The sequence below is a fragment of the Cupriavidus basilensis genome (assembly GCF_000832305.1).
Lineage (GTDB): Bacteria > Pseudomonadota > Gammaproteobacteria > Burkholderiales > Burkholderiaceae > Cupriavidus > Cupriavidus basilensis_F.
In genome coordinates this window covers 3,301,005-3,527,423 of record NZ_CP010536.1, presented here as the reverse complement: position 1 = coordinate 3,527,423, position 226,419 = coordinate 3,301,005, and the positions used below count along the sequence as shown (strand labels likewise).

Annotated in this window: 210 protein-coding genes, 2 tRNA genes, 1 other RNA gene and 2 riboswitches (1 of these 215 cut by a window edge); of the genes, 119 read left to right on the top strand and 94 right to left on the bottom strand. The window is 65.5% G+C overall.

Going from position 1 to position 226,419, the window contains the following annotated elements:
• Positions 1-900, top strand: a complete 900-nt coding sequence (locus RR42_RS16290; protein WP_144409833.1) for a hypothetical protein — start codon at positions 1-3, stop codon at positions 898-900.
• Between the two features lie 325 nt (positions 901-1,225).
• Here the strand turns inward: RR42_RS16290 and RR42_RS16285 are convergent, their stop codons facing one another.
• Together RR42_RS16285 and RR42_RS16280 are read right to left on the bottom strand one after the other, a co-directional pair.
• Entirely contained in the window at positions 1,226-2,377 is a 1,152-nt protein-coding gene (locus RR42_RS16285; protein WP_043348939.1) for a 50S ribosomal protein L11 methyltransferase, read from the bottom strand.
• 193 nt (positions 2,378-2,570) lie between these two features.
• Positions 2,571-3,512 carry a CysB family HTH-type transcriptional regulator gene (locus tag RR42_RS16280; protein ID WP_043348936.1) on the bottom strand — a complete coding sequence of 314 codons (942 nt, stop codon included), beginning with the start codon at positions 3,510-3,512 and terminating at the stop codon, positions 2,571-2,573.
• A 156-nt stretch (positions 3,513-3,668) separates the two neighbouring features.
• Here RR42_RS16280 and RR42_RS16275 point away from each other — a divergent pair, with 156 nt between their 5' ends.
• The 7 genes from RR42_RS16275 (at position 3,669) to cobA (ending at position 10,774) form a co-directional block, all read left to right on the top strand.
• A complete protein-coding gene (locus tag RR42_RS16275) occupies positions 3,669-4,442 on the top strand; it encodes a sulfite exporter TauE/SafE family protein (RefSeq protein WP_043348932.1) in 774 nt (257 codons plus the stop codon).
• A gap of 29 nt (positions 4,443-4,471) precedes the next feature.
• Positions 4,472-6,151, top strand: coding sequence for a nitrite/sulfite reductase (locus tag RR42_RS16270; RefSeq protein ID WP_043348929.1), 1,680 nt, complete (start codon positions 4,472-4,474; stop codon positions 6,149-6,151).
• A gap of 17 nt (positions 6,152-6,168) precedes the next feature.
• Positions 6,169-6,750, top strand: coding sequence for a DUF934 domain-containing protein (locus RR42_RS16265; RefSeq protein WP_043348925.1), 582 nt, complete (start codon positions 6,169-6,171; stop codon positions 6,748-6,750).
• Positions 6,747-7,535: a phosphoadenylyl-sulfate reductase gene (locus tag RR42_RS16260; RefSeq protein ID WP_043348922.1), complete on the top strand. Its 789-nt coding sequence runs from the start codon at positions 6,747-6,749 to the stop codon at positions 7,533-7,535. The genes RR42_RS16265 and RR42_RS16260 overlap by 4 nt, the downstream gene beginning before the upstream one ends.
• Positions 7,536-7,546: 11 nt before the next feature.
• Entirely contained in the window at positions 7,547-8,509 is a 963-nt protein-coding gene (cysD, locus tag RR42_RS16255) for a sulfate adenylyltransferase subunit CysD (protein ID WP_043348919.1), read from the top strand.
• A gap of 142 nt (positions 8,510-8,651) precedes the next feature.
• On the top strand, positions 8,652-9,956 hold the full coding sequence (locus RR42_RS16250) for a sulfate adenylyltransferase subunit 1 (RefSeq protein WP_043348915.1): 1,305 nt from the start codon (positions 8,652-8,654) through the stop codon (positions 9,954-9,956).
• 47 nt (positions 9,957-10,003) lie between these two features.
• A complete protein-coding gene (gene cobA, locus RR42_RS16245; protein ID WP_043348910.1) occupies positions 10,004-10,774 on the top strand; it encodes a uroporphyrinogen-III C-methyltransferase in 771 nt (256 codons plus the stop codon).
• Positions 10,775-10,964: 190 nt separating this feature from the next.
• Here cobA and RR42_RS16240 read toward each other — a convergent pair whose 3' ends face one another.
• Genes RR42_RS16240 through lptF form a run of 3 tightly spaced genes read right to left on the bottom strand, consistent with a single transcriptional unit; the run spans position 10,965 to position 13,689 of the window.
• Positions 10,965-11,369 (bottom strand): sirohydrochlorin chelatase, encoded by a 405-nt coding sequence (locus tag RR42_RS16240; RefSeq protein ID WP_043348907.1) that lies wholly within the window; start codon positions 11,367-11,369, stop codon positions 10,965-10,967.
• A gap of 44 nt (positions 11,370-11,413) precedes the next feature.
• Entirely contained in the window at positions 11,414-12,568 is a 1,155-nt protein-coding gene (lptG, locus tag RR42_RS16235) for an LPS export ABC transporter permease LptG (RefSeq protein ID WP_043348904.1), read from the bottom strand.
• Positions 12,565-13,689: an LPS export ABC transporter permease LptF gene (gene lptF / locus RR42_RS16230; protein ID WP_043348900.1), complete on the bottom strand. Its 1,125-nt coding sequence runs from the start codon at positions 13,687-13,689 to the stop codon at positions 12,565-12,567. Before lptF ends, lptG begins: the two co-directional genes overlap by 4 nt.
• 138 nt (positions 13,690-13,827) lie before the next feature.
• On the opposite strand from lptF, the gene RR42_RS16225 reads away from it, so the two are divergent.
• The 3 genes from RR42_RS16225 (at position 13,828) to RR42_RS16215 (ending at position 16,562) form a co-directional block, all read left to right on the top strand.
• On the top strand, positions 13,828-15,396 hold the full coding sequence (locus RR42_RS16225) for a leucyl aminopeptidase (protein ID WP_043352232.1): 1,569 nt from the start codon (positions 13,828-13,830) through the stop codon (positions 15,394-15,396).
• 105 nt (positions 15,397-15,501) lie between these two features.
• Entirely contained in the window at positions 15,502-15,972 is a 471-nt protein-coding gene (locus RR42_RS16220) for a DNA polymerase III subunit chi (protein ID WP_043348897.1), read from the top strand.
• The gene (locus RR42_RS16215; protein WP_043348894.1) at positions 15,969-16,562 is read left to right on the top strand and encodes a hypothetical protein; all 594 of its coding nucleotides are present in this window, start codon (positions 15,969-15,971) and stop codon (positions 16,560-16,562) included. Before RR42_RS16220 ends, RR42_RS16215 begins: the two co-directional genes overlap by 4 nt.
• Positions 16,563-16,659: 97 nt before the next feature.
• On the opposite strand, the gene ilvD is transcribed toward RR42_RS16215, so the two are convergent.
• Positions 16,660-18,333 (bottom strand): dihydroxy-acid dehydratase, encoded by a 1,674-nt coding sequence (gene ilvD / locus RR42_RS16210; protein ID WP_043348892.1) that lies wholly within the window; start codon positions 18,331-18,333, stop codon positions 16,660-16,662.
• A gap of 164 nt (positions 18,334-18,497) precedes the next feature.
• Between ilvD and RR42_RS16205 the strand changes: the two genes are divergently transcribed.
• From RR42_RS16205 to RR42_RS16170, 8 genes are all read left to right on the top strand, one after another.
• Entirely contained in the window at positions 18,498-19,520 is a 1,023-nt protein-coding gene (locus tag RR42_RS16205) for a LysR family transcriptional regulator (protein ID WP_043348890.1), read from the top strand.
• 71 nt (positions 19,521-19,591) lie between these two features.
• A complete protein-coding gene (gene lgt, locus RR42_RS16200; protein ID WP_043348886.1) occupies positions 19,592-20,404 on the top strand; it encodes a prolipoprotein diacylglyceryl transferase in 813 nt (270 codons plus the stop codon).
• 29 nt (positions 20,405-20,433) lie between these two features.
• Positions 20,434-21,117 carry an HAD family hydrolase gene (locus tag RR42_RS16195; RefSeq protein WP_043352230.1) on the top strand — a complete coding sequence of 228 codons (684 nt, stop codon included), beginning with the start codon at positions 20,434-20,436 and terminating at the stop codon, positions 21,115-21,117.
• 198 nt (positions 21,118-21,315) lie between these two features.
• A complete protein-coding gene (locus RR42_RS16190; RefSeq protein WP_043348884.1) occupies positions 21,316-22,065 on the top strand; it encodes a GntR family transcriptional regulator in 750 nt (249 codons plus the stop codon).
• Between the two features lie 95 nt (positions 22,066-22,160).
• Positions 22,161-23,609, top strand: a complete 1,449-nt coding sequence (locus RR42_RS16185) for a malonyl-CoA decarboxylase domain-containing protein (RefSeq protein WP_043348882.1) — start codon at positions 22,161-22,163, stop codon at positions 23,607-23,609.
• A gap of 114 nt (positions 23,610-23,723) precedes the next feature.
• On the top strand, positions 23,724-24,710 hold the full coding sequence (locus RR42_RS16180; RefSeq protein WP_043348879.1) for a Bug family tripartite tricarboxylate transporter substrate binding protein: 987 nt from the start codon (positions 23,724-23,726) through the stop codon (positions 24,708-24,710).
• Between the two features lie 61 nt (positions 24,711-24,771).
• On the top strand, positions 24,772-25,554 hold the full coding sequence (locus RR42_RS16175) for an enoyl-CoA hydratase/isomerase family protein (RefSeq protein WP_043348874.1): 783 nt from the start codon (positions 24,772-24,774) through the stop codon (positions 25,552-25,554).
• Between the two features lie 98 nt (positions 25,555-25,652).
• On the top strand, positions 25,653-27,206 hold the full coding sequence (locus RR42_RS16170) for a malonate--CoA ligase (RefSeq protein WP_043352228.1): 1,554 nt from the start codon (positions 25,653-25,655) through the stop codon (positions 27,204-27,206).
• A gap of 129 nt (positions 27,207-27,335) precedes the next feature.
• Here RR42_RS16170 and RR42_RS16165 read toward each other — a convergent pair whose 3' ends face one another.
• The 6 genes from RR42_RS16165 to RR42_RS16145 form a co-directional block, all read right to left on the bottom strand.
• Positions 27,336-28,037 carry an SIMPL domain-containing protein gene (locus RR42_RS16165; protein ID WP_043348871.1) on the bottom strand — a complete coding sequence of 234 codons (702 nt, stop codon included), beginning with the start codon at positions 28,035-28,037 and terminating at the stop codon, positions 27,336-27,338.
• Between the two features lie 120 nt (positions 28,038-28,157).
• Complete coding sequence (locus RR42_RS16160; protein WP_043348867.1) at positions 28,158-28,970, bottom strand: sulfite exporter TauE/SafE family protein; 813 nt, start codon at positions 28,968-28,970, stop codon at positions 28,158-28,160.
• An 84-nt stretch (positions 28,971-29,054) separates the two neighbouring features.
• On the bottom strand, positions 29,055-29,549 hold the full coding sequence (locus RR42_RS16155) for an EVE domain-containing protein (protein ID WP_043348862.1): 495 nt from the start codon (positions 29,547-29,549) through the stop codon (positions 29,055-29,057).
• Between the two features lie 183 nt (positions 29,550-29,732).
• Positions 29,733-29,943, bottom strand: a non-coding RNA gene (gene ssrS, locus RR42_RS38125) — 6S RNA.
• 313 nt (positions 29,944-30,256) lie between these two features.
• Positions 30,257-30,598: a cell division protein ZapA gene (locus RR42_RS16150; RefSeq protein ID WP_043348859.1), complete on the bottom strand. Its 342-nt coding sequence runs from the start codon at positions 30,596-30,598 to the stop codon at positions 30,257-30,259.
• On the bottom strand, positions 30,595-30,912 hold the full coding sequence (locus RR42_RS16145) for a hypothetical protein (protein WP_043348857.1): 318 nt from the start codon (positions 30,910-30,912) through the stop codon (positions 30,595-30,597). The genes RR42_RS16150 and RR42_RS16145 overlap by 4 nt, the downstream gene beginning before the upstream one ends.
• A 209-nt stretch (positions 30,913-31,121) precedes the next feature.
• Positions 31,122-31,366, top strand: a riboswitch (cobalamin riboswitch).
• Positions 31,367-31,464: 98 nt separating this feature from the next.
• Between RR42_RS16145 and RR42_RS16140 the strand changes: the two genes are divergently transcribed.
• The 7 genes from RR42_RS16140 to cobC are packed head-to-tail and all read left to right on the top strand — an operon-like array spanning position 31,465 to position 38,365.
• Positions 31,465-33,405: a TonB-dependent receptor plug domain-containing protein gene (locus tag RR42_RS16140; RefSeq protein WP_043348855.1), complete on the top strand. Its 1,941-nt coding sequence runs from the start codon at positions 31,465-31,467 to the stop codon at positions 33,403-33,405.
• Between the two features lie 21 nt (positions 33,406-33,426).
• A complete protein-coding gene (locus RR42_RS16135; RefSeq protein WP_173430688.1) occupies positions 33,427-34,425 on the top strand; it encodes a FecCD family ABC transporter permease in 999 nt (332 codons plus the stop codon).
• A gap of 5 nt (positions 34,426-34,430) precedes the next feature.
• Complete coding sequence (locus RR42_RS16130; protein WP_043348847.1) at positions 34,431-35,267, top strand: ABC transporter ATP-binding protein; 837 nt, start codon at positions 34,431-34,433, stop codon at positions 35,265-35,267.
• Positions 35,260-35,901 carry a cob(I)yrinic acid a,c-diamide adenosyltransferase gene (gene cobO, locus RR42_RS16125; RefSeq protein ID WP_043348842.1) on the top strand — a complete coding sequence of 214 codons (642 nt, stop codon included), beginning with the start codon at positions 35,260-35,262 and terminating at the stop codon, positions 35,899-35,901. Before RR42_RS16130 ends, cobO begins: the two co-directional genes overlap by 8 nt.
• 57 nt (positions 35,902-35,958) lie before the next feature.
• Entirely contained in the window at positions 35,959-36,999 is a 1,041-nt protein-coding gene (gene cobT, locus RR42_RS16120) for a nicotinate-nucleotide--dimethylbenzimidazole phosphoribosyltransferase (RefSeq protein ID WP_043348838.1), read from the top strand.
• Between the two features lie 41 nt (positions 37,000-37,040).
• The gene (locus RR42_RS16115; RefSeq protein ID WP_043348835.1) at positions 37,041-37,805 is read left to right on the top strand and encodes an adenosylcobinamide-GDP ribazoletransferase; all 765 of its coding nucleotides are present in this window, start codon (positions 37,041-37,043) and stop codon (positions 37,803-37,805) included.
• Positions 37,790-38,365: an alpha-ribazole phosphatase family protein gene (gene cobC, locus RR42_RS16110; protein WP_043348832.1), complete on the top strand. Its 576-nt coding sequence runs from the start codon at positions 37,790-37,792 to the stop codon at positions 38,363-38,365. Before RR42_RS16115 ends, cobC begins: the two co-directional genes overlap by 16 nt.
• A 164-nt stretch (positions 38,366-38,529) precedes the next feature.
• Here cobC and RR42_RS16105 read toward each other — a convergent pair.
• From RR42_RS16105 to cobU, 5 genes are all read right to left on the bottom strand, one after another.
• Positions 38,530-39,773 (bottom strand): IS3 family transposase gene (locus RR42_RS16105; RefSeq protein WP_144409723.1). Its coding sequence is split into 2 segments (ribosomal slippage): positions 38,530-39,417 and positions 39,420-39,773, totalling 1,242 coding nucleotides; the frame shifts between segments, so codons are not numbered across the junction.
• A gap of 408 nt (positions 39,774-40,181) precedes the next feature.
• A complete protein-coding gene (locus tag RR42_RS16095) occupies positions 40,182-41,105 on the bottom strand; it encodes a cobalamin-binding protein (protein ID WP_052494660.1) in 924 nt (307 codons plus the stop codon).
• Positions 41,106-41,111: 6 nt separating this feature from the next.
• Positions 41,112-42,164 (bottom strand): threonine-phosphate decarboxylase CobD, encoded by a 1,053-nt coding sequence (cobD, locus tag RR42_RS16090; protein ID WP_043348828.1) that lies wholly within the window; start codon positions 42,162-42,164, stop codon positions 41,112-41,114.
• Positions 42,161-43,171, bottom strand: coding sequence for an adenosylcobinamide-phosphate synthase CbiB (gene cbiB, locus RR42_RS16085; RefSeq protein ID WP_052494659.1), 1,011 nt, complete (start codon positions 43,169-43,171; stop codon positions 42,161-42,163). The genes cobD and cbiB overlap by 4 nt, the downstream gene beginning before the upstream one ends.
• Entirely contained in the window at positions 43,171-43,881 is a 711-nt protein-coding gene (cobU, locus tag RR42_RS16080) for a bifunctional adenosylcobinamide kinase/adenosylcobinamide-phosphate guanylyltransferase (protein WP_144409832.1), read from the bottom strand. The genes cbiB and cobU overlap by 1 nt, the downstream gene beginning before the upstream one ends.
• A 156-nt stretch (positions 43,882-44,037) precedes the next feature.
• Here cobU and RR42_RS16075 point away from each other — a divergent pair, with 156 nt between their 5' ends.
• Positions 44,038-45,498 (top strand): cobyric acid synthase, encoded by a 1,461-nt coding sequence (locus tag RR42_RS16075; protein WP_043352221.1) that lies wholly within the window; start codon positions 44,038-44,040, stop codon positions 45,496-45,498.
• A gap of 199 nt (positions 45,499-45,697) precedes the next feature.
• Positions 45,698-46,348, top strand: a complete 651-nt coding sequence (locus RR42_RS16070; protein ID WP_043348822.1) for a ParA family protein — start codon at positions 45,698-45,700, stop codon at positions 46,346-46,348.
• On the opposite strand, the gene RR42_RS16065 is transcribed toward RR42_RS16070, so the two are convergent.
• Entirely contained in the window at positions 46,299-46,880 is a 582-nt protein-coding gene (locus RR42_RS16065) for a GNAT family N-acetyltransferase (protein ID WP_043352219.1), read from the bottom strand. The two genes, RR42_RS16070 and RR42_RS16065, sit on opposite strands and share 50 nt — an antisense overlap.
• A gap of 224 nt (positions 46,881-47,104) precedes the next feature.
• Between RR42_RS16065 and RR42_RS16060 the strand changes: the two genes are divergently transcribed.
• Complete coding sequence (locus tag RR42_RS16060) at positions 47,105-48,337, top strand: PepSY-associated TM helix domain-containing protein (RefSeq protein WP_052494657.1); 1,233 nt, start codon at positions 47,105-47,107, stop codon at positions 48,335-48,337.
• 445 nt (positions 48,338-48,782) lie between these two features.
• Here RR42_RS16060 and panC read toward each other — a convergent pair whose 3' ends face one another.
• The 3 genes from panC to RR42_RS16045 all read right to left on the bottom strand — a co-directional run bounded on the left by panC (position 48,783) and on the right by RR42_RS16045 (position 50,886).
• Positions 48,783-49,631 (bottom strand): pantoate--beta-alanine ligase, encoded by an 849-nt coding sequence (panC, locus tag RR42_RS16055; RefSeq protein ID WP_043348819.1) that lies wholly within the window; start codon positions 49,629-49,631, stop codon positions 48,783-48,785.
• A 138-nt stretch (positions 49,632-49,769) separates the two neighbouring features.
• Positions 49,770-50,651, bottom strand: a complete 882-nt coding sequence (locus RR42_RS16050; protein WP_043348815.1) for a segregation and condensation protein A — start codon at positions 50,649-50,651, stop codon at positions 49,770-49,772.
• Positions 50,652-50,697: 46 nt separating this feature from the next.
• Complete coding sequence (locus RR42_RS16045) at positions 50,698-50,886, bottom strand: DUF3460 family protein (RefSeq protein ID WP_043348812.1); 189 nt, start codon at positions 50,884-50,886, stop codon at positions 50,698-50,700.
• A 267-nt stretch (positions 50,887-51,153) separates the two neighbouring features.
• Between RR42_RS16045 and RR42_RS16040 the strand changes: the two genes are divergently transcribed.
• From RR42_RS16040 to bamE, 3 genes are all read left to right on the top strand, one after another.
• Entirely contained in the window at positions 51,154-53,010 is a 1,857-nt protein-coding gene (locus tag RR42_RS16040; protein ID WP_043348809.1) for an autotransporter assembly complex protein TamA, read from the top strand.
• A 79-nt stretch (positions 53,011-53,089) separates the two neighbouring features.
• Positions 53,090-57,178, top strand: a complete 4,089-nt coding sequence (locus RR42_RS16035; RefSeq protein ID WP_043348806.1) for a translocation/assembly module TamB domain-containing protein — start codon at positions 53,090-53,092, stop codon at positions 57,176-57,178.
• Between the two features lie 67 nt (positions 57,179-57,245).
• Entirely contained in the window at positions 57,246-57,788 is a 543-nt protein-coding gene (gene bamE, locus RR42_RS16030; RefSeq protein WP_043352217.1) for an outer membrane protein assembly factor BamE domain-containing protein, read from the top strand.
• On the opposite strand, the gene RR42_RS16025 is transcribed toward bamE, so the two are convergent.
• The 3 genes from RR42_RS16025 to RR42_RS16015 form a co-directional block, all read right to left on the bottom strand.
• A complete protein-coding gene (locus RR42_RS16025; RefSeq protein ID WP_082054916.1) occupies positions 57,785-59,647 on the bottom strand; it encodes a SulP family inorganic anion transporter in 1,863 nt (620 codons plus the stop codon). The two genes, bamE and RR42_RS16025, sit on opposite strands and share 4 nt — an antisense overlap.
• A 131-nt stretch (positions 59,648-59,778) precedes the next feature.
• Positions 59,779-61,848: a methionine--tRNA ligase gene (gene metG, locus RR42_RS16020; RefSeq protein ID WP_043348804.1), complete on the bottom strand. Its 2,070-nt coding sequence runs from the start codon at positions 61,846-61,848 to the stop codon at positions 59,779-59,781.
• A 323-nt stretch (positions 61,849-62,171) separates the two neighbouring features.
• Positions 62,172-62,804: an OmpA family protein gene (locus tag RR42_RS16015; RefSeq protein ID WP_043348800.1), complete on the bottom strand. Its 633-nt coding sequence runs from the start codon at positions 62,802-62,804 to the stop codon at positions 62,172-62,174.
• A gap of 324 nt (positions 62,805-63,128) precedes the next feature.
• Between RR42_RS16015 and apbC the strand changes: the two genes are divergently transcribed.
• The 15 genes from apbC (at position 63,129) to RR42_RS15940 (ending at position 79,131) form a co-directional block, all read left to right on the top strand.
• Positions 63,129-64,217, top strand: a complete 1,089-nt coding sequence (apbC, locus tag RR42_RS16010; RefSeq protein ID WP_043348796.1) for an iron-sulfur cluster carrier protein ApbC — start codon at positions 63,129-63,131, stop codon at positions 64,215-64,217.
• A gap of 5 nt (positions 64,218-64,222) precedes the next feature.
• Entirely contained in the window at positions 64,223-64,795 is a 573-nt protein-coding gene (locus RR42_RS16005; RefSeq protein ID WP_043348792.1) for a DUF3305 domain-containing protein, read from the top strand.
• A gap of 16 nt (positions 64,796-64,811) precedes the next feature.
• A complete protein-coding gene (locus RR42_RS16000) occupies positions 64,812-65,435 on the top strand; it encodes a DUF3306 domain-containing protein (protein WP_082054915.1) in 624 nt (207 codons plus the stop codon).
• Between the two features lie 100 nt (positions 65,436-65,535).
• The gene (locus RR42_RS15995) at positions 65,536-67,707 is read left to right on the top strand and encodes a 4Fe-4S binding protein (RefSeq protein ID WP_043348790.1); all 2,172 of its coding nucleotides are present in this window, start codon (positions 65,536-65,538) and stop codon (positions 67,705-67,707) included.
• Positions 67,708-67,739: 32 nt separating this feature from the next.
• Positions 67,740-68,378, top strand: a complete 639-nt coding sequence (locus tag RR42_RS15990) for a TorD/DmsD family molecular chaperone (protein ID WP_043348785.1) — start codon at positions 67,740-67,742, stop codon at positions 68,376-68,378.
• A gap of 135 nt (positions 68,379-68,513) precedes the next feature.
• Entirely contained in the window at positions 68,514-68,732 is a 219-nt protein-coding gene (locus tag RR42_RS15985) for a formate dehydrogenase (protein WP_043348783.1), read from the top strand.
• Between the two features lie 55 nt (positions 68,733-68,787).
• Positions 68,788-71,811, top strand: coding sequence for a molybdopterin-dependent oxidoreductase (locus tag RR42_RS15980; protein WP_043348780.1), 3,024 nt, complete (start codon positions 68,788-68,790; stop codon positions 71,809-71,811).
• 103 nt (positions 71,812-71,914) lie between these two features.
• Positions 71,915-72,580 carry a formate dehydrogenase FDH3 subunit beta gene (gene fdh3B, locus RR42_RS15975; protein WP_043348778.1) on the top strand — a complete coding sequence of 222 codons (666 nt, stop codon included), beginning with the start codon at positions 71,915-71,917 and terminating at the stop codon, positions 72,578-72,580.
• Positions 72,577-72,810 carry a hypothetical protein gene (locus RR42_RS15970; RefSeq protein WP_043348774.1) on the top strand — a complete coding sequence of 78 codons (234 nt, stop codon included), beginning with the start codon at positions 72,577-72,579 and terminating at the stop codon, positions 72,808-72,810. The genes fdh3B and RR42_RS15970 overlap by 4 nt, the downstream gene beginning before the upstream one ends.
• A gap of 52 nt (positions 72,811-72,862) precedes the next feature.
• A complete protein-coding gene (locus RR42_RS15965; protein ID WP_043348771.1) occupies positions 72,863-74,074 on the top strand; it encodes a formate dehydrogenase subunit gamma in 1,212 nt (403 codons plus the stop codon).
• 36 nt (positions 74,075-74,110) lie between these two features.
• On the top strand, positions 74,111-74,512 hold the full coding sequence (locus tag RR42_RS15960; protein ID WP_043348767.1) for a hypothetical protein: 402 nt from the start codon (positions 74,111-74,113) through the stop codon (positions 74,510-74,512).
• 13 nt (positions 74,513-74,525) lie between these two features.
• Positions 74,526-75,065, top strand: a complete 540-nt coding sequence (locus RR42_RS15955) for a superoxide dismutase family protein (RefSeq protein ID WP_043348765.1) — start codon at positions 74,526-74,528, stop codon at positions 75,063-75,065.
• A gap of 69 nt (positions 75,066-75,134) precedes the next feature.
• Positions 75,135-75,965, top strand: a complete 831-nt coding sequence (locus RR42_RS15950) for a formate dehydrogenase accessory sulfurtransferase FdhD (RefSeq protein ID WP_043348761.1) — start codon at positions 75,135-75,137, stop codon at positions 75,963-75,965.
• A 192-nt stretch (positions 75,966-76,157) separates the two neighbouring features.
• Entirely contained in the window at positions 76,158-76,724 is a 567-nt protein-coding gene (gene dcd, locus RR42_RS15945) for a dCTP deaminase (protein WP_017230746.1), read from the top strand.
• Between the two features lie 142 nt (positions 76,725-76,866).
• The gene (locus tag RR42_RS15940) at positions 76,867-79,131 is read left to right on the top strand and encodes an arginine/lysine/ornithine decarboxylase (protein WP_043348756.1); all 2,265 of its coding nucleotides are present in this window, start codon (positions 76,867-76,869) and stop codon (positions 79,129-79,131) included.
• Between the two features lie 93 nt (positions 79,132-79,224).
• On the opposite strand, the gene RR42_RS15935 is transcribed toward RR42_RS15940, so the two are convergent.
• The 5 genes from RR42_RS15935 to RR42_RS15915 form a co-directional block, all read right to left on the bottom strand.
• The gene (locus tag RR42_RS15935) at positions 79,225-80,973 is read right to left on the bottom strand and encodes a TRAP transporter large permease (protein WP_043348752.1); all 1,749 of its coding nucleotides are present in this window, start codon (positions 80,971-80,973) and stop codon (positions 79,225-79,227) included.
• Positions 80,970-81,512 (bottom strand): TRAP transporter small permease subunit, encoded by a 543-nt coding sequence (locus RR42_RS15930; protein ID WP_043348748.1) that lies wholly within the window; start codon positions 81,510-81,512, stop codon positions 80,970-80,972. The genes RR42_RS15935 and RR42_RS15930 overlap by 4 nt, the downstream gene beginning before the upstream one ends.
• 214 nt (positions 81,513-81,726) lie before the next feature.
• Entirely contained in the window at positions 81,727-83,136 is a 1,410-nt protein-coding gene (gene argH, locus RR42_RS15925) for an argininosuccinate lyase (RefSeq protein ID WP_006160535.1), read from the bottom strand.
• 136 nt (positions 83,137-83,272) lie between these two features.
• Positions 83,273-84,019: an anti-sigma factor gene (locus RR42_RS15920; RefSeq protein ID WP_043348743.1), complete on the bottom strand. Its 747-nt coding sequence runs from the start codon at positions 84,017-84,019 to the stop codon at positions 83,273-83,275.
• Positions 84,016-84,621 (bottom strand): sigma-70 family RNA polymerase sigma factor, encoded by a 606-nt coding sequence (locus tag RR42_RS15915; protein WP_043348740.1) that lies wholly within the window; start codon positions 84,619-84,621, stop codon positions 84,016-84,018. The genes RR42_RS15920 and RR42_RS15915 overlap by 4 nt, the downstream gene beginning before the upstream one ends.
• A gap of 195 nt (positions 84,622-84,816) precedes the next feature.
• Between RR42_RS15915 and RR42_RS15910 the strand changes: the two genes are divergently transcribed.
• Positions 84,817-85,452 carry a ferritin-like domain-containing protein gene (locus RR42_RS15910; RefSeq protein WP_043348737.1) on the top strand — a complete coding sequence of 212 codons (636 nt, stop codon included), beginning with the start codon at positions 84,817-84,819 and terminating at the stop codon, positions 85,450-85,452.
• 125 nt (positions 85,453-85,577) lie between these two features.
• On the opposite strand, the gene ppc is transcribed toward RR42_RS15910, so the two are convergent.
• Positions 85,578-88,601, bottom strand: a complete 3,024-nt coding sequence (gene ppc / locus RR42_RS15905; RefSeq protein WP_043348734.1) for a phosphoenolpyruvate carboxylase — start codon at positions 88,599-88,601, stop codon at positions 85,578-85,580.
• Between the two features lie 79 nt (positions 88,602-88,680).
• Between ppc and hemC the strand changes: the two genes are divergently transcribed.
• The 3 genes from hemC to RR42_RS15890 are packed head-to-tail and all read left to right on the top strand — an operon-like array spanning position 88,681 to position 93,048.
• Positions 88,681-89,682 (top strand): hydroxymethylbilane synthase, encoded by a 1,002-nt coding sequence (gene hemC, locus RR42_RS15900; protein ID WP_043348733.1) that lies wholly within the window; start codon positions 88,681-88,683, stop codon positions 89,680-89,682.
• Positions 89,683-89,691: 9 nt separating this feature from the next.
• The gene (gene hemDX, locus RR42_RS15895; RefSeq protein ID WP_043348730.1) at positions 89,692-91,854 is read left to right on the top strand and encodes a fused uroporphyrinogen-III synthase HemD/membrane protein HemX; all 2,163 of its coding nucleotides are present in this window, start codon (positions 89,692-89,694) and stop codon (positions 91,852-91,854) included.
• Between the two features lie 3 nt (positions 91,855-91,857).
• The gene (locus tag RR42_RS15890) at positions 91,858-93,048 is read left to right on the top strand and encodes a heme biosynthesis protein HemY (RefSeq protein WP_043348727.1); all 1,191 of its coding nucleotides are present in this window, start codon (positions 91,858-91,860) and stop codon (positions 93,046-93,048) included.
• A 365-nt stretch (positions 93,049-93,413) separates the two neighbouring features.
• Here RR42_RS15890 and RR42_RS15885 read toward each other — a convergent pair whose 3' ends face one another.
• Positions 93,414-94,964: a cryptochrome/photolyase family protein gene (locus tag RR42_RS15885; RefSeq protein WP_043348723.1), complete on the bottom strand. Its 1,551-nt coding sequence runs from the start codon at positions 94,962-94,964 to the stop codon at positions 93,414-93,416.
• A 190-nt stretch (positions 94,965-95,154) separates the two neighbouring features.
• Here RR42_RS15885 and RR42_RS15880 point away from each other — a divergent pair, with 190 nt between their 5' ends.
• The 7 genes from RR42_RS15880 to RR42_RS15850 all read left to right on the top strand — a co-directional run bounded on the left by RR42_RS15880 (position 95,155) and on the right by RR42_RS15850 (position 100,860).
• On the top strand, positions 95,155-95,862 hold the full coding sequence (locus RR42_RS15880) for a pseudouridine synthase (RefSeq protein ID WP_173430715.1): 708 nt from the start codon (positions 95,155-95,157) through the stop codon (positions 95,860-95,862).
• 137 nt (positions 95,863-95,999) lie between these two features.
• Positions 96,000-96,572, top strand: a complete 573-nt coding sequence (locus RR42_RS15875) for a YqgE/AlgH family protein (RefSeq protein ID WP_043348720.1) — start codon at positions 96,000-96,002, stop codon at positions 96,570-96,572.
• Positions 96,565-97,002, top strand: coding sequence for a Holliday junction resolvase RuvX (ruvX, locus tag RR42_RS15870; RefSeq protein ID WP_043348717.1), 438 nt, complete (start codon positions 96,565-96,567; stop codon positions 97,000-97,002). Before RR42_RS15875 ends, ruvX begins: the two co-directional genes overlap by 8 nt.
• Positions 96,999-97,526, top strand: coding sequence for a bifunctional pyr operon transcriptional regulator/uracil phosphoribosyltransferase PyrR (gene pyrR / locus RR42_RS15865; protein ID WP_043348715.1), 528 nt, complete (start codon positions 96,999-97,001; stop codon positions 97,524-97,526). Before ruvX ends, pyrR begins: the two co-directional genes overlap by 4 nt.
• 105 nt (positions 97,527-97,631) lie before the next feature.
• Complete coding sequence (locus RR42_RS15860; RefSeq protein WP_043348713.1) at positions 97,632-98,603, top strand: aspartate carbamoyltransferase catalytic subunit; 972 nt, start codon at positions 97,632-97,634, stop codon at positions 98,601-98,603.
• Between the two features lie 75 nt (positions 98,604-98,678).
• Positions 98,679-99,953: a dihydroorotase gene (locus RR42_RS15855; RefSeq protein ID WP_043348711.1), complete on the top strand. Its 1,275-nt coding sequence runs from the start codon at positions 98,679-98,681 to the stop codon at positions 99,951-99,953.
• 64 nt (positions 99,954-100,017) lie between these two features.
• Positions 100,018-100,860 carry a lysophospholipid acyltransferase family protein gene (locus RR42_RS15850; RefSeq protein WP_043348707.1) on the top strand — a complete coding sequence of 281 codons (843 nt, stop codon included), beginning with the start codon at positions 100,018-100,020 and terminating at the stop codon, positions 100,858-100,860.
• A gap of 5 nt (positions 100,861-100,865) precedes the next feature.
• Here the strand turns inward: RR42_RS15850 and RR42_RS15845 are convergent, their stop codons facing one another.
• Positions 100,866-101,702, bottom strand: coding sequence for a symmetrical bis(5'-nucleosyl)-tetraphosphatase (locus RR42_RS15845; RefSeq protein ID WP_043348705.1), 837 nt, complete (start codon positions 101,700-101,702; stop codon positions 100,866-100,868).
• A 257-nt stretch (positions 101,703-101,959) separates the two neighbouring features.
• On the opposite strand from RR42_RS15845, the gene rfbB reads away from it, so the two are divergent.
• The 27 genes from rfbB (at position 101,960) to RR42_RS38630 (ending at position 128,929) form a co-directional block, all read left to right on the top strand.
• The gene (gene rfbB, locus RR42_RS15840) at positions 101,960-103,024 is read left to right on the top strand and encodes a dTDP-glucose 4,6-dehydratase (RefSeq protein WP_043348703.1); all 1,065 of its coding nucleotides are present in this window, start codon (positions 101,960-101,962) and stop codon (positions 103,022-103,024) included.
• Entirely contained in the window at positions 103,014-103,931 is a 918-nt protein-coding gene (gene rfbD, locus RR42_RS15835) for a dTDP-4-dehydrorhamnose reductase (protein WP_043348702.1), read from the top strand. Before rfbB ends, rfbD begins: the two co-directional genes overlap by 11 nt.
• Positions 103,924-104,055, top strand: a complete 132-nt coding sequence (locus RR42_RS41495; RefSeq protein WP_269083348.1) for a hypothetical protein — start codon at positions 103,924-103,926, stop codon at positions 104,053-104,055. The genes rfbD and RR42_RS41495 overlap by 8 nt, the downstream gene beginning before the upstream one ends.
• Positions 104,052-104,603, top strand: coding sequence for a dTDP-4-dehydrorhamnose 3,5-epimerase (rfbC, locus tag RR42_RS15830; RefSeq protein WP_043348700.1), 552 nt, complete (start codon positions 104,052-104,054; stop codon positions 104,601-104,603). The genes RR42_RS41495 and rfbC overlap by 4 nt, the downstream gene beginning before the upstream one ends.
• 86 nt (positions 104,604-104,689) lie before the next feature.
• Positions 104,690-106,612, top strand: a complete 1,923-nt coding sequence (locus tag RR42_RS15825) for a polysaccharide biosynthesis protein (RefSeq protein WP_236701922.1) — start codon at positions 104,690-104,692, stop codon at positions 106,610-106,612.
• Positions 106,613-107,274: 662 nt separating this feature from the next.
• Positions 107,275-108,636 carry a UDP-glucose dehydrogenase family protein gene (locus RR42_RS15820; protein ID WP_043348699.1) on the top strand — a complete coding sequence of 454 codons (1,362 nt, stop codon included), beginning with the start codon at positions 107,275-107,277 and terminating at the stop codon, positions 108,634-108,636.
• Between the two features lie 10 nt (positions 108,637-108,646).
• Positions 108,647-109,597 carry a UDP-glucuronic acid decarboxylase family protein gene (locus RR42_RS15815; RefSeq protein ID WP_043348697.1) on the top strand — a complete coding sequence of 317 codons (951 nt, stop codon included), beginning with the start codon at positions 108,647-108,649 and terminating at the stop codon, positions 109,595-109,597.
• A gap of 33 nt (positions 109,598-109,630) precedes the next feature.
• Positions 109,631-110,632, top strand: coding sequence for a UDP-N-acetylglucosamine 4,6-dehydratase (inverting) (pseB, locus tag RR42_RS15810; protein ID WP_043348695.1), 1,002 nt, complete (start codon positions 109,631-109,633; stop codon positions 110,630-110,632).
• Positions 110,629-111,777 (top strand): UDP-4-amino-4,6-dideoxy-N-acetyl-beta-L-altrosamine transaminase, encoded by a 1,149-nt coding sequence (pseC, locus tag RR42_RS15805; protein WP_043348693.1) that lies wholly within the window; start codon positions 110,629-110,631, stop codon positions 111,775-111,777. Before pseB ends, pseC begins: the two co-directional genes overlap by 4 nt.
• Complete coding sequence (locus RR42_RS15800; RefSeq protein WP_043348692.1) at positions 111,774-112,670, top strand: aldo/keto reductase; 897 nt, start codon at positions 111,774-111,776, stop codon at positions 112,668-112,670. The genes pseC and RR42_RS15800 overlap by 4 nt, the downstream gene beginning before the upstream one ends.
• Positions 112,667-113,437: a cytidylyltransferase domain-containing protein gene (locus RR42_RS15795; protein ID WP_043348689.1), complete on the top strand. Its 771-nt coding sequence runs from the start codon at positions 112,667-112,669 to the stop codon at positions 113,435-113,437. The genes RR42_RS15800 and RR42_RS15795 overlap by 4 nt, the downstream gene beginning before the upstream one ends.
• Before the next feature lie 5 nt (positions 113,438-113,442).
• On the top strand, positions 113,443-114,732 hold the full coding sequence (locus RR42_RS15790) for an aminotransferase class III-fold pyridoxal phosphate-dependent enzyme (protein ID WP_043352207.1): 1,290 nt from the start codon (positions 113,443-113,445) through the stop codon (positions 114,730-114,732).
• A 5-nt stretch (positions 114,733-114,737) separates the two neighbouring features.
• Positions 114,738-115,823 (top strand): UDP-2,4-diacetamido-2,4,6-trideoxy-beta-L-altropyranose hydrolase, encoded by a 1,086-nt coding sequence (pseG, locus tag RR42_RS15785; protein WP_043348686.1) that lies wholly within the window; start codon positions 114,738-114,740, stop codon positions 115,821-115,823.
• On the top strand, positions 115,823-116,383 hold the full coding sequence (pseH, locus tag RR42_RS15780) for a UDP-4-amino-4,6-dideoxy-N-acetyl-beta-L-altrosamine N-acetyltransferase (RefSeq protein WP_043348683.1): 561 nt from the start codon (positions 115,823-115,825) through the stop codon (positions 116,381-116,383). The genes pseG and pseH overlap by 1 nt, the downstream gene beginning before the upstream one ends.
• Positions 116,384-116,385: 2 nt before the next feature.
• Positions 116,386-117,435 (top strand): pseudaminic acid synthase, encoded by a 1,050-nt coding sequence (pseI, locus tag RR42_RS15775; protein WP_043348680.1) that lies wholly within the window; start codon positions 116,386-116,388, stop codon positions 117,433-117,435.
• A gap of 79 nt (positions 117,436-117,514) precedes the next feature.
• Complete coding sequence (locus RR42_RS15770; protein WP_236701921.1) at positions 117,515-119,035, top strand: hypothetical protein; 1,521 nt, start codon at positions 117,515-117,517, stop codon at positions 119,033-119,035.
• 68 nt (positions 119,036-119,103) lie between these two features.
• Entirely contained in the window at positions 119,104-120,006 is a 903-nt protein-coding gene (locus RR42_RS15765) for a hypothetical protein (protein ID WP_052494656.1), read from the top strand.
• A gap of 85 nt (positions 120,007-120,091) precedes the next feature.
• Positions 120,092-121,330 carry a hypothetical protein gene (locus tag RR42_RS15760; RefSeq protein WP_043348671.1) on the top strand — a complete coding sequence of 413 codons (1,239 nt, stop codon included), beginning with the start codon at positions 120,092-120,094 and terminating at the stop codon, positions 121,328-121,330.
• 1 nt (position 121,331) lies between these two features.
• Positions 121,332-121,958, top strand: a complete 627-nt coding sequence (locus tag RR42_RS15755) for an acyltransferase (protein WP_052494655.1) — start codon at positions 121,332-121,334, stop codon at positions 121,956-121,958.
• Complete coding sequence (locus tag RR42_RS15750; RefSeq protein WP_043348668.1) at positions 121,955-123,163, top strand: hypothetical protein; 1,209 nt, start codon at positions 121,955-121,957, stop codon at positions 123,161-123,163. The genes RR42_RS15755 and RR42_RS15750 overlap by 4 nt, the downstream gene beginning before the upstream one ends.
• Positions 123,160-124,395 carry a glycosyltransferase family 4 protein gene (locus RR42_RS15745; protein WP_043348665.1) on the top strand — a complete coding sequence of 412 codons (1,236 nt, stop codon included), beginning with the start codon at positions 123,160-123,162 and terminating at the stop codon, positions 124,393-124,395. The genes RR42_RS15750 and RR42_RS15745 overlap by 4 nt, the downstream gene beginning before the upstream one ends.
• Before the next feature lie 9 nt (positions 124,396-124,404).
• Positions 124,405-125,049, top strand: a complete 645-nt coding sequence (locus RR42_RS15740) for an acyltransferase (RefSeq protein WP_052494654.1) — start codon at positions 124,405-124,407, stop codon at positions 125,047-125,049.
• Positions 125,050-125,146: 97 nt separating this feature from the next.
• Positions 125,147-126,301 (top strand): DegT/DnrJ/EryC1/StrS family aminotransferase, encoded by a 1,155-nt coding sequence (locus tag RR42_RS15735; RefSeq protein ID WP_043348662.1) that lies wholly within the window; start codon positions 125,147-125,149, stop codon positions 126,299-126,301.
• Positions 126,301-126,897, top strand: a complete 597-nt coding sequence (locus RR42_RS15730; protein WP_043348660.1) for a sugar transferase — start codon at positions 126,301-126,303, stop codon at positions 126,895-126,897. The genes RR42_RS15735 and RR42_RS15730 overlap by 1 nt, the downstream gene beginning before the upstream one ends.
• A gap of 48 nt (positions 126,898-126,945) precedes the next feature.
• Complete coding sequence (locus RR42_RS15725) at positions 126,946-127,677, top strand: acyltransferase family protein (protein ID WP_052494653.1); 732 nt, start codon at positions 126,946-126,948, stop codon at positions 127,675-127,677.
• A gap of 8 nt (positions 127,678-127,685) precedes the next feature.
• Positions 127,686-128,078 carry a hypothetical protein gene (locus tag RR42_RS39700; RefSeq protein WP_144409831.1) on the top strand — a complete coding sequence of 131 codons (393 nt, stop codon included), beginning with the start codon at positions 127,686-127,688 and terminating at the stop codon, positions 128,076-128,078.
• A gap of 290 nt (positions 128,079-128,368) precedes the next feature.
• Positions 128,369-128,929: a class I SAM-dependent methyltransferase gene (locus tag RR42_RS38630; protein WP_082054914.1), complete on the top strand. Its 561-nt coding sequence runs from the start codon at positions 128,369-128,371 to the stop codon at positions 128,927-128,929.
• 119 nt (positions 128,930-129,048) lie between these two features.
• On the opposite strand, the gene RR42_RS15720 is transcribed toward RR42_RS38630, so the two are convergent.
• The 6 genes from RR42_RS15720 to RR42_RS15695 all read right to left on the bottom strand — a co-directional run bounded on the left by RR42_RS15720 (position 129,049) and on the right by RR42_RS15695 (position 136,062).
• Positions 129,049-129,918, bottom strand: coding sequence for a Wzz/FepE/Etk N-terminal domain-containing protein (locus tag RR42_RS15720; RefSeq protein ID WP_144409830.1), 870 nt, complete (start codon positions 129,916-129,918; stop codon positions 129,049-129,051).
• Positions 129,919-130,108: 190 nt separating this feature from the next.
• A complete protein-coding gene (locus RR42_RS15715) occupies positions 130,109-131,185 on the bottom strand; it encodes a glycosyltransferase family 4 protein (protein ID WP_043348653.1) in 1,077 nt (358 codons plus the stop codon).
• Complete coding sequence (locus tag RR42_RS15710) at positions 131,182-132,432, bottom strand: lipopolysaccharide biosynthesis protein (RefSeq protein ID WP_043348650.1); 1,251 nt, start codon at positions 132,430-132,432, stop codon at positions 131,182-131,184. The genes RR42_RS15715 and RR42_RS15710 overlap by 4 nt, the downstream gene beginning before the upstream one ends.
• Positions 132,432-133,556 (bottom strand): glycosyltransferase, encoded by a 1,125-nt coding sequence (locus RR42_RS15705; protein ID WP_043348648.1) that lies wholly within the window; start codon positions 133,554-133,556, stop codon positions 132,432-132,434. The genes RR42_RS15710 and RR42_RS15705 overlap by 1 nt, the downstream gene beginning before the upstream one ends.
• Positions 133,557-133,591: 35 nt before the next feature.
• On the bottom strand, positions 133,592-134,908 hold the full coding sequence (locus RR42_RS15700; RefSeq protein WP_043348644.1) for a sugar transferase: 1,317 nt from the start codon (positions 134,906-134,908) through the stop codon (positions 133,592-133,594).
• On the bottom strand, positions 134,905-136,062 hold the full coding sequence (locus RR42_RS15695) for a glycosyltransferase family 4 protein (RefSeq protein WP_043348640.1): 1,158 nt from the start codon (positions 136,060-136,062) through the stop codon (positions 134,905-134,907). Before RR42_RS15695 ends, RR42_RS15700 begins: the two co-directional genes overlap by 4 nt.
• A gap of 336 nt (positions 136,063-136,398) precedes the next feature.
• On the opposite strand from RR42_RS15695, the gene RR42_RS15690 reads away from it, so the two are divergent.
• The 4 genes from RR42_RS15690 to RR42_RS15675 all read left to right on the top strand — a co-directional run bounded on the left by RR42_RS15690 (position 136,399) and on the right by RR42_RS15675 (position 141,205).
• Entirely contained in the window at positions 136,399-137,784 is a 1,386-nt protein-coding gene (locus RR42_RS15690) for a phosphomannomutase/phosphoglucomutase (protein ID WP_043348636.1), read from the top strand.
• A gap of 4 nt (positions 137,785-137,788) precedes the next feature.
• Positions 137,789-138,856, top strand: coding sequence for a lipopolysaccharide heptosyltransferase I (gene waaC / locus RR42_RS15685; RefSeq protein WP_043348633.1), 1,068 nt, complete (start codon positions 137,789-137,791; stop codon positions 138,854-138,856).
• Positions 138,856-140,169, top strand: coding sequence for a lipid IV(A) 3-deoxy-D-manno-octulosonic acid transferase (gene waaA, locus RR42_RS15680; RefSeq protein ID WP_043348631.1), 1,314 nt, complete (start codon positions 138,856-138,858; stop codon positions 140,167-140,169). Before waaC ends, waaA begins: the two co-directional genes overlap by 1 nt.
• Positions 140,170-140,368: 199 nt before the next feature.
• Positions 140,369-141,205 carry an META and DUF4377 domain-containing protein gene (locus tag RR42_RS15675; protein ID WP_043348629.1) on the top strand — a complete coding sequence of 279 codons (837 nt, stop codon included), beginning with the start codon at positions 140,369-140,371 and terminating at the stop codon, positions 141,203-141,205.
• 97 nt (positions 141,206-141,302) lie between these two features.
• Here RR42_RS15675 and RR42_RS15670 read toward each other — a convergent pair whose 3' ends face one another.
• The 6 genes from RR42_RS15670 to RR42_RS15645 form a co-directional block, all read right to left on the bottom strand.
• Positions 141,303-142,790, bottom strand: a complete 1,488-nt coding sequence (locus RR42_RS15670) for a TolC family outer membrane protein (RefSeq protein WP_043348627.1) — start codon at positions 142,788-142,790, stop codon at positions 141,303-141,305.
• 134 nt (positions 142,791-142,924) lie between these two features.
• Positions 142,925-143,248, bottom strand: a complete 324-nt coding sequence (locus RR42_RS15665; RefSeq protein WP_043348625.1) for a rhodanese-like domain-containing protein — start codon at positions 143,246-143,248, stop codon at positions 142,925-142,927.
• Between the two features lie 14 nt (positions 143,249-143,262).
• The gene (locus RR42_RS15660) at positions 143,263-143,916 is read right to left on the bottom strand and encodes a protein-L-isoaspartate O-methyltransferase family protein (protein ID WP_043348623.1); all 654 of its coding nucleotides are present in this window, start codon (positions 143,914-143,916) and stop codon (positions 143,263-143,265) included.
• Positions 143,917-144,136: 220 nt separating this feature from the next.
• Complete coding sequence (locus RR42_RS15655) at positions 144,137-147,343, bottom strand: efflux RND transporter permease subunit (RefSeq protein WP_043348620.1); 3,207 nt, start codon at positions 147,341-147,343, stop codon at positions 144,137-144,139.
• A gap of 12 nt (positions 147,344-147,355) precedes the next feature.
• Positions 147,356-148,498, bottom strand: coding sequence for an efflux RND transporter periplasmic adaptor subunit (locus RR42_RS15650; RefSeq protein ID WP_043348616.1), 1,143 nt, complete (start codon positions 148,496-148,498; stop codon positions 147,356-147,358).
• A complete protein-coding gene (locus tag RR42_RS15645; protein WP_043348613.1) occupies positions 148,495-149,286 on the bottom strand; it encodes a TetR/AcrR family transcriptional regulator in 792 nt (263 codons plus the stop codon). The genes RR42_RS15650 and RR42_RS15645 overlap by 4 nt, the downstream gene beginning before the upstream one ends.
• Before the next feature lie 168 nt (positions 149,287-149,454).
• On the opposite strand from RR42_RS15645, the gene RR42_RS15640 reads away from it, so the two are divergent.
• The 3 genes from RR42_RS15640 to RR42_RS15630 all read left to right on the top strand — a co-directional run bounded on the left by RR42_RS15640 (position 149,455) and on the right by RR42_RS15630 (position 151,399).
• The gene (locus RR42_RS15640) at positions 149,455-149,739 is read left to right on the top strand and encodes a YkgJ family cysteine cluster protein (RefSeq protein ID WP_043348609.1); all 285 of its coding nucleotides are present in this window, start codon (positions 149,455-149,457) and stop codon (positions 149,737-149,739) included.
• Positions 149,740-149,758: 19 nt separating this feature from the next.
• Complete coding sequence (locus tag RR42_RS15635; protein ID WP_043348607.1) at positions 149,759-150,319, top strand: DUF1439 domain-containing protein; 561 nt, start codon at positions 149,759-149,761, stop codon at positions 150,317-150,319.
• Between the two features lie 198 nt (positions 150,320-150,517).
• Positions 150,518-151,399 carry an undecaprenyl-diphosphate phosphatase gene (locus RR42_RS15630; RefSeq protein ID WP_043348603.1) on the top strand — a complete coding sequence of 294 codons (882 nt, stop codon included), beginning with the start codon at positions 150,518-150,520 and terminating at the stop codon, positions 151,397-151,399.
• A gap of 107 nt (positions 151,400-151,506) precedes the next feature.
• Here RR42_RS15630 and trmB read toward each other — a convergent pair whose 3' ends face one another.
• The 3 genes from trmB to RR42_RS15615 all read right to left on the bottom strand — a co-directional run bounded on the left by trmB (position 151,507) and on the right by RR42_RS15615 (position 153,620).
• A complete protein-coding gene (trmB, locus tag RR42_RS15625) occupies positions 151,507-152,274 on the bottom strand; it encodes a tRNA (guanosine(46)-N7)-methyltransferase TrmB (RefSeq protein WP_043348600.1) in 768 nt (255 codons plus the stop codon).
• Between the two features lie 75 nt (positions 152,275-152,349).
• Positions 152,350-152,424: transfer RNA gene (locus RR42_RS15620), tRNA-Gly, on the bottom strand.
• A gap of 236 nt (positions 152,425-152,660) precedes the next feature.
• Positions 152,661-153,620 carry an aldose epimerase gene (locus tag RR42_RS15615; protein ID WP_419188866.1) on the bottom strand — a complete coding sequence of 320 codons (960 nt, stop codon included), beginning with the start codon at positions 153,618-153,620 and terminating at the stop codon, positions 152,661-152,663.
• A 231-nt stretch (positions 153,621-153,851) separates the two neighbouring features.
• Here RR42_RS15615 and RR42_RS15610 point away from each other — a divergent pair, with 231 nt between their 5' ends.
• Complete coding sequence (locus RR42_RS15610; RefSeq protein WP_052494652.1) at positions 153,852-154,337, top strand: cupin domain-containing protein; 486 nt, start codon at positions 153,852-153,854, stop codon at positions 154,335-154,337.
• A 45-nt stretch (positions 154,338-154,382) separates the two neighbouring features.
• Here the strand turns inward: RR42_RS15610 and RR42_RS15605 are convergent, their stop codons facing one another.
• Positions 154,383-155,597, bottom strand: coding sequence for a polyhydroxyalkanoate depolymerase (locus RR42_RS15605; protein ID WP_043348594.1), 1,215 nt, complete (start codon positions 155,595-155,597; stop codon positions 154,383-154,385).
• A 525-nt stretch (positions 155,598-156,122) separates the two neighbouring features.
• Here RR42_RS15605 and RR42_RS15600 point away from each other — a divergent pair.
• Complete coding sequence (locus RR42_RS15600; protein ID WP_006162908.1) at positions 156,123-156,779, top strand: glutathione S-transferase family protein; 657 nt, start codon at positions 156,123-156,125, stop codon at positions 156,777-156,779.
• Positions 156,780-156,855: 76 nt separating this feature from the next.
• Here RR42_RS15600 and RR42_RS15595 read toward each other — a convergent pair whose 3' ends face one another.
• Together RR42_RS15595 and ubiD are read right to left on the bottom strand one after the other, a co-directional pair.
• Positions 156,856-158,892 (bottom strand): acetoacetate--CoA ligase, encoded by a 2,037-nt coding sequence (locus RR42_RS15595; protein ID WP_043348591.1) that lies wholly within the window; start codon positions 158,890-158,892, stop codon positions 156,856-156,858.
• A gap of 82 nt (positions 158,893-158,974) precedes the next feature.
• Positions 158,975-160,504 (bottom strand): 4-hydroxy-3-polyprenylbenzoate decarboxylase, encoded by a 1,530-nt coding sequence (gene ubiD, locus RR42_RS15590; RefSeq protein ID WP_043348588.1) that lies wholly within the window; start codon positions 160,502-160,504, stop codon positions 158,975-158,977.
• 632 nt (positions 160,505-161,136) lie between these two features.
• Here ubiD and RR42_RS15585 point away from each other — a divergent pair.
• Positions 161,137-162,204, top strand: coding sequence for a lytic transglycosylase domain-containing protein (locus RR42_RS15585; RefSeq protein WP_043348584.1), 1,068 nt, complete (start codon positions 161,137-161,139; stop codon positions 162,202-162,204).
• 86 nt (positions 162,205-162,290) lie between these two features.
• Here the strand turns inward: RR42_RS15585 and RR42_RS15580 are convergent, their stop codons facing one another.
• The 20 genes from RR42_RS15580 to glyA form a co-directional block, all read right to left on the bottom strand.
• The gene (locus RR42_RS15580) at positions 162,291-163,472 is read right to left on the bottom strand and encodes a pyridoxal phosphate-dependent aminotransferase (RefSeq protein ID WP_043348581.1); all 1,182 of its coding nucleotides are present in this window, start codon (positions 163,470-163,472) and stop codon (positions 162,291-162,293) included.
• Between the two features lie 162 nt (positions 163,473-163,634).
• Positions 163,635-164,156, bottom strand: a complete 522-nt coding sequence (gene nusB, locus RR42_RS15575; RefSeq protein WP_043348579.1) for a transcription antitermination factor NusB — start codon at positions 164,154-164,156, stop codon at positions 163,635-163,637.
• The gene (gene ribH / locus RR42_RS15570; protein WP_043348576.1) at positions 164,149-164,652 is read right to left on the bottom strand and encodes a 6,7-dimethyl-8-ribityllumazine synthase; all 504 of its coding nucleotides are present in this window, start codon (positions 164,650-164,652) and stop codon (positions 164,149-164,151) included. Before ribH ends, nusB begins: the two co-directional genes overlap by 8 nt.
• Positions 164,653-164,718: 66 nt before the next feature.
• Positions 164,719-165,831 (bottom strand): bifunctional 3,4-dihydroxy-2-butanone-4-phosphate synthase/GTP cyclohydrolase II, encoded by a 1,113-nt coding sequence (ribBA, locus tag RR42_RS15565; protein WP_043348572.1) that lies wholly within the window; start codon positions 165,829-165,831, stop codon positions 164,719-164,721.
• Positions 165,832-166,089: 258 nt separating this feature from the next.
• Entirely contained in the window at positions 166,090-166,719 is a 630-nt protein-coding gene (locus RR42_RS15560) for a riboflavin synthase (RefSeq protein ID WP_043348570.1), read from the bottom strand.
• An 84-nt stretch (positions 166,720-166,803) separates the two neighbouring features.
• Positions 166,804-167,922: a bifunctional diaminohydroxyphosphoribosylaminopyrimidine deaminase/5-amino-6-(5-phosphoribosylamino)uracil reductase RibD gene (ribD, locus tag RR42_RS15555; RefSeq protein ID WP_043348566.1), complete on the bottom strand. Its 1,119-nt coding sequence runs from the start codon at positions 167,920-167,922 to the stop codon at positions 166,804-166,806.
• Positions 167,923-167,982: 60 nt separating this feature from the next.
• On the bottom strand, positions 167,983-168,480 hold the full coding sequence (locus RR42_RS15550; protein ID WP_236701920.1) for a GspH/FimT family pseudopilin: 498 nt from the start codon (positions 168,478-168,480) through the stop codon (positions 167,983-167,985).
• An 82-nt stretch (positions 168,481-168,562) separates the two neighbouring features.
• Positions 168,563-169,012, bottom strand: coding sequence for a type IV pilin protein (locus RR42_RS15545; protein WP_043348559.1), 450 nt, complete (start codon positions 169,010-169,012; stop codon positions 168,563-168,565).
• 64 nt (positions 169,013-169,076) lie between these two features.
• Complete coding sequence (locus tag RR42_RS15540; protein WP_052494651.1) at positions 169,077-170,609, bottom strand: hypothetical protein; 1,533 nt, start codon at positions 170,607-170,609, stop codon at positions 169,077-169,079.
• Positions 170,606-171,235 (bottom strand): pilus assembly protein, encoded by a 630-nt coding sequence (locus RR42_RS15535; protein ID WP_052494650.1) that lies wholly within the window; start codon positions 171,233-171,235, stop codon positions 170,606-170,608. Before RR42_RS15535 ends, RR42_RS15540 begins: the two co-directional genes overlap by 4 nt.
• Positions 171,229-172,161 carry a PilW family protein gene (locus RR42_RS15530; protein ID WP_043348556.1) on the bottom strand — a complete coding sequence of 311 codons (933 nt, stop codon included), beginning with the start codon at positions 172,159-172,161 and terminating at the stop codon, positions 171,229-171,231. The genes RR42_RS15535 and RR42_RS15530 overlap by 7 nt, the downstream gene beginning before the upstream one ends.
• Entirely contained in the window at positions 172,158-172,598 is a 441-nt protein-coding gene (locus tag RR42_RS15525; protein ID WP_043348553.1) for a type IV pilus modification PilV family protein, read from the bottom strand. Before RR42_RS15525 ends, RR42_RS15530 begins: the two co-directional genes overlap by 4 nt.
• A gap of 186 nt (positions 172,599-172,784) precedes the next feature.
• A complete protein-coding gene (locus RR42_RS41490) occupies positions 172,785-173,216 on the bottom strand; it encodes a type IV pilin protein (RefSeq protein WP_043348550.1) in 432 nt (143 codons plus the stop codon).
• Positions 173,217-173,254: 38 nt separating this feature from the next.
• Entirely contained in the window at positions 173,255-178,072 is a 4,818-nt protein-coding gene (locus RR42_RS15515; RefSeq protein WP_043348547.1) for a pilus assembly protein, read from the bottom strand.
• A 41-nt stretch (positions 178,073-178,113) separates the two neighbouring features.
• Positions 178,114-178,683 (bottom strand): pilus assembly PilX family protein, encoded by a 570-nt coding sequence (locus RR42_RS15510; RefSeq protein ID WP_043348544.1) that lies wholly within the window; start codon positions 178,681-178,683, stop codon positions 178,114-178,116.
• A gap of 7 nt (positions 178,684-178,690) precedes the next feature.
• Complete coding sequence (locus tag RR42_RS15505; protein ID WP_043348542.1) at positions 178,691-179,512, bottom strand: PilW family protein; 822 nt, start codon at positions 179,510-179,512, stop codon at positions 178,691-178,693.
• On the bottom strand, positions 179,509-180,045 hold the full coding sequence (pilV, locus tag RR42_RS15500; RefSeq protein ID WP_052494648.1) for a type IV pilus modification protein PilV: 537 nt from the start codon (positions 180,043-180,045) through the stop codon (positions 179,509-179,511). Before pilV ends, RR42_RS15505 begins: the two co-directional genes overlap by 4 nt.
• Positions 180,046-180,049: 4 nt before the next feature.
• Positions 180,050-180,817 (bottom strand): GspH/FimT family pseudopilin, encoded by a 768-nt coding sequence (locus tag RR42_RS37775; RefSeq protein WP_158408286.1) that lies wholly within the window; start codon positions 180,815-180,817, stop codon positions 180,050-180,052.
• A 43-nt stretch (positions 180,818-180,860) separates the two neighbouring features.
• Positions 180,861-181,328 (bottom strand): transcriptional regulator NrdR, encoded by a 468-nt coding sequence (gene nrdR / locus RR42_RS15490; protein ID WP_043348539.1) that lies wholly within the window; start codon positions 181,326-181,328, stop codon positions 180,861-180,863.
• 146 nt (positions 181,329-181,474) lie between these two features.
• Positions 181,475-182,722 (bottom strand): serine hydroxymethyltransferase, encoded by a 1,248-nt coding sequence (gene glyA, locus RR42_RS15485; protein WP_043348535.1) that lies wholly within the window; start codon positions 182,720-182,722, stop codon positions 181,475-181,477.
• A 121-nt stretch (positions 182,723-182,843) separates the two neighbouring features.
• Positions 182,844-182,946: riboswitch (ZMP/ZTP riboswitch) on the bottom strand.
• Between the two features lie 161 nt (positions 182,947-183,107).
• Between glyA and ybgC the strand changes: the two genes are divergently transcribed.
• From ybgC to RR42_RS15435, 10 genes are all read left to right on the top strand, one after another.
• Positions 183,108-183,512: a tol-pal system-associated acyl-CoA thioesterase gene (gene ybgC / locus RR42_RS15480; RefSeq protein ID WP_043352192.1), complete on the top strand. Its 405-nt coding sequence runs from the start codon at positions 183,108-183,110 to the stop codon at positions 183,510-183,512.
• Positions 183,509-184,192, top strand: coding sequence for a protein TolQ (tolQ, locus tag RR42_RS15475; RefSeq protein WP_043348531.1), 684 nt, complete (start codon positions 183,509-183,511; stop codon positions 184,190-184,192). The genes ybgC and tolQ overlap by 4 nt, the downstream gene beginning before the upstream one ends.
• A gap of 42 nt (positions 184,193-184,234) precedes the next feature.
• Complete coding sequence (gene tolR / locus RR42_RS15470; protein ID WP_043348529.1) at positions 184,235-184,672, top strand: protein TolR; 438 nt, start codon at positions 184,235-184,237, stop codon at positions 184,670-184,672.
• 15 nt (positions 184,673-184,687) lie between these two features.
• On the top strand, positions 184,688-185,842 hold the full coding sequence (gene tolA / locus RR42_RS15465; RefSeq protein ID WP_043348525.1) for a cell envelope integrity protein TolA: 1,155 nt from the start codon (positions 184,688-184,690) through the stop codon (positions 185,840-185,842).
• A 229-nt stretch (positions 185,843-186,071) separates the two neighbouring features.
• Positions 186,072-187,400 (top strand): Tol-Pal system beta propeller repeat protein TolB, encoded by a 1,329-nt coding sequence (gene tolB, locus RR42_RS15460; RefSeq protein WP_043348522.1) that lies wholly within the window; start codon positions 186,072-186,074, stop codon positions 187,398-187,400.
• A gap of 17 nt (positions 187,401-187,417) precedes the next feature.
• Positions 187,418-187,933: a peptidoglycan-associated lipoprotein Pal gene (gene pal, locus RR42_RS15455; protein WP_173430687.1), complete on the top strand. Its 516-nt coding sequence runs from the start codon at positions 187,418-187,420 to the stop codon at positions 187,931-187,933.
• A gap of 18 nt (positions 187,934-187,951) precedes the next feature.
• Entirely contained in the window at positions 187,952-188,710 is a 759-nt protein-coding gene (ybgF, locus tag RR42_RS15450; protein WP_043348519.1) for a tol-pal system protein YbgF, read from the top strand.
• A gap of 153 nt (positions 188,711-188,863) precedes the next feature.
• A complete protein-coding gene (queC, locus tag RR42_RS15445; protein WP_043348516.1) occupies positions 188,864-189,547 on the top strand; it encodes a 7-cyano-7-deazaguanine synthase QueC in 684 nt (227 codons plus the stop codon).
• Between the two features lie 65 nt (positions 189,548-189,612).
• Positions 189,613-190,728 (top strand): YeeE/YedE family protein, encoded by a 1,116-nt coding sequence (locus RR42_RS15440; RefSeq protein ID WP_043348513.1) that lies wholly within the window; start codon positions 189,613-189,615, stop codon positions 190,726-190,728.
• Positions 190,729-190,799: 71 nt separating this feature from the next.
• Positions 190,800-190,875 (top strand) — tRNA-Lys (locus RR42_RS15435).
• A gap of 88 nt (positions 190,876-190,963) precedes the next feature.
• On the opposite strand, the gene RR42_RS15430 is transcribed toward RR42_RS15435, so the two are convergent.
• From RR42_RS15430 to RR42_RS15410, 5 genes are all read right to left on the bottom strand, one after another.
• Entirely contained in the window at positions 190,964-192,790 is a 1,827-nt protein-coding gene (locus RR42_RS15430; RefSeq protein ID WP_082055023.1) for an alpha/beta hydrolase family protein, read from the bottom strand.
• Between the two features lie 114 nt (positions 192,791-192,904).
• On the bottom strand, positions 192,905-194,080 hold the full coding sequence (locus RR42_RS15425) for an AI-2E family transporter (RefSeq protein WP_236701919.1): 1,176 nt from the start codon (positions 194,078-194,080) through the stop codon (positions 192,905-192,907).
• Positions 194,081-194,240: 160 nt separating this feature from the next.
• Positions 194,241-194,747 (bottom strand): DUF3318 domain-containing protein, encoded by a 507-nt coding sequence (locus RR42_RS15420; protein ID WP_043348506.1) that lies wholly within the window; start codon positions 194,745-194,747, stop codon positions 194,241-194,243.
• Positions 194,744-195,124, bottom strand: a complete 381-nt coding sequence (locus RR42_RS15415; RefSeq protein WP_043348504.1) for a phage holin family protein — start codon at positions 195,122-195,124, stop codon at positions 194,744-194,746. The genes RR42_RS15420 and RR42_RS15415 overlap by 4 nt, the downstream gene beginning before the upstream one ends.
• Positions 195,125-195,294: 170 nt before the next feature.
• A complete protein-coding gene (locus RR42_RS15410; protein WP_324291756.1) occupies positions 195,295-195,612 on the bottom strand; it encodes a DUF883 family protein in 318 nt (105 codons plus the stop codon).
• Positions 195,613-195,852: 240 nt separating this feature from the next.
• Between RR42_RS15410 and RR42_RS15405 the strand changes: the two genes are divergently transcribed.
• The gene (locus RR42_RS15405) at positions 195,853-196,491 is read left to right on the top strand and encodes a peroxiredoxin (protein WP_043348499.1); all 639 of its coding nucleotides are present in this window, start codon (positions 195,853-195,855) and stop codon (positions 196,489-196,491) included.
• A 159-nt stretch (positions 196,492-196,650) separates the two neighbouring features.
• Here the strand turns inward: RR42_RS15405 and RR42_RS15400 are convergent, their stop codons facing one another.
• Positions 196,651-197,844 carry an acyl-CoA dehydrogenase gene (locus RR42_RS15400; protein ID WP_006162948.1) on the bottom strand — a complete coding sequence of 398 codons (1,194 nt, stop codon included), beginning with the start codon at positions 197,842-197,844 and terminating at the stop codon, positions 196,651-196,653.
• A 215-nt stretch (positions 197,845-198,059) separates the two neighbouring features.
• Between RR42_RS15400 and RR42_RS15395 the strand changes: the two genes are divergently transcribed.
• Positions 198,060-198,875 carry an IclR family transcriptional regulator gene (locus RR42_RS15395; RefSeq protein WP_043348497.1) on the top strand — a complete coding sequence of 272 codons (816 nt, stop codon included), beginning with the start codon at positions 198,060-198,062 and terminating at the stop codon, positions 198,873-198,875.
• 61 nt (positions 198,876-198,936) lie between these two features.
• Here the strand turns inward: RR42_RS15395 and kynA are convergent, their stop codons facing one another.
• Genes kynA through kynB form a run of 3 tightly spaced genes read right to left on the bottom strand, consistent with a single transcriptional unit; the run spans position 198,937 to position 201,801 of the window.
• Entirely contained in the window at positions 198,937-199,812 is an 876-nt protein-coding gene (gene kynA / locus RR42_RS15390; RefSeq protein WP_043348493.1) for a tryptophan 2,3-dioxygenase, read from the bottom strand.
• A gap of 13 nt (positions 199,813-199,825) precedes the next feature.
• The gene (gene kynU, locus RR42_RS15385) at positions 199,826-201,082 is read right to left on the bottom strand and encodes a kynureninase (RefSeq protein ID WP_043348490.1); all 1,257 of its coding nucleotides are present in this window, start codon (positions 201,080-201,082) and stop codon (positions 199,826-199,828) included.
• Between the two features lie 53 nt (positions 201,083-201,135).
• Positions 201,136-201,801: an arylformamidase gene (kynB, locus tag RR42_RS15380; protein WP_043348488.1), complete on the bottom strand. Its 666-nt coding sequence runs from the start codon at positions 201,799-201,801 to the stop codon at positions 201,136-201,138.
• A 162-nt stretch (positions 201,802-201,963) separates the two neighbouring features.
• Between kynB and RR42_RS15375 the strand changes: the two genes are divergently transcribed.
• Positions 201,964-202,446 carry an Lrp/AsnC family transcriptional regulator gene (locus RR42_RS15375; RefSeq protein WP_043348484.1) on the top strand — a complete coding sequence of 161 codons (483 nt, stop codon included), beginning with the start codon at positions 201,964-201,966 and terminating at the stop codon, positions 202,444-202,446.
• Between the two features lie 13 nt (positions 202,447-202,459).
• Here RR42_RS15375 and RR42_RS15370 read toward each other — a convergent pair whose 3' ends face one another.
• Positions 202,460-202,924 carry a MarR family winged helix-turn-helix transcriptional regulator gene (locus tag RR42_RS15370; RefSeq protein ID WP_043348480.1) on the bottom strand — a complete coding sequence of 155 codons (465 nt, stop codon included), beginning with the start codon at positions 202,922-202,924 and terminating at the stop codon, positions 202,460-202,462.
• Positions 202,925-202,940: 16 nt separating this feature from the next.
• Positions 202,941-203,495 carry a flavin reductase family protein gene (locus tag RR42_RS15365; protein ID WP_043348476.1) on the bottom strand — a complete coding sequence of 185 codons (555 nt, stop codon included), beginning with the start codon at positions 203,493-203,495 and terminating at the stop codon, positions 202,941-202,943.
• A 171-nt stretch (positions 203,496-203,666) separates the two neighbouring features.
• Here RR42_RS15365 and RR42_RS15360 point away from each other — a divergent pair, with 171 nt between their 5' ends.
• From RR42_RS15360 to msrA, 6 genes are all read left to right on the top strand, one after another.
• Complete coding sequence (locus RR42_RS15360) at positions 203,667-204,773, top strand: hypothetical protein (RefSeq protein ID WP_043348473.1); 1,107 nt, start codon at positions 203,667-203,669, stop codon at positions 204,771-204,773.
• Positions 204,770-205,612 (top strand): alpha/beta fold hydrolase, encoded by an 843-nt coding sequence (locus tag RR42_RS15355; protein ID WP_052494646.1) that lies wholly within the window; start codon positions 204,770-204,772, stop codon positions 205,610-205,612. The genes RR42_RS15360 and RR42_RS15355 overlap by 4 nt, the downstream gene beginning before the upstream one ends.
• Before the next feature lie 58 nt (positions 205,613-205,670).
• A complete protein-coding gene (locus RR42_RS15350) occupies positions 205,671-206,915 on the top strand; it encodes an acyl-CoA dehydrogenase family protein (RefSeq protein ID WP_043348471.1) in 1,245 nt (414 codons plus the stop codon).
• Positions 206,912-208,465, top strand: a complete 1,554-nt coding sequence (locus RR42_RS15345) for a class I adenylate-forming enzyme family protein (RefSeq protein WP_043348468.1) — start codon at positions 206,912-206,914, stop codon at positions 208,463-208,465. The genes RR42_RS15350 and RR42_RS15345 overlap by 4 nt, the downstream gene beginning before the upstream one ends.
• Positions 208,466-208,557: 92 nt before the next feature.
• Positions 208,558-208,833: a hypothetical protein gene (locus tag RR42_RS15340; RefSeq protein ID WP_043348464.1), complete on the top strand. Its 276-nt coding sequence runs from the start codon at positions 208,558-208,560 to the stop codon at positions 208,831-208,833.
• A 50-nt stretch (positions 208,834-208,883) separates the two neighbouring features.
• On the top strand, positions 208,884-209,426 hold the full coding sequence (msrA, locus tag RR42_RS15335) for a peptide-methionine (S)-S-oxide reductase MsrA (RefSeq protein ID WP_043348462.1): 543 nt from the start codon (positions 208,884-208,886) through the stop codon (positions 209,424-209,426).
• Positions 209,427-209,442: 16 nt separating this feature from the next.
• Here msrA and RR42_RS15330 read toward each other — a convergent pair whose 3' ends face one another.
• From RR42_RS15330 to RR42_RS15310, 5 genes are all read right to left on the bottom strand, one after another.
• Positions 209,443-210,528: a DUF72 domain-containing protein gene (locus tag RR42_RS15330; RefSeq protein WP_043348459.1), complete on the bottom strand. Its 1,086-nt coding sequence runs from the start codon at positions 210,526-210,528 to the stop codon at positions 209,443-209,445.
• A gap of 8 nt (positions 210,529-210,536) precedes the next feature.
• On the bottom strand, positions 210,537-211,769 hold the full coding sequence (locus tag RR42_RS15325; protein WP_043348456.1) for an SAM-dependent methyltransferase: 1,233 nt from the start codon (positions 211,767-211,769) through the stop codon (positions 210,537-210,539).
• A 170-nt stretch (positions 211,770-211,939) separates the two neighbouring features.
• Entirely contained in the window at positions 211,940-212,578 is a 639-nt protein-coding gene (pdxH, locus tag RR42_RS15320; RefSeq protein WP_043348454.1) for a pyridoxamine 5'-phosphate oxidase, read from the bottom strand.
• Between the two features lie 139 nt (positions 212,579-212,717).
• Entirely contained in the window at positions 212,718-213,911 is a 1,194-nt protein-coding gene (locus RR42_RS15315) for an MFS transporter (protein WP_043348451.1), read from the bottom strand.
• 294 nt (positions 213,912-214,205) lie between these two features.
• Positions 214,206-216,464 carry an AsmA family protein gene (locus tag RR42_RS15310; protein ID WP_043348448.1) on the bottom strand — a complete coding sequence of 753 codons (2,259 nt, stop codon included), beginning with the start codon at positions 216,462-216,464 and terminating at the stop codon, positions 214,206-214,208.
• A gap of 188 nt (positions 216,465-216,652) precedes the next feature.
• Between RR42_RS15310 and tcdA the strand changes: the two genes are divergently transcribed.
• Positions 216,653-217,552, top strand: coding sequence for a tRNA cyclic N6-threonylcarbamoyladenosine(37) synthase TcdA (tcdA, locus tag RR42_RS15305; protein WP_236701918.1), 900 nt, complete (start codon positions 216,653-216,655; stop codon positions 217,550-217,552).
• A 16-nt stretch (positions 217,553-217,568) separates the two neighbouring features.
• Here tcdA and RR42_RS15300 read toward each other — a convergent pair whose 3' ends face one another.
• Entirely contained in the window at positions 217,569-218,147 is a 579-nt protein-coding gene (locus RR42_RS15300) for an AAA family ATPase (RefSeq protein WP_043348445.1), read from the bottom strand.
• 157 nt (positions 218,148-218,304) lie between these two features.
• Between RR42_RS15300 and RR42_RS15295 the strand changes: the two genes are divergently transcribed.
• Positions 218,305-218,754: a bacteriohemerythrin gene (locus RR42_RS15295; protein ID WP_043348441.1), complete on the top strand. Its 450-nt coding sequence runs from the start codon at positions 218,305-218,307 to the stop codon at positions 218,752-218,754.
• Between the two features lie 5 nt (positions 218,755-218,759).
• Here RR42_RS15295 and RR42_RS15290 read toward each other — a convergent pair whose 3' ends face one another.
• Together RR42_RS15290 and trxA are read right to left on the bottom strand one after the other, a co-directional pair.
• Entirely contained in the window at positions 218,760-219,149 is a 390-nt protein-coding gene (locus tag RR42_RS15290; protein WP_043348437.1) for a cupin domain-containing protein, read from the bottom strand.
• A 65-nt stretch (positions 219,150-219,214) separates the two neighbouring features.
• A complete protein-coding gene (gene trxA, locus RR42_RS15285) occupies positions 219,215-220,060 on the bottom strand; it encodes a thioredoxin (RefSeq protein WP_043348433.1) in 846 nt (281 codons plus the stop codon).
• Between the two features lie 260 nt (positions 220,061-220,320).
• On the opposite strand from trxA, the gene RR42_RS15280 reads away from it, so the two are divergent.
• Positions 220,321-222,036, top strand: a complete 1,716-nt coding sequence (locus RR42_RS15280) for a long-chain fatty acid--CoA ligase (protein WP_043348430.1) — start codon at positions 220,321-220,323, stop codon at positions 222,034-222,036.
• 57 nt (positions 222,037-222,093) lie between these two features.
• On the opposite strand, the gene RR42_RS15275 is transcribed toward RR42_RS15280, so the two are convergent.
• Together RR42_RS15275 and RR42_RS15270 are read right to left on the bottom strand one after the other, a co-directional pair.
• Positions 222,094-222,897, bottom strand: a complete 804-nt coding sequence (locus tag RR42_RS15275) for an ankyrin repeat domain-containing protein (RefSeq protein ID WP_082054912.1) — start codon at positions 222,895-222,897, stop codon at positions 222,094-222,096.
• Positions 222,898-222,913: 16 nt separating this feature from the next.
• Positions 222,914-223,618 (bottom strand): gamma-glutamylcyclotransferase, encoded by a 705-nt coding sequence (locus RR42_RS15270; protein ID WP_043352181.1) that lies wholly within the window; start codon positions 223,616-223,618, stop codon positions 222,914-222,916.
• 125 nt (positions 223,619-223,743) lie between these two features.
• Here RR42_RS15270 and RR42_RS15265 point away from each other — a divergent pair, with 125 nt between their 5' ends.
• A complete protein-coding gene (locus tag RR42_RS15265) occupies positions 223,744-224,628 on the top strand; it encodes a DUF1223 domain-containing protein (RefSeq protein ID WP_144409827.1) in 885 nt (294 codons plus the stop codon).
• Between the two features lie 99 nt (positions 224,629-224,727).
• Positions 224,728-225,048: a hypothetical protein gene (locus RR42_RS15260; protein ID WP_043348426.1), complete on the top strand. Its 321-nt coding sequence runs from the start codon at positions 224,728-224,730 to the stop codon at positions 225,046-225,048.
• 120 nt (positions 225,049-225,168) lie between these two features.
• Here the strand turns inward: RR42_RS15260 and RR42_RS15255 are convergent, their stop codons facing one another.
• The 3 genes from RR42_RS15255 to RR42_RS37770 all read right to left on the bottom strand — a co-directional run.
• Positions 225,169-225,516 carry an FKBP-type peptidyl-prolyl cis-trans isomerase gene (locus RR42_RS15255; RefSeq protein WP_006162999.1) on the bottom strand — a complete coding sequence of 116 codons (348 nt, stop codon included), beginning with the start codon at positions 225,514-225,516 and terminating at the stop codon, positions 225,169-225,171.
• A 96-nt stretch (positions 225,517-225,612) separates the two neighbouring features.
• Positions 225,613-226,161, bottom strand: a complete 549-nt coding sequence (locus RR42_RS15250; RefSeq protein ID WP_043348422.1) for a YaeQ family protein — start codon at positions 226,159-226,161, stop codon at positions 225,613-225,615.
• A gap of 96 nt (positions 226,162-226,257) precedes the next feature.
• Positions 226,258-226,419, bottom strand: the 3' end of a protein-coding gene (locus RR42_RS37770) for an alpha/beta hydrolase (RefSeq protein WP_052494645.1). 543 nt of this gene lie beyond the right edge of the window; only the last 162 of its 705 coding nucleotides appear in the window; its start codon lies off the right edge, out of view; its stop codon occupies positions 226,258-226,260.

Here is a 226,419-nt window from a genome sequence, read left to right as displayed (position 1 = left end):
ATGCGCGATTTTTCCTGCCTGTCCTGGTCCCCTGAACTGTCTTATCTGCAGGCGGGAATGATCGCCGCCAAGGTTGCGAAGCGAGTCGTGTTGCGTGCAGACGGCGGTCTTTCCAGCATCGTGAGTGCCGGCGTGGTGGAGGTTACTTATCCTGCCGAGCCGGTGACGCTGCGTTTGGACCGCGTGGCGAGCATGGACATCGGTGACCCGGCACAGGTCATTGAACACGACATGACGGGTGTGGCCGGCATGATTTCGCATGACATTCACTTTCACGATGGCAGCCGTGCCCAATACGCCGTCAATGCGCATGGGAAAATCGTGGCGTTCGAAGCAAAATCGATCGCGCTGGAGATCAGCGCAGACAACCACGTAAAGCTGATATCGACACCTGTGCCATCCTGGGCGGCCAAGCTGCACGCACGTCTCGATGCACGCAAGACCTTGCGCCTTGCTTTGCTGGCCGGGGGCATGCTGGCGCTCGGCCTGCTGCTCGGCTGGTTTCTGCCGGCGTGGCTGGCTGTGTCGAATCCCTTTGCCTTGGGGTGCCTGCTGATCATCGGGTTGGCGTTGGGCGCGGCAGGATTCGCCTGGCGCATTCCTCGCAGCCTGCCTGTCGCACTTGGCGTCTGCAACGCCATTGCATTGCCCCTCGTGTGGGTGCTGTTTCAGCTACGGCCGCTAGCCCCCGGGTTACCGAGCCCAACGATTCACCGCGATGCGGCGGTCTTGTTTTCCTTGGAATTCGTCGTGCTGGCGGGTCTGATACTGACGATTCTGCACTACCGTAGACATGCACCTGCGACCGTTCATGTTGTGCACCGGATCGACGGCAGGTATCTGGTCGAACAAGAGTCATCCTGTCTACTTGGCATCAGGCTGAATGGCGAAACATTTTGAGGCGCGCATGATAGTGCCGGTCGATTTATACCCCTCAGGGACTTTTTTCGGCGAGCGTGCCGGGTATCAGCGAGGTGATAAGGGGGTGATCTACATCTACGCGCGACCTTTGATCCGCCTATCGCGTGTTGAGTGCGCGTGCCGTGTGGAGGGGCCGGGGTAGGGGGCTTGCTTCGGTTGGGCGCGTGGCGCTCTTGCGGGCTTCCGCCCTCTCCCCCGCCCCTCTCCCGCAGGCGGGAGAGGGGAGGCAACAGAGCGGAGGGTGAAACGGCTCTGGTGTCTTTGAACCAAGGCGACGAGCGTCGCCCGGTTTATCGGTTGCAGCTTACTTGATACCCAAGCGCCACAACGAAGTCACCTCAGCCGCGCGCGCGGCATGCAGCGGGTCGGTCATGTCCGCAGCCTTCGGGTGGTTGGGCTTGACCTCCAGCCGCCCCAGCACCTTCAGCCCGGCTGCATCGATCCAGCCCAGCAACTGGTCCCGCGTGCGCAGGCCCAGGTGTTCCGCCAGGTCCGACAGCAGCAGCCAGCCTTCGCCCTTGGGCTCCAGGTGATCCGCCAGCCCGGCGATAAAGCCCTTCAGCATCTGGCAGTCCGGGTCATACACCGCGCGTTCGATCGGCGAGTTGGGGCGTGCCGGTACCCACGGCGGGTTGCAGACCACCAGCGGGGCGCGGCCTTCGGGGAAGAGGTCGGCTTCCACCACTTCGACCTGGGCGGCGGCCTTCAGGCGGTGGATGTTGTCGCTGGCGCAGGCGAGTGCGCGCGGGTCCGTGTCGGTGGCGATCACGCGCTTGACGCCGCGCTGGGCCAGCAAGGCGGCCAGCACGCCGGTGCCGGTGCCGATGTCGAAGGCAAGGTTGAGGGCGCCGGCGGGTAGCTGGGCTTTGGCGACCAGGTCGATGTATTCGCCGCGCACGGGGGAGAACACGCCGTAGTAGGGGTGGATGCGTTCGGCCAGGGCGGGGATTTCCACGCCTTTCTTACGCCACTCGTGGGCGCCGATCAGGCCGAGGAGTTCGCGCATGGATGCCACGTAGGGGGCGTCGACCTCGCCGTAGGCTTCGAGGCAGGCTTCGCGCACGTCGGGGGAGCGGCGCAGGGGCACGAGGTGGTCGGCGTCAAAGGGCAGCAGCAGCATGGAGAGCGTGCGGGCGCGCTGGGACTGGGCCTGGCGGTGCAGGTGGAAGGCTTCGGTGGGGGTGGGCTTGGCCTTGGGCACCTTGGATGCCTTGGCGGCTTTCTTGGGCTTGTCGGCGCGGCGTGCCAGGGCCTGGAGCAGCTGGCGGGCGTTCTGGAAGTCGCCGCGCCAGAGCATGGCGGTGCCTTCGCAGGCGAGGCGGTAGGCGGTGTCGGCGGTGGTGGTGTCGTCAGCGATGACGACGCGCTTGGGCGGGGGCGTGCCGGCTTCGGATTGCCAGTTTGCGCTGCGTTCTTCGCCGTTTTCGGTCCAGTGGATGGTGGCTTGCTCTGTCATAGGGTCTTTCTGGCTGCCTGGGGCGGCCAATGGGTTGTGCTGCGTTGTGCTGATAAGTCTGGCCAACCGGGGTTGGCCATTCAAGGTGATCCGTCCCTGCCGCGCGCCGGTTGCATCCGGGGCGCCGTGGCGGGGCTGGCATGGCGCGGCTGATGGCTATCCATATTTGGTCAGCCGCGCTGGATGGGGTGCGTCAGAGTTCGTAGGCTTCGTGGTCGCCCGACATGGCTTGTTCTACCAGCTTGCGGTTGAGCGTTGGGGAGAACAGCTCAATAAAGGTATACACAAAGCTGCGCAGGTAGGCGCCTTGCTTCACAGCCAGGTGCGTCACATTGGTGCCGAACAGGTGCCCGGCGGGGATGCCGCGCAGGTTGCGGTCGCGCTCGGCGTCAAAGGCGACGCCGGCGACGATGCCAATGCCCAGGCCGATTTCCACATAGGTCTTGATGACGTCGGCGTCGATGGCTTCCAGGATGATGTCGGGCTTGAGGTGGCGCAGCTCGAAGGCTTTGTCGATCTTGGGGCGGCCGGCGAAGTTGGGATCATAAGTGATGAGCGGGTAACCCATCAGGTCTTCCAGCGCCAGGTGCTTCTTTTCCAGCAGGGGGTGGTCGGGGGGCATGACGACCACGTGCTGCCATTGGTAGCCGGGCAGGGAGATGAGGTTTTTGTCGGCCGAGATGCCTTCGGTGGCGATCCCGATGTCGGCGTGGTCGTGCAGCACCATGTCGGCGATCTGGGTGGGATTGCCCTGTTGTATGGAAAGGCGCACTTTAGGGTAGCGCTTGGTAAACTCCGCGATCACCCGGGGCAGGGCGTAACGCGCCTGCGTGTGGGTGGTGGCGATGGTGAAGTTGCCCTGGTCCTGGGCGGCGTAGTCCTTGCCTACGCGTTTCAGGCTTTCCACTTCTTGCAGGATCTTCTCTACCGACTCCAGGATGCGGCGGCCGGGCTCCGTCAGGCTGCGGATGCGCTTGCCGTGGCGGGTAAAGATGTCCACGCCGAGCTCTTCTTCCAGCTCGATGATGGCTTTGGAGACACCCGGTTGTGACGTGTAGAGCGCTTTAGCGGCTTCGGTCAGGTTGTAGTTCTGACGTACGGCTTCGCGCACAAAGCGGAACTGATGCAGGTTCATATAACTGTGTTCGTATAAACAAACAACTTCTTATTAGTTTGAGATATGAGGCCAGTTTATTACGATTCTCGAACTTTGTTAATGAACGGTCGGAACCTCCGTGTGCTTGCCTCACTTTTAGGCAGCAACGGGCGCTTACCGGCCAGGTGAACCCCAATGTCTCTTGCCTATACCGTTTCTGGTCTGCTAGTAGGCGTCCTCGTCGGTCTGACCGGGGTAGGCGGGGGTTCGCTCATGACGCCGCTGCTGACCCTGATATTCGGCTTTTCGCCGGCCACGGCGGTCGGCACGGACCTGGCTTTCGCCGCCATCACCAAGGGTTTCGGCACGCTGGCGCACCGCGCCCACGGCCATGTGCAGTGGCAGGTGGTGCGCCGCCTGTGCATCGGCAGCCTGCCGGCCGCGGTGGTGGCCATCCTGGTGCTCAAGAGCGCCGGCGAGCTTAACGCGCAGTGGCTGCACGCGATCCGCCTGACCATCGGCGTGTCGGTGATCCTGACGGTATTGTCGCTGCTGTTCCGCAAGCAGATGCTGGCCTGGCTGTCGCGCAACCCCCGTTTCCAGCTTGAAGGCCGCGCCCAGACCATTGCCACCATCGTGGTGGGCGCCGTGATCGGCGTGCTGGTGACGGTGTCCTCGATCGGCGCCGGTGCGGTTGGCGCCACCTTGATCCTGCTGCTCTATCCCCGCATGAAGCCTGCCGAAGTGGCGGGCACCGATATCGCCTACGCCGTCCCGTTGACGGCGCTTGCCGGCCTGGGCCATGTGTGGCTGGGCACGGTGAACTGGACCCTTTTGCTGGCCTTGCTGGTGGGCTCGATCCCCGGCATCTGGCTGGGCGCGCAACTGTCGCGGGCGTTGCCCGAGCGGCTGGTGCGTGCCGCGCTGGCTACCACGCTGACGCTGGTCGCCATCAAGCTCGTCTCCTGAATTCAACGAATACTGAACGGACCCACACCATGTATCAGTACGACCAATACGACCAGCGCATCGTCAACGAGCGCGTAGCCCAGTTCCGTGACCAGGTGCGCCGCCGCCTGTCCGACGAGCTGACCGAGGAAGAATTCCTGCCGCTGCGCTTGCAAAACGGCCTGTACATGCAGCGCCATGCCTACATGCTGCGCGTGGCGATTCCGTACGGCCTGCTGTCGAGCAAGCAGATGCGCATGCTGGGCCATATCGCGCGCGAGTATGACCGCGGCTACGGCCACTTCTCCACCCGCCAGAACATCCAGTACAACTGGATGGAGCTGGAGCGCGTGCCCGACGTGCTGGCGGAGCTGGCCAGCGTCGAGATGCACGGCATCCAGACCTCCGGCAACTGCGTGCGCAACATCACCACCGACCACTTCGCCGGCGTTGCGCCCGATGAGTCCGTGGACCCGCGCGTGCTGGCTGAGCTGCTGCGCCAGTGGAGCACGTTCCAGCCGGAATTTGCGTTCCTGCCGCGCAAGTTCAAGATCGCCATCTCCGCTTCGGCCGATGACCGCGCCGTGGTGCAGATGCACGATATCGGCATCTACGCTTACCGCAACGCCCAGGGCGAAACGCGCCTGCGCATCCTGGCCGGCGGCGGCCTGGGCCGCACCCCGATCCTGGGTTCGGTGATCAAGGAAGACCTGCCCTGGCAGCACCTGCTGTCGTACGTGGAATCGGCCATTCGCGTGTACAACCGCTATGGACGCCGCGACAACAAGTACAAGGCGCGCATCAAGATCCTGGTGAAGGCGATCGGCGCGGAGAAGTTCGCGCAGGAAGTCGAGGAAGAATGGCAGCACAGCAAGGATGGCCCCGCCACCATCACGCAGGCCGAGTTCGACCGCGTGGCGCAGTACTTCGCGCCCCCGGCCTACGACAAGCTGCCGGACACCGATGCTTCGTATGAAAAGCACCTGCTGGAAGACAAGGCGTTCGCGCGCTGGGTGAGCCGCAGCGTGCATGCGCACAAGGTGCCGGGCTACGCGGCGATCACGCTGTCGACCAAGCCCGGCCCCGCATCGCCCCCGGGAGATGCCACCGATGCGCAGATCGACCTGGTGGCGGATCTGGCCGACCGCTACGGCTACGGCGAGCTGCGCGTGGCGCACGAGCAGAACCTGGTGCTGCCGGACGTGAAGAAGCGCGACCTGTACGCGCTGTGGCAAGAGGCCAAGAAGGGCGGCCTGGCCACCGCCAACATCGGCCTGCTGACCGACATCATCGCCTGCCCGGGCGGCGATTTCTGCTCGCTGGCCAATGCCAAGTCGATCCCGATCGCGCTGGCCATCCAGGAGCGTTTCGACAACCTGGACTACGTGCACGACCTGGGCGAGATCTCGCTCAATATCTCGGGTTGCATCAACGCTTGCGGCCACCACCACGTTGGCAACATCGGCGTGCTGGGCGTGGATAAGGACGGCGAAGAGTGGTACCAGGTGACGCTGGGCGGCGCGCAAGGCAACAAGAGCGCCATCGGCAAGGTGATTGGCCCGTCGTTCAAGGCTGAGGAAATGCCGGACGTGGTGTCGCACATCATCGACACCTATGTGGCCAACCGCCATGACGACGAACGCTTCATCGACGTGCTGGGCCGTATCGGCATCGCCCCGTTCAAGGAACGCGTCTACGCCGACAAACAACGCGAACGCGCCGAAGCCTGAGCACCGGAGATAACGACATGGCAAAGATTATTCAACTGCAACGCGGCGAAGGCGCCAACCCGGTTCCGGTCATCATCGACGACGCATGGACGGTGCTGCGCGGTGCCGAGGGCGCGGCCCTGACCGACGAGCAGATCGCCGCCGCCGCGCAAGGCAAGGACGCTGTGCTGTTCCCGCTGGCCGCATGGCTGGCGCACAAGGACGGCGTGCTGGCTGGCCGCGCTGCCGACATCACCGGCATCTGGCTGGCGCCGGAAGACGAGCCGGCCGACGCGCAGGCCGCGTTTGCCAGCGTGGCCGTGGTGGCGGTGGATTTCCCCGTGTTCCGCGATGGCCGTGGTTTTTCCACCGCCTACCTGCTGCGCACCCGCTACAACTGGACCGGCCAGCTGCGCGCCATTGGCGACGTGCTGCGCGACCAGCTGAATTTCATGAAGCGCTGCGGCTTTGACGCCTTCGCGGTGCGCGCGGACAAGAACATCGATGACGCCATCAAGGGTTTCACCGAGTTCACCGTGGCTTACCAGGCATCGGTGGATGAGCCGCTGCCGCTGTTTCGCCGCAACCGCGCCGAAGCGCTGGGCAAGGAAACGGCATGAGCGAGATTGCAATCGTCGAGGCTGCCGTCTCGTCACTGCGCCCGCCGGCGCTGTGGACCGCGCCGGAGTACACCGGCAGCGTGGCGGACCTGGAGGCCAAGGAGCGCGCGCTGGGCCTGCGCCTGGCGGAGATCGCCGGCCGCTTTTTCCGCGCCCGCTTTGCGTCCAGCCTGGCGGCCGAAGACATGGTGGTGACCGATGCCATCCTGCGCGGCACCGAGGCCGTGCGCGCCGGCATCCGCGTGTTCACGCTGCAAACCGGACGCCTGCATGCCGAGACGCTGGCGGTGCTCGATGAGGTCAAGGCGCATTACGGCTACGACATCGAGCGCTTCACGCCGGACCCCGAGGCGGTGGAGAACTACCTGAAGAACCATGGCCTGAACGCGTTTTACGACAGCGTGGACCTGCGCAAGAGCTGCTGCGGCATCCGCAAGGTGGAGCCGCTGAACCGCGCGCTGTCCCACGCGGACGCCTGGCTGACCGGCCAGCGCCGCGAGCAGGCGGTGACGCGCTCGGAGCTGCCGTTCGAGGAAATGGACGAGGCACGCGGCATTCCCAAGTTCAACCCGCTCGCCGACTGGAGCGAGGCTGAGGTGTGGGCTTACCTGAAGCGCCATCAAGTGCCGGTCAACGCGCTGCATGCCAAGGGTTACCCCAGCATCGGCTGCGAGCCTTGTACGCGTGCCGTGCGCGCTGGCGAGGATGTACGCGCCGGGCGGTGGTGGTGGGAGAGCAAGGACTCGAAAGAGTGCGGGCTTCACGAACAGAACATCAAGCATTGAGGCCAGACGAAATGGGCATCATGAACGAACTGACCGGCGCGCCGGAAGTGGCGCACCTGCTGCAAGTGCAAAACGATCACCTCGACAAGCTCGAGGCGGAATCCATCTACATCATCCGCGAGGTGGTGGCGGAGTGCCGCAACCCGGCGCTGCTGTTCTCGGGCGGCAAGGACTCGATCGTCATGCTGCACTTGGCGCTCAAGGCCTTCCGCCTGGGCGACCGCAAGACCGAGTTGCCGTTCCCGCTGGTGCATATCGACACCGGCCACAACTACCCGGAAGTGATCACGTTCCGTGACCAGCGCGTGGCCGAGCTTGGCGCGCGCCTGGTGGTGGGCCATGTGGAAGATTCCATCAAGCGCGGCACCGTGCGCCTGCGCAAGGAAACCGACTCGCGCAATGCCGCGCAAGCCGTGACCCTGCTGGAAACCATCGAAGCCAACAAGTACGACGCGCTGATGGGCGGCGCCCGCCGCGACGAAGAAAAGGCGCGTGCCAAGGAACGCATCTTCTCCTTCCGCGACGAGTTCGGCCAATGGGACCCGAAGGCCCAGCGCCCGGAACTGTGGAGCCTGTACAACGCCCGCATGGCGGCCGGCGAGCAGATGCGTGTGTTCCCGATCTCCAACTGGACCGAGCTGGACGTGTGGCAGTACATCGCCCGCGAAGAGCTTGAGCTGCCCCCGATCTACTACGCGCACCAGCGCGAAGTGGTGAAGAAGAACGGCCTGCTGGTGCCGGTCACGCCGATCACGCCGAAGCAGGACGGCGACGTCAGCGAAGTGTTGTCCGTGCGTTTCCGCACCGTGGGCGACATCAGCTGCACCTGCCCGGTGGCCAGCGTTGCGGCCTCGCCGATCGAGATCATCGCCGAGACGGCCGTGACCGAGATCACCGAGCGCGGCGCCACGCGGATGGACGACCAGACGAGCGAAGCGTCCATGGAACGCCGCAAGAAAGAAGGCTACTTCTAACTCCGGACGCATATGCGGGCACATCGCGTCGTTGCGCGGGTGCTCGTGTACCGATGTACACGTCGCCCCCGCGCGCCTAGCGCTGCCTCCCGCATCTGCGCCGGGGTAAGCGCCCCGGGGGAAGGCGAAGAAAGGATCTGACATGAGCACCCAAGCACTACACCAAGGCCTGCTGCGTTTTATCACCGCAGGTTCGGTCGACGATGGCAAGAGCACCCTGATTGGCCGCCTGCTGTATGACAGCAAGGCTGTGCTGTCCGATCAGCTGACCGCGCTGACCAACGCCAAGAACAAGCGTACCGCCGGCGAGCAGATCGATTTCTCGCTGCTGACCGATGGCCTGGAAGCCGAGCGCGAGCAGGGCATCACCATCGACGTGGCTTATCGCTACTTCTCCACCGCGCGCCGCAAGTTCATCATCGCGGACACGCCGGGGCATGAGCAGTACACCCGCAACATGGTGACGGGCGCCTCCACCGCGCACGCCGCCATCGTGCTGGTCGACGCCACCCGCGTGACGGTGACCGATGGCCGCGCCGAGCTGCTGGCGCAGACCAAGCGCCATTCGGCCATCCTGAAGCTGCTGGAGCTGCAACACGTGATCGTGGCCATCAACAAGATGGACCTGGTCGAATTCAGCGAAGAGCGCTTCAACCAGATCCGCGCCGCCTACACCGAGCTGGCCAGCCAGCTGGGTTTGAAGGATGTGCGCTACGTGCCGGTGTCGGCGCTGCGTGGCGACAATATCGTCAACGCCAGCCAGGCCATGCCGTGGTACCAGGGCGAGCCGCTGCTGCCGCTGCTCGAAGCCCTGCCGGTGGAAGAACCCGCACCCGAAGGCGACGCCGCGCTGCGTTTCCCGGTGCAGCTGGTGATCCGCCAGGACGGCGCCCAGGCTGACGACTTCCGCGGCTATGCCGGCCGGGTCGAGGCAGGCACCGTGCGCGTGGGCCAGAAGCTGCGCGTGCTGCCGGCCAACCGCGATGCGCTGGTGGCCGAAGTGCTGACCCCCAACGGCGTGGCCGAATCGGCCAGCGTGGGCGAGACGGTGACTGTGCGTTTGTCGGAAGACGTGGATGTGTCACGCGGTGATATGTTCGTGGCTGCCGCCGCGGACAGCGTTTCGGCCAAGAAGCTGACCGCCGACCTGTGCTGGTTCGACGACGAATCGCTCAATCCGGCCCGCAAGTATGTGCTCAAGCACACCACGGCCAGCGTGTTCGCGCGGGTGTCGTCGGTGGATCGCGTGCTGGATGTGCATACCCTGCTGCACGAGACCGACCGCCACGAAATCGGCCTGAACGATATCGGCTCGGTGCAGATCTCGCTGCAAAAGCCCATCGTCTGCGACAACTATGGCGACAACCCGGCAACCGGCGCTTTCGTGCTGATCGACGAAGCCACCAACCACACCGTGGCCGCTGGCATGATCCGTGCATTCGCTTGAGGCGAGTACATAGACAAAGCGATCAAGTGAGCGCGAAGGAGCATGGCATGGGCAAGGTCTATCTGATCGGCGCGGGTCCCGGCGCCGCGGACCTCATTACGGTGCGCGGTGCACGGCTTTTGGGCGAAGCCCAGGTGGTGCTGCACGATGCGCTGGTCTCGCCCGAGATGCTGGCATGGTGTCCGCAGGCGCAGCTGATCGAGGTGGGTAAGCGCTGCGGCCAGCGCTCCACCGCGCAGTTGTTCATCAACCGCCAGATCGTGGACCAGGCCAGCAAGTTCGAGCGCGTGGTGCGCTTGAAGGGTGGGGATCCGATGCTGTTCGGCCGCGCCGACGAGGAACTGCAGGCGCTGGAAGAAGCCGGCATCGAGTACGAGATCGTGCCGGGCATCACCGCCGCGCTGGCGGCCGCATCCGCTATCCGCAAGCCGCTCACCAAGCGCGGCGTGTCGCGCAGCGTGGCGTTTGCGACGCAATCCAAGGCGGCTGACACGATCGACGTGGAGGCTGATGTCAAGGCCGATACGGTGGTGTATTACATGGGCCGCGACCAGGCGGCATCCATCGCCGCGCAGCTGATCGCGCACGGCAAGCCGGCTTCCACGCCCGCCTGGGTGGTCGAGGCCGCGACCTCCGCGCACCAGCGCAGCCGCCAGTTCACGCTGCGGCAGATGGCGGCGGGCGAGGCGGCGGCCTGGATCAATCCGGTGCATCCCAGCCTGCTGATGATCGGCGAAGCGCTGGCCTCGCGCTCTAGCGAGGTGGTGCCGCAGGATGCGGATGGCGACGTTGCATACGCGCAGACTCGCGCGGCCTGAAGCACTGGGTGCGATGTAAAAAAGCCGGACAACGTAGCGTTGTCCGGCTTTTTCTTTGCGCTTGTGTGCTTGTGTGCTGGTGTGCTTTCGGGCTGCGCCGGTTTGCTCCCTCTCCCGCTTGCGGGAGAGGGAGAGACAGCCGTCGTCATGGCGTGCGGCCTTGGCCTGTTCTTCGGCTTCGTTCGATGTCTCAGGTGCGCTGTTCCGCGCCGGCGAGCGTCACCACGCAATAAGCCGCAATCGCATCCAGCACGCTGTCATCCTCGCCGACAGCCGCCGCGCAGCGGATCGTCACCCCCGCAAGCTGGCTCCGGCAATCATCCAGCAACGCCGGCAGGTCCCGCCGCAGATGCCCGCCCTGGCCAAAGAACACCGGCACCACATTGATGTCGGTAACGCCCCCGGCGGCCAGCTCCGCCAGCGTATCCGGCAGCGAAGGCGTCATCAGTTCCAGGAAGGCCAGGCGCACCGCGCAATCCGGCAGCGCGGCTGTCAGCCTGGCGTGCAGCCGGTCAAACGGCTCGCGCCAGCGCGCATCGCGCGCGCCATGGCCGAACAGCACCATGGCCTGGCGGGGAAGGGGCGTGGTATTCATCTTCGAGCCTCAATGCATTCTCAATGCTTGCGCTGGCTGGCTGCTTAATGCCGGTCCACCCAGCGCAACGCGCCAAGCGCCACCAGCAGGTACAGCGTGCCGGGGATCAGCGCCGAGACGATGGGCGGCCAGGTATGCAGCAGCCCCACGTGCGAGAACAGGGTGTTGGACAAGTGGAAGGACAGCCCCAGCATGATGCCGCCGAACACCTTCACGCCCACCGCGCCGGCCCGCGCGTGCAGGTAGGCAAAGGGCAGGGCCAGCGCCACCATCACGAACAGGGTCAGCGGGTAGATCACTTTCTTCCAGAAGGCGATCTCGTAGCGCTGGGTATCCTGCTTGTTGTCGCGCAGGTGGCGGATATAGCGGAACAGGTCCACCGTGGACATCCGCTCCGGCTCCACCAGCAGCACCGACAGGATCTGCGGCGTCAGCTCGGAGCGCATGGCCATGGTGGGCACGCTTTGCTGCTCGCCGCGGAAGGCGGGTGCCAGGGCGTCCGCCTGGCCGGGCTTGCCCCTGGGCAGTTCCAGGAAGTGGGTCTCGGTCACGCCGGTGAGCTGCCAGGACTGGCCGCCCTCGTAGCGGCCTTCCTTGGCCACGCGGATCACGCTCAGCCGGTATTGGTCGTCGAACTCGTAAATGGTGACGCCGGTGATGCTTTGGTCGGGCCGCAGGCCGGCCACGTTGACGAAGCGCGTGACCTCATGGCCCATGGAGGCATCGCGGTCGCGGTCCTTGACCCACACGCCGGAGCGAAAGCCCGCCGAAACCGTGGCGCCCAGTGCTTCGAGCTTGACCTTCTGCGCGTACTGCTCGGCCTTCGGGCCGATGAACTCGCCGAAGATAAACGTGGCGATGGCCAGCGGAATCGCCAGCTTGAACAGCGAGAACAGCGCCTGGCGCGTATTCAGCCCGGCCACCCGGAAAATGGTGTACTCGGACTGGCTGGCGAGTTGCGAGAACACATAGATGGCGCTGATCAGCACGGCGATCGGCAGCACCTCATAGATGCGGGTGGGCGCCTGCAGGATGACGTGGAAGAACGCCACCAGCGAGGTGTAGCGGCCGGCCACGCTCTCGAGCTCGCTGAGCATGTCGAAGAACACGAACAGCGCCAGCACCGCAAACAGGATGAAGGCGAAGACGCCGTAGATCAGCCGCGCGAAATAACGCTCGTAGACGCGCAATACCTTCATGCCTGGGTCCCCCGGGCGCCGCCCTTGCGGGGCAGGCCGAAGACCGCGCGCCAGCCACCCAGGCTGCGGTTCTGGCGGTAGCGGAACAGCATCACCGCGCCCAGCAGGGCGATCAGGTGGAACGGCCACCAGGCCAACGAGAACGGGATGGAGCCGGAGCGCACCCAGGCCTGCGAGAGATTGATCACGTTACTGTAGGTCAGGTAGATCAGCACCGCGAAGACCAGGGGCGTGTAGCGGCCCAGGCGCGGGTTGACGTAGGCAAGCGGGATGGCGATCAGCACGAAATTGAAGGCCAGCAGCGGCAGCGACAGGCGCCACAGCAATTCGCCCAGGTTCTCGTTGGTGCGGTTGCGCAGCAGGTCGATGGTGTCGCGGCTCTTGGTCGGCAGGTTGGCGTCCGACTCAGGTGGTTTGTTGTCCACCTTGACCGCGTACTGGTCGAACTCGACGATGCGGTAGTCGATCTTGCCGGGCGTGCCGGCATAGCGGCGGCCGTTTTCCATCACCACCATGCGGTCGCCGTTGGGCATGGTCTGGAACTGGCCCTGGTGGGCCAGCGCCACGCCGATCTTGTCGGCCTCGGCGTTGGCCACGAAGACGTTGCGCGCGTGCTTCATGTCGGCGTCGATGCCTTCGATGAACAGCACGTAATTGCCCTTGGCCGGCTCGATGAAGCGGCCGGCGGCAATCATGGACAGCACGCCGCGCTGCTCGAAGCGGTCGCGGAACAGCGCGCTTTGCTGGTTGGCCCACGGCCAGGCGAACATGCCCAGCAGCAGCGACATGATGATGAAGGGCGCGGCAAACTGCAGCACCGGCTTGACCAGGTCGCGCAGCGAGATGCCGGCCGAGAACCACACCACCATCTCCGAGTCCTTGTACCAGCGCGTGAGCACGATCAGGGTGGAGATGAACAGGGTGGCGGACAGCAGGATCGACAGGTAGCCGATGGTGGCCAGGCCGATCAGCATCAGGACGTCATTGGGGCTGGCCTGGCCATTGGCGGCCATGCCGAGAATACGGATTACGAGCGAGGTCAGCATGAAGGTCAGCATGACCAGAAACACCGCGCCGGCGGTGTATGCGAGCTCGCGACGCAAGGCTTGTTGAAAGATCATGCGGAGTCGGTTCCGGGCTGCCGGCCGGCGCGGGCGATGTCGGTGCCGGGGGCTTGCTGGCAAGCATAGCGGACCGGCGGCGGCAAATCGCGGATAATAGGAGCTTTCGTGGTGGACAAGCCCCTGGAAGGAAGCGCGATGGAATTTAGCACAAAAGCCTTGGATTGGATCAAAGCGGGCCAAAATGGTTTCCTGGCAACCAAGACCGATTGCCTGGTGGTGGGCCTGTTTGAAGGACAGAGCCTGGCCGGCGTGGCCAAGGCGCTCGACGTGGCAACCAAGGGTTTGGTCTCCCGGCTCATCAAGCTGGGCGATTTCGAAGGCAAGCGCGGTACCCAGCTGATGCTGCACGAAGTGGCCGGCGTGGGCGCTGCCCGCATCCTGCTGGTGGGCTTTGGCAAGGAAGCCGAGTTCGGCGACAAGGCGTTCGCCGAGGCGGTGCGCACCGCGCTGCGTGCCTTGTCCGGCACGCGCGCCGCCAATGTGCTGTGGTGCCTCGCCCAGCAGCAGGCCCCGCAGCAAGCTGGCAATGCCCGCGACCTGGGCTGGCGCCTGATTACCACCGTCACCCTGATCCGCGAGGCGGGCTACCGCCTGCTGGAGCGCCATCCGGGCCTCAAGCGCGCCAACGCCAATGCCAAGGGCGACGGCAACGGCAACGGCGCCGACAAGCTCACCGGCCTGCGCAAGGTGGTGCTTACCGTGGACGCGGCTGATGCCAAGGCGGCCGCCCAGGCCGTGGTCCGCGGCGCGGCCATCGCCAACGGCATGGAGCTGACCAAGGACCTGGGCAACCTGCCGTCCAATATCTGCACGCCGACCTACCTGGCCAATACCGCGCGCGGCATCGCCAAGCGCCACAAGCTCAAGGTGGAAGTGCTGGGCCGCAAGCAGCTCGAGGCCCTCAAGATGGGCGCCTTCCTGGCGGTCACCAAGGGCGCGGTGGAGCCGCCCCAGTTCATCGTGCTGCGCTACGACGGTGCCTCGGCCAAGCAGGCGCCGGTGGTGCTGGTGGGCAAGGGCATCACCTTCGATACCGGCGGCATCTCGCTCAAGCCCGGCGAGGGCATGGACGAGATGAAGTACGACATGTGCGGCGCCGCCTCGGTGCTGGGCACGCTGCAGGCGGTGGCCGAGATGGGCCTCAAGCTGAACGTGATCGCGGTGGTCCCCACCTGCGAGAACATGCCGTCGGGCAACGCCACCAAGCCCGGCGACGTGGTCACCAGCATGTCCGGCCAGACCATCGAGATCCTCAACACCGACGCCGAGGGCCGCCTGGTCCTGTGCGACGCGCTGACCTATGTGGAGCGCTTCAAGCCGGCCGCGGTGGTGGATGTGGCAACCCTGACCGGCGCCTGCATCATCGCGCTGGGCCACGTCAACAGCGGCCTGTACGCGCGCAACGATGGCCTCGCGGACCAGTTGCTGCAAGCCGGCCGCAAGGCCATGGACACCGCCTGGCGCATGCCGCTGGACGATGACTACCAGGACCAGCTCAAGTCCAACTTCGCGGATATGGCCAATATCGGTGGCCGCCCGGCCGGCAGCGTGACCGCCGCCTGCTTCCTGGCGCGCTATACCGAGAAGTACGACTGGGCCCACCTGGACATCGCCGGCACGGCCTGGAAGAGCGGCGCCGCCAAGGGTGCCACCGGCCGCCCGGTGCCCCTGCTGGCGCAGTTCCTGATGGACCGCGCTGGCTGAAGCCGGATGGTCAGGCTTGATGCTTGACAGCAGGGACGGGCCGGCGCCGGCATCTGCGCGGGTCCGTCCCTGTTTAGCTTCATTCTCACAGGATTGCTTTCAACCATGACGCGTATCGATTTCCACAGCAACGTGCCCGACAAGCTCGGCTACGCTTGCCGGCTGATCCGCAAGGCGTATGGCGCCGGCCAGAAACTGGTGGTGCATGGCGCGCCGGAGCAGCTGGCGCAGCTCGATGCGCGCTTGTGGACGTTCTCCGCGCTGGATTTCCTGCCGCATTGCGGCGTGGACAGCCCGAACGCCGCGGTGACGCCGATCGTGCTGGCGGCCGCGCTGGACCAGGCTCCGCACCATCAGTTGCTGATCAACCTTGGCGCCGAGCCGCCGGCGCAGTTCGCCAGCTTCGAGCGCATGATCGAGGTGGTCGGCAGCGACGCCGACGACCGTGCCGCAGGACGCGAGCGCTTTCGCCTGTACCGCGAGCGCGGCTATCCGCTCGCGCACCACGATATCGCCCAGGCCGGCCAGGCTGGCCAAGGCGCACCGAGCGCGCAAGCCAAGGGGGATGCCGCATGACCGAACGCACCACCTCGCGCGTGATCCCGCGCATCGGGCCCAACGACAGCATTCCACTGCTGACGGAAGTGATCGACCTGCCCGCCGACGGCGCCAGTCAGACGGCGCCGTACGCGGCGCCCACCGCGGCCACGCAAGCCGTAGCGTGGTCGGATTCCGGCGCTGGCGGCCCAGGCCATGCCCAGCCCGTGCATGACATGACCTGGCCCGGCCCGGTCACCCACGTCGTCATGCCCCGTGAGACCGGCGACGGCATTCCCGCGCCCGAGATCCCGGCGCTGCACCAGCCAACCCCGTCGACCCAGGTTGGCGCCTACTCGGTCTCGCATGCCACGCACCACGCCAGCCCGCCGCCCAGCCCGGATGAGCTGCGCGCCGTGCGCAGCGAGCTGCTGACCCGCGTGATGATGCGGTTTCGCACCGAATGGCCGCAGGTGGTGGAGGCCCATACCGAAGCCACGCTGCAATCGCGCCTGGCCCCGCTGACCGCGCAACTGGCGGCGGAACTGACGCAGGCGATGGAGGCCCGGCTGGTGGAGTGGCTGGACGCCACGCTGGAAGAAATCGAGCGGGATCCGGGCGGGATGTGAGGGTGCCAACCGCGCGGGTGTTTGCGTCTGCGCCGCACCATGAAAAAGCCCGCGATCGCTCGCGGGCTTTTGTCCTTCTGGCGATGAAGCCGCCGCCTCAGTCCGTCACAGCGCCCTTGCTGGCGGTCGAAGCCAGCTTGGCGAACTTGGCCAGCACGCCACGGGTGTAGCGCGGTGCCGGCTGCTTCCAGGCGGCGCGGCGCTTGGCCAGCTCTTCTTCGCTCACGTTGAGTTCCAGCAGCAGCTTGTGCGCGTCGATGGTGACCGAGTCGCCTTCCTGCACCAGCGCGATGTTGCCGCCCACGTGCGCTTCCGGCGCGACGTGGCCGACCACCATGCCCCAGGTGCCGCCCGAGAAGCGGCCGTCGGTGATGAAGCCGACCGATTCGCCCAGGCCCTTGCCGATGATGGCCGAGGTGGGGGCCAGCATTTCAGGCATGCCGGGGCCGCCCTTGGGGCCCAGGTAGCGCAGCACCAGGATGTCGCCGGCGTTGATCTTGTCGGCCAGGATGGCGTCCATGGCGCTTTGCTCGTCCTCGAACACGCGGGCCGGGCCGGTGATGACCGGGTTCTTCAGGCCGGTGATCTTGGCAACGGCGCCTTCCTGTGCCAGGTTGCCCTTCAGGATAGCCAGGTGGCCTTCCTTGTAGAGCGCCTTTTCGATCGGCATGATCACGTCCTGGTCGGCGCGCGGGGTGTCCGGCACGTTTTCCAGTTCCTCGGCCAGGGTGCGCCCGGTGATGGTCAGGCAGTCGCCGTGCATCAGGCCTGCCTTGAGCAGGATCTTCATAACCTGGGGAATGCCGCCCGCGCGGTGCAGGTCGGTCGCCACGTACTGGCCCGACGGCTTCAGGTTGCAGATCACCGGCACCTTGCGGCGGATGCGCTCGAAGTCGTCGATGCTCCATTCCACTTCTGCCGAGTGGGCGATCGCCAGGTAGTGCAGCACGGCGTTGGTGGAGCCGCCGGTGGCCATGATCAGCGCAACGGCGTTCTCGATGGACTTGCGCGTGATGATGTCGCGCGGCTTGATGTCCTTCTTGATGGCCTCGACCAGCACGCGTGCCGATTCGGCGGCGCTGTCGACCTTTTCCTGGTCCGGGTTGGCCATGGTCGACGAGTACAGCAGCGACATGCCCAGCGCCTCGAACGAGGAGCTCATGGTGTTGGCGGTGTACATGCCACCGCACGAGCCCGACGACGGGCAGGCGTTCTTCTCGACGCCCTCGAAGTCTTCCTGGCTCAGGCGGCCGGCGGTGAATTCGCCCACGGCCTCGAACGACGACACGATGGTCAGGTCCTTGCCCTTCCAGTTGCCCGGCTTGATGGTGCCGCCGTACACGTAGATGCCCGGCACGTTGGTGCGCGCCAGCGCGATCATGCCGCCCGGCATGTTCTTGTCGCAGCCGCCGATCACGACCACGCCGTCCATCCACTGGCCCTGGGTCGCGGTCTCGATACAGTCGGCGATGACTTCGCGGGAGATCAGCGAGTACTTCATGCCTTCGGTGCCCATCGACATGCCGTCCGAGATGGTCGGGGTGCCGAAGATCTGCGGGTTGGCGTCGGAGGCCTTGATGGCCGCCACGGCGGCGTCGGCCAGGCGTTGCAGGCCGGAGTTGCACGGCGTGATGGTGGAGTGGCCGTTGGCGATGCCCACCATCGGCTTGTCGAAGTCTTCCTTCTTGTAGCCCAGCGCGTAGTACATCGAGCGGTTGGGGGAGCGCGCCACGCCTTGCGTGATGTGCTGCGAGCGTTTGTTGTATGCCATGGGAATCTCCGGGGGAAGTGTGCCGGCCTGCGCGGGGCGCCTCGGGGTTCCGAGGACCGGGCAGGCTCTTGCCATGTTGTGGACGAGAGCATGCCGCTTGCCTTTTATCGTGTCAAATATATTATTCAACCTTTATTGAGTCGAAAAACATATCAGGAGCTCCTTTGGACCTGCGCCAGTTGCGCTATTTCGTCACCGTGGCGGAGGAGTTACATTTCGGCCGCGCCGCGCGGCGCCTGGCCATGACGCAGCCGCCGCTGTCCCAGCAGATCCAGGCGCTGGAGGAGGAGATCGGCGTGCAGCTGTTCGCCCGCACGCGGCGCTCAGTGGCGCTCACCCCTGCCGGCCAGCAATGGCTGCCCGAGGTGCGCCGCGTGCTGGCCGATGCGGCCGCGCTGCCGGGCCTGGCCCAGCGGCTGGCGCGCGGGGAGGCCGGCACGCTGTCGCTGGCCTTTGTCAGCACGGCCGACTATGGCATCCTGCCCGACCTGCTGCGGCGCTTCCGGGCGCGGCACCCCAATGTGCAACTGCAACTGCGCGAGGCCACCAGCGATATCCAGCTGGAGGCCCTGATGGACGGTGGCATCGACGCCGGGCTGGTGATCCGCCCGCAACTGCCGGCCATGCCGCATGGCGTGGCCTACCTGCCGCTGGTGCGCGAGCCGCTGGTGCTGGCCGTGCCGCAGGGCTGGCGCCCGGATGGCTCAGCGGGGGCGGCCGACGGAACGGAGCCCGGCGTTTCCCTGAAAGAGGCGGCGCACGAGCCGTTGATCATCTTTCCCCGGCGAAGCGCGCCGGCGTTTTATGACATCATTACGGGCTGTTACGCGCGCGAAGGCCTTACGCCGGTGATTGCCCAGGAAGCCATCCAGATGCAGACGATCGTCAGCCTGGTATCCGCCGGCATGGGCGTGGCGCTGGTGCCGGCCTCGCTTTGCAACCTTCGCCGTACCGGTGTGTCCTACCTGCCGTTGCGCGGCGCCGGGCCCGATATCGAGACGGGGCTGGTGTGGCGTGAGGCTGGTGCCGACAGCGTGAGCCCCGTGCTGAGATCGTTCATCGAGATCGCCGGCGCGCTGGCCGCTGCCATGACGCTGACGCAAAACGCTGGCATAACACCGGGCACGGAGCCGGGCGCGCAGCTTGGCACTGCCGCTGCGGCAACGCACCTGACGGACGCAGCCTGAACCCTGAGATCGCGCCGGAGGCCAGTTTGCCCGTGCACGATCTCTCTACCTACAACCTAACCACGGCACACATGCTGATTCATCCCCAATTCGACCCGGTTGCGATTCATCTCGGCCCGCTCGCCATCCGCTGGTACGGGCTGATGTACCTTGCCGGGTTCATCATGTTCCTGTGGTTCGGGCGCCTGCGCATCCGCCAGCCGCATATCGCGGCCCAGGGCTGGACAGTCAAGGACCTGGACGACATGCTGTTCTTCGGCGTGCTTGGCGTGATCCTGGGCGGGCGGCTGGGCTACGTGTTTTTCTACAAGGCCGATTACTACCTGAGCCATCCGCTTGAGATCTTCAAGGTGTGGGAGGGCGGCATGGCCTTCCACGGCGGTTTTCTGGGCGTGATCGTGGCGATGTGGCTGTTCGCCAAGCTGCGCGGGCGGCACTGGATGGAGGTTACCGACTTCATCGCGCCGATGATTCCCTGCGGGCTGGCGGCCGGGCGCATCGGCAACTTCATCAACGGCGAGCTGTGGGGCCGCCCCACCGACCTGCCGTGGGGCATGATCTTCCCGCAGGCCGGCGACAACATTCCCCGCCATCCTTCGCAGCTTTATCAATTTGCCGGCGAAGGCGTGGCGCTGTTCATCATCCTGTGGCTGTTCGCCAGGAAGCCGCGCCCCATGGGCGCGGTCTCGGGCGTGTTCCTGATCGGCTACGGCGGGTTCCGTTTCCTCGCCGAGTTCGCGCGCGAGCCGGATAACTTCCTGGGCCTGCTGGCGCTGAACTTCTCCATGGGCCAGTGGCTGAGCCTGCCGATGATCCTGGCTGGCATTGCCTTGGTGGTGTGGGCGAACCGTCACGGACAGGCGGCGCAGGCCCCGCTCCGTTGAAGCCGGCGCGGATGACCCCGCAGGTGACCATGTTCACCGCTGCCATCTTCGATATGGATGGCCTGCTGATCGACTCCGAGCGCGCCATCATGCAAGCCTGGATTGGCGCCGCGCGCGAGATCGGCATCACGCTGGCGGCCAGCGACTACGTGCAGGTGATCGGCAAGGCCAAGCCGGAGTCCGATGCCTTCCTGGTTTCCCTGCTTGGCGACGAGCATGCCTTCCGCCAGGTGCAGGCGATGGCGGGCGCGCAATTGCATGCGCCGGCCACCGGGCCCCGGTTTCCGCTGAAGCCCGGCGCCAGGGAATTGCTCTCGGCGCTGCACGGCGCGGGCATTCCCTGCGCGGTGGCGTCGTCGTCCCGTGTCGAGGAGATCAAGGACCGGCTCGGGCGCGTGGGCGTGTTGGATTTCTTTTCTTCCGTCTCGGGTGGTGACGAGGTGCGCCGCGGCAAGCCGGACCCGGCGCTGTACCAGCTCGCCGCCGAGCGCCTTGGCGTGGCGCCGCAGGCGTGCCTGGCCTTCGAGGACAGCGAGAACGGCGCAACGGCCGCGAACCGCTCGGGGGCGCGGGTGGTGGTGGTGCCCGATATCAAGCCGCCTTCGCCGGTCGTGACCGGATTCAGTTTCCGGGTGCTGGGCACGCTGCATGAGGCCATTGCGCATGTGCCGCACTGGTTTGGCGCCCATGCGGCAAGGAGTTTGGCGGGCTAGTCCGCACGCGGCATTACGTGGCGTTGCAGTCCCATTTCCCCGTCGTGGTGCATGTTGCGCATGCGGCTGCGCAACATCGAATTGTCTTGCCATCCAGTCACCGTTATTCATAATTATGAATTATTGGGCCTGGCAAGACACATTTCACCGTGTCGCAAGCCACCCCGATGCCATTGCATTCTTCCGTCCGGAGGCACCATGCGCATCATCCAGCAGGCCCTGTACCTCGAAGTCGCGGAGCGCCTGCGCGCCATGATCGACGAGCACGCGCTGATGCCCGGCGCCTGGATCGACGAGGCCGCGGTGGCCGAGTCCATGGGGATCTCGCGCACGCCGATGCGCGAGGCGCTCAAGGTGCTGGCCGCCGAAGGCCTGGTGCGGCTGGAGCCGCGCCGCGGCTGCTTCGTCAACGCCTTGTCCGAGCAGGACCTCGACGAGATCTTCCCGCTGATGGCGCTGCTGGAAGGACGCTGCGCCTATGAGGCGGCGCGCAACGCCACCGCCGAGGACCTCGATGCGCTCGAAAGCCTGCATGCCGACCTGACCCGGTATGCGCAGGCCGGCAATATCGACGCCTACTACGAAACCAACTACCAGATCCACGAAGCCATCCAGCGGCTCGCCGGCAATCGCTGGCTGTCTGGCCTGATCAGCGACCTGCGCAAGGTGCTGCGGCTGTCGCGCCACAAGAGCCTGAAGTTGCCGGGCCGCATCCGCGAATCCTGCGCCGAGCATCTGTCGGTGTTCTCCGCGCTCAAGGCGCATGACCCGGAGGGCGCCGAGACCCTGATGAAGACGCACTTGCTGCGCCAGCGCGGCGCGCTCAGGGCACTGGACGCCGCCGAGGTTGACGAGGTTGAAGTGGTTGACGATAGCGGTGGCGATCCCATCCCCGAAGCACAGCCCGGCCGCCTGCGCCTAGCCGGCAAATCATCCGTTGATCGATAGCAGCCTGGACAGCCGTTACGGATAGCCGGTATGGATAGCCGGTATGGATAGCCCTTATGGACCGCACTTACAGACAGCCAAAAGCAGGTACGCCCATGGATTCCCTCAGCAATAGCGAACAGAAAGTCAGCGCGCCCCTGAGCGGCTTTGAGCCGTCGGCGCCAACCCTGTTGTCCCGCTTTGGCCGGTGGTGGGGCCGCAAGGGCGATGGCAACGCCAAGCCGGATGTGGTTGCCGATGCCAAGGCACACGCCAAGGCCGTGGCGCTGCCGGCTCGCGTGCTGCGCCGGCAGCGCGAGCAGCTGCGCCAGTGCTTCGATGCGCGCCTGACCGACAGCGCGGCCAACGCCGCCGCGCAAACCTGGCGGGCCGAGTACGAAGCCGCGGGCGATGACGCACGCCAGGCCATGCTCGGCGTGCTGGCCGAAGTCGCCGCCAGCGGCAGCGCGCAAGCGGAGGACGAGGCCAAGGACGGCAATGCGGACAAATCCGCGTCCGGCCCGCCGCAGGCCACGTCCAACGCGCGCATCCGCTTCTTCAAGCGGCTGGCGGCCTTGCACGGGCAGGAGGGCGCAAGCGTGTGCGGCCTGCATTTCCTGATCGGCCTGCGTGCTGACATGCTGCGCTGGCATAAGCGCGTGCCGGGCCTGCGCCCGCTTGACGACGATCTGGAGGCGCTGTTTTCCAACTGGTTCGACGTGGGCCTGCTGGAACTGCAGCCCATCACGTGGGACTCGCCCGCATCGCTGCTGGAAAAGCTGATCCGCTACGAGGCGGTGCACGAGATCGCGTCCTGGGCGGACCTGCGCAACCGGCTCGATTCCGATCGCCGCTGCTATGCGTTCTTCCACCCGCGCATGCCGCGCGAGCCGCTGATCTTTGTCGAGGTGGCCTTCGTGCCCGAGATGGCCGCCAACGTCCATGCGCTGCTGGACGAAGCCGCGCCGCTGGAGGACCTGCGCCGCGTGAAGTGGGCGATCTTCTATTCCATCTCCAATACCCAGGCGGGCTTGCGCGGCGTGAGCTTTGGCAACTTCCTGCTCAAGCGCGTGATCGAGGAGTTGCAGCGTGAGTTTCCCAAGCTCAAGCAGTTCGCCACGCTCTCGCCCATTCCCGGGTTTGCCGACTGGCTGCGCAAGCGCGATGGCGACGCGGTGGCCAAGGTGCTGGGCGACAAGCGCCTGGCGCGCTGGAGCGAGCGCCACGGCACGCCACCTGCCGACGGCGCCGGCTGGCTGGCCGCGCTGCCTGCCGATTCCGAGGATGCGATGGTGCGCGATATCGCGCTGGCGCTGGCCGCGCATTACCTGGTGCGCGAGCGCCAGCAGGCGCTGCCGGCCGATCCGGTGGCGCGCTTTCACCTGGGCAATGGCGCCTGCGTGGAGCGCCTGAACTGGGCCGCCGACCTGTCGCGCAAGGGCCGTGCGCAGTCGTGCGGGATGATGGTGAATTACCTTTACGTGCCCGAGGCGCTAGATGACAATCTGGTGCGCCTTGGCAACGGATCCCCGCGCATGAGCCGCGCGGTGGGCAAGCTGTTGTAACCCTGGTCAGGTAAAAGACAAGGCCGCGGGCCGCGGGCCGCGTTCGTGGGCCATGCCAGCAGTTCTTCGTTTGACTTTCCACAGCAGAAGAGAAAAGAGAGAGGAGACAGAGTCATGAATCGTCGTCAGTTTCAACTGGCAGGGCTGGCTTGCGCGCTGGGCGCGGGTTTGGGCGCGGTAGCGCCCGTGGCACAGGCCGACACCTGGCCGTCCAAGCCGATCACCGTGATCGTGCCGTTCCCGGCCGGCGGCGGCACCGATGCCTTCGCCCGCCCGCTGACCGCGCAGCTTTCCAAGCAGCTCGGCAAGCAGTTCGTGATCGATAACCGCGGCGGCGCTGGCGGCACCGTGGGCGCGAGCATCGCGGCCAAGGGCGCGCCTGACGGCTACACCGTTTTCATCGGCGGTGCGCACCACGCCATCGCACCGTCGTTCTACAAGAAGCTCGACTACGACATCGAGAAGGATTTCATCCCCATCACGGTGATCGCGCAGCCGCCGCAGGTGATCGTGGTGAACCCGGCCAAGGTCTCCGCCAGCACGCTGGGCGAGCTGATCGCCTATGCCAAGAAGAACCCTGGCAAGCTGAACTACGCATCGGCCGGCAACGGCTCGTCCCACCATCTGGCGGGCGAGTTGTTCAAGCTGCAGACCAAGACCTTCATCACGCATATTCCCTACAAGGGGGCAGGCCCTGCGCTGTCCGACCTGATCGCGGGCCAGGTGGATATGGATTTCGACGGTCTTGGGTCTTCGGCCCAGCACATCCGCGCCGGCCGCATCAAGGCGCTGGCGGTGGCATCGACCAAGCGCTCGGCCGCGTTCCCGAACGTGCCCACCGCCGCCGAGGCCGGGGTGCCTAACTACGAAGTCTCCACCTGGTACGCGATGTGGGTGCCCAAGGGCACGCCCAAGGACATCGTCGACCGGCTTTACACCGAAGTGGAGAAGGCACTGAACACACCCGAGATAAAGCAGATCTGGCTTGCCAATGGCTCCGATACGCCGGCTTTCACGCAAGAGCAGTTCGCGCAGTTCCAGCACGCCGAGATCAAGCGCTGGGCGACGGTGGTGCAGCAGTCCGGCGCCAAGATCGACTGATGGAGGATAGCCGCATGGTTTCCGATGTTTCCGATGTTTCCGGCGCGCGTGGAGCGCAGGCATGAGCGGCACGGTAGCGTTCGCGCGTGAGGGCAACGTGGCCACGGTCACGCTGTCCCACGCTGGCAAGCTCAATGCCATCTCCGTGGCGATGTGGCGCGCGCTGGCGCAGGGCTTTGCGGATCTTTCCGCCGATCCCTCGCTGCGCTGCGTGGTGGTGCGCGGCGCCGATGGCAACTTTGCCGCTGGCGCCGACATTGCCGAGTTCCCCGAGGAGCGGGGCGATGCCGCCGCGCTGCGCCGTTACCACGAGGCGGTGATTGCGCCTGCGCTGGCGGCCATCGCGGGCTGCCTGCATCCGACGCTTGCCATGATCGAAGGGGTTTGCGTGGGTGGCGGGCTGGAGATCGCCTGCCATTGCGACCTGCGCATCGCCGCCGCCGACAGCCGCTTCGGCGTGCCGATCAACCGCCTCGGCTTTCCCATGGCGCCTGGTGAGCTGACCGGGCTGCTGGCCCTGGCGGGCCGCGCGGTGACGCTGGAGATCCTGCTGGAGGGCAGGGTGTTCGACGCCGCCGAGGCGCGTGAGAAAGGGCTGCTGACGCGCGTGGTGCCGGCAGCGGCACTCGACGACGAAGTTGCCGCGGCCGTCAAGCGCATCGTGGCCGGCGCGCCGCTGGCCGCCCGCATCAACAAGCAGAGCATCCGCCGCCTGGCGCCGGCGCCCGCGCCGCTCACCGCGGCGGAGCTCGACGCGCATTTCCGCTATGGCGACAGCGCCGACCATGCCGAAGGCGTGGCGGCATTCCTGGCGCGCCGGCCGCCGCGCTTCAGCGGTCAATAGCACGGGCAATCGCTTTCGGTATCATTGCCGACTATCGATCGGATTGCTCATGTGGATTGCCCATGCTATTGCCGATTCCGTTTTTCATCTTCCGCAATATGAACGCCAACCTGTTCGCCCTATTCGAATCCCGCTTCCCGGCGGACCGCAGTGCCTGCTGCATTGAAACCCACGACGGCCTCTACTACAGTTGGGACGATCTGGACCGCGCCACCGCCAAGATGGCCAACCTGCTGGCCGCGCTCAAGCTGCCCGAGGGCGCGCGCGTGGCAGTGCAGGTGGAAAAATCGCCGGAGGCGCTGTTCCTCTACCTCGCCACGCTGCGCGCGGGCTACATCTACCTGCCGCTCAATACCGCCTACCAGGAAGCCGAGATCGACTACTTTGTCGGCAACGCCGAGCCGGCGGTGGTGGTGTGCAGCAGCGCTAACTTCGGCTGGGTGTCCAAGGTGGCGTTCCGCCACGGCACCAAGCACGTCTTCACGCTGGACGATGACCGCTCTGGCTCGCTGTTGTCCCGCGCCGCTGCGCAACCGGACCGCTTCGCCACGGTGGCGCGCGGCGCCGACGAACTCGCCGCCATTCTCTACACCTCGGGCACCACGGGCCGCAGCAAGGGCGCCATGCTCACGCACGGCAACCTGGCCTCCAACGCCAAGACGCTGCATGCGTACTGGGGCTGGCGCAGCGACGATGTGCTGCTGCACATGCTGCCGATCTTCCACGTGCATGGCCTGTTCGTCGCGTCGCACGGCGCGCTCTTGGCCGGTGCCAAGATGATCTGGGCGCCCAAGCTCGACATGGCGCAGATCCTGAAATTCCTGCCGCGTTGCACGGTGATGATGGGCGTGCCCACGTATTACGTGCGCATGGTGCAGGAGCCGCGCTTTGACGACGACACCTGCCGCCGCATGCGCCTGTTCGTGTCCGGCTCCGCGCCGCTGCTGATGGAAACCTTCGATGCCTTTCGCGAGCGCACGGGCCACACCATCCTGGAGCGCTACGGCATGAGCGAGACCGTGATGCTGGTCTCCAACCCGTACGACGCGCAAGATGGCGAGCGTATCGGCGGCACCGTCGGCAAGGCGCTGCCGGGAGTGTCGGTGCGCGTGGTGGATGGCGACGGCAAGCCTTGCGCGGCGGGCGAGATCGGCAATGTGGAAGTGCGCGGCCCGAACGTGTTCAAGGGCTACTGGCGCATGCCGGAGAAGACGCAGGAGGAGTTCACCGCCGATGGCTGGTTCAAGACCGGCGACGTGGGCCGCTTTGGCGGTGCCATTGTCAGCCAGGCTGGCGAGCGCAAGGTGCCAGACGATTACCTGACCATCGTTGGCCGCAGCAAGGACCTGATCATCTCCGGTGGCTACAACGTCTACCCCAAGGAGATCGAGAGCTTTATCGACGAGATGCCGGGCGTGGCGGAAAGCGCCGTGATCGGCGTGCCGCATGCCGACTTCGGCGAGGCGGTGGTGGCGGTGGTGGTTGGCAAGCCTGGTGCCTCGCTGGATGCGCTGAGCCTGATTGGCGGGCTCAAGGGCCGCATTGCCAATTTCAAGGTGCCTAAGCGCGTGCACGTGGTGGATGAGTTGCCGCGCAACACCATGGGCAAGGTGCAGAAGAACGTGCTGCGCCAGCAGTTCGGGGTGCTGTAAGCACTGCCGCTCCTTGATGGCCATGCATCAAGGACAAGGATCAAAGACAAGGCCCCTGCCGCTTGCGCGGCAGGGGCCTTGTTCCGTGCCTTCTGCCTTGACCCTTGAGCCTGTGGCTTCGGACGGCGCTTACTTCAGCATCTGCACCGAGCCGTTCACCGTCACGGTGACCTGCGCCTTGCCGCCCTCGACCGGCACCGGCGCGGAATCAGCCATCATGGCCTTGGCTGCATACATGCGCGGCATCGGCTGCACCGCGCCAACCTCGCCCACCTGCACTTCACGGATGGTGTAGCTGCCGTAGCCGAACAGCTTGGTGGTGGCCTGGGCCTTGTCGCGGAACGAGGCCACGGCCTGCTCGGTCAGCCTGGTCTCGGCCGCCTGGCGGGCTTCGCGCGAGAGCGAGAAGCTGATGTTCTGCACCTGCATCTGGCTGGCGAGCTGCCCCGCGAGCTTGGACACGGCGGTGAAATCGCGCGATTCCAGAATCACCTCGGCGCGGCCGCGCCAGGTGCTGATGCGCCCGTTCTTGTCGTTGGACGGATAGATGGTGAAGCCGCCCGATTGGGCCTGCACGCCATTGGTACGCTTGGCCTGCGCGATCACGTCCGCGGTCTTGACCGACAGCGCCGAGGAGATCGCGCCCGGTTCCGCGCCTTCCTGCTCGGCGGCGAGCGTCAGGTGCACCACGTCGGTCGGCACTTCGGTGGCGGCCTGGGCGGACAGCGACAGCACGCCGGCAGGGGCCGGCTCGTGGGTCGGGCCGCCGCCCTGGGCGGCGGCAACCATGGCGGTAGTACCGAGCAGCGTGGCGGCAAGCAGATGTTTCATTGGATTCTCCCTTGTCAGACGATGGGGATCAGACGCGCCGCCCAGGTGATCGTTCCGCTACGTCGTGTGCGACCTTGTATCTACTTGTATCCGCGGCATGCATCGCCCGCACCTGCGGCCTCAGAACGCGTGCCAGGCCTTCCACATCATGTAGGCCGACAGGCTGAACAGCAGGCAGGCGAAGACTTTCTTCAACTGTGCGACATCCATGCGGTGCGCGGTGCGCGCGCCCAGCGGCGCGGTCAGCACGCTGGCAACCGCGATCACCGCCAGCGCAGGCAGGTAGATGTAGCCGAGCGAGCCGGCCGGCAGCCCGGTCTGGCCCAGCCCGCTCCACACATAGCCGATCACGCTCGCCACCGCGATGGGAAACCCGAGTGCGGCCGAGGTGGCCACGGCGTTGTGGATTGGCACATTGCACCAGGTCATGAACGGCACCGAGACAAAGCCGCCGCCCGCGCCCACCAGGCTGGACAGGAAGCCGATCACGCCGCCCGCGCCCAGCATGCCCGGCGTGCCCGGCAGTTGCCGGTGCGCAGCGGGCTTGCGGTTGCGCAGCATCTGCCACGCCGAAAAGCCTACGAATACAGCGAACAGCAGCGACAGCCAACTGGTCTTGAGCGCCGCGAAGACCTTGCCGCCGCCGATCATGCCGCCAATCAGGATGCCGGGCGCCAGGGCCAGCACCAGCTTCCATCGCACCATGCCGCGCTTGTGGTGGGCGCGCACCGAGGACAGCGAGGTGAACAGGATAGTCGCCATGGAGGTGGCGATGGCCATATGGACGATGGCCTCATGGGGGAAGGCCAGGGCGGTGAACAGCAGCGTGAGGAAGGGCACCATCATCATGCCGCCGCCTACGCCCAGCAAGCCGGCGCAGAAGCCGGTAAAGGCGCCGAGCAGCAGCAGCCCGGGAATCAGGGAAAAGCTCATGACGCGGATTCGACCTTGTTGGCGTTGTAGTTATGTCGTCGGCAGCCATTGTGTCATGCCGCTGCTGTGACCGTCGATGCCTGCCTAGCGCATCAGCCGCGTGGTGATGAAGCGCCATTCGGCCGGCGTCACCGGCGTGATCGACAACCGGTTGCCGCGGCGTAGCACGACCATGTCGGCCAGTTCGTCATGCGCGCGCAGGTCGGCCAGCGAGATCAGCGGGCCCTTGCCGATAAAGCGCACGTCAACCAGCATCCAGCGCGGCGCATCCGGCTTGGCGGCGGCGTCGTAGTAATCGCTCTTCGGGTCGAACTGGGTGGGATCGGGGTAGGGCTGCGAGCTGACCTCGGCCAGGCCGGCAATGCCGGGCTGCGGGCAGGAGGAGTGATAGAACAGCACGCCGTCGCCGATCTGCATGCCGTCGCGCATGAAGTTGCGGGCCTGGTAGTTGCGCACGCCGGTCCAAGGCAAGGTGCCGCGTTGGGCTAGCGTATCGATGCTGGCCTCGTCGGGTTCCGACTTCATCAGCCAGTACTGGCGGGCGCGCGCGGCGGCATTGGCTTGCGTGGATCGGCTCATGGGCGGGCAGGGCGGGCGTGACGTTGGCGACAGCGATATGGTGCAGCAAGCACGGCCAAAAGAAAACCGTCTGGCGGATGTGGGCCGCGGCGCAAAAACAGAGGGAGGGCACTGCAGAGGCAACGCAGGTCAACCTGCGGCACAAAAGGAAAAGGCGGTGGTTGAATAACCACCGCCTTTAGAGGGGTCCCCGCCTCGGCCGCTGGATCGGCATCCTGAACCCAAGTGAGGTTCAGAGTGGCTGCGGAAGCCGCATTTCGGGTACATCACCGGTTCAGGGAGTCCGGACTGCAACTATGAACCATGCGACGCGCTCGCCCACACGGCATAATCCCGCACCAACAAATGCTTATCGGTTCAAGGAATATGATCCTGACGAACCAGGCAGGGAAACTGTCAAACGTCTGACTTTCTTGCGCTGCCAAACGCGTACTGCTTTGGCATGGCTGTCAGACGTTTGCCGTTTCTAACTTGGATGGGATGAAAACGGCGGTCAGGCGCGATAACCCGACCTAAGGTGCCGCAACTATGTGGCTTGGTGCGGCTTGGCTCCACTATACACCGCGAGGCTTTCCATACCAAGCCCGTCTTTGCGTGTCGTTACATTTTGCTGACGCGCGCGGCATGTGGGGCACATCGGGCCGAAATCGCGAGCGTATCGCCGCCTGCCTGTGCCGTGCGGTACACCGCCGGCGCAGGGCAGGGCATCAGTTGCGCGGCACGGGCGAATTGGTGCCCACATGCGCGTACTGGCGCAGGGCTTCGTCCGCGCGCTCGTTCAGCTCGCGAATGCGCGCACGCACTGCATCAACGGGAATCGCGCCATCTTCTTGCTGCTTGCGCTTGAGCGAGAGCAGGTCCGAGGCGATGCTGATCGCGGCCATCACGGCAACGCGTTCCACGCCCTTGGAGGATACCCCGCCCTTGAGCCGGGTCATCTGGCCGTCTACCAGTGCCACGGCCTCCAGCAGCGCGGCCTCGTTGTCGGCGGCAATGGCGAACCGGTAGGACTGGCCGGCAATGTTGACTTCGACTTGCTTATTGCTCATGCGTTTTCTCCGGGTGCCTTCTGTTCGGCGCGGCTGGCCGCATCGCCTTCGCCCAGCAGGTCGAGCTGGCGGGCGTCGCTGGCGGTGGGCAGCTTGTCCAGGATCGACTGGATGCGCAACTGCGCTTCCTCGATCTTGATATTGAGCAGCTCGCGGTCGGCGGCCATGGCTTCACGGTCGCCGCGCAGCCGGCTGGCGTCGGCCTGCAGGCGTTCGATCTCCTCGCGCAGCCGCTGGTTCTCCGCCGCCAGGGTATCGGCATGGTGCAGCACACGCCCGATCTTGGCGGCGAGTTGTTCGAGTTCGGTGAGCATAGAGCCTGTCATGTCTAGGGTCTCGGGTTTTGGGATTTTAGCCCAAGCGCTATCGTGCGGACGGCGAACGCAGCCGTGTGTGACCGGGCCTGCGCGCCGAAGTTGCATGCATCGTCGTTTAACGGCATCCGTGGCGACGGCTTTATGCCTGTTTCCAGGCGCTTTCCCTGTGTTTTGCCGCGGCATTGACGCTTGCCTCGAAACTGCCTACACTCGCGCACGTTCCAGGTGCTCGTAATCCTATTCACTACAGGGTTGCAGTTCAACGGGAAACAGGGAGCCAGCCACCGCCGCCAGGGCGGGGCCGAGCCAACCTGTGCTGCCCCCGCAACGGTAAGCGACCGTGATCGCAAGATCGCAAGGCCGACCACTCAGCCACTGAACCGCAAGGTTCGGGAAGGCGGTCGGACTGGTGTCGTCAGCCCGGATACCGGCCTGAACGAGAGTGCGCCGCCCTCCCGCAGCTTCTTGCCGCGCCAGCCAGCGGCGCGCTTCGTCGCCAATTGGTCCGCGGGGGAACGGACCAGGCTGCTCTCTCCCACAATTCGCATCATGCGCTCATCGTCTTACAGGTCGAGCCGTCCGGCATTGCCGGCGCGCCACAAGACCGCCCCCGTTTCTGTCTCCCGACAAGTTTGCGCCACGCCCGTCGCCTTGCTGGCCCTGCTCGCCGTGTGCGCGCCCGGCGCCGCCATGGCTCAGGCCAGCGAGGCTGCCGCCGTGCAGCCGGCTGCTGACGCGCAGCTTGCGCCGGTGGTGGTCAGTGCCAACCGCACTGCCCAGCCGATCACCGAGGCGCTGCCGCACACTACCGTGGTGACCCAGCAGGACATCGTCAACTCGCAGGCGATCGATCTGCGCTCGCTGCTGCGCACGCAGGCCGGCGTGGAGTTTGCCGCCAATGGTGGCCTGGGTTCCAATACCACCCTGTTCATGCGCGGCGCCAACGGCAACCAGACGCTGATCCTGATCGATGGCGTGCGCGTCTCGTCGGCCAGCAGCGGCACGGCCCAGTTGTCGAACATCCTGCCCGACCAGATCGACCATATCGAGATCGTGCGGGGCAACGTCTCCGCGCTGTACGGCTCGGACGCGATCGGCGGCGTGGTGCAGATCTTCACCAAGAGCGGCGCGGGCCAGGCCCCGGCGGCCAACGCGCAGATCGAGTACGGCAGCAACAATACGCGCCAGGGCACGGTGGGCTATGGCGGCCAAGTTGGCGACACCTCATTCAATATCACCGGCTCGGCCATCAAGACCGACGGCTTCTCGGCCATCAACACCAAGCAGCAGCCCAAGGCCAATCCCAACGACAACCCCTACGACAACAAGAGCGTTTCGGGCCAGGTCAAGCATCGGTTCACCAGCGACTGGGACGCCGGCGTCACCGCCTACTATTCGAAGAGCAAGCTCTCCTACGACAGCACGACGGGCAAGCCTACCGATGTCTGGTGGATGAACAGCGAGCTTTACACGGTATCCGCCTTTGTCAACGGCAAGATTACCCGTGACTGGAGCACGCACTTCAAGGTGGCCCAGAGCGAGGATCGCAGCGAGAACACCAAGAATGGCCTGTTCGACAGCCGCTTCAATACACGCAACCGCCAGTACACCTGGCAGAACGAATACGCGCTGGCGCCCACGCACACCTTGCTGTTCGGCACCGAATACCTGCAGCAGGAGTTCGATTCCAGCTCCTATGCCGCGCCCAACCGCAACGTGACCTCGGTGTTTGGCGGCTACGACGGGCGCTTGGGCAAGCATCAGTTGCAGCTCAATGTGCGCAACGACCATTACTCGGACTTCGGCAGCCAGGCCAGCTACTTCGCCGGCTATGGCTATAACCTGACCAATGCGTTCAAGCTGATCGCCAACGCCAGCAACGCCTTCCGCGCGCCGACGTTCAACGAGCTTTACTATCCCGGCTACGGCCAGCCGAGCATCAAGCCCGAGCGCGCCAAGTCGTTCGAGCTGGGCGCGCAATACAACACCGATGCCGCCGGCCTGCTGCGCGTGACCGCGTTCGAGACCCGCTACGACAACCTGATCACCTCGGCGCTGCAGCCCAACGGCCTGTACCTGGCGCAGAATGTCAACAAGGCCAAGGTGCAAGGCATCGAAGCCTCCTGGCGCGCCAAGCTGATGGGCACCGACGTGGGCGCGAGCATCACCTTCCAGAATCCGGTGGATGAGCAGAGCAATACGCAGCTGCTGCGCCGCGCACGCCGCCATGCCGCCTTCGACGTGGGCCGCCAGTTTGGCGCCTTCCGCCTGGGCGGCGAGTGGATCATCTCCTCGACGCGCATGGATAGTGGCTCGCGCACGTTGGGCGGATACGGTATCGTCAACCTCAATGCCCGCTATAACATCGACAAGCAATGGTTCGTGGCCGCCCGTGTGGAAAACCTGTTCGACAAGAACTACCAGCTCGCCTATCCCTTCAACACGCAGGGACGCGCCGGCTTTGTCACGCTGGGCTGGCGTCAGAAATGACAATGAGGATGGCTGCCTGACATGCGCCGCGCGCTAGCCATCTGGCTGATGCTTGCCGCCGCCGGCGTGGCGGTGTTCCTGCTGTCGCTGGCGGTGGGCAGCGTGCCGTTGTCGGGTGCGCAGGTCTGGCACGCGCTGTGCGGCGGCGCCGACGATACCGCTGGGGCCATCGTGCGTGAGCTGCGGCTGCCGCGCGCGGCCGCGGCGTTCGCGTGCGGCGGCCTGCTGGCGCTGACCGGCGCGCTGATGCAGGTGCTGCTGCGCAATCCGCTGGCCGAGCCCTATGTGCTCGGCGTATCGGGCGGCGCGGCCACCGGTGCGCTCACCGCCATGCTGATGATGTGGCCACTGTGGACGGTGCAGGCCGGCGCGGCCGGCGGCGCGCTGTTCTCGATGGTGCTGGTGGCCACGCTGGCGCGGCGCGACCTGCTGCATCCGCAGGTGCAGGGCGGGCATCATGAGGCCGGCTCGCGCCTGCTGCTGACCGGCGTGATCCTGGCCGCCGGCTGGGGCGCACTGATTACCCTGATCCTGAGCGTGGCGCCCGAGGCCCGGTTGCGCGGCATGCTGTTCTGGCTGACCGGCGACCTGGGCGGCACCGCCAGCTACGGCCTTGCGCTGGGTGCGCTGGCGCTGGCCGTGCTGCTGGCCATGCCGATGGCGCGTTCGCTCAATGCCATGCTGATGGGCGAGACCGTGGCGCAGGCGCTGGGCGTGCGTGTCGGCGCGGTGCGCCTGTCGGTGTTCGTGCTGGCCTCGCTGGCGATCGCGGTGGCCATTACCTCGGCCGGCTCGATCGGCTTTGTCGGGCTGGTGGTGCCGCACCTGGTGCGCCTTGCCTGGGGCAATGACCAACGCCTGATGTTGCCTGCCTCGGCCTTGCTGGGCGGCACGCTGCTGATGGCGGCCGACCTGGTGGCGCGCACGGTGATTGCGCCGGCGCAGTTGCCGGTGGGCGTGATCACAGCGCTGCTGGGCGTGCCGACCTTTCTCTTTCTCCTGTTGCGCAGGCCGCGCTGACTACCATGCCGACCTGGAACGAACCCGTCTGCGCTTGTCCTTCGCTGGTGCTGCAGTCCTTGCAGTTGCGCGCCGGCGCGCGTGCGTTGCTTGATGGCTTGAGCCTGTCCATGCAGGCGGGCGAGCTGTGGTGCGTCGTGGGTCCGAACGGTGTCGGCAAGTCCACGCTGATGTCGGTGCTGGCCGGGCTGCGCAAGCCGGACGGCGGCGTGGTGCTGCTGGATGGCCGCGCGCCGCTGGAGACGCCGCCCGCGGCCCTGGCATTGCGCCGCGCCTACCTGCCTCAGGCGGTGCACGACACCTTCTCGATGTCGGTGCGCGACGCCGTGGCGGTGGGCCGTCACCCGCATCTCTCCGGCTGGGGCTGGGCCGGCCGCGAGGACGACGCGGTGGTTGCGGCAGTGATGCGCGAGATGGATCTCGATGCGCTGGCCGGGCGCGATGTGCTGACCCTGTCCGGCGGCGAGCGCCAGCGCGTTTCGCTGGCCGCCACGCTGGCGCAACAGGCGCCGCTGCTGATGTTGGACGAACCCGCCGCCCACCTCGACCTGCGCCACCAGATCATGGTGCTGGAAACGCTGGCCCGGCTGACACGCGCCGGCCGCCACGCCATCGTGGTGATCCTGCACGACCTTAACCTGGCGCGGCGCTACGCGACCCATGCTTTGCTGCTGGCCGAAGACGGCCTGTGCCTGCATGGCCCCGCCGCGCAGGTCCTGACCCCCGCGCATTGCTCGCACGCGCTGCGCACGCCCATTGTCAGCGTCAGCGACGGCCGCCATACCGCGCTGATTGCCGACGGGGCGCCTTCTCCCGCACCAGACGAAACCCAACATGACTGAACCCAAAGCTATTGAAACTTCCACGTCGGAAGATGCCGCCCGCGACGAGCGGCACAAGGCGCGCATGCTGCGCAAGAAGGATGTCGTGGACGCCAAGATCGCCGCGGCGCAGGACGAGCGCGGCGTGATCGTCATCACCACCGGCAACGGCAAGGGCAAGTCCAGCTCCGGCTTTGGCATGGTGGTGCGCGCGCTTGGCCATGGCATGCAGGCCGGCGTGGTGCAATTCATCAAAGGCGCGATTCCCAGCGGCGAGGAACTGTTCCTGCGGCGCTTTCCGGAGCAGTGCGCCTTCCATGTGATGGGCGAAGGCTACACCTGGGAGACGCAGGATCGCGCACGCGACGTGGCCAAGGCCCAGGCCGCGTGGGAGGTGGCGCGCTCGCTGCTGCGCGACCCGTCGATCGGGCTGGTGCTGCTGGACGAGCTCAATATCGCGCTCAAGCTGCACTACCTGGATGTCGACACCGTCATCGCCGACCTGCGTGCCCGCCCGCCGATGCAGCACGTGGTCATCACCGGCCGTGGCGCGCCGCCCGCGCTGATCGAGGCGGCGGATACCGTGACGGACATGACGCCGGTCAAGCATGCGTTTCAGCAAGGCATCAAGGCCCAACGTGGCGTCGAGATGTAAAACGTCTATTCTTGTTCCAGCGAATCGATTCTTTTCTCAGCCACGCCAAGAAATACCATGCAGTTACCCGCCATCGCCCCGCTCGACGCCTCCCTGCGCCCGACCTTGCAAGCCGCCATCGATGCCAAGACCAAGCCGCTCGGCGCGCTCGGCCGGCTCGAAGACCTGGCCTTGCAGATCGGCCTGATTACCGGCAGTGGTACGCCGGAGCTCAAGCGTCCCGCGGTGATCGTGTTCGCCGGGGACCACGGCGTGGCCGATGCCGGCGTGAGCGCCTATCCGGCCGAGGTCACGGCGCAGATGGTGCTCAACTTCCTGGCCGGGGGCGCCGCCATCAATGTGTTTTCGCGCCTGCACGGGCTGGCACTGGAAGTGGTGGACGCGGGGGTGCGCGCGCCGCTGCCGTCCGCGCCCGGGCTGGTCAACTGCCGCATTGCCGCGGGCACGCGCAATTTTGCCGTTGAGCGCGCCATGAGCGCGGAGCAGGTGCAGGCGGCGCTCACCGCCGGCATGGCGCGCGTGCTGCGCCACGCGCAGCAGGGCAGCAATGTGATTGGCTTTGGCGAGATGGGCATTGCCAATACCTCGTCGGCCGCTTGCCTGGTGAGCCGGCTTACGGATACACCGATCGAGGATTGCATTGGCCGCGGCACCGGCCTGGACGATGCGGGCCTCGCGCGCAAGCGCGCGGTGCTGGCGCAGGCGCTGGCCCTGCACGCGGACGCGGTGGCGCCGCTCGACGCACTGGCCGCCTTCGGCGGCTTCGAGATCGCCATGATGACCGGCGCCTTCCTGGCCGCGGCCGCCAGCCGCATGGTGATCCTGGTCGATGGCTTTATCGCCTCGGCCGCGCTGCTGGTGGCGCAGCGCCTCGCGCCCGAGGTGCTGGAATACTGCGTGTTCTCGCATTGCTCGCACGAGCACGGCCACCGGCGCCTGCTGGATCATTTCGGCGCCGAGCCTCTGCTGGCGCTGGACCTGCGCCTGGGCGAGGGCACCGGCGCCGCGCTGGCCTATCCGCTGGTCGCATCCGCCGCAGCCTTCCTGCGCGAGATGGCTACCTTCGGCGCGGCCGGCGTCAGCACCGCGTCGTCGTAGACCGCGGCACGCTCCCGCTACCTGGTCCAACGCACCTGTCCATGCTCGACGAACTTCGCTACTTCCTGACCGCCGTCGGCTACTTCACGCGGGTGCCGGTGCCGCGCTGGGTCGGCTTTGCGCCGCACTACCTGAACGCGGCGGCGCGCTATTTTCCGCTGGTGGGGTTGCTGGTCGGCATGCTGGGCGCGCTGGCTAGCTGGGGCGCGCTGCAATGGTGGCCGCCGGGCGTGGCCTTGCTGCTGGGCATGGCTGCGACACTGCTGGCCACCGGCGCTTTTCACGAGGACGGCCTGGCCGACTGCGTGGATGCCTTCGGCGGTGGCTACCGGCGCGAGGACGTGCTGCGCATCATGCACGACTCGCGCATCGGGGCATTCGGCGCCATCGCGCTGGTGGTGGCGTTGCTGCTGAAGTGGCAGTTGCTGGTGGCGATTGCCGCGCGCAGCGGCATGGTGGCGTTGCTGCTGGTGCTGGTGGCCGCGCATGCGGCCAGCCGCGCCATGGCGGTGAGCTATCTTGCCACGCTGGACTACGTGCGTGCCGAAGGCAAGGCCAAGCCGGTGGCGCAGCGGCTGTCCGGCATCGGGCTGGGTTTCACGCTGCTTTGCGGTGCCTTGCCGCTGCTGCTGGTGTCGCCGCTGTTTGCCGCTGTGGTGATCGTTGCCTTGGTGGCGCTGCGCTTTTTGCTGGGACGCTACTTTGTTCGCCGCATTGGCGGCTACACCGGCGATTGCCTCGGCATGGCGCAGCAGCTGGCCGAGTTGTTGATCTATCTGGTGGCGGCGGCATGGACCTGGTCCTGATCCGCCACGCGGCGCCTGAGGTTGCGCAAGGGATCTGCTACGGCGCGCTTGACCTGCCGCTGGCGCAGCCCGTTTTGCCCGAGCCTGCTCGCATGCTGCTGGCGCTCGATGGCCTTGCGCCGCAGCGCATTGTTTGCAGCACGATGGCGCGGGCTCGCGCGACGGCTGATTTGCTTGCGCGGGATTTCGGGGTGGTGCCGCAAGCCGATGCGCAGTTGCGCGAACTCGATTTTGGCCGTTGGGAAGGCCTCGCATGGGACGCCGTGCCGCGCGCCGAGCTCGATGCGTGGGCTGCGGATCTGCTGCATGCGCGGCCTCATGGGGGCGAGACCGTCGCGCAGGCGATGGCGCGTGTGGCGGCTTGGGCCGATGCCTTGCCGGTGGATGCGCCGGACCGGCTGTGGGTTGTTGCGCATGCGGGGCCGATGCGTATGTTGGCGGCGCACTGGCTCGGGGTGCCGCTGGCTACTACGCTGGGGTGGGATCTTGGTTATGGGGCGAGTTGCCGGTTTACGCTGGGTGGCGGTGTGGCGAGGTTGCGGTGGTGGAATCGGGTTTGAGTTGATTGGTGTCGGGTTATGACTGCAGATGCAACGGCTTAACGTCAAGGGCAACTTCAACTGCGGTTTCACCACCCCTGCGGGGCGGCGACCTACTTTTTTGTCTTGCCAAAAAAGTGTCAAGTCCTGACATAGGTTGACAGGTTTTGTGGCGCCGTGGGCGCCTAGCGTTCCAAGGTAATAGACGCCCGATGAACCTCATCGGGCGTTTTGTATTTCAGGGCTTGATGGGGGCGTTCACGGTTATAGATCTGTACGGACTCCTTCACCATGCGAGCCGCTTGCTGCAGGTCAGTTGGTCGGTTCAGCAGGAATTCGCTCTTGAGGATGCCGTTGATGCGCTCGGCCATGGCGTTCTGGTAGCAGTCGTAGCCGTCGGTCATGGAACAGGTCAAACCGTGCCGCTGATGGATGGCCTGGTAGTAGGTCGCGCAGTATTGAATTCCTCGATCCGAATGATGTACCAGCGTCTGCCGGGTCCGGCGCGAGCGTAGTGCCATTTTCAGCGCCTGGCTCACCTGCTCGGTCTGCAGGCTGTCATGGACATGGTAGCCCACGATCTTGCGCGACCAGGCATCCGTAACAAGACTCAGATAGACGGTCTGCTGGGTGGTGGGAAGGTACGTAATGTCAGCGACCCAGACCTGCTCGGCCGCCGTGGGCACTACCTTCTGCGGCCCCTCCTTGAGAAGATTGGGATGGCACCGGAAACGGTGATGGCTGTTAGTGGTCTTGTGATACGCCCGATGCGGTTTCACGAGCAGCCTGGCTGCGCGCAGAACATCAAATAGCCGGTCTCGGCCCACCCGGATATCTGCCTTCGCCAGCGGCGCCTGCAGAACCCGCTGCAGTTTTCGCGTGCCCAAACGGGGTTGGCGCAGCCGCACTTCGGTGACCAATGCGCAGATCCTGGCGTCTCGGGCCGTTTGTCGAAGCTCGCTGTGGCGGCGCTTGTAGTACGCCTGGCGACTGATGCCAAAGTAACGGCAAGCCCTGCTAACGCTTAGCCCTTGGACGAGCTCTTGCGCGAGGACTTGCCCGAAGGCTTTTTTACGACGCGTACCCCGTGCTCCTTCTGAATCACGTCGATCACTGCTTCGAACAGTCGCGCCTTCTCCTGCGCCTCGCGCAACTGGACTTCCAGTTCCTTGATGCGCTGCTCCGGCGTGCGGGGCTTGGCTTTACCTTGCTTTTCCATCGTCGCGTACCGGGCGCCCTGTGGCAACGAGCCGCTCCAGTCCTGTAGTCCGTGCTTGCGTAACCATACCAGCACCGTGGACCTCCCCTGGATTCCGTACTTGTGTTGCGCCTGCTTGTACGTCAGTTCGCCTTTTTCCACTTCCTCAACGACCGCCAGCTTAAAAGCCAGCGTGTAGTCGCGTTGGGTTCGTTTCCGATCTATATCCAAGACACTCTCCTCATTGCTGCGGGAAAAGTGTCAACCTTAGTCAGGACGGGTCAAAGTAGGCAAAAAAGGCGCGCCGGATGGGGCGACTACCTCCTCGGGATTCGACGAAAAGAGCGGCCGGGACCCAAACTCGCATCGCCTTGAGGCGATACTCAGACATGGGTCCCTCTTTTCCGCTCTTTTCGCCGAATCCCGAGGCGCCCCATACGGCCTTGGCACACCTTCACGGCTCGCTTCGCATCGCGCTTGGGTGATTTCCGCCCCTCGGGCGGGAATCACGGCTACACCAGTTGGTTGATTTTGCCGCTGCTTGGCTCCCCTCTCCCACTTGTGGGAGAGGGGCCGGGGGAGAGGGCGGGCGCTCGTCAAGTACGGGATGTCAGGCCTGACCCTTGACCTGTCTTGCTCCTATTGCGCTGGCCGTTTGCGCCGCGCGTCGTCCAGGTCCTTGCACACGACCTGCGCGCCTTGGGCGATGCGTGGGCCGGCTCGGTTGACCAGGTCGCCGTCGATGGCGTAGAGGTTGCCACGCGCCACGGCGGTTACCTGTTTCCAGCGTTCCCACATGGCGAAGTCCGGCAGCGGCCGGTCGGAGCGGGTCGCGCCCATGCTGGCAGTCATCATGACTTCCGGATTGCCGGCTACCACGGATTCCACCGAGACCGTCGGCACCAGCAGCGCTTCGTTGGCGAACAGGTTGCGCCCGCCGCATAGCGCGAGCACGTCGCTGATCAGGTGCTGGCCGCTGAGCGTCATCAGGGGTTGTTGCCATACCTGGTAGAACACCGTCACCGGCGCACGCGCCGCATAGGTCTGGCGCAGCTTGTCGATCTGCTGGCGAAAGCTGGTGGCGGCGCTGTTGGCGGTGGGCTCGGTGCCGAGCAGCACGCCCATTCTTTCGATGTTGCTGGGGATGCCTTCGAGCTTGCGCGGCTCGCTGTAGAACAGCGGCAGGCCGAGCGCGCGCAGGCGGTCGGTTTGTTTCTGCGCATTGCCGTGGCGCCACACCACGATCAGGTCGGGCTTGAGCGCGGCGATGCGTTCCAGATCCAGCGCCTTGTTGTCGCCGACGCGCGGGATGTCGCGGGCCTGTGGCGGGTAGTCGCTGTAGCTTACGGTGCCGACGATGCGCGAGCCGCCGCCGGCGGCGTAGAGCATTTCGGTGACGTGCGGCGCGAGCGAGATCACGCGGCGCGCGGGCTGGTCCAGCGTGACGGTCTGGCCGGCGTCATCGACCACGGATACGGCGGCGCCGGCGTGGCTGCAAAGGAGGCTGCCCAGCAGCGTGGCGAGGGCCAGCAGGGCACGGGTAGTGATCGAGGTAGGGGTCATCGGGCGTTAGCTGGATAGGATGCTGCTGTCGGAGCGCGTTGTTGCAAGGGCTTGGGCCAGTGCCGCGTCGAGCCGTTGCCATGCGGGCTCCTGCGCTGGTGGCAAACCCAGGCGCAGGCTTGGCAACGCGCCAGGGATGCCCGGCGGCGCGTCGAACAGCCGCGTCCACACGCCTTGCCGCGCGAGCGCTTCGTGCAGGCGCGCGGCATCGGCATGCGGTACCCAGCTGAACAAGGGGCGTCCCACGGGCGTCAGGCCGTGCTTGCGCAACAGTGTCGCGAGCCGGATGCCGGCTTGTTGCAAACGGTCGCGCGTGGCGGCCTGCCAGGTGCGATCGGCCAGGGCCAGGCGCGCCACCGCGCGTGCGGGGCCGGCCACGGTCCAGTGGCCGAGCTGGTCGGCCAGCGCTGCCAGCAATATAGGCTCGGCCAGCACAAAGCCGCAGCGCACGCCGGCCAGGCCGTAGAACTTGCCCAGCGAGCGCAGCACCACCATGCCGGGGCGATCCGCCAGCGCGGCCAGCGAGCGCTCGGGTGTGCAATCCATGAAAGCTTCGTCGAGCAGCAGCGTGCCGCCACGTGCGGCGAGATCCGCGTGCCATGCCCGCAGCGTGGCTTGCGCGAGCGTGCGCCCGGTTGGGTTGTTCGGGTTCACCACCACGAGGTGATCGAGTTGCGCGGCCAGGTCCTCACGGGCGAAATCCGTCTCCGCGAGCGGCACAACCTCATGCCCCGCGCGGGCGAAGGCGGGAGCGTATTCGCTGTATCCCTGCACCGCCACGCCAACGCGCCCGGGCCTGAGTAACTGCGGCAACGTGCGGATGGCGGCCTGCGAGCCGGCCACCGGCAGCGCGCGCGGCGCGCCGTAGGCCTGCGCGGCCAGCTCGGCCAGGCCGTCGTCATCCTGCGGCAGCCGCAGCCACGCGTCGGCGGGCAGGGCTGGCACGGGATAGCCGTCCGGGTTGATGCCGGTGGAAAGATCGAGCCAGTCTTCGACCGGACGGCCATGGCGGCGCGCGGCGGCGAGCAGGTCGCCGCCGTGGCGGATCGGAGTACTCATGCTAAGCCGTAGTGGAGAAGGGCGGCGCTGGCGCCGGAAGCGGCCAGCCACAGCCACAGTGTGCGCTGAACAAGGCGCAGGCAGGCATGCACATCGGCCGCGCCCGGCGCGTGGCCCATGCCCAGCGGCGGGCGCTCTTCCCATTCGCCGTGATAGCGGGCGGGGCCGCCCAGCGCCACGCCGACGGCACCGGCGCCGGCCGCCATGACCGGGCCTGCATTGGGGCTGGACCATGCCGGTGCCTGCGCGCGCCAGCAGCGCAGCGCCTGGGCAGTGCGCCCGAGCAGCGCGTACGAGAGCGCGGTCAGGCGGGCGGGCGCCAGGTTGAGCACATCGTCAAGCCGCGCAGCCGCCCAGCCGAAATACAGCAGGCGCGGCGTGCGGTAGCCCCACATCGCATCGAGCGTGTTGGCCAGGCGATAGGCGACCACGGCGGGCGCGCCGCCGACCAGGAACCAGAACAAGGCGCCGAAGATGGCGTCGTTGCCATTCTCCAGCGCCGATTCGCAGGCGGCGCGGGCCAGCGCTTCGGTATCCGCGTCGGTGGTGTCGCGCGAGACGATGCGTGCCGTGAGCTGGCGCGCATCGGCGAGATTGCCCTGCGTGAGCGCCGTGGCGATCGGCGCAATATGCTGGGCCAGGCTGCGCGCGCCCAGTGCCGCGTAGAGCGCCAGCGCTTGCAGCAGCCACGCCAGCGCCGTGCTGAACTGCGCGGCGGCATGCACCAGCAGCGCGGCCAGCGCGGCCGGCACCAGCACCATCAGCGCCCAGGCGGCCAGGCCGGTGAGCCGCTGACGCAGCGGCGCGCCGGCCTGGCCGCGGTTCAGGCGGCGCTCAAGTGCTGCGGCAAGGCGGCCGAAGCCAACCAGCGGATGCCAGCGGCGCGGCTCGCCCAGCCATTGGTCCAGCAAGACGCCGGCCGCGGCCGCGGCCACGCAGGCTTGCCAGCTGAATAGGGGAAACGGCCACCATGAGGACAGCGATGGCAGCGATGGCAGCCACGACATCACGCCGGGTCGGCGCCTTTCACGCTGACAGGGATACCGGCCACCAGCAGGCGCACGCGGTCCGCGGCGGCGGCCAGCTTCTGGTTCAGGCGGCCCAGCTCGTCGACATAGAAGCGGGTGATGGCGCCCATCGGCACCACGCCGAAGCCGATCTCGTTGGAGACCAGGATCACATGCCCGGGCAGGGTGGGCAGCGCAGACAGCAGCGCGTCGATTTCCTCGGTGAAGGCGGCCGGTGGCGTTACCAGGCCATGCTCGGGGTAACTGCGCGCATCGAGGAACAGCAGGTTGTTGAGCCACAGCGTGACGCAGTCGACCAGTATGCAGCCATCGTGGGTGGCATGGGTATATAGCGCATCCGCCAGATGCAGCGGCGCTTCGACCAGGCCCCACTCGGCCGGGCGCCGCGCGCGGTGCAGCGCGATGCGCACCTCCATCTCTTCGTCGGTGCTGTCCTGGCCGTGGCGTGCGGTAGCGATATAGGTAACGGGGCCGCCGGTGGCAGCGGCATGGTCGGCGGCCATCTGCTCGGCAAAGTGGCTCTTGCCGGAGCGCGCGCCGCCCAGCACCAGCGTGAGCTGGCGCGCGCGGCCCGGGACGGCAGCGGCGTGCGGCGCGGGTGCAGCCTGGGGCGAGCGTTCGCTGGCCGGCGCATGGGTGGATGCGCGCACGGGCTCGGTGGCGGTGGCGGAAGCGTTGGCCGGGGTCATCCGGGTATTGTAGCGGGCGCATCCATGGATCGCACGCCCGCATTGGCCAGCGCACAGGGCAGCGCCGCTGGCCGCCGATGCGATAATCCCACGATGCAAAAAAATTCCTCCGAAGCCGCTGGCGCGGCATTGCCGGGTGGCTTGCGCGGTACCTTGATGGTGCAGGGCACCACTTCCGACGCGGGCAAGAGCACGCTAGTGGCGGGCCTGTGCCGGGTGCTGGCGCGCGCCGGCGTGCGCGTGGTCCCGTTCAAGCCGCAGAACATGGCGCTCAACAGCGCGGTCACCGCGGACGGTGGCGAGATCGGGCGCGCCCAGGCCTTGCAGGCCGCCGCCGCCGGGCTGGCGCCGCACACCGATATGAACCCGGTGCTGCTCAAGCCGAGCAGCGATACGGGCGCTCAGATCATCATCCACGGCCAGGCGCGGATGGACCTGGACGCGCGGGCCTATCACGCCTACAAGCCGGTGGCGATGCAGGCGGTGCTGGCCTCGCACCAGCGTCTGTCCAGCGCCTACGAGGTGGTGATGGTGGAAGGCGCTGGCAGCCCGGCGGAGATCAACCTGCGCGAGCGCGACATCGCCAATATGGGTTTTGCCGAAGCGGTGGATTGCCCGGTGGTGCTGGTGGCCGACATCGACCGCGGCGGCGTGTTCGCCCATCTGGTGGGCACGCTGGACTGCCTGTCGGCGTCGGAGCGCGCGCGCATCAAGGGCTTCATCATCAACCGCTTCCGCGGCGATATCGCGCTGCTGCAGCCCGGGCTGGACTGGCTGGAGGCGCGCACCGGCAAGCCCGTGCTGGGCGTGCTGCCCTACCTGCACGGCTTGCACCTGGATGCCGAGGACGCCATCATCGGTGCGCAGGCGGCCAAGCGGGGCGAACTGCTGCGCGTGATCGTGCCGGTGTTGCCGCGCATTTCCAATCACACGGATTTCGATGCGCTGCGCGCGCATCCGCAGGTGGACCTGCGCTTTATTGGCCCCGGCATGCCGATCCCGCCGGCGGACCTGATCGTGTTGCCGGGCAGCAAGAGCGTGCGTGCCGACCTGGCTTTCCTGCGTGCCAATGGCTGGGAGCCAGCCTTGCTGCGGCACCTGCGCTATGGCGGCAAGGTCATCGGTATTTGCGGCGGCATGCAGATGCTGGGCCGGCGCGTGGATGACCCGGCAGGCAATGAAGGCAAGGCCGGCAGCAGCGAAGGCTTTGGCCTGCTCGATTACGACACCGTGCTGGCGCCGCACAAGCAGTTGCGCGTGGTGAGCGGCAGGCTGGCGCTGGATGGCGCCACCGAGGCCACCGAGGCCACCGTGCAGGGCTACGAGATCCATATGGGCGTGACCACAGGCCCCGCGCTGGCGCGCCCGGCGCTATGGCTGGAAAGCGAGCGCCCGGACGGTGCGCAATCGGAGGACGGGCAGGTGCTGGCCTCCTACGTGCACGGGCTGTTCGACCAGCCGCAGGCTTGCGGCGCACTGTTGCGCTGGGCTGGGCTGGCGCGGGCGGAGGGCGTCGACCTGGCCGCGCTGCGCGAGGCCTCGCTGGAGCGCCTGGCGGACACGCTCGTCGCCCACCTTGACATGGGTGCCTTGCTGGCGCCGCTCCAGGCGCCGTAGTGGATGTCAGGGCGGCTGTCAAAGCGGCTGTCAAAGCAGCTGTCAAAGCAGGCTCGGCCGCCCGCCGCGCCAACTGCTAAACTCGCACGCGGGCCCGCTCCGCCAGGGCCCGGCAGCGGCCAATGGCAGGGCCATGGCGGAACCCGGAGCGGCGCGCCCGCCGGCAGCGCTGCCATGGAAAGCCATTGCGGAGACAACCATGCCCGTAGTCGTGATCGCCAATCCCAAAGGCGGCGTAGGCAAGACCACGCTGGCCACCAACCTGGCGGGCTACTTCGCCAGCGCCGGCCACGCCGTGATGCTGGGCGACACGGACCGGCAGCAATCCTCGCGAGCCTGGCTGGGTTTGCGCCCGGCCTCGGCACCGGCCATCCGCACTTGGGACATCAGCGCCAACCAGATCGCGCGCCCGCCCAAAGGCACTACCCATGTGGTGCTGGATACTCCGGCCGGCCTGCATGGCTGGCGCTTCAACGATGTGATGAAACTGGCGCACCGCGTGGTGGTGCCGCTGCAACCGTCCCTGTTCGATATCCTCGCCACCCAGGATTTCCTCACCCGGCTCGCCGATGACAAGCGCGTGCGCCACGGCGAAGTGGAGGTCGGCGTGATCGGCATGCGGGTCGACCTGCGCACCCGCGCGGCCGAGCAGCTGCAGCGCTTTGTCGCGGGGCTGGGGCTGCCAGTGCTGGGCTTTCTGCGCGATACCCAGAACTACGTGCAGCTTGCCGCGCACGGCCTGACGCTGTGGGACGTGGCGCCGTCACGCGTGGCGCGGGACTGGGAGCAGTGGCAGCCGATCATCGGCTGGCTGGAGCAGCCGGCGCTGGCCAGGCGCCCAGCCGCCTGAGCAAGGCATCCACCGACGGCCAGCTTACCCGGCGCACGGCCACGATCAGATCGGCGCCGGGAAACTGGTCGTCGAACGCCTCGCTCTCCACGCCGTCAAGGCGCCGGTAGAACTCGCGCGCCTGGCTGTTGCCGTCCAGCACATAGAGAAAGAGGGGCTGCCCGGGCCAGCCAGCGGCGGCACGCTGCGCGCAATGCGCGAAGAGACGCTTGCCAAGCCCTAGCCCGTGCCATCCCGGCATCACATGCAAGTTGTCCAGATACACGCCATATTGCGGCTCGGTCTCGGGTTGCAGGCAGGCAAAGCCGGCCGGCGTGCCGTCCACGCGCACGAGCGTGACTTCCACCGGGCCGTCTGCGCCTTCCACCAGGCGAGCCTGCCAGGCTTGCGCGCGCTGGGCCGGCGCTTCGCGCTCCAGGTAATCCGCCGGCAACAGGCCACTGTAGGCATGGCGCCAGCTCTGCGCGTGCAGATCGGCAATCAGCGCGGCATCGTGCGGGCCGGCAGGCAGCAATTCGATGGAATGGGTCATCTTCAAGGGAGTCGTCCGGGGCCCGCAACGGGCGCGATCAACATTCTGCCGCAATCCCGGCAAGCCTCGCCATGGTCTTGCGCCTGTCACGCGCTGGCAGGTCCTGCCTGTTAGAATCGCGAATCTTTCGCATTCTCATTATGGCGGCTTGATGCGTTCATCTCACGCCTGCTTGGGGTCCGAAAACACAATCTCCACAACCCCCAAATCTGCTCCCGCCTCCCATGGTCACCGGCCGCCTGCGCGTTGTTTTCGTCAAGATTCACCTGTATCTCGGCTTGTGGCTGGGCCTGCTCTTTGTCATGCTGGGCCTGACCGGCACCGTCATCGCCTGGCGCGATGAGCTGGATGCCCTGCTGAACCCGGCGTTGCTGACGGCATCGGCCGAAGTACCCATGCCGGTCGCGCCGGCCACGGTGCAAGCGGTCGCCGAGCGGCTGCAGGCCGACCCGCACTATGGCCGCCCCACCTTGCTGATGCTGCCGTGCGCGCCGCATGAGGTGTTTATCGCGTGGTACCCGCTCAAGGGCACGCCCAACGCCGGGCGCTCGCGCCAAGTGATGGTCGATCCCGTCACATTGGCGGTGAAGGGCGAGCGGGTCTGGGGCGAGCCCGGCTTGTCGCGCCCGTTGCTGCTGCCCACCTTGTTCCAGTTGCACCACTACCTGCTCGCTGGCGAGACGGGCCGCACGATCCTGGGCATCACCGGGATGCTGTTGCTGATTCTGGTGATCGGCGGGGTTGTGCTGTGGTGGCCCAAGCTCAAGCCGCGCGCGGTGCTCAATGCGTTTCGCATCAGCCATGGCGGCTCGTGGTCGCGTTTTAATTACTCGCTGCATCGCACAGCTGGCATCTTTGCGGCGCCGGTGCTGGCGACGATGGCGTTTTCCGGCTGGTACCTGGATTTGCCCAAGTGGGTGACGCCGATCGTGGCCAGCGTGATGACGGTGTCGCCGCCCGGCAAGCCGGCATCGGCAGCAGCGCCCGCGGGCACGCCGCTACTAGGCATGGCGCAGGCCGTGAGCACGGCTCAGGCGCTTTATCCTGCGGCGCTGGTGACGCGGGTCAGCTTTCCGCGCAAGGCGGGGGATCCGTTTGAGGTGCGGCTGCGGCAGCCGGGTGAGGTCCGCCAGGGCAGTGGGGCTACGCGGCTCTGGCTGGATGCCCATACAGGCAAGCGGCTCGGGGTTCGCGATCCGATGGATGCGCCGGCTGGGGATACTTTTCTTAACTGGATGTATCCGCTGCATACCGGGGAGGCGTTCGGATTGGCGGGGCGGGCGTTTATTTCGGTGTTCGGGGTGGTGCCGCTGATGTTTGCCGCGACCGGGGTGTTGATCTGGTGGAAGCGTCGGCGGGGGCATCGGCGGCATGTGGTGCGGACGATGGAGAGGGCTGGCGGCGCTAAGGGCGCTAAGGGCGTTAAGGTGGTGCGGGAGGAGGCGGTGGAGGTTTGATTGCTGGTTGGCTGCGGCTGCGGCTGCGGAATCAGCTTCAGATTCAAGGGCTTAACTGCAACTTCAACTTCAACTTCAACTTCAACTGCAGTTTCACCACCCCTGCGGGGCGGCGACCTACTTTCTTGTCTTGCCAAGAAAGTAGGCAAAGAAGGCGCGCCGGATGGGGCGACTGCCTCCTCGGGCTTCGACGAAAAGAGCGGCCGGGACCCAAACTCGCATCGCCTTGAGGCGATACTCAGACATGGGTCCCTCTCTTCCGCTCTTTTCGCCGAAGCCCGAGGCGCCCCATACGGCCTTGGCACACCTTGACGGCTCGCTTCGCATCGCGCTGGGGTGTTCCCCGCCTTGGGGGCGGGTCACACGGCTAAGACGAACGGTTGCCATGCGAGTTCACTCACATAGGTGACACTTTGAGGCCCGGGGTGTCCAGGCCTCGACTTCATCAGATTTCCAGGTTGTCGATCAACCGGGTTGCGCCTAGCTTGGCTGCGGTCAGGATGACCAGCGGTTCGCCGGCTACGTATTCTTCGCGGGTGGGGGCTTGCAGGTCCACGCGCTTGCGGATGGAGACGTAGTCGGGTTGCCAGCCGCGGGCTTGCAGGGCGGCTTTGGCGCTGGCTTCGATGGCGGCGAGATCCGCGCTGGCGCTGTTGGCGGCCAGGACGGTATCGCGGACTTCGTGCAGTGTCTTGTAGAGCACCGGGGCTTCGGTGCGCTCGTCGGGCGTCAGGTAGCGGTTGCGTGAGGACAGGGCCAGGCCGTCTTCGGCGCGCACGGTTTCGGCGGGGACGATGTCGATCGGCAGCGCGAACTGATGGACCATGCGGCGCACGATCATCAGTTGCTGGTAGTCCTTCTTGCCGAACACGGCCACGCGCGGCTGCGCGCAGGACAGCAGCTTCATCACCACGGTGCAGACGCCCTTGAAGAAGCCGGGGCGGAACTCGCCTTCCAGGATGTCGCCCAGGTCGTGCGGCGGCTCCACGCGGTATTCCTGCGGCTCCGGGTACATGTCGCGCTCGGTGGGCGCAAACAGCACATAGACGCCTTCCTTTTGCAGCTTCTCGATGTCGTCCTGCAGCGTGCGCGGGTACTTGTCGAAATCCTCATTGGGACCGAACTGCAGCCGGTTGACGAAGATCGACGCGACCACCGGGTCACCATGCTGGCGCGCCAGGCGCATCAGCGACAGGTGGCCTTCGTGCAGGTTGCCCATGGTCGGCACGAACGCCGCCCGGTTCTGCCCGCGCAACTGGTCCCGCAACTCGTGAATGGAGGAGATGACTTTCATGAAGTTGGTGTGCTGGTCGTGGTAGGAATGCCCTGGCGCGGGTGTGCGCCGGGAGGCCGGTCCGGTGCTCTAGGTGGCGCCGATTGTCGGCGGATTGTAGAGCATGTGGCCCGAGGCGGGCGGCGCCATTGGTGCGGCTTAGCTGGGAACGTACGCCAATCGCACATAAATCGGTGCGAAGGGTTCGGCCTGGGTGATCTCGACCAGGGCTTCGCGCGATAGCTCGAGCATGGCGACGAAGTTGACCACCACCACCGGCACGCCCTTGCCGGAACGCACCGCGTCTTCGAAGAGTTCGCTGAACTCCATGAAGCGGGTATGCTGCAGGCGGCGCAGGATGTGGCTCATGTGCTCGCGAACGGATAATTCCTCGCGCGAGATCTTGTGGTGCTGGTTGAGCCTGGCGCGCTTGATCACGTCGGCCCATGCGGCCTGCAGGTCCACCACTTCCACATCGGGGAAGCGCGGCGCGATGCTCTGCTCGATGTAGACCTGTGAGTGCAGGAAATCGCGCCCGAGCTGCGGCACCTGGTCGATGCGCATGGCCGCCAGCTTCATCTGCTCGTACTCGAGCAGGCGGCGGACCAGTTCGGCGCGCGGATCCTCTTCTTCGTCGTCGCTGTCGGACTTTTTCACCGGCAGCAGCATGCGCGACTTGATCTCGATCAGCATGGCGGCCATCAGCAGGTACTCGGCGGCCAGCTCAAGATTGCTCTTGCGGATCTGCTCGATATACGTGAGGTACTGACGCGTCACTTGCGCCATCGGGATATCGAGGACGTTGAAGTTCTGCTTGCGGATCAGGTAAAGCAACAGATCCAGCGGCCCCTCGAACGCTTCCAGGAAGATTTCCAGCGCGTCCGGCGGGATGTACAGGTCCTGCGGCAGCTTGAACAGGGGCTCGCCGTACAGGCGCGCGAACGCCATGCCGTCGACGGCGGCCGGCGTGGAATCCTGCTCCGGCGTCACGCTCGGCAGCTCGATCGCCGGCTTCAGCTTGTCCTGCTCGCTCTGGTTCATCTAGGGGCGGGCGCTCGGGGGCGGGGCGATGTGGCGGGTAAGGACTTTAGTCCAGCGCGTAGACGTACGGCTTTTGCGCCACGCGCGAGGCGTCGGCACGGGCACGTTCTTCGAGGTTGATCGGGCTCTTGTCCCACAGCAGGGCACGGCCCTGGCGTTGTTCCGCTTCCAGGGAAGGGCGCTCGTCCTTGAGCGACTTCAGGAACTGGGTGATATCCGATTCGTAGGCAGCCATGGCGGGAAACAGGGTGAGATTAACAAACAGCGGGGATTTTACCGTATCGGCGGGCCCGGCAACGGGATTGCGCGCGATTCTGCCGTTTTCATCCCTTGCCCTCGCTTTCGGCGATGGTTGTGGTGAGCGCTGTGGTGACTGCTGTGGCGACGGTCGCGGCGGTCTTTTTGGCGGCGCCGGACAGGCCGGCCGCGCGGGTGTGGTCAAATGTCGACTTTGCGTGACGTGCATCGATCGATGAGGATGGACCCAGGGAACCCGTGCACCATGCCCGCCGGCCTTGCCGCCCCTGCCGGTGGACGGCCGGTGGCGCCGGCCGTGCTGCGCCGCCTGATGCCCCCGCTGCTGGCGGCCCTGATGCTATCCGCCGGGCCTGCCGCCGCCGCCTATGAAGTCGAGGTGGACGCGCCCAAGCCGATCAAGGAAATCCTGCAGGACCACCTGGACCTGTCGCGCTATCGCACCCGCGACGATATCTCGCCCGACCAGTTCAACTATATGGTCGAGACCGTGGGCGAGCAGGTCCGCCAGTTCACTTCCACCGAAGGCTATTTCGATCCGCAGACCACCACCAAAGTGGATGGCAGCGGCGACGAGCGTACCGTGCACATCACGGTGGAACTGGGCGCGCGCACGGTGATTCGCGCCGTCGACGTGGGCGTGACGGGCCCGGCCGCCAGCCAGTCGCCGGAGCGGATCGCCGAAATCAGGGCCAAGTGGGGCCTGCCGGTAGCCGCGCCGTTTCGCCAGGCGGACTGGGACAAGGCCAAGGAAGACGCGCTGGTGGCGCTGCAGAGCAACACCTACTATGGCGCCCGCCTGACCGGCTCGCAAGCCCGCATCGAGCCGGACGAGCACGCGGCGGACCTGAGCGCGCGCTTTGCCAGCGGCCCGGCCTACAGCATGGGGCCGCTGATGATCAGCGGGCTGCGGCGCTATCCCGAGCAGATCATCCGCAACGTCAATCCGCTGTATGAGGGCGAGCCGTACCGCGTGGAGCGCTTGCTGGAATTCCAGCGCGCGATCCAGAACCAGCCGTATTTCTCCAATGTGCAGATCGACCTCGGCGAGCAGGAGACGACGGAGGACGGCAAGATTGCCGACACCAATCCGGACCGGGTCGCCGCGCCCAAGGTCGACATGAGCGCCGACAAGGTCACCGTGCCGGTGTACGTCCGGGTGCGGGAGTATCCTGTCAATCGGCTGTCATCCGGCGTGGGCTACACCACCGATACCGGCGCCCAGGTCGAAGGCCGATACTCTTACTACAACCTGTTCAACCGCGCCTGGGTGTTCGACTCGCAAGCGCGCATCGAGCAAAAGCGCCAATATGTGTTCGGCGAGATCGCGATGCCGCCGGACAGCAGGACGTACCGCAACAGTGCCTACGCCAGCTACGAACGCACCATCGACCTCGAAAGCACCGACCTGACCAGCCTGCGCACCGGCCTGAAACGGTCCCGCTCGCGCGAGAATTACGACACCACCATCTCGCTCGACTATTACTACGACAACCTGCAGCCCTTTGGCGAGGCGAACCAGCTCAGCCGGGCGCTGGTGCCTGCCTTTGCCTGGACGCGGCGCGACGTGGACAACCTGGTGTTCCCGCGCCGCGGCAACGTGATCAGCACGCAGGTGGGCGTGGCCGCCAAGCACATAATGAGCGACGAAACCTTCTTCCGCCTGTACGGGCGTATCCGCCAGTACGTGCCCGTGGGCAAGCGCGACCTGGTGTTGGCCAGGCTGGAGCTCGGCGCGGATATCACCAACGGCGACGTCACCAAGATCCCCGCCTCGCTGCGTTTTCGGGCGGGCGGCACGGATTCGATCCGGGGCTACGGCTACCAGTCGATCGGCACCCGCAACGGCGCCAGCGTGCTGCCGGCCAAGTACCTCGCCACCGGGAGCCTGGAGTACCAGTACTGGTTCCTGCATGACTGGGGCGCCGCGATCTTCTGGGACGTGGGCACCGCCACCGACAACCTGACGGGCGTCAAGCTCTACAACGGCGTGGGCATCGGTGCGCGCTGGCGCAGCCCGGTGGGGCCGGTGAAGCTCGACGTGGGCTACGGCATCCAGCAAAAGCAGTTCCGCCCGCATATCGCGCTGGGAGTCGCGTTCTGATGATTGACCTGACGATGACGATGCGGCCAGGTCGCCAGCACGGCGTCCTCCATGAACGCAGTTGCAGGCTATTTGCCACATGAGCATTCCCGACATGCCTCCCGTTCCCGCCTCCGGCGAGGTTCCGCCCGGGCCGGCGCGGCCGCGCCGCACGCGCCTCGGGCGCTGGCTGGCGTGGTGCGTCGTGGTGGTGCTGTTGCTGGTGCTGGCGGCGGTTGCGGCGGTGGTGCTGGCCTTGCGTACGGAGGCCGGTACGCGCCAGTTGTGGTCGCTGGCCACGCACCTGTCCTCAGGCGCGTTGTCTGGCAAGCTCGAAGGCGGCACGGTGGCGCATGGCCTGCGGTTGCGCGATGTGGTGTTTGCCACCGGCGAGACACGGGTGACGATTGACCGTGTCGACGGCAATTGGGCGCTTGGCTGGTCGCCGACCCGCTTGCATGTCAGCGCGCTGCGCGTGGGCGCCGTCACGCTGCGCTTGGCGCCGTCGCAGCCTGACAACGCGCCCGCCTCCTTGCCCAGATCGCTCGACCTGCCGTTGGCGGTGGACGTCGATACGCTCACGCTGGACCGCCTGACCTTGCTGCAAGGGCCGCCGGCTACGCCCAGCGAGATGGTGTTCAGCGACCTGGCGGGCTCGCTGCATTCCGATGGGCAACGCCACCGCCTCAGCGTGGAACGGTTGGTCACGCCATACGGCAAGCTGGCCGCTAATGCGCAGATCGCCGGCCAGGCGCCGTTTGCGCTGAACGGCGCCGCGCTGCTGGAGGGCAGCTGGCAGAAGGAATCCTTTAGCATCAGCGCCAATGTGCGTGGCTCGCTTGCCATGCTGCACGCGCAAGCCGAGGCCAGCGGTGATCGCCTGCGCGGCCGTGCCGAGGCCGACCTGACGCCGTTTGGCAAGGTGCCGTTCACGCATGTGCTGGTCAATGGCGAGCACATCAACCCGCGCTTGTTCAGCGCGTCGGCGCCGCGCGCCAATCTCTCCGTGCAGGCCGAGTTGCGCCCGGTGGATGGCGCGGCCACGCCGGCGCAGGCCACCCCGGCTTCCGCTCCCGCTGCCAAGCCTGGCAGCGCCCACGACAGCGCGCCCCTGCGCGTGGCGGGCGACGTGCGCATCGTCAATCACGAGGCCGGCAAGCTTGACGCCGAGCGCCTGCCGGTGGAATCGGTACAAGCGCATATCGAGGTCAGCGAGGCAGCGCAGATGGTGCGCGACCTGCAGGTGGCGCTGGCCGGCGGCGGCGAGATCCGCGGCGGTGGCGCGCTGCGCGATGGCCGCGGCGGCTTCGACCTCGACGTGCGCAACCTCGACCCGCAGGCTCTCTATGGCAGCCTGAAGCGCGTGCGCCTGTCCGGGCCGGTGAGCTTGCGCATGGAGCCCGGCCGCAAGAGCGTGGCGCTGGACCTGGCCGGCGGCGAGTACAAGCTGTTTGCCGATGCGCATCTGGATGGCGAGGCGGTGACGCTGACCTCGCTGCGCGCCGGCATCGGCGCGGGCACGCTCAACGCCGATGGCAAGCTGTCGCTGAAGGACGCGCAGCCCTTCAGCTTCAAGGGCAAGCTGATCAATTTCGACCCGGCCCGCGTGGCCGAGGTGGCGCCTGGTCGCATCAATGCGGAGTTCACCGCCAGCGGCACGCTAGCACCGGAGCACCGCGTGGCGCTGGACTTCGCGGTGCGCGACAGCGTCTATGCGGGGCTGCCGATGCGTGGCGAGGGCAAGCTGCGCCTGGCCGGCGAGCGCCTGCTGCCGAGCCAGGCCACGCTGGAGATGGCGGGCAACCAGGCCCAGATCAACGGCAGCTTTGGCGCACGCGGCGATCGCCTGAAAGTGCATGTGGATGCGCCGCAGCTCGATCGGCTCAAGTTCGGCGTGGCCGGCGTGTTAAAGCTCGACGCGGACGTCACCGGCACGCTGGCGCGGCCGGAGATCGTGGCCAGCTATGACGCGCAGTCGCTGGTGGTGGGCCCGCACCACGTGGCCAGCGCCAGCGGCAGCGCCGAGTTGCGCGGGGGGCTGAACGGCACGCTCGCGCTAAAACTGCACGCCCGCGACTATCGCGGCCCGGTCGCCACGCTGCGCACGCTCGATGCCTCGCTCAGCGGCACCCAGGCCAGTCATGCCTTCGACCTGAAAGTGGCCGGCGCGTTGCACGACAAGCCGATGCAACTCGCCTTGTCGGGGCAGGGCGCCTGGCAGGGGGCGGCGGGGTGGAAGGGCACCATCGGCACCCTGGAGGAGCGCGGCACGGTCAACGTGCGGCTGATCGCGCCGACGCAGCTGCAGGTGGCGGACCAGCGCGTGCATCTCGGCGCGGCCAGCCTGCAGTTCGAGCGCGCCCGCGTGACTGTGGACAGCTTTGAATTCGACCACGGCCGCATCCGCACCCAGGGCAACCTCGATGGCCTGCAGGTGGCCAACCTGCTGCGCCTGGCCGAGGCCTTGACGGGCGAAGCGCCGCCGGTGCGCTCGGACCTGGTCCTGGACGGCCGCTGGAACATCACGCTGGCCGAGTCTGCCTCCGGCTTTGCCGAGCTGCGCCGGCGCAGCGGCGACGTCTCGGTGAGTGCCGGGCGGGGCTACACCGCGCTGGGCCTGGGCGAAACCGCGCTGCGCGCCGAGTTTGCCGGCAGCCGCGTCAACCTGAAAGGCGGCATCGAGGCCGCACGGGTCGGCAAGGTGGTGGTAGACGCGTCCGCCGGGCTGATCCAGGAGCAGGGCCTGATGACGGTGACGCCGGCTTCCACGCTGGCGGGCAAGGTTTCGCTGGATGTGCCGAAGATCAAGTCGCTGGAGGCGCTGAGCGGCCCGCAATACGCGTTCGATGGCAAGCTGGCGGCAGTTCTGCAACTGGCGGGCAGCGTCGGGCAGCCCCTCCTTACCGGCACGATCGACGGTACCGGCATCGCCATCACCCTCTACGACCTCGGCATCCAGCTGACCGATGGCATCGTGCATGTGGTGCTCGACCAGAACACCATCGAGCTCAAGCAGGTGGAGTTCCGCGGCGGCGACGGCAAGATCGTGGCCACCGGCAACGTGAAGCTGGGCGAGACCGATCCCAACCTGACGGGCAAGATCGTGGCCGACAAGCTCCAGCTCTTTGCCAGCCCCGAGCGCACGCTGATCATTTCCGGCGATGCCAGCATCGCCAACGAGAACCGCCAGATCGTGATCCGCGGCAAGTTCCGCGTGGATCGCGGCTTGTTCGACCTGCCCAAGGCCGGCGCCCCGGAGCTGGGCGACGACGTAGTGGTGGTGCGCCGCCGCGACCAGCGCGAGATCAAGACCGCCGCCACGCCGTTGCCGGAGGCTAGGCCGGCCAGCCGCTTCAGCCCGCTGATCGATCTCACGCTCGACCTTGGCGACAATTTCCGTTTCCGCGGGGCCGGCGCGGACCTGCGCCTGAACGGCCAACTTGGCGTGCGCAGCGCCCCGCTGACGCCGCTGCGCGCCACCGGCACCATCCGCGTGACCGACGGCACCTATGAGGCGTTCGGGCGCAAGCTCAACATCGAGCGCGGCATCGTCAATTTCAACGGGCCGGTGGACAATCCCAACCTCAATATCCGCGCCATGCGCCGCAACCAGGAAGTGGAGGCGGGGGTGGAGGTGACCGGCACGGTACGCCTGCCGCGCGTCAAGCTGGTGTCCGAGCCAAATGTGCCCGAGGAGGATAAGCTGTCATGGCTGATGTTCGGCTACGGCGCGGAAAGCGCGGCGGCCGGACAGCAGCAGCAACTCAGTGCGGGAGCCCTGGGCGGTGCCGCGCTGGGCATGCTGGGCGGGCGCGCGGGCAAGGGGATCGTGCAGCATCTGGGCATCGACGAGTTTTCGATCGGGCCTAGCGCGGCCGGCCTCAACGACCAGCAGGTGGTCAGCGTGGGCAAGGCCGTGACCGAGAAGATCTCGGTAGGCTATGAGCAGAGCCTGACCAGCGCCAGCAACGTGGTCAAGCTGACCTGGGCATTCTCGCGGCGCTGGTCGCTGATTGCCAAGGGCGGCTCGATCAACGGGCTCTCGGTGCTGTTTAACCGCCGCTTCGACAGTTGGGGCAATTTGTTCACGGGCGCGTCGGGCCGCGCCGGAACCGCGAGGAGCCAGACCGATGCCAGCCAGGATGCCGACAGCAATGCAACGGACGCAGCCGCGCCCGCGCAGCCTTGAGACACGCGCCATGATCTGCGTGCCGCCCACCTCCGCCACTGCCGCGTCTTACCGACGCCTCGCCGCCATGGGACTGATTTCCTCCGTGCTTGCCCTGTTCGGGTGCGACCAGCAAAAGGTCGACGAAGCGATGAAGAAGGCGGGCGATACCGCGCACGCCACCTGGAACTCGGTCAAGCCCGATAGCCAGTTGTTCAAGGGCATCGTGGTGGGCGAATCCAGCGAGGACGACGTGCGCAAGCAGGCCGGGCGCCCGGAGATCACCTGGGAAGAAGAGGACGGCGGCCGCCGGCTGGAATACCCGCGCGGCCCGGAAGGCGCCACCACCTGGATGGTGACGATCGGCGCCGATGGCAAGGTGCGCGCCATCGAGCAGGTGCTGACCGCGGAGAACTTCGCGCGCGTGCGCGCCGGCATGAGCCGAGACGATATCCGCCGCCTGGTCGGCAAGCCTACCAAGGTGGAAGCCTTCGCGCTCAAGAAGGAAGAGGTGTGGGGCTACCGCTGGTGGGAAAGCGCGCAGGAGAAGGCGTTCTTCAACGTGCATTTCAACGCCGATGGCAAGGTGACGCACACCTCGCGCAGCGACGAGAGGCTGCAGGGCGGTTAGCCTGCAGCGGGCCGCTCGGCCCGCTCGGCGAGCAACACGCCGGCCCTGGCACAGGCTGCGGCCAGCGTGTCGCAATAGTTTGCCGTGCCCATCTGTTCCAGGAAGCCCGCGCGCCGCATCAGCGACATCACCTGTGCCGGCGCGGCGCAGATCACCAGCGTGCCGCCACGCCGCGCCAGCGTCTTGCGCAAGGCGTCCAGTGTGTCCAGGCCGGTGGTGTCCAGCGCCACCAGCTTGCCCACGTCGAGGATCAGCACCGCCGGCACCGGCTGGGTGCGGTCGCGCGGGTCGATCAGCGCTTCCACCTTGTTGACGGCGCCGAAGAAGAGCGCGCCGGTCATGTGATAGGCCGCCACCTCGCCGGCCGGCAGCGGCCTGCCGTCGGCCGCCGGGGGCAGCGCGGCCGGCGCGATCGCCTCGATCTGCGTGAGCGCGGCCATGCGGTAGATGAAGAACAGGCAGGCGAGCACCAGTCCTACCTGCACCGCCACGGTCAGGTCGAACACCACGGTCAGCACGAAGGTGCCGAGCAGGATGATGCGGTAGTTGTTGCTGTAGCGCTTCAGGTGCGTCAGCCCGAACATATGCCACTCGCCCATGTTCCACGCCACGTAGAGCAGGATGGCGGCCAGCGTGGCGAGCGGGATGGCGCTGGCCAGTGGCGCCGCCACCAGCACGATCAGCAACAGCGTGGCGGCGTGGATCATGCCAGCCACCGGCGTGCGCCCGCCGCTGCGCACGTTGGTGACGGTACGGGCGATGGTGCCCGTGGCCGGCAGGCCGCCGAAGAACGGCGTGACGATATTGGCGATGCCCTGCGCCATCAGCTCCTGGTTGGGATCGTGGCGGTCGTCGATCAGGCTGTCGGCCACGCGTGCGCAGAGCAGCGATTCGATGGCGCCGAGCAGGGCGATGGTCAGGGTGGGCGCCACCAGCTGCTGGACCAGTTGCCAGCTCAGTTGCGGCAGCGCAAACGGCGGCAGGCCCTGCGGAATACCGCCGAAGCGCGTGCCGATGGTCTCCACCGGCAAGTGCAGCAGGCCATTGGCCGCGGTGGCTAGCACCAGCGCTATCACCGTGCCGGGAACCATGGCCAGCGCACGGCCAAGGCGGCCGTGCGCATTGGGCGGGTTTGCCGGGTTTGCCGCAACCGTCGATACGGGGCGCCAGCGCTTGCCTGCCAGCAGGGCCAGGCGCGACCAGCCCGCCACCACCACCAGCGAGCTGACCGCCAGCGCTACCGTGGGCCAGGACACCGTGGGCAGGGCGCGCCCCAGCACACGCATCTGCGAAAGGAAGTTGCCAGGCAGCTTGCCGGTTTGCAGGCCAAGGAAATCGGCGATCTGCGAGACCATGATCAGCACCGCGATGCCGTTGGTGAAGCCGATCACGATGGCCACGGGGATAAAGCGGATCAGGGTGCCTAGCCGGAACAGCCCCATGGCGAACAGCAGGCCGCCCGCCAGGATGGTAGCGATCAGCAGGTTGGCCACGCCGTAGCGCGCCACGATGCCGTAGACGATGACGATGAAGGCGCCGGCGGGACCGCCGATCTGCACCGGCGAGCCGCCCAGCGCGGCGATCAGGAAGCCCGCGATGATGGCGGTAAACAGACCGGCCTGCGGTGGCATCCCGGAGGCGATGGCAAAGGCCATCGCCAGCGGCAGCGCCACCACGCCCACGGTGAGGCCGGCGGCGAGGTCCTTGAAGAAGAGGGCGCGGTTGTAGTCGCGCAGGCTGTCGAGCAGGCGCGGGTGGAAGGCGGCGAGGGGGAAGGGCTGGCGCAGGCGCAGCCTGCCGCCAGCGGGCGGCGGCGCTGGCGTGCCAGAAGGGGCGTGGCCGGGAACGCTGTCGGGCATGCCAGGAAATCCCATCAACACCCTGTCGGGCATGGGTGCAGTATGGGCTTCCCGGCGGCGTGGCGTCAATCGGCGCCGGCGCCATGGCGCGTTGGCGGCTCGGCGCTGGCGCGCCTCACCGCCCCCGCGGGTCAGCCAATGCGCATGCCCGGCACGGCGCCTTCGTGCGGCTCCAGGATCCACAGGCCCGGCGTGGCCTTCTCATCCGCTGCCGATGCGGCCAGCACCATGCCCTCGGACAGCCCGAACTTCATCTTGCGCGGAGCCAGGTTGGCCACCATCACGGTGAGCTTGCCCACCAGCTGCTCGGGCGTGTAGGCCGACTGGATGCCGGAGAAGACGTTGCGCGTCTTGCCTTCGCCCAGGTCCAGCGTGAGCTGCAGCAGCTTGCTCGATCCTTCCACCTTCTGGCAGTCCACGATCCTGGCCACGCGCAGGTCGATCTTGGCGAAGTCGTCGATCGTGATGGTGTCGGCGATGGGCTCGATCGATGCGGCGGCGCCATCCGCTTCACCGGCGGGCGCGGTGGCCTGCAGCGAGTCGCGGTTGGCCGCCAGCAGCGCATCGACCTGCTTGGCATCCACGCGCGTCATCAGGTGCGAATACGGCTGCACCGGGCGCGAAGCCGACAGTTGCTTGTCGATGCCGCGCCAGTCCAGCGGCTCGATATTGAGGAAGCGCTCAACCCCAGCGGCCATTTGCGGCACCACCGGCTTGAGGTAGACGGTGAGCAGGCGGAAGGCTTCCAGCGAGACCGAGCAGGCAGCGTGCAGGGCCGCGCGCTTGCTGTCGTCGCGTGCCAGCTCCCACGGCTTCTCCGTGTCGACGAAGGCGTTCACCGAATCCGTGAGCTCCATCACCAGGCGCAGCGCCTTGCTGTACTCGCGGGCTTCATAGAACTGTGCCACTTGCGGCGCGGCTTCCCGCAATTGCTTGAGCAGCGGGTGGGCCAGCGCGGCCTCGTCCACCACGCCGTCGAAGCGCTTGACCAGGAAGCCGGCGGCGCGGCTGGCAATGTTGACGTACTTGCCGATCAGGTCGCTGTTCACGCGCGCAATGAAGTCATCGAGGTTCAGGTCGAGGTCTTCCATGCTGGCGTTGAGCTTGGCGGCGAAGTAGTAGCGCAGCCATTCCGGGTTCATGCCGGTGTCGATATAGCTCTGCGCGGTGATGAAGGTGCCGCGCGACTTGCTCATCTTGGCGCCGTCCACCGTCAGGAAGCCGTGCGCGAACACGTTGGTGGGCGTGCGGTAGCCAGAGAAGCGCAACATGGCTGGCCAGAACAGCGTATGGAAATACAGGATGTCCTTGCCGATGAAGTGGTACTGCTCGGCGGTGGAGTGCGGGCCTACCCAGGCGTCGAAATCGATGCCCTTCTTTTCGGCCAGGTTCTTGAAGCTGGCGTAGTAGCCGATCGGTGCATCCAGCCACACGTAGAAATACTTGCCGGGAGCGCCGGGAATCTCGAAGCCGAAGTAGGGCGCATCGCGCGAGATGTCCCAGTCGGACAGCGTGGACGCCTCGCCTTCGGCGCCCAGCCATTCCTGCATCTTGTTGGCCGCTTCCGGCTGGGCCAGGTCAGCCACCCACTCGCGCAGGAAGGTTTCGCAGCGCGGGTCGGACAGCTTGAAGAAGTAGTGCGCGGAGGACTTGCGCACCGGCGTGGCGCCCGACACCACCGAGTACGGGTTTTTCAGGTCGGTGGGCACGTAGGTGGTGCCGCAGACTTCGCACGAGTCGCCGTACTGGTCCTTGGCGCCGCACTTCGGGCACTCGCCCTTGATGAAGCGGTCCGGCAGGAACATGTTCTTGACCGGGTCGTAGAACTGCTCGACCTCGCGCTCGGCGATCAGGTCCTCGGCCTTCAGCGCCAGGTAGATCTTCTCGGAGAGCTGCTTGTTCTCGTCCGAGTCGGTGCTGTAGTAATTGTCGAACGACACCATGAAGCTGTCGAAGTCGCGCTTGTGCTCGGTCCACACGCGATCGATCAGCTGCTTGGGCGTAATGCCTTCTTTCTCGGCCCGCAGCATCACCGGGGTGCCGTGCGTATCGTCCGCCCCGACGTAGTAGACCTCGTTCGCCATCATGCGCTGGAAGCGCACCCAGATGTCGGTCTGGATGTACTCCACCAGGTGGCCGATATGGATCTGGCCGTTGGCGTAGGGCAGGGCGGAAGTAACGAGGATGCGACGTGCGGTCATGGAAGAATTGCCGGTCAGGAGGGGGTTGGACGGTAAGGCGGGGGCGTCGCCGCCAAAGTCGGGCGGGCACCGTGAGAGGGCTATTCTAACAAGCGGGGCGGGCAGCGCGTGCACTGCGGCGGCGCACAGGGGGAAGAGAGGGCTTTGAGTAGTATTTAGTGATGCAAAAGCCACTCATTAAGCTGAGGACAAAAAAAGCGCCGGTCAGAGCCGGCGCAGCTTTCCACAACGGAAAAGGAGGAGAAATCAGGTACCGCCCGGGAGGTCAGCCACCCATCGCGAGCCAGCAACGGTGACAAGCGGTACCTGTTTCTATGACCGCATCATCTCTGAATTGGTTTCAAATAAATTTCGACCCGGCGATTTTGTGCGCGCCCGGCCTCGGTGGCGTTGTCCGCGACCGGCTGGGTCTGGCCCCGTCCTTCGGCTGCCAGGCGGGTCCGGGCAACGCCTCGGTCACCCAGGTAGGTTGCGACGCTCTGGGCGCGGCGCTGCGACAGCTGCATGTTGTAGTTCGGGTTGCCGGTGCTGTCGGTATGGCCTACCACGGTGGCGGAGACGTCCTGTTGCTGGGCAAGGGTCTGCGAGACCTGGTCGAGCACCGAGCGGAACGACGGCTTGATGCTGGCGCTGTCCGTATCGAAGGTCACCTGGCTGGGGATGTTCACCTTGAGCGAGCCGTCCGGCTGCTCGGTGATCTGCGTGCCCGTGCCCGCCGTGTCCTTGTTCAGCTTGCCGCGGATTGCGTTCCAGTTGTAACCCGTGGCCCCACCCAGGGCCCCGCCAACCGCGGCGCCGACGAGCGTGCCGGTGGTATTGCCGCCGATCAGGTTGCCCAGGCCGGCGCCGACCGCAGCGCCCACGCCGGTGCCGACCGCGGTCTGGGTGCCTTGTTCCGTGGCGCAGCCGGCGGCAAGGGTGGCGACAATGGCCAGGCTGACGAGCTTGAGTTTCATGTTTTCTCCTTCAGGACGAAGCTTTTTTGGCTGATTTTGAAGTGGTGCGCGCAACATTGCTAGAAATAACGCGGAAGGCACCTGAATACAAGGGCCCGGACCGTATTCACCGGGCTCGCGTTCCTGGCGCACTACAATAAGGAGATGATGCCGGGTGCACAAGCCTGTTGCTGTGACAGTTGTAAGTGCGTGTAATTCCACGTGCGGAATATGGGCTTGCCGCCCACGCATTACCCTCACGTTACCCTTGCGCCGCACTTCGCTCATACTTTGATAAAGTACGCGCCTTCCCCCATATTCCCATATTCAGTAGCGGAGATTGTCTTGAGCCTCACCGTCGACCAGGTTACCGAAGTCCTGCGCACCGTGATCGACCCCAACACGGGCCGGGATCTGGTGTCCACCCGTTCGGCTCGCAATGTGCGGGTCGAAGGCGGCGATGTGTCGCTGGAAGTGGAGCTGGGTTATCCCGGCAAGAGCCAGCTGGAACCGATTCGCAAACAAGTGGTGGATGCGCTGCGCCAGTTGCCCGGCGTGGCCAATGCCAACGTGGCCGTCAGCATGCACATCGTGGCCCACGCGGTGCAGCGCGGCGTCAAGCTGCTGCCGGGCGTCAAGAACGTGATCGCCGTGGCGTCGGGCAAGGGCGGCGTGGGCAAGTCCACCACCGCCGTCAACCTGGCGCTGGCGCTGTCCGCCGAGGGTGCCCGCGTGGGCATGCTCGACGCCGACATCTACGGCCCGAGCCTGCCCATGATGCTGGGCATCGATGGCCGCCCGGAGTCGTCCGATGGCCAGACCATGGAGCCGCTCGAAGGCCACGGCCTGCAGGCCAACTCGATCGGCTTCCTGATCGAGCAGGACAACCCGATGGTGTGGCGCGGCCCGATGGTGACCTCGGCGCTGGAGCAATTGCTGCGCCAGACCAACTGGCACGATCTCGATTACCTGATCGTCGACATGCCGCCAGGCACCGGCGACATCCAGCTTACGCTGTCGCAGAAAGTGCCGGTGACGGGTGCTGTCATCGTCACCACACCCCAGGATATCGCCCTGCTGGACGCCAAGAAGGGCTTGAAGATGTTCGAGAAGGTGGGCATCCCTATCCTTGGCATCGTCGAGAACATGGCTGTCTACTGCTGCCCGAGCTGCGGCCACGTCGAGCATATCTTCGGCGAAGGCGGTGGCGAGAAGATGTGCGCGGACTACGGCGTGGACCTGCTGGGCAGCATGCCGCTTAACCGCTCGATCCGCGAGCAGGCCGATACCGGCCGGCCCACGGTGGTGTCCGATCCTGACAGCCCGATCGCCGAGCTGTACCGCGCCATGGCGCGCAAGGTGGCCGTCAAGGTGGCCGACCGCGCCCGCGACATGACCAGCAAGTTCCCCAGCATCGTGGTGCAGAACACCTGATCCCCATGGACACGCCAGCCGACTCTGCTGCAGGCAACCCGGCCTCCGGCGCCGTGCCCGCCGGCCGGCCTGGCGTGACCATGGCCGTGGTGATGCGCCGCGTGCCGCTGGCTAGCCGCTGGCAGCCTTGGAAATGGGAACTCGACACCGTGCTGCCGGATCTTGGCGAGTTCGGCGCCGTGCCCCACTGCCTGGCGCAGGACGAACACGGCGCGCGCTGGCTGTACCCGGGCTACGCCGTCACGCTGTTCCGTGACGAGGCCGAGGGCTACTACCTCAACCTCACTTCCACCGCGCCCTGCTGGTTCGTGCTGTGGCGAATGGCAGAGGAGGGCGGGCAGGCTGCCGTACCGACGTCGCGCGACGGCGAGCCGCTGCCGGTGCCGGTGACGGTGACGCTATCCTACAACGAGGCCGGACGCTGGCTCGACGCCGGCGAAACCGTCGAGAACGTACCGCTGGCCCCTGAGCAGCTGGATTGGCTGCAAGCCTACGTGGCCCAGTACTACCGCCCCGAGCCCAAGAAACGCCGGCGCCCGGAATCATTCAAGGCGCCGCAGGACAGGGCGCGCTACTGATGCAGGCAGGCCGCGCATGAGCGATGCTTCCTTTCTGTCGCGCTGGTCCCGCCGCAAGGCTGCGGCGCGCGACGGCAAGCCGCTTGAGGCTGCGCCCCGTCTGCCCCCGGAATCGGCCGTGGCTCCCGGCAGGGATGCGCCAGTAGCCCAGGCACTGCCAGACCCCGTTCCAACCCCACCCGCTGAACCGCTCCCCACGCTAGCCGATGCCGCCTTGCTGCGGCCGGGCGACAGCATCGCTCGTTTCGTCGCGCGCGGCGTGGACGAAAACGTGAAGCGCGCCGCGCTCAAGACGCTGTTCGCCGATCCGCATTTCAACGTGATGGACGGCCTCGATACCTATATCGACGACTACAGCCAGCCCGATCCGATTCCGCTGGATGTGCTGCGGCGCATGCGCCAGTCCGAGACGCTGGGGCTGTTCGCGCCCACCGACGAGGAACTGGCGGCGGCTCGCGCACAGCAAGAAGGGCTTGATGCGCAGGACGCTGTCCCGGTGCCGCCCGAACCGCCCGCGGCGTTGCCACAACCAGCCGGCGAGGCCGGGGAAGCTGGCATTGCCACCGCCACCGCCACCGATGACAGCTTGCCTCCTGCCGCGTCCCCGGCCGGCCTTTGCGCCCCAGGCAAACACGCGTAGTCGCTGCCCGCGGCGCGGCCTACAATAGGCTTCCCCCATATTCCGCCGGCGGCAAGACTCCCAACCAAGGGGGCGGCCAGGCCGGCCAGCCGCACTCCCCATGCCGACGCTGATCTGCAATTGCAACGACACGATGCCGCTTGACGGGGCGGCATTGTCGGGCAATGTTCCCGTGCCCGCGGGTGGCGTGAAGACGCCGCTCAAGGTCCATCGTCTGCTGTGCCGCCGCGAGATTGGCGATTTCACCGCTGCGCTCGCCGGCACCGACGATGTCATCGTGGCCTGCACGCAGGAGCGCGCGCTGTTTACCGAGGTAGCCGCCCGGCGCCAGGCCGAGGGCACCATGACCGCGCCCGTGCGCTTCGTCAACATTCGCGAGACCGGTGGCTGGTCGCAGGGGGCGCGGCGCGACCCGAAAACCGCCAACGCCAAGATCGCTGCCCTGCTGGCCGCCGCCGCGCTGCCGGACCCGGATCCGGTGCCCGTGGTGGACTACCGGTCCGGCGGCGCCGTGCTGGTGCTAGGCCCCGCCGACCGTGCGATCCCCTGGGCCGGCAAGCTGGCCGAAGCCGGCCTGGACGTTGCGGTCCTGCTCAGCGCCGCCGCCGGGGCCATGGCCCCGGCCGGCTTGCCCGCCTCGCGGGCGTTCCCCGTGCACAGCGGCAAGCTGGTCAAGCTCGGCGGCTGGCTGGGCGCCTTCGAGGCCAGCTGGGAGACCGGTGCGGGACGCAGCAACCCGATCGACCTGGACCTGTGCACGCGCTGCAATGCCTGCATCGACGCTTGCCCGGAAGACGCCATCGATTTCAGCTACCAGGTGGACCTGGACCGCTGCCGCTCGCACCGCGCTTGCGTGAAGGCCTGCGGCGCCGCCGCCGCGATCGACTTCGACCGCCCGGCCGCCATTGCCACGGAACGCTTCGACCTGGTGTTCGACCTGGCCGACACGCCCGCCTTTCGCATGCACGCGCCGCCGCAGGGCTACCTGTACGCCGGCGCGGATGCGCTGCGCCAGCAGGCGCAGGCATTGACGCTGGTCCAGCTGGTGGGCGAGTTCGAGAAGCCGAAGTTCTTCCAGTACAAGGAGAAACTCTGCGCGCATGGCCGCAACCAGACCACGGGTTGCACGGCCTGTATCGACATCTGCTCCACCGAAGCGATCCACTCGCAATGGCACGACGGGCGCGGCCGCATTGAGGTCACGCCGAACCTGTGCATGGGCTGCGGCGCCTGCACCACGGTGTGCCCGAGCGGCGCCATCAGCTATGCCTATCCCAAGCCGGATCACCTCGGCGAGCGCTTGCGCACCCTGCTCTCGGCCTACCGCGCTGCGGGCGGGCGCGACGCTGCGCTGTTGCTGCATGGCGAGGAACACGGCAATGCGCCCATCCTGGCGCTGGGCCGCGCCGCGCGCGCCGGCCAAGCCCACGGCATGCCGCCCAATGTGATTCCGGTGGGCTTGTTCCACCCGGCCGCGTGCGGGCTTGAGTTGTGGCTGGCGGCCATCTGCTGGGGCGCGGGCCGCGTCGCCGTGATGCTCACCGGTGACGAAGCCCCGCAATACCGTACGGCGCTGGCCGCTCAGGTAGCAGTGGGGCAGGCCATTCTGGCGGGCCTCGGCTATGACGGCGAATGCCTGTCGCTGGTGGATGGCCCGGATGCCGCCACGCTGGACGCGCAACTATCGGCCCTGGCCGCGCCGGGGAGCAACCGGCCAGCCGCGCCACCCGCCGCGTTCCACGCGGCGGCCGCCAAGCGCGAGACGCTGGATTTTGCGCTTGATCATCTCGTGCGCAATGCGCCGCGCCCGGCCGCCAGCGTTGCGCTGCCTGCCGGGGCGCCGCTGGGCGCGGTGGCGGTGGACACCGGGCGCTGCACGCTGTGCATGGCCTGCGTTGGCGCTTGCCCCGCGCAAGCGCTGCGCGATAATCCCGAGCGGCCGGTGCTGGGCTTGCTGGAGCGCAACTGCGTGCAGTGCGGCTTGTGCGAGAAGACCTGCCCGGAAGACGCCATCACCCTGGTGCCGCGCTTGCTAACCGGTGAGCAAGCGCGCCGTACCGTGACGTTGGCCGAGACCCAGCCTTTCCATTGCATCCGCTGCGCCAAGCCGTTCGGCACCGCCCAGATGGTGCACACCATGCTGGCCCGGCTGGGGAGCCACCCGGCGTTTGCCGGCGAGGCCGCTGAGCGCCTGAAGATGTGCGGCGATTGCCGCGTCGTCGACATGATGGAAAAGAACAGCGGCGAGGCCAGCGGCAACGCCTTGCAGTAGCCAAGCAGGCCATCCTTGAGAATCATCACGACATGACAGATTTCCAGCCTATCCAGCTGATCCCTCCGGTCGCCCACGCGGCGCCCGACGCAGAAGACACCGCCCGGGCGGACTTGTACGGCCTGCTGGCTACGCTGCTGTATCGCGCGCCGGATGCCGCGCTGCTGCACCATATCGCCGCCAACCGCGCGCACGGCGAGGACGCCGCCACGCCGCTGGGCGACGCCTGGAACGATTTGTGCGACGCAGCATCGGTCACCACGGCCGAGCAAGCCAGCGACGAATACCAGCAATTGTTCGTCGGCGTGGGCAAGCCGGAAGTCCTGCTGTACGGCTCCTACTACCAGACCGGCTTCCTCAATGAGCGCCCGCTGGTGGCGCTGCGCGACGACCTGGCGCGCTATGGCCTGGTGCGCCAGGACAATGTCAGCGAAACCGAGGATCACATCGCCACATTGTGCGAGGTGATGCGCTTTCTGGTGGCGGGCGAGGACGCCGGCGTGTCCAACCTTGCCGAGCAGCAGCACTTTTTCTCGCGCCATCTGCAGTCATGGGTGGAAACCCTGTGCGACAGCGCGGCGGCACATCCGCAAGCGTGCCTCTACGCCCGCGTGGCCGCGCTGCTGAAGGCCTTCATGGCGGTCGAGGCGATCGCGCTGGAAATGCATTGATCGCACGCAAGCTCTTGATTGCCATCATGGAAATCCCGGGGAGTCATGGTCTTTCGACACATATCATTCTAAAATAGGCAGTAGCGTTCATAACAGGATTGGTAATCGGTCTGGAGCGGCCGAGGAGCCCCCCAAATGAAAGACAAACAGCCGAAGGCCGCGCGCCGTGCCTTCCTTGCCGGCACCGGGGTCGTTGCCGCTGCCGGCGCTGCCGCCGCGCTGACTTCGCGCGGTCCGGCCATGCCCGCCGTGCCCAGCCTGGCGGCGGCCATTCCCGATGTCACGTCGACCGACGGCGACGGTTACCGGGTCACAGAGCATATTCGCAAGTACTACCGGACTACGCTGGTGTGAGTGGCCGCGCCTGGCGCACGCCTCGCTCTACCTCGTTTCCATCCTGGGGTGATACATGATCTTGACCCGCAAACGCGCGGCGCAGGGCAGCGCATCTTCGCAACTGGCTGGCGGCTCGGGCGAGCGCGCTGGCGGCCGGCTCTCCGAGCGTCTGGCTGCCGGGCTGGCGGGTGCCATGCCCACCATGGACCGGCGCAGCTTTCTCAAGCGCTCCGGCATCGGGGTGGGCGCGGGGCTGGCGGCTTCGCAGCTGACGCTGTTGCGCCGGGCCGATGCCGCGGATGCTTCAGGTGCGGCGGCCGGCGGCGAGGACAAGGGCAACATCGTGGTGCGCCGTACCGTGTGCGGCCACTGCTCGGTGGGGTGCGCGGTGGATGCCGTGGTGCACAACGGCGTGTGGGTACGCCAGAACCCGGTCTTCGATTCGCCGATCAACATGGGCGCGCACTGCGCCAAGGGCGCCGCGCTGCGCGAGCACGGCCACGGCGAGTACCGCCTGAAGTACCCGATGAAGCTGGTCAACGGCAAGTACCAGCGCATCGGCTGGGACCAGGCGCTTGACGAGATCACCGCCAGGATGAAGGAGATCCGCCAGCAGACCGGGCCGGATTCGATGTTCTTCGTCGGTTCTTCCAAGCACAGCAACGAAGGGTCCTACCTGCTGCGCAAGTGGGTATCTTTCTTCGGCACCAACAACACCGATCACCAGGCACGCATCTGCCACTCCACCACGGTGGCCGGCGTGGCCAATACCTGGGGCTATGGTGCAATGACCAACTCGTACAACGATATGCAGAACGCCCGCGCGGCGCTGTATATCGGCTCCAACGCGGCCGAGGCGCATCCGGTGTCGATGCTGCACCTGCTGCACGCCAAGGAGAACGGCTGCAAGGTGATCGTGGTCGATCCGCGCTACACCCGCACGGCCGCGAAGTCCGATCACTACGTACGGGTCCGTTCGGGCACCGATATCGCCTTCCTGTTCGGCGTGCTGTACCACATCTTCCAGAACGGCTGGGAAGACCAGAAGTACATCAACGATCGCGTCTACGGCATGGACAAGGTCAAGGCGGAAGTCCTCGCCAAGTGGACGCCGGACAAGGTCGAGGAAGTCTGCGGCGTGCCCGAGGCGCAGGTCCGCCAGGTTGCCGAGATCATGGCCAAGAACCGGCCCAGCACGCTGGTGTGGTGCATGGGCCAGACCCAACACACCATCGGCAACGCCATCGTGCGCGCTTCCTGCCTGGTGCAGCTGGCGCTGGGCAATATCGGCGTGTCGGGCGGCGGCGCCAACATCTTCCGCGGCCACGACAATGTGCAGGGCGCGACCGACGTGGGCCCCAACCCGGATTCCCTGCCGGGCTACTACGGCCTGGCCACCGGGGCGTGGAAGCACTTCGCCGCGGTGTGGGGCGTCGACTACGAATGGATCAAGAAGCAGTACGCCTCGCAGGCGATGATGGAGAAGTCCGGCACCACGGTGTCGCGCTGGATCGATATCGTTACCGAAAAGCCTGAACTGATCGACCAGGACAACAACGTCCGCGGGGTGTTTTTCTGGGGCCATGCGCCCAACTCGCAGACGCGCGGCCTGGAGATGAAGAAGGCGCTCGACAAGCTCGACCTGCTGGTGGTGATCGACCCTTATCCGTCAGCCACTGCCGCGATGGCCAACATGCCGCCGGCAGAGGGCGACAAGGTCAACCCGAACCGCGCGGTCTACCTGCTGCCGGCCTGCACGCAGTTCGAGACCACCGGGTCCTGCACGGCCTCCAACCGCTCGCTGCAGTGGCGCGAGAAAGTGATAGAGCCGCTGTTCGAGTCGATGCCGGACCACACCATCATGCAGGCCTTCGCCGACCGGCTCGGCTTTGGCAAGGAGTTGTCGAAGAACTTCAAGCTCAACGAGGTCAAGCGCGCGGGCCGGACCTGGATGGAGCCCGAAGTCGAATCCATCCTGCGCGAGATCAACGCCAGCAACTGGACTATCGGCTACACCGGGCAATCTCCCGAGCGGCTCAAGTCGCATATGCGCAATATGGAGAAGTTCGACGTGCGCACGCTGCGTTGCCTGGGCGGCAAGGATCCGTTGACCGGCTACGACCTGACCGGCGATTACTTTGGGCTGCCGTGGCCGTGCTATGGCACGCCGGAGCTCAAGCACCCCGGCTCGCCCAACCTGTATGACACCAGCCGCAACGTCATGGACGGCGGCGGCAACTTCCGCGCCAACTTCGGCGTGGAGCGCGATGGCGTCAGCCTGCTGGCCGAGGACGGCTCGTACTCGAAAGGCGCGGACATTACCACCGGCTATCCGGAGTTCGACCACGTGCTGCTGAAGAAGCTGGGATGGTGGGATGAGCTGACGGACGCAGAGAAGCAGAAGGCCGAGGGCAAGAACTGGAAGACGGATCTGTCCGGTGGCATCCAGCGCGTGGTGCTGAAGAACCATGGCTGCCATCCCTTTGGCAACGCCAAGGCGCGGGCCGTCGTGTGGAACTTCCCCGACCCGATCCCGCAGCACCGCGAGCCGCTGTATTCCACCCGGCCCGACATGGTCGCCAAGTACCCCACGCACGACGACAAGATGGCGTTCTGGCGGCTGCCCACGCTGTACAAGTCGCTGCAGCAGCGCAACGTCGAGAACAAGCTCTACGAGAAGTTCCCGATCATTCTCACCTCCGGCCGCCTGGTCGAGTACGAGGGCGGGGGTGAGGAAACCCGGTCCAATCCGTGGCTGGCCGAGTTGCAGCAGGAGAACTTCGTCGAGATCAACCCGCGCGCGGCGTCCGATCGCGGCATCCGCAACGGCGACTACTGCTGGGTCAGCACGCCCACCGGCGCGCACATCAAGGTGCGCGCGCTGGTGACCGAGCGCGTCGGCGTGGATACCGCCTTCATCCCGTTCCACTTCTCTGGCTGGTGGCAGGGCAAGGACCTGAAGGACTACTACCCGGAGGGCGCGATGCCGATCGTGCGCGGCGAGGCCATCAACACCGCCACCACCTACGGCTATGACTCGGTGACGATGATGCAGGAAACCAAGACCACGATCTGCCAGATCGCACGGTTCACCTGAATGCGGTTGTGATCGACATCGACATCGAGATAGCGACAGAGTTAGTGGCAGAGATTGCGGCAGAGATGGCGACAGGGACAGAGACCAAGGGCAAGGAACGACCATGGCACGCATGAAATTCATCTGTGACGCCGAGCGTTGCATCGAGTGCAACAGCTGCGTCACCGCCTGCAAGAACGAGCACGAGGTGCCGTGGGGCGTCAACCGGCGCCGCGTGGTGACGGTCAACGACGGCATCGTCGGTGCCGAGAAATCGATCTCGGTGGCGTGCATGCACTGCTCGGACGCGCCTTGCATGGCGGTGTGCCCGGTCGACTGCTTCTACCGTACCGAAGACGGCGTGGTGCTGCACGACAAGGACATCTGCATCGGTTGCGGCTACTGCTCCTACGCCTGCCCGTTCGGCGCTCCCCAGTTCCCCAGCGCCGGGACCTTCGGCGTGCGCGGCAAAATGGACAAGTGCACGTTCTGCGCCGGCGGGCCGGAGAAAAACGGCAGCGACGAAGAATTCGAGAAATACGGACGCAACCGGCTGGCCGAAGGCAAGCTGCCGCTGTGCGCGGAAATGTGCTCGACCAAGGCGCTGCTGGGCGGCGACGGCGACGTCATTGCCGACATACTGCGCAACCGCGTGATCAAGCGCGGCAAGGGCGGCGATGTGTTCGGCTGGGGCACGGCTTACGGCAACAAGGGCGCCACGCAGGGTGCCGCGGGCGCGGGCGCGGCGCCGCCCGCCGCGCCACCCGCTTCAGGAGCGCAGCCATCATGACCCGCTTGTTGCTGATCCTGCTGGCCGCCGGCTGCACCGCGCTGGCCGCCTGCGGCGAGCGCGCGCAGACCGCCACGGCGGCGCACAAGAAATCCGACGCGCCGGCGTACGAGGGCGCACCGGGCGATCCCTTCGTGGCCAAGGGCTGGACACCGGGCGACAAGACCAGTTGGCAAAACCAGATCCGCGAGCGCAACCAGTACCAGAACGAATACAAGCGCACGCCATGACAGCGGCGATGCGACGCCCGGGGCGCACCCTGGCCGACCCGATGGAGGGCATATGAAGCCGACGCTCAATCCTGGCTGGTTCCGCTATCTGGCGGGGGTGGCCTGCGCGCTGGCCTTGCTGGCGCCGCCCGGGGCCGCGCGGGCGCAAGCCCAAGCCCCGGCCCAGAGCGCCTCCGCGCCGCAGGCGGCCGGCGTGCCCGCCGAGGCCAACAACCCCGCCACGCATCCGGCCCAGCCCTTCGCGGGCATTGCTTCCGAGAACATCTTCAACGTGCCACGCCGCGATATCGCAGCCGAGGCGCAGGCCCAGCAGGCGCGTAGCAAGGAGCAACCGGGCAACAACGCACCGGTCTGGCGGGAAGCGAATTCCGACCAGGCGCACTACAGCAGCCTGCCAGCCAAGGAAGCCGGGGTGCTGATCCAGCGCACCGGGCAGAAGTGGCGCCTGTTGCGCAACGGGGTGATCACCGTCTGGGGCGGCTGGCTGATCGTGGTGGTGCCCGCCGCGATCCTGGCTTTTTTCTTCTGGCGCGGCACGATCCCGCTCAAGACGCTGCGTACCGGCCGCATGATCCAGCGCTTTACGCCGCTGGAGCGCATGGTGCACTGGACCATGGCGATTTCATTCGTCACGCTGGCGGTCTCGGGCATCGTGATGCTGTTCGGCAAGCATTTCCTGCTGCCCCTGATGGGCCACACCTTGTTCGGCTGGCTCACCTACCTGCTGAAGAACGTCCATAACATCGTCGGCCCGGTCTTTACCTTGTCGGTGATCGTCGGCTTCGTGATCTTCGTGCGCGACAACTTCCCCGCCCGGGAGGACTGGCAGTGGCTCATCAAGCTCGGCGGGCTCGTGTCTGGCAAGCATGTGCCAAGCGGGCGCTTCAACGCTGGCGAGAAGGCCTGGTTCTGGGGCGGGCTGGTGGTCTTCGGCCTGATCCTGTCGGCCTCCGGCTGGGTGCTCGACATGATCGTGCCCGGCATGGATTTCTACCGCGCCACCATGCAGGTTGCCAACGTCATCCATGGCATCGCGGCGGTGCTGATGATCGCCATGGCCTGCGGCCATATCTACATGGGTACCATCGGCATGGAAGGGGCCTACCGCGCCATGCGTGACGGCTGGGTCGATGAGGCCTGGGCCAAGGAGCACCACGAGCTCTGGTACGACGATATCAAGGCAGGCAAGATCGCCGCGCAGCGCGCGGCCGAGCCGGAGCCGGGCGAGCGCGCTGGCGGCCGGGCCAGCCCGGGCGAAGTCTGAGCGCGCACGGCCGATCCCCAACGAGGAGCCCGATCCATGAACCGCATTCTGCTGATGCTCGCCCTGGCCCTTGGCGGCACAGGTGCCCTGGCCAAGCTGCCGCCGCCCACGGAGGCGCAAAAGCTCAAGGCCGACGAGGCCAAGGCGCGCGCCGGCTGGGCCGACAAGGTGGCCGCTTATCAGCTCTGCCGAGCGCAAGACAAGGCGGCGGCGCACTACTACAGCGACATGCAGGCCAAAGGCAAGGCGGTGCCGGCGGCTGCCGCGGCCGCGCCGTGCGCCGATCCGGGCCCGTTCGTGGCGCAAGCGCCGGCTGAGCAAGCTGCTGTCAGCACTGCTGGAGGGCCTTCCACTGCACCCGTCGCGGCGCCTTCGGATCACAAACCGGCCGCAGCGCCGGGCACGGGAGCGGTACAATCGCCCCGGACATCACCGTGAGAGGAGGTTCGGCATGAAGCGTGTACGTGTACTTTTCGGTCTGGCTGTAGCGGGCACCCTGGCAGGCACTCTGGCCGGTTGCGGGGGCATGGGGATGGGCGGTTCGGATACCGCGGTCGCCGCGCTGGCGTCCAAGAGCGGCACCGCGACGCAGGGCAGCATCACCTTCACCCAGCGCGGTGACACGGTGCTGGTCAAGGCCGACGTAACCGGCCTGCCGCCCAATACCGAGCACGGCTTCCACGTGCACGAGAAGGGCGACTGCTCGGCCCCCGACGCCATGAGCGCGGGCGGCCACTTCAACCCGACGGCCAAGCCACACGGCTCGATGTCGATGCCCGACCATCATGCCGGCGACATCATCAACCTCAAGGCCGACGCCACCGGCCGCGCCCAGGCCAGCTTCGAGCTGACCGGCGTGACCTTGGCCCCGGGCTCAACCAGCCTGATGAGCCGCGCGGTGGTCGTCCACAAGGACCCGGACGACTACAAGACCCAGCCCACCGGCAACTCCGGCGGCCGCATTGCTTGCGGCGTGATCGCCAAGTCCTGACGGATGGGGCGGGGCAGCGCGGGCCGGCGGATCCCGGCGCGCGCCGCCCATCCCGTATCCCCAACGCCCATGCCCCTGCGCCCTGACATGACCCACGCGTGCGTCCCCTTGATCGAAGAGGTCGAGGTGGTCGACGAGCAGGGGCGCTTGCGGCAGGCCTTCCTGCCCGGCGAGCGCCCGCTGACGGTCTACCTGGACAAGCGCGAACTGGTGACGCTTATGACGCTGGGCGGGGCGCCCGAGGCCCTGGTGTTGGGTTACCTGCGCAACCAGCGCCTGGTCGAATCGGTCGAGGATATCGCTGCGATCCAGGTCGATTGGGAGACCGAATCCGCCGCCGTCACGACCCGCACGGGCGTGGATCGCATCGAGGCGCGCACGGCGCGCCGGGTGGTGACCACCGGCTGTGGCCAGGGCACCGTGTTTGGCTCGTTGCTGGACGACGTGGACAACATCCGGCTGCCGGACGACGCCACCCTGGACCAGGAAACGCTATACGGCATCGTCGACACCATCCGGCTGCAGCAGTCGGTCTACAAACAGGCGGGCTCCGTGCATGGCTGCGCACTGTTCCGCGGGCGCGAGCTGCTGATGTTCATCGAGGATGTGGGCCGGCACAACGCCGTGGATGCCATCGCGGGGCTGATGTGGCTCGAAGGCATGAGCGGCGCCGACAAAGTGTTCTACACCACCGGGCGGCTGACTTCGGAGATGGTGATCAAGGGCGCCCAGATGGGCATTCCCTTCCTGCTGTCGCGCTCGGGCGTCACGCAGATGGGCTACCAGATGGCCCGGCGCGTCAACCTGGCTCTCTTTGCCCGGTGCACGGGGCGCCACTTCCTGCTCTACACCGGCCGCGAACGCTTCCGGCACCAGTTGCCGGAGCAAGCCACGGCCTGACGCCCGGGGGCGGATGGCCCGTTGTGGGGCCGGGGCGGCATTTAGGGCGGTGATGCCGGATTTTGGTTGTACAATGCGGCCCATCGCAAGGCCCCGGCAGGTCCGGCGCGCCTGTGAGCAAATGCGAGCAGTGTTCCCGGTCAGCATGGACCGCGTCCGAGCCTGCCCTCATTTGTTCATCCCGATACCCCTATGAGCATCAAATCCGATAAGTGGATCCGCCGCATGGCGGAACAGCACGGCATGATCGAGCCCTTCGAGCCCGGCCAGGTACGGGAAGAAGACGGCCGCAAGATCGTTTCGTACGGCACCTCGAGCTACGGCTACGACATCCGCTGCGCCGACGAATTCAAGATCTTCACCAATATCAACAGCACCATCGTCGATCCGAAGAACTTCGACGAAAAGTCCTTTGTCGACTTCAAGGGCGATGTCTGCATCATTCCGCCGAACTCCTTCGCGCTGGCCCGCACGATGGAGTATTTCCGCATTCCGCGCAGCGTGCTGACCATCTGCCTGGGCAAGAGCACCTACGCGCGCTGCGGCATCATCGTCAACGTGACCCCGTTCGAGCCGGAATGGGAAGGCTATGTGACGCTGGAGTTCTCGAACACCACGCCGCTGCCTGCCAAGATCTACGCCGGTGAAGGCTGTGCCCAGGTGCTGTTCTTCGAGAGCGATGAGATCTGCGAGACTTCCTACCGCGATCGCGGTGGCAAGTACCAGGGTCAGCAAGGTGTCACACTGCCGAAGACCTGATCGCATACAATGCGCGCGTTGCGGTGTTACGGGAAACCCCGGGGCCGCGCGCCAAGCCTGAACGTCGAGCCACATGCCGACCCAGGGGGACGAATCCCCGGGCCATGTGGCTCAAGTCCTTCTTGCCGTCCAAGGATGCCAAATGAAATTCCGCTTCCCCGTCATCATCATCGATGAAGACTTCCGCTCCGAGAACATTTCCGGCTCGGGCATCCGCGCGCTGGCGCAGGCCATCGAGCAAGAAGGCATGGAGGTGATGGGCCTGACCAGCTATGGCGACCTGACCTCCTTCGCCCAGCAGTCCAGCCGCGCCTCGTCGTTCATCGTGTCGATCGACGACGACGAGTTCGTCAGCGAAGACGACCGGCCCGAAGCCGCGGCCATCGAGAAGCTGCGCGCCTTCGTCAACGAAGTGCGCCGCCGCAATACCGACCTGCCCATCTTCCTGTACGGCGAGACACGCACCTCGCGGCATATCCCCAACGATATCCTGCGCGAGCTGCACGGCTTCATCCACATGTTCGAGGACACGCCGGAATTCGTCGCGCGCCACATCATCCGCGAAGCCCGGGTCTACCTGGATTCGCTGGCGCCGCCGTTCTTCAAGGCGCTGATCGCCTACGCGCAGGACAGCTCCTACTCGTGGCACTGCCCGGGGCACTCCGGCGGCGTGGCGTTCCTGAAGAGCCCGGTTGGCCAGGTGTTCCACCAGTTCTTCGGCGAGAACATGCTGCGCGCCGACGTCTGCAACGCCGTCGATGAGCTCGGCCAGCTGCTCGACCACACCGGCCCGGTGGCGGCCTCGGAGCGTAATGCCGCGCGCATCTTCAACTCCGACCACATGTACTTCGTCACCAACGGCACATCCACCTCGAACAAGATGGTGTGGCATGCCAACGTGGCGCCGGGCGACATCGTGGTGGTGGACCGCAACTGCCACAAGTCGATCCTGCACGCGATCATGATGACGGGCGCGATTCCCGTGTTCCTGATGCCCACGCGCAATCACTACGGCATCATCGGCCCGATCCCGAAGAGCGAGTTCGATCCCGAGACCATCCGCCGCAAGATTGCCGCGCACCCGTTCGCCAGCCAGGCCAAGAACCAGAAGCCGCGCATCCTGACCATCACCCAGGGCACCTACGACGGCGTGCTGTACAACGCCGAACAGATCAAGGAAATGCTGGCCACCGAGATCGATACGCTGCATTTCGACGAAGCCTGGCTGCCGCACGCGGCATTCCACGACTTCTATCACAACATGCACGCGATCGGCCGCGACCGCCCGCGCAGCAAGGACGCGCTGGTGTTCGCCACGCAGTCCACGCACAAGCTGCTGGCCGGCCTGTCGCAGGCCTCGCAGATCCTCGTGCAGGATTCGGACACGCGCAAGCTGGACCGCTACCGGTTCAACGAGGCATACCTGATGCACACGTCCACCAGCCCGCAGTACTCGATCATTGCGTCGTGCGACGTGGCGGCGGCAATGATGGAAGCCCCGGGCGGCACCGCGCTGGTCGAAGAAAGCATCCAGGAAGCGATGGACTTCCGCCGCGCCATGCGCAAGGTCGAAGGCGACTACGATGCCGGCAACAACGGCGACTGGTGGTTCAAGGTGTGGGGCCCCGAGGCATTGGCCGAGGACGACATCGGCGACCGCGAAGAGTGGATGCTCAAGGCCAACGAACGCTGGCACGGCTTCGGCGACCTGGCCGACGGCTTCAACCTGCTCGACCCGATCAAGGCCACCATCATCACCCCGGGCCTGGACGTGGACGGCGAGTTCAGCGACCGCGGCATCCCCGCGGCTATCGTCACCAAATACCTGGCCGAGCACGGCATCATCATCGAGAAGACCGGGCTGTACTCGTTCTTCATCATGTTCACCATCGGCATCACCAAGGGCCGCTGGAACTCGCTGGTGACCGAGTTGCAGCAGTTCAAGGACGACTACGACCAGAACCAGCCGCTGTGGCGCGTGCTGCCGGAATTCGTCGGCAAGCATCCTCAGTACGAAAAGCTCGGCCTGCGCGACCTGTGCGACGCGATCCACAGCGTCTACAAGGCCAATGACGTGGCCCGCGTGACCACCGAGATGTACCTGTCGGACATGGAACCGGCGATGAAGCCGTCGGACGCGTGGGCCATGATGGCGCACCGCGAGATCGAGCGCGTGGCCGTCGACGAACTGGAAGGCCGCGTCACCGCCATCCTGCTCACGCCTTACCCCCCGGGCATTCCGCTGCTGATCCCGGGCGAGCGCTTCAACCGCATCATCGTGCAGTACCTGAAGTTCGCACGCGAGTTCAACAAGCTGTTCCCCGGCTTCGAGACCGACATCCACGGCCTGGTCGAGGAAGAGGTCGAGGGTGGTGGCAAGGCGTATTTCGTCGACTGCGTGAAGTAACGCAGTCACGGAAATCAAAAAAGGCCTCGGGTTTGAACGGAACCCGAGGCCTTTTTCCATGCCGGCGACTGAAGCCGCCGGCGCTTTCTCTAGCTACTTCTTCTTGTCGAACTCGAACTGCGGCGTGGCGGGTTCGCTGTCGGCAGGCGCCGCCGGCAACTCCAGCGTGCCAGGCTCGCTACGGCCGCCCGGCACCGGCGCCGGCACCGAGGCCGCACCGCCCGGGCTCTCGCCCCCCAGCGGAATCGTGACCTCTGCCGCATTGCTATGGTGCAACGATCCCTTGTCCAGGAACATCGTCACCAGGCCGGGCCAGAACATCACCAGCACAACCATGATCATCTGCAGGCCGACCCATGGCAGCGCGCCCCAGTAGATGTCGGAGCTCTTCACTTCCTTGGGCGCAATGCCGCGCAGGTAGAACAGCGCGAAGCCGAAGGGCGGGTGCATGAAGGAGGTCTGCATGTTCACGCACAGCATCACGCCGAACCACACCAGCGCCGCGGTGGCTGCCGCCTCCGGGTTGCCGCCCATCGAATCTGCGACCACCGGCGCCAGCACCTTGACCGCAACGGGCGCCAGCATCGGCACCACGATGAAGGCGATCTCGAAGAAGTCCAGGAAGAAGGCCAGGAAGAAGATGAACAGGTTGACCACCAGCAGGAAGCCGATCCAGCCGCCCGGCAGCGAGGTGAACATATGCTCCACCCAGGCACCGCCATCCACGCCCTGGAACACCACCGAGAAGCAGGTGGAACCGATCAGGATGAACACCACCATGGCGGTGATGCGCGCCGTGGACTGGTAAGCCTCGATGATCAGCCCGCGCAGCGCGGTCAGTTGCCCGGCGCGCAGCAGTAGCCACGTGATCACGAGGTAGACCAATGCCAGCGGAATGCGGAAGGCATGCGAGCCGAACGCGACGGTGCCGGCGATGATGGCCACGCCGGTGGCGGCAAGGCCGATACGATAGATATTGCGGTCGAGCTTGCCGAAGCCGGGGTCGCGCAGCACCGCCAGTACCAGCGCGCCGACCGCGCCCATGGCGCCGGATTCGGTCGGCGTGGCGATGCCCAGCATGATCGTGCCCAGCACCAGGAAGATCAGCACTGCGCAGGGAATGATGCCGCGCAGGCATTTGCGCCACAGCGGCCAGCCGCGCAACGTGCGTTCTTCCACTGGCACCGGCGGCAGCCAGTCAGGCTTGATGCGCGTCAGCACGAAGGTATAAAGCGCGAACAGCGCGATCTGGATCACCGACGGGCCCCAGGCGCCCAGGTACATGCTGCCCACGTCGGCGCTGCCCATCGGCGTCTTGAGCTGGTCGGCCAGCACTACCAGCACCAGCGACGGCGGCACCAGCTGCGTGATGGTGCCCGACGCCGCCAGCACGCCCGTGGCGTACTTCATGTTGTAGCGGTAGCGCATCATGACCGGTAGCGAGATCATCGCCATGGCGATCACCTGGGCCGCCACGGTGCCGGTGATGGCGCCGAGGATGAAGCCCACGATGATGACCGAGTAGCCCAGGCCGCCGCGCACCGGGCCGAACAACTGGCCCATGGAGTCCAGCATGTCCTCGGCCAGCCCGCACTTCTCCAGTATCGCCCCCATGAAGGTGAAGAACGGGATGGCGAGCAGCAACTCGTTGGCCAGCACGCTGCCGAACACGCGACTGGGCACCGCTTGCAGGAAACTGACCGGGAAGTAGCCGAACTGAATGGCCAGGATACCGAAGGCAAGACCCACCGCCGACAGCGAAAATGCGACCGGGAAGCCGATCAGCATGAATACCACCAGGCCGCCGAACATCAGCGGCGGCATATATTCCAATGGAATCATTGCACCGGCCTCTCGTATTTCGATTCGATGCGCACGAGGCCCTTGAGGGCGGCGATGCGCTTGATCAGCTCGGACACGCCCTGCAAGGCAAGCAGGGCGAAGCCGAGGGGCACCACCAGCTTGATCGGGTAACGCGGCAGGCCGCCGGAGTTACCGGATTGCTCGAGGATGCGCCACGAGGGCAGGAACAGCGATTCCCACGACAGCCAGGCAAACAGCACGCACGAAGGCAGCAGGAAGAAGATGATCCCGAAGATGTCGATCCAGTGTTGGGCGCGTTCCGATACGTTGCCGTAGATCAGGTCGACGCGCACGTGTTCGTTGCGCTGGAAGGTGTAGGAGGCGCCGAACATCACCGCGATGGCAAACATGTACCACTGCAGCTCGAGCGGCCAATTGTCGCTGAGGTTGAAGCCGTAACGCAGCAGGGCGTTGCCTGCGCTGATCAGGCACGACAGCAGGATCATGATGTTTGCAAGCCTGCCCGTGTGCTGATTCAACCTGTCGATCTGTCGTGACAGACCAAGCAAGTAATACATGGGTTGTCTCCCCTGTTTTTGCGGCGATTAGTTTATCTGTAACAAAATGCTTCGGCGCTTGGGGCTAATACCTACCGCATCGCGCAAAAATCAGAAGCGCCGGAAGACAATAAAAAAAGCCGCCAGGGGCCTGCCCTGGCGGCTTTCTTTCAGAACAAAACTTACGTGAAACTTACGTTGGCACGCTGCGCTGCATTTAATCCGCAGTTTGCGTTTAAAGCGTGGCGCGCGCCGCGGCAATGGCCGCGCGCACCTGCGCCGGCGCGGTGCCGCCGATATGGTTACGCGCCGCGACCGAGCCTTCCAGCGTCAGCACCGCATGCACGTCATCGCCGATCAGCGCGGCCTTGTCGCCCAGGCCGGTGACTTCGCGCAGCTCGGCCACGGTCAGGTCGGCCAGGTCGCAGCGGCGGTCGTCGCAGGCGCGCACCGCGTGGGCCACGGCTTCGTGGGCATCGCGGAAGGGCAGGCCGTGCTTGACCAGGTAGTCGGCCAGGTCGGTGGCGGTGGCGTAGCCTTGCAGCGCGGCGGCGCGCATGGCGTCCGGCTTGACCGAGATGCCCGGCACCATGTCGGCGAAGATGCGCAGCGTGTCGGCCACGGTGTCGACCGTGTCGAACAGCGGCTCCTTGTCTTCCTGGTTGTCCTTGTTGTACGCCAGGGGCTGGCCCTTCATCAGGGTCAACAGGCCGATCAGGTGGCCGTTGACGCGGCCGGTCTTGCCACGCGCCAGTTCGGGCACGTCCGGGTTCTTCTTCTGCGGCATGATCGAGCTACCGGTGCAGAAGCGGTCGGCGATATCGATAAAGCCCACGCGCGGGCTCATCCAGATCACCAGTTCCTCGGAGAAGCGCGAGATGTGGGTCATCACCAGCGCGGCGGCGGCGCAGAATTCGATGGCGAAGTCGCGATCGGAGACGGCGTCCAGCGAGTTGCGGCACACGCCGTCGAAGCCCAGTTGCTGCGCGACGAACTCACGGTCGATCGGGTAGCTGGTGCCGGCCAGCGCGGCGGCGCCCAGCGGCAGGCGGTTAACGCGGCGGCGGCAGTCGGCCATGCGCTCGGCGTCGCGCGTGAACATTTCCACGTAGGCCAGCAGGTGGTGGCCGAAGGTGACCGGCTGGGCCACCTGCAGGTGGGTGAAGCCCGGCAGGATGGTGTCGGCGTTCTTTTCGGCCAGGTCCAGCAGCGCGCCGCGCAGCGCGCCCAGCAGGCCGATGATGGTGTCGATCTCGCTGCGCAGCCACAGGCGGATATCGGTAGCGACCTGGTCGTTACGCGAGCGGCCGGTGTGCAGGCGCTTGCCGGCGTCGCCGACCAGCGCGGTCAGGCGCGCTTCGATATTCAGGTGGACGTCTTCCAGGTCGAGCTTCCACTCGAAGCCGCCGGCCTCGATCTCGCCACGGATCTGCGTCATGCCGCGCTCGATCTCGGCGCGGTCGGCCTCGGCGATGATTCCCTGCTTGGCCAGCATGGCGGCGTGCGCCAGCGAACCCTGGATGTCGAACAGAGCCAGGCGCTTGTCGAAGAACACCGAAGCGGTGTAGCGCTTCACCAGGTCGGACATCGGTTCGGAGAAGCGGGCGGACCAGGCTTCGCCTTTCTTGGCAAGTTGGGAGGTCATGGGCGGTAAGGCTGGGTTAGCTCGCAAGCCGGCGGCGGGCCGCGGGGCGAACGAGAGAATTCGGGGAAACCACGATTATATCGCTGCCGGGCCCCACGCAGACGGTAGCGGGTCCGGGAGGGCCTCCGGGCCCGCCCTACAAGGTGTTGTCGATGACCTGGCCCTTGAACACCACCGGCCCGGTGGGGCCGTTGGGGTCGGGCGAGCCGCCGCGCGGCTCCACGCTGATGGCCAGCGCCGGCACCTTGCCCAGCGCCTGGGCGAGCGCCAGGCGCAGCTGGCGCTGGTGCCCGATCACGCCGAGCGACTGCGGCTTGCCGCCTGCCGGGAGGGCCCAAAGCTGCAGGGCCTGCGCATCGTTCAGTGGCAGGTGATCCAGGCGGCGCAGGGTAAGCGCTTGCGAACGTGCATCCCAGGTCACAAGCACAGCGGCCTGGGCCCGATCGTCGTTGAGCACGGCCACCGCGTTGACCAGTGGTGCAGTGTCCAGCTGGCGGGCCATCCGCACGTTGAGGCCGATGGCCACGGCGGCCAGCGCGGCGGTCGCCATGGTGGCGCCGCGCCAGAAGCCGGGGGCGGCCCACAGCCGTTGCCACCAGGCTACGGGTGGCGCACCGGCTGGGCCGGCCGCGCCGGGCGCCTTCATGGCTTGCCAGCCCAGCCGTTGTTCGATCCCGCACCACACCTTATCCACCGGTGCCGAGGCAGGCTGGAGTTCGGCAAGGCCTGACAGCCTGGACTGCCAGTGGCCGATGGCGGCGCGGATCGCGGGTTCCTCGCGGGCGAGCGTCTCCAGCCGGCGGCGCGCGCCCCCGCGCAACACACCCAGCGCGTACTGCGCGGCAAGGCGGTCGATCAGGTCGGGATGACGGCTGAGGTTCATGACAGGCTTTCCAGGCACGTGCGCAGGCGCTCCAGGCCGCGCCGTATCCATGACTTGATGGTGCCAAGCGGCACCTGCAATTGTTCGGACAACTCGCTATGGCTCATGTCCTTCAGGTAGGCCAGCGAGATAGCCTGCCGCTGCGGCTGTTCCAGCCGCTGCAGGCACTGGTTCAACGCCCGTGCTTGCTGGCTGGCGAGCGCAAGTTCCGCCGGGCCGGCCGCTTCGTCGGCCAGCCACTCGCCAAGGTTGTCGTCCAGCTCCACGGTCTGGCTGGTGCGGGCAGCTGCCTGGCGGCGCAGGCAATCCAGCGCCCGGTTGCGCACGATGGCTGTCATCCAGGTCATCGGTGCAGCCAGGTGCGGCCGGTAGTCGCCGGCGTGATGCCAGATGCTGACGAAACTCTCTTGCACCACATCCTCCGCCCAATCGTGTCTGTTGGTTATACGCAGCGCGAGGCCAAACAGTTTCGTCGCGGTCTGGTCGTAGAGCTGCCGCAAGGCGTGCCGGTCTCCCATGGCCGCGCCTTGCAGCAATGCGGCAAGCAGGTCGGCGTCGGCTGGCCTGGGGGCAAATGAGGAATCGGCGGGGGAGGGGGGCACTGGGGGCGGATATCAGCAAGTGACGTTCCCGGATTATAGGCACGGCTTGCGTGCGGCATGCGAAGGATCGCTGCATCCGATTGCCAATGGCGCGCGTAGAAGAAACAGGCGCCGCCGTTGCCGCCGCGATGCAAGCCGCATCCGAGCGCATGCGACCCCATGAAGGCGCCGTCCACCCCTAGACAGGAGAACACCATGGAACGCATGCAGTCGAGCACCGCGCAGCACGAACGCCAGGCCGGCGAGGACACGGACAGCCGCATCCTTGTTGCGCCGGATGCGCGCCGGCGCGGCTTGCTGAAAGTCCCCGGCCTATTCGCGCTGGGATCGCTGGCGGTGATGAGCCTGGGCGAGTCGATGCCAGCCTGGGCGCAGGTTCAGTCCGGCAGCACCAAGGACGATATCGCCATTCTCAATGTCGCCCTCGGGCTGGAATACCAGGCCATCGCCGCCTATCAGGTTGGCGCCGAGAGCGGTTTGCTGCAAAAGCCCGTGCTGGAAACCGCAGTCAAGTTCCAGACGCACCACAAGGCACATGCACAGGTGCTGGCGGGCACGGTGTCCAAGATGGGCGGCAGCCCCGTGATGACCAAAAAGCCGGGTGAATACGGTTTCCCGACCGACCAGCTGAAGACCCAGGCCGATGTGCTGCGCTTTGCCGCCGGCCTGGAGAAGGGTGCCACCGCGGCCTACCTGGGCGTATTGCCGAACTTCCACAATCGCGAGCTGACCAAGGCCGCCGGCAGCATCCTGGGTGACGAAGCGATGCATTGGGCCATCCTGCTCTCGGTGCTCGGCGAAGACCCGGTGCCGGGCGCGTTCGTCGGCTGAGGCCTGGCCGCCAATATCGGTTGGCGAGCCACACTCTGCGCCGTCCGGCCTGCTGGCCGGACGGGTTCCCCGCCATGGTGCCAGCCACCATGGCGGTCTTTTTGCGCAGTGCGCGCAGCCTCGCCTCAGCCGCTGTTGCGCAGGCCCGCGGCCACCCCGTTGATGGTCAGGTGAATGCCGCGCCGCACGCGGATGTCGTCACCGTCCTTGCCCGAGCGGTAGCGCTTGAGCAATTCCACCTGCAAGTGGTTGAGCGGATCCAGGTAGGCGAAGCGGTTCTTGATGGAACGCGCCAGCAGCGGATTGTCGGCGAGGCGCTCCTGGCGGCCAGTGATCAGGGCCAGCATCTCGCACGTCAGGTGCCACTCGGCGCTGATGCGCGCGAACACCGTCTTGCGCAGCACGGCGTCTTCGCACAGCTGCGCGTAGCGCGAGGCCACGGCCAGGTCGGTCTTGGCCAGCACCATATCCATATTGGACAGCAGCGTGGTGAAGAACGGCCAGGTCTTGACCATGCGGCGCAGCGTGGCCACGGCGGCCTTGTGCGCACGCTCGTCCGGCGCCTCGTCCAGCAGTGCCTTGACCGCGCTGCCAAAGCCGTACCAGCCCGGCAGCAGCAGGCGGCACTGACCCCAGGAAAAGCCCCAGGGAATCGCGCGCAGGTCTTCGATGCGGCGCTGCTTCTTGTCCATCAGCTTGCGCGAGGCCGGGCGCGAACCCAGGTTGAGGTCGGCGATCTCGGTGATCGGCGTGGTGGCGAAGAAGTAGTCCTTGAAGCCGGGCGTGTCGTACACCAGGTGGCGATACGACGTGAACGCGCGATCCGAGAGTTGCTGCATCACGGCCTCGAACGTCGCCAGGTCCTTCGGCGCGTTCTGCGTCGGCAGCAGCGAGGCTTCCAGCGTGGCGGCGATCACCGTTTCCAGGTTGCGCCGGCCGATCTCGGCGTTGGCGAACTTGCTGTTGATGATCTCGCCCTGCTCGGTCAGGCGGATCTGCCCGTTGACCGTGCCCGGCGGCTGCGACAGGATGGCCTGGTAGGTCGGGCCGCCGCCGCGGCCAACGGTGCCGCCGCGGCCGTGGAACAGACGCAGCTTCACGCGGCGCGCCTCGAACACCTGCACCAGTGCCAGCTCGGCCTTGTACAGCTCCCAGTTGGAGGTGAGGAAGCCGCCGTCCTTGTTGGAGTCGGAGTAGCCCAGCATCACTTCCTGCTCGCCGCCATGGTGGGCGATCACCGAGGCAAAGCCCGGCAGCTCCAGCAGCGATTGCATGATGCCGGCGGCGTTGCGCAAGTCCTCGATGGTCTCGAACAGCGGGATCACCATCAGTTCCGGGCGCGCTGGGTTGGTCTTGCTGCCCAGCGTGCCGTGCAGCATGCCGGTTTCCTTCTGCAGCAGCAGCACTTCGACCAGGTCGGACAGCGTCTCGGTGTGCGAGATGATGTAGTTGCGGGCCACGCGTGCGCCGTAGCGGCCGCGCAGTTCGCGCGCCATGTTCAGGATGGCCAGCTCGCTGCGGGTCTGCTCGGAATAGGCATGCCAGGGCAGCGTCAGCAGGCGCGGCTGGCGCAGCTCGGCCAGCAGCAGTTCCTGCTTGCGGGCTTCCGTCAGGCCGGCATAGTTGGCTTCAACCCCGGCTGCGGCGAACAGTTCCGCGATCACCGCCTCGTGCACGTCGGACACCTGGCGCATGTCGATCGAGGCCAGGTGGAAGCCGAACACGGCGATGGCCTTGGCCAGCGCGTCGATGCGGGTGCGCGCCAGCGCCTCGCCGTGGTGCGCGCGCAGCGAGTCGATCACCACCTGTACGTCGGCGGCAAAGGATTGCGCGTCGGCATAGGGCGCGGAGTCGGCCACCGGATGGCGTGGCGCGGCCTGCCCGGTGACGGCCTGGCAGGTTGCCGCCAGGCGCGCATAGATGCCGATCAGTGCGCGGCGGTACGGCTCGTCGGCGCGATGCTCGGAGTGGTCGGGCGAGGCTTCGGCCAGCGCCAGCAGTTCCGGGCTGGCCTCTACCATCAGGCTCGACATCGACAGTTCGGCGCCCAGCGCGTGGACTTCGTCCAGGTACCACTCCAGGATCAGCGACGATTGCTGGCTCGCGGCGTGTTGCAGCGTGTCGGCGGTGACATTGGGGTTGCCGTCGCGGTCGCCGCCGATCCAGGAGCCCATCTGGAAGAAGGGCGCGAGCTGGGTAGAGGCCGCCGGCGCAGCCTTGCTCTTGCGCGCGGCGGGAAACACCGCGGCGATGTCTTCTTCCAGCTCGCTCATCAGTTGCGGGATGCCGCGCAGGAAGCAGGTGCGGTAGTAGGACAGCGCATTCTCGATTTCGTCCACCACCATCAGCCGCGTATTGCGCAGCATGCGGGTCTGCCACAGCGTGGTGACGCGCGCGCGCAACAGTGCGGTGTTGTGATCGCGCTCACGCGCGGTCATGGGCAGGTCGCGCTCGGCCAGCAGGCGGGCGATCTCGCGCTCGGCGTCGAGAATGCTCTTGCGCTGGACTTCGGTCGGGTGCGCGGTCAGCACCGGCACGATCAGCGCTTCGTCGAAGAATTTGCGTAGTGCCTTGCCGGTCACGCCAGCCGCGTCGATGGCCTGCAGCGCGTGCGCCAGGCTGCCCGGCTGCGGCGGCGATCCGGCCAGCGCATGCACGCGCCGGCGGCGGTTGTGGTGCTGGTCCTCGGCGATATTGGCCAGGTGCGAGAAATAGCTGAAGGCGCGCACCACCGAGTTGGTCTGGTCGCGCGACAGGCGCTTGAGCAGGCGATCCAGCTCCGCGCCGGCGGCGCGGTCGTTCTCGCGGCGAAAGCGCACGGCGGTCTGGCGGATGGTCTCGACCAGCTCGAAGGCCGATTCGCCTTCCTGCTCGCGCACGCAATCGCCCAGCAGCCGGCCCAGGAAGCGGATGTCTTCGCGCAGGGGCACGTCCTTGTCACTGGCGCGGCGGGCCGGGGTCGCGGCGGGCGCGGCGGGCGCGGCCTCAGGCTTCGCGGCGCTGGCGCGCCTGGAGCGGGTGGTCTTGGCGGATGGGGCAGATGGGGCGGTCGCGGGAATCGAGGCGGAAGCCAATGCGGTGTCGGGGGCGTCTGCCCGGCTGGCGGTTGGCTTGCGCCGGCCTGCGGGGCGCGCAGCTTGCTGCGTCATGCAATCTCCTGTCGTTTCTTATCTATTGTGTGTTGTCTGTTGGCCCGGGGCGGCTTGGGGTGCGTGCTAACATTCGCGGATGCAAGCATCCGTCTCCCCGTCTTCCTCCAGCGCTGCGCCGCGCAAGCTAGTCATCGCCTCCCGTGAAAGCCGTCTGGCTATGTGGCAGGCCGAGCATGTGCGTGCTGCATTGCAACAATACTATCCCGCGTGCGATGTGTCCATTCTCGGCATGACGACGCGCGGAGATCAGATTCTAGACCGTACTTTGTCCAAGGTTGGCGGCAAGGGCCTGTTCGTCAAGGAACTCGAGATCGCGATGGCCGAAGGCCGCGCCGACCTCGCCGTGCACTCCCTCAAGGATGTGCCGATGGAGTTACCTGAAGGGTTTGCCCTGACCGCGATCATGGAGCGCGAGGATCCGCGCGATGCGCTGGTCTCAAGCCGCTTCGCCTCGCTGGACGAGATGCCCGCCGGCACCGTGGTCGGCACCTCCAGCCTGCGCCGCGAAGCCGCGTTGCGCACCCGCTACCCCCATCTGGTGATCCAGCCGCTGCGCGGCAACCTGGATACCCGCCTGGCCAAGCTCGACCGTGGTGACTACGGTGCCATCATCCTGGCCGCCGCCGGCCTCAAGCGCCTCGGCCTGGCCGACCGTATCCGTGCCGTGCTGGATCCCGTCAGCTCGCTGCCGGCAGCCGGGCAAGGTGCGCTGGGCATCGAGATCCCGTCCGGCCGCCCCGAGCTGGCCGCGTGGCTGGCGCCGCTGAATCATGCGCCCAGCGCACTGGCCGTGACCGCCGAGCGTGCCGTGTCGCGCATGCTGGGCGGTTCGTGCCAGGTGCCGCTTGCCGCGCATGCGCGCTGGGAGGGCACGAAACTGCACATCGACGCCTTCGTGGCGCTGCCCGACGGCAGCCGTTGCGTGCGGGCCCAGTTCGCCGCCGTGGTGGAGGGCGCCAATGCGTCCAGCCTGGCCGAAGCGCTTGGCGAGGCCGTTGCCCAGGACCTGTTGGGCCAGGGCGCGGCTGACATTCTCGCGGCGCTGGCGGATCCGGCGTCCCCCCAAGCCCCTGCCTGAGACCGGCCCATGCCCCGCCCGACCGTCGTTGTAACACGACCCGCCGGGCAGTCCCGGCAACTCACCGAGGCCTTGTCGGCCGCCGGCCTGGACGTGCTTGGCTTTCCCCTGCTGGCGATCGGCCCCGTGGCCGACGATGCCCCCTTGCGCGCGGCGCTGGCGCAACTGGCGGACTTCACGCTGGTGGTCTTCGTCAGTCCCAATGCCGTGGCCTTCGCACTCGATGCGCTGGCCCAGGTGCAGGACAAGCCCGCGCCGCAGTGGCCAGCATCCGTAGCGGTAGCCGTGGTTGGCCCCGCCAGCGTGGCTGCGCTGGCCGAGCGCGGGATTGCCGCGCCCGACTACCGCGTGATTGCCCCGGCCGGTTGCACGACCGGCCATGAGGCAGACAACGGCGATGCCGCCAACGGTGGTGACGGCGCCGCGGCGCGCTTCGATTCCGAGGCCCTGTGGCAACAGCTTGAAGCCCAGCTCGGCGCCGGGGCGCTTGCCGGACGTAAGGTCCTGATCATCCGTGGCAATGGCGGGCGTGACTGGCTGGCCGAGCGCCTGCGCGCCGCCGGCGCCGAGGTGCAGCCGGTCGAGGCCTATCAGCGCTCGGTCCCCACGCCCGGCAGCATGCAATGGCAAGCCGTGCGCGACGCGCTCAAGCCGGGCGCGGCACCGCAGGCCTGGTTGCTGACCAGTTCCGAAGCCGTGCGCAATCTCGATGAGATGGCGCGCCAGGCCCTGAGCCCGCAAGAGCTCGCCTGCCTGCGCCAGGTGCAGTGCATCGCGCCGCATGCGAGAATCGCCGAACAGGCCTTGGCCCTCGGGTTCTCGCACCTGCTGCGCGCCGCACCCGGAGACGAAGGCTTGCTGGCGGCTTGCCGCCAGTGGGCGCAGGCGCATGCCGGCCCGCCGGCGCCGATGCCGGTCGCGGCGCCGGCGGCTGCCGCCGCGCCCGTCCCGCCCGCCACGGTGCCGCCGCCGCTCCCGGCAGCACCACCAGTCAACCCACCGCCCGCAACGTCAACGAAGGTCGATCGCGTGACGCAAGACAATACCGCTCCTCCCGCCTCCAGCCCGCCTCCCGCGGCTGGCGCCCCGCTGCCCGCGCGCGGCGCACCCCGCGTCAATCCATGGTGGTTGCTGCTGTTCCTGCTGATCCTGGCCATCGGCGGCGGTTTCTGGTGGCTGCAGCAGCGCGTGGACCACCTGACCCAGGAACTGGCGCGGCGCCAGCAGAGCAACGATGCACTGGTGCAGGAAACCCGGGTGCTCTCGCGCAACGCGCAGGACACCGTCAAGGAACTGCAGGCCAAGGTTGGCGCGCTGGACGGGCAGGTGGGCGAGGCCCGCGACAAGCAATCCGCGCTGGAACAGGTCTACCAGGACCTGATGCGCAACCGCGACGACTGGGAGATCGCCGAGATCCAGCAACTGCTCACCAACGCCGGCCAGCAACTCCAGCTGACGGGCAATGTGCAGGTCGCGCTGGCCGCGCTGCAAAGCGCCGACACACGCCTTGCACGGACCGACAAGCCACAGTACAACCTGCTGCGCCGGGCCATCGCCCGCGATGTGGCGCGCATGAAGGCCGTGCCGGATACGGACCTGACCGGTGCCGCCATCAAGCTCGATGAAGCCATCAACCAGATCGATACGCTGCCGTTGCTGTCGAGCGAGCGCATGCTCGAGCGCAGTGAAGCGGATGCGCGCAAGACGGACGTGAAGGCCGAGGCTGTCGACAAGCCCGCCAAGCCCACCGGCGCCAAGGCTGGCAAGCATGCGGCCAAGGACGAGGCCGTGCCGGCCGGCACCGCGATCGGCAACTGGTTTGGCCGCCTGTGGGGCAATGTGCGCGACGAACTGATGCAGGTCATCCGCATCCGCCGCGTGGATGATGCCCAGGCACTGCTGCTGACCGGCGACCAGGGCTGGTTCCTGCGCGAGAACGTCAAGCTGCGGCTGCTCAATGCGCGCCTGGCGCTGCTGTCGCGCAACGAGCCGGTGTTCCGCAATGACCTGGCGGCCGCGCAAGCCATGATCGCACGCTATTGCGACACCAAGTCGCGCCGCGTGCAGGCCGTGCTGACCCTGCTCAAGCAGGCCCAGGCCGGCGCCGTGACGGTGCAGTTGCCCACCATGGCGGAAAGCCTCGGCGCGCTGCAGGCGCTCAAGAAGGAGTAGCGCATGCGGCTTCTTTTCTGGGTAGCTATCCTGTTTGGCGGCGCCGTCGGGCTCGCGCTTTTCACGCAATTCAACCAGAGCAACCTGGTTCTGTTCTACCCGCCTTACCGGGTTGAGCTGTCGCTGAACCTGGCGCTGGCCTTGCTGTTGCTGGCGTTCTTCGTGGTCTGGACCATCCTCGGCACCGCGCGCCATCTGTCCGAGATGCCGGCGCGTGCCGCGGCCTACCGCGAGCGCAGCCGCATGAACCGTGCGCAAGCGGCCTTGCGCGAGTCCATCGAGAACCTGTTCGCCGGCCGCTTTGCCCGTGCCGAGCGTACCGCGCGCGAGGCCCAGGCCTGGCCCGAGCAGGCCCAGACGGCAGCGCTGATCGGCGCCCGCGCGGCGCACCGCATGCAGGAAACGGAGCGGCGCGACGCCTGGATGGCGCAGGTGACCGACCCCGAGCGCGAGCAGGCACGGCTGGTGTCGATGGCCGAGTTGCTGGTCGACGCGCGCGATGCCGAAGGCGCGCTGGAAACCATCGCGCAGCTGCAGGCCCAGGGCGCGCGCCAGATCCATGTGCAGCGCATCGCGCTGCGTGCCCACCAGCACCTGAAGAACTGGACCGAAGTCCTGCGCCTGGCGCGCTCGCTGGAAAAGCGCAACGCCCTGCATCCTGTGCTGGCGCTGCGCCTCAAGCAACTAGCCTGCGAGGCCCTGCTGGAGGAGCGCCGCCACGACGTGCAGGGCCTGCAGGATTTCTGGCGTTCGTTGTCCACCGACGAACGCCGCGCGGCCCGCATCGCCGAGCCCGCAGCGCGCTATTTCGCGGCGCTTGGCCGTCAGGATGAAGCGCGCAAGATCGTGGAGGACGCGCTCAAGGTCAACTGGGACAGCCGGCTGGTCTTGCGCTATGCCGAATGCGCGGAGCCAGGACGTGCGTTGCCGCAGATCCAGCAGGCGGAGAAATGGCTGACGCAGCATCCTGTGGATGCGGATCTCTACTTCACGCTAGGCGTGCTGTGCCTGGGCGAGAAGCTATGGGGCAAGGCGCAGTCCAGCTTTGAGCGGGCGTTGAAATATGCGGATGCTGACTTGCAGCGCAGGTTGCGGGTTCGGGCGCATCTGGCGTTGGCCAAGATGTTTGAGGAGACCGAGCGGCCTGAGGAGGCGCAGCGGCATTATCGGGAGAGTGCGATTTTGGCGGCTTGAGGGGGTGGGTTGGGGGTGATGTCAACTGCAACTTCTTAACGTCAAAGGCAACTGCAGTTTCACCACCCCTGCGGGGCGGCGACCTACTTTTTTGTCTTGCCAAAAAAGTAGGCAAAAAAGGCGCGCCGGATGGGGCGCCCCCCCCTCGGGATTTCACCAAAAGAGCGGCCGGGACCCAAACTCGCATCGCCTTAAGGCGATACTCAGACATGGGTCCCTCTTCTCCGCTCTTTTGGTGAAATCCCGAGGCGCCCCATACGGCCTCTGAACACCTACACGGCTCGCTTCGCATCGCGCATGGGTGATTCCCGCCCCCAGGCGGGAATCACGGCTGCAATGAATCGTCGCTTGCTGTTCCTCGGTTCTCAGTCGCCCTCGGAGTGCGCAGCGTCGGTTCCTCGCTGTTCCTTCACTACCGCATACCGCGCCAGGGTCTCCTTGCGGGCTACGTCGTGTTGCACGATCGGCCGCGGGTAGTTTTCCCCTAGCTTGACCCCGGCTGCTAGCAACACGTCCTCTGAGGCTGTCCAGGGCGCATGTATGTACTTGTCCGGCAGGCGTGCCAGTTGCGGCAGGTACTTCCTGATAAATCGTCCCTGCGGGTCGAATTTCTCAGACTGCGTGGTCGGGTTGAAGATGCGGAAGTAGGGCTGGGCGTCGCAGCCGGTGGAGGCGGCCCACTGCCAGCCGCCGTTGTTGGCGGAGAAGTCGAAGTCGTTGAGCTGGTCGGCGAAGTACTGTTCGCCGCGCCGCCAGTCCACGCCGAGGTCTTTCACCAGGAAGCTCGCTACCACCATGCGCAGCCGGTTATGCATGTAGCCGCTTTGCCGGATCTGCAGCATGGCGGCGTCCACTAGCGGGTAGCCGGTCCTGGCGTCGCACCAGGCCTGGAAGTAGCGCTCGCCGGTGTCGCCATTGATCCAGCAGATGGCATCGTAGGCGGAGTGGAAGGCATGCCCCGCGGCGACCCGGGGGTGGTGGTGCAGGATCATGAAGTAGAAATCGCGCCAGATCAGCTCCGACAGCCAGGTGGCGGCGCCGACGCTCTCGGCGCCGCCGCGCAGCGTGGCGGCGTGGGCGGTGCGGGCGAGCGTGCGGATCGACAGGGTGCCAAAGCGCAGGTGCACCGACAGGTAGCTCGGGCCGCGCAGGGCGGGGAAGTCGCGCCGGCGCGCGTAGTCGCCCATGCGCTCGCAGAACTCGTCGAACAGGGCGTGGGCGCCGGCGCTGCCGGTGGGCATGGCGATCTCGGCCAGGTTGGAGGGGGCGAAGCCCAGTGCCTCCAGCGTGGGCAGCGGCCGCAGGTAAGCCTTGGGCGGAGCGGCCAGTGACTTCAGATAAGGCTCGACCGGGTAGGGCTTGAGGTCGAACGGAAGCAAGGCCTTGAGCCAGGCGTTCTTGTAAGGCGTGAAAACCGAAAAAGGCTTGCCCTGGCCGGTCAGGATCTCATCCCGCTCAAAGATCACCTGGTCCTTGAAGCTGAAGAATGCGCAGGGCTGGCCCGCCAGTGCCTGCCTGACCTCGGTATCGCGGGCCAGCGAGGCGGGCTCGTAGTCGTGGTTGGCGAACACGGCGGTGACGCCGAGCTCGGCGGCCAGCTCGGGAATGGCTGCGCGCGCATGGCCGTGCAGCACGATCAGGCCGCCGCCGGCCGCGCGCAGCGCTTCGTCCAGCGGGGCCAGCGAGGCCAGGATGAACGCCACCCGGCGGTCGGCCGCCAAGCCGCGCGCCAGCAGCGGATCCAGGATCTCGCGATCGAAGACGAAGACGCACCATACCTGGCGGCAGTGCTTGAGGGCATAATGCAGCGCCGCGTGATCGTCGGCGCGCAGGTCGCGCCGGAACCAGACCAGGCCGCACTCGAACAGCCGGTCGATCCGATAGGGTTGGCGGGCGTCGGCGGGGGATGGGGGCAAGATCGGGCGCTCCGGAAGTTGGGCTGGCGAAGCCTGTTACCCTACCATAGCGTCAGGCATGCGCGGCGCGCTCGGGCTGGCCCGGCATGCCGGCCAGCGTTGCCCGCAGCGCCGAACAGGCGGTCCGTATTTCGGCAATCCCGTAATCCAGCAATCCAGTAATCCAGATATCAAGAAGCAAGCCATGGCCATGACACTCGACCGCATCCTCCAATCCCAAGGCTTCGGCACCCGCCGCTATTGCGGCGACCTGATCGGGGCCGGCCTGGTGGAGGTCGACGGCACCCTGTGCGAGGATCCGGGCGCCAGGTTCGAGGTCGATGGCCTGCGCCTGACCGTGGACGGCGAGGAATGGATCGGCCACACCAAGGCCTACATCCTGCTGAACAAGCCGGTGGGCTACGAATGCTCGCAGCGCCCGCGCCACCATCCCAGCGTGTACAACCTGCTGCCGGTGCCGCTGCGCCAGCGCGAGGTGCAGGCGGTCGGGCGGCTGGATCAGGACACCACCGGCCTGCTGCTGCTCTCGGACGATGGCCAGTTCATTCACGCCCAGACCTCGCCCAAGAAGAAGGTGCCCAAGGTCTATGAAGTGACGACCGCCGAGCCGGTCACCCAAGAGCAGGTCGATGCGCTGGTGGCGGGCGTGCAGCTGGAGGACGAACCAGCCCCGATCGCGGCGGCCGCCTGCGAGGCCACCGGCGAGCGCAGCCTGCGCCTTAGCCTGACCGAGGGCAAGTACCACCAGGTCAAGCGCATGGTGGCCGCGGCTGGCAACCATGTGGAAGCCCTGCATCGCAGCGCCATCGGCGGGCTGGTGCTGGAGCCGACCCTGGCGCTGGGAGACTGGCGCTGGCTGACGCCGGAAGACCTGGCCGCCCTGACGCGCAAGGAGTAAGCAGGCGGCAACAAGCGAGCAACGAAGCTGGTACAGAGGCCAGCAAGCAAGCGCACCGGGCAGGCGTCGGAATGTTGCGTTGCGGCATTCCGCGAATCTTTTCCGGACAGATGGCAACGATTTGATAAAATGCAGGAATGGCGACGCTGGAAGCCCCAATCAACCTCACTAATCAGTTCCTGATTGCCATGCCCGGCATGGCAGACCCGACTTTTTCGGGTTCCGTCGTCTACTTGTGCGAGCACAACGACCGCGGCGCGCTGGGCCTGGTGATCAATCGGCCTATCGATATCGATATGGCCACCCTGTTCGACAAGATCGACCTCAAGCTGGAGATCCAGCCGGTGGCGCAGCAGCCTGTCTATTTCGGCGGGCCGGTGCAGACCGAGCGCGGTTTCGTGCTGCATGATCCGGTTGGCATCTATGTCTCGTCGCTGGCCGTGCCCGGCGGGCTCGAGATGACCACCTCCAAGGATGTGCTGGAGGCCGTGGCCAACGGCAGCGGCCCGCAACGCTTCCTGCTCACGCTCGGCTATGCCGGCTGGGGCGCCGGGCAGCTGGAGGAAGAACTCAGCCGCAATGGCTGGCTGACCGTCCAGGCCGATCCCGAAATCATCTTCAGCGTGCCCCCCGAGGAACGCTTCGCCGCCGCCATACGCCTGTTGGGCATCGACTTCACCATGCTCTCGGGCGAGGCTGGGCATGCCTGAGGACGGAGCGACGCCAGCGCCGCGCCAGTTGCCCTCCGACGGCACCGTCCTGGCCTTCGACTACGGCGAAAAGAAGATCGGCGTTGCGCTTGGCAACTTCGTCACGCGCGAGGCTCATGCACTCGTCATCATCCCCAATATCACCGTGGAAGGCCGCTTCGAGGCGGTAACCGCGCTGATCGACGAGTGGGCGCCGGTGCAACTGGTGGTGGGCATGCCCACCAATCCGGATGGCAGCCAGCAGCCTTCGATGCGGCTCGCACGCCGCTTCGGCAACCAGTTGAACGGCCGCTTCGGCTTGCCGGTGGCCTGGGTGGACGAAAGCTACACATCGATCGCCGCGGAGATGGCCGGCGCCCGCAAGGGCGCGCTTGACGCCGAGGCCGCCAGCCTCATCCTGCAACAGTACTTCGACCAGCATCCGTTATGACCCAGACTTCCTCTCTCGACGCCGAGGCGCTCTACCGTACGTTGCGTGACCAGTTGCAGGCCGCGCTGCCTGAGGCCGAACGCGTGCAATGGTCGGTCGCCGGCATCTATTCGGGCGGCGCCTGGATTGCCGAACGGCTGGCCGCCGACCTGCAACTGGCGGCCCACGGGGTCATCAACGTTGCCTTCCACCGCGACGACTATGCCAAGAAGGGCCTGCATAGCCAGGCCCAGCCGACCACGCTGCCCTTTGACGTGCAAGACCGCAAGATCCTGCTGATCGACGACGTGCTGGCCACCGGGCGCACCATCCGCGCCGCCGTCAACGAACTGTTCGACTACGGCCGCCCGGCCCGCGTGGCGCTGGCCGTGCTGGTCGATCGCGGTGGGCGCGAACTGCCGGCGGCTGCGGACTTTGCCGCCGCGCACGTGGCGCTGCCGCCCGGGACCACGCTGGTGCTGTCGCATGAGGGCACCGGCTCCGACATGCGCTTTGCCTTCGCCAACGAGGCCACCGGCAACTAAGCCTGCCCAGCTTAACCGCCGGCGCGCCCGCAACGGCACGCCGGCAAGCCAGACCCAGACCTGCCCAGACCAGTCAACGCCACCGCCCGGCCCTTTCTACCTGCCATGATCAAGACGTTCCGCAACCCGCAACTGACCAAGAACGGCGAGCTCAAGCACCTGCTTTCGATCGAGGGCCTGTCGCGCGAGATGGTCGCGCACATCCTCGACACCGCCAGCCAGTTCGTCTCGCTGTCCGACTCGGACCGCGAAGTGAAGAAGGTGCCGCTGTTACGCGGCAAAAGCGTGTTCAACCTGTTCTTCGAGAACTCCACGCGTACCCGCACCACCTTCGAGATTGCCGCCAAGCGGCTCTCCGCGGACGTGCTCAACCTGAACATCAACGCCTCGTCCACCAGCAAGGGCGAGTCACTGCTCGACACCATCAACAACCTGTCGGCGATGTCGGCCGACATGTTCGTGGTGCGCCACGCCAGTTCCGGCGCGCCCTACCTGATCGCCGAGCATGTCGCACCCCATGTGCATGTCATCAACGCCGGTGACGGCCGCCACGCGCACCCCACGCAGGGGCTGCTCGACATGTACACGATCCGCCACTACAAGAAGGATTTCACCAATCTCACGGTCGCCATCGTGGGTGACATCCTGCACTCCCGCGTGGCGCGCTCCGACATCCACGCGCTGACCACACTGGGCGTGCCTGAAGTGCGCGCCATCGGCCCGCGCACGCTGCTGCCCTCGGGGCTGGAGCAGATGGGCGTGCGTGTCTTCCACAATATGGAAGAAGGGATGAAGGGTGTGGACGTGGTGATCATGCTGCGCCTGCAGAACGAGCGCATGAGCGGCGCGCTGCTGCCCTCGGCGCAGGAGTACTTCAAGGCCTATGGGCTCACGCCCGAGCGCCTGGCGCTGGCCAAGCCCGATGCCATCGTGATGCACCCGGGCCCCATGAACCGTGGCGTGGAGATCGATTCCGCCGTGGCTGACGGGCCGCAGTCCGTGATCCTCAACCAGGTGACTTTCGGCATTGCGGTACGCATGGCCGTGATGGGCATCGTGGCCGGAAACCACGACTGATCTCATGATGGATAGCGCCCGACCGACAGGGTCCAGGCAAGCCAGAACAACCGAATACAAGCCAAGCGACACGATATGAAGATCCACATCAAGGGCGGCCGCCTGATCGACCCGGCCGCGAACGTCGATGCGCAGCAAGACCTCTACATTGCCGCCGGCAAGATCGTCGGCGTGGGCAGCGCGCCGGCGGACTTCCACGCCAACAAGACCATCGATGCCAGCGGGCTGATCGTCTGCCCCGGCCTGGTCGACCTGTCCGCGCGGCTGCGCGAGCCGGGCTATGAATACAAGGCCACGCTCGAATCCGAAGTGGCGGCAGCCACCGCCGGCGGCGTGACCAGCCTGGTTTGCCCGCCCGACACCGACCCCGTGCTCGACGAGCCCGGCCTGGTCGAGATGCTCAAGTACCGCGCCCGCACGCTCAACCAGACCCACGTGTATCCGCTGGGCGCGCTCACGCTGGGCCTCAAGGGCGAGACGCTGACCGAGATGTCGCAGTTGACCGAGGCCGGCTGCATCGGCTTTTCGCAGGCCGAAGCACCGATCCGCAACACCCAGGTGCTGCTGCGCGCCCTGCAGTACGCGCAGACCTTCGGCTTCACCGTCTGGCTGCGCCCGGAAGACCCATACCTCGGTGGCGGCGTGGCCGCCAGCGGCGCCGTGGCGTCGCGCCTGGGCCTGTCCGGTATGTCGGTGATTGCCGAGACCGTGCGCCTGCACACCATCTTCGAGCTGATGCGCGCCAGCGGCGCACGCGTGCACCTGTGCCGCCTGTCGTCGGCCGCGGGCATCGAACTGGTGCGCCAGGCCAAGCGCGAAGGCCTCAAGGTGACCTGTGACGTCAACATCCATCATGTGTCGCTGACCGACATGGACATTGGCTACTTCAACTCGCAGATGCGCTTCTCACCGCCGCTGCGCAGCGCACGCGACCGCGATGCCATCGTGGCCGGGCTGGCCGACGGTACCATCGACGCACTGTGCTCGGACCACACCCCCGTGGACGATGACGAAAAGCTGCTGCCCTTCGCCGAAGCCTCGCCAGGCGCCACCGGGCTGGAACTGCTGCTGCCGCTGACGCTGCGCTGGGCCGAGGAGCACAAGGTGCCGCTGGGCAAGGCGCTAGCCCGCATCACGGCCGAGCCGGCCAGCGTGCTCGGCCTGGCTGCCGGCACGCTGGCCACAGGCAGCGCCGCCGATATCTGCATCTTCCATCCCGAGCAGGAATGGAAGGTCGAGCGGCGCGCGCTCAAGAGCCAGGGCAAGAATTCGCCGTGGCTCGGCTACGAGATGCGCGGGCGCGTGCGCACCACGCTGGTCGGCGGCCACGTCGTCTACGAACTGCACTGAACACCATGCCCGGCCGAGGGAAGTTGGACAACTTGGTTCAGGTACGTTCGCCAGCGAGGCAGGCATGATCTGGCTGCGCAAGACCGCCCTGATCCTCCACCTGCTGCGCGGCCTCGCGACCTGCGCGGTGCTGTTCCCCTGGCTCGGTGTCGAGTCGCGGCAATGGCATATCCGGCGCTGGTCGCGCCGGCTGCTGCGGATCTGCGGGGTCACAGTCGACGTGCAGGGCCTGCAGCCCGGACAGGCGGCACCGCATGGCGCCATGGTGGTGTCCAACCACATTTCCTGGCTGGATATCTACGTCATCAACTGCTGGCACCCCGTGCGTTTCGTGGCCAAATCGGAAATCCGCGACTGGCCCTTGATTGGCTGGCTGTGCGCGCAGACCGGTACCATCTTCATCGAACGCGCGCGCAAGCGCGACGCGCATCGCGTGCTGCATGCCATTACCGATGTGATGCTGCAGGGCGATCTGGTCTGCGTGTTCCCGGAAGGCACAACCACGGATGGCAGTAGCGTGCTGCCGTTCCATGCCAACCTGATGCAGGCGCCGATATCGGGCGGGCTGCCGGTGCAGCCGGTCGGGCTGGCTTACCTGGATGCCGCGACCGGCCAGCCGACGCTGGCACCGGCATATATTGGCGAGCTGAGCCTGCTGGAGACGCTCGATGCGGTGCTGCGGGCGCCGCCGATTACGGCGCGGCTATGCTTTGCGCCAGCCCTCACCGCCACCAGCGCCAGCCGGCGCGACCTGGCCGAGGCGGCCCGCGCGGTAGTGAACCATCTGAGCCAGGGCGCGCAACAGCACGCAGTGGAACTCGTGGTGCGGGTGAACGAAGGGCGCGAAAGCGAGCGATCCTTCAGCGAAGGCGACGTGAGCGCGGATTCTCCCGCGCCGGCTGCCTGACCGGCTCAGGCTAGCGGATCGCAATACTGCGGGCATTCCACCTGGATCAGCGTGCGTTCAGCCGGATCCGCCGCCAAGCGCGCGGCGGTGAGCTTGCCACCCCAGACACACCCAGTATCCAGCGCCATCAGGTTGGGGCGCATCACCAATCCGAGCGTGGACCAATGCCCACACACCACCGTGGTGTCTTCGGTGCGCCGTCCGGGCACATCGAACCAGGGCATGAAGCCAGCCGGCGTGCTGCCGGGGCCCTCCTTGGTCTTGAGATCCATTACGCCGTCAGCGTCGCAAAAGCGCAGGCGGGTCAGGGCGTTGATCACGACGCGGTGACGCTCGATGCCCCGCAAGGCCGGGTCCCACCGGTCCGCCGCATTGCCGAAGATGCCGGCCAGGAACGCCTTCCAGCCCGGGCCGCGCAGTTCACGCTCGACTTCCGCCGCCAGCGCCATGGTCTGCTCTGCGGTCCACTGCGGAAGCACGCCGGCGTGCACGAGCAGGAAGCCGTCTTCGTGGATGGCCAAGGGGCGATGCCTTAGCCAAGTGAGCAACTCATCGCAATCCGGCGCTTCGAGGATGTCGGTCAAAGTGTCGCTTCGGCCGCTTTTGCGCACGCCTGCGGCGACAGCCAGCAGGTGGATGTCGTGGTTGCCGAGTACGGATTCGGCGCGCTTGCCAAGCTGGCGGACGGTTCGCAGTGTGCGTGCGGAGGCAGGGCCGCGGTTTACCAGGTCGCCTACGAAGCGGAGTTGGCTGTCGGCGGGGAGGTGTTGTAAGACGAGTTCTTCAAGGGAACCTGCGCATCCCTGAAGGTCGCCGATGGCGTAATGATGATTATTGATCACAAAATGACGTGTGTAGATGCTGAGCTGGTAAAAGGGACTTCTGTTCTCTGAAATGTGCTTACATTGCAATGGGTAGCATTGGGACGTTACAACAGGCTACAAAAAGATGAGTCCGCAGCTTAAGACGATGGTCGCCGTCGGATAGAATACCGCCACTTCTGCAGGTACTTAACATTGCGCCGTCCAGATTGGACCAGGCGGAGGCTTGGCATTCGCCCGGTTCTCGAAAATAGATTAGATAGGCAGGGAGCACTGGTTTGTCCCACATACTTGTCACAGGTGGCGCCGGTTTCATCGGCGCCAATTTCGTTCTTGACTGGCTGCGCGAAGACGGTGCGGACGCGGTCGTCAACGTCGACAAGCTGACATACGCAGGCAATCTGGAATCCCTCGCCTCACTGAAGTGCTCTAATAGGCATATTTTTTCGCAAACCGATATCTGCGATCGTGCCGCGCTGGATCGCCTTTTTGCCGAATATCGGCCACGCGCGGTAGTCCATTTCGCGGCTGAGAGTCATGTCGATCGCTCGATCGAAGGGCCGGGTGGATTTATCCAGACCAACGTCGTTGGCACCTTCACTTTGCTTGAAGCTGCGCGAGCGTACTGGAGCGGTCTGCACGGTTCCGAGCGCGATGTGTTCCGCTTCCTGCATGTTTCCACGGATGAGGTATTTGGTTCGCTCCAGCCGAGTGACCCAGCTTTCACGGAAACCACGGCATTCGCGCCCAACAGCCCGTATTCTGCGTCCAAGGCGGCGGCCGACCATCTGGTGCGTGCCTATTACCACACATATGGCCTTCCGGTCCTCACTACCAACTGTTCCAACAATTACGGCCCCTATCATTTTCCAGAGAAGCTGATCCCGCTCGTTCTGATGAAGGCCCTGGCCGGCGAGCCACTGCCCGTGTACGGCGATGGCCTGAATGTGCGGGATTGGCTCTATGTCGGCGATCACTGTGCGGCTGTTAGGGCCGTACTCGCCAAGGGCCGAGTGGGGGAAACCTATAACGTCGGCGGCAATAACACCAAGACGAACCTCGACGTCGTGCACACGCTATGCGGTCTGCTCGACGAGCTTCGCCCGAAGGTGACGGGTTCGTACCGGCAGCAGATTACCTTCGTCGCCGATCGTCCCGGCCATGACCGGCGCTATGCGGTCGACTCACGAAAGCTCCAGGTGGAGCTCGGCTGGACCTGCAAAGAGACCTTTGAGACAGGATTGCGCAAGACCGTTCAGTGGCATCTGGAAAACCAGTCATGGGTCTCCAATGTGATGTCAGGTCTGTATCGAAAGGGACGGGATGAATGTCATGCCGGATAAGGCACGTCGCATTCCCACTCTTCTTGTAACGGGAAGCAACGGTCAGGTTGGCTTCGAGTTGCGGCGCGCCCTGAGTCCACTTGGGCATGTGATTGCGCTCGACCGACGCGCATGTGATCTGTCACGCCCCGAGGAAGTTCGCCGCGTCTTGCGGAAGCAGCGCCCCGATGTGATCGTCAATGCCGCAGCTTATACCAGTATGGACCGCGCGGAGGCCGACATTGAGAACGCTTATGCGGTCAATGCCACTGCGGTTGGCATCCTTGCCGAGGAGGCACTGGCGCTCGGCAGCCTGCTGGTGCATTACTCAACAGACTGTGTTTTCGATGGCTGCCAAACGACGCCTTATGCGGAAACCGATGCGGTCAATCCCGTTTCCGTCTACGGTAAGAGCAAGCTGGCGGGCGAACAGGCCATAGCCGAAGTAGCGCCCACTGCCCTGATACTTCGCACGTCCTGGGTGGCGGGTATCCATGGCAATAATTTTGTCAAAACGATGCTGCGGCTTGGTGCCATGCAACCGGCGCTGCGCGTGGTTGGCGATAGGTTTGGTGCGCCCACCGGGGCCGCGCTAGTTGCGGATGTCACTGCACAGATCGTCGCGCGCGCGTGGCTACTTGGCGATAGCGGCGCGTTCGCCGCAGGCATCTATCACCTGGCTGCCGCAGGTGAAACCAGCTGGCATGGCTACGCCAGTGAAGTTCTGCGTTACGCCGCCGCACAAGGCGCAGTGCTCAAGACAGATCCGGATCGGATAGAGGAAATCGCTGCGAGTGACTACCCGTTGCCCGCGCCGCGCCCGGCCAATGCGCGGCTGGACACGGCCAAGATTCGCCGGACCTTCGGCATTCACCTGCCGGATTGGCGCATGGGCGTGCATCACTTGCTGGATCAGTTCCTTGCCTGAGCAGGCCATCGTGCGCAATGTTCTCTCTCTGGCCTTCGATCCAAGCGTGCCGCGTGTTATCGCCGGGATCTTTGGTGAGCTACTGGCACAAGTTGTCGCTGGCGAATGGGTAGACCAGTTATGAATTTGAAAGCGACGCCGACCGCATTGCCGGAAGTCCTGCTCCTCGAGCCGAAAGTCTTTGGCGATGAGCGTGGATTTTTTTTCGAAAGCTTCAATGCACGGAGTTTTGAGCATGCAACCGGCTACTCCTGCGCATTTGTTCAGGATAATCACAGCCGCTCCGTCAAAAATGTGCTGCGTGGCCTTCATTACCAACTGGGTACTCCACAGGGCAAGCTGATTCGGGTTGTGTCAGGCGACGTTTTTGATGTGGCTGTGGATTTGCGTCGCCAATCGCCTCGTTTCGGGCAATGGACGAGTGTCCGGCTTTCAGGCGATAGCCATCGGCAACTCTGGATACCGCCCGGGTTCGCTCATGGGTTTCTTGTGATGTCGGGCCAAGCGGAAGTGCTCTATAAAGTGTCCGAATATTGGAGCCAGGCTGACGAACGCACCATTGCCTGGGACGATCCGCAACTCGGCATCGCATGGCCGCTCCAGGGGGCGGTGATCCAGTCGGACAAGGATCGGCGCGGTGTTTCCCTTGCCGAGGCCGAACTGTTCCCATAGAGCGAGATCGGTCGATGGTGTTTTTGCACTGATCGGACTTCGGTAAACAAGGTGGCGGTCCAATATGACGACTAAACCATAACTCAATGATGATGCTCAAGAAAATTTCCGAGATGTCGCGCCAGAAGAAGATTCTTCTGATGTTGGTGCTCGACTTCTTCCTGCTGCCGCTTTCCCTCTGGTCGGCGGTCGGATTGCGCACGGATCATTGGGCAGTCAGTTCACAGTACCCGATCAGCCTGTATTTCGTCACCTCCTTGGTGGCCATCCCGGTTTTTGTCAAATTGGGCTTGTACCGCTCGGTAGTGCGTTACATGGAGGACCGGGCCATCCTGACCATCGTTGTCGCGGTCACCATTTCGATCGGGATGTTCGGTTCGCTGATCTTCTTCCTGGGCCTGTCCAACGTCCCGCGCGGTGCGCTCCTGATCTACTGGCTGCTGGCCATCGTCTATATCGTGTGCAGCAGGTTCTTTGTGCGGGCAGCATTCAGGATGTTGCCGTCCTTTGGCCGCCACGGCCAGAAGGTCATCATCTATGGCGCGGGCGATGCGGGGCGGCAGCTTGCCGTCGCTCTGGGCGTGGGCTCGGACTACGAGCCAATGGCATTCGTGGATGACGACATCAAGAAGCGCGGGCTCAGCATCGCGGGCATCAAGGTCCACGGCGCCGATGAGCTACCCGAGCTGGTAAGGCGCTTTGCAATCCACCAGGTGCTGATCGCAATTCCGTCCGCTTCGCGCAGCCGTCGCATCGAAATCGTGAATGCGCTAGAGCCGCTCGCGGTCGAGGTGCGGGCCGTGCCCGGCATGGCGGAGATGGTTTCCGGCGAGGTGCGCCTGGACGACGTGCGCGAGGTGGAGATCGACGAGCTGTTGGGGCGCGACGTAGTTGCTCCGAACATGAAGCTGTTGATGGAGAACATTGCTGGCAAAAGCGTCATGGTCACTGGTGCCGGTGGGTCCATCGGCTCCGAGCTGTGCCGGCAAATCATCAAGAACAAGCCCGCGCGCCTTGTCCTGTATGAGCAGTCCGAATTTGCTTTGTACGCCCTTGAGTACGAACTGCAGCAGACTGTCACGGAGAAAGAGCTCCCGATAGAACTGGTGCCGGTACTTGGCTCGGTGCAGAACGGCGAGCGGGTCTTCGGCATCATGTCGCGCTACGGGGTGCAGACCATCTACCATGCGGCTGCCTACAAGCACGTGCCCATTGTCGAGTTCAATATGACCGAGGGCATATTGAACAACACAGTCGGTACCCGAATTACTGCGGAGGCAGCGATTCGTGCCAACGTCGAAGCGTTCGTGTTGATCTCCACCGACAAGGCCGTGCGGCCGACCAATGTCATGGGGGCGAGCAAGCGGATGGCGGAATTGTGCCTGCAGGCGTTCGCGCAGGATCCGAACGTGCGCACCCGTTTCAGCATTGTCCGCTTTGGCAATGTGCTCGGATCGAGCGGCTCGGTGGTGCCACTGTTCAGGACCCAGATTGCCGCGGGGGGGCCCGTGACGGTGACGCACCCGGATATCATCCGGTACTTCATGACCATTCCCGAGGCCGCCCAGCTTGTCATCCAGGCGGGGGCGATGGGCGGCGAAGGCGAGGTTTTCGTGCTCGATATGGGTCAGCCTGTCAAGATTGTCGATCTGGCGCGGCGCATGATCCACCTGAGCGGCTTCCAGGTAAAGGACGAGGTGAATCCTGACGGCGACATCGAGATCCAGTTCACAGGGCTGCGCCCCGGGGAAAAGCTGTACGAGGAGTTGTTGATCGGGGATGCCGTGAGCGGCACTGGCCACCCGCGCATCATGAAAGCAGACGAGTCCTTCCTGAGCCGTGAGCAACTCGATGAAAAGATGAAGTGCCTCATCCAGGCTTCTGACTCCAACGATTGCGAAACCATCCGGACGATTCTTCTCGAATGCGTTTCAGGGTTTCGCCCGGACCGCGATATCAAGGACCACTTGCATGAAGAACCGGCTCCGCGTATCCGTCTCCTGCGCTGAGCACGCCTTTATGTCTGCGTCGAAAACATCTCGGAATGGCCTGCGGTGGAGCCGGCCCGGGGCAAGAGTGCAGTGCACCGTGACGGTGGGCTACGTCCTCGCGCGGGGGCGACGACATGCCGATCACTGTGCAGGCTTTCTCCGCTTGCCTGCCAGTCAGGCTCCGGTGGCGGCTCAAGCCCTGGAAAATATGGCAAAATGTCGTGGTTTTGTATCCTGGGTCAATAAGTTAAAAAGTGATGACAACGTAACTCGGCTTTGCGCTCCGGCGCGGTCACTCTTCCGGAGTGCCGAGCTTGTTGGCGCGGCTCCCAGGCTGCAATGGATTCGTTCTGACCGAGTGATCCCGGTCAGGCGGTATCGGCGAGGGGATTCAAGCTGTTTCAGGGGTGCCCGCCAACACCTGCAGGCTGGGCGGACGCACTGTAGTCTCCTTCCTCCCCATCCTCCCTATCCGGCGTACAGTTCGCGTGCACGTCCGGCTGTATACATTCCGATCGATTCATGAGGTGTCGATACCCGATTGAGCATCGGTAGGTGTCCGTATTTTGCGATGAGTAGTTTTGTGCCGCTACCGACAATTTCTGGGGCGTAGGGTTATGGCGCCGGAGGCCGGTGCGCTCTCCAACAATCGCTTGAGTATGCAAATATTGGTTTGAGAAATGAGAATTACTATTATCGGTACCGGCTATGTCGGACTTGTGACGGGCACCTGCCTTGCTGAGCTAGGCAACAACGTCTTCTGCGTTGATGTCGATGCGAAGAAAATCGATTTGCTGAACAACGGCGGCGTTCCTATCTATGAACCCGGCCTCAAGGCGCTGATTGACCGGAATCGTGCCGCAGGCCGGCTGAAGTTCTCGACGGATATTGCCGCTAGCGTCGCGCACGGCGATATCCAGTTTATCGCCGTTGGCACGCCGCCGGACGAAGACGGCTCCGCCGACCTGAAGTACGTGCTTGAGGCCGCCCGGAACATCGGTCGTCACATGGATTCGTTCAAGGTTATCGTCGACAAATCCACCGTTCCGGTCGGAACGGCGGACAAGGTGAAAGCAGCGGTGGCCGAGGAACTGAAACAGCGTGGCTCCGTCCATCTTGACTGCGCGGTAGTCTCCAATCCGGAGTTCCTCAAGGAAGGCGCAGCGGTTGAAGATTTCATGCGTCCCGACCGGATAGTAGTTGGTGTCGCATCGGACGAAGCCGGGGAAAAGGCCAAGGCGATGATGCGGACTCTGTATGCGCCGTTCAACCGCAACCATGAGCGCATGTACTTCATGGATGTACGCTCGGCGGAGTTCACGAAGTATGCCGCCAACGCCATGCTTGCCACGCGTATCAGCTTCATGAACGAGCTGGCGAACCTGGCCGACCGGGTGGGCGCCGATATCGAACTGGTGCGCCAGGGAATTGGCTCCGATCCCCGAATTGGCTATAGCTTTCTCTATGCGGGGATTGGCTATGGCGGCTCCTGTTTCCCGAAGGACGTGCAGGCGCTGGCGAAGACCGCGGCACAATTCGGCCAGTCAACGTATGTGCTGGATGCAGTCGAGAAGGTCAACCAGGCGCAAAAACGCGTACTGGTCGACAAGGTGCTTGCTCGCTTCGGCAATGACATTGCCGGTAAGCGCTTTGCGGTCTGGGGGCTGGCATTCAAGCCGGAAACCGACGACATGCGTGAAGCGCCGAGCCGCATCATCATTCAGGAGCTCCTGGACCGCGGGGCGATCGTGCAGGCGCATGATCCCGTTGCCATGGAAGAGGCCCGCCGCGTGCTGGCCCAGGATCTCGCCGATCGTGACGGCGCTTTGGAGCATTTGCATTTCGTCGATCAGCCGGAGAGTGCGCTGGTGGGCGTGGATGCTTTGATTATCGTGACGGAGTGGAAGGCTTTCCGGAGCCCGGACTTCGACGCGATGCGTCGCGACATGAAGAATCCGCTCATTTTTGACGGCCGGAATCTCTTTGACCCCTCGTCGATGAAGAAACAAGGCTTCGAGTATTTCGGTATCGGCCGCTCATAAAACTTTGAACATGCGAAATTACAATTCCCGCCAGCGAATCCTGGTGACCGGCGGCGCCGGCTTTCTCGGTTCGCATTTGTGCGATCGCCTCATCGAGCAGGGCAATGAAGTGCTGTGCGTCGACAATCTCTTCACGGGCGCCAAGCAGAATATCGAACATCTGCTCAGCCATCCTCGTTTCGAGTTCATCCGCCACGACGTGACCTTCCCGCTGTTCGTGGAAGTCGACCAGATCTATAACCTGGCTTGCCCGGCTTCGCCTGTCCACTATCAGCACGATCCGGTGCAAACCACGAAGACGTCGGTGCACGGCGCCATCAACATGCTTGGCCTCGCCAAGCGGGTCGGCGCCAAGATCTTCCAGGCCTCGACCAGCGAAGTCTACGGCGACCCGGTCGTGCACCCGCAGCCCGAAGCCTATTGGGGCAACGTGAATCCCATTGGCATCCGCTCGTGCTACGACGAAGGCAAGCGATGCGCGGAAACCCTGTTTTTCGACTACCACCGCCAGCATGGGCTGGAGATCAAGGTTGCCCGGATCTTCAATACCTATGGCCCGCGGATGCACCAGAACGATGGCCGCGTGGTATCGAACTTCATCATGCAGGCGCTGCGCGGTGAGCCGATCACCGTGTTCGGGGAAGGCAAGCAGACGCGCTCGTTCTGCTTTGTCGATGACCTGATCGACGGCATTGTCGCCCTGATGAGCACGCCCAAGGACTTTACCGGCCCGATGAACCTGGGCAACCCGCACGAGATGACGATGCTCGAGCTGGCTAGCCACATCGTCGAGCTGACGGGTTCACGCTCCACGATCGAGTTCAAGCCCTTGCCGGCCGATGATCCCACGCAGCGCCGTCCTGATACCCGTCTGGCTGAGGAGATGATCGGCTGGAACCCGTCGGTGCACTTCCGCGACGGCCTGAGCAAGACGGTCGATTACTTCAAGCGCTTTGTATAAGCAGCCCAGCTCATTTTTCAGAAGAGATTCGCAATGTTCAATAACAAGTCTATTTTGATCACGGGCGGTACGGGCTCGTTTGGCAGGAAGTACGCACGAACGATTCTGGCCCGCTACAAGCCGAAGCGTCTCGTGATCTACTCGCGCGACGAACTCAAGCAATTCGAAATGCAGCAGGACATCGATGCGCCGCCGATGCGCTATTTCATCGGTGACGTTCGCGATGGCGACCGGCTGTCCCAGGCCATGCGTGGCATTGACTATGTCATCCATGCTGCCGCGCTCAAGCAAGTTCCCGCAGCGGAGTACAACCCGCTGGAGTGCATCAAGACCAACATTCATGGCGCCGAGAACGTCATCAATGCGGCGATCGCCAACAATGTCCACAAGGTGATCGCGCTGTCGACCGACAAGGCCGCCAATCCGATCAACCTCTATGGCGCGACCAAGCTGGCGTCCGACAAGTTGTTTGTCGCGGCCAACAACATGGTAGGCGCCAACCAGACGTCGTTCGCCGTGGTTCGCTACGGAAATGTGGTCGGCTCCCGCGGCTCGGTTGTGCCTTTCTTCGAGCAACTGCTGGCGAGGGGCGAGAAGGAACTGCCGATCACGCACGCCGAGATGACTCGCTTCTGGATCAGCCTGCAAGATGGGGTGGATTTCGTGCTGAAGAACTTCGAGCGGATGCACGGTGGCGAAATCTTCGTGCCCAAGATCCCGTCGATCCGCATCACGGACCTGGCCGAGGCAGTAGCGCCTGGCGTAGCGACCCGCGTGATCGGCATTCGCCCGGGCGAGAAGCTCCACGAGATCATGTGTCCTTCCGACGATTCCCATCTCACGTTGGAATTCTCGGATCACTACGTTCTGCGCCCGACGATCAAGTTCCACCACTCGGACATCGACTATACGGTCAATGCGCTGGGTGAGCAGGGCGAGCAGGTTAGCCAGGGCTTCGAATATAACTCCGGCAACAATCCGCATTTCCTGAGCCCTGAGGAAATCCGTGAATTCAACGCCAAGGCAATGGCATGATTCCATACGGCCGGCAAGATATTTCGGCGGAAGATATCCAGGCGGTAGTGGCGGTCCTGGAGTCCGACTTCCTGACGCAGGGGCCGGCCGTGCCGGCATTCGAATCGGCGATAGCGACTTATGTCGGGGCCGAGCACGCAGTTGCCGTCAATAGTGCAACTTCTGCGCTGCACATCGCGTGCATGGCGCTTGGCGTGGGACCTGGCGACACTGTCTGGACCACCCCGAACACCTTTGTCGCATCGGCCAATTGCGCGCGCTATTGCGGTGCCGACGTCGGTTTCGTCGATATCGACAAGCGCACGTACAACATGTGCGCCGTTGCCCTGGCAAGCAAGCTCAAGCTCGCAGCCCAGCGCAATGCGCTGCCCAAGGTCGTCATACCGGTAGCGTTTGCCGGGCAGTCATGCGATATGCAGGCGATTCGCGCACTGGGCGATGAGTACGGCTTTGCCATCATCGAGGATGCGTCGCATGCGATTGGGGGCGGCTACCTGGGCAAGCCAATCGGTTGTGGCGACTTTGCCGATATCACCGTCTTCAGCTTCCATCCGGTCAAGGTAATCACGACCGCCGAGGGTGGCATGTGTGTCACGCGTCGGAGCGATCTGGCGGAGGCAATGCGCAAGGCGCGTTCGCACGGCATCACGCGCGACCAAGCCGAGATGACGGGACCTTCGGACGGCGCCTGGTACTACCAGCAAGTTGCGCTTGGGTACAACTACCGCATGACTGACATGCAGGCGGCCCTCGGGGTCAGCCAGATGACGCGCCTGGATGGGTTTGTTGCGCGGCGCCACCAGTTGGCACGCCGCTATGACGAGTTGCTGGCGGGAGCCGCGCTGACCGTGCCCTTCCAGCATCCCGACGGGCTGTCCGGTCTGCACCTGTATCCGGTGGTGCTGCACGACAGCGCGCGCCGTAAAGCGGTATTCGACGGTATGCGTGCGGCCGGCGTGCACGTCAATGTGCATTACATCCCGGTGCACACCCAGCCGTACTACCAAGACCTCGGTTTCCGGGCGGGCGAATACCCGAATGCAGAAGACTACTATGCGAGGGCGATCAGTCTGCCGATGTATCCTGGCCTGTCCGAGCAGCAACAGGACTTCGTGACATCCACGTTGCGCGGGTTGCTTGCATGAAGCTGGCGCTGGGAACGGTGCAGTTTGGTCTGCCCTATGGCATCACCAATACCGCGGGCCAGGTTGCCGCGGATGAGGTGACACGTATCCTGCGCCGGGCCCGCGAGCTTGGCCTTGAAGTGCTGGACACCGCGGCAGCGTATGGCGAGAGCGAACGCGTGCTGGGCCGTTGCGGCCCGGACGCGCACGCCTTTCGGATCTATACCAAAACCTTGCCAGTCGGCGGCGCGGTCATGGATGCAGACGCCATCCGGCGCGTGGTCCAGGGCGTCCGCGATTCCTTGCGCAACCTGGGCGTCGAGTGTCTGGACGGCCTGCTGGTGCATCATGCCGGCGATCTGCTCGGCGCAGGCGGGCAGGACTTGCATGCCGCGCTGCTGGAGCTGAAAGCCGAAGGCGTGATTGAGCGGCTCGGCGTGTCAGTCTACAGCGTCGACGAGGCGCGCGAAGCGACGAAGCGCTACCACGTCGACGCCATGCAGTTGCCGCTCAACGTTCTAGATCAGTCCTTTGCCAGTAGCGGGGAGCTTGCCAGGCTGAAGCAGGCAGGTGTGGAAATCCACACCCGCTCGGCCTTTCTGCAAGGCGTGCTGCTGGCCGAGCAGTTGCCGCCCTTTCTGCACACGCTTGCGCCGGGCTTTGCCCGCTTCAAGGCGGTTTGTGCGCAGGCAGGCATGAGCCAGCTCGAGGGCAGTCTGGCCTTCCTGCGCCAGCAAGGCGTGATCGACCATGTCGTGGTCGGGGTAGTCGATGCAGAGCAGCTAGAACAGATCGCAACTGCCTGGCACCGCAGCGCCGCGCACCTCGGTTTTGATTTCACCGCCTGCAATATGGAGTCGTTGCCGGCAATCACGCCATCCAAGTGGCCCGCATTGCAGAAGGAGTTTCAATGACCGTGATGGCACTGCTGCAAGCACGTTCAAGTTCGACCCGACTGCCAGGCAAGGTATTGAAGCCCTTGCTCGGCGAGCCGATGATCCTGCGCCAGATAGAGCGCCTGCGGCGATCCCGCAAAATCGATCGGCTGATGGTGGTGACCAGCGACAACTCCTCCGACGATGAACTCGCGGCGTGCTGTGTAGAAGCGGGCGTGGAAGTGTTCCGCGGTAGTCTCGACGATGTGCTGGATCGCTTCTATTCGGCGGTGAAGGATATCCGGCCGCAGCATGTCGTGCGGCTGACGGCCGACTGCCCCCTGGCCGACCCCGAAGTGATCGACGCCGTGATCGATTTCTATCGCGACGGCGACTTCGACTACGCCAGCAACGTGCTGGAACCTACCTATCCGGATGGCCTGGATGCCGAAGTGTTCCGGTTCGGCGTATTGGAGACGATCTGGCAGGAAGCCAGCCTTGCGTCCCAGCGCGAGCATGTGACCTCTTTCATCTACCAGCATCCGGAGCGCTTCCGCTTGGGGTGCCTCAAGCGCGAGAGCGATCTTTCGGCGCTGCGGTGGACCGTCGATGAACCGTCCGACCTCGAGTTTGTCACGGCCGTGTATGGGGCCCTGTATCGCGATAACCCTGCTTTCCTGATGGCTGACGTGCTGCGGCTGCTGGCGCAGCGGCCCGAGTTGATCGAGATCAACGCCGGGCAACTCCGGAATGCAGGCTATGTGAAATCTCTTGTACAAGACGAACTACTACCTCGAAGGGTGTGAACATCATGTCGCAACGATATCAACAGTCTGAAGCCCTGCTTGAACGCGCCTTGCGCACCATTCCGCTAGGTTCGCAAACATTCAGCAAGAGCCGTACGCAGTACCCGTTCGGCGTGTCGCCGTACTTCATCGAGCGCGGCCGCGGTAGTCACGTGTGGGACGTCGATGGTAACGAGTACCTCGACATGATTGGCGCTCTTGCCGCGCTGACGCTTGGGTATTGCGACCCCGACGTGGATGCTGCGGTCAAGGCCCAACTGGAGGACGGCATCATCTTCTCGCTGCCGCACCGGCTCGAAATGGAGGTGGCGGAGCAGTTGGTGTCGATGGTGCCTTGCGCCGAGAAAGTCCGCTTTGGCAAGAACGGTTCCGACGCAACCGCCGGTGCCGTGCGCGTTGCCCGCGCTTTCACCGGCCGCGATCATGTTGCGGTCTGCGGCTATCACGGCTGGCAGGACTGGTACATTGGCACCACCGCGCGTAACCGCGGCGTGCCGCAGGCAACACGCGATCTGTCCCATGCCTGGGCATACAACGATATCGAGAGCCTCGACGCCATTTTCAGGGCACACCCCGATCAGGTGGCCGCGGTGATCCTCGAGCCAATGAACGTGGTCGAGCCGGCACCGGGCTTCCTGCAGGCCGTCAAGGAGCTGGCGCACAAGCATGGCGCGCTGCTGGTGTTTGACGAGACCATCACGGGATTCCGCTACGCGAATGGTGGCGCCCAGCAACTCTTCGGCGTGACGCCGGACCTGGCTACCTTCGGCAAGGGCCTCGCCAACGGCTATCCGGTGTCTGCCGTTGCGGGCCGGGCCGACGTCATGCAACTGATGGAGGAGATTTTCTTCTCCTTCACCTTTGGCGGAGAAACGCTATCGCTCGCAGCGGCGCTCGCCACCATGAAGAAGCTGGAACGGGAGCCCGTCACCGCAACCCTGGCTCGCCAGGGTCAAGTGGTGATTGACGGCCTGCGTGCACGCATTTCGGCGCTGGGCGCGGAAGACTTTCTCTCTGTGTCTGGCCATCCGAGCTGGAGCTTCCTGCTGATCAAGGACACGGCGCGCTACCCCATGTGGCACCTCAAGACGCTGTTCATGCAGGAGATGCTGGCGCAGGGGGTCCTGACGTTCGGTACTCACAACATGGGATACAGCCATTCGGACGCCGATATCAGCCGGCTGTTCGCGGCCTACGACCACACGCTGCCAATGATGGTCGAAGCCGTGCGCGATGGCGGTCTCGAGCAGAAGTTGAAGTGCGCTCCGCTTGAGCCTTTGTTCAAGGTGCGCTGAGCATCATGAAGGTCGCGATTCGCGCCGATGCGTCCGTGCAGATCGGGTCTGGCCACGTCATGCGTTGCCTGACGCTGGCGGATGACTTGCGCGAGCGCGGGGCTGAGGTTCGCTTCATCACCCGCGCGCATCCAGGTGGCGCGCAAGCGCTGATTGCCAAGCGCGGGTACGCGTGCCACCTGCTGCCTGCGCCGCAGCCTGGCGGTTCTGTGATGGGGGACCTTGCCCACAGTGCCTGGCTGGGCGTGCCCTGGGAGGACGACCTGGCGCGAAGCGCAGCGGTGCTGGCGGACTGGTCGCCTCAATGGCTGGTTGTGGATCACTATGGTCTCGACTGGCGATGGGAGCAGCCGTTGCGTGGGCAGGTACCTCGCATCCTGGCTATCGACGACCTGGCTGATCGCCGGCATGACTGTGATCTGCTGCTCGACCAGAACTACTATAGCGATCTCGACCAGCGCTACGCCGCCTTGGTTCCTCCGCACTGCACGTGTTTGCTGGGCCCTGGCTATGCCCTGCTGCGCCCCGAGTTCACGGTCGCCGGGCAGGCCTTGCACCGGGGCACGGGACCGGTTCGGCGCGTCTTGCTGTTTATGGGGGGTATGGACCAGGACAACGCAACCAGCATTGCGCTTCGTGGATTGCAGGACTTCGCGAAAGCTGGCATTGCGATCGACGTCGTGCTCGGCGCTGGCGCACCTCACCGCGACCAGGTAAGGACCTTGTGCGAGAGCACGCCAAATACGCGTCTGCACGTGCAGGTCGACAATATGGCCGAATTGATGGCGAGCGCTGATCTGGCCATCGGCGCTTGTGGGTCCGCGACCTGGGAGCGCTGCTTCCTCGGGTTGCCGACTATTGCCATCGTGCTGGCGGACAACCAGCGCAGATCGGCCCACGACCTGGCCGCCGCGGGATATATCGTCAATCTGGGCGAAGTCGCTCAGGTGACGCCAGAGAAGGTGGCGCAAGCGGTGGCTGCCTTGACGGCGGACGATGCGGGGCGCGTGGCAATGTCACGCCGCGCCCTGGGGCTGGCTCGGCGTGAGCCAAGGACTGTGGCCGACCTGATTTACGAAGGAACGCGGTGATGCATAGATTTGACGACTGCGAGTTGCGTTCGATCCGCCCCGGCGACAAGGACATTCTGCTGGCCTGGCGCAACAGCGACCACGTGCGCAGCAATATGTACACGGACCACTTGATTGCACCTGAGGAGCATGAACGCTGGTTCGCTTCGGCGTTGCAGCATCCAAGTGCGCAGTTTGCGGTGTTCGCACTGCGCGGGGTGCCAGTTGGTTTCAGCTCACTCACCGGCATCAGCCGTGAGCACCAGCGTTGCACCTGGGGCTTCTATCTCGGCGAGCAAGGCCTGCCCAAGGGTACTGGCTCTGCGCTGGGCTATCTGGCGCTGGCCCATGCCTTTGACACGCTCGGAATGTATAAGCTGAGTTCGGAGGCTTTTGCTTTCAATCACGCCTCGCTGGCCTTGCATCGCAAGCTTGGCTTCCGCGAAGAGGGCCGGTTGGTCGAGCATTACCTGAAACAAGGCCAGCGCCAGGACATTGTCTGCCTGGCCAAATTCAGCAATCAATGGGGGAGTGACCGGCAGGCGCTGCGCGACCTGTGTTTCTCGCCCGAAGGAGTATAGAAATGACGATCAATATTGGCGGTCGCCTGGTCGGCCGCGAGCACGAGCCATTCCTGATCGCGGAGATGTCCGGAAATCACAACCAGTCGCTCGATCGCGCACTGGAGATCGTCGATGCCGCGGCAGCGTCGGGCGCGCACGCACTGAAGATCCAGACCTATACCGCGGACACCATGACGCTCGATATCCGCGAGCGGGAGTTCTTCATTTCCGATCCGAAGAGCTTGTGGAAGGGCAAGTCGCTGTACGAGTTGTACGATGAGGCGCATACCCCCTGGGATTGGCATGCAGCCATCTTCGAGCGTGCGCGCGGGCACGGCATGATCCCCTTTAGCACGCCCTTCGACGACAGCGCTGTCGATTTCCTGGAAGGGCTCGACGTAGCTGTCTACAAGATCGCGTCGTTTGAGAACACCGATATTCCGCTGATCCGGAAGGTCGCGCGTACCGGCAAGCCGATGATCATCTCGATCGGCATGGCCAGCATCGCGGAACTCGATCAGAGCGTGCGCGCCGCGCGCGAGGCCGGGTGCAAAGACCTGATCCTTCTGAAGTGCACCAGTACCTACCCAGCCTCTCCCGAAAACACCAATGTCCGCACGATTCCCCACATGCGTGACCTGTTCGGCTGCGAAGTGGGTTTGTCCGACCATACGATGGGCCTTGGCGTATCGGTAGCGAGCGTCGCCATGGGCGCAACCGTGATCGAAAAGCACTTCACGCTGGACCGCGCCGACGGTGGCGTGGATTCGTCCTTCTCACTCGAACCCGCCGAATTCCAGGCGCTTGTCGTGGAAACCCGCCGCGCCTGGCAGGGGTTGGGCGGCGTGAGCTATGGCCCGACTGACGCCGAGAAGAAGTCCCTGGTGTTCCGCCGGTCGCTCTACATCACGCGCGACCTCAAGGCTGGCGAGGTGCTGGACGCCTCCAGCGTACGGGCGATCCGCCCGGGCTTTGGCCTGGCGCCCAAGCACCTCGACCAGGTGCTCGGCCGGGCGGTGAAGCAGGACGTGAGCCGCGGTACGCCACTAGAGTGGGATCTGCTCGCCTGAGTCCCTTTGCCCCGTTTGCCCCCATAACTATTACTATATGCGTCTCGGTTTCGCCAGCATCTACGCCTATCGCCCACACGTGGAACACGTCTACTTCCTCTCGACGATGATGAAGTCCCGTGGGCACGAGGTGTTCTTCCTAAGCTGCGACAGCGCGCTGTCGGAGTGCTACACCCGCGAATTGCGAGATAACTCGAGTTCGGCCAAGGAGTGCATGAAATGCACGATGGGCGGCATGCGGTCGTTCGCCTCCGGCTCGGTTGATTCCATGCGTCGCTATCGCGATCCCGCTGGCGCTGCGCAAGCGGGGGATGCCGCGCAGCAGTGGGGTTTCTCCGGTGCCTGCACCATATTGCGCACGGAGAGCCCGGTCGACAAGCAGACCGAGGAGTTCCGCGGGCTACATCAGAGGCTTGCCACGGGTGCTGCCGAGGCGTTCGCCGCTGCCTGCCGCTGGATCGAGGATCGCCGGCTGGACGGCATTGTCTGCTTCAATGGTCGCATGGAGGGGCCGCGTGCGTTGCTGGAGGCAGCCAAGGCCAAGGGCATTCCTTTTATTTCGGTGGAACGTACCTGGTTTGGCGATGGCTTGTTGCTGATCCCTGATCAGAATTGCCTGGCGCTTGGCGAAGTAGGGCGCGTGGTCGGAGAGTACAAGGACAAGCCGCTCACCGAGGCCCAGGCACGGTCCGTTGCCTCGCTGCTGGCTGCACGGTTCTTGCGCACGAACACGCTCGAGTGGCGGGCCTACAATCGCAATGCGGAGGACCTGGATTGGCCGGCGCAGAGCAATGGCCTGAAGTTGCTGATCACCCCCAGCAGCCTCAACGAGTTCGATGGCCATCCCGACTGGCGGACCAACTGGCCCAACCAGATCGCCGCCCTGGACTTCCTCTTCGATCATCTCGATGTCGACCCGGCGAGCTGCATCCTGCGCTGTCACCCGAACTGGGGTGAGACGATCGGTCTCAGGGATGGCAGTCTCGCCGAGCGCATGTACACGGAGTGGGCGCGCCGTCGCGGCGTGCATATCATCGGGAGCGGGGAGCGTGCCAACACCCTGGGGCTGATCGCGCAGGCAGACGCCGTGGTGGTCAACGGCGGCAGTGCCGCCTTCGAAGCTGGCGCCCTGGGCAAGCAGGTGATTGCACTAGGCACGTCGATCTACCAGACTGCCGGCTTCCAGATCCGGCTGTATGGCCCGGAAGATGCCGACAACCTGTCCATGGTCGGCAAGCAGAACCCGGACGAGATCGCACGGCAGGTCTTGCGCTTTGCCTACACGTTCAATTTCCGCTTCAACCAGTATGTGAGCGACATTCGCGCCAGGACGACCACGCAGTATGTTTACAATCCCACGCCTGATGCCAGCCGGCTCGAGCGGTTGCTCCTTACCCGCCGTGTGGAAGCGGACGATGCCGAGGTGGCATCCGACGCCGCTGGTGAAGATCGGGTACTGACACTGCTGCGCGAGAGGCGCTGGGAAGAGTTGCGGGAGGCGCAGAAGCCGATCCCGGAAAAGTACCGCCCGTTGCAACGGCGCGGCGTGTTCCGCTACCTGGACTCGATCCGGGAGCGCATGCCGATTGGCGACAGATAATGCAAGGCCAGAAGAGTCCGAGAGGTGGAGGCACCATGAGTCGAATTCGAATCTTGACCAAGAGCTTGATGAGCCAGCCTGGCTACACGTTAATGCGTGTGCCGGCCCGGTTCGGTTTCGCTCGCAATACCGTCAGCCGTACCCGCGGGCTGTTGCAAGGCCCGGGCCTGCGGCGCTTTCTTGCCGAGCGTGAGGCGCGCCTGGAGCAGAGCGTCTTCAAGGGCATCGATAAAGAGCAGTTTGTGCGGACCCTGGATGCCGATGGCCTTGCATTCGGATTGAAGATTCCGGCCGAAATGGTGGCACAGATTCGGCAGTTTGCCGACAGTTCTGCCTGTTTCGCCGACCGGGATCCGGCTCACGGCTTTCATGCCGAGCAGCGCGCGGCAGCGGAATCTGTCCTGGGCAAGCCGATCCTGGTTGCGCAGTACTTCAATACGCAGCAACAGTGCGCCGCGATCGATGCGCTGCGCCACGATCCGCTGCTGGAATGGATTGCCGCGCGTTATATCGGTTCGGTGCCGGCATTTGTCGGCTCCAACCTGTGGTGGACGTTCCCCGTGAAGGCGCGCGAGGAGGATCGATTCAAGCATGCCCATCTCTATCACCGGGACGTCGATTGCTTCCGTTTCTTTAAGTTCTTCTTCTACCTGACGGACGTAGAGCCGGGCGACGGCGCGCACGTCGCCGTGGCAGGCTCGCATCGCCGGCCACCGGTGACGCAGCGCTTCGATGAGTTCAAGGTACGCCGCTACACGGATGCGGAAATCGACCAGACGTACGACCGTACCGTGATCAAAGAAATTTGCGGGGAGGCGGGGACTGGCTTTGCCGAGAATACCCTGTGCATCCACAAGGGGCGCACCCCGGTTCACCAAGCGAGATTGCTCCTGCAACTGCAGTTTGCCATGTTCGATTACGGCGTGATGCACGACCAGCGCCGTGAGCAGGACCTGAGCTTGATGGTTTAACCAATCTGCATTTCAGGCGACATCTCCCATCCGATCTGAGCAAGGCCATGGTCACTCGCGGAGGGAAGCACAACCGCGATCATCCATGAGCTACAAGAGAAACCTCGGGACAACCTGCTTGAACGGCTTTGCGGCCATCTTGATGATGGGCCGCATGCTTGCCTACGCCAAGCTGCTGACAGTCCCCGAATTCGGGACGTTAAGCATCGGGCTTCTGATCTCGGCTTCGCTTGCCATGGTCAATGCCTTCGGGCTGTATCTGCTGATGCAGCGCGATCTCCCGTACCTGTTCGCAGCCAGGCGAGTGACGCGCGGCATGATCATGATGTGCGAGGTGACGCTGGTTACCGTGCTTTGCGCGGTGCCGCTGCTCGGGCTCAGCGTGACCGGCATGTCGCTTGCTGGTGGGGCGGGGGCCTTGCTTGCGCTGGCCGCGGTGCACGGGCTGACCAATCAGTTATTTGGCATTGTCTCGACTGAAAGCAAGAGCCGGCTGTTGCAGACCGAGTTCTCGGTGACGCTGTTCTCGCGCAGTTGCGTGGTATCGGTGGCGGGGCTTCTGACCGCGGTCAAGATTGGCAGTGCGGAGGCGATCCTCGCCGCGGAAATCCTGGCTACGGCCGTCATGATCGGTATCGTGACAATGCGCGCCGGCGTGCGTTACGGGAGGGCAGCTTTCCGTTTGCCGATGTTGGCACTGCGTCATTTTCGTCACTCCGAATGGCGGGCGGCGGGAGCGCTGTTTGTCAGCGTCATCCTGGCGTTCCTGATGCAGAACTCCGATCGCTGGCTTGCCGCGGGGGCACTGGATAAGCCCGCGTTTGCTGAATTTGCTTTCGCCTGGACACTGCTATCGATGGCCTCTACCTTTCAGGTCACGGTCAATGCGAACCTGTTCCCGAGCCTGGCGGCGCAAATCTACCATCAGGGCGCGCAGGCAGTGCGGGAGCGTACCGGCAAGACCTCGCTGGGCTTCCTGCTCGTGCTGGGCATCCTTGCCGTGCCGGGGTACTTGATGATCCGTTGGGGCATCGGGGCCTATTTCCCTCAGTATCTGGGTGTGTCTGCCTACATTCCGCTATTCCTGGCAGCGGCGGCATTCCGCGCTTCCGATTTCTGGGCCAACTACTTTGTGATTTCGGGGAAGACAAGAATTCTGTTCGCCTGTCAGATCGCAGTCCTGCTGGGTTCCTTGCTGGTGTGGGCCTTGACGTACTGTTATCCGGCGATGCCGCCGCTGATGCGCTTGTCGATTCTCACCTTGACACTTGCTGTCCTCTCATTCTGCTTCGGTTTTGTCGCGGCGCGGGTAGGGGGGAAATGAAATGATGACCAGATTATTGAGAAGATCCTTCCTGTGGCGCTGGTGGGTGGCAATCCGCTTTCTGCGCGATGGCGTGCGGGTCGATCCGCGCGCCACGTTCCTGTCGTCGCTGTCCCAGGTCAAGCTCGGACGGGGCACAAAGATCTCCAGGGATGTCATCGTCAATCTTGGGGGTGCGGGGCAACTCGATATGGCGCGTGGCACCTGGCTATCGCACGGCGTCGAAATCGAGTCGGAGGGCCGTGTCCTCATTGGCGAGGGCACCACCATTCAGCGGCGCTGCTCGCTGAACGGAACGATAACGATCGGCCGCGGGTGCATTTTCGCCCCGAATGTTTTTATCTCCTCGGGTGCGCATATCTTTGCCGCATGGCCAGAGCTGCCGATTCGCGAGCAGGAAGCGAGGTATGCGGCACTGCCGCCACATGAGCGTCCCGCCGGTTTTGAAGATAAACCGGTTGAAATCGGTGATGACTGCTGGATCGGGGTGAATGTTGCGATCATGCCCGGAGTGAGGATTGGACGTGGATGCGTGGTTGGGGCCAACTCCGTGGTGACCAGGTCGTTACCGGAATATTCAATCGCAGTCGGGGCACCGGCAGTCGTGAAGTCCAAGAGGCTGGCATGAACACGTCACGCGAACCCCGATTCCAACAGTGGGTCCAGGCCGCCGCGATCGTAGGCATCTTCTCGATCTACTACCTGTACTACTTCACCAACTTCAAGGATGGCGACGTAGATGATGTCCCCGCGTTTATTGCCATCGCCAAACTGTGCGCGTTCAGCCTGTTCACGCTGTGCCTATTGCCGTTCCGTGTCTCCGACCGCTATCAGGATGATCTTCTGCTAGTGCCGGTGCTGGCCCTGTGCGGCATCAGCTATGGCTTGGCGGTGGCTGCCGGCTATGACCAGCCAACCGCGCTGTTCCTCAATGCGCTGATTTTCCTGCCGGTGCTGTTCTCGGCAAGGATGAGCGAGCAGGGGATTCTGTCGGCGCTTAAGCTGATCAAGAATATTATCCTGGTGCAATGCCTTGTGGGTTTCGTGCTGCGCTATCTCGGCATCGATCTGTGGACGGGAGGGGCTGTTTCCGGCGGCGTCGGCAATCCGAGCTCATTCGGTTTGCTTTGCTGCATTTCCTATCTTTACGTCGATACTTTTGCACGCCGGTGGCCGGCCGAGATTGCTGAGAAACTGGTGTTGGCACTTGGCGCAGTGGCCACCAATTCCGTCTTCTCGCTGATGACGATGGCCTGCATCGTTCTGCTGGTGGAGATAAAGAACAAGAGACTCGGTTTCCTGCTCATGTGTTTCGTGCCGGCACTGGCCGCTGCAGGCTTCTTCGTGCTGCAAGCGGAAGCCGAGGGAAAGCCCTCGTTCCTGGTTCACAAGATTCTCGCCGTGCTGAACTTCGTTGGGTTGGTGGACTATGAAGTGACGGCCGGGATTACGGGCGGACGGATCGCCGATCACCTGAATCTCCTGGCAGGATACGTCGAGGAGCCCGCCTCCATGTTGTGGGGGCATATGGGCTCGACGGTATACCGGGCTGCGGACAGCCAGTACGTCAGTTACCTGGCTTCCTTCGGCATACCGCTGACCCTGCTTTTTGTGCTCGTCAACTTGAAGATCTATTTTTCCTCGAAGAGCCAGCGTACCGCAGAAGCTGTGTTCTTGCGGGGATGCCTGCTGATATTCTTGTTCAATTTCTTCGTCAATAGAATATTGGATTATTTTCCGATGACCTTTATCTATCTGATAGTGGTGATCGGTCTCTCACGAGGCGCGGCGTCGGTGTCGACGTCGATGTCGACTAAACACGTTCAATCATGAAAGTCTGGATCGTCAATCCCTATGGCAGCCTGCCGGGCGAAGCGTGGCGCGAATACCGCAGCTCGATGCTTGCCGAGGCATTCGCCCGTGCCGGTCACGAGGTGACCTGGTGGCTCTCGAATTTCGAGCACCGCTCCAAGAAGTTCCGCAGCGAGGGATATAGCGAGCAGCGCCTGGACACGGGTGTCAACGTACGGATCGTGCCCACCACGCCGTACAGTAGCCACGTCTCGGTGGCGCGAATCCGCAGCGAACGCACCTTTGCAAGGAATCTCGCGCAACGCGTGCAAGCCAATCCCCAGGACAAGGCCGATATGATCGTCCTGGCCGAGCCCTCGATCTTCTACGGCAAGTACATCGTAGAGACGGCGCGCAGCATCGGGGCCAAGTTGGTCGCCGACATCATCGACATCTGGCCAGAGGTCTTTGCCATGATCCTGCCGAAGCCGCTCAGAGCGTTCGACCGCGTGCTGCTGGCGCCGTTGTACCTCAGGCGTGCGGCCATTCTTCGCGCATGCGACGGAATCGTGGGCGTGTCAGAGGACTACCGCGACATCGGTGTGCGCTCGGCGCCCGCAGTGCCGTCCGCCGTTTCGTACTGGGGCGTGGATGTTGCTGCCATGCGGGCGGCAATGGCGAACGAGAACGGCGGCGTGCTCCGCAAGCTAGGGCTGGGCGACAAGAAGCCTGGCGAAGTCTGGGTGATCTATGCAGGCACGCTCGGCGCCGGCTATGACATGGAGTCGATTCTCAAGGCTGCGCGCTCGGAGCGGCTGCGCGGCAAGCCGGTGAAGTTCCTTTTCGCCGGCGACGGGCCGCAACGCCCCTTGCTCGAATCCGCCTGCGCCGAGCCAGGTGGTAATGTGGTCTACCTGGGGCGACTGGACCCTGACGATCTCAACCTGATGTACAAGTACTGCGATATCGGGCTGAGCACGTACCTCGCGCATTCGACGGTGTCGATGCCTATCAAGTTCTATGACTATCTGGCGGCCGGCGTTGCCACCGTTAATTCGCTGGAGCGTGAGATCCAGCGTCTGATCGCCAGCCATCAGCTCGGGCGGCAGTACGTGCCGGGCGATGCGGATTCGCTCGCCGCAGCGATCGAAGCGCTTGCCGGTGATCGCGCGCTGCTCGATACCTGCAAGGCGAATTCCGCTTCGCTCGCGCCGCGCTTCGACCAGTACTTGCAGCACGACGCATTCGTGCGCTTTGCCGAAACGCTGCGCTGAGGACAGGCTATGTTCCGTAGACTCTACCTTTCTCCCGCCGGTTATGCGATCTCGGCCGTGCTGAATCTGCTGGGCATGCTGTTGCGCCCGTTCATGGTCTATGGCTACTTTTCGCGTCGCGAAGGGCGGTTCCTGCGCTTCACCCGTGTGAGTTCCAGTGCCAAGATTTTGAGCGAGCGCGATCTGGTTATTGGGGACCATTGCTGGATCGGCCCGCATTGCCTGATCGATGCCAGCGGCGGTGTGGAGATTGGCGAGGGGGTACAGATCAGTTCGCTGAACGCCGTGTTGTCGCACAGCAGCCATGTCTCGATACGGCTGCTGGGAAGGCATTTCATCTCCACGCCGACGCCTCAGCGTACGGGCTTCATCCAGGCGCCGGTCGCGATCGGAGACTTTACTTTTGTAGGGAGCGGCGCGATCATTCTGCCGGGCACGCGAATAGGCAAGGGCTGTGTGATCGGCGCCGGCAGCGTTGTCCGCGGGGAGATCCCGGATCATTCCGTCGTCGTGGGCAATCCGGGCCGGATCGTTGGCACGACCGAGAAATACGATCTTGAGTTTGTTCAGAGCAGCGGCCTCGATAACACCTTTTTTGATCCCGACCGGCTCGCGGAACTGCGCCGGGTAGCGCAGTCTGGCGTCGCGGGATAGCTCGCCGGCGCGGGCACCAGCGATGTCACGCGTGCGGCCGTGCTGGCCTGCCCGCCACCCCCTAATCGATGCATCTAAGCCAAAGGATGGCTTTACCATGAACAGTAGTTTTCTTCCGTTTGCACAGCCGGAAATCGGCGAAGAAGAGATCGCCGAAGTCGTGGCGACGCTGCGCTCGGGCTGGGTTACCACCGGCCCGAAGACCAAGCAGTTCGAAGCGGACTTCGCAGCGTTCCTGGGCGGTGGCGTAGAAGCCATCGCCGTGAATTCCGCCACCGCGGGCCTGCACCTCGCGCTGGAGGCGGTGGGGGTCGGCCCTGGTGACGAGGTGATTACCACCACCCACACATTCACGGCCACGGCGGAGGTGATCCGCTACCTGGGCGCGGATCCCGTATTTGTCGACGTCAGCGCGGAAACGCTTTGCATTGATGTGGACGCCATCGAGAAAGCCATCACGCCGCGCACGCGCGCGATCATGCCTGTGCATTTCGGCGGCCGCGCCGCGGATATGGGGCGCATTATCGCCATTGCCAGGAAGCACGGCCTGCGTGTCGTCGAGGATGCCGCGCACGCTCTGCCCGCCACTAGCGACGGCCAGTTGGTAGGAACCCTGGACACCGATGCCACCGTGTTCAGCTTCTACGCCAACAAGACGATCACGACGGGTGAAGGCGGGATGGTGGTGACGCGCGACCCGGAAATTGCAAAACGTGCCAAGATCATGCGTCTGCACGGTATCAGCCGGGATGCTTTCGACCGTTTTGTGTCGACCGCGCCAAGCTGGTACTACGAGATCGTCGCGCCGGGGTTCAAGTACAACATGACGGACGTCGCCTCCGCCATCGGTATCCATCAGTTGAAGAAGGCAAACGCTTTCCATCAGCGCCGCGCCGCCATCGCCGCCCGCTACGACGAGGCGCTGGCCGATCTGCCGCTGGTTCTGCCGCCGCACGCGCAAACTGGTGATATTCACTCCTGGCATTTGTACGTGATTCAATTGGCCGAAGGTGCGCCGTGCAGCCGGGACGCTCTGATTGACCATCTGTTCAAGCAGGGCATTGGCTGTAGCGTCCACTACATTCCGCTTCATCTTCAGCCGTACTGGCGCGACCAGTATCACCTGACGCCGGAGATGTTCCCCGTCAGCCAGCGCGTCTATGAGCACACACTTACTTTGCCGCTGTACACGCGTATGCGTGACGAAGATGTGGAGCGGGTGATCAAGTCGGTTCGGGACGCGTTTAACTGATGCTTATCAAAAGGCTCTTTGACCTCGTCGCCAGCGCGGCGGGGTTGCTTGTGCTGGCACCGGTATTCGCCGTGATCGCCATCGTCATCAAGCGCGAATCGGCTGGCCCGGTTTTCTTCCGGCAGGAGCGAGTGGGCTTGCACGGCCGCACGTTCCGCATTCATAAGTTCCGGACCATGGTGACCTCGGGAGAGGGCAGGGGACCCCTGATCACCGTGGGTGCGGACCGGCGTATCACGAGAAGTGGCGCCTTCCTGCGCAAGTACAAACTGGACGAACTGGCGCAATTGATCGACGTGTTTATCGGCAGCATGAGCTTGGTGGGACCGCGGCCCGAAGTGCCCAAGTATGTGGCGCTCTATCCTGCGGGTATTCGCGAGACCGTCTTGAGCGTGAGACCGGGGATAACGGATTTGGCCTCGATCGAGTACAGGGACGAGAATGCCTTGCTGGGCCAAAGCCAGGATCCTGAGCGCACGTATATCGAGGAGGTGATGCCGGCCAAGTTGCGCTATTGTGTTGAGTATGTGCATGGCCGATCCCTCTGGCTTGATCTGCGCATTATTTATCGGACGGTTGTCGCCGTTCTTTCGTAGTTTGGCAGGAGCTTGCGGACCCGTCCGCGTCAGGCATTCGAACTCAAGATGACTTTTCGGCCACTCACAAACGCTCAATCCGAGCAATTGGACTCGCTTCGCGGCATGTCGGCGTTTGCTGTGGTTATTGGGCACGCAAATCAGATTCTGATTGCGCCGGCCTATGACAAGCTGAACCCGGTGATGGGATTGCTGGCTCAAAGTGCGGTCATGATTTTTTTTGTCATGAGCGGATTCTTGATTGGAAAATCGGTATCCAGCAATATTGCGCGACACAGTGGCAAATTTTCGTTAATGAAGTATCTCGTCGACCGGGTGATCAGAATCTGGCCGCCACTGTTTTTTTCCCTGGTCCTCATCGTTTGCCTTTACAAGCTCGCGCCGCTGTTTTTCCCGAGCGGAACCAGCGCATTTCTTCCAGCTCCAGGCCATACTCTTGCACGGACGGCCTTCACTAGCGAACCAACGCAGTTGTACGGTGCAGTGTTGATGCTGAACGGTTTCGTGACCGATGCGCCGAGCGCGAATGGACCTTTATGGAGTCTTTCCATCGAGGTCTGGTACTATTTTCTCGCAGCAATTCTGGCGGTACCTAGGGCTTGGTGGAAAGTGCTGGCCCTGCCATTTGCTGGAGCCGTTGTCTGGCTTGGTATCAACAATGAGCCGTTTCTCTATTATCTGCCGGTCTGGTGGGCCGGATACCTACTGGCCGTTTTGCACGATCGCCTTTTGTCGTTCTCTTTGACTCTTTTGCGGGGGGCGCGGCGATTTGTTTCCTGATCGCCTTGTTGCTGGGGGTCCGTTTCGTCAGCGCTAGTTATGCTCACGATCCCGTTGCAGATAGTCTGTCTCTTATAGCCAGTTTTAATGTGGCCATAGGCATGGGGTTCTGCTTTATTCTTGCGCTGGTTTTGCAAGGGAGCATATCTATTCCAACCGTTGCCCGCGCTGCGGCAAAATATTCCTATACGCTTTACATCGTTCACGCGCCAATTTTTCTTTTCCTGTTTGGCTCTCTTCAGCCATATATTCAGGATTCTCTCGGCGCGAGTGTGATGGTCTCCCTGCCGGCCATTGTTGGTGTTGCTCTATTCTCTGCCGTGGTCTCGAAGGCGGTCGAAAACCGCCGGCTGGTTATTTCCTTGTTTGCACCACGAAGAAAGCCGCAGCCGCTGCGTTAGCCGATGGTTTCGGATTGCGACTGGAGGCCTTGAGGCACTGCGGATGCTGGTCGGCTGCAAGAGTGGTGCAGCGCACACGTTGTGTGGGCCTTCCATCAGAAGGCGCTACCTGTCGGGCTAATTCTGGTAGCTTGGCTGCAAGTCTGCGTCAAGCTACATGGCCGGCATTGCCGCTCGGCAATTCTGATACTTGTCTTCGCTCGACCAAATCGGAGACTACCAATGTCTGCCAGACAAGAGGTATTCTCCTAACCGACGGTTAAGGTGACCGCTACTTCCAACGCAACCGCGTGTTCTGTGCGGACAAACGGTCAGCCGACGAACATAGTTTTGCTGTCGCGCTGGACAGCAAGTACATCCGGCAGGGCGACACCGCGCTGGAGGTCGGCAGTTCATCCGGTGTCAATCTCGCATCCATTTGTCGCGCTACGAAGTGCCGTGGTCTGGGCATTGACCCGTCAGGCGAGGCGGTCTCGAAGGGCCAGCAGCTATTTCCCGAACTGGAGCTCCGGGTGGGAACGGCTGACAAACTCGAATTTCCGGATCACTCCCTCGATTTCAGCCTGTTCGGGTTCTGCCTCGACCTGGTGGATCGGGAGCACATTTCACGCGTACTGGCCGAGGCCGACCGCTGCCTTCGCGATGGTGGCTGGATTGGAATCACCGATTTCATGCCAGATGTGCCCGCAGCCCGGCCTATGCCCATTGCGCTGCCGAGACGTCATACCAGCTTGACTACAGTCGGTTGTTCGCCGCATTCCTGCACTTTCAGTTGCTCGAGTCGGCATGCTTCAACGGCACTGACGATCGCTTCTCCACTGATCCGCAAGAGCGACTGTGCGCGCAGGTGATACACAAACAGTTGAGCGAGGGTTATCAGCGGATCTAGATACGGCGGCCAGCCGATCCGCCAGACGTTCGCGTATTCGGGGTGAATGCGAACAGGCCGAGGAGCCTCGGCCTGTGTCTGTCAACGACGGCGCAGGTTCAAGAACAGCGCGATCAAAATACCGGCGATCAAGCCGATGAGTGCGCCGCCGGCGGAGTACAGCAGCTTGCCCGGTGTGCTGGGGCGATCGGCGACATAGACGTCGCCAAGGACGCGAGTCGGATAAGTCCGCAATGAGGCCAGTGCTTCTTCCAGCTGTGCCTTACGCTGGTTTAGCGCTCGCGATTCAACACTGATGGTTGCTACCACGTTAGCCAGGAAGACGTCGTGCGGGGCCGCTTGAGCTTTTGCTTGATCGCTGGTCCGCTTGAGCGAGCCGTAGACGGAGTCGTATTCCTTTTCCATTGCGACGAGCTTGTCGGAGGTGTCCTTCAGCTCTGCCTTCATGCGATCAATTGTCGGATTGAACGCTTTATCATGTTCCCTGCGCAACTCGTTGAAGGCCACGCGCAGTGTCTGCGTTGCCATCTCGGGGGAGTACCCAGACGCCTGCACATTGATGAGATCCAGGCTTTTCGACGGCGCTGCACGCAGTGAGTCGAAAATCAGATCGGAGTCCGGATTCTGCCTGTTAGGCAGGGGCAGTCCCATTACCTTAAGTACATCGAACTTAAAGCTTGACAGGCCATACCGCTCAACCGTGGTCATCTGGGATTCGATCAAGTTGGTCGGCGCGGCACCTACCCCTGGCACCGCCGAGCCGACGCCAGCAACCTGGCCGATCTGCACCGTCATCTTCGCCGTCCAGCGCGGATGCTGGATGAACGAAAAACCGACAGCAACCAATGCGCCGACTATGACGCTGACCACCAGAAGCTTGAAATATTTCGCAACAAAACTCGTTAGCGAGAGGTACTGTGTGTCTGACGTTGTGGGGGAAGTGACCGGCATCTGCGCAGCGAGAATGATAGGGGTGACGCACACTATTATGTATACACATTGTACCATGAACGGTTTCTTTCCCCGTCCCGGTAGGCTGTATGCCGCCGCCGAACCATGTCGTTCGCCGAGCGGTGAGCCAACGAACACCGCGGCCGCGCTGGGCAATGCCCGATTTTTCTCAGGTGGATTCCGATTTGGACTACTGGAGCAGGCGTTGCCAGCGCTCGGTGACTGGTGCGATGGCCATGCCGCTGGCCGAGTTTCTGGCTTCGTTAGCTAGTTCCGCACACAGGGGAGGGTCAGCGACCAGGCGGAGCAGTCCAGCGGCCAGGGCTGCCGAATCCTCCTTGGGTACAAGCAACCCATTACTGCCGTTTCGCACGAGCTCTCGAGGACCGGTTTCGCAATCCGAGGATACGATTGGCAGGCCGAAAGCCATTGCCTCGATAAGCGTAAGCGCGAACCCCTCATAGCGCGAGCTTAAGCAAAAGAGCGCGGCTTGCCGGTAGACTTCTTCTATGTTCCGGTGCAAGCCCGGCATGTCTACGCAATTGGAGATGCCCAGATCGCGGATCAGCGCCTCAAGCGCACTGCGCTCTTCCCCTTCTCCCACAATGACGAGGCGCCAGTCCGGCTGGGATGCGGTCACCTTTTCCCAGGCGCGCAGCAGTATGTCAAAGCCCTTTGCATGGGTGAGCCTGCCGACAGCCAGAACCGTCTTGCTCACCCTCTCGGACGCCTTCGGCGGGAATGCGAAGGGCAATGGGTTGGGAATCATGATCACGGGTTGCCGCGGCGCCAGCGCTTCCACCCACCGCTGCCGGTCTCGCTCCGTCAGCACCACCACGGCTTCATTGAACCTCGCCGCCAGCCGCCGGGCGAAGCGTCGTGCCGGCTTGCCCAGGTCCTCGTCAAAATGGCAATGCTCCCACGCGATGCGCCGAACCTTGAGGCCAAGGGTCGCTGGCAGGGTGAACAAGGTGAGCATGGTGTCGACTTCAATCAGCACATCGACATGGCGTCGGTTCACAAAGCGCCTGATTCCATTGACTGTGGCGAGATAGGCTCGCTTGAACGACGGCCGTTGCGCAAACAACGCCTCATGCACGACGTCGGGATGGAGCGTAAAGCAACTGCGCTCGTCCCACAGGCTGAGGATCAGCACCGGATAGCCGCGCTCCGCGAGTGCGTTGGCGATGACAGCCGTCATCCGCTCGGCGCCGGCGAAGGCGTTCAACGTGCCGGTCAGGAAGCACAGCGTAGGTAATGGTTTCATGCTGGTGCCAGGGAGAGTGTGTTCCTGCTGCGCCACCACAGGCAGATGCCGAATGCCACGGCAACGGCATTGCCCAAGGTATAGCCTCCGACAGCCCCCCATGCACCGTACTTGGGCACCACCGCCAGGTCGAACGCGAGCGTGACCGCCAGGACCGCTCCCCACTTGATGGCGATCCAATCGGGGCGGCGTAGATAGACGGGAAGCACGGTCAGGCCGACGTCGGCAAAGATGAGCGTCGAGGACAGGGCTGCGATTTGCAGCAGCGCCGCAGACGATGCAAAGGCGTGGCCATACAGCAACTGCACAATCCAGGGCGCGCCGGCGGCGATCAGCAGCGCCCCGCATAGGCCGATCGCGGTCATGCCGATCGCAATGCGCACGATGTTCGCGCGAGCTGTCGCAAAGACGGGCTTGCCATAGACATAGACCGGCGCAACCCCCGCGGCCAGGATGGTAGCCACAACCGTGTAGTTGTCGAGTATCTGCATGCACGCTGCATAAGCGCCAAATTCGGCAAGCGGAACTGCGGGTTGCAGTACCAACTGGTCGATCCGGCGCGCGCCCATCATCAGCATGAAGCTCACCCAGAACAGCGCGCCGTTTGTCATCAGTTCACGCGTGAACCGGATGTCGTATCGCACTTGGCAGCGTTCTACCCTGGCGAAGTAGTAAGCGGCCAGCAGGCCGGCAAGGATGATCGCCTCGATGGCAAATGCGCTGGCGAAGGAGGGAACGCTGTGCACGCCTGCAGCAAAGAGGACGGCCACCAGGCCGCCCTTGGCGCAGAGCGATATCAGGCTGAAAAGCGTATTGGGGCGATTGTTGGTGTGCGCCTGCAGCCATGCAACCACCACGCCGAAGGGTTCCCTGAGCAGGATCGCGATGCCAAGCAACAACGCTGCTGCCCAGGTGTCCGGCGCGGGCTGGCGCAGCAGCAGGAAGCCGCACATCAGCAAATAGCCGAGGATGGCGCCGCCGATACGCAACGAAAACACATGCGCGAGCAGCCTGTGTTGCTCACGCGGCGACGGCGTCGCCACCAGCCGCGGCACAACCACCTCGCCACCGCAGATCAACGCTACCGACGCGGCGATCAGGACCACGGCCTGGGCGTACTGGAAGTGTGCAAAACCTTCGGGCCCCAGTGCGCGCGCCAGCATGGCGACGATGCCGATCCCAGCCGCTACCTGTATGCCACGCTCGGCCAGCATCCACAGGAGGTTTCCGGCAACGCGACGCCGCATCAGGCGAGCTCCACGTGCGCGGCGGTGGCTCGACTGGCCAGCCGCGCATAGCAGGCTAGCCATTGTCCGGCCACGGCCTCGATGCTGAATCGCGAGGCGATGCGATCCCGGCGCGCGGTCCGCTCCGGGGGGGAGCCGGGCCCGGCGCGCAGCGCCGCGCGCATCGCGGCGGCCAGCGCGGCTGCGTTGTTTCTTGGCACGATCCGTCCCGCGTCGCCCAGCAAGCTGGCGACGCCAGGGGCATCGGTGGAGACGACCGGGCATCCGCAAGCCAGGGCTTCTGCGATAACCAGTGGCATGCCTTCAATCTCTGAAGAGAGGACAAACAAATCGGCGGCATTGAGCAAGGCGGCAACATCGCGCCGCACACCCAGCAGCGTGGCGCGCCCGGCCAGCCCAAGCCGGTTGATCGTGGCGGCGAGCGCGTCGCGCTCGGCGCCTTCGCCGGCAATCAGTAACCGGGCTTCGAGCCCTTCTTCGGACTGCAGGCGGCTGAATGCGTCAAGCAGCAGGTTCTGCGCTTTTTCGGGCACAAGCCTGCCGACATTGAGGATGAGGATCGATGCCTCGGTGGCACCGAGGCTTTGCCTGGTAGCCAGCCGGAGCTCGGGCGAGGGGCGGAAGCGATCGATCTCGATACCGTTTGGCACCACGACGATGCGATCAGGGGGCGCTGCGCCGGCATCGATCATGCCTTGGCGGCCGTCCGCGCTGACATGGGTGGTGAGACTTGCCCAGCGGTCGGTCAGCCGGTACGCGAGCATGCGCAGCCTGCCACCTTCCCGGTAGCTATGGGCGGTGCAAATCACCGGTGGCGTGCGCGCTATCCGGGTCAGTGCGCGGGCGAAGAGGTTGGCGTGGACCATGTGCGCATGGAGGACGTCGGGCCGCCAGGCGTGCAGGAAATCGCGCACTTGCCATAGGGTGCTCGCCATCGACCACGGTGTCTTGCGCATGTCCAGGCGCAGCACGGTTGCCGTTGGGGGTAGCTCGACGTCGCAATCCGGCGTCAGGCTGACGACGGCCACGGCATGCCCAAGCGCGATGAACTGCCGCGCCAATGCAGCCACCTGTTGCTCGGCGCCACCCAGCTTCAGGCCAGTGGTAAGCAGCAGAATACGCATTGGCGTGGTGGACGAGGGGGAGGAGGATGCGTTGCTCACCGCGCCCCATACCCCGTCAGCAACGTCCGCAACGTCTTCACCCCGATCAGCAGGTCCAGCGCGAACGAGCAATGCTTGACGTAGTACAGGTCATAGCTGAGCTTGGTCACGGTTTCTTCATGCGTACCCACGTAGCCCTGCTGCACCTGCGCCCATCCGGACAGGCCGGGCCGCACCAGGTGCCGGTACGGGTAGTACGCAATCGTATGGGCGAATTCGTCGACCATCGGCACTTGCTCGGGACGCGGGCCGATCAGGCTCATGTCGCCTGCCAGCACGTTCCACAACTGGGGGATTTCATCGAGCCGGTATTTGCGGATGACGCGGCCCACGCGGGTGACGCGCGGATCGCGGCGGGCGGCGAATTGCGCCGGTGCGCCGGCGTCGAACGCCATGCTGCGGAACTTGAACATGGTGAAGGGCTTGCCGAACAGTCCCACCCGCCCCTGGCGGAACAAGGCGGGGCCGGTGGATTCGAGGCGGATTGCGACGGCTACAACTAGGCCCAGCGGTAGCGCGAGCGGTGCCATGCAGAGTACGGCGGCGAGGTCTATCAGGCGTTTGGCGAAGCTGTAGAAGTAGTGCGCGGCGTAGTCGTCGAGGAAGTTCTCGTCGATGTGCGCCAGCCCCACGCGGCCGGTCAGCATCTCGCCGATCCGCTCGACCGAATACATGCGTACGTGGCTGAGCTTGAACTGGGCGAGCACGCGGGTGCGTTCGGGGTCGGCGGTGGCGTTGCGGTCCAGCATCAGGCCGTCGCAATGCACGGCTTCATCGAGCGAGCTGATGGGCTGGAAGCGGGTGGGGCTGGCCGGCGCCGCGCCGGGCATGGCGAGGATCTGCTCCAGTTGCGCCAGCGTGGCGGCATCGGTATAGCCGAACACGGGCACGTAGTTGCGCACGAAGCGCCGGTAGCCGAACCAGATCCAGCCTAGCGTGGTGACATAGCTGAGCAGCAGCGCGCCGCGCGAATACTCGAGGTGGAAGGCGGCGAAGATGAAGAGCAGCGCGGCAAAGGGCAGGGTGGTGGCTAACCCGACCAGGCTGTTGCCTTCCATGGCGGGCAGGTGCAGGGAGCGGTGCAGCAGCACGAAGGCGAACAGGTAGGGCAGCACCGACCACAGCAGGGTGCGGGTGAAGACGTAAGTGACCAGGCCAGCGTGATGGGCGAACTCGGCCAGCGCGATATTGAGGCCGAACAGCAGCAGGCCGAGCAGCGCCCAGGCCAGCATGCGGCTGGCGCGGCGGACGGTTTCCGAGCCCTGCGGGCGGGTCAGCTGGGCAGGGCGGCTGACGCTGTGTGTCTTGTTCATTGTCCGCCTGCTCCGGTGCTGGCCGCCGCGCGGGCGGCGCCGGGCTTGCCCGCCAGCGCTTGCTGGTAGATCGTCCAGGTGGCGTCGGCCATCGGCGCCAGGCCAAATTCCCTTGCCCAGCGCGTCCGGGCATTGCGTCCCAGTGTCTCACGCAGTGTGGGGTTGTCTGCCAGCCGTGCCAGCGCGGCTGTCCACGCGTGTTCGTCATCGCCGGCGACCAGCAGGCCGCTGGCGCCGCTGTCCAGTTGCTCCCGGATGCCCGGGAGGTCGCTGGCGACGACGGGCAGGCCGGCGCGCATGGCCTCCAGTACCGAGAGTGGGAAGCCTTCGTGGTCGGATGCCAGTGCGAATGCCTGGGCCGAAGCCAGCAAGGCGGGCACGTCGGTGACCGGGCCAGCAAACCTTACCCGGCCCGGTGCCACGTTATCGGCCAGGGACTGCAGGGTGGCCATCTGGGGGCCAACGCCTGCCAGCACCAGCTCACAATCGGGTAGCGCGGCGCGGGCGAAGGCGCGAATCAGCAGGTCGGCGCGCTTCGGGGCGGCCAGGCGCGCCACCATGACAATGCGCCGCAGCGGCGCGCCGGGCGTGGCCCGCGCGCTGCTGTCGGCGATGCCGTTGCGGATCACGCGGACCCGCGCGGCGGGGATCGGCAGCGACGCGGCCAGCGCGCGTTCGCCCTGCGCCACGCAGATCAGGCGGGCGGCCAGCGGCGCCAGCAACCATTCCATGCAGCGCGAGATGAGGCGCTGGCGAGCCGGGGCGGCGGCCTTGAAGGCAAAGCCGTGCACTGTATAGACCACAGGGATGCCGAGCAGCCAGCCGGCCACCCGCCCTAGCGCGCCGGCCTTTGCGCTATGCGCATGGATCAGGTCAGGCGCGGTCTCGCGGAGGGCCTTGAGCAGTTCCCTGAGCGCGGCCAGCGCGCGTAGCGGCGAGAGGGCATTGTCGAGCAGGGCCAGGCGTATGGTGCGGGCGCCGGCGGCCCGGGCGGCGTCCAGCAGGGGCCCGTCGCCCCCGGCCAGCAGCACGGGCTCGATCCTGTCGCGCAGGGCGTGCAGCAGATCGGCGACGTGCGTCTGCGCCCCACCGATCTCGGAGTTCGTGATCAGGAAGGCGATACGCGGGCGGTGGGAGGGTAGGGGCGAAGGCACTGGGCAAAAAGCGCGAGGGCGGGCAACAGGAACAGGCTACCAGGGCATTTCAGTATGGCCGATGAGCCTGGGGCAGGGCCGGCGACAAGGCTCTCCGGCAGGCCCGTCCCCCGATACCGGGCGGGCAGCTGTGGCACCCCGCTCAGGTGGGGATCGATCCACTTCCAGGCTGGCTTGTAGCGCCATTTTCCAGCAAAGCCGTTCGATTATAACTGGCGCGCCACTCGCAATCCGGCAAAATACGGTCTTTGGCGCATTTGCCCGCCGACCCGGCCCTGGCCGGAATTCGTGGCTGGCAGCGTCGACTGGTTCTACCGCCTACATACAGGATGACCCATGCAAGCTGATCCTTCCATTTTCAAGGCCTACGATATCCGTGGCATCGTCGACAAGACCCTGACGCGCGACGTGGCGCGTGCGATTGGCTTGTCGTTCGGTACGGCCGCCGCGGAGCAAGGCGAGCGCGCCGTGGTGGTCGGGCGCGACGGGCGCCTGTCGGGGCCGGACCTGCTGGGCGGACTGGTCGAAGGCTTGCGCGCCGCGGGCATGGACGTGATCGACCTCGGCATGGTGGCCACGCCCATGGTGTACTTCGGCACCAATGTCGAGCTGGCGGGGCGCCGCGCCACTTCCGGCATCATGGTGACCGGCAGCCACAATCCGCCCGACTACAACGGCTTCAAGATGGTGCTGGCCGGCAAGGCGATCTACGGCGAGCAGATCCAGTCGTTGCGCCAGCGCATCGACGCCGGCAAGTTCGCCAGCGGCGCGGGCGGCTACCAGCAGGTCGATATCCGCCAGCAGTACCTGGACCGCATCGTTGGCGACATCGAGCTGGCGCGCCCGATGAAGATCGCGCTGGATGCCGGCAATGGCGTGGCGGGTGCCTTCGTGGGCGACCTGTTCCGCGCGCTGGGCTGCGAGGTGACGGAGCTGTTTTGCGAGGTGGATGGCAATTTCCCCAACCACCATCCCGATCCGGCTCATGTGGAGAACCTGCAGGACCTGATGCAGTGCCTGCGCGACACGGATTGCGAGCTCGGCCTGGCCTTTGACGGCGACGGCGATCGCCTGGGCGTGGTGACCAAGGACGGCCAGGTGATCTTCCCCGATCGCCAGCTGATGCTGTTCGCCGAGGAGATCCTCTCGCGCAATCCCGGCCAGCAGATCATCTACGACGTGAAGTGCACCGGCAAGCTGGCTCCCTGGATCCGCGAGCACGGCGGCGAGCCGCTGATGTGGAAGACGGGCCATTCGCTGGTCAAGGCCAAGCTCAAGGAGACTGGCGCGCCCCTGGCCGGCGAGATGAGCGGCCACGTGTTCTTCAAGGATCGCTGGTACGGTTTCGACGACGGCCTGTACACCGGCGCGCGCCTGCTGGAGATCCTGTCCAAGCATGCCGACCCGAGCGCGGTGCTCAATGCCTTGCCTAACTCCAACTGCACGCCCGAGCTGCAGCTCAAATGCGCGGAAGGCGAAGCCTTCACGCTGCTCGACAAGATCCGCGCCAATGCGAAGTTCGACGGCGCGCGTGAAGTCATCACCATCGATGGCGTGCGCGTGGAGTACCCCGACGGCTTTGGCCTGGCGCGCCCGTCCAACACCACGCCCGTGGTGGTGATGCGTTTCGAGGCCGACAACGACGCCGCGCTGGTGCGTATCCAGGCCGAATTCAAACGTGTGATCCTGGCGGAAAAGCCGGACGCGCAACTCCCGTTCTGAGCGGATGCCGTTGACCGAGCCCCTGACGGGAACAACGGGCAAATCCTTGACCCCGCATGCGCTGCCCGCGCGGCCGCGCATCCTGGTGGTCAAGGTCTCGTCGTTAGGCGACGTGGTGCATAACATGCCGCTGGTGCACGACCTGCGCGCGCGCTGGCCGGATTGCGAGATCGACTGGGTGGTCGAGGAGGGCTATGTCGATCTCGTGCGCTTGCTGCCCGAAGTGCGGCGGGTGATTCCGTTCGCGCTGCGGCGCTGGCGCAAGCGCTTTTACCAGGCTGCTACCTGGCGGGAGATCGGTGCGTTCAAGCGCGCCCTGCGAGAGGATGCCTACGACGCCGTGATCGAGACGCAGGGCCTGCTCAAGACCGCCGTGGTGGCACGCGTGGCCAAGCGCCGCGAGGGCGCCCCGGTGATCGGGCTGGCCAATGCCACGCAAGGCTCCGGCTATGAGCCGGCCGCGCGGCTGTTCTATACCGAGCCCGTGACCGTGCCCCGCCAGACGCATTCGGTGCGGCGTTCGCGCCTGCTGGGCGCGGCGCTGACTGGTGGCACACCGCCGGAACCGCCTCAATTCTTCGGCCCCGTCGCGCGCACGCTGCATGTCGACGACGCGCTATGGGCCGGCCTGCCAACGCGCTACGCAGTGTGCTTTCACGCTACCGCGGGCGCGAAGAAGAAATGGCCGCTGGCCAGCTGGCACGACCTCGGTCGCCGGCTGGCGGATGAGGGCCTGACCATGTTGCTGCCCTGGGGCAACGACGCGGAACGGCGTGCGGCGCAAGAGATCGCTGCCGGCGTGCCGCAGGCGCAGGTGCTGCCGCGCTTTACGGTCATGCAGGGGTTTGGCCTGATCAATCGCGCCGAGGTGGTGATCGGCGTCGATACGGGGTTGGTCCATATCGCCGCGGCGCTGTGCCGGCCCACGGTCGAGATCTACACCGCGACGTGGCGCTGGAAGACCGAAGGCTACTGGTCGGATCGCATCGCCAATGTGGGCGACGATGGCATCGTGCCGTGCGTCGATGAAGTCTACGCGGCCGCCCGGCGCGTGCGTGGGCAGGGGAACTGATGCTGCGCGTTCTGTATAACCTGCTATGGCTGCTGGCGCTGCCGGTCGCGCTGCTGCGCCTGGTATGGCGTGCCCGTCGGGAACCCGGCTACGTGCAGCACGTGGGCGAGCGCCTTGGCGCCTATGGCGGCCTGCCGTCGGCAGGTCCCTGGCTGTGGGTCCATGCCGTATCGGTGGGCGAGACCCGCGCCGCACAGCCGCTGATCGACGCGCTGCTGGCGCAGTATCCAACCCATCGGCTCCTGCTCACGCATATGACGCCCACCGGGCGGCAGACCGGCGCCCAGTTGTACGGCGCCGAGCCGCGCGTGCTGCAGTGCTATCTGCCATACGACCTGTCGTGGCTGGTGCGACGCTTCCTGCGCTACTTCCGTCCGGATGCCGGCATGCTGATGGAAACCGAGGTATGGCCCAACCTTGTGCGCGGTGCCCGCGTGGCCGGCGTGCCGTTGCTGCTGGTCAATGCCCGGCTGTCGCCGCGCAGCTTCCGCCGCACCGCGCGCTTTGGCCGCGCCGCCACCGCGATGTATCGCGACTTCACCGCGGTGCTCGCGCAGACCCGGGGCGACGCTGAACGCTTCCGCGCGCTCGGGTTGCCGTCGGTGCAGGTGACCGGCAACCTCAAATTCGATATGCAACTGCCCGAGGCAGGCCTGCGGCGCGGCCGCGTGCTGCGCCAGGGGTTTGGCTCGCGCGCCGTGTTCGCCGCCACCAGCACGCGTGACGGCGAGGAAGCGTTGCTGCTGGAAGCGTTCGCGCGTTGGCAGGCGCTTGGCGCCGATGTGCCGCGCCCGGCTTTGTTGCTGGTGCCGCGCCATCCGCAGCGCTTCGATGAAGTGGCGGCGCTGGTCACGCGTGCCGGCTTCACGCTGCAGCGCCGCGGCGCGCTTGGCGACTCCGCTGCGTGGGAGCAAGCGGGGCTGCCAGAGCCGGTCACGGCGGACGTGCTGCTGGGGGACTCCATGGGCGAGATGGCGATGTACTTCGCTGCTTCGGATATCGCCTTCATCGGCGGCAGCCTGCTGCCGCTGGGTGGGCAGAACCTGATCGAGTCCTGCGCCGCTGGAACACCCGTCCTGATCGGGCCGCATACCTTCAACTTTGCGCAAGCCACGGAAGACGCTATCGCTGCCGGCGCCTGCCAGCGCGTGGCGGATGCCGATGCGCTGATGCGCGCGGCGGCAACGATATTGGGCGATGCGCCGGGGCTCGAAGCCATGCGCGGCAATGCGCGCGAGTTCGCGGTGCTTCACCGGGGTGCCACGGCGCGCACGATGACTGCGCTGGGGCAGGTGCTCGGCCACGCGAACTAGGCGGTTCTGGTTGGCAGTGCCGCCGCTTTTCGCTGCCGCATGCGGAACTTGTAGGTCGCCGCCCGATATCCCTGGTCTCCAGACGGTTGCTAAACTATCCCGCACGAGGGCCAGACTCGCGGCCCCACCCGGGCCTGCGAGCTGTCGCCAAGCGGTGCGGGCCGATCAAGCCGCGCGCCCCCCTACCAGGAGCCTCCAGATGCAGAAGATATTCCGTCTTTCACCCGCCGCGTTCACCGCGCGTGCCGCCGCTGTCGTGCTGCTGGCCGCTGCCCTGGGTGCCTGTGCCACGTCGCCCGCACCGGATTCGCCGGGTGCCGGCACCAGCCTGAACCAGGCGCAGACCGGCGGCCCTGGCCGCTGGGAGCTGGTGCGCTGGCAGCAGGCCGATGGCACGCTGAAATCCATCCCGCACGGCGACAACGGCCAGCCGATCATCTTTGAGTTCAATAGCGGGATCGATTCCGCGCAGGGCACGGTGAGCGGGTACAGCGGCTGCAATCGCTTTACCGGTGGCTATGGCAAGACGGCAACGGGCATGCGCTTCGACCGGCTGGCGGGAACCCGCATGGCTTGCATTGCACCGGGCGGGGAGCTGGAGAGCGCACTGCTCAAGGCAATGCAGTCGCCCTTCGTCACCGTGGGCACGCAGCCGTCCGCCGGTTCAACGGGCCGCCAGATTATCTGGAAGACCGTTGACGGGGATCTGCTGCAGTTCGTCGAGCGCGAGGGTGTGGGCCGTCGTGGCGCGAAGATGGATGCGCAGGCGGTCGCCAGTGGCGTGGAGAAGACGGTGTACGTGGATTCGCAGCGGGTGGATTGCTCGGGCGTGGGCCGGCAGACCTGCTACCGCGTGCGCGAGAACCCGGGCGCGCCGTGGACGCTTTGGTATGGGCCGATCGAGGGGCTGGATTTCGAGCCGGGCGTGGCGTACACCTTGCGGGTGCGCGAGACGCGGGTGGAGAACCCGCCGATGGATGCGTCCGCGATTCGCTGGCAGTTGTTGAGCGTGGAGTCTCGCACCCGGGCGAATTGAGCAATACTGCGCCAGCAAGCAAAACGCCGCGGTTCACAGCCGCGGCGTTTTTGTTTTGAGCGGATGCCGATTGCTGCCAGGCTTGCGGCATTCACACTCAGCTGCGTGGCGCGGGCGCTCCGGCAATCGCTTCCTTGCGCATGGCAGGGCGCTTTGCCGGTGGCGTGCCTGCCGGCGATGCCGTGCCAAGCTTGACCTTCTCCGGCAGCTTGTACATCGAGCCCGGGGTCGAGGTCAGCAGCGTGTTGATCTGCACCACATCATCCTCGATCAGAGCGCCGGTAGCGGCCTTCAGGCGCAGCCCGTTCATGATGGTGTCGTAGCGCGCCTTGGCCAGGTCGCGGCGGGTGGAGAACAACTGCGCTTCGGCGTTCAGCACGTCGATGTTGATGCGCACGCCGACTTCGTAGCCGAGCTGGTTGGATTCCACGGCGCTCTGCGCGGAATGCTCGGCGGCTTCCAGGGCCTTGACCTGGGCGAGCCCGTTGGATACGCCCGAGTAGGTTTGGCGCGCGCTCTGGGCTGCGGTGCGGCGGGCAAACTCGAGGTCGCTGGCGGCCTTGTCGGCCAGCGCGGCGGTTTCACGCACGCGCGACTGGATCTGGCCACCGGTGTAGATCGGCACGCTCAGCTGCACGCCGATCTGGGCGCTGTTGTAGCGGCTGGAGACATTGACCTGCTGCGCGGCGTTGCCGGTGGCGTTGACGAAGCCGTACGACGCGACCAGGTCGACCGAGGGCAGGTGGCCGGAGCGTGCCTTGTTGTACTCGCGCTGGGCAGAGTCGAGGTTGTAGCGCGCCAGGCCCACCTGCGGGTTGGTGTTCTCGGCCTGGCTGGCCCAGGTGTTCACATCGGGCGGCTGCGGACCGGGCAGCGTGGCCGCGGTGCGCAATCCGAGCAGTTCGTCAACGGGCTTGCCGGTGATCTGCTGCAGGTTGGCGCGGCGGATTTCGAGGTCGCTCTGCGCCGCGATCTCGGTCGAGGTGGCGAGGTCATAGCGGGCCTGCGCGTCGTTGGCGTCGGTGATGGTGGCGGTGCCCACCTCGAAGTTGCGCTTGGCCTGTGCCAGTTGCTCGCCGATGGCTTTCTTCTGCGCGCCGGCCAGGTAGAGGTTGTCCTGCGCGGCCAGCACGTCGAAGTAGGCCTGCGAAGTGCGGGTAATCAGGTCGAGTTGCGCCTGGCTGAAGGTCACTTCGCCAGCCAGCGCGGCTAGTTCGCCCTGCTTGTAGGTTTCCCAGCGATCCCAGCGAAACAGCGGCTGGATCAGCTGCAGCGACCAGTTATTGTTGTTGATGAAGCGGTCCGACACCAAGGGCACGGTCTGGTCCACATTGGTGCGCGTGGCGTTTAGCGTGCCGCTGACCTGCGGCAGCAAGCCGGAGCGTCCCTGTGGCAGCTTCTCCTGGCTGGCCACCAACTGCGCGCGCGCGCTGGCGAACTGCGCGTCGTTGGCCTGTGCATCGCGGTAGACCTGGAGCAGGTCGGCGCCATGCGCGGCTGGCAGATGCAGTAGCGCAAGCAGGGAACCCGTCAGTGCCAGGCGCGTCTTGGGCACGCCCCGCGCAGGGAAAAGCGCAAACCTCATGACATCTCCAGTCTGCCGGGCACCGGGCGCGCGGCTAACGTTTCTAACGATCAGCGTTCAAGGGAGTTGGCGCCGCGGGAGGCCGGCGCCCAGGGGGTGATGCTTGCCGTGCAGTTGTCGTGCTGTTGCTGTGCTCAGTACTTCGGCATGGCCGGGTCGACCTGCTCGGCCCAGGCGTGCACGCCGCCGGTCAGGTTGTAGACCTTGGCAAAGCCTTGCCGCTCGAGGAAGCTTGCCACCTGCATGCTGCGCGCGCCGTGATGGCAGATGCAGACAATATCTGCGTCTTCGTCAAGCTCGCCGGCGCGTGCCGGGATCTGGCCCATCGGGATATGCGTGATGCCGGGCATGGCGCAGGTCTGCACCTCCCAGCCTTCGCGTACGTCGAGCAGCACCGGCTGCGGCCGGCTGGCATCCGCCAGCCATTGCACCAGTTCGGGTGCGTTGATTACCTGCATGTCTTGTTTCCCGATCAGAAATGGAAGCGCGACGGCTGCTCGGCACCCATCAGCGGCGTGATGGCAGTCTCGAACAGGTTGACAGTCTTGTACTCGTTTTCGCTGACGCGCGTGATGATCTGCGCTTCCATGGCCGGCAGCGCGCCGACGAAGGCCGCGATGCGCCCGCCGACCTTGACTTGCGACAGGATGGACGGGGGCACCGAGGGCAACGCGCCGGAAATGCAGATCACGTCGTAGGGCGCGCTCGCGGCCCAGCCGGTGGCGGCATTGCCTTGGGCCACGTCGACATTGGTCACGCCGGCGTGGGCCAGGTTCTTGCGGGCCAGCTCGGCCAGTTCCGGCAAGATGTCCACGCTCAGCACGTGGCGCGCGCGGTGGGCGAGCAGGGCGGCCATGTAGCCGGAACCGGCGCCGATTTCCAGCACTTGTTCATGCTTGCGCACGGCCAGGTCCTGCAGGATGCGGGCTTCCACGCGCGGGGCCAGCATGTTCTGGCCGCCCGGCAGCGGGATTTCCATGTCGACGAAGGCCAGCGCGGCGTATGCCTGCGGCACGAACTGTTCCCGCTTGACCACTGCCAGCAGGTCCAGGATTTCCTGATCCAGCACATCCCAGGGGCGGATTTGCTGTTCGATCATATTGAATCGGGCTTTCTCGAGGTCCATCTTGCCATTCCTTCCAATGCCAACCGCTAATCAGTTCAGAGTTCCGGCCGCGCGGCGCGAGGGGCCGGGGAAATCCGTCAAACCTGATATTTTAACCCCGCGCCAAGACACTTGCCCAAGCGCGTCGCCCAAGTTGTGGCCTCCATGCCGCAGTCCGGCCATGGCTGAGGCATTCCGGGCTGGCTACAGGCCTGCCCGGGGCTTTTGGGGCGGGCTTGCCTCATTCCGCGCTTGCTGGCTTGTGCGCCGCCGTGCCGTCGGCTGCCGGCGCGGCGGCGGGAGCCGCCTGGGCTTGCTTGCCGCGCCACTTGCGGCCCAGCCATGCGCTGAAGTCGTCGAGGTACGTATAGATCACCGGAACCACCACCAGGGTCAGGATCGACGAGGTGATGATGCCGCCGATCACCGTCTGGCCCATCGGTGCGCGTTGCTCGGCGCCTTCGCCCAGGCTGAAGGCCAGCGGCACCATGCCGAATATCATGGCCAGCGTGGTCATCAGGATTGGCCGCAGCCGCACCCGCGCAGCGGCAACCAGGGCGGCCTCGCGCGACATCGGCGGCTGGCCGTCGGCGCCGCGCCGGGCCTGGTTGGCAAAATCCACCAGCAGGATGGCGTTCTTGGTCACCAGCCCCATCAGCATGATGAAGCCGATGATGGAGAACATGTTGAGCGTGGAGCGGAACAGCAGCAGCGCCGCGAACACGCCCACCAGCGTGAGCGGCAGCGAGGTCATGATGGCGATCGGCTGGAAGAAGCTGGCGAACTGCGAGGCCAGGATCATGTAGATGAAGATCACCGCCAGCGCGAGCGCCGATACCGCGAAGCCGAACGACTCGTTCATCGACTTGGTGGAGCCGCCGAAGCGGTACTTGTAGCCCGCCGGCCAGTTCATCCCATCCAGCGCCGCCTTGACCTCGCGCGCCACCTCGCCTTGCGAGCGCCCGGCGGTATTCGCGGTCAGCTCCACTTCGCGGGAGAGGTCGCGCCGGCTGATCTGGTTGGCGCCGGTGGTGGGCACCAGCTCGGCGATCTGGCGCAGGGGCACCATGCGCGGCGAGCCGTCGGCGTTGGTCTGGTTGCTGGCGATCATCAGCGCGCTGAGATCCGCCATGCCGGTGCGGGCGTCCTTGGGCAGGCGCACGCGCACGTCGTAGTTCTGGTCGTCGGGGGCGCGCCATGAGCTGATGGCGTCGCCGGCCAGCAGCGGGCGCAGCGCGTTGCCGATCTGCACGATGCCCACCCCCAGGTCGGACGCAAGCTCGCGGCGAATGCGCACTTCCACCGTCGGGCGGTCGTCCTTCATGCTGGAGTCGAGGTCGGTCAGGCCGCGCACGGCGGCCATGCGCCGGCTGGCTTCCAGCGACAGGCGCCGCAGCGTTTCCAGGTCGTCGCCCTGGATCGACACTTGCAGCGCCTTCTGCCCGCCAGCGCCATCCGGCATGCCGACCATGGTCAGCGTGATGCCGGCGATGCTGGCCATGCGCTCCCGGATCATCGGGTTAAGCTCTTTGGTGGTGAGTTTGCGCGCGCGGCGCTCGGTCAGGCGCACCGACACCAGCGCGTTGTTGCGCCCGGAGGTATTGCCGGAGTTGATGGTGGCGTAGGTGTAGGCCACCTCGGGGAAGGTCTTGAGCGCGGCTTCCACCTGCCTGACCTTGGCTTCGGTAACAGCCAGCGAGGTGCCCACCGGCGTGGTGAAGCCGACCTGGGTTTCGCCCAGGTCGGCGGCCGGTACGAATTCCGTGCCGATCAGCGGCACCAGCGCGAAGCTCCCCAAGAACGTCACCGCCGCGATGATGGCGGTAGCCAGCCGGTGCTTGAGCGCCCAACCCAGCATCGAGCCATAGCCGTGGCCGAGCGCATCCATGCGCGCCGAGAACCAGTCCAGCATGCGGCCCACGGTGCGGCCGTACAGGCTCTTCTTGTTGCCGGTGCCGTGCAGGTCGGGGTCGTGCCAGACCGAGGACAGCATTGGGTCCAGCGTGAACGAGACGAACATGGAGATCAGCACCGCTGCCACCACGGTCACGCCGAACTGGTGGAAGAAGCGGCCGATGATGCCGCCCATGAAGCCCACCGGCAGGAACACCGCCACGATGGAGAAGGTGGTGGCCAGCACCGCCAGCCCGATCTCGTTGGTGCCGTCGAGCGCTGCCGTGCGATGGTTCTTGCCCATCAGGTTGTGCCGCACGATGTTCTCGCGCACCACGATGGCATCGTCGATCAACAGGCCCACGCACAGCGACAGCGCCATCAGCGTGATCACGTTGAGCGTGAAGCCAAACATGTACATCACGCCGAACGTGCCGATCAGCGCGATTGGCAGGGTCAGCCCGGTGATGACCGTGCTGCGCCACGAGCCGAGGAAGAGGAAGACGATGGCGACCGTCAGGAAGGCGCCTTCGAGCAGCGTGGAGCGGACTTCCTTGACGCTGCTGCGGATGCCGCGCGCGGCGTCGTTGACCACGGTGAGCTGCACACCCGCAGGCACCAGCTTGCGCAACTCATCGGTCATCTTGATCAGGCCATCGACGGTGTCGACCGTGTTCTGGCCCTGTGCTTTCACCACCGCCAGGAACAGCGCGCGCTTGCCGTCCAGCATGGCCAGGCTCTCCTGCTCTTCCTCGCCGTCGCGCACGTCGGCGACCTGCTCCAGCGTAACCGGCTGGCCAGCCCGGCGCGCCACGATGATGTGGCGGAAGGCATCCGGCGTGATGACGCGCCCCTTGATCTGCACCACCGTCTCGGTGGAGGTGGAGCGCAGCTCGCCTGCGGGGAGTTCCTGGTTCTCGTTGCGGATGGCGTCCATCACCTGGTTCACGCCGATGCCGAGCGCCTCCAGCTGGGCGGGGCGGATACGGATCTCCACCTCGCGCTTGGTGCCGCCAACGAGGCTGATGGCGCCCACGCCGCGCACGGTCTCCAGCCGCTTGCGCACGATCTGGTCGGCGACGGTGGTCAGTTCGCGCTGCGTGCGCTCGGCCCCCGGCGCGTTCGACACGGACAGGTAGAACACCGGTGCGTCCGACGGGTCGTAGCGCAGCACGCGCGGGTCCTTGACCTCGTCGCGAAACTGCGGGCGGATCAGCGCGATCTTGTCGCGCACGTCCTGCGCGGCCTGCCCGACATCGACGGACAGGTCGAACTTGATCACCACCACCGAGGTGCCTTGGTAGGAGTGCGAGAAGATCTCGTCGATGCCCGAGATGGTGTTGACGATTTCCTCGATCTTGCGGGTGACGTCGGACTCCACCGATTCCGGCGCGGCGCCGGGGTACTCTGTCTGCACCACGACGATGGGGAAGGTGATGTCCGGGAACTGGTCAACCGGCAGGCGCTGGTAGGAGAACAGGCCGATCACGATGAAGGCCATCATCATCATGGTGGCCAGCACCGGGTTGTGGATGGACAGGCGGGTGAACCACATGGGCGGGGGCTCCTACGCCTTGACCAGCTTGACGCGGCTGCCCGCGCGCAGGGTGCCGAGGTTGTTGCGCACCACCTTGGCGCCGGTGGCCAGGCCGCTGGTGATTTCCACCAGCCCGCTCGCATCGTCGCGGATGCCCAGCTTGACCTGGCGTTCCGCCAGCACGTCATTCTCCACGCTGTAGACGAACGTGCGCTCGCCATCGTTGCGCACCGCTGTGACTGGCACCGCCACCACGCCGGCGTGGTGGCCGAGCACCAGCGCGCCCTGGGCGAACATGCCCGCGCGCAGGCGCGCCTCGGGGTTGTCCACCCGCACATAGACCATGATGCTGCGCGTGCCCTGGCTTACCGCCGGGTTGATGCGCACCAGCTTGCCCTCGAAGCGGCCGCTGCCTTCCACGTCGAGCTGCACGGCCTGGCCGATGGCAACGCGAGCCACATCCGCCATGGGGATCGGTGCCTCGAGTTCCAGCACACGCAGGTCGACCACGTCGATCAGGCGCGTGTCGGGCGAGACCTTCTCGCCCGGCTGCACCGCGCGCGCGGCCACCAGGCCATCCAGCGGCGATTTGACGATGGTGTCGGCGAGCGCCTTCTGCGCGACTTCAAGGCCGCCCTGGGCGGCATCGAGATTGGCGTGCGCCACATCCAGGTTGCTCTGGAAGTTGTCGAAGGCGGTCTTTGAGATGAAGCCCTTGGCCACCAGCTCGCGGTTGCGCTCGAAGGTCTGCTTCGAATTCTCATACTGGCCGCGCGCCGCCAGCATTTGCCCGCGCGCCTGCGTCACCTTGGCCTGGTACTCGGTTGCATCGATGCGCACGATGACCTGGCCGGCGCGCACGGCTTCGCCCTCGCGCACCAGCACTTGCTGTACCTCGCCGGCAACCTTGGCCTTGACCGAGGCCTGGTTCAGCGCCCGCAGCCCGCCTGACAGCGGCAGCGACACGCGCAAGTCTTGCGTGGTGGCCTCGACCAGGTCCGATGGCAGGAACTCCACCAGGTCTTGCACCGCGGCCGCCGGGGCCGCCGGGGCCGCCGGGGCCGCGCCAGGCTTGCCATTGCTTGCCTTGCGCACGGCGGCAGCGGCGCTGAGCACGGCAACCACCGCGATGGTGGCGATCGCGGCGATCAGGATCTTCTTGCGTCGGGTCATGCGGTCTCCGGCGGCGGCGCCGGGATCTCCCGCGCGGCCTGCTGCCCCTGCGCTTGTGCCAGGGCTTCTTGTTGTATCTGTTCCCAGACGTAGGGGCCGACCTTGGGCGGCAGCGGCGTATCGCGCGCGGCGCCGGTGGTCAGGCCGAACAGCAGCATCTGGAGCAGGTTGTCGAGGAAGGCCTCGGGGTCGATTTCGATGCGCGACGACGCGCTGAACGCACGCTGCCACAGCATCAGGAACATCAGCGGCGCGCAGATCAGCGTTGTGGTCGGGTTGGCCGGCATGTCGCGCAACTCGCCACGCGCCACGCCGCGCTTGAGCACACGTGCGAACAACTCATCGCCCGGCAGCACCACTTCCTCGTGGTAGAACTGGGCAATGTCAGGAAAATGGCTGGATTCGGCCATGATCAGCTTGGTCAGGCCGGCCACCGGCGTGGCCCCCACCAGGCCCCACCAGCCGCGCAGCAATTCCCTTAGCAGCTCCGGCGTCGAGCCCTGGTAGTTCTCCACCAGGTCGATGCCCCTGGCCAGCGTCGGCACCAGGTTTTCGCGCACCACCGTCTTGAACAGCTCTTCCTTATTAGCGAAGTACAGATAGACGGTGCCCTTGGACACGCCCGCCGCGGCGGCGACATCTTCCAGCCGGGTGGCCGCATAGCCGCGATCGACGAAGAGATCGAGCGCGGCGGCCACCAGTTCCTGTGGGCGCGCTGCCTTGCGGCGAGCCCAGCGTTTGGTGTTGGCGGATTCCTGATTCTGGCTCTGGCCTGGCGGGTTTTTCACTGGGGCGCTGTGCACCTCTGCGGGGAGCACCCCCGCGTGAGTTGCAAATAAATAACTCTTGGGTCAGTAATGTAGTAGAGGGGAATCCGGCGGTCAAGCGCGGGGAGGTCCATGCGGCTTGGGGCACAATAGAGTCTGCCGGGCGTCGTCCGCGCCTGAACCATTGCCATGTCCCCTCAGTCTGAACTCTCTTGCCGGCCCGATTGTGGCGCTTGTTGCACCGCGCCCTCCATCACCTCGCCGATCCCCGGCATGCCCCATGGCAAGCCGGCCGGCATACCCTGCGTGCAGTTGCTGCCCGATCGGCGCTGCGCGATTTTTGGCGAGCCCACGCGGCCGGCATTTTGCGCCGGGCTCAAGCCCTCTGCCGACATGTGCGGCGAAACCCGCGGACAAGCGCTGGCCTGGCTGACGCAGCTCGAGGCTGCCACCGCGCCTGGCCGCGCCGCCTGAACCCGCAAGGAACAAACAGATGGTCATGATCAATCGCCGGCGCTGGCTGGCAGCAAGCGCTGGCGCCGCGCTGGCCGCGGCACTTGTTGGCTGCGGCATGATGGGCAACGACTACACGTTCTCGCAGAGCCAGCTGCAATCGGCCCTGGAGCGCAAGTTCCCGTTCAACAAGCGCTATATGGAGCTGTTCGACATCCAGCTCGCCAACCCGCAGCTCACGCTCGATCCCAGCCGCAACCGGGTGAACGTGCAGTTCGACGCGACCGTGAACAACCGCCTGTTCTCTGGCGAGCCGATGACCGGCCGCTTTGCGCTGGACAGCGGGCTGCGCTACGATCCGGCCAGCCGCGCGGTGGTGCTGCAGGACCCGCAGGTCCAGCAGTTCGAAGTCAGGGGCCTGCCGCCTCAACTCACGCGCCAGTTCAACGCGCTCGGCGGCATCCTTGCGGAGCAGTTGCTGCAAGGCTATCCGCTCTATACCTTCCGTCCCGACGAGTTGCGCCTCGCCGGCGCCAGTGTCGAACCCGGTACAATCACCGTTTTGCCCAACGGGATCAACGTCAAGATCAATCGGCCTTGATGACGCGCCGCGCCCAGTCATGCACCTTGCACAGCCACTGCGGTGTCACGGTCGTGGCGGATAGTTGTGATTCCTGGTGCCTGGTGCCTGGCGCGTGGCTGATGGCATAGGGCTGACGGTTGCCCGTTTCCTCTTTGCTCGCCCGTCCTTGGCTTTTTCTTCGCTCTTTCATTGAGCATTCCACACATTCCAATCAGCATGGATATTGCCCTCGCCCTGAAAGCCGTGATCCTCGGCATCGTCGAAGGACTGACCGAGTTTCTGCCCATCTCCAGCACAGGCCACCTGATCCTCGCCGGGCAGCTGCTCGACTTCAATGATGAAAAGGGCAAGATCTTCGAGATCGTGATCCAGTTCGGCGCCATCCTGGCGGTTTGCTGGGAGTTCCGCCACCGCATCGTCACCGTGGTGGGCGGTCTGGCCACCGATGAAAAGGCCCGGCGTTTTGCCATCAACGTGATCGTGGCCACCGTGCCGGCGATCGTGCTGGCGCTGGTATTCGGCAAGTGGATCAAGGCTCACCTGTTTAACCCGATCACCGTGGCCACCGCATTCATCGTCGGCGGTGTGGTGATCCTGTGGGCCGAATGGCGGGAAAGCCATCGCGGCCAGGTATCGCACCCGCAGGGCAATGCGCTGCTGGAGGCCGCCAAGGCTGGCGCGCCGCGGATCGAGTCGGTCGACGACCTGAACTGGCGCGATGCGGTCAAGGTCGGGCTGGCGCAGTGTTTCGCGCTGATCCCGGGCACCTCGCGCTCCGGCGCCACCATCATCGGCGGCATGCTGTTCGGGCTGTCGCGCCAGGTAGCCACCGAGTTCTCCTTCTTCCTGGCGATCCCGGTGATCTTTGGCGCTACCGTCTACGAGCTGTACAAGTCGCGCGCGCTGCTGTCCGCCGACGACCTGGGCATCTTCGGCATCGGCTTCGTCTTCGCCTTCCTGTCCGCCTTCTTGTGTGTGCGCTGGCTGCTGCGTTTTGTCGCCACCCATGACTTCAAGCCGTTTGCCTGGTACCGGATCATTTTCGGCATCGTTGTGTTGGCGACTGCGTACTCGGGGCTGATCGCCTGGCATGCCTGAAGGCGATCGCGGCAGATAATACCGGCGACAACTGTCGCACCATGAAAAAAGCGTGGCTCAAGGCCACGCTTTTTTCATGGTGCCGGCGCGCGGCGCAGCCTTCGCCTTCAAGCCCGCTTGCGGAACACCACGTCCCACACGCCATGGCCCAGCCTCACGCCGCGGCGCTCGAACTTGGTCACCGGGCGATAGTCGGGCCGCGGCGCAAAGCCGCCGGCGGCGTCCGAGGTGTTGGTCAGAGTGGGTTCACCCGACAGCACTTCCACCATCTGGTGGGCATACTCTTCCCAGTCGGTCGCGCAGTGCAGGTAGCCGCCCGGCTTCAGGCGGTTGGCCAACAGCTTGACCAGCGGCGGCTGCACCAGGCGCCGCTTGTTGTGGCGCTTCTTGTGCCACGGGTCGGGGAAGAAGATGTGCACGCCGTCCAGGCAGGATTCCGTCAGCATGTGCGCGATGACCTCCACGGCGTCATGCGGCATGATCCGCACATTACCGATCTCGCGCTCTCCCAGCAGCTTGAGCAGGGCGCCCACGCCGGGTTCATGCACCTCACAGCCCAGGAAATTGTCCTGCGGGCGCAGTTGCGCGATATGCGCGGTGGTCTCGCCCATGCCGAACCCGATCTCGAGGATGGCTGGCGCGGCGCGGCCGAACGTGGCCTCCCAGTCGAGCGGCTGCGGTGCGTAGGGCAGGATGAAGCGCGGCCCCAGGTCATCGATGGCACGCTGCTGGCCGGTGGAGGTTCGCCCCGCGCGGCGCACGAAGGAACGGATGCGGCGCGGATGCGCCACGTCGCTGCCGTCGGCAGCCTTGGCGGGCGCGTTGTCAGCGTCGTCGGCTGGCGTCGGGTCGGAGCTGGGGTCTTGGGGGAGCATGGCAACAAAAAAGCCGCCGGGCGATCCTGATCGGGCATGCGACCAGTGGCGAAGGCGGCTCGTCTCAATCTGATGTGGAGCGGGCGATGGGAATCGAACCCACGTCTTTAGCTTGGGAAGCTAAGGTAATGGCCATTATACGACGCCCGCAAGAAGCGCGATTCTACGCGGGATGCCCCGGCGAGCGCAAGGTGCGCGGGCGCCGGATCCCATGAAAAGTGCATTATCTCGCGCTTCTGCCCACCGGTGGCCAGCGCCAGCCGCAAGCGCAGCAGCTGGCCAGCACTGCGTCAGGCCGACGCGCGCTGTGCCGAAGCGCCTCTGGGTGACATGGGCGCTATTTCGATCAACGGCTGATCGGAGGGGCTTGAAGGCGCTATGGCGCCTTATGGAGCCACCCGCAGCCGGCAGACCGCCGCTTCCTCCTGGCCCGGCGCGAGCCAGCGCAACCCCGTGCCGTGGTGGATGGCGTTGGGCAGGCCTAGCCAGGGTTCCACGCAGTAGAAGTCGGAGTCGACGCGCTCCGACCAGGTGGTGACCGCGAACCAAGGCGTGCTGCCCGGCGTGTCCAGATCGATCACCAGTTTGCGGCCATGCGGGGCGGTGGCATCGGGTGGCGTGGCCAGCGTGCAGTGGCGCGGCGCTGCGGGCTGGGCATGCAGGACGTGAAAGGTGTCTTGCAGGCGCGGGTCGTCGAGCTGATAGGTCTCGGCGCCCTGGCCGTTCGATGCCAGCGAGCCGTCGGGGCGCTGGCGCATCAGTTCCGCGGCCGGCATGGTCAGTGTGGAAGCGGCGCGCGCCTGGTGGGCGAGCGGGAAGTAGAAGTGGTGGCCGGCGTAGTAAGGCAGGGCCTGCTCGCCAGCGTTGCGCGTGCGCAATGTGGCTTCGAGGCCGTCGTCGAGCAGCCGGTAGGTGACCTCGAACAGGAACTCGAAGGGGTAGGCCGCGCGCGTTGCGTCCGACGCTTGCAGCGTCATGGTCAGGCTGCGTCCCGCCTCGTGCCGGGTGCCCGCGAAGGGTAGGTCGCGCGCGAAGCCGTGGATCGGCAGCGTCCGCACGGTGCCACTGGCGTCTTTCCATGCGCCGGGCACGCTGTCGACGAAGTGCCTGGCAATGAAGGGGAACAGTATCGGGTTGCCGCCACGCACGCGGGCCAGTTGGGACCAGTCGGCGTTCTGCGGCCAGTAAAGGATGTCCTCGCCGCGATGCACCCAGCGCACCAGGCGGGCGCCGAACTGCGGGGCGAGCAGCATGAAACTGGAATCGTCTCCGACCCGGATCAGTTCCTGGCCTTGGAAATGCTTAGAATTGAGAGGCAGCATGCAAGTTGCGGCGGGAGTGGGCATCGCTGCATGATAGCCGTCAACGCGCCTTGCCGCGGCACCTGCCCGGTGCTCGGCCGCGCCCCCGGCCGGTGCAGAGGCGTCGGGCGTTCGTCAGGCATGTGCCTTTCGCAGCGATCGCTGTGCCACATTCGGGCCAGTTCTCGCCGCTTTCGGCGCTGCGTGGGCACGCGGCCGCTGGCGTGAATGTTGCGTCGCAGTGCAGAGCGTTTCCCCCAGCGAAAGGAGCTTGTCATGGCCGAGTCCCTCAGCAAGTTCAGCGCGTCCGCTGGCGATGCCGCTACGGATGCCTCTCCCACGAAGTTCTCCCACGTGCGCCCGCAAGACACAGCCTTTGTCGACCAGGGTTTGCGCGATTTCTTCCTGTATCGCGACCTGGGCATTGCCGAGGCCACCGGCGGCAAGCTGCTGGTGCAACTGGTCAAGGCCAACCAGCCGCCCGAGCAAGGCACCGGCTGGCACAGGCACGAGGCGCAGTTCCATGTGGTACTGATGCTCAAGGGCTGGGCGCGCTTCATGTACGAGGACAAGGAGACACTGGTGGCGGCTGGCGATTGCGTGCACCAGCGCCCCGGCATCACGCATTTCCTGTTCGACTACTCGCCGGACATGGAGTACCTGGAGATCGTGGGGCCCGCGGATTTTGGCACCGTCGATGTCGAGGGTCCATGCGCGGTGCCGGCGGTGACGCCGTGGCCGGCAGACCAAAATGCCGCCTAAGCTCCCGGCTGCCTGGCCGCGCTGCGCGGCCTCATGCGCACAACCTCACGCGTTCATATGGACGGCGTTGCGCACTAGCGGATAGACCTGCGAATCCCAGCGCTTGCCATTGAACACGCCGTAGTGCCCCACGCCGGTTTGCACGTGGTGCATGCGCATATAGGGCCGCAGGCTGCCGCACAGTTCCTGCGCGGCCATGGTCTGCCCGATGGCGCAGATATCGTCGCGCTCGCCCTCCACCGTGAGCAGCGCCGTGCGGTGGATCGCGTGCGGGTTCACACGGCGCCCGCCTACGTCCAGCAGGCCCTGCGCCAGCAGGAATTCCTGGAACACCATGCTCACGGTTTCGAGATAGAACTCCGCGCTCAGGTCCATGGTGGCGAAGTACTCCTCGTAGAACACCTGGATCGCATCCGCGCGATCATGCTGGCCGCTGGCACGCAGGTCGTAGAGGTCGCGGAAAGCCTGCTGGTGGCGCTCGCTGTTCATGCTCATGAAGGCGATCAGCTGCATGAAGCCGGGGTAGACGCGACGCATCGCACCGGCAAAGCGAAACGGCACATAGCTGGTGAGCGAGCGCTCGAACCATTCGATGGGCTGGCTGGTGGCAAGCTCATTGACCTTGGTCGGGTTGATGCGCGCGTCGATGGGGCCGGCCATCAGGATCAGGCTCGGCGGCTGCGCCGGATCGCTATCTTCCGCCATCAACGCCACGGCGGCGAGCGCCGCCACCGTGGGCTGGCACACCGCCATCAGGTGCGTGCCGCCGCCCAGCACGCGCAGGAAATCGATCAAGTGATAGACGTACTCGTCAAAGCCAAAGCGGCCGTGCGCCAGCGAGATGTCGCGCGGGTTGTGCCAGTCGGTGATGTAGACATCGTGATCGCGCAGCATGGTCTGCACGGTGCCACGCAGCAACGTGGCAAAGTGGCCCGACATCGGTGCCACCAGCAGCACGCGCGGGTGGTCGTAGACGCCGTGCTTGCGAAAATGCAGCAGCGAGCAGAACGGCGTGCTCGCGGTCACTTCCTCCGTAACCTGTACCGGTGTGCCGTTCACCATGACGCTGTCGATGGCGAACGGCGGGCGATGGTGTGTCAGGCGGCTCAGTGCGAGCACCTCGCAGGCCGCGCGCGTGGCAAGCATCGGCTCGCATCCCGCCAGGCGCGGATTTTCTGCAAGCGTGTTCGACACCATGTCGGCCAGGCTGCAGGCGGGCTGCATGAAATCCGCATAAGTCTGGTACACCTGATACAGCATGGCTCGCCCCTTTTTATGCGTCGACCTCATCAGCCGCAATATGCGTGCCACGGCGAATCGCGTTGGCATGAGGCTTGCGGGCCTGCCCATATGGCGGAACGGGGTGACCTGTTCTGGTTCGTATGCGGCGCAAGCGCCGCGCGCGAACGACGCGCGCGGATCTTCGCCAGTACATCTGCCTCATGCTGGTGCTGCGCGGCGCACCGTGCCGGTGCCGCCGTGGCCGTAGCATCTTTAACCGTGAAACGGCGTGCCTGTCACGTGCCTGTCATGTGCCTGATGCGTGCTTGTTTCGGCGTGCGGCGCATGCCTTTGCGCCACATCGAGGTAAGAGCAAGGTAAGCGCAAGCTGCACCGATGTCCCCGCCATGATGTAGTACAAAATCATAGTAGAAGCAGCGAGCACAAAGCACACGACGCATAGCGCGACACTGCAGCGAGAGACAGGGGCGCACCGTCTGCTGGCACACAGACGACGGAAATCGCCCACCGTGCAACGGCTTTTCCAGGTGGCAAGGAGGCGGGATGGCAAGGACGACACTCACCATCAGCAGTAAAACGTATTCATCGTGGTCTCTGCGCGGCTGGCTGCTGGTGCGCTTCGCGGGACTGGAATTCGAGGAGGTGCTGGTGCCCCCCGATGATGCCGCGGCGCGCGCGGAAATCCTGCTGCTGTCGCCCTCGATTCTCGTTCCCCGCCTGCTGCACCAGGGGGTGACCGTGTGGGATACGCTGGCTATTGCCGAGTATCTCAACGAGGTCCGCCCGAAGGCCGGCCTGCTGCCCGACGACCGTGCCGCGCGCGCGCATTGCCGCGCCATCTGCGGCGAGATGCACTCGGGCTTCGCCGCCATGCGCGCGGCGTTGCCCATGAACTTGAAGGGGCACTTTCCAGGCTTCAAGGTGTGGTCGCGCGCGCAGGCCGATATCGACCGCATCGCACAGATCTGGACCGAGTGCCTGACGCAATACGGCGGCCCGTATCTGTTTGGCGCAACGCGCACCATGGCCGATGCGATGTACGCGCCGGTGGTGACGCGCTTCGTGACCTATGGCGTGATGCTGGATCCGGCGCCGGTTGAATACTGCAAGCAGATCCTGGCCATGCCGGAGCTGCAGGAATGGATCGCCGCGGCGAAGAAAGAACCCGACGAAATCAGCGAACTCGAAGTGGAGTTCTGACCGTCTTGCCAGGACAAAGAAGAGAAAGAAGCGGGCGCATCGCGGCGTTCAAGGCTGCGGTGCGCCCTTTCTCCTTTCACGCCGCCGCGGACTCGCTGGCGCGCGCCGCGATAAATCGCTCGGCGTAGGCGAAATACCAGTCCAGCGTTTCCGGGTTGGCCATGGCGTCGCGGTTGGCGATCTTGTCTGGCGCGTGGCCCAGCAGCAGCTTCTTGATGGGCACTTCCATCTTCTTGCCTGACAGCGTGCGCGGCACGCCGGGCACTTGCAGGATCTCGTTGGGCACATGGCGTGAGGACAGCGCGCTGCGGATGCGTGCGCGCATGGTGTCGCGCAAGGCATCGTCCAGGACCATGCCCTCGCGCAGCACCACGAACAGCGGCATATACGAGTCGCGCCCCAGGTATTCGAGGTCCACCACCATGCTGTCGAGCACTTCCGGCAAGTCCTCCACCACGCGGTACAGCTCGCTGGTGCCCATGCGGATGCCGTGCCGGTTGATGGTCGCGTCCGAGCGGCCGTAGATGATGGCGCCGCCGTGCGCGGTGATCTTGATCCAGTCACCGTGGCGCCACACGCCGGGATAGGTGTCGAAGTAGCTGTCGCGGTAACGCTGCCCGTTAGTGTCGCCCCATAGGAACAGCGGCATCGACGGCATCGGCGCCGTGCAGACCAGCTCGCCCACCTCACCCACCAGCGCATTGCCCGCTTCGTCGAAGGCTTCGACTTTGGCGCCCAGGCAGCGGCACTGCATCTCGCCCGAGTAGACCGGCAGGATCGGGCAGCCTGCCACGAACGAGCCGGCGAAGTCGGTGCCGCCGCTCATCGGCGCAAGCCAGATGTCCGCGCTCACGTGGCGGTAGATCCAGTCATAGGCCTCGGCCGGCAGCGGCGAGCCGGTCGAACCGAGCGCGCGCAGCCGGGATAGGTCGGCCACGCGCGCGGGCTCGATCCCTGCCTTCATGCCGGCCGTGAAGAACGCCGCGCCCGCGCCAAAGGCGGTGACGCGCGCGGCATCCACGAAGCGCCACAGCACGCCGGCGTCGGGCCAGGCGGGATTGCCGTCGTAGAGCGCGATGGTGCTGCCCAGCAGCAGCCCCGCGATCTGCGCGTTCCACATGATCCAGCCACTGCTGCTGTACCAGTGGAAGACGTCGTCCGGCCCGAGGTTATTGTGAAACGCCATCAGCTTGAGCTGCTCGATGACGATGCCGCCGTGGCCGTGCACGATGGGCTTGGGCATGCCGGTGGTGCCGGAGGAGTAAACGATCCACAGCGGGTGGTCGAATGGCACGGATTCGATCGCCAGCGGTACGCGATGCGCCAGCACCGCCTGCCAGGCATGGCGGCGCACGTTGGCGGGAAGCGCGATGGCGTTGGGGGCGGCATGCGCATCGGTGTGCTCGCCCGGCACCAGTACCAGGTCGGTGAGCGAGGGCAGGGCGGCGGCCAGGTCGGCCAGCACTGGCGCCCGATCGTAGGCCTTGCCGCCATATCGGTAGCCATCGACGGCGATCAGCACCTTGGGTTCGATCTGGCGGAAACGGTCGCTTACCGCCACCTGGCCCATGTCGGGCGCGCAGCCCGACCAGATCGCGCCAAGGCTGGCGGTGGCCAGGAAGGCGACGACCGTGGCGGGGATGTTCGGCAGGTAGCCCGCCACGCGATCGCCGCGCGCCACGCCCATGCCGCGCAAGGCATGGGCCAGCGAGGCAACCTGCTGCTCCAGCACATCCCAGCTCAGGTCGGTGACCGCGATGGACTCACCGGCGTAGCGGATGGCCGTGCGCTCGCGCGCGGCGCCGCTGCCGGCATGGCGGAACACTTGCTGCACGTAGTTCAGGCTGGCGCCTTCGAACCAGCGCGCGCCGGGCATCTGCGCGCTGCCGAGCACGCGCTCGGCAGGGGTATCGAAGCGCAGGTCGAAATAGGCGCGGATGGCGTCCCAGAAGGCTTCCAGGTCGGTCACCGACCATTGCCACAGCGCGCCGTAGTCGGCAAAGGCGAGGCCGCGCTCGCTCTCCAGCCAGCGCATGAAGTGCGCAATGCGGCTGCCGTCGCGAAACGCCTGCGACGGCGTCCATCTCAGTTGCCCTTCTTCAAGGGTTGTCATGTCTCCTCCTCGGGTCCGTCTCGCGCGGACGTGCGGATGGGTTGCGATGCGGTTTTGGTGTGATCTTACATGCCGGCCGCCATCACGCTTTGGCGCGGGCCTCGAACAAGGCGTCCCACATGCCGTCGACCCGGGCTTTGACCGCGGCATCCATCTGGATCGGACGGCCCCATTCGCGGGTGGTCTCGCCGGGCCATTTGTCGGTGGCATCGATGCCCATCTTCGAGCCCAGCCCCGACACCGGCGAGGCAAAGTCGAGATAGTCGATCGGCGTGTTTTCCACCAGCACGGTGTCGCGCGCGGGATCGACGCGGGTGGTGATGGCCCAGATCACTTCCTTCCAGTCGCGCACGTCGACATCGTCGTCCACCACCACGATGAACTTCGTATACATGAACTGGCGCAGGAAGCTCCAGACGCCGAACATCACACGCTTGGCGTGGCCGGCGTACTGCTTCTTCATGCGCACCACGGCCATGCGGTAGCTGCAGCCCTCCGGCGGCAGGTAGAAGTCGGTGATCTCCGGGAACTGCTTTTGCAGCAGCGGCACGAACACTTCATTGAGCGCCACGCCAAGCACCGCAGGCTCATCGGGCGGCTTGCCGGTATAGGTGGAGTGGTAGATCGGATCGCGCCGCATGGTGATGCGGTCGATGGTAAAGACGGGGAACCAGTCCTGCTCGTTGTAATAGCCGGTGTGGTCGCCGTACGGGCCTTCCAGCGCATGCTGGTAGCCGGACGGGTGATCCGGGTCGTGCTGGATGTGGCCTTCCAGCACGATCTCGGCTGAGGCCGGCACGCTCAGCTCGGACAGCGTCGGCGTGATGCAGCCGGCCAGCGCGGTGCGGCTGCCGCGCAGCAGGCCCGCGAACTGGTATTCCGACAGGGTGTCGGGCACCGGGGTGACGGCGCCGAGGATGGTGGCAGGGTCCGCGCCCAGCGCCACCGCGATCGGAAACGGCTTGCCGGGGTTGGCCAGCGCGTGCTCGCGGAAATCCAGTGCGCCGCCGCGATGCGCCAGCCAGCGCATGATGACCTGATTGCGACTGATCACCTGCTGGCGGTAGATGCCAAGGTTCTGGCGCTTCTTGTGCGGACCCTTGGTGATCACCAGGCCCCAGGTGATCAGCGGCGCCGCGTCTTCCGGCCAGCACGTCTGGATCGGCAGGCGCGCCAGATCCACGTCGTTGCCTTCCCACACCACCTCCTGGCAGGCCGGACTGCCCACGCGCTTGGGCGCCATGTCCCACACCGATTTGACGAGGGTGAACAGCTTGCCGGCTTCGCGCAGGCCGCGGGGTGGTTCGGGCTCCTTGAGCGCGGACAGAACGCGGCCGATGTCGCGCAGGTCGGCCATGCTTTCGGCACCCATGCCGAGGGCTACTCTGCGTGTCGTGCCGAACAGATTGGCCAGTACGGGCACGCTATAAGTCTGACCAGGCCGATGGGGATCGCTCGGGTTTTCGAACACGACTGCCGGTCCTCCCGCTCTCAACAGCCTGTCGCAAATTTCGGTCATTTCGAGGTTGGGCGACACCGGCGCACCGATCCGTTTCAGTTCGCCAAGGCCTTCCAGCTGGCCTAGGAAATCGCGCAAGTCGTTGTATTTCATGATTTATTCGATTGAGGCGCAGGCACGTTAGCGCACCTGTCCACGCAAGTTGTGTGAGGCAAGATTCACATGAATGCGATGGGGCACAAAAAAATCGTCCCAATTTGCATGTCCAAATTGTAAATTTTTTGACTCTGCCGCGGTCGGCAAGGATGGCCTCCATGCTTTGCCAGTACTGAGTTTCAACCAATGGAGGGGGCACGGAAGTGCGTCAAAGACCCTTGTTACATATAACCAAAAGCTTTGTTTATCGAAAACGTTATTCTTGACGATGTATAAAAGGGTTCCTACAATCCGGTTCTGCTCGTTGGAGTGTTGCGGTGCAGCACATTTTCTTCTGCCCTGTCAAGGGGATTAGTGGGGAATTATCCATATCTGATCATATGAGCGGATGCGTCTGAGCAGGACGGATTCGATCGATCGCCCCGGCCGTGGCCGGGTGCTTTGAGTAGTTCGCGGCAGGGCAGGCTCCCCCAAGAGCCTACCCTGTTTCTCGTTGGGCGCATGGGGAGCGCCCACCAACAGGTGCTGGACGTCTTTGCTGGGCGGCGCGGCATCCTTACTTGAATACGCGGTCAACGGGCGTGCGGCGCAGCAGCGCGGCACGAAGCGGACAGCGGATGGAGGTAAGTATGAGTGGTTGGAAAACCCTTCATCTTCCCGGAGTCGGGCGGGCATTGCAGGTCCGTTTCAGACACCCGGTACCCGGAGTGAGTCGGGCATTGCAGGTCCGCCTTGCGCATCCGGTCGCTGGCCGCGCTTTACGCAGCGGTCGCGCAACATTGAAATATGCCCTGAACAGTCTCGGGGTTGTGTCTGTAGTCGCCGCGGTATCGCTGTCTGTCAGCCAGGAATGGCGTACGGCCCTGGCCGGTGCGCTGGCTGGCGAGCAAGCGCCTGCGGTATTGGTGGAGGCGGCAGTACCAGCCTCCACGGCCGATGTGGCCGCGGCCAAGCTGGGCCTGACGATGGCGCAATCCAAGCCGGCAGGATTGCCGACCGTGTCCGGCACGGACGACTGGGGCCAGCAGCCCGCGGGCAAGGTGCCTTCCGTGGCTCACCTGGCCGCGCAGATCCCGGCACAGCGCGTGGCGCTGGATGCACGTAACCCGGCCACGCTGGGCAGCGCGCGTGAGCAGGCTGTGGTGGCTGAGTACATCGCGCGCAAGTATCGTGTGGCAGCGCAGGCCACCGCACAACTGGTCAAGGCCGCATACCTGACGGGGCGCGAGGTCGGCATCGATCCGCTGCTGATCCTGGGCGTGATCGCGATCGAGTCCAGCTTCAATCCGTACGCGGAGAGCGGCGTGGGCGCACAGGGCCTGATGCAGGTGATGACCAAGGTCCATCAGGACAAGTACGAGGCCGTGGGCGGCGTGGCAGCCGCGCTGAACCCGTACGCCAACATCAAGATCGGTGCGCTGGTGCTCAAGGACTGTATTGCCCGCGCCGGTTCGCTGGAAGGCGGCCTGAAGTATTACGTGGGTGCGGCGACCACCAACACCGATGGCGGCTATGGCGCCAAGGTGCTGGCAGAGCGTGCCCGCCTGCGCCAACTGCCGGGCGTGCACAGCGTCGCGGCTGAGCAGGTGTCGTCCAAGCCGGAAGTGGCGGTGGATGCCAAGGCACAGGCCGAGCGTCATCGCGGCACGGCTGGCGACAAGCTGGAAGCGGCAGGCAACGTTCCGAAAAGCGCCTGATCCCGGGATCCTCGTATCTCGGCAGCAACGAAAAAAGCACCCTCCGGGGTGCTTTTTTCGTTGCAGTGACCGGCACTGGCCGGCGTTCAGGCGAAGAACTTGCCCAGGCGCGCCATGGCCTCCTCAATGTTCTCCATCGAGGTTGCGTAGGATATCCGGATATAGTCGCTCGCCGTGTACGGACCGAAGTCCTGGCCCGGCACCAGCACCACGCCGGCATCGTGCAGCATGGCCTGGGTCAGGGCATCGGCATCGCCGGCGGACGGGTGATTGACGCCACGGCAGTCCGCATACACATAGAAGGCGCCATCCGGCTTGACCGGCACCCGCAGGCCCAGCGACTCCAGCGCAGGCACGATGGCATCGCGGCGACGGTGGAATTCCGCCTTGCGCGCGTCGTAGATCGCCAGCGCCTCGGGGGAGAAGCAGGCCAGCGCGGCGTGCTGGGCGACGGCTGACGCGCAGATGAAGAGGTTCTGCGCCACTTTCTCGAAGGCGCCTACCAGTTCGTCCGGGACCACCAGCCAGCCCAGGCGCCAGCCGGTCATATTGAAGTACTTGGAGAAGCTGTTGACGGTGATCACGTCGTCGTCGAGGCTCAGCGCCGATACCGGCGGTGCATCGTACGACAGCCCCTGGTAGATCTCATCGACGATGGCAAAGCCCTGGCGGGTCCGCACGGCCTTCAGGATGCGCGCCAGTTCGTCCGGCAGGATCGAGGTGCCGGTGGGGTTGGAGGGCGACGCCAGCAGCACGCCGCGGGTCTGCTCGCCCCAATGTGTCTCCACCTGCTGCGCCGTGAGCTGGAAGCGCTGGGCCGGGCCGCTCGGAATCATCTTCGCGCGGCCGTCGAAGGCGGCAACGAAATGCCGGTTGCAGGGGTAGCTGGGGTCAGGCATCAGCACCTCTGCGCCAATCTCCACCAGCACGGCGCAGGCCAGCAGCAACGCGGCCGAGGCGCCGGCTGTCACCACCACGCGGCGCGCAGGGATGTCGATCCCGTACATGGTCTTGTAATAGCCGGCGATGGCCTCGCGCAGCGGCGCGATGCCCAGCGCGCTGGTGTACTGGGTGACGCCGCGGCGCATGGCGGCCTCGGCGGCCCGCACCACGGGCTCGGCGGCGGTGAAATCGGGCTCGCCGATCCCCATGTGGATGATGTGGCGCCCGGCACGCTCGAGTTCGGCGGCCTGCTTGGCCAGCTCCATCACGTGGAAGGCATCGATATTGGCAAGACGGGAGGCAGTGGCGAGGCGCTGCAGATCCATGGTGGGATAGGCTTGGTGAGCCTGATAGGTGGGTTGAGGGAGGTTAGGCCGCAGTTAAGTAACAGTTAAGTGGGGTTTGGCCGCGGTAGAAGTAAAAACACCCGCCGGAGCGGGTGTCGGTACGGCAAGCATGGCACCGTGAACGGCGCCGGTTGCCGTTGTTCAGCGTCGGGCGGCCAGTTCGGGCGCGCGCACTTTGGCGGCCAGCTTGTCCAGCACGCCATTGACGTACTTGTAGCCTTCGACGCCGCCGAAGGTCTTGGTCAATTCCACGGCTTCGTTGATGACAACCTTGTACGGGATGTCCACGCAGTGGATCAGCTCGTAGCTGCCGATCAGCAGGGCCGCGCGCTCGACCGGCGACAGCTCGCTCACCGGGCGGTCCAGGAACGGCTCGAAGGCGCCCGTCAGCCGGATTTCCTCGCGGATCGCGCCATTGAGCAGTGCATCGAAGTGCTCACGGTCAGCCTTGTTGAAGCCTTGGGCGTCGTGCAGGTGGGCCTGGATCGCATCGGTATCGTTGCGGTTCAGCAGCCACTGGTACAGGCCCTGCAGCGCGAGTTCGCGCGAGCGGCGGCGCGCGCTCTTGGGCGCTGCCTTGGGCTCGGCCTTGGCGACGGGCTTGGCGCCGGCGTCGTCCGCCGGCTTGCCGGCGGGGTTGCTGCTCTCGGGCGCGTCACTCATCGTCGTCCTCGTCTTCATCCGCTTCCTGGCTGCGCAGCGAATCCAGCGCGGAGACCAGGTTGGCCATTTCCACCGCGGCGCGGGCGCAGTCGCGGCCCTTCTCGCGGGTACGGGCATGGGCCTGGGCGTCGGTGTCGACGGTCAGGATGCCGTTGGCGATGGGCACATTGAAGTCCAGGCCAACGCGGCTGATGCCAGCGCCCGATTCATTCGACACCAGTTCGAAGTGATAGGTCTCGCCGCGCACGACCGCGCCCAGCGCGACCAGCGCATCGAACTGGCCGCTTTCAGCCATTTTTTGCAATGCCAGCGGGATTTCGAGTGCGCCCGGCACGGTCACCACCAGGGTGTCCTCGCCTTCGATGCCCAGCTTTTCCAGTTCGGCGACGCAGGCTTCGAGCAGTTCGGCGCAAACCGGTTCGTTGAAGCGCGCTTGCACGATGCCGATGCGCAGGCCTTCACCGTCGAGGTTGCTGGGGTAGAAACCGTGATCCATCTTATCTTCTCCTGGGTTCGGGGTGGCAGCCAGCGATAGGCACGCGGCCGCCGTGTATCCGGTAGTTCAGTTAGCCTGGCCGCCGCTCATGGGCTGGTAGCCAGTCACTTCAAGGTCATAGCCGGTCATGCTCGGCATTTTCAGTGGGGACGCCAGCACGCGCATCTTGCCCACGCCGAGATCCTTGAGGATCTGGGCGCCGGTGCCGTAGGTGCGCAGGTCCGGCTTCACGCGCGGGCGGTTTTGCGGCGCGTCGAGCGCCGAGAACTGCGTGAACAGCTGTTCAGCCGTGTCGCCGCAGTTCAGCAGCACCATCACGCCATGTTCGGACTGCGCAATGGCCTCGAGCGCGGCGGGCACGCTCCAGGAGTGCGTGGTACGCGACACTTCCAGCAGGTCCAGCGTGGAAAGCGGCTCGTGCACGCGCACCAGCGTTTCGCGATCAGCCTGGGGGTTACCCTTGACCAGCGCCAGGTGGGCGCGGCCGCTCGGCTTGTCGCGATAGATGATGCTGTGGAACGTGCCATATGGCGTTTGCATGGTGCGCTCGCCGGCGCGCTCGATGATGCTCTCGGTGCGGCTGCGGTAGTGGATCAGGTCGGCAATGGTGCCGATCTTGATGTCATGCTCTTGCGCGAACTCGATCAGGTCCGGCAGGCGCGCCATGGTGCCGTCGTCCTTCATGATCTCGCAGATCACCGCAGCCGGTGTCAGGCCGGCCAGGGCGCCCAGGTCGCATCCGGCCTCGGTATGGCCGGCGCGGATCAGCACGCCACCGGGCTGGGCCGTCAACGGGAAAATATGGCCGGGCTGGACCAGATCGGCGGCACGGGCATCCTTGGCTACCGCAGCTTGCACGGTACGGGCCCGGTCGGCCGCCGAGATGCCGGTCGTGACGCCTTCGGCTGCCTCGATCGACACCGTGAAGTTGGTGCCGTGCACCGTGCCGTTGCGGCTCACCATGGGTTGCAGCTCGAGCTGGCGGCAGCGTTCGGCGGTCAACGTCAGGCAGATGAGGCCCCGGCCGTACTTGGCCATGAAGTTGATCGCCTCCGGTGTGACGAAATCGGCAGCCAGGACCAGGTCACCCTCGTTCTCGCGGTCTTCCTCGTCAACCAAGATGACCATGCGGCCGGCACGGATTTCGGCAATGATTTCTTCTGTACGGGCGATTGTCATAGCTTGCAGGCTGGGAAGCTGGCTGAGGTTTGGGCTGGAATTCTGGCTGAATTTCGGGCGGGATGGCTTGCTGGCCGGCTGCCGCTTCGGGGTATACCGGCTGGCCGCGGCAGCGGTCTGGCCCAATATTGTACGTCAACCAGGCACCGCAGGGCGCGCGGCGCCAGCAGGGCCAATGCAGATGGCCCTGCGTGCGGCGGCGGACGACGGGAAGTCAGGTGGCCTTGGCGGGTCGCCTGGGTGCCGAAAAGACGCGTGTCAGGCGGGTTTTGGCGCGCTCAACATGCGCTCCACGTACCGCGCGATCAGGTCGATTTCCAGGTTCACGCGCGCGCCGGGCTTCAGGTCTTGCAGCGTGGTGACCTCGATCGTGTGGGGGATCAGGTTGATCGAGAACGTGCAGCCATCGTCGTCGTCGATGACCTTGTTGACCGTCAGCGACACGCCATTGACCACCACTGACCCCTTGTAGGCCAGGTAGCGTCCCAGCTCGCGCGGGGCGCGCACGCGCAGTTCATGCGACTCGCCCACCGGCGCGAAGTGGGTGACTTCGCCAAGCCCGTCGACATGGCCCGAGACCAGGTGGCCGCCGAGGCGGTCGGCCAGGGTCAGCGCCTTTTCCAGGTTGACCCGACCGGGCTTGTCCAGGCCAGCAGTCTTGTCGAGCGATTCGCGGGAGACATCGACGTCGAAGGCGTCGCCATCCAGCGCGATGACCGTCATGCAGGCACCCTGGATGGCGATGCTGTCGCCAAGGATGACATCGGACAGGTCCAGCCCGTTGGCACGGATGCGCAGGCGCACACCGGCATCGGCTGCGGCTTCGCTGCTGCCCAGCGGGGATACGGTTTCGATGCGGCCGACGGCCGCGACAATGCCAGTGAACATGATCGGTGCTTGATGCAATGGGAAAACACGCATGCTAGCAGGTGCGCAGCGGATTCGTTTTGCGCGCGGCTTGCCGTCAGGCGATCAGACGTGATCGGCGCGGCGCGCGATCAGGCGCAGGTCTTCGCCGATCATGCGCACGTCGTGCCAGCGGAAGGCCGCGGCGTCCTGCAGCCGCGCCAGGGGGGGCAAGTGGAACATGCCTTGTGCGTCGCCCAGCAGCTTGGGCGCGAGGTAGATCAGCAACTCGTCTGCGCAATGCTCGCGGATCAGCGATCCGTTAAGCTTGAAGCCGGCTTCCACGTGCAGCTCGTTGATGCCGCGTCGGCCGAGTTCTTCCAGCATGTGGCGCAACTCCACCTTGCCGTGCGGATTGGGCAGCACCACCACTTCCGCGCCGCGTGCTTCCAGGGCGCGACGGCGCGCGGTATCGTCAAAGGCGCAGAACACCAGCACGGGCTTGGCAAAGTCGCCGGTGTCCGGCGTCAGCAGGCGCGCGTCCAGGGGAATTTCCAGCCGGGAATCCACCACCACGCGCTGAGGCTGGCGCGGCGTGTCCACGGCACGCACATTGAGCTGCGGGTTGTCGTCGCGCACGGTGCCGATGCCGGTCAGGATAGCGCTGGCGCGCGCGCGCCAGGCGTGACCGTCGTCGCGCGCCGCCTGGCCGGTAATCCACTGGCTGCTGCCGTCGTGCAGCGCAGTGCCGCCGTCGAGCGAGGCGGCCACCTTGACACGCACCCAGGGCAGGCCGCGCGTCATCCGGTTGACAAAGCCGATGTTGAGCTCGCGTGCTTCTTTTTCGAGCAGGCCGCAGCGTACGTCCACACCGGCTTCGCGCAGCCGCTGCAAGCCACGGCCCGAAACCGTCGGGTTCGGGTCCTCCATGGCGGCCACCACGCGCGCGATGCCGGCGCGCACGAGCGCGTCCGCGCAGGGCGGCGTCCGGCCAAAATGGCTGCAGGGCTCGAGCGTGACAAAGGCCGTGGCGCCCTTGGGATCGTTCCCCCGCGCCGCGGCATCCTTGAGTGCCTGGATCTCGGCGTGATCCTGCCCGGCGGGTTGGGTGAAGCCCTGGCCGATGATCTTGCCATCCTTGGACAAAACGCAGCCAACGCGCGGGTTGGGCGTGGTGGTGTACATGCCACGCTCGGCGAGCGCGAGAGCCTGTGCCATGGCTGCGTGGTCGGTATCGGAGAACATGAGGCCTGGTGCTTCCTGCCGCGCGGGCGGTGAGTTGGATATGGTTACAGTCATCAGGTGTCAGGGCGGCCCGGACTGTGCGAGGCCGTCGCAATCGGCATCCTGCCCCGGCGTGCACAAGCGGACGCGGCCGTGGGCGCCGAGCCTTAGCTGCCGCTGTTCGCCCCGGCAGGTCACGGTGAAGGTGGCGGCGAGAAACCCGCCTTGCTCTGAGCGAGAGTATCCCACAGCTGTCATGCGCAGCGTATTGCTGCCTTGCGCGGTCGAGCGCAGGGCGATGCGCAGGCAGGCATCGCGCAGTTCGACGACAGCAAGCAATCCGGCATTGTCCTGGCCCGGCTGGTCCCCCGGCTCCAGTGCCAGCCGCCAGCCGTGGTCCAGCGACGAAGCCCCCGGCAAGGGCGTCAGTACCACGTCGGATCGCCGCGCTACGGCGGCTGAGCGCGCCACCGCCAGCGAGCCGGCCAAGCGGTCTGCCGCCAGCATCACCTGCTGGCGCGCCTGCAGGCGCTGCCACGACGGGAAAGCCAGCGCCGCCAGGATGGCCAGCACAGCCACGCAGGTGAGGAGTTCGGCAAGCGTTGCGCCGCGACGCGAATGCCGGTGCCAATTCCGGTGCCAGAGCCGACGCACGACCGCCTCAGCACGCCCGGGGCAGCGGCACCGGCTCCGCGGCAAAGGCGGGCTGGGAAAGCCACTCGCCGGTGCTGCGCAGAATCAGCGTGCCGCATGACGCATCCGGCGTCTGCGGCACGGCGCGCAGTTCCACGCAATGCGCGAGCCCGCTGCCCGGGCAGGCACTGGCATTGATCCAGTGACGCGGGCGCGCCGCCTGGGCGGGCACCGACCGCGGCCATTTGCCGGCAGCCGTCGCGCCGCCTGGCTGGGCGGCGAAGGTCATGGTGGCGAGCGCGTGGCGCTCCAGGTCCAGCATCAAGCCGATCAGCGCGCTGCGCGCCTCGGCTCGCCTGCCGCGTTCCATATGCTGGTGCCAGGCAGGTATCACCATTGCCATAAGGATTGCGCAGACGGTCAGCGTGATCAGCAACTCGAGCAGGGTGAAGCCGGCTGGGCGGTGACAAGGTGTCATGGATGGGGTCCGGGATGCGGTGGCGTAGTTGGCGGTGGGTTGGTCTGGAAGGCGTGTCCGAGTCTCACGGCGACCCGGAGCCGATCAGTTCGCGCCAGCTGAGGCGGCCGGTGCGGCGGCTGGCGACGGTGCGGCTCAGTGGCACGGCGCTTCCTTTCTCCAAGGACCAGAGCGTGAGGGTCACGTCCTCACGCGACGTGACGCCCGGTTGCGGCGCAGGCTGTGGTGGTAGTGCCGCGCGTTCGAGAACGACGGTCGCCGTGGCGCTGGCCCCGAACCCGGTTGCTACATGAGTGAGAGGCCCGCCAGCCTGCGCGCTGGCAGTGGATTCGCCGCTCAGGGCGTGGATCAGGTACGCGCGCTGGCGTGCGTCGGGCGTTCGGGTGACAAAGCCGAGGTAGCCCGGGTCGGCGGGGAGAAGCCGTTCCAGGCGCTCGCCGGGATTGGGAAGAGGCAAGTACCAGCCAGCGGTGGATGCTGGTCGGCCTCGAATATCCGGCGCGTGAGCCTGCCGGCGCAGCACCACGCCGCCTCCTTGAGGCTGGGCCACAATACGCGCGCCGCCGTGACTTGGGCTACCTGCGTGCGCGAGAGCCGTGCTGTCGAAGACCGCACTGACATGGGTACCGTTTCCGTAAACCACCAGGTGGCCGCCGGCGGCGCTGATCAGGGCGGGGGGCACGATTGCGCGCGACGAAGGCGCTGGGTTGTCCATTCGGTAGATGCAGTCGACGCCTCGGCCGCTATCGCGCCATGGCATCGCACCGCGCAAGTCGAAACGCCAGAGCCCGCCGGCGGCATCCACCGCATACGCCGCCAGGGCCACGCCGGAAGTATCTGGCAGGATGCTCGCGGCAAGCAGCGCGGGGTTGGGTCCTGCGCTCTCGCAACCGCCGGCCGGCAGGAGCAGCTGCTGTATCGCATGACGTCCTTGCCACGGCGCGTGCGTGGGTTTGTCCAGGGGCAGGATGGCGATGCCGGCCCGTTGCCCCGGCGGATCGCGATGCGGCAACCCTCGGTGGGCTTGGCGACCTTCCGATGCGCCCAGCGTCACCATGGCGTACCAGCGCGGGCCTTCATGCGTGGAGAGCGCCAATGCGCGGACGGGGCCCGATGGGGCCAGCGGCAGCGTGTCGGAAGCCTTGGCCTCCCAGAGTGGTCCTACTGGTGGCCGCGCCGTTGCATTCGTGATGTCGAGGGCGAAAACGCCTGCCTGTGGGTCGGCTGCGTTCGCCGGAAGGCCACACAGCAGCACGGTGCGCCAGCGGCCGGGTTCGAGTGAGACGTCGGCAGCCTCGGGGTGGGGGCAGGGCGTGGGGCCCTGTTTTCGCATTGGGCGCGGTTGGTAAGCGAGTACTTCGTCGCCGGACATCGCATTGAACGCGCGTAGGGTGCCATCACGCATGCCCAGCCAGGCCAGCGCAGCGCGCGCGCCGTGCTCAACGACGAACGCCGCGTGGCCCGGCCAGCCGGGTATCCACTTGGGAGGCGGTACCAGGAAAGGTGGCGTGCTTCCCGCGCCCGGTGCCGTGCCAGCAAACAGCAGTCCGGCGGCGAGCGCAATCAGCGACTTGTGGTGCCGGGTGAAGTGCGTCATGGCTGGAACTCGCTCTGTAGCAAGCTGCGTACCGCCGCGTCGCGTCCGAGCCCAAGCGCAGTAATGCGAAAACGCAGCCGTTGCCCCGTGCCCGGCGTGTAGGACGATCCCAGCCATTCGCCAGGGGGGCGTTCATGCATCAGCTCGGCAACGTACCGCGGCATGGCGCCCGCGCCAGCCGCGCCGGGTGGCAGGGCCGGCAGGGTAACGCCGCTGAAGGTGCCCATCGCGATGCCGGTGGTCTCATCCGGCCGGCGCGAATCGAGCCAATTCAGCCATGGCGGCGGCCTGCCCGGAGCGGGCCGGCAAAGTCCCCGCTGCGTGCCGGCGCCGCATTGGCCCGGCGGTGGCCAAGCAGCAAGGCGGCTATCTACTCCGGACGCGCCGTTGCCGAGCGCCGCCTTCAATTCCGCTTCCGCGTCGAGCAATGCCGTCTCGGCCGCGCGAAAGGCGATCTCCTGTTCGAGCTGGTAAGTGACCACTTGCCTGCTGGCGAGCAGAAATTGAAGGCCAGCCAGGGTTGTGGCTGCCACAAGCAGCAGCATCGTGGCCGTCAGCAGGAGCGTGGTGCTCCCTTCGGCCCGGTTACCGCGCCGCAGGCAAGGCGCAACCGTGGCGCTCAGCATAGTGTCTGCCTGCAGGGCCAGGTATTGCGCAGGCGCACGGATGCCGAGAACACCCGGCGCATCAAGGCAGGCCGGTCATGCGGCGAGAAGAAGAGGTCGTCGGCATGGAGGCCTGCGCCGGCATGCGCGCCCGGTGGGAACAAGGTAAGCACGGCCGGCGCTGCCGCCAGCGCCAGTGGGCGCTCACCGCGCAGCACCAGTGCCATCTGCACCACCAGTACCTCGCGCCAGGCCGCGTCGCCCCTGGCGCGCAGTTCCTCGGCGCGCAGGAACGCGTCGGCCTTGCCATCGCCATCGGTATCGATGCCGTATCGCAACTGCATGGCCTCCACGCCACGCACCAGGGCGCCCGAAGTCCAGCTTCCCTCCAGCACCCGCCCGTCGCGCCGGCTGGCATAGCGGCACAACAGCTGTGGCTCGCCATCCGCGCCGATGGCGATATAGATCAGGCTCTCCCCCGCATAAGCGCGGGCTGCGCCACCGGCCGATCCGCCGACGCTCACCGCCGGCAACGCATATCCGCTGCAATCGATCATGGTCTGGTCCGGCAGCGTCGGATCCTGCGCGCGCCCGCTGCCACCGAATCGCACCAGCAGCGCATCACTGCCATTGACGCCGCGGCGCGTGCAGGTAGGCAGCGCGGCAACGCCCGGCTGGCCGCAATCGTCTCGCCCTGACAGCGCCGGTGGGGCATTGGCCGGCAAGACCGCGCCAACCGGTTGCCAGCCGCTATGCCGGACCAGGTGGGAGAGGATCGCGAGCGCCCGCTGGCCGCGTTCTTCCAGCAGCACGAGATCGACGGCGGTGCGGTAAGCGACCTGGACGGCATGGAACGCGGACACAGCCAGCGCGCTGACCAGCAGGCCGAGCGCCAGGCCGACCATCAGTTCGATCAACGAGAACCCTTGTGGGCGACGAGCCCTCATGGCCGGATCCAGAGGACAACGACGCGCAGCGCGGCCGCATCCTGCGCGCCACCGGCGCGTCTCGACCAAGCCAGGGACAGCGGCCCGACCACCGCCAGCCTTGATCCCGGCGAGCACCCGCTGTCCTCCGCCGAAGCAAGCGCCTGGCACAGCTGGAGGTCATTCGGGCCAATGCCGCGCGCCTGAAGGGGCGACAACGCGAGGGCCGGATCCCCCATTTCTGCTAATTCCGCGGCGGCCCGTGTGGCGTGGCCAAGCGCCTCATAGCCGCGCAGCGTGCCAAGCGCGAACGGCGCCAGCGCAGCAAGCGGCAGCAGGCCGACGCCGAGGACAGCGAGGGCGGTGAGGGATTCGATGAGGATGAAGCCGCGAGGCGGGGAGGGGAGTCCCCGCTTTGCGGATGATGGGTGAGGCGGTCGTCCGGTTCCCAGCGGCATGGCAATCTCGCATCAAAGACGGGATGCCAGAAGATAGCCAGGATGGTGCGCCGCAAATGTTCCGAATTGTAGAGCTTGACTGAGGAGAAATCTCAAAAGGGCCGGGGGGTATCTTCCGGTTATTGACCTCGACCTCGACCTCGAAGCCGCCAACCCGCCAACCCTTTTCCTGCATGATCTGGTGCCTCACCAGCACTGTGACTGTGTACCCGTGCCGCTGGCAGTCTTGGTGTTTTGGTAGTCGACGGACAGCACTCCACACAGCGTGTCCTGTCCGACCGGCGTCGCGTTGACGGTATAGCTCACCGCGATGCCGTTGACGCCAGGGACAACCGCAATGGTGTAGGCGCTACCCGCGGCGTTATCCCCAGAGAAAGCGCTCGCACCCAGGGCAGAGAGATCTTGCGTATAGGCATTGTTCACCGTGTAGTAGCGCTCGAGCGCGCCCTGCGTCTTCAGCAGGGCGGCCTTGCCTTCGGTTCGCTTCGCACGCAGCACGTACTGCGTGTAGTTCGGGATGGCGATCGCCGTCAGGATCCCGACGATGGCCACAACGGCCATCACCTCCATCAGCGTAAAGCCCCGAGCGGGTGTTCGCGCCACACATATTGTTTTCATGGCGATATTCCTCATGATCTTGATGCTACATGGCGAGGTCAATGCAGGATCTCCCGCCAGGACAGCCGCCCCGTCTGGCTCGACGCGCTCTCTCCGACGGTCTCCTGGTTGCCCGTGGTGCCGGTCATGAACTTGCATTCCTTGCTCGTCCCGCATTTTGTGACCGTGGGCGCCGGTGTAATGCCGACGGTGGATTTCCGTCCGCCAACCGGGACGTTGCCATTGGCGCCGTCGTTGAGGAAATCGGCGGAAGAGAAGGTGTGATCGTTGTTTACGTCGAATGGTGTGACCGTCAGGCGCCCGCCGGATAGCGATGCGAGTTCCATCAGCCAGCTGGTTCCCCCGCTGTCACAGGAGTTTGCTGACGGAATCAGCGTCGTGAAGATGATACGGTCTCCACGCGCCAGTGGGCTGTAGACCACCCGCTCGCCCTGGATGCCGGAAGCGGGCGACACCAGGTCAAGATACCAGCCTTGCTTGCCGTTGGCGGCATAGAGGACCTGGTTCTGGCTCACCATGCGATAAGTGTAGCCGTAGGCATCGACTTCCCGGTTGATGGTCTGCGCTACCAGCGAACTGCGGGCGACCGTGCTCAAAGTGGGGGTGTTCTGATCCCAGATGCCGTAGAAAGTCTGCGTCGACATATTCGCTGGGTCAGTGGTGTCGACATAGCGGCCCGTGCCGAACAGCACGACATAGCCGCCCGCGGGGTTGCGCGTGACATCCACGGACGATGTGATCGGCTGCCGGGTACCGTTGGCGTCGGTAGCGATGAACAGCGGCGTGTTCGCGGTTTGCAGGCCCCAGGCAGAAGCCGTGGTGCTCTTCATGTTGAACTTCCACAAGTTGCCAAGCAGGTCGCCGGCGTAGATGAAATCGGTAGTGCCATCGCCGTCGACGTCAGCGGGGAACGGTTGCGAAAGCCCGTTCGGCGTGGAGACCGAGCCGGCACCCGTGGCCAGCTTCAGATAGTCGGTACCCAGCACCCACTTCTTCGAGCCTGTGGGCCTGTCAAGAAACACGACGTACAAGTACGCTTTGCCTGCGGCGCTGTTGTAGCCGTTGCCGAAGATCGCCGCCCACTTGCCATTCGCCATCTTGATGATCGAGGGCTGCCCGAAGGTATAGCCCAGGTCCGCATCGACGTTGTTGGTGAACTCCCACAGGACGGTCGAGGCGGCCGTGCCCTCGCTGATGCTCTCCGGGTTGGTCACATCCAATGCGTAGATGCCCGCGCCGCCGCCGCCGAGCCCGCCCACCAGCACAGTCTTCCAGTTGCCATTGACCTTGGCATCCGTCACCGCAGGCGTGCCGTCGACATAGTAAGCGTGCGTGTAGCCAAGGTCGCTGAGCCCGGGCAGATTGCCGTATAGCGCGGAAGGCACGTAGGCAAACAACTCCGTACCGGCGTCACTGCCGCTCCCGCTCGTGATCGGATTCGCGGAGAACGCATGCAGCATGCCGTCGTTGGCGCCGACATAGAGCATGGGCTTGCGGCTTTTCTTGCCCAGGACGAAGGTGGCATAGTCGGCGTCCGCGTAGCCCGCATTGGGGCGGCCAACATACTGTGGACTGGAATTGACGATGTCGCCAAGGACCGAGTTGGGCCGGACGCGGAATTTGCCGGTTGCAGTCCCTTCATTGCTCTGGTCGCCGCGAATCCAGTTCAGGCGTGCGCTTCCTAGTGTGTCGCTGCGGTTAAGCGTGCTCTGATAGCTTGCCGGCAGGGTGCCCCAACGGAACGGAATCCCGGCATTTGCCGATGACGTGCCATCGTAAGTGAGGATGTTGCGAGCGGTTGCGTTGACCGCCTTCATTTTTGCGCCCGCATCCCACTGGGCAGGGTTGGTGACGACGCCGTTGGTGTCGACAGCGTATGCGAGCAATTGACCGGACCAGTCAGTGCCATTGAAGCGAGCCTGGTAGATCGTCGATCCGGTCGTGAGCGACGAGGAACTGGTCGCCACCGATGCCGCCGAAGAAGTCTGCAGGATCGACAGGAACGCGCGCTCCAGCGCGCTGCTGAGCGCGCCTGGGTTGGTGGCGTAGAAGTAGTTGTCCGGCAAGCCGTCGGAGCCGCCGCTGCCATCGGACAAGCGCACATCCCACTCGGAGACCTGGTCGGGTGTGCCCGAACCGTTCAGGTCCTTGAAGCCCCCCCATTTTGCTGCGTAGTAGAGCGGATCCATGAACTGCGAAGCCACCGACCCGCTGGCCGTGTAGCTGACGGTGGTCTGGGGATCGCCGAAGTTACACAGATTGCAGCCGCCCGATGTGTTGGTGGGCGCGCTCGAAGGCGTGACGGTGACAGGTGCCGGGTCGGTGTACTTGAAGTTGTAGATGCCCGAATGGAAGTGTGGGCCATCCTTGGTTGTGCCGGAGATGACATAGCCAAAGCCCTGGCCATTCGCCGACGAGCCAGAGACCACCTGGGTCGATACCTGGACTGTATTGCCCGTCACCGTATAGCTGAGGATGCCCCAGACATCCTGGTCATAATCGCCGCCGGCGACGGAATCTTCCCAGTTTACGTAGAACTTGCCGCTCGTGGCCGTCTGCGAAATGACCTTGAAGTCCACCAGTGTTCCGCTGCTGGCGTCCGCGGTTACCGAGTTGGGCGACTGCGGGTGCAACTGGTACGCAGGCATGATGGTGACGGTTTTGCCGCCCACATTCACGTTGATCTTGGGCGTGTTGGTGGCCAGCTGGACGGCGTAGGTCGTGACCTTGAGGGAGGTGGTATCGGCGGTTGGCACGCCCAGCGTTGCCGCCTGGCTGGTGGAGCGAATCCGGTTCATGTGCGCGTAGAGCGCAGCACCTGCGATCTGGAGGGTTCCCTTCTGCGAAGGACCTTCGGGGCAGATGCCAAGTACGTCGCTCAGCTTGGAGATTGTCTTGCCCGAACAGAGATTGTCGATCAGGCCGCCATTGATCCCACCCATGAACCAGCTACCGCCATTGATGCCCTCTCCGGCGCCGACTTTATCGGTCCACGTGCTGTTGGTGTCGGCTGTGTTCAGATCCGTGAAGCCGGCAAGTTGATCGTTGTCGTACGAAGAAACGCTTGAGTTGAACACCAGCGTGTTCAACGGCGTGCAGTAGGGCGCCTTGTTCGCGTTGCTGGACGGCAAGTCCATTGGATTCGCCCATGCGGGCGTGGTCAGATTCAGCGCCGCATCCTTGCTGCCGCTGCTTTTCGGTGTAAAGCTGGAATTCGCGGTCTTTCCTGCGAAATAGCGCAAGGACTCCAGGTAGATCTCGGAGATCGGATTGCCCCAGGTGGAGCAGTTGCCTTCGTTAGCTGGCTGGTTTTGCGATGTGGAACCACCGCTGGGTACGATGGAGGTCTGCTGATAGTTGCAACTGTCAGCATTGACGTAACTGCCGTCGCTGTAGCTGTAGCCGTATGGGCGCAGCTTGTTGACATTCCAGACGATACCTTTCACGGGAGAGCTCGCTGCGTACGTGAAGGTGCCATTGGTCGGATCGACCTCCTGGGAGAAATTCACCACGTTCTGGCGCAATACGCCGCCCGAGATGTTCTTGTCATACGTACCGGTCATCAGTCCGAACAACATCTGGCCGCTTTCACCGTATTTCTGGAGCAGGCCGAAGGGTTTGTAGGAAGACGAGCCATACTGCTTGCAGTTCTCGGTGCCGAGCAGGCCCGGCACGCAGACTTGCACGCGTGCGTTGAAGGTGCCGCTGCTTTCGCCAGTGCCGAGGGCGCGTGCCGCTTTCACCGGATTCTCTGCCGACGCATTGATGCCGGAAAGGGCTGCCCGGTTGCCGTTGGATGAGCCGGTCACGCTCGTACCGTTGATTTTGGTCAAGAAGGAGCTTTGCGTATTGTTTTGCTCCTCCGACCAGTTGCATTGCCATTTCTCGCTGGCGCCCCAAGTGGCGTAATTGCCGGAGACAACCCGCAATTGCGGCGCCTGCGTATTGCTCTGGGAGTTGACGTTGCTTGAATCCTTGGGGGTCACGTTGCAGATAGTGAGCCCGCCTCGGGTCAGGTTGGTCACCGCCCAACTGTTGTAGCTGCTTGCCGCGCCGCTGGGCTTGGAAACCCCATCTGGATAAACCGCAAGGCTGATGGTCTTGTTGCTGCTGGTATCCACGCTCATGACCCAGCCCGTCAGGGTCGTGTTGGCCGGCGCGGGTGAGTTGGCGGTCATGACAATCTGGTCGCCGATGCTGATGTTCGCGACCGAGCTGAGTTTGATGCCGGTGATGACATTGGCCGCGACGGTGACCGTGGTGCTCGACGTCAGCGTGGGCCCGGCCGCTTCCACCGTCAGCGGAACCAGTTTGCTGACATCGGAGCCGTTGTAGAACTTGGCCCATGCGTGCGCGTCCATCGGCAGGAAGGCACGTTCGAGCACCGTGGTGGTCGCGGTATCCGTGGAGCGGAAACCGCCGTACAAGATCTTGCGCACTTCGTCGATGCGGCTCATGCTTGCCCAGTTCAGGAAGTTGCCGCTCCAGGTGGAGCCGTTGCAGTACTTGTCGGCAGTGACGGCGGACGGCACGAAGGCATGCTGGGTGCTGCCATCGTAGGTGTAGCACTTGTACGAATCGAAGTAGCCGGCGTAGTCGATGCTGTTGGTATAGGTCGTGTCGAGCACGCCGTCACCATTCAGGTCGGTGTAGTCGTTGTAGGCCTTCTGATGCAGCGTATGGTCCTTGGACAGGTCGATCATCACCATGGGCGGCACATTGCCCCCTGCATAGAGGGGGCGCGTTGCCAAGCTCAGCTGCGCGGCGCATGCCGATGCGACGGCGAGGATGGCCGACGCGATGGCCAGCAACAACTGGAGGCCTGTGACGGGGCGGAAGCGGGCTTGCTGGGTCATGGTGCGCTCAACGAATGTTTAGGATGGTTGCGCAAAACGGCTCAGAACCGGACGACTTCCTGCACCATGACCTTGGTGTTTGGATTGGCTCCGTAACCAATGGCGGTCACGCGGAAGACATAGCGGGTGGCGCCGGCGCGCAGGCTGCCGTCGGCGATGTCCGGAAGGGATTCGATGATGTAGCGGGGTTGCTGTGACACGTTCCCCGCGGTCAACGCTGCTTGCTTGGTCATTTCGCCGAGCGTGACGGAGTGCGCGCCATCTTCGAGGTAGCGTTCCCATACTGGTTGTCCCGAGGTGGCCGGTATGCAGAAGCCCTTGAAGCTGTCGACATCGCAGGTGTCCGACGCGCCGGTGCGGCCGCTCAGGCCACGCGTTACGCTGATATCGGTGCGCGCATCGCGCAAGGCCGCTTCCGCCGCCTGCAGGGCGATGTTCTGGTCGCGGGAGTTTCGCGCCATGCGTTCGCCGGAAAGGCTGGTCAGGCTGGCTGACAATCCCAGCATCGTCAGGATCACGAGAAACAGAAGCACCACGATCAGTGACATGCCGCGTTGCGTGCGCACTGGTGCGCCGAGGAAGGTCATGGGACGGTCGGGTTGGTTGCTCATCTCTGGCCTAGTTCAAGCGGTTGCGGACTGCGATATAGAACGTGAAATGCTTGCGCAGGCGCCCGTCCACAGGCAGTTGCACGACACTGCCCGCATCGCTGGCGGGTGCCACATTGGCGGGCGCATAGGCGGTGCCGAAGTGATTCAATGTGGCCGAGACCGGCGCGGGGTTGCTCAGGCTGTCGCCGACCAGCACCACGGAAACCACCATCGCCCGGACATTGGCCATGACGGCGACACCCGGAGGCACATAGCGGTTGATCGCCTGGTCGCCATCGGTGTCCTCGCCCAGCAGTACCTGGAAGCGCTCCACGCCCGGGAATAGGGGGGTAGTGGTGCCATTCGCGGTGCACTGCAGCCATGGCATGCCGGATGCATCGTTGGCGATCGAGAACGTTTCCGCCTGCAGCACGATATTGCTGACACCTTTGCCGGTGCAGTCGACGATGGTGCCATCAGGGTTTGGCGTCGGCACGGACGCGGCGGCGGCCAGCGCGTCCGAACCGAAATAACGGAACGTCAATGTGTCGCTTGTGTTAGTGCCGGTGTCGTTGGTCGCGTCGATGGTGTTGGCGTTGGCAAAGGTGGTGCCTGCCGGGAAGTCGTTGTAACCGGCCTGGCGCACGTCGCGCTGGAGCAATTGAGCAATCGCGCGCGCGTTCTCCTGGATGCCGGCCAGGTCCGTGTGCGTGCCGTAGGACGCCCGCTGCGACAGGTAGAAGGACGAGATCACGATCAGCAGCAGCATGCTGATGACCAAGCCGACCATCAACTCGACGAGCGTAAAGCCGTGCGTGTGGCGCGCCAGTTCGCGGCTTGCCTTTCTCATGGTACGAACGCCGTGACAAAACGTTGATAGACCGGATTCTGGTTAGGCGGCGCCTTATCTTCCTGCCACCAGATCTTGATCGCGTAGGGGGCACCGCTTGCGTTGTCACACTGCGGACTGGCCGGCGTGCCATCGTCCGGCGTGCTGTCGATGCAGACTGTGCCGAGGCCGCCGGGCAACGTGGCCACCGTGTCGTCGAGCCAGGCCTTGTAGCTGCTTGCGGCCATCTGCGCTGGCGTGCACCCTGCGGTCGTGAAGCAGGCGACCGTGGTCAGGCCGACGGGCTGGTTGTAGGCACCCGCGGTCATCGCGGCCTCATTGCTGCGTATCTGGTCGGCAAGGTTGTAGGCCAGCACGGTCGCGACGTTGCGCATGGAGGCGGTACGGCCATCTACCAGTGTGCGCAACTGCAGGGTGGCCAGCGCCAGCACGCCAAATGACAGCACCACGATCGTCACCAGGGCTTCGATGAGCGTGAAGCCGGGAGCGGGGCGACGCCGGCAGTGGATGCGTTCTGGATGCGTGATCTTCATGGCATCAAGGGCAAGCGACTTGCTGCGAGGTGGGCTTACCGCTGCCCGTAAGCGAGACGCGTTGGCCGGCACTCGTCGATGATTTTTCGCAAAACTGCCAGGAGCCAAGCGAATCCGGTGCGCCCCAGGAGCGCAGACGGATGCTGGTGGCGCCGGTGCTCAGGCTACTGGCCACGATGACCATGGAACTGGCAGGCGGATCGCTTTTGCGGATTACCTCTTCGCCGTTGCTAATGATGTTGTCGCCATTGCTGTCGACAAAGACCACGCGGCGCTGGGTCCAGTCACTGATGCAGTTGGTGCCGTCGGCGGTGGGGCACACGGTGATCGTTGTATTGCGGCGTGCTGCTTCGCTGCGGGCGATCTCTACATCGCTGACCAGATTGGATGATTCCGTCGTCATCCTGCTGCGATGGATGAAGGCGCTGAAGTTTGGAACCGCTGCCGCGGCCAGGATGGCGAGAACCGAAAGCGCCACCATCAGCTCGATGAGGGTGAAGCCAGCTTGCCGAGTGGTGCGTAGCGCAGAGGGGAGGGAGGGGCGGTTGGCTGGGTGCCGGAGGGCGTAGGGGCATGAATAGATCAGCGCTGCCCATGCACTGCGCAGCGCTTTCCCCGGTGCCCACGATAGCCTGGCGCGCGCAAGCGCAACCAAGCCCGCTGCCGCAAGGCAGGAAGGCTGACCCATGTTCGACTCCCGTCCGAAAATTGTTTTTTTCTTGTTGGTGTATTTCGCCTCTCCGGGCGAGTCCACCGCACCTTCTGTTTCCACATTAGAAGGTAGTGCAGATTAAACAACTTTCGTTGGGAGTCTGCTACCCCTTCCGTGGGGTAGACGTCGAAAATTCATCCAGCATGTCGCGGAATTCCGACACGTCCTCAAAACTTCGATACACCGAAGCAAACCGGATGTAAGCAATCTTGTCCAACCGGCGCAGCTCGCGCATGACCAGCTCCCCGACCTGGCTGCTGGGGATCTCCTTCTCGCCGAGGGCGAGCAGTTTCTCTTCGATGCGGGTGATGGAGGCGTCGATGGCTTCGGCCGAGACCGGGCGCTTGCGCAGGGCGAGGCGCATCGAGTCTTTCAGCTTGTCGCGGGTATAGTCCGCGCGGGAGCCGTTTTTCTTGACGATGGCGGGGAAGAATAGTTCGATCCGCTCATAGGTGGTGAAGCGGCGGTCGCAGGATTCACAGCGGCGGCGGCGGCGCACCGTATCGCCTTCTTCCGACATGCGCGTGTCCAGGACCTGGGTGTTGGAGTGTGCGCAAAAAGGGCATTTCATGCCTGACCACCTCGAAGTATGAGCCGGGGCGCGTGCCGCGCAGGCAGCGTCTTGTCATTCTGTGTCGCGCCGGGCTGGGTTGGCAAGGCCCGCCGCAGGCGCGGCGGGGCTGCCGGCCACCCGCGGGTGGCGGGTGGCGCCGGGCTTTAGCCGTAGACCGGGAAACGCTTGGTCAGGGCTGCCACTTGCTCGCGCACGCGAGCGATATTGGCCAGGTCGTGCGGGTTTTCCAGCACGTCGGCGACGAGGTTGGCCACCAGGCGGGCTTCTTCTTCCTTGAAGCCGCGGGTGGTCATGGCCGGCGAGCCCAGGCGGATGCCCGAGGTGACGAACGGCTTTTCCGGGTCGTTGGGGATGGCGTTCTTGTTGACGGTGATATGCGCCTCGCCCAGGACCTTTTCGGCTTCCTTGCCGGTGATCTGCATGGCGCGCAGGTCGACCAGCATGACGTGGCTTTCGGTGCGCCCGGAGACGATGCGCAGGCCGCGCTCGATCAGGGTTTCGGCCAGCACGCGGGCGTTCTTGACCACTTGCTGCTGGTAGGTCTTGAACTCGGGCGACAGGGCTTCCTTGAAGGCGACTGCCTTGCCGGCGATCACGTGCATCAGGGGGCCGCCCTGGATGCCGGGGAAGATGGCCGAGTTGATGGCCTTCTCATGCTCGGCCTTCATCAGGATCACGCCACCGCGCGGGCCGCGCAGGCTCTTGTGGGTGGTGGTGGTGACGAAGTCGGCGTGCGGCACCGGGTTGGGGTACTCGCCGGCGGCGATCAGGCCGGCGTAGTGGGCCATGTCGACCATGAACAGGGCGCCGATGGACTTGGCCACCTTGGAGATGCGTTCGAAGTCGATGCGCAGGGCGAAGGCCGAGGCGCCGGCGATGATCAGCTTGGGCTTCTTTTCCTGGGCCAGCTTTTCCAGCGCGTCGTAGTCGATGTCTTCGTTTGCGTCCAGGCCGTAGCTGACCACGTTGAACCATTTGCCGCTCATGTTGAGCGCCATGCCGTGGGTCAGGTGGCCGCCTTCGGCCAGGCTCATGCCCATGATGGTGTCGCCCGGCTTCAGGGCCGCGAAGAACACGCCCTGGTTGGCCTGCGAGCCGGAATTGGGCTGCACGTTGGCGGCTTCGGCGCCGAACAGTTGCTTGACGCGGTCGATGGCCAACTGCTCCACGATGTCGACGTACTCGCAGCCACCGTAGTAGCGCTTGCCGGGATAGCCTTCGGCGTACTTGTTGGTCAGTTGCGAGCCTTGCGCGGCCATCACGGCCGGCGAGGTGTAGTTTTCCGAGGCGATCAGCTCGATGTGCTCTTCCTGGCGCTGGTCTTCCTTCTGGATGGCGGCAAAAAGCTCGGGGTCGATCTGGTCGATCGTATAGCGGCTGCGTTCGAACATGGCGAAAACTCGTCTGAAAAAGGGGAATTCCGAATGGCTTCGGGGTAGGGCGCGCGGGGAAGGCACAGGCGACCGGCGCCGGTCGCGTTAGCTATCCGGCGCAGGGCGCACCCTGCTTCCCATTCGCTGCCCAGGCGAGCGGCAGGCGCTTGAAACATCGCGCCAGAGAACTTTGCGCTTCCTCGTGGTAGTGCCCACTGACTTCGCCAGTCGCGCAAGATGGAATGGTTGGCGGCAGTTTAACGCGAGGCGCTGGCTCGCTGCAAGACAGTGCCGTGGGCCCAAAGACCGAAAGTCAATGCCTTGTCCGTCAGGTCATGTAATTGTTGTAATGTCAGACAAGGGTTTACACCGGGTCGGGTCGGCTGCCGTTACAATCGCGGCCATGAGCAACAATGTGTGGGCCTTGCGGGTGTACTGGGAAGACACCGACGCAGGCGGCGTAGTGTTCTACGCCAATTACCTCAAGTTCTTCGAGCGCGCCCGTACCGAGTGGCTGCGCTCGCTAGGCATCGAGCAGCAAGCGCTGGCCGATGAGTCCGGCGTCGTCTTCATCGTCAGAAGCACGGCGGTGGACTACAATGCCCCCGCCCGTCTGGACGACTTGCTTGAGATCCGGACACAGATTGAACGGGTTGGCCCGGCGTCGGTCCAATTCGCCCAGGAAGCCTGGCGTGGAGAGCAATTGCTGGCTACTGGCGCCATCCGGGTTGGATGTGTTGATCGTAGCACATTTCGCCCGACTCCCATTCCCGCTCCCGTCCTTGCAACCATCAAGACCGCTCGATGAATCCCGTGACCGTCACGCAAGACCTGTCGATCATTTCGCTGGTGCTGCACGCCAGTGTGCTGGCGCAGGCCGTCATGGCCCTGCTGCTGGTGATGTCCCTGTTCTCGTGGACATATATCTTCCGTAAGCATTTCTCCCTGCGCGCCGCGCGCACACAGACCGAGGGTTTCGAGCGCGACTTCTGGGCCGGCGGCGACCTGCAGGCCCTGTATCAGAGCGCAGCCAATAATCGTCACAACACAGGCGCGCTGGAACGGATCTTTGAATCCGGCATGGGCGAGTACCTGAAGGCGCGCGAGCGCAACAATGACGCCGGCGCACTGCTCGATGCCGCGCGGCGTGCGATGCGCGCGGCCTATCAGCGCGAGATGGATGTGATGGAATCGCACCTTCCGTTCCTGGCATCGGTGGGTTCGGTCAGCCCGTACATCGGCTTGTTCGGCACTGTATGGGGGATCATGAACGCCTTCCGCGGCTTGTCCAATGTGCAGCAGGCAACGCTTGCGGCCGTGGCGCCCGGCATTGCGGAGGCGCTGGTCGCCACCGCCATCGGCCTGTTCGCGGCGATTCCGGCTGTCATTGCCTACAACCGCTACGCCACCGAAGTGGATCGCCTGGCCATCCGCTTCGAGAGTTTCATGGAAGAGTTCCTGAACATCCTGCAACGGCAGACCCGCTAAAGCGCCGAAGCCACCAACGTCTTCGGTCAAGGAGAACCAGCAATGGCAGCGATACAGCGCCGTGGCGGCTCGCGCCGCCGGGCCAGCGCCGACATCAACGTCGTGCCTTACATTGACGTGATGCTGGTGCTGCTCGTCATTTTCATGGTGGCGGCACCGATCGTGAATCCCGCCGTGGTTGACCTGCCCAGCGTGGCCAACGCCACCCAGCAGCAAAAGGCGCCCCCTATCGTGGTGACCGTGCATGAGGACGGCGCACTGACCGCGCGTGGCAAGGATAACGCCGGCAACAGCTTCGAGCGCAAGCTCGACAAGCAGGGCCTGATCGATTTCGTGCATCAGCGCCAGAACGAGAATCCCGATCAGCCGGTGGTGATCGCCGCCGACCGCTCGGTCAAGTACGAAGCCGTGCTGGACGTCATGTCAGTGCTCAAGGCTGATGGCGTGAAGCGCGTCGGCCTGATGGTCAAGCCCAAGTAAGCACCGACCCACGCGATGAAAACCGCCGCCTATCCTTATCAGCCGGCCCCGGAGCGGGGAACCCTGCGTTCCTTCCTGCTCGCGGTTTTCATGCACCTGTTGCTGGGCATCGTGCTGTATTTCGGCGTGCACTGGCAGAGCAGCACCCCGGTGGGTGCCGAGGCCGAACTCTGGGATGAGATCCCGGCCACTACCGCACCGCCGCCGCCCCCGCCACCTCCCGCACCGCAGCCCATCGTACAAGCCCGTCCCGCGCCTGCCGCGCCAGCGGTGAGGTCTCGTGCCGAAGAAGACGCGGAGATCGCCCTCCAGCAGCAAAAGCGCCGCCAGGCCGAGGCCGCCGCCCGCGAGGAGGCGCGCCAGCAGGCCGACCTGCGCGCACGCCAGGAAGCTGAGCGGCAGGAAGCGGCCCGCAAAGAAGCCGCCCGCAAGGATGCCCAGCACAAGGACGACCTGCGCCGCGAAGAGCGACGCCGCGAAGAACTGAAGAAGGACGAACTGAAGAAGGACGCCCAGCGCAAGGAAGACGCGCGCAGGCAGGCCGCGCTGCAGGAGCAGCGCAAGGAGCAGGTTGAGCGCGAGCGTAAGGAAGCTGACGCCAAGGCCCGCGCCGAGGCCAAGAGCCGTGCCGAGGCGGATGCCAGGGCGCGCGCCGAAGCCGACGCCAAGGCCAAGGCAGCCGCCGACGCCAAGGCCAAGGCCAACGCTGAGGCCAAGGCCGCCGCCAACGCGAAAGCCAAGGCTGATGCGGATGCCAAGGCCAAGCGCGACGCCGCCGCCAATGCCCAGCGCCACAGTGAACTGGCGCGACTGCAGGCCATGGCCGGCGGCGGGGCGGCAGTCGGCGGCGCCGGCGGTGTCGGCAGCAGCGCTGGCAGCGGTGCTGGTTCAGGCGGCAAGGCCTCGCCTGGCTACCCGGATCGCGTGCGTCGCCGCGTCAAGCCGAATATCGTGTTTACCGAAGACGTGCCTGGCAATCCGGCTGCGGTGGTGTCGGTTCAACTGGCGCCGGACGGCTCCTTGATGTCCGCGCGGCTGTCCAAGTCCAGCGGCAATTCGGGCTGGGACAACGCCGTGCTGCGCGCCGTGGAGCGCTCGGATCCGCTGCCCCGCGACGAAAACGGCAAGGCGCCGGCCAGCTTCACGATCACCTTCAAGCCTAAGGATTAAGAGGTACGGCGATGGCGACGGCACGGGAACATTCGAATTGCAACATATTGCAACCTACGTCGATGCACCGCAGTCCCAACGCTACGATGACAGGTTGCCTGACGCAGCCGGCAAATGTGCCCGGGGCACGCGATACGGGCATGCGACAAGCCTTCAGCATGCTTGCCCGTTCCACGGCTCCCGTTTGCCGGCCGCGCTCGATGAATATTGATCTCGATTGAGGAGCAGCATGCGAAAGCTTTGGGCCCCCCTTTGGCTGGCCGCGCGGCGGCACGGCGCCCGCGCGCACGCCCTGTTTGCCGGGCTGGCCGTGGTGCTGGCGTGTTCGGCCGGCAGCGCACAGGCGCAATTGAACGTTGAAATCACCGGCGTCGGCGCCAGCCAGTTCCCCATCGCCACGGCCAACTTCCAGGGCGAAGCCCAGGCCCCGCAAAATCTCACCGCCATCATCCGCAGTGACCTGCAGCGCAGCGGCCGCTTCCGCAATGTCGACCCGGGCGGCGCCACGGTGGCAGAGTCCGCCAATGCCGACCTGGGCAGCTGGAAGGCGCGCGGCGCCGATGCCTTCGTCGCCGGCAGCGTCACACCTACCGGCAACGGCCAGTACGACGTGCGCTTTCGCCTCTACGACACCGTCAAGGGCACCAGCCTGGGTGGCCTGGCCTTCACGGTCAGCGCAAACCAGCTGCGCGTGACCGGTCACAAGATCGCCGACTACATCTACGAGAAGCTGCTGGGCGAGCGCGGTGTGTTTGCCACGCGGCTGTCCTATGTCTCGCGGGTGGGCGGGCGTTTCCAGCTGCTGATCTCGGACTCCGACGGCCAGAACTCTCAAGTCGCGCTGACCAGCAACGAGCCGATCATCTCGCCTTCGTGGTCGCCGGATGGCAGCAAGGTTGCTTATGTGTCCTTTGAAGCCAAGAAGCCCGTGGTCTACGTGCACGACCTGGCGACCGGCAAGCGCACGCTGGTGTCGAACCAAAAGGGCAACAACAGCGCGCCTTCGTGGTCGCCTGACGGCCAGCGCCTGGCGGTGGCGCTGTCGCGCGACGGCAATACCCAGATCTACCAGGTTGGCGCCGATGGCTCCGGGCTCAAGCGCCTCACACGCAGCAGCGCCATCGATACCGAGCCGCAATACGCGCCGGATGGCCGCAGCATCTACTTCACCAGCGATCGGGGCGGTGCGCCGCAGATCTACCGCATGCCGGCCGGCGGCGAAGAAGGCGGCGCAGCCCAGCGCGTGACCTTCAAGGGCAGCTACAACGTGAGCCCGCGCATTTCCCCGGATGGCAAGCAGCTGGCCTACATCACCCGCAGCGGCGGCTTCAAGCTGCAGTTGATGGATCTCGGCAACGGCGATGTGACCTCGCTGACCGACACCGCCAACGACGAGGCCCCGAGCTTCGCCGCCAACGGCAAGTACATTCTTTATGCCACCCGGGTGGGAGGTCGCTCGGTGCTGGCGGCAGTGTCCACTGACGGGCGTACCCGGCAGGTTTTGTCGCTCCAGTCCGGCGAGGTTCGCGAGCCGTCCTGGGGACCATTCATGCAATAAACGAGGAGTTCCTAGCCATGACCAATATGATGACCAAAACCCTTGCCGTCGCCGCTCTGCTGGCCCTCGGCGCTTGCAGCTCCGGCGTCAAGCTGGACGACACCGCCAACGCCGGTGCCGGCAACAAGGGTACGCCTTCGACCGACGCCCGCGCCGTGGCGCCGGTGGACGTGTCGCGTGATCCGCTGAACGATCCGAACAGCCCGCTGGCCAAGCGCAGCGTGTACTTCGACTTCGACAGCTACAGCGTCAAGTCCGACTACCAGGGCATGCTGTCGGAGCACGCCAAGTACCTGGCCGCCAACAAGGGCCGCCGCATCCTGATTCAGGGCAACACCGACGATCGCGGCACCAGCGAATACAACCTGGCACTGGGCCAGAAGCGCGCCGAAGCCGTGCGCCGCTCGCTGTCCTCGCTGGGCGTGCCGGAAACCCAGATGGAAGCCGTCAGCCTGGGCAAGGAAAAGCCCAAGGCAACCGGCCACGACGAAGCCGCCTGGGCAGAAAACCGCCGCGCGGACATCACGTACTAATCTGCGGACAGCCATCTCATGAAAGCACGCGCCTCCAAGTTGGTATTGCTTACTGCGATGTCCTGCGCCAGCCTGCTGCCGTTTGCACAGGCGCGGGCCGGCGTGTTCGACGATGACGAGGCGCGCAAAGCCATCGTCAACATGCGGGACCAGTTCAACGGTTTCCAGGCGACGGCATCGCAGCGCATCGACCAGAACAGCCGCGCCCAGCTCGACATGCAGAACCAGCTCGAAGGTCTGCGCCAGGAAGTGGCGCGACTGCGTGGCCAGAACGAGATGCTGCAGAACGAGGTGACGACGCTGCAAAAGCAGCAGAAGGACTACTACGCGGACCTGGATGCGCGCCTGAAGAAATTCGAGCCGCAACAGGTCACCGTGGATGGCCGCGAAGGGCTGTCGCAACCTGGCGAGAAGACCGAATACGATGCCGCGCTCAAGCAGTTCCAGACCGGGGACTTCAAGGGTGCCGGCAACGTGTTCGCGGGCTTCATCAAGAAGTACCCGCAGAGCCCGTACGTGCCGCTGGCGCAGTTCTGGCTCGGCAACTCGCTGTACGCGCAGCGCGACTACCGCGGCTCGACCTCGGTGTTGCAGAACATGGTGCAGGCCTATCCGGATCACCCCAAGGTGCCGGATGCGCTGATCGCCATTGCCAACAACCAGATCGAATCGGGCCAGAAGCCCGCTGCCCGCAAGACCCTGGAGCAGGTGGTAGCAAAGTACCCCGGCACCGAGGGCGCGCAGGCGGCGAGCAATCGCCTCAAGACGCTGAAGTAAGCGCCTGAGAGGGCGGCGCGCTGCCAAGCGGCCCAGAGATAGCAGTCAGTACACTAAAGGCCCGCATCCGCGGGCCTTTAGTCTTGGGCGCGCTAAAATACGCGATTCGCCTCGAATTTTGCGTGGCGCCTCCAGGCGCCGCGCCGTGCCATCATGAAAAAACGCGCTATCGTCCTGCTTTCCGGCGGCCTGGACTCCGCCACCGTCCTTGCCATGGCCAATGCGCAAGGCTTCGAGACCTATGCGTTGTCGATGCGCTACGGTCAGCGCCATTCCTCGGAACTGGAGGCCGCAAAGCGCGTGGCCGCCGCCCTGGGCGCGGTGCGCCACGAGATCATCGACCTGGACCTGCGCCGCTTCGGCGGCTCCGCGCTCACCGACGATAGCCTTGAGGTGCCTACGGACGGTGCCGTCGGCGGCATTCCGGTTACCTACGTGCCGGCCCGCAATACCATCATGCTGTCGCTGGCCCTGGGCTGGGCCGAGGCCGTTGGCGGCCGTGACCTGTTCTTCGGTGCCAATGCGGTCGACTACTCTGGCTATCCGGATTGCCGGCCCGAGTACGTGTCCGCCTACGAGGCGCTTGCCAACCTGGCCACCAAGGCCGGCGTCGAAGGCGAGCGCATCCGCGTGCACGCGCCCATCATCGACATGACCAAGGGCGAGATCATCCGCGCCGGCGTCAAGCTCGGGGTGGACTACGGCATGACGGTGTCGTGCTATAAAGCCGACGACGACGGCCGGGCCTGTGGCGTGTGCGACTCTTGCCGCATCCGCCGCGCGGGCTTCGAGGCCGCTGGCGTGCCCGATCCCACCCGCTACCAGGGCGCAGCCTGACGGTAGTCGTTGCCACCAGCGCGCTTGCGCGCACCCACCCGTTCCGCTTCCCCCGCCGGACACCCATGCCCGAAATCGATATTGCCGCGCTCAGCCGTACCATACTGGCGAGCACCTTCATCCTGACCTTCCTGTTTGGGGCGGTGCTCCAGCGCACGCACTTCTGCACCATGGGTGCGGTCTCCGACATCGTCAATATGGGCGACTGGACCCGCATGCGCATGTGGGGGCTGGCCATCGGCGTGGCCATGATCGGCACCTCCGCGCTGGCTGCGGGCGGCTACATCGATCCCACCAAGACCATCTATGCCGCCAGCAAGCTCAGCTGGCTCTCCGCCCTGGTGGGCGGGCTGATGTTCGGTTTCGGCATGGTGCTGGCCTCGGGCTGCGGCAGCAAGACGCTGGTGCGTATCGGCGCGGGCAACCTGAAGTCGCTGGTGGTGTTCGTCTTCCTGGGGCTGTCGGCCTATATGACGCTGCGCGGCTTGTTTGGCGTGATTCGCGTAAACACCGTCGACGCCGTGGCGCTCACGCTGCCCACCACGCAAGACCTGCCCTCCGTGCTGGCGCATGCCAGCGGCATGTCGCGCGCCACCCTGCAAGTCGGCATCGCGCTGGTGGTGGGCGGGGCGCTGGTGATCTGGGCGTTGGCGGGACGCGGCTTGCGCACCTTCGATAACCTGCTTGGTGGCCTGGCCGTGGGCCTGATCATCGTGGCCATGTGGTACGTGTCCGGGCACCTCGGCTATGTCGCTGAGGATCCCAATACGCTCGAGGAACTGTTTGTTGCCAGCAACAGCGGCCGTATGGAGAGCCTGAGCTTCGTCGCTCCCTATGCCTACACGCTCGACTGGCTGATGATGTTCAGCGACAAGAGCAAGGTGCTGACCATCGGCATCGTCAGCGTGTTCGGCGTGGTGGCCGGTGCCGCTGCGTACGCACTGGTGACCCGCACCTTTCGCTGGGAAGGCTTTGGCAACGCCGAGGACGTCGGCAATCATCTGGTGGGTGGCGTCCTGATGGGCGCGGGTGGCGTGACCGCGCTGGGCTGCACCATCGGCCAGGGGCTGTCAGGCGTATCCACGCTGGCGATTGGCTCGTTTATCGCGCTGGCCGGCATCCTGCTTGGCTCGGTGCTGGGCTTCCGCTACCAAATATGGCGCCTTGAGCGCATGATCTAGCACGAGTAGTTCGTGGTCAAAGGTTGACTTTAGGGCCAAGATATTCCTATAATCGCGGCTTCAGTTTTTCCGGGTCGTTAGCTCAGTCGGTAGAGCAGCGGACTTTTAATCCGTTGGTCGCGTGTTCGAGTCACGCACGACCCACCAGCATTGCGAAAAGGCGTAGCGGGCAACCGCTACGCCTTTTTTGTTTCATGTGCCCGCGCCTGATGTTCGGGCGCGGAGCGGTCGCAAATCAGCCTTCCCTGGCCAGGTGCCTGGCGAGAAACGCTTCCATGGCTTCGTAGAAGTCGAAGGTGTTTTCCTCGTTGTGGAAGCCGTGGCCCTCGTTTTCCTTTAGCAGGTATTCCACATCCACGCCGCGCGAGCGCAGTGCCTGGACGATCTGGTCGCTCTCCGCCTGCTTGACGCGCGGATCGTTGGCGCCTTGCGCCACCAGCAGCGGCGTGCGGATCTTGTCCGCGAAGAACACCGGCGAGGCATCGTGCAGGGCTTGGCGCTCGGCTTGCACGTTGGGGTTGCCGATCATCTCGTGCAGCATGTCCAGCATCGGTTTCCAGTACGCGGGAATGGTCTCGAGCAGCGTGAACAGGTTCGATACGCCGACATAGTCGATGGCCGCGGCGTAGCGCTGCGGCGTGAAGGCTACGCCCGCCAGCGTTGCATAGCCGCCATAGCTGGCGCCGTAGATCGCGATGCGCTTGGGGTCCACGATGCCTTGCGCGACGAGCCAGTCGACGCCGTCGTCGATATCGTGCTGCATCGTCTTGCCCCACTGCTTGAAGCTCGCCTCCCAGAATGCGCGACCGTAGCCGGTGGAGCCGCGGAAGTTGATCTGCAGCACGGCATAGCCGCGATTGGCCAGCAACTGCACCTCGGGGTTGAAGCCCCATACGTCGCGTGTCCACGGGCCGCCGTGCGGGTTGACCACCAGCGGCAGGCCCCGCGGCGCAGGCTCTCCCGCGCTGGCCACCGGCAGCGTCAGGTAGCCGTGGATCTGCAGGCCGTCGCGCGAGGTGAAACGGATTGGCTGCATGCCGGCCATGTCGGCTTCATCCAGCCAGGGCTGCACCTTGCCGAGCGTGACCAGCTTTTGCGTGCCGCTGTCGTACAGGAAGCGCGTGCCGGTGGTCTTGTCGCTCGAGGCGGAGACGATCATGCGGGTTTCGTCGCGCGTGATGCTGGTGACGTGGTGCTCGTAGCCCGGCAGTTGCCGCTCCAGGTCGGCATGGATCTGCCCGGCGTGGGCGTCGAAGAAATGGCGGTGCGTCTTCCAGTCGGTGTACCAGGCGGCGCTCAGCACGCGACGATGCCGCGAGTAGGACAGCCCGCCGACATCTACCTCATCGTGCTCGAAGACCAGGCGGCCTTCCTTGGCGGTCTGCGGATCGAACTCGAATATCGCCGTCTTGTCGCGGCCGCGATTCGACTGCACATAGAGCTGCTTGTCGTCGAAGGTAAAGAACAGCGGCGAGACTGTCTCGCGGAAGTTGGTGGTCAGGATCGGGCGGAAAGGCTCGTCCTCGGCATCGCGGTAGAGCAGGGTGGTGTTTACGCCATCGCTGGCGGTCGCTACCCGCAGGCGGCCTGCGTGGTCGGTGCCCCAGCTCATCACGTTGCCCGGGTTTTCCGCGATCTGCACGGACTCGCCCGTGATGACATCGACGCGCAGCACGTCGAATACTTCCGGGTCGCGCTTATTGTGCGACAGCAGGATATGGCGGTCATCGTCCTCGAGATCGTCGATGATCTCCGCGCGCACGCCCGGGTACGGGGTCAGGTCGACAGGCTCGCCGCCGTCGATCGGCACCGACAGCACGTGAAAGTTCTCGTCGCCGCCAAAGTCCTTCGCGTACAGGATGTGCGCGTTGCCTTTCCAGGTGTGCGAGGGCAGGTCGCGCTCGCTCTCGTGGGTCAGCGGCCGGGCTTCGCCCAACAGGTTGCCTTCGGTGTCGATGGCCTGCACGAAGATGTTCTGGCGGCCCTGGTGCCGGGCGAGGAAGGACAGGTGGCGGCCATCCGGCGAGATCGAGAACTGGGAGCGGTCCGGTTTGCGGAACATCTCACGCACGCTGTAGTGCTTCACCTTTGCCAGCGCCTGTGCACCGGATGATGGTTCGTCTTGACGCAATGCTCACTCCTTGGTGTGTTTGGGGCCGGCAAGCGGCGCCGCGGCTCAGTCCGTACGCGCCGCCTCGGGGCCTGGCGCCTGGGCGCTGGCTTGCCCGGTTGCGCCTGTGGGCGGCGCGGGCGGTGGGGGCGGCGGCTGGTCCTTGTCGTGCGCGGCGTCCCGGCGTTCGATTTCTTCCCGCGTGGATGTGGACAGGTCCCAACTGGCGATAAACAGCGCGGCGATCAGCGGGCCGATGACGAAGCCGCTCAGCCCGAACAGCGCCATGCCACCCAGCGTGGAGATCAGCACTACCCAATCGGGCATGCGGGTGTCCTTGCCGACCAGGATGGGGCGCAGCACGTTGTCCACCGCGCCGATCACCACCGCGCAGAAGCCGATCAGGATGGAGCCCTTGCCCACGTCGCCGGTCAGCAGGAAGTAGATTCCCACCGGCCCCCAGATCAGTGCGGCGCCCACCGCGGGCAGCAGCGACAGGAAGCCCATCAGCACACCCCACAGCAGCGAGCCCTGGATGCCGAGGAACCAGAAGGCCAGGCCGCCCAGCGCGCCTTGCACCGCGGCTACGGCGATGTTGCCCTTGACGGTGGCTCGGGCCACGGTGGTGAACTTGCGCAGCAGGTGCTGCTTGTGCGGCTCGCTCAGCGGGATCGCCCGCATGATGATCTTGGAAAGCTGCGGGCCATCGCGCAGCAGGAAGAACAGCAGGTACAGCATCACGCCAAAGCTGACCAAGAACTGGAAGGTGTTCTGCCCGATGCTGAGCGCCTGCGCGGCGAGGATCTGGCTGGCCTGGGCGGCCCCCGCGGTGAGCTTTTGCTGCAGGTCGCTGATATCGGTCAGGCCGAAGCGGCCCAGCACCCTTGTCACCGACGGCGGCAGGGCGTGCAAGGCTTGCTGGAAGTAGGCGCCGAAATTGAGCTGGCCGGACTTGATCTGCTGGTAGACGGTGCTGCCTTCCTGGATCAGGGCGCCGGTGACAAAGATCAGCGGCAGCACGACGATCAGCAGGCATAGCGTCAGCGTGGTCAGCGATGCCAGGTTGCGTCGGTCGCCCATGCGCCGGGTCAGCCAGTTGTTGGGCGGCGTGAAGATGATGGCCAGGATGGCGCCCCAGAACACGGCGCCGAAGAAGGGCCGCAGGACGAAGCAGAAGGCGATCGACACGACTGCCAGCAGCAGGTAGAACGCCTTTTGCTGCATTTCCGCACGTTGGGTCATTGGGCTGTCACCTTGCGTCGAAAAAGCGTTGGGGCGCGCGCCGCCATGGTGGCGTACGGCGGCTCGCCGCGGCGCGTGGCGCATATTGCCTTCATTGCCGTGTGGCAGGCCCGTAGGCAAGGCCGGCGCAGGTGGCGGCCTTGCATGGCGTATCGCGGTGCTAACGCACCAGCGGGTCGCGGAACCCCGTGTCGACGGTGTCGGACGGGGTCTTGCGGGCATCCTGGACGGAGCTTTTCTGAAAAGTCTCGTAGGCCCAGTAGCCGGCCGCGGCCAGCGCGCCGAACTTGGACAGCTTCCAGCCCCAGCGCAGCACCGGGGTCTTGCGCAGCAGCGGCAGCGCCAGGGACACGGCTGAGCTGAGCATCGGGTAGTCCTTGGCGAGTCCGAGCAGCTTGAGCCAGGAGGCGGGCCGGGTCATGCGCGGCAGCCAGGTGCTGAAGCGGCCAAGGCGGGTCGCGCTGCCACGGACGTGATGGAGCGCCTGGGCGCAGTCGTAGCGCTCAAGCGCGGCGCGCGTGATCAGCAGCTCCTTGCGAATGGCAAGGGGCAGGCGCACCTCCCGCGCGAAACGTACGGGGCGTTGGTGCGAGCGAGGCGCTTTGGAGGGGGATGCGGTGCCAGGCGCGTCGTCGGCCGGCTCGCCTGGGGTGTGTGGTGTGCTCATCGGCGCAGGATCTCCCGGTCTTTATCGATCTCGGCCAGCGTCGCTTCGAACAGGGGCGGGGCATTGCGCGCCAGATGGCGGGCAACCGCGAGGCAGATTGCGCAGGCGGCCAGGTACAACGCAACCAGCACGCCCAGGGCCTGCCAGCGGTAGGTGTCCCAGAACACGATGGCGATCAAGACGGTCAGTGTCACCATGGCCAAGCCAAAGAACACCAGGCCGAAACAGGCCAGCAAGGCCATCCTCATCAGCCGGGAGCGTTCTTCCGCGAGTTCGACACTGGCAAGTTCAAGGCGAGTCTGCACCATTGCCACCAGTGATCCTGCCAGGCTGCGCAGGGCATCCATAAACTTGGGGGAAGAGGTGGGATCGCTCATTCAATTCCGGCGAAGGCGTGCAGCGGCGAAGCGCCGCACCTGCTGCAGACGGGGAACCCCGCCAGCGGTGCGCGACCGCTGGCGGGGCGTTGCCTGGCACTGCGCCGCGACATGCGTTGGCCCAGGTGCAAGGCGTTCGGGTTCATGCGCGAGGCCTGCGGCCGGGCGAATTACTTGCGGTTCAGCAATAGGCCGATCAGCAGGCCGACGCCGGCGGCAACGCCGACTGCGCGCCACGGATGGTCATGGACGTAATCGTCGGTGGCACGTGCGGCCGCCTTGCTCTTGGTGACCACGGCGTCCTGAAGGTCTTGGGCCTTTTCCTTGGCTTGTTTCAGCAGGCCCATGCCGCGCTCACGCAGTTCGGCAGCTTTCTCGCCTGTGGTCGAGGCCGCTTGCTTAAGCAGTTCTTCGGCATCGGACAAAACGGTCTTGACATCGCTCATCAGTTTCTCCTGTTTGCGGGCGGTGGTTTCGGATTGTGACATTTTGCCTTCCCCGCACGTTGTCGGGCAGCTTCTCGCCCTCTTTACTAGCATATGCGGGGAACCGCCGTGGTTTCAACACCACGAGTCCGACACAGCGTGCAGGACTGTGACGCAGGACAAAGGTCTTAACAAAGGTCTTAATACAAAAAGGTGATTTTGTAGTGACTTTATATTCGTTTGGGTTGGATCGCAATCGCACTAGAGTGGTTCAACCCTATTTTGCCTCTTGAGGAGACCCGCATGGCTCTACGTCTCGGTGACATCGCGCCGGATTTCGAACAGGATTCCAGTGAAGGCCCGATTCGCTTTCATCAATGGCTGGGCGACAGTTGGGGCGTGCTTTTCTCGCACCCGGCCGATTTCACACCGGTCTGCACGACCGAACTCGGCCTGACGGCGAAGCTGAAGGGTGATTTTGCCAAGCGCAATGTCAAAGTCATCGCACTGTCGGTCGATCCTGTCGAGTCCCATCGAGAGTGGATCAAGGATATCAACGAGACCCAGGGTACCACGGTCAATTTCCCCATCATCGCCGATGGCGACCGCGAGGTTTCCGAGCTGTACGACATGATTCACCCCAATGCGAACGCGACCTTCACGGTGCGATCGCTGTTTGTGATCGACCCGGACAAGAAGGTGCGGCTGACCATCACCTACCCGGCCAGCACCGGGCGCAACTTCAATGAGATCCTGCGGGTGATCGATTCGCTGCAGCTCACCGACAGCCATAGCGTTGCCACGCCGGGCAACTGGCAGGACGGCGAGGATGTGGTGATTGTGCCCTCGCTGAAGGACGAGGACGTGATAAAGCAGAAATTTCCGAAGGGATACAAGGCCGTGCGGCCTTACCTGCGGCTCACGCCGCAACCCAACAAGTAAGCAAGCGGCCGGCCAGGGCGCGTAGCGCCGGGCCGGCGCACCGGTGTTGTACAACGATGGGCTCGCCCGTCGTCTCTCCTTGGTCGTGTGCTTGGCCCGGCTTCGCAGCCGGGCCTTTTTATTTCTTGCGAGAGAGCGGGCGGGCCCGGGCGGCGTGCTTTAGAAGAACGCCTGGATGCCGGTCTGGGCGCGGCCCAGAATCAGCGCGTGGATGTCATGGGTGCCTTCGTAAGTGTTGACCACTTCGAGGTTGACCACGTGACGGATCACGCCGAACTCGTCCGAGATGCCGTTGCCGCCGAGCATGTCGCGCGCCACGCGGGCGATGTCCAGCGACTTGCCGCAGGAATTGCGCTTCATGATCGAGGTGATTTCCACCGCAGCGGTGCCTTCGTCCTTCATGCGGCCCAGGCGCAGGCAGCCTTGCAGGCCCAGCGTGATCTCGGTCTGCATGTCGGCCAGCTTCTTCTGCACCAGCTGGTTGGCGGCCAGCGGGCGGCCGAACTGCTTGCGGTCCAGCGTGTACTGGCGCGCGGTGTGCCAGCAGAACTCGGCGGCGCCCAGGGCGCCCCAGGCGATGCCATAGCGGGCCGAGTTCAGGCAGGTGAAGGGACCCTTCAGGCCGGACACGCCCGGCATCAGGTTCTCTTCCGGCACGAACACCTGGTCCATGACGATTTCGCCGGTGATCGAGGTGCGCAGGCCAACCTTGCCGTGGATGGCAGGTGCCGACAGGCCCTTCCAGCCCTTTTCGAGGATAAAGCCGCGGATCGCTTCCTTGCCGTCGTCGCCGACCAGCTTGCCCCACACCACGAAGACGTCGGCGATGGGCGAGTTGGTGATCCACATCTTGGCCCCGGACAGCTCATAGCCGCCTGCCACCTTCTTGGCGCGCGTGATCATGGAGCCCGGGTCGGAACCGTGGTTCGGCTCGGTCAGGCCGAAGCAGCCGATCCACTCGCCGGTTGCCAGCTTAGGCAGGTATTTCTGCTTCTGCGCTTCGCTGCCGAATTCGTGGATGGGCACCATCACCAGCGACGACTGCACGCTCATCATCGAGCGATAGCCCGAATCCACCCGCTCCACTTCGCGCGCGATCAGGCCGTAGGCCACGTAGTTCAGGCCGGGGCCGCCGTATTCCTCGGGAATGGTGGGGCCGAGCAGGCCCAGCTCGCCCATCTCGCGGAAGATCTCGATGTCGGTCTTCTCATTGCGGAACGATTGCAGTACGCGCGGGGCGAGCTTGTCCTGGCAATAGGCCAGGGCGGCGTCGCGCACCATGCGCTCGTCGGCGCTCAGCTGGTCGTCCAGCAACAGCGGGTCAGCCCAGTGGAATTCGGCGTTGGCAGCCATGTAGGTCTCCTTCGGTAGTGCAGGTCTAGTGCAGATCGGAATGGGCGGCCTCGCGAGCCAACCCTGAATTCAGGAAGTATCGGCGCATTCCGCGGTCCGCCGTGGTGCTTTTGCGGTTCCGCATTGCGGAACTGTGTTCCGATGATGTAGTATATCGCAATGCGCGATCCATGCAATAGGGCGCGCTGCCTCCATCCATTCCGCGGAGATCACTTTTGGCCACTGAATCGCAAGCCACGCCTGCGGCGGATGCCGCCAGCGCCACACCGCGCGAGAGCGATCCCAATTTTGTTGCCGCGCTGGCGCGCGGCCTTGAGCTGCTGCGTTGCTTTCGCACTGGCGAGTCGATGCTGGGCAACCAGGATTTCGTGCGCCGCACGGGCTTTCCCAAAGCCACAGTGAGCCGGCTGGCCGGCACACTGGTGCAACTGGGCTACCTGCGCTACGACGATAGCCTGGGCAAGTACGCACTCGATGCCGGCGTGCTGGCGCTAGGCTATTCCTACCTGTCCGCGTCCAATGTGGTGACGCTGGCGCGCCCGCACATGCTGGCGTTCGCGCAGGCTTACGGCGTGTCGGTCTCGCTGGGCAAGCGCGAGCGCATGGAGGTGATCTATCTTGAATCGATCCGCAACGATGCAGGCGTGATGCTGGGGCTGGGCGTGGGGTCGCGGCTCTCGCTGGTATCGAGTTCCATGGGCCGGGCTTACCTGGCGGCCTTGCCGGCGGCCAAGCGCGAACGGGTGCTGGCGGAGTTTGCCCTGGCCTATCCCGAACAGTGGAAAACCCAGGAGGCGGCCATGCGCGCCACGGTGGAGCAGGCGTCGACCCTGGGCTATGCGGCGTCGTTCCGCGACTGGCACCCGGCCATCCACGCATGCGCGGTGGCATTCCGTCCGGTGGGGGAGAAGGAGCTGCACATGCTGAGTTGCAGTGCGTCCTATGGCTCGGTCGAGGAAGCGGTGTTTCACGACAAGCTGGCGCCGGCCTTGCGCGCGCTGGCGGCGCGGCTGTCGGACCCGGCGCTCTGAAGCGAGGCGGCACCGGCCCTGGCCGGTGCCGCGATGCCAATACTGCCTGCTTCTGCCCCGTTTACAGATCCGTGCGCAGCTTCCACAACTCCGGGAACAGCACCACGTCGAGCATCTTGCGCAGGTAGCTGACGCCTTCGGTGCCGCCGGTGCCGCGCTTGAAGCCGATCACGCGTTCCACGGTGGTGACATGGCGGAAGCGCCACTGCCGGAAAGCATCTTCCAGGTCGACGAACTTCTCGCCTAGTTCATACAGCTCCCAGTGCGCCTCGGGCTTGCGATAGACCTCCAGCCATGCCGCTTCCACCGAGGCGTTCTCGCCGGCCGGCCTGGTCCAGTCCCGCTCGATGCAGGCCGCATCGATGGCAAAGCCGCGCCGCGCCATCAGGCGGATCGCTTCGTCATACAGCGACGGCGTGCGCAGGGCTTCTTCCAGCAGCGCCAGGTGCTGCGGCTGGTGCGCATGCGGGCGCAGCATGGCCGCGTTCTTGTTGCCGAGGATGAACTCGATCTCGCGGTACTGGAATGACTGGAAACCAGACGACATCCCCAGGTAAGGGCGCATCGCCGAGTACTCCGGCGGCGTCATCGTGGCTAGCACGTTCCACGCCTGCACCAGTTGCTCCATGATGCGCGAGACTCGCGTGAGCATCTTGAACGCGGGTGGCAGCTGGTCCTGGCGCACGCATTCGCGCGCGGCGCGCAGCTCGTGCAGCGCCAGCTTCATCCACAGCTCGCTGGTCTGGTGCTGCACGATGAACAGCATCTCGTTGTGCTCGGGCGAGAGCGGATGCTGGGCGTTGAGAATCTGGTCCAGCGCCAGGTAATCGCCGTAGCTCATGTCCTTGGCGAAATCCATCTGGGCGTCATGCCAGCTGGCATCGCTGGTCTCTGTGGCGCCTGCGCCCGACATCGGGCATCCCTTGTGGTTGCTCATGGCGTGCTCCTGCTCAGGTCACCAGGCCGCGCGTCTGGTGACGCTCTGCCTTGTAAGTGCCGCTGTCGAGCACGTCGCGCAGGATTTCCACTGCGTCCCAGACTTCGGTGAAGCTGGTGTACAGCGGCGTGAAGCCAAAGCGCGCGATGCGTGGCTCGCGGTAGTCGCCGATCACGCCGCGCTCGATCAGGGCCTGCACCACGGCAAAGCCGTCCGGATGGGCAAAGCTCACATGGCTGCCGCGGCGCGCATGGGCGCGCGGGGTCACCAGTTCGAGCGGGTGCGCGGCGCAGCGTGTTTCCACCAGCGCGATAAAGAGGTCGGTCAGCATCAGCGACTTGGCGCGCAGCACTGCCATGTCGGTCTGGGCATAGATATCGAGCCCGCATTCGACCATGGCCAGCGAGGCAATGGGCTGGGTGCCGCACAGGAAGCGCGCTACGCCTTCGCGCGGGCGGTAGCCGGGTTCCATCGCGAACGGCGCGGCATGGCCCCACCAGCCGGACAGCGGTTGCCAGAAAGCATCGCGCAGCGACGGCGCGACCCACAGGAAGGCGGGCGAGCCGGGGCCACCGTTGAGGTACTTGTAAGTGCAGCCGACCGCGTAGTCCGCACCGGAAGCCTTGAGCGCCACGGGCACGGCGCCGGCCGAGTGGGCCAGGTCCCACACCGTGAGCGCGCCGCGGGCATGCGCCATCTCGGTCACGCTGGCCATGTCGAGCATTTCGCCGGTCTTGTAGTTGACATGGGTCAGCATCAGCACGGCGGTGTCGGCGTCCACCGCCGCATCGATCTCCTCGGGCGCATTCACCAGGCGCAGCGAATAGCCTTGCTGCAGCAGGTCGGCCAGCCCCTGCGCGATGTAGAGGTCGGTGGGGAAGTTGCTGGCTTCCGATACGATCACCTTGCGCTTCGGGTCGCGGGTCTGCTGCACGCGCAGCGCGGCCGCCAGCACCTTGAACAGGTTGGAGGAGGTGGTGTCGGTCACCACGACTTCGTCCTCGCCGGCGCCGATCAGCGGTGCCAGCATATTGCCCAGGCGCTGGGGCAGTTCGAACCAGCCGGCTGTGTTCCAGCTGCGGATCAGGCCCGTACCCCATTCCTCGCTCACCACTTCGGCGGCGCGTGCCGCGGCGCTGCGCGGGCGCGCGCCCAGCGAGTTGCCATCGAGGTAGATCACGCCTTGCGGGAGCGCGAACTGGTCGCGCAGGCGGCGCAGCGGATCTTCTTGGTCGAGGGCGAGGCATTGCTCGCGAGTCATTGCGGTCATGTGTGAGAGGTTTCCTGGGGGGAGGTTGGGTTCGGGTCGTTCAGTGCGATCGTTCAGGCCAGGCTGCGCAGCACGGCGCGCACCGGGCTTGCATCGAGTCCGGCAAAGCGCAGGGGCAGGGCAATCAGTTCGTAGTCGGCCTCGGCCACGGCGTCGAGCACCAGGCCTTCGAGGATGGCCAGGCGATGCCGGCGCACCATGTTGTGCGCGGCCATGGTCTTGGATTCCTGCGGGTCCAGCGAGGGCGTGTCGATGCCGACCAGCATCACGCCGTGCTCTGCGAGCAACGCGATGGTTTCCGGCGCGACCGCGCAGAAGTCCGGGTCCCACTTTGCCAGCGGCGCTTGCTGGTAAGTGCGCAGCAGCACACGCGGCGGTGCGCCTGCCAGCGCATGCCCGATGTGGCGGGGCTCGACCAGCGGGGCCACGCCGATGCAATGGATCACCCGGCACGGGCCGAGGTAGTGCGCCAGGTCCACCTCGCCGATGGGCGCGCCGTCGGCGGCGTAGTGCAGCGGCGCATCGGCGTGGGCGCCGGTGTGGGGCGACAAGGTGATGCGCCCGACATTGACGGGGCAGTGGGCGTCGATCTGCCAGTTGCGCTCGAGCTGGAACGGCGTGTCGCCCGGCCACACCGGCGTGTCGGGCGAGAGCGCGGGACTGATGTCCCAGAGCTGGCGCGGCCTATCGTTGGTATCGGGGGTGGGGCGGTTCGTCATCGGGGGCTGACGCCTGGGAGCGGCGTTCCAAGGCTCTTCATGGAGCGGATGACGGCATGATAGTCAATATTACGGACAAGAGGCTTGCGAAATGGCCAGTGGATTCCAGTGGTTTTCGCATAGAATTTCATTTATGAAGAGAATCATGGAAGAATCTGCGAAATGAACCTGGATCCCATCGATTTGCGCATCCTGACCTGCCTCCAGGAGAACGGGCGCATCAGCAACCAGGACCTGGCCGACCGCGTGGCGCTGTCGCCTTCGGCCTGCCTGCGGCGGGTGCGCTTGCTGGAGGAGGATGGTGTGATCGGCGGCTACCGGGCGTGGTTCGACGCCGAGCGGCTCGGCCTGGAACTGGAGGCGATCGTGCAGGTGTCGATGCGTCCCGAAACCGAGGGCTGGCACGATACCTTCAACGCGGCGGTGCAATCCTGGCCTGAAGTGGTGTCGGCCTACATCATCACCGGCGACAGCAATTACATCCTGACTGTGCAGGCGCGCAACCTCAAGCACTACTCGGATTTCATCGTGAACCGGCTCTACCGCACGCCGGGCGTGATGGATATCCGCTCGAACATCGTGCTGCAAAGGATCAAGACGGATGGCTCGCCGCTGGCGGTCGTCAAGGGCGAGCCGCGGCCCTGAGGGCTACCGGCGCTCAGCGCGGCGCGTGCAGCGCGATCAGGCGGCGCAAGGTGTCCTTGAGCTGGTTGCCCTGCGCGACGCCAAAGTCATCCAGCACTTGTTGCTCGTGCGCGGCGGCCTGGTCGAGCAGGGCGCGGGCGCGGGCGCGCCCGCGCGCGGTGATCGATACCAGCGCATGGCGGCGGTCCAGGGCACCGTTGCGCCGCGTGACGAGGCCGTCGGCGGCCATGCGGTCGATCAGCTTGGTCAGGGTGGGCTGCTTGGTGAGCGTGATATCGGCCAGCGCGCCGATGGTGCAGTCTGGCCGGTCGGCCAGCGTGGCCAGCACGCGCCATTCGGGCACGGAGAGCCCGGCTGCCTCGACCTGCCGGTGGAACTCGCCCGACACAAGGTGGCTGGCCCGCGCCAGCAGATAAGGCAGGTAGCCATCGACAAAAGCGTCTGGGGCCGCCGGGGCCGGCTTGGGCGAATCCTTCATGTGCTGCGCCCGGACTTCAGTCCGTCAGCGGATCGGTGGTGGCAAAGCGGCCGTCGTGGAACACCAGCGGGTTGCCCGCGTTGTCGTGCACGCCGCAGCGCTCCACCTCGCCCACGAAGATGACGTGGTCGCCCTCGTCGTAGCGGCTGCGGTTATGGCATTCGAACCAGGCCAGCGCGTTGGCCAGGATCGGCAGGCCGTTCTCGGACAGGCGGTAGTCGACACCCGCGAAGCGGTCGCCCTTGAGCGTGGCGAAGCGCTGGCACAGGTCCAGTTGCGAGGCCGACAGCACATTGATGATGTAGTGCGAGCCGTCGCGGAACATCGGCAGGCTGTTGGCGCGCGTGGCCATGCTCCATAGCACCAGCGGCGGATCGAGCGAGACCGAGTTGAACGAGCTGGCGGTAATGCCCACGAACGGCGCGCCCGGCGGCGAGCCAAGGCCCGCGCGGGTAGTGATCACCGTTACGCCGGTGGCGAACTGGGACAGCGTGCGCCGGAAATGCAGCGTATCGAAATCGGGAGAAGCGGCCTTGCCGATGATGCTTGGCGTGGCCTCAGGCATGCCCATAGTGCGGGCTCCACTGGGATCCATGAAATTTCATATATTATTTGCGCCAGCGACAAGAATCACAAGCACAAAGCTAATGCGTCCGGCGGGAGGCATCGGTGGGCTGGCGCACCAAAGCCATTCCCCCGGGACCCTGCCAGGATCGCAGCAGATCGCACCAGGAGGAGACCTATGCTCATCGAGCAAATCGAGCACCGCTGGCTGGCGGCTTTTCGACGCACCCTTGAACTGTGCGCCCTGTCCGCCCAGGAAGTGGTTGGGATTGTAACGGAGTCCCAATCCCGACGCGTCAATGTGGAGTTGGCGGAACTGGCGGTGCAATCGCTGGGCGCCACGCCCGTGCGCATCCGGGTGCCGTCCCCGGCACTTTCCGCGCCCGCGCCAGTGCGTTCCACCGGCGCCAGCGATGCCTTGCAGCAACTCGCCCCGGTGGTGGCCGCCTTGCAGCGCTGCCACCTGGTAATCGATTGCACCGTGGAGGGCCTGCTGCATGCGCCCGAACTCCCGCAGATCCTCAAAGGCGCCGACGGCATCGTGCCGCGCCTGCTGATGGTCAGCAACGAACATCCCGAGATCCTGGAGCGCTGCCTGCCCGATCCAACGCTGGAGAGCAGCGTGCGAGCGGCCATGAAACGGTTGCGGGGCGCAGGCGAGATGCGCGTGCATTCGGCCGCCGGCACCGAGTTGCGCGTCGGGCTTGCAAGCGCGCGCGTCGGCGGCGTCTGGGGCTACTGCAACAAGCCGGGCCAGGTCGCGCACTGGCCGGGCGGCCTGTGCCTGGCCTTTCCCGCCGGCGGGCAGGTCAACGGCACGCTGGTGCTCGCACCGGGCGACGTCAACCTGACCTTCAAGACCTACCTGCGCGACACCATCGTCTGCCATATCGAGGATGACTACATGGTCGGCATCGAAGGGCAGGGCATGGACGCCGACATGATGCGCGGCTACTACGCGGCGTGGGCCGACCGCGAAGGCACGCGCGACGCCTACGCGGTTTCGCACGTGGGCTGGGGTTTGAACCCTCAGGCCCGCTGGGATGCGATGACGTTCTACGACAAGCGCGACTGCAATGGCACGGAGCTGCGCGCCTTTGCCGGCAACTTCCTCTACTCCACCGGCGCCAACGAGGTTGCCGGGCGCCACACGCTGGGCCACTTCGACCTGCCGCTGCGCAACTGCACGATCACGCTCGACGGCGTGGGCGAGGTGGACGAGGGCCGGCTCGTCGGTCCGGCCACGCCCGAAGCGGCCCATTCAAACAACAAGGCAAGCGCATGAACGAGAACGTGAATCCTGGCACGACCCAACCCCAACCCCAGACACATGCCAATGGCATCTCCACCATCGCGCAGGGCGCCGGCCCCGTGTCCGTCGTGATGTTGCATGGCATCGGCGGCGGCAAGGCCGCGTGGCCGGCGCAGATCGCTGCACTGGTGCAAGCGGGCTATCGCGCGGTGGCATGGGACATGCCTGGCTACGGCGACAGCGCCATGATCGATCCCTGTGATTTCGCCGGGCTGGCGCAAGCCTTGCAGCCGCTGCTGAAGGCCGAGCGCGATGCGGGCCGGCGCGTGGTGCTGCTAGGCCACAGCATGGGCGGCATGGTCGCGCAGGAAGCTTACGCAGCCATGCCCGGACTGATCGACGGCATGGTGCTGTCCGGAACGTCGCCGGCATTCGGCAAGGCCGATGGCCAGTGGCAACGCGATTTCGTGGCCGCGCGCACGGCGCCGCTCGACGCCGGCAAGACCATGGCGGAGATGGCCAACGGGCTGGTGCGCGCCATGGTCGCGCCGCAGGCCGAGCCTCGCGCGGTGGCGTTCGCCGCCAGCGTGATGGCGGCCGTGCCGCCCGACACCTATCGCGCCGCCCTGCAGGCGCTGGTGCGCTTTGACCGGCGCGAAGTGCTGGCGCGCATCACCGTGCCGGTGCTGGTGCTGGCCGGCGAGCACGACGCCAATGCCGCGCCCGCCGTGATGGAGCGCATGGCGCAGAAGATCACCGGCGCCGAGTACCTGTGCCTGCCCGCGGTGGGCCACCTGGCTTGCATGGAATGCCCGGCGGATTTCAATGCCGCCGTGCTCGGCTTCCTGGGGCGGCATTTCCCGCTGCACTGAATCCACAAGAACATCGCGGCATCGCCACGCGCGTGGCCGATGCCCGGGAGACACGATCATGCCACTGGACTTCATCCCCGCTGTCGGCAGTGCCGATTTCACCGAGGCGCAGGAGCGCCTGCTGACGCTCGCCAACCGGCTCGGCCGCGAGCGCTTTGCCCCGCGCGCGGCGCAGTGGGACCGCGAGGCCAGCTTCCCCTTTGCCAACTATGACGATTTGCGCGAGGCCGGCCTGCTGGCCTTGTGCGTGCCGCGCGAGTTCGGGGGAGAGGGCGCGGACTTCGCCACGTATTGCATGGTGGGCGCGGAGATCGGCCGCTTCTGCGGCGCCACCGCGCTGACCTACAACATGCACATCTGCTCCACCATGTGGACCGGCATGCTGGCCGACGGCATCGCCATGACGCCCGAGCAGCGCGCCGAGCACGAGGCCCGGCGCGAGTTGCACTTTGCGCGCGTGGTGAAGGACGGCGCAATCTACGCTCAGCCCTTCTCGGAGGGCTCGGCCGCCGCCGCCGGGCACGCGCCCTTCGGCACCAGCGCGCGCAAGGTCGAAGGCGGCTGGGTGCTCAATGGCCGCAAGATCTTTGCATCGCTGTCGGGCGCCGCGGACTACTACGGCATCCTCTGCACGGAGGAGTGCGCGGACCATTCGCCCGATATGCGCGACACGCTCTACATCGCGGTGCCGGGCAAGGCCGAAGGCCTCACCGTGACCGGCGAGTGGGACCCGATGGGCATGCGCGGCACCGTGTCGCGCACGCTGCTGCTCAAGGACGTGTTCGTCGCCGACCAGGAGCAGCTGATGCCGCGTGGCGTCTATTACAAGGCGGCGCAGACCTGGCCAGCCATGTTCTTCACGCTCTCGCCGACCTATCTCGGCGTGGCGCAGGCCGCATACGACTTCACCGTGCAGTACCTGCGCGGCGAAGTGCCGGGCCAGCCGCCGGTGAAGCGCCGCATGTATCCCACCAAGCAGATCGCGGTGGCGCAGATGCGCATCCAGCTGGAGAACATGCGCTCGATCTTCTGGCGCGTGATTCATGAAGCCTGCGCCAGCCCGGGGAAGGATGCGCGCATGCGGCTGTACGCCGCGCACTACAGCGTGATGGAAGGCGCCAACGATATCGCCCGGCTGGCGATCCGCACCTGCGGCGGCCAGTCCATGCTAAAGGACCTGCCGCTGGAGCGGCTCTATCGCGATTCGCGCTGCGGCGCGCTGATGCTGCCCTGGACCGCCGAGCTGATCCTGGACCGCATGGGGCGCGAGACCCTGTACGAGTCGGGCGAGCGCGACGAATGAGCGAGCGCGCCAACCGGCTGTTCGCTGGCACGCCGGAGCCGGGGGCGCTGCTGCGCACGCTGCATGCGCATGTCAGCGCCGCGCCCCTGCGCCCAGCGCTGCATAGCCTTGGCTATACCATCGACTACGGCAAGCTGTGGCGCCGCGTGGAACGCGTCTGCGCGCACCTGGCCGGCACCTGGGGCGTGCAGCCGGGCGATCGCGTGGGCACGCTGTGCCTGAACCACGATCTGCAGCTCGCCATCCTGTTCGCGTGCGCAAGGCTCGGGGCCATCTTCGTGCCGCTGAACTTCCGGCTGGCCGTGCCGGAGCTGAGCGCCATCGCCGCGCATGCGGGCATCCGCGTGCTGTTCCACGATGCGCCGCACGCGCAGGCTGCGGCGGCGGTGGCTGCCGCCCTGCCGGAGCCTGCCGCGCGGGCGCCGATCGATAGCCTGATCGACCGGCCGGCGCCGCTGGACACCCCCCTGCCGAGGCCATCGCAGCCGCCCGGCGAGGCGCCGCTGCTGCTGGTCTACACCTCCGGCTCCACTGGCCATCCCAAGGGCGCGCTGCACACGCAGGCCGGCTTGCTGGCCAACGCGCGCGCGAGCTGGTGGGCGCACGGCATGACGCGGGACGACCATGTCTTGTCCGTGCTGCCGCTGTTCCATGTGGGCGGCTTGTGCATCCAGACGCTGCCGGCATTGCTGGCCGGGGCGCAGGTGACGTTGCACCAGCGTTTCGCGCCGGATGCCTGGCTCGATGCGTGCGCGCAGGCGCAGCCCACGCTGTCGCTGATGGTGCCAGCCACGCTGCGCGCGGTGCTGGAACATCCCGGCTGGCCAGGCGCGGACCTCTCTTCGCTGCGCGGCGTGATGGCTGGCTCCTCGCCGATTCCCCGCGCGTATATCGATGCCTTCCATGCGCGCGGCGTCGCGCTCGGGCAGGTCTACGGCGCTACCGAGACCGGTCCCGTATCGGTCGTGCTGCGGCTGGACCAGGCCAAGGCCCGGCCCGGCTATGCCGGCTGGCCCCAGCCGGAGGTGCAGGTGCGGCTAGCCGATGCGCAAGGCATTGCGGTCGCCGACGGCGACGTGGGCGAACTCTGGCTCGCGGGCGCCAACCTGATGCAGGGTTACTGGCGGCAGCCGGAGCATCCGGATTTCCGCGAGGGCTGGTTTCGCTCGGGTGACCTTGCGCATCGCAATGCCGATGGTTGCATCGAGGTGGTCGGCCGCAGCAAGGACATGATCATCTCGGGCGGGGAGAACATCTATCCGGCCGAGATCGAGAACGCGCTGCTGGGCCTGCCCGGCGTGCTGGATTGCGCGGTGGTGGGGCTGCCGGACGCGCGCTGGGGCGAGGTGCCGGTTGCAGTCGTGGTGGCAGCCGCCGGCGCGGACCGCGCCGCGCTGGCGCCAGAGGCGCTGCGTGAAACGCTGGCGCTGTCGATTGCGCGGTTCAAGCTGCCGCAGCGGGTGGTGCTGGTGGACAGCCTGCCCAGGAGCGCGCTTGGCAAGGTGCTCAAGCCCCAGTTGCGGGCGATGGTGGCGGCGTCGTTGCGCTAGCGTCCGGCTGGCCTTGTAGAACCCCGGCCAGGAACGCCACGAACGCGCCCACCTTCCGTTGCAGGTGCCGGTGGCTGGCATAGAGCGTATAGATGCTCCGGCCGGCCAGCGCATGCTCCGGCAGCACCCTGACCGGCTCGCTGCCCGGCAACTGCATCACGGTCCATACCTATTTGCTGGCGCAGCAGGGCGCACCGATCATCGAGCTGGTGAACCTGGATGCCTTGTCGCGCGAGCGCGTCTACCAGTTCGCTCTTATCGGCGCCTCATTGAAGTTTCGCGGGGCGGCGCCGCGCCGATCTGGCCGGTCGCTTTGCCGAACCGTTAGGCGCGGCGTTCATTGCACATTGCAGTCTGCGGCGGCGTGACGGGTGGCGAACGAGTATGCTACCTATTGTCATGAGCCGGAGAGATCAAGATGGACAACGAGCATGAGATTGCCACGCTGGGCGGCGGTTGCTTCTGGTGCCTGGAAGCGGTGTACCAGCAAGTCAAGGGCGTACGGGCCGTGGAGTCGGGCTATACCGGCGGCCACGTAAGCCATCCGACTTACGAGCAGGTGTGCGGCGGCGACACCGGGCACGCCGAAGTGGTGCGCGTGACCTTCGATCCCACGGTGATCAAGTTCCGCGAGATCCTGGAGATCTTCTTTGCCATCCACGATCCCACCACCCTCAACCGGCAAGGCAACGATGTCGGCACGCAGTACCGCTCGGTGATCTTCACCAACACGGAGCCGCAGCGCGCCATGGCCGAGTATGTGATGCGGGAAGTGACGGAGCAAAAGCTCTACGATGCGCCGCTGGTGACGCAGGTCGAGCCCACGCAACCGTACTGGCGCGCGGAGGAAGGCCACCAGAATTACTTCCAGAACCACCCGAACCAGGGCTATTGCTCGTTTGTGATTTCACCCAAGCTGGCCAAGTTCCGGCAGAAGTTCGCGCATTACCTGAATCGCTGATGCGCCGGGCCTGCGCTCAGCTTGCTTCCAGGCGCTCGGCAATGGCCTCGGCCAGCCGCACGCAAGTCAATGGCGCCGAGCCTTCGGCCTTGTTGCTGACGATCACATAGGCGGGCTGGCCCGCGCGCAGTGTGCGCACCACCTGCTCGGCGATCACCGCGCGGGTATGCGGGTCTTCGTCGATCAGCCGGTCAAATGGCGCGTAGCGGGACTCGGCTTGCTCGTAGGCAAAGCCCGCATGCAACATCCACCGCAGCACCAGCGGTCCTGGTGCGCCCTCGTCCATGAGTGCTTGTGCCGGCAGTTGCCGTTCGGCCGGCGGCATGCGCTCGCGCGCGGACAGGCAGAAACGCACGCCGCGTGCGCGCAGCAGCTTGATAAAGCGCGGCGTGAGCAAGGCGGCATCGCGCAACTCTACAGCGTAGCAGGCGTGCGGTGTCGTGGTGGCGTCGAGCGCGGGCAGGGCGCCGAGGAAGGCGTCGAGCCGCGACAGGAAGCCGGCGCTGTCGGTGGCCATCGGGCCTAGCGGGGAAAGCTGGAACAGCAGAGGCCCGCACTTGGCGCCGAGGCCCGTGGTGGCCGGCGCGACGAAATCGCGTGCGGCGATCCCTGCATCAAGGAAGCTGGCGTTAGCCAGCCGGCCGGCGCCCTCGGACGTGCGCAGCCACGGATCGCAAACGCTGGCAGGCGCCTTGACCAGGAAGCGGAAGTGGGCGGGCACCTGGGCAGCATAGGCCAGGTAATCGGCAAGCGGGATCGGCGCGTAGAACCCGCGGTCGATGCCGGCGGCGCGCAGCAAGGGATGCTGCGAGTAGGCGGCCAGGCCTTTGCGCGAGAGCAGGCTGTCGGTGTACTCCCCCTGGTAGACCAGGCCGTTCCAGCCGCCATAGGACCATGACGATGTGCCCAGATGCAGCCCGGCCGGCAGGCGTTCGGCCAGCGCGAGCAGGGCAGGGTCCGGGGGCGGCGCCAGCACACTCTTGCCGCGGGATGGCTTGGCGCCGGCGGCATCGGTCGGGGTGGCCGCGGCAAGTGGTGCGGCATTGCCGGCAGCGGCCACCCCTGGCGGCTCCAGCAGGCCGCCAAACAGGTCTTCAGTCAAGCCGATTTTCAGTCAAGCGATTTGTCGTAGATATAGCGGCGCGACCAGGGCAAGCTCTGCGACGAGAGGCCGGCCTTGTGGCAAACCACCTGGTAGATCGACATCTGGTCGGTATCGAAGGCATGGCCGCAGCCAGCCAGGTAGACACGCCAGATGCGGTATTTCTTCTCGCCCACCATGGCGCGGATGGTATCACCCTGCGCTTCGAAGTTGTCCGCCCAATGCTGCAGCGTGCGCCGGTAGTGGCCGCGCATCAACTCCACATCGGTGGCCTCCAGGCCGCCGCGCTGCAGGGCGTTGAGCACCATGCCGATGTGCGGCAGCTCGCCCTGCGGGAATACGTAGCGGTCCATGAACTCGGAGCCGTCCATGGGCGTGGCGCCGCTGTCGGGGTCGGGCGACGTGATGCCGTGGTTCATGGCGAAGCCATCATCGGCGAGCAACTCCCGCATGCGGCCGAAATAGGCGGGCAGGTTGTCCTTGCCGACGTGCTCGAACATGCCGACGCTGGTGATGCGGTCGAAAGTGCCGGCCGTGTCGCGGTAATCCTGCAAACGGATTTCGATGCGGTCTGACAGGCCTGCCTGCCTGACGCGCTCGGTCGCCAGGTCGAACTGGTTCTGCGACAGCGTGATGCCCACGCAGCGCGCGCCGAACTTCTGCGCCGCGCGGATGACCAGCGCGCCCCAGCCGCAGCCGACGTCGAGCAAGGTCTGTCCGGGCTGCAGCCGGATCTTGGTCAGGATGTGGTCGATCTTCTTGCGCTGGGCGGTGGCAAGGTCTTCATTGCCATGCTCGAAGTAGGCGCAGGAGTACACCATGCCCGGGTCCAGCCAGAGCCGGTAGAACGCGTTGGATACGTCGTAGTGATACTGGATCGAGGCCTTGTCCGCCGCCTTGGTGTGGGCGAAATGCTGGGCTACCCGTGCCAGCGCGCCACCGGCCTGCGCGCTGGCGGCAGCCGAGAAGCGGTAAGCCACGGCGATGATGTCGCTGAGCGTGCCGTCCAGGTCGATCTTTTCCTGGACATAGGCTTCGCCCAGATTGTCGAGGCTGGGCGTGAGCAGCAGGGGCAGGGCACCCACCTCGCGTATGGTCAGGGTCACCGCGGGATGATCGAAGCGGCCGAGCGGATACTCGTTGCCGTTCCATAGCCGCAGCCTCACAGGGAGATTGGCCCGGTCGCGCAGATCGGCGATCCAGTGGTCCAGTTGCTTGTCCAGTGCTTGCTTGAAAAACATGCGGCCTCCCTCCTGATGGTTGCGGCACACTCCTCGAACTACAGCACAGGGCAGGCGGGGCCTGCTCCTGGTGGCCGCTTCCTCACAAAACCGGAAAGCGCCCCTGACTCACTTTACGACAATTCCTAATTTTGTGCAGTGCGCGGCCTTGGCGGCAGGCGGCTCCACGCTCAGGGCGACAGACGCACGATTTGCCAGCTGCCGTCCGGCGCCAGGCGGTAGGCGATCCGGTCGTGCAGGCGCGACGGGCGTCCCTGCCAGTACTCGATGCGGGTCGGCACCAGCCGATACCCGCCCCAATGCGCCGGCCGCGGCGGGTTATCGCCAAACTTGGCGCGAAAATCCGCTTCGCGCTGCTCCAGCACCGTGCGGTCCGCCACCTCGCGGCTCTGCTCCGAGGCCCATGCCCCGAGGCGCGAGCCGAGCGGACGCGTCGCGTAGTAAGCATCGCTCTCGCTATCGGTAACTTTTTCAACGCGTCCTTCCACGCGCACCTGGCGCTCCAGCTGCACCCAGTGGAACAGCAGCGCCGCGCGCGGGTTGGCGGCAAGGTCCAGGCCCTTGCGGCTTTCGTAGTTGGTGAAGAACGTAAAGCCCTGGGTGTCCATGGCCTTAAGCAGCACAATGCGTGCCGAGGGCTGGCCGTCGGCGTCGACGGTGGCCAGCGTCATGGCATTGGGTTCGGGGAGCTTGGCGTGGATGGCTTCATCGAACCAGCGCTGGAACTGGCTGATGGGATCGGGCGCCACGTCGGATTCGGACAGCGATCCGAGTACGTAGGTGCGGCGGAGGTCGGCGAGTTGGGTCATGTCGGATCAGGTATCGAGTCAGCAGGCCGCGCGCGGGGCAAGCATGCACGGCGCCAGCGGCCTGTTTGATTTGAGTATAGCGAAAGCGCAGCGAACCGCATTTGCGCCTGAGCAACTCATGCGCGATGCCGTGGGCGCCTCAGGCCGGCGGCTGGGGCAGCTTGCGGGCCTGGCCGCGCGAGTAATAGCCGGCCACGCCCATCGCCCCTGCCATCGACAGGAAAATCGGCAGCATGCCAAGCGCCGTGCCGACTACGCCAAAGGTCAGCGGCCACACCACCTGGCTGGTATTGAGCACGGCCGAGCGCAATCCCAGGGCCTCGCCGGCGCGCCCGGTGGGCGAGGCCGTGTGCAGGATGTTCATGACGTTGGGCTGGGCGCTGCCGAGCGCCAGGCCCAGCACGAAGGCCAGGCAGCACATCAGCCAGAACTCGGCCGCGAAGGGGTAGAGCAGGTAGGCTACCGCCCCGACCAGCAGCGCGACCCGAATCACCTTCCACTCCGAGAGCCGGCGCGACACCAGCGGCATTGCCACGCGGATGGCGAAGGTGGCAATGGCGAAGGCGCCCAGCACCCAGCCTACCGACGACGGCGAAAGGCCAACCCGGGTGCCCTGGATGGGAATGAGGAAGGCGTGCAGGTCCCACGCCGCCGACAGGACCGCGCTGGCGATAAACACCGCGCGCAACTCCGGGTGGGCAAGCAAGCCCAATGTGGAGTTGCGGGTGCCGTCCACGATGGCGCCGCGCGCAGCGCGCCCGCCGTACGCCGGCAGCCGCCCGCGCATGAAGTACAGGCCGGCCAGCCCTGCGGCCGCCACCGCCACCAGCACAAAGAATGCCGGGCGGTAGCCAGCGCGCTCGATCACATAGCCCATCATCACCGGGCCCAGCGTGCCGGAGAACGAGAATCCCAGCGCCTGGAGCGTGTAGTTGCGCAGCCGCGTGCCATCGGTGGAAATCTGCCCGATCAGCAACTGCATGGCGACCTGCACCAGCATGAAGCCGATGCCGATCAGCGCGCAGGAAAGGTAGAGCGCCGTGATGCCCGGCCACACCGCCGGCAGCAGCGTGCCCGCGACCACCATCAATGACCCCGCGGTCATCGGCTTGCGCGGCCCGATCTCGTCGATGCGCTTGCCGGCATGGATCGCCAGCAGCATCGGCAGCAACGCATAGAGCGACATCAGGATGCCGAGCGTGACGGTCGACGCTTTGAGCGAGAGGGCAAACAGTGAAACCACGACGCGGCTGGCATTGAAGGCTACGTGGTTGCACACCGTTAGTGCGATCAGGCAGCTGATCGGCGGGACGGTGGCATGTAGCGGCGTCATGCAGGGGGCGGGGGCTGGAGGGAAAATCGGGAAAAACAAGTGCGGCCGAAGCCGCACCCTGAGAAGGATGCCAGCCTCGAAATGCATCGGAGCCGGACATCCGCTTCACGCCATGTATTGGAAACGTCGTTGTAAATGGCCGTTTAATTATGCGGCCGAATGTGGGCGATGCACAACGATGCCTTGCGCTGCAACGCACCAAAGTGTTGCGTAATTGCGTCGACGGCGGAAGGGGTGTCGCAAGGTGTCGCAAACAGGTAGCGCCCGGCCTGCAACCGGGCGGCGCACCGCCGGTCAGCCGCCCTGATAGAGCGAATTGCCTGGCGCTGGCCGATCGGGTGCGCCGGGGCGCGACGGTGCAGCGGGCTTGACCGGTGCCGAGGCGGCCGGCGCGGCCTGCACGTCCGGCGAAGGGGCAGGGCCGGCCGGCCGGCTGGTCTTGCCGGTCTTCGGGTCGCGGTAGGCCTGCCCTGGCGGCGGCGCGGTCGGGCGCTTGCGAATCTCCGCGAGCAGCTTGCCGCACTGGCTGTCGGGCGCAGTCGATAGATCGATCAGGGGCAGGACTGCCGTGGCCACCGGCGCGACCAGCGCCAGTGCCACCACGCCGCCGGCGCGCAAGGCCAGCACGCCGATGTCCGGGCTGACCGAGGGCTTCTTCAGCGTGCCGCCCACATAGAGCGGCGAGCGCAGCGAGAAGACGCGCAGTCCCTTGGAATCCGGCCGCACGGTGAGCGCTAGCCGCTCGCTGCCAAGGTCGATGGCACCGCTGGTGTCGATCACGGCGTCCTGGGTGTCGATGACGAAGACGCGCGAGCGCGCCACGCCGTTGGTGAAGCTGAAATCGCTGACGCCGCAATGGATCTGCACCGGCTTGTCACCGAACAGCTTGGAGATCACCACGCTGCCCACGTTCAGGCCCATCGCCTCGAGCAGGAACTTGCTGACCGTGCCGTTTTCCACCAGCAGCTTGGCCTCGCCATTGGACGAGCCCAACAAGGCCGCCACCGAGTTGCCGGTGGCGCTCAGCTTGGCGCTGCCGTTGACCTCACCCACGCTGGCGCGCATCGACTCGAACTTCGGGAACAGTTGCTTGAGCTGGAGGTGGCGCGCTTTCATGTCGATGGTGGCGGCGAGCGGCTCGCGCTTGCCGTTGAGCTGCAGCGACGACATCAGGTTGCCGCCTGCCACGCCAAAGTTCAGCGGGTCCAGCGTCAGCACGCCGTCATCGAGCTTGAGGTGGGTGACGAGGTCGGTGACCGGCAGGTCGGCGGTGCGGATGATGCGCTTGCCGGTGAACTTCACGTCGGCGTCGATGCTGTCCCAGCGCTCGGTGCGGAACGGCGCCACTGGCAGCGCCTTGTCGGCGGGCTGGCGCACTGTGCTGTCGGATGCCGCCTGCCCGGGCTTGGCGTCCGCACCGATCAGCGGGGCCAGGTCCTCGAAACGCAGTTGCTTCGATTCCAGTTCGCCCGACAGCAGGGCGCGTGGCTGGCGCTGCGTGTAGGTGAGCGAGCCGTTCAGGTCGCTGCCACCGACGCGTCCGGAAAACTTGTCGTACCGGTACACGGAAGCACCTTTGCGCAAGGTGGCAACCAGCCGGCCGCGGGTCTCGTAGGGCGGGGTGCTCGGCAGCACGATGCCGGTCAGCGCGTACAGCTTGGCCATATTGTCGCCGGACAGCTGCAGGTGCATGTCGAGCGCGCCCAGGTGGGCGGGGTTGGTCAGCGTGCCCTCCACGACCGCGCGGGTGTTGCCCACCCGCACATCGGCCTGCAGCGGGAAGGGGGCCTGGGTGTCGCGCAGGCTCAGCACGGTGCCGGCCTTGCCGGTGGCGTTGATGGTGGCCTGGTTGTAGCGTCCCGTGGCCTTCCAGCGCAGGCCATAGCGCTGGCTGGCGTTGCCGGCGGCGCCAGCGCCGCCGGGCTGGCCAACCGTGGCGGATTCCGGGGGCGCGATCAGGGCGCCGTCGCGGGTCTTGTCATAGAGGGCGGCGTCGCCGATGGTGTCCAGGCGCGCCTGCAGCTCAATCTTCATTGCCTGGTCGTTCAGCGCCAGGTCGCCACGCGCCAGCGAGATCTCGCCGATGTCGAGCCGCCATGGCGATGGCGCCTTGCTGGTGGGCGTGACGAAGGTCCAGTTGTTGCGCTGGTCGGCCAGCCGCTCCAGCCAGACCGCCGGGCTGTCGACGGTAATGCTGGTGATCGAGATCTGGTGGGAGAGCAGGGGCAGCGGGCGTAGCACGAAGATCAATTCGCGCACGGTGGCAAAGTTGGCCTCCTGTGCCCATTCCGGGTTGCCGACGGTGATGTCCCGGGCAGACAGGCGTGGCCAGGGGACCCAGGTGTGCCAACCGGTCTCGCCTTCGGCGCTGCGCCAGGTCAGGGTGAGGTCCCCATTGACGGCAAAGGGCCGGCCGATGGCCTCGGTGACCTTCTGGTTCAGCCACGGCTTGAGGCGATTCCAGTCGAAGGTCAGAATGATCACGACAAGCGCCGCGATCAGCGCCAGCGGTGTCAGTACACTCCAGAGAACGGCCTTGCGGCGCAGGGGCATGGGATCGGTTTCCTGGTTGGCGCCGGCAGCCGTGCGCGCTCTGCGAGACAATGCGGCGGTCGAACCACTGCTATGGGTATTGTATAGTTGCGCGCCCCGCTCCCCTGTCGGCGCCTGGCTGACAAGGTGCGGCAACGCGCGCTTTTCCCCCGCAGTGTCCTCCAATTCAGCCAGCTTCGAGCGTAGAAATGAGCAACTCCGTCCCCGCAACCTCCACCCAGCCGGAACCGGAGCTGGCGCAACTGCCGCCGGCCCTTACCCACGAGAGCCCGGAGGATGACGACTACCACCGGCGCTTCGGTGGCGTGGCGCGCCTGTATGGAGCGGCGGGCCTGGCGCGGCTGGAGGCGGCCAGCGTTTGCGTGGTCGGCATCGGCGGGGTGGGCAGCTGGGCAGCCGAGGCGCTGGCGCGCAATGCGGTCGGCCGTGTCACGCTGATCGATCTGGACCATATCGCGGTGTCCAATACCAACCGCCAGATCCACGCGCTGGGCGACGCCTATGGCCGCGCCAAGGTGCAGGCCATGGCGGAGCGCATGGTGCAGATCAACCCGCGCTGCCGGGTGACCGAGGTGGACGATTTCGTGACCCCGGAGAATCTGGTCGAACTGCTCGACGGGCACGACTACATCATTGATGCGATCGACTCGGTCAAGGTCAAGATCGCCATGCTGGGCTGGGCACGCCGCGTGGGCCGGCGCATCATCACCTGCGGCGGCGCCGGCGGCCAGCTCGACCCGACCCGCATCCGCGTGGTGGATTTCTCCCGCACCGTGCAGGATCCGCTGCTGGCCAAGGTGCGCTCCACCCTGCGCAAGGACTGGGGCTGGCCGCGCAACCCCAAGCGCAAGTTCGGCATCGACGCGGTCTTCTCCGACGAGCCGCTGCGCTATCCGGAGCCCGAGCAGCAGTCCTGCGAGATCGACGAGGCCCCGCAAGCCGCGCCAGGCGCCTCGGCCGGCCCGCAGGGGCTGGCCTGCGCCGGCTTCGGCTCCTCGGTGGCGGTCACCGCGGTGTTCGGCATGGTGGCGGCGTCCAGCGTGCTGGCCGCCCTCACGGCGCCGGACGTTTCCACGGCGCCGGAATGAGCATCGCGGCGGCTGGCTACGCCGCGAGCGTGGCCAGCAGCGCGTTCAGCGCGGCGTCGTCCGGCGCCGTATTGTCGAAGTAGGCCAACTCGGGGTACTGCGCTGGCTCGGGCATGAAGCGCCGGGTGCGGTAATCGTCCCAGTGCGCCAGCTTGTAGGCATCGTTGGGATTGGCGCGCTTGACGATGCGCGCATGCGCCTCGTCCTCCGGCAGGTGCACCCACAGGGTGCGCACGATGGTGCCGGCGGGCACGCGCAGCCATTTGGGATCGTGCAGCAGGTGGTCGCGCACCTCGCGCGATAGCGGGCCCACCACGATCACGCTGATGCCCAGGGCGAGGTTCTCCCGCGCGGTATCCAGCAGGCCATCATATTCCGCATTGCGCAGGTACTTGAGGTAGGTCGGGCTGTCGCGGTCGTTCGGGTCGCCGGTCAGCGCGCCCATTGCCGCGGCGCTGTATCCGCCGTAGAGCGTGTCCTTGTCGAGCAGGCAGAACGGCTCGCCGGTGACCTGCATCAGTGGGCCGATCAGGCGGTGGGCCAGGGTGGTCTTGCCGGTGCCGGCATGGCCGCAGAAGAAGAGCAGTCGGGGCATGGGAAGCCAGGGATCAGCCTGGTGCAGTGATGGAGCCAGCCTTGAGCATACCCTGCGCGTGCCGCCGTCCTTGGCGGCGCTGTGGTTTGTCCTGGATCAGTCCGGGCCGCCGCGGATTCGGTATCCTTGCGGTTTTCGCGATATTGTTCCCCCCGATATGACCGATTCCTCTTTGACCGGCACCGCCACGCTGGCCCCCGACCTGCTGCTGGGCGAGCCGGTCACCGATGCCACCCACGCCGAATTCGTCCAACTGCTGGACGCCGCCACGCGCGCCGACGATGCGGGCTTCCTGGCAGCCCTGGACGCGTGGATCGACCATACCCGCCATCATTTCGGCCAGGAGGAAGCGTGGATGGAGGCGATGGCCTTCGGCCCGCAGCATTGCCACCGCGGCGAGCACGAGCAGGTGCTGGCGGTGGCCGGCGCGGTGCGCGACAAGGTGGCCGAGGGCGACCTGGCGCTGGGCCGACGGCTCTTGTCGGAGTTGCCCGGCTGGTTCGACCAGCATGTGAAGGGGATGGACGCGATGATGGTCAACCACATGCGCGAGAACGGCTTCAGCCTGATCGAGGCGCCGCCGGAGCAGGCGGGCCAGATGGCCTAGATTGCCTAAATTGCGTCGGCGGCAGCCCGGTCCAGCACGACAAAGTGCTTGCGCACCGGTTCGAGCACCTCGAACAGGCCGGTGAAGCCGGCTGGGATCACGCAGGCGTCGCCGGGCCCGAATTCATGGGCGTTTCCCGCGTCGTCGCTGATGCGCAGGCGGCCGCTGATGACATGGAAAAACTCCTCCTTGCCAGCCGGAAACGCAATGCGCCACGCGCCCGGCTCGCAAGCCCAGATGCCGCAATCGAAATCGCCCTGGCTGGCGCTGTAGTGCGTCCAGGTGGTGCGGTCCGGGTTGCCGGCAACCAGCCGTTCCGGGCGTGGGCGATCGTGGCTCGGAAGCGGTTCGGGGTCGGTCTGGAAGTCGATCAGGCGGGGCGGGGAGGCAGTCACGGTGGAGCAGGGCGGTTGCAGGGAAATAAAACGGCGGGCCCGGCCCGCCGCGTTCACCCGCCAGTTTAATTGAGCGCCGAGGCCAGCAGCCGGCGATAGCGCGACACCACGTCGGGCTGGTCGCTCATCAGCTTGAATACCGACAGCATGGCCGTGCGGCCGATATCGTCCTCGAAGGTGCGATCCGTGCGCGCGATGGCCAGCAGTTGCTCCAGCGCCGGCTCATATTGCCGATGCGCGATCAGCGCGCGCGCCAGGTCCAGCCGCGCCTGCAGGTCACCGGGGGCGTCGGCGACACGGGCCGCCAGGGTCGCCGCGTCGGGCAGGTCCGAGGCACCGCGCATGGCCTCGATCCGGGTGCGCAGCGCAGCGTAGCCGTCCTCCTGGGCCGCGTTGGGAGACAACATGCCGAACTCCGGCTGGGCCTGGTCCAGCGCATCCTCGTCCAGCAGGAAGCCGATGTATTCAAGGCGAGCGGCATCGAAGCCAGGATCGAACGCCAGTGCCGCCTGGAACGCCGACCTGGCCGCCTCGCGGTCGCCCGCGCCGGCAGCGTCGCGGGCAGCACGCAGGGCCACCCTGCCCGGGTCGGGCATTACCCGGGCAATAAACTCGCGCAGCCCGGATTCCGGCAGCACGCCGATGAACTGGTCCACCGCCTGGCCATCGGCGAACGCCACCACGTGGGGAATGCTGCGCACGCCGAAATGCGATGCCAGCTCCTGGTTCTCATCCACGTTCACCTTGGCCAGCCGCCATTTGCTGGCCGCTTCGCCCTCAAGCTTTTCCAGCATCGGCCCCAAGGTGCGGCAAGGGCCACACCACGGTGCCCAGAAATCCACCAGCACGGGGATGTGGCGCGACGTCTCGATCACGTCGGCGTCAAAATTCTGCAGGGTTACGTCGCTCATGGCTTGGCCTCGGAGTGTGGAACGCCCGCGCGAAAGGCTCCACTCGCGCAACGACGTCTTCTCTTTCATATTGGGACCGCCCCGCCGAATGCAACCTTTGCACGCCGCGCGGCGTGGATGCCGGCGCAGGCAAGGGTAAGCGATGGATTGAAAAAAGAACGGTCGTTCGGTTATATTGCTTGACTGATTGTTGGTTTCGACAAATTCATCTCTCGCCTCGCATCCAAGACCAGGTCGGATAGACCGCACAGGAGACCTTTATGCAGACCCCCCAGCCCGCGCGCCCGCATTTCCAGTTCTGGCCCAAGCGCGCGCCCACCAAGATCGTGCTGCCGGAGACGTCGCTCTGGTACAACCTGGTGGTCTCCGCCCATCGCTACGCCGACAAGGCGGCCATCCGGTATTTCGGCAACGCCATCACCTTCCGGGCGCTGGAAGCCCAGGCCAGCGCCATGGCGGGCTGGCTGCAGCAAAAGGCCGGCGTGAAGAAGGGCGACCGGGTGCTGCTGTATATGCAGAACTGCCCGCAGTTCATCATTGCCTATTACGCGATCCTGCGCGCGGATGCCGTGGTCGTGCCGGTCAATCCGATGAACAGGACTGAGGAGTTCAAGCACTACATCACTGACGCGCAGGCCAGCGTGGCGATCTGCAGCGCGGATCTGGCCATGGGCGCCGAGCAGGCCAATAACGAGTTGCCGCCCGAGCAGCGCCTGCAGCACCTGCTGGTCACGCAATACAGCGATGCGCTGCCGGCCAGCTACGAGAACCCCGAAGACGCGCCGGGCGCCTGGCTGACCACACAGCATCCGCTGCCGGCCGGCGCCACCCCCTGGGCCGATGCGCTTGCCGCGCAACTGGTGCCTGGGCCGCATACCGCGGGCCCGGACGATATGGCGGTGATGCCCTATACCTCGGGCACCACCGGCTTTCCCAAGGGTTGCATCCACACCCACCGCTCCGTCATGCATAACGCGATCGGCGGCGGCATTTGGAGCGGCAGCGGCGCCGAATCGACGATCCTGGCGGTGCTGCCGCTGTTCCACGTGACCGGCATGCAGTACGGCATGAACGGCCCGATCTACAGCGGCGCTACCGTGGTGATGCTGCCGCGCTGGGACCGCGAAGTCGCGGGCCGGCTGATCTCGCGCTTCCAGATCACGCACTGGACCAATATCCCGACCATGGTGATCGACTTCCTGGGCAGCCCGAACCTGGACCAGTTCGACCTGTCGAGCCTGCGCTATATCGGCGGCGGCGGCGCGGCCATGCCGCAGGCGGTAGCGCAGCGCCTGAAGCAGCAGTTCGGCCTTAACTACGTTGAAGGCTATGGCCTGTCCGAGACCATGGCGCCGACCCACAGCAATCCGGTCGACCGCCCCAAGCTGCAGTGCCTGGGCGTGCCCACCTTCAATACCGACGCGCGCGTGATCGATCCGGTCACGCTCAAGGAAGTGGCGCTCAACGAGACTGGCGAGATCATCGTGTGCGGCCCGCAGGTGTTCAAGGGCTACTGGGGCAAGCCGGATGCCACGCGCGATGCCTTCATCGAGTTCGATGGCAAGACCTACTTCCGCACCGGCGATCTGGGCCGCATGGACGAAGAGGGCTACTACTTCATCACCGACCGGCTCAAGCGCATGATCAACGCGTCGGGCTTCAAGGTGTGGCCGGCAGAGGTGGAGAACCTGCTGTACAAGCATCCCGACGTGCAAGAGGCCTGCATCATCGGCACGCGCGATGCCTATCGGGGCGAAACCGTGAAGGCGGTGGTGGTGCTCAAGACGCATGCCAAGGGCAAGACCACGCCCGAGGAAATCATCGAATGGGCCAAGGAAAACATGGCGGCCTACAAGTACCCTCGCGTGGTGGAGTTTGTCGACGCGCTGCCCAAGTCGGGCACGGGCAAGGTGATGTGGCGCGCGCTGCAGGAAAGCGAGAACGCGCGCAGCGCGGAGTCGAAGCCGGCGGCCTGAGTGGCCTGAGCGGATAGCGTTGCGTCAGCGGGATGCGCGGGCACATCCGTGCCCGCGTCAGTGCCCGCGCACGCGCACCAGCATCTTCACCATGGTCTTGTAGCTGCGCTCGCGGGCGTGCCGGGTCGGGGTGGTGCCATCCCGGTCGGCAAGGTTGGCGTCCGCGCCCGCATCCAGCAGCAACTGCACGGTGTCTTCATACCGCGCGCTGCCATCGCCCATGACGATGGTCTCCAGCAACGCGGTCCAGCCCTGGCGATTGATATGGTCGACCGCCACGCCGGCTTTCAACAACACCTTCACCACTTCGGTATTGCCATGCTCGCACGCGGCGATCAGGGCGGTGTTGTCGTAGCTGTCCGTGCTGTTGAGATCGGCGCCATGCGCCAGTGCCTGCTGCACCAGCTCAAGCTGCCCGGTGGCCGCGGCCAGCAGGAAGGGGCTGTTGGATTCCATGTCCTTGCGGTTGACATCGGCGCCGGCCGCCACCAGTGCCTTGGCAACCTCGGTATGGCGGCTGTAGACCGCCACCAGCAAGGCACTGCGGCCGCGTTCGTCGGCGGCCTGGGCGGAAGCGCCCGAAGCCAGCAAGCGCTTGACCAGTTCGAGATCTCCCAGCGTTGCCGCGGCAAGGAGATTGCGGTCGAGCCCGCCAACGCTATCGTGCGCGGCAGCGGCGGAGCCCGCGGCGCCTTGCCCGTGCGAGCGCGGCGATGACTGGGCCGGGCCGTTGCCGGCAGGGCGCGCGGCCAGCGTCGATCCGCCGGGGCCGGCCAGCAGCGCGCCGCCCATCAGCAAGCCGGTCAGCCCCAGCACTTCAGCAAGCACCAGTCGGCGGGGGCGGGCAGCAGGGCGTGGCATCCTGGTCGATCCTGGGTCAGGCGGGTTCGCTGACAGCCTGTGCGGCCGTGGCATCCGTATCCTGCAGCCGGCGCCAGAGCCGGCCCAGGTAGGGATCGTCGACCCCGTTGGTGGCAAGGCCAAGCAGCGTCTGTTGCAGGTACTCGCGGGCCGGGCCATACAGGCCACAGGCGTGGCGCAGGCAGGCCACCACGCGGTCGTCCGGCAAGCGTCCGGCATAGGCTTCGTGCCCGCGGTTCATCACGAAGGCCAGGGCGCGCTGCCGCGGGCTGCCGTTCATCTTCACATTGAGCCAGCGGGGGTGGTAGGCGCCGGTCAGCATCTCGCGGCGCCACAGCAGGCGGAATTCCTGCTCGATCATGTGATGGGGGATGCGGAAGACGACGCCCTGGCACGAGCCGCCGCGGTCCAGCGCGAGCACCAGGCCCGGGTCGTCCCAGGTGCCGCGGTTGATGCGCGAGTACAGGTAGAAGCCGCGGTGGTAGCCATGCACGGTAGCCAGCTGGCGGTCCGTGTGTATCACCATCGGGTTCCAGATCAGCGAGCCATAGCCGAACAGCAGGACATCGCCGGCCAGCCCAGGCGTATCCGGCCGCTGGTCCAGCGTCGCGCGCAGAGAACGCTCGAAAGCTTCTTCGGGAAGTAGCGAGGAAGCCACCGGCGTGCTGCAAAGAGAAGCACGCAGCCGATCTGTTTCGAGATCTTGTCGGGTGATGGCCATGATGCAAGCATAATCCAAAGCTGCGTGGCAGGCGGCATGGAAACCACATGGCACGCAGAAATGTCTGTAAGGTCCGGCAGGCTGTATGCGACTGACAACGGTCAGGCAGCCTTCGGAGGTCCAGCATGCACAAGTATCTCAAACAATCGGCTCAGGCCGATGCCATCGCGCAACGGGCAGCCGGGCCGCGCACCCCTGCGCGTAAATCCTGCAAGCCCAGATCTTGGCCAATGCGCTGGGCGCCGATGCTGATGCTCGCCGCGCTGGCCGGCCCGGTGCGCGCAGCGGCCAGCGCCGTGCCGGCCGCGTGCCTGCATGACAGCCCACCCCAGCGGCTAGCGCTGATCGAGCTCTACACGTCGGAGGGCTGTAGCAGCTGTCCGCCGGCCGATCACTGGCTCGGCACGCAGGCCGCTCGGTTGCCGGCCTCGCAGGCGCTGGCGCTGCACGTCGACTACTGGGACAGCCTGGGCTGGCGCGACCGCTTTGCCAGCCCGGTGTTCACCGCTCGCCAGCGCACGCTGGCGGGCGCGGTCGGCAGTCATACCGTATATACGCCCGAGGTGTTTGTCGGCGCGCGCGAGCAGCGCCGCTGGCACGACGCAGGCGAGGTCGCGGCGCGCGTCGCCGAGATCAACGCGCAAGCGCCCGGCGCCTCGCTTCGGCTGGGCTGGCAGGCGCTCTCCGCCGGGCAAGCGCAGGTCGCGCTGAACGTGACACCGGCGGCCCGCTCCGGGCCACTGCAGGCCTATGCCGCGCTGGTCGAGGACGGGCTGGTGTCGTCGGTGAAGGCCGGCGAGAATCAAGGCGCCACGCTGCGTCACGAGCGTGTCGTGCGGCTCTGGCTGGGCCCCTTCACGGTGCCGGCCGAGGGGCTGGCCTGGTCGGGCAGCGTGCCGTTGCCAACCGGGGCCGACCCGCGCAAGCTGGCCTGGGTTGCCTTCGCGCAGCAGCCCGGCGCCGAGGTGGCGCAGGCGGTGCTGGCGCCGCGCTGCGAACTGCCCCGGTGACGCAGGGATTCCTGTCGCGGACTGGCACTATCTGCTGGGCAAGGTGGCGGTATCACCTGCTATGTCTTTACAATGGGGCATCAACCAGGAGAACAGGCTATGGCGCGCACGCTCACGGTAGTTTTCGGTACCGGCAAGGAATTTGGCTTCACCATTGGCGACGCAGAGTTGGCGGCGGTCACCGAGGATGCTGGCTGGCGCTGGTTCGACCGCGAGTACGCCGAGCTCGATTGCCAGGCCTCCAGTCCGGTCGGCAAAGTGCTGGTGATCGACAAGATCCTCAGCGTGGCCAAGTTCTCCGGCGAGCAGCGCTTCAGCGGCGATGCCGCGTGGGCCCAGGACTACGCCCGCCATGCCGCCCGCCTGCTGGACCGCGACAAGGTCCGGGTCGACGTGGGCAACGCCGCGATCAGTTTCTGATCGCGGCCTGTCGGCAGCGCAATGCAAGGAGGGGCGCCCGTGGGCGCCCCTCTTTCTTGTCCCTTCCGCGCAAGGTGCGGATGGATGCGCCCGGCCGCCGCCGCAGCGGCGGCCAGGCGATCAGACTGCCAGCAGTTCCACTTCGAACAGCAGCGTGGCGTTGGGCGGGATCACGCCGCCCGCGCCGCGCGCGCCGTAGCCCAGCTCGGCCGGGATCACCAGGCGGCGGGTGCCGCCAACCTTCATGCCTTGCACGCCTTCATCCCAGCCGCGGATGACGTGGCCGGCGCCCAGCGGGAACACGAACGGGTCGTTGCGGTCCTTGCTCGAGTCGAACTTGCGGCCGGCTTGCTCGTTCTCGTAGAGCCAGCCGGTGTAGTGCACCGTGACATGCTTGCCTGCCGTGGCTTCGGCGCCTTCGCCGGTGACGGTGTCTTCAAATTGCAGGCCGGAGGGAGTGGTATTCATGGATGGCTTCCTTGTGCTGTATCAGCGAGGGTCACGGGTTCGGTGAGGCTGGCGGCAAGCCGGCCGCACCGGGCGGATTGGTTGAACGGGTTTGGCTCAGCCCGCGGGCTGTTGCAGGACTTCGAGCGTGATGCGGACGTTGTGGTCGTCGTCGCTGACCCAGATCTCGCTATCCTGGATCGTCACCGACAGCCGCATGGCGCGCTGGGCCAGGGCGGCAAGTGCTTCCACCGCCTCGGCCGGCACATTGTAAATGGTCACGTTGCGCAGCTTGCCCGCCTTGCCGGCCATGCCCTTCCACCATTCACGCGCGCTCGCACCATTGTAGGTGAACACGGTGACGCGATCGGCACGGGCCGCGGCGCGCTTCAGGCGCGATTCGTCGGGCTGGCCCAGCTCGATCCAGTGTGCGATGTCGCCAGTGAGGGTCTTTTCCCACAGGTCCGGCTCGTCGGGCTCGTCCAGGCCGCGGGTGAAGGTCAAGGTGTCGCTGGCTTCGCAGGCAAAGGCCAGCAGCCGCACCATCATGCGCGCGTCGTTCTCCGACGGGTGCTTGGCAATAGTCAGGGCGTGGCTGCCGTAGTAGGGCCGATCCATGTCGGAGACGGACAGTTCGGCCTTGTAGATGGTGGATTTAAGAGCCATGAAGGAAGCGGGGGCGGCAAAGGCTGCGAGAAGCGAAAGGCCGCATCATACGTGAATCGGGCAGGGCGATCTCGCGCCGGACTTTCAAGTGCGCGCTCAGGCGCCCACGGCGCGTAGCGCGATCGCACTCAGCCTGTTGGCAAAGCCGGGCTGGTTCTGCCAGGCCTCGCCCAGCAAGTGGCCGGTATCCGGCAGGTCGATCACCTCCACGCGCTCGGCCAGGCCGGCGCGTTCGGCGAGCGTATCGGCGATGCCGGG

Excerpts from the sequence above, each read along its gene's own strand:
- RR42_RS15730 (WP_043348660.1), top strand. The coding sequence starts at position 126,301 with ATGCTTATCAAAAGGCTCTTTGACCTCGTCGCCAGCGCGGCGGGGTTG.
- RR42_RS15345 (WP_043348468.1), top strand. The coding sequence starts at position 206,912 with ATGAGCGAGCGCGCCAACCGGCTGTTCGCTGGCACGCCGGAGCCGGGG.
- pseI (WP_043348680.1), top strand. The coding sequence starts at position 116,386 with ATGACGATCAATATTGGCGGTCGCCTGGTCGGCCGCGAGCACGAGCCA.
- RR42_RS15255 (WP_006162999.1), bottom strand. The coding sequence starts at position 225,516 with ATGAATACCACTCCCTCCGGCCTGCAATTTGAAGACACCGTCACCGGC.
- RR42_RS15735 (WP_043348662.1), top strand. The coding sequence starts at position 125,147 with ATGAACAGTAGTTTTCTTCCGTTTGCACAGCCGGAAATCGGCGAAGAA.
- RR42_RS15430 (WP_082055023.1), bottom strand. The coding sequence starts at position 192,790 with ATGTTCCGCAAACCGGACCGCTCCCAGTTCTCGATCTCGCCGGATGGC.
- fdh3B (WP_043348778.1), top strand. The coding sequence starts at position 71,915 with ATGGCACGCATGAAATTCATCTGTGACGCCGAGCGTTGCATCGAGTGC.
- RR42_RS15725 (WP_052494653.1), top strand. The coding sequence starts at position 126,946 with ATGACTTTTCGGCCACTCACAAACGCTCAATCCGAGCAATTGGACTCG.
- tolR (WP_043348529.1), top strand. The coding sequence starts at position 184,235 with ATGGCAGCGATACAGCGCCGTGGCGGCTCGCGCCGCCGGGCCAGCGCC.
- pilV (WP_052494648.1), bottom strand. The coding sequence starts at position 180,045 with ATGAAGATCACGCATCCAGAACGCATCCACTGCCGGCGTCGCCCCGCT.
- RR42_RS16175 (WP_043348874.1), top strand. The coding sequence starts at position 24,772 with ATGAGCGGCACGGTAGCGTTCGCGCGTGAGGGCAACGTGGCCACGGTC.
- pal (WP_173430687.1), top strand. The coding sequence starts at position 187,418 with ATGACCAATATGATGACCAAAACCCTTGCCGTCGCCGCTCTGCTGGCC.
- RR42_RS16240 (WP_043348907.1), bottom strand. The coding sequence starts at position 11,369 with ATGAATACCACGCCCCTTCCCCGCCAGGCCATGGTGCTGTTCGGCCAT.
- RR42_RS15400 (WP_006162948.1), bottom strand. The coding sequence starts at position 197,844 with ATGGCTGCCAACGCCGAATTCCACTGGGCTGACCCGCTGTTGCTGGAC.
- rfbD (WP_043348702.1), top strand. The coding sequence starts at position 103,014 with ATGCCGGATAAGGCACGTCGCATTCCCACTCTTCTTGTAACGGGAAGC.
- RR42_RS15750 (WP_043348668.1), top strand. The coding sequence starts at position 121,955 with ATGAACACGTCACGCGAACCCCGATTCCAACAGTGGGTCCAGGCCGCC.
- RR42_RS15540 (WP_052494651.1), bottom strand. The coding sequence starts at position 170,609 with ATGACGCACTTCACCCGGCACCACAAGTCGCTGATTGCGCTCGCCGCC.
- RR42_RS15820 (WP_043348699.1), top strand. The coding sequence starts at position 107,275 with ATGAGAATTACTATTATCGGTACCGGCTATGTCGGACTTGTGACGGGC.
- ribBA (WP_043348572.1), bottom strand. The coding sequence starts at position 165,831 with ATGACAATCGCCCGTACAGAAGAAATCATTGCCGAAATCCGTGCCGGC.
- RR42_RS15560 (WP_043348570.1), bottom strand. The coding sequence starts at position 166,719 with ATGTTCACTGGCATTGTCGCGGCCGTCGGCCGCATCGAAACCGTATCC.
- pseB (WP_043348695.1), top strand. The coding sequence starts at position 109,631 with ATGTTCAATAACAAGTCTATTTTGATCACGGGCGGTACGGGCTCGTTT.
- RR42_RS15990 (WP_043348785.1), top strand. The coding sequence starts at position 67,740 with ATGACAGATTTCCAGCCTATCCAGCTGATCCCTCCGGTCGCCCACGCG.
- RR42_RS16015 (WP_043348800.1), bottom strand. The coding sequence starts at position 62,804 with ATGAAACTCAAGCTCGTCAGCCTGGCCATTGTCGCCACCCTTGCCGCC.
- RR42_RS15275 (WP_082054912.1), bottom strand. The coding sequence starts at position 222,897 with ATGCCACGCCCTGCTGCCCGCCCCCGCCGACTGGTGCTTGCTGAAGTG.
- RR42_RS15375 (WP_043348484.1), top strand. The coding sequence starts at position 201,964 with ATGAACCTGGATCCCATCGATTTGCGCATCCTGACCTGCCTCCAGGAG.
- RR42_RS15995 (WP_043348790.1), top strand. The coding sequence starts at position 65,536 with ATGCCGACGCTGATCTGCAATTGCAACGACACGATGCCGCTTGACGGG.
- RR42_RS15650 (WP_043348616.1), bottom strand. The coding sequence starts at position 148,498 with ATGACCCGACGCAAGAAGATCCTGATCGCCGCGATCGCCACCATCGCG.
- trxA (WP_043348433.1), bottom strand. The coding sequence starts at position 220,060 with ATGAGCGACGTAACCCTGCAGAATTTTGACGCCGACGTGATCGAGACG.
- RR42_RS16165 (WP_043348871.1), bottom strand. The coding sequence starts at position 28,037 with ATGAAACATCTGCTTGCCGCCACGCTGCTCGGTACTACCGCCATGGTT.
- pseH (WP_043348683.1), top strand. The coding sequence starts at position 115,823 with ATGCATAGATTTGACGACTGCGAGTTGCGTTCGATCCGCCCCGGCGAC.
- lptF (WP_043348900.1), bottom strand. The coding sequence starts at position 13,689 with ATGATCTTTCAACAAGCCTTGCGTCGCGAGCTCGCATACACCGCCGGC.
- RR42_RS16050 (WP_043348815.1), bottom strand. The coding sequence starts at position 50,651 with ATGAACCAGAGCGAGCAGGACAAGCTGAAGCCGGCGATCGAGCTGCCG.
- RR42_RS15280 (WP_043348430.1), top strand. The coding sequence starts at position 220,321 with ATGCAGACCCCCCAGCCCGCGCGCCCGCATTTCCAGTTCTGGCCCAAG.
- RR42_RS15425 (WP_236701919.1), bottom strand. The coding sequence starts at position 194,080 with ATGACCCAACGTGCGGAAATGCAGCAAAAGGCGTTCTACCTGCTGCTG.
- RR42_RS15755 (WP_052494655.1), top strand. The coding sequence starts at position 121,332 with ATGATGACCAGATTATTGAGAAGATCCTTCCTGTGGCGCTGGTGGGTG.
- pseC (WP_043348693.1), top strand. The coding sequence starts at position 110,629 with ATGATTCCATACGGCCGGCAAGATATTTCGGCGGAAGATATCCAGGCG.
- RR42_RS15705 (WP_043348648.1), bottom strand. The coding sequence starts at position 133,556 with ATGCGTATTCTGCTGCTTACCACTGGCCTGAAGCTGGGTGGCGCCGAG.
- RR42_RS15880 (WP_173430715.1), top strand. The coding sequence starts at position 95,155 with ATGACACTCGACCGCATCCTCCAATCCCAAGGCTTCGGCACCCGCCGC.
- queC (WP_043348516.1), top strand. The coding sequence starts at position 188,864 with ATGAAAAAACGCGCTATCGTCCTGCTTTCCGGCGGCCTGGACTCCGCC.
- nrdR (WP_043348539.1), bottom strand. The coding sequence starts at position 181,328 with ATGAAATGCCCTTTTTGCGCACACTCCAACACCCAGGTCCTGGACACG.
- RR42_RS15505 (WP_043348542.1), bottom strand. The coding sequence starts at position 179,512 with ATGAGAAAGGCAAGCCGCGAACTGGCGCGCCACACGCACGGCTTTACG.
- tolB (WP_043348522.1), top strand. The coding sequence starts at position 186,072 with ATGCGAAAGCTTTGGGCCCCCCTTTGGCTGGCCGCGCGGCGGCACGGC.
- cobT (WP_043348838.1), top strand. The coding sequence starts at position 35,959 with ATGCAGTTACCCGCCATCGCCCCGCTCGACGCCTCCCTGCGCCCGACC.
- RR42_RS15950 (WP_043348761.1), top strand. The coding sequence starts at position 75,135 with ATGCCCCTGCGCCCTGACATGACCCACGCGTGCGTCCCCTTGATCGAA.
- trmB (WP_043348600.1), bottom strand. The coding sequence starts at position 152,274 with ATGCTCCCCCAAGACCCCAGCTCCGACCCGACGCCAGCCGACGACGCT.
- RR42_RS15970 (WP_043348774.1), top strand. The coding sequence starts at position 72,577 with ATGACCCGCTTGTTGCTGATCCTGCTGGCCGCCGGCTGCACCGCGCTG.
- RR42_RS16040 (WP_043348809.1), top strand. The coding sequence starts at position 51,154 with ATGCCCGCCGGCCTTGCCGCCCCTGCCGGTGGACGGCCGGTGGCGCCG.
- RR42_RS15765 (WP_052494656.1), top strand. The coding sequence starts at position 119,104 with ATGAGCCAGCCTGGCTACACGTTAATGCGTGTGCCGGCCCGGTTCGGT.
- RR42_RS15985 (WP_043348783.1), top strand. The coding sequence starts at position 68,514 with ATGAAAGACAAACAGCCGAAGGCCGCGCGCCGTGCCTTCCTTGCCGGC.
- RR42_RS15980 (WP_043348780.1), top strand. The coding sequence starts at position 68,788 with ATGATCTTGACCCGCAAACGCGCGGCGCAGGGCAGCGCATCTTCGCAA.
- ribD (WP_043348566.1), bottom strand. The coding sequence starts at position 167,922 with ATGTTCTCCGATACCGACCACGCAGCCATGGCACAGGCTCTCGCGCTC.
- RR42_RS16115 (WP_043348835.1), top strand. The coding sequence starts at position 37,041 with ATGCTCGACGAACTTCGCTACTTCCTGACCGCCGTCGGCTACTTCACG.
- RR42_RS15250 (WP_043348422.1), bottom strand. The coding sequence starts at position 226,161 with ATGGCTCTTAAATCCACCATCTACAAGGCCGAACTGTCCGTCTCCGAC.
- RR42_RS16025 (WP_082054916.1), bottom strand. The coding sequence starts at position 59,647 with ATGCCCGACAGCGTTCCCGGCCACGCCCCTTCTGGCACGCCAGCGCCG.
- RR42_RS16225 (WP_043352232.1), top strand. The coding sequence starts at position 13,828 with ATGGAATTTAGCACAAAAGCCTTGGATTGGATCAAAGCGGGCCAAAAT.
- RR42_RS15265 (WP_144409827.1), top strand. The coding sequence starts at position 223,744 with ATGCACAAGTATCTCAAACAATCGGCTCAGGCCGATGCCATCGCGCAA.
- kynU (WP_043348490.1), bottom strand. The coding sequence starts at position 201,082 with ATGACCGCAATGACTCGCGAGCAATGCCTCGCCCTCGACCAAGAAGAT.
- RR42_RS15350 (WP_043348471.1), top strand. The coding sequence starts at position 205,671 with ATGCCACTGGACTTCATCCCCGCTGTCGGCAGTGCCGATTTCACCGAG.
- pseG (WP_043348686.1), top strand. The coding sequence starts at position 114,738 with ATGAAGGTCGCGATTCGCGCCGATGCGTCCGTGCAGATCGGGTCTGGC.
- ppc (WP_043348734.1), bottom strand. The coding sequence starts at position 88,601 with ATGACGCAGCAAGCTGCGCGCCCCGCAGGCCGGCGCAAGCCAACCGCC.
- RR42_RS15715 (WP_043348653.1), bottom strand. The coding sequence starts at position 131,185 with ATGAAACCATTACCTACGCTGTGCTTCCTGACCGGCACGTTGAACGCC.
- RR42_RS15815 (WP_043348697.1), top strand. The coding sequence starts at position 108,647 with ATGCGAAATTACAATTCCCGCCAGCGAATCCTGGTGACCGGCGGCGCC.
- RR42_RS16270 (WP_043348929.1), top strand. The coding sequence starts at position 4,472 with ATGTATCAGTACGACCAATACGACCAGCGCATCGTCAACGAGCGCGTA.
- RR42_RS15410 (WP_324291756.1), bottom strand. The coding sequence starts at position 195,612 with ATGTCACAATCCGAAACCACCGCCCGCAAACAGGAGAAACTGATGAGC.
- RR42_RS16260 (WP_043348922.1), top strand. The coding sequence starts at position 6,747 with ATGAGCGAGATTGCAATCGTCGAGGCTGCCGTCTCGTCACTGCGCCCG.
- RR42_RS15910 (WP_043348737.1), top strand. The coding sequence starts at position 84,817 with ATGGAACGCATGCAGTCGAGCACCGCGCAGCACGAACGCCAGGCCGGC.
- cobA (WP_043348910.1), top strand. The coding sequence starts at position 10,004 with ATGGGCAAGGTCTATCTGATCGGCGCGGGTCCCGGCGCCGCGGACCTC.
- RR42_RS15800 (WP_043348692.1), top strand. The coding sequence starts at position 111,774 with ATGAAGCTGGCGCTGGGAACGGTGCAGTTTGGTCTGCCCTATGGCATC.
- RR42_RS15515 (WP_043348547.1), bottom strand. The coding sequence starts at position 178,072 with ATGACCCAGCAAGCCCGCTTCCGCCCCGTCACAGGCCTCCAGTTGTTG.
- RR42_RS15660 (WP_043348623.1), bottom strand. The coding sequence starts at position 143,916 with ATGGACCTCGAGAAAGCCCGATTCAATATGATCGAACAGCAAATCCGC.
- RR42_RS15675 (WP_043348629.1), top strand. The coding sequence starts at position 140,369 with ATGCAGAAGATATTCCGTCTTTCACCCGCCGCGTTCACCGCGCGTGCC.
- RR42_RS15740 (WP_052494654.1), top strand. The coding sequence starts at position 124,405 with ATGTTCCGTAGACTCTACCTTTCTCCCGCCGGTTATGCGATCTCGGCC.
- RR42_RS16065 (WP_043352219.1), bottom strand. The coding sequence starts at position 46,880 with ATGACCCATTCCATCGAATTGCTGCCTGCCGGCCCGCACGATGCCGCG.
- RR42_RS15700 (WP_043348644.1), bottom strand. The coding sequence starts at position 134,908 with ATGAACAAGACACACAGCGTCAGCCGCCCTGCCCAGCTGACCCGCCCG.
- lptG (WP_043348904.1), bottom strand. The coding sequence starts at position 12,568 with ATGAAGGTATTGCGCGTCTACGAGCGTTATTTCGCGCGGCTGATCTAC.
- RR42_RS15710 (WP_043348650.1), bottom strand. The coding sequence starts at position 132,432 with ATGCGGCGTCGCGTTGCCGGAAACCTCCTGTGGATGCTGGCCGAGCGT.
- RR42_RS15935 (WP_043348752.1), bottom strand. The coding sequence starts at position 80,973 with ATGATTCCATTGGAATATATGCCGCCGCTGATGTTCGGCGGCCTGGTG.
- RR42_RS16035 (WP_043348806.1), top strand. The coding sequence starts at position 53,090 with ATGAGCATTCCCGACATGCCTCCCGTTCCCGCCTCCGGCGAGGTTCCG.
- lgt (WP_043348886.1), top strand. The coding sequence starts at position 19,592 with ATGCTGATTCATCCCCAATTCGACCCGGTTGCGATTCATCTCGGCCCG.
- cobU (WP_144409832.1), bottom strand. The coding sequence starts at position 43,881 with ATGACCCCGGCCAACGCTTCCGCCACCGCCACCGAGCCCGTGCGCGCA.
- RR42_RS16150 (WP_043348859.1), bottom strand. The coding sequence starts at position 30,598 with ATGAGCAATAAGCAAGTCGAAGTCAACATTGCCGGCCAGTCCTACCGG.
- RR42_RS15960 (WP_043348767.1), top strand. The coding sequence starts at position 74,111 with ATGAACCGCATTCTGCTGATGCTCGCCCTGGCCCTTGGCGGCACAGGT.
- RR42_RS15965 (WP_043348771.1), top strand. The coding sequence starts at position 72,863 with ATGAAGCCGACGCTCAATCCTGGCTGGTTCCGCTATCTGGCGGGGGTG.
- RR42_RS15370 (WP_043348480.1), bottom strand. The coding sequence starts at position 202,924 with ATGAAGGATTCGCCCAAGCCGGCCCCGGCGGCCCCAGACGCTTTTGTC.
- RR42_RS15300 (WP_043348445.1), bottom strand. The coding sequence starts at position 218,147 with ATGCCCCGACTGCTCTTCTTCTGCGGCCATGCCGGCACCGGCAAGACC.
- RR42_RS15545 (WP_043348559.1), bottom strand. The coding sequence starts at position 169,012 with ATGACACCTTGTCACCGCCCAGCCGGCTTCACCCTGCTCGAGTTGCTG.
- cysD (WP_043348919.1), top strand. The coding sequence starts at position 7,547 with ATGGGCATCATGAACGAACTGACCGGCGCGCCGGAAGTGGCGCACCTG.
- msrA (WP_043348462.1), top strand. The coding sequence starts at position 208,884 with ATGGACAACGAGCATGAGATTGCCACGCTGGGCGGCGGTTGCTTCTGG.
- RR42_RS16180 (WP_043348879.1), top strand. The coding sequence starts at position 23,724 with ATGAATCGTCGTCAGTTTCAACTGGCAGGGCTGGCTTGCGCGCTGGGC.
- RR42_RS15670 (WP_043348627.1), bottom strand. The coding sequence starts at position 142,790 with ATGAGGTTTGCGCTTTTCCCTGCGCGGGGCGTGCCCAAGACGCGCCTG.
- RR42_RS16190 (WP_043348884.1), top strand. The coding sequence starts at position 21,316 with ATGCGCATCATCCAGCAGGCCCTGTACCTCGAAGTCGCGGAGCGCCTG.
- metG (WP_043348804.1), bottom strand. The coding sequence starts at position 61,848 with ATGACCGCACGTCGCATCCTCGTTACTTCCGCCCTGCCCTACGCCAAC.
- bamE (WP_043352217.1), top strand. The coding sequence starts at position 57,246 with ATGGGACTGATTTCCTCCGTGCTTGCCCTGTTCGGGTGCGACCAGCAA.
- hemC (WP_043348733.1), top strand. The coding sequence starts at position 88,681 with ATGCAAGCATCCGTCTCCCCGTCTTCCTCCAGCGCTGCGCCGCGCAAG.
- RR42_RS16195 (WP_043352230.1), top strand. The coding sequence starts at position 20,434 with ATGTTCACCGCTGCCATCTTCGATATGGATGGCCTGCTGATCGACTCC.
- RR42_RS15605 (WP_043348594.1), bottom strand. The coding sequence starts at position 155,597 with ATGCTGTATCAGGTGTACCAGACTTATGCGGATTTCATGCAGCCCGCC.
- RR42_RS16280 (WP_043348936.1), bottom strand. The coding sequence starts at position 3,512 with ATGAACCTGCATCAGTTCCGCTTTGTGCGCGAAGCCGTACGTCAGAAC.
- RR42_RS15525 (WP_043348553.1), bottom strand. The coding sequence starts at position 172,598 with ATGCCGCTGGGAACCGGACGACCGCCTCACCCATCATCCGCAAAGCGG.
- RR42_RS15825 (WP_236701922.1), top strand. The coding sequence starts at position 104,690 with ATGATGATGCTCAAGAAAATTTCCGAGATGTCGCGCCAGAAGAAGATT.
- RR42_RS15615 (WP_419188866.1), bottom strand. The coding sequence starts at position 153,620 with ATGCCCACTCCCGCCGCAACTTGCATGCTGCCTCTCAATTCTAAGCAT.
- tcdA (WP_236701918.1), top strand. The coding sequence starts at position 216,653 with ATGAGCAACTCCGTCCCCGCAACCTCCACCCAGCCGGAACCGGAGCTG.
- RR42_RS16170 (WP_043352228.1), top strand. The coding sequence starts at position 25,653 with ATGAACGCCAACCTGTTCGCCCTATTCGAATCCCGCTTCCCGGCGGAC.
- RR42_RS15510 (WP_043348544.1), bottom strand. The coding sequence starts at position 178,683 with ATGAGCAACCAACCCGACCGTCCCATGACCTTCCTCGGCGCACCAGTG.
- cobO (WP_043348842.1), top strand. The coding sequence starts at position 35,260 with ATGACTGAACCCAAAGCTATTGAAACTTCCACGTCGGAAGATGCCGCC.
- ilvD (WP_043348892.1), bottom strand. The coding sequence starts at position 18,333 with ATGGCATACAACAAACGCTCGCAGCACATCACGCAAGGCGTGGCGCGC.
- RR42_RS16155 (WP_043348862.1), bottom strand. The coding sequence starts at position 29,549 with ATGAGCCGATCCACGCAAGCCAATGCCGCCGCGCGCGCCCGCCAGTAC.
- RR42_RS16000 (WP_082054915.1), top strand. The coding sequence starts at position 64,812 with ATGAGCGATGCTTCCTTTCTGTCGCGCTGGTCCCGCCGCAAGGCTGCG.
- RR42_RS15955 (WP_043348765.1), top strand. The coding sequence starts at position 74,526 with ATGAAGCGTGTACGTGTACTTTTCGGTCTGGCTGTAGCGGGCACCCTG.
- RR42_RS15415 (WP_043348504.1), bottom strand. The coding sequence starts at position 195,124 with ATGAGCGATCCCACCTCTTCCCCCAAGTTTATGGATGCCCTGCGCAGC.
- RR42_RS16140 (WP_043348855.1), top strand. The coding sequence starts at position 31,465 with ATGCGCTCATCGTCTTACAGGTCGAGCCGTCCGGCATTGCCGGCGCGC.
- RR42_RS15930 (WP_043348748.1), bottom strand. The coding sequence starts at position 81,512 with ATGTATTACTTGCTTGGTCTGTCACGACAGATCGACAGGTTGAATCAG.
- RR42_RS16250 (WP_043348915.1), top strand. The coding sequence starts at position 8,652 with ATGAGCACCCAAGCACTACACCAAGGCCTGCTGCGTTTTATCACCGCA.
- argH (WP_006160535.1), bottom strand. The coding sequence starts at position 83,136 with ATGACCTCCCAACTTGCCAAGAAAGGCGAAGCCTGGTCCGCCCGCTTC.
- RR42_RS41490 (WP_043348550.1), bottom strand. The coding sequence starts at position 173,216 with ATGAAAACAATATGTGTGGCGCGAACACCCGCTCGGGGCTTTACGCTG.
- RR42_RS16265 (WP_043348925.1), top strand. The coding sequence starts at position 6,169 with ATGGCAAAGATTATTCAACTGCAACGCGGCGAAGGCGCCAACCCGGTT.
- RR42_RS16215 (WP_043348894.1), top strand. The coding sequence starts at position 15,969 with ATGACCGAACGCACCACCTCGCGCGTGATCCCGCGCATCGGGCCCAAC.
- RR42_RS15600 (WP_006162908.1), top strand. The coding sequence starts at position 156,123 with ATGGCAAGGACGACACTCACCATCAGCAGTAAAACGTATTCATCGTGG.
- RR42_RS15860 (WP_043348713.1), top strand. The coding sequence starts at position 97,632 with ATGATCAAGACGTTCCGCAACCCGCAACTGACCAAGAACGGCGAGCTC.
- RR42_RS15325 (WP_043348456.1), bottom strand. The coding sequence starts at position 211,769 with ATGTTTTTCAAGCAAGCACTGGACAAGCAACTGGACCACTGGATCGCC.
- RR42_RS15920 (WP_043348743.1), bottom strand. The coding sequence starts at position 84,019 with ATGAACCTCAGCCGTCATCCCGACCTGATCGACCGCCTTGCCGCGCAG.
- cbiB (WP_052494659.1), bottom strand. The coding sequence starts at position 43,171 with ATGTCGTGGCTGCCATCGCTGCCATCGCTGTCCTCATGGTGGCCGTTT.
- RR42_RS15890 (WP_043348727.1), top strand. The coding sequence starts at position 91,858 with ATGCGGCTTCTTTTCTGGGTAGCTATCCTGTTTGGCGGCGCCGTCGGG.
- RR42_RS16095 (WP_052494660.1), bottom strand. The coding sequence starts at position 41,105 with ATGACCCCTACCTCGATCACTACCCGTGCCCTGCTGGCCCTCGCCACG.
- RR42_RS16290 (WP_144409833.1), top strand. The coding sequence starts at position 1 with ATGCGCGATTTTTCCTGCCTGTCCTGGTCCCCTGAACTGTCTTATCTG.
- RR42_RS15790 (WP_043352207.1), top strand. The coding sequence starts at position 113,443 with ATGTCGCAACGATATCAACAGTCTGAAGCCCTGCTTGAACGCGCCTTG.
- panC (WP_043348819.1), bottom strand. The coding sequence starts at position 49,631 with ATGAAAGTCATCTCCTCCATTCACGAGTTGCGGGACCAGTTGCGCGGG.
- RR42_RS16070 (WP_043348822.1), top strand. The coding sequence starts at position 45,698 with ATGCCCGTAGTCGTGATCGCCAATCCCAAAGGCGGCGTAGGCAAGACC.
- RR42_RS15635 (WP_043348607.1), top strand. The coding sequence starts at position 149,759 with ATGGTCATGATCAATCGCCGGCGCTGGCTGGCAGCAAGCGCTGGCGCC.
- RR42_RS15940 (WP_043348756.1), top strand. The coding sequence starts at position 76,867 with ATGAAATTCCGCTTCCCCGTCATCATCATCGATGAAGACTTCCGCTCC.
- RR42_RS15270 (WP_043352181.1), bottom strand. The coding sequence starts at position 223,618 with ATGGCCATCACCCGACAAGATCTCGAAACAGATCGGCTGCGTGCTTCT.
- RR42_RS15665 (WP_043348625.1), bottom strand. The coding sequence starts at position 143,248 with ATGCAGGTAATCAACGCACCCGAACTGGTGCAATGGCTGGCGGATGCC.
- ybgF (WP_043348519.1), top strand. The coding sequence starts at position 187,952 with ATGAAAGCACGCGCCTCCAAGTTGGTATTGCTTACTGCGATGTCCTGC.
- nusB (WP_043348579.1), bottom strand. The coding sequence starts at position 164,156 with ATGAGTGACGCGCCCGAGAGCAGCAACCCCGCCGGCAAGCCGGCGGAC.
- pyrR (WP_043348715.1), top strand. The coding sequence starts at position 96,999 with ATGACCCAGACTTCCTCTCTCGACGCCGAGGCGCTCTACCGTACGTTG.
- cobD (WP_043348828.1), bottom strand. The coding sequence starts at position 42,164 with ATGAGTACTCCGATCCGCCACGGCGGCGACCTGCTCGCCGCCGCGCGC.
- RR42_RS15405 (WP_043348499.1), top strand. The coding sequence starts at position 195,853 with ATGGCTCTACGTCTCGGTGACATCGCGCCGGATTTCGAACAGGATTCC.
- RR42_RS15760 (WP_043348671.1), top strand. The coding sequence starts at position 120,092 with ATGAGCTACAAGAGAAACCTCGGGACAACCTGCTTGAACGGCTTTGCG.
- RR42_RS16220 (WP_043348897.1), top strand. The coding sequence starts at position 15,502 with ATGACGCGTATCGATTTCCACAGCAACGTGCCCGACAAGCTCGGCTAC.
- RR42_RS15850 (WP_043348707.1), top strand. The coding sequence starts at position 100,018 with ATGATCTGGCTGCGCAAGACCGCCCTGATCCTCCACCTGCTGCGCGGC.
- hemDX (WP_043348730.1), top strand. The coding sequence starts at position 89,692 with ATGCCCCGCCCGACCGTCGTTGTAACACGACCCGCCGGGCAGTCCCGG.
- RR42_RS15355 (WP_052494646.1), top strand. The coding sequence starts at position 204,770 with ATGAACGAGAACGTGAATCCTGGCACGACCCAACCCCAACCCCAGACA.
- rfbC (WP_043348700.1), top strand. The coding sequence starts at position 104,052 with ATGAATTTGAAAGCGACGCCGACCGCATTGCCGGAAGTCCTGCTCCTC.
- RR42_RS16145 (WP_043348857.1), bottom strand. The coding sequence starts at position 30,912 with ATGCTCACCGAACTCGAACAACTCGCCGCCAAGATCGGGCGTGTGCTG.
- RR42_RS15420 (WP_043348506.1), bottom strand. The coding sequence starts at position 194,747 with ATGAGCACACCACACACCCCAGGCGAGCCGGCCGACGACGCGCCTGGC.
- tolA (WP_043348525.1), top strand. The coding sequence starts at position 184,688 with ATGAAAACCGCCGCCTATCCTTATCAGCCGGCCCCGGAGCGGGGAACC.
- pdxH (WP_043348454.1), bottom strand. The coding sequence starts at position 212,578 with ATGACCCAACTCGCCGACCTCCGCCGCACCTACGTACTCGGATCGCTG.
- waaA (WP_043348631.1), top strand. The coding sequence starts at position 138,856 with ATGCTGCGCGTTCTGTATAACCTGCTATGGCTGCTGGCGCTGCCGGTC.
- cobC (WP_043348832.1), top strand. The coding sequence starts at position 37,790 with ATGGACCTGGTCCTGATCCGCCACGCGGCGCCTGAGGTTGCGCAAGGG.
- RR42_RS16045 (WP_043348812.1), bottom strand. The coding sequence starts at position 50,886 with ATGGCTGCCTACGAATCGGATATCACCCAGTTCCTGAAGTCGCTCAAG.
- RR42_RS16005 (WP_043348792.1), top strand. The coding sequence starts at position 64,223 with ATGGACACGCCAGCCGACTCTGCTGCAGGCAACCCGGCCTCCGGCGCC.
- RR42_RS15580 (WP_043348581.1), bottom strand. The coding sequence starts at position 163,472 with ATGGATCTGCAGCGCCTCGCCACTGCCTCCCGTCTTGCCAATATCGAT.
- waaC (WP_043348633.1), top strand. The coding sequence starts at position 137,789 with ATGCCGTTGACCGAGCCCCTGACGGGAACAACGGGCAAATCCTTGACC.
- kynB (WP_043348488.1), bottom strand. The coding sequence starts at position 201,801 with ATGACGAACCGCCCCACCCCCGATACCAACGATAGGCCGCGCCAGCTC.
- RR42_RS15310 (WP_043348448.1), bottom strand. The coding sequence starts at position 216,464 with ATGCCCCTGCGCCGCAAGGCCGTTCTCTGGAGTGTACTGACACCGCTG.
- RR42_RS15440 (WP_043348513.1), top strand. The coding sequence starts at position 189,613 with ATGCCCGAAATCGATATTGCCGCGCTCAGCCGTACCATACTGGCGAGC.
- RR42_RS15630 (WP_043348603.1), top strand. The coding sequence starts at position 150,518 with ATGGATATTGCCCTCGCCCTGAAAGCCGTGATCCTCGGCATCGTCGAA.
- RR42_RS16060 (WP_052494657.1), top strand. The coding sequence starts at position 47,105 with ATGGTCACCGGCCGCCTGCGCGTTGTTTTCGTCAAGATTCACCTGTAT.
- RR42_RS15640 (WP_043348609.1), top strand. The coding sequence starts at position 149,455 with ATGTCCCCTCAGTCTGAACTCTCTTGCCGGCCCGATTGTGGCGCTTGT.
- RR42_RS16135 (WP_173430688.1), top strand. The coding sequence starts at position 33,427 with ATGCGCCGCGCGCTAGCCATCTGGCTGATGCTTGCCGCCGCCGGCGTG.
- dcd (WP_017230746.1), top strand. The coding sequence starts at position 76,158 with ATGAGCATCAAATCCGATAAGTGGATCCGCCGCATGGCGGAACAGCAC.
- kynA (WP_043348493.1), bottom strand. The coding sequence starts at position 199,812 with ATGAGCAACCACAAGGGATGCCCGATGTCGGGCGCAGGCGCCACAGAG.
- RR42_RS16160 (WP_043348867.1), bottom strand. The coding sequence starts at position 28,970 with ATGAGCTTTTCCCTGATTCCCGGGCTGCTGCTGCTCGGCGCCTTTACC.
- RR42_RS15595 (WP_043348591.1), bottom strand. The coding sequence starts at position 158,892 with ATGACAACCCTTGAAGAAGGGCAACTGAGATGGACGCCGTCGCAGGCG.
- RR42_RS15720 (WP_144409830.1), bottom strand. The coding sequence starts at position 129,918 with ATGCCGGTCACTTCCCCCACAACGTCAGACACACAGTACCTCTCGCTA.
- RR42_RS15535 (WP_052494650.1), bottom strand. The coding sequence starts at position 171,235 with ATGCTGAGCGCCACGGTTGCGCCTTGCCTGCGGCGCGGTAACCGGGCC.
- RR42_RS15745 (WP_043348665.1), top strand. The coding sequence starts at position 123,160 with ATGAAAGTCTGGATCGTCAATCCCTATGGCAGCCTGCCGGGCGAAGCG.
- RR42_RS16275 (WP_043348932.1), top strand. The coding sequence starts at position 3,669 with ATGTCTCTTGCCTATACCGTTTCTGGTCTGCTAGTAGGCGTCCTCGTC.
- RR42_RS15360 (WP_043348473.1), top strand. The coding sequence starts at position 203,667 with ATGCTCATCGAGCAAATCGAGCACCGCTGGCTGGCGGCTTTTCGACGC.
- RR42_RS16285 (WP_043348939.1), bottom strand. The coding sequence starts at position 2,377 with ATGACAGAGCAAGCCACCATCCACTGGACCGAAAACGGCGAAGAACGC.
- RR42_RS15295 (WP_043348441.1), top strand. The coding sequence starts at position 218,305 with ATGACCGATTCCTCTTTGACCGGCACCGCCACGCTGGCCCCCGACCTG.
- ubiD (WP_043348588.1), bottom strand. The coding sequence starts at position 160,504 with ATGAAATACAACGACTTGCGCGATTTCCTAGGCCAGCTGGAAGGCCTT.
- RR42_RS15315 (WP_043348451.1), bottom strand. The coding sequence starts at position 213,911 with ATGACGCCGCTACATGCCACCGTCCCGCCGATCAGCTGCCTGATCGCA.
- ribH (WP_043348576.1), bottom strand. The coding sequence starts at position 164,652 with ATGGATCACGGTTTCTACCCCAGCAACCTCGACGGTGAAGGCCTGCGC.
- tolQ (WP_043348531.1), top strand. The coding sequence starts at position 183,509 with ATGAATCCCGTGACCGTCACGCAAGACCTGTCGATCATTTCGCTGGTG.
- RR42_RS15530 (WP_043348556.1), bottom strand. The coding sequence starts at position 172,161 with ATGAGGGCTCGTCGCCCACAAGGGTTCTCGTTGATCGAACTGATGGTC.
- RR42_RS15365 (WP_043348476.1), bottom strand. The coding sequence starts at position 203,495 with ATGGGCATGCCTGAGGCCACGCCAAGCATCATCGGCAAGGCCGCTTCT.
- RR42_RS15610 (WP_052494652.1), top strand. The coding sequence starts at position 153,852 with ATGGCCGAGTCCCTCAGCAAGTTCAGCGCGTCCGCTGGCGATGCCGCT.
- RR42_RS15340 (WP_043348464.1), top strand. The coding sequence starts at position 208,558 with ATGCTCCGGCCGGCCAGCGCATGCTCCGGCAGCACCCTGACCGGCTCG.
- RR42_RS16075 (WP_043352221.1), top strand. The coding sequence starts at position 44,038 with ATGGTGCAGGGCACCACTTCCGACGCGGGCAAGAGCACGCTAGTGGCG.
- glyA (WP_043348535.1), bottom strand. The coding sequence starts at position 182,722 with ATGTTCGAACGCAGCCGCTATACGATCGACCAGATCGACCCCGAGCTT.
- RR42_RS16130 (WP_043348847.1), top strand. The coding sequence starts at position 34,431 with ATGCCGACCTGGAACGAACCCGTCTGCGCTTGTCCTTCGCTGGTGCTG.
- RR42_RS15795 (WP_043348689.1), top strand. The coding sequence starts at position 112,667 with ATGACCGTGATGGCACTGCTGCAAGCACGTTCAAGTTCGACCCGACTG.
- RR42_RS15260 (WP_043348426.1), top strand. The coding sequence starts at position 224,728 with ATGGCGCGCACGCTCACGGTAGTTTTCGGTACCGGCAAGGAATTTGGC.
- ruvX (WP_043348717.1), top strand. The coding sequence starts at position 96,565 with ATGCCTGAGGACGGAGCGACGCCAGCGCCGCGCCAGTTGCCCTCCGAC.
- RR42_RS16185 (WP_043348882.1), top strand. The coding sequence starts at position 22,161 with ATGGATTCCCTCAGCAATAGCGAACAGAAAGTCAGCGCGCCCCTGAGC.
- ybgC (WP_043352192.1), top strand. The coding sequence starts at position 183,108 with ATGAGCAACAATGTGTGGGCCTTGCGGGTGTACTGGGAAGACACCGAC.
- RR42_RS15855 (WP_043348711.1), top strand. The coding sequence starts at position 98,679 with ATGAAGATCCACATCAAGGGCGGCCGCCTGATCGACCCGGCCGCGAAC.
- RR42_RS15875 (WP_043348720.1), top strand. The coding sequence starts at position 96,000 with ATGGCGACGCTGGAAGCCCCAATCAACCTCACTAATCAGTTCCTGATT.
- RR42_RS15655 (WP_043348620.1), bottom strand. The coding sequence starts at position 147,343 with ATGTGGTTCACCCGCCTGTCCATCCACAACCCGGTGCTGGCCACCATG.
- RR42_RS15690 (WP_043348636.1), top strand. The coding sequence starts at position 136,399 with ATGCAAGCTGATCCTTCCATTTTCAAGGCCTACGATATCCGTGGCATC.
- RR42_RS15585 (WP_043348584.1), top strand. The coding sequence starts at position 161,137 with ATGAGTGGTTGGAAAACCCTTCATCTTCCCGGAGTCGGGCGGGCATTG.